At 64.0% G+C, this 230686-nt stretch carries 204 protein-coding genes, 1 tRNA gene and 3 pseudogenes (2 of these 208 running past the window's edge); 114 read left to right on the top strand and 94 right to left on the bottom strand.

Translation table 11 applies throughout. The features are described from left to right. From proC to ABD742_RS02110, 8 genes are all read right to left on the bottom strand, one after another. A protein-coding gene (gene proC / locus ABD742_RS02145; protein ID WP_234748760.1) for a pyrroline-5-carboxylate reductase crosses the window boundary here: on the bottom strand, nt 1-555 show its 5' portion. The gene continues 276 nt to the left of window position 1, outside the view; 555 of the gene's 831 nt are visible here — the first part of the coding sequence; its start codon is at nt 553-555; its stop codon lies off the left edge, out of view. A 351-nt stretch (nt 556-906) separates the two neighbouring features. Further along, nucleotides 907-1743, bottom strand: a complete 837-nt coding sequence (locus ABD742_RS02140; RefSeq protein ID WP_059389509.1) for a sugar phosphate isomerase/epimerase family protein — start codon at nt 1741-1743, stop codon at nt 907-909. 1 nt (nt 1744) lies between these two features. Next, entirely contained in the window at nt 1745-2809 is a 1065-nt protein-coding gene (locus ABD742_RS02135; protein WP_234748757.1) for a Ppx/GppA phosphatase family protein, read from the bottom strand. Nucleotides 2810-2879: 70 nt separating this feature from the next. Next, entirely contained in the window at nt 2880-3371 is a 492-nt protein-coding gene (locus ABD742_RS02130) for an SseB family protein (protein ID WP_234748756.1), read from the bottom strand. A 136-nt stretch (nt 3372-3507) separates the two neighbouring features. Continuing rightward, nucleotides 3508-4569: a hypothetical protein gene (locus ABD742_RS02125; protein WP_234748754.1), complete on the bottom strand. Its 1062-nt coding sequence runs from the start codon at nt 4567-4569 to the stop codon at nt 3508-3510. A gap of 148 nt (nt 4570-4717) precedes the next feature. Then, complete coding sequence (topA, locus tag ABD742_RS02120) at nt 4718-7447, bottom strand: type I DNA topoisomerase (RefSeq protein ID WP_234748752.1); 2730 nt, start codon at nt 7445-7447, stop codon at nt 4718-4720. Nucleotides 7448-7566: 119 nt separating this feature from the next. Beyond that, complete coding sequence (locus ABD742_RS02115) at nt 7567-8208, bottom strand: ArsR/SmtB family transcription factor (RefSeq protein ID WP_234748750.1); 642 nt, start codon at nt 8206-8208, stop codon at nt 7567-7569. Nucleotides 8209-8244: 36 nt separating this feature from the next. After that, the gene (locus tag ABD742_RS02110; protein WP_234748748.1) at nt 8245-9918 is read right to left on the bottom strand and encodes a DUF7059 domain-containing protein; all 1674 of its coding nucleotides are present in this window, start codon (nt 9916-9918) and stop codon (nt 8245-8247) included. An 84-nt stretch (nt 9919-10002) separates the two neighbouring features. On the opposite strand from ABD742_RS02110, the gene ABD742_RS02105 reads away from it, so the two are divergent. Together ABD742_RS02105 and ABD742_RS02100 are read left to right on the top strand one after the other, a co-directional pair. Next, nucleotides 10003-10440 (top strand): hypothetical protein, encoded by a 438-nt coding sequence (locus tag ABD742_RS02105; protein ID WP_234748746.1) that lies wholly within the window; start codon nt 10003-10005, stop codon nt 10438-10440. A 43-nt stretch (nt 10441-10483) separates the two neighbouring features. Continuing rightward, the gene (locus tag ABD742_RS02100) at nt 10484-11020 is read left to right on the top strand and encodes a hypothetical protein (protein WP_234748744.1); all 537 of its coding nucleotides are present in this window, start codon (nt 10484-10486) and stop codon (nt 11018-11020) included. A 9-nt stretch (nt 11021-11029) separates the two neighbouring features. Here ABD742_RS02100 and trhO read toward each other — a convergent pair whose 3' ends face one another. Next, nucleotides 11030-11923, bottom strand: coding sequence for an oxygen-dependent tRNA uridine(34) hydroxylase TrhO (gene trhO / locus ABD742_RS02095; RefSeq protein ID WP_234748742.1), 894 nt, complete (start codon nt 11921-11923; stop codon nt 11030-11032). Nucleotides 11924-12048: 125 nt separating this feature from the next. Here trhO and ABD742_RS02090 point away from each other — a divergent pair, with 125 nt between their 5' ends. Both ABD742_RS02090 and ABD742_RS02085 read left to right on the top strand, forming a co-directional pair. Next, the gene (locus ABD742_RS02090) at nt 12049-12744 is read left to right on the top strand and encodes a GNAT family N-acetyltransferase (protein WP_234748740.1); all 696 of its coding nucleotides are present in this window, start codon (nt 12049-12051) and stop codon (nt 12742-12744) included. An 86-nt stretch (nt 12745-12830) separates the two neighbouring features. Further along, the gene (locus tag ABD742_RS02085; RefSeq protein WP_268818823.1) at nt 12831-15155 is read left to right on the top strand and encodes a DEAD/DEAH box helicase; all 2325 of its coding nucleotides are present in this window, start codon (nt 12831-12833) and stop codon (nt 15153-15155) included. Here the strand turns inward: ABD742_RS02085 and ABD742_RS02080 are convergent. From ABD742_RS02080 to ssd, 7 genes are all read right to left on the bottom strand, one after another. Beyond that, nucleotides 15152-15529 carry an Rv3654c family TadE-like protein gene (locus ABD742_RS02080; protein ID WP_234748736.1) on the bottom strand — a complete coding sequence of 126 codons (378 nt, stop codon included), beginning with the start codon at nt 15527-15529 and terminating at the stop codon, nt 15152-15154. The two genes, ABD742_RS02085 and ABD742_RS02080, sit on opposite strands and share 4 nt — an antisense overlap. Continuing rightward, on the bottom strand, nt 15526-16014 hold the full coding sequence (locus ABD742_RS02075; RefSeq protein WP_234748734.1) for a TadE family type IV pilus minor pilin: 489 nt from the start codon (nt 16012-16014) through the stop codon (nt 15526-15528). Before ABD742_RS02075 ends, ABD742_RS02080 begins: the two co-directional genes overlap by 4 nt. Further along, the gene (locus tag ABD742_RS02070) at nt 16011-16373 is read right to left on the bottom strand and encodes a DUF4244 domain-containing protein (RefSeq protein ID WP_234748733.1); all 363 of its coding nucleotides are present in this window, start codon (nt 16371-16373) and stop codon (nt 16011-16013) included. Before ABD742_RS02070 ends, ABD742_RS02075 begins: the two co-directional genes overlap by 4 nt. Before the next feature lie 147 nt (nt 16374-16520). After that, entirely contained in the window at nt 16521-17153 is a 633-nt protein-coding gene (locus tag ABD742_RS02065; protein WP_234748731.1) for a type II secretion system F family protein, read from the bottom strand. Further along, nucleotides 17153-17827, bottom strand: coding sequence for a type II secretion system F family protein (locus tag ABD742_RS02060; protein ID WP_234749190.1), 675 nt, complete (start codon nt 17825-17827; stop codon nt 17153-17155). Before ABD742_RS02060 ends, ABD742_RS02065 begins: the two co-directional genes overlap by 1 nt. Nucleotides 17828-17988: 161 nt before the next feature. Beyond that, the gene (locus tag ABD742_RS02055) at nt 17989-19242 is read right to left on the bottom strand and encodes a TadA family conjugal transfer-associated ATPase (protein ID WP_234748729.1); all 1254 of its coding nucleotides are present in this window, start codon (nt 19240-19242) and stop codon (nt 17989-17991) included. Further along, nucleotides 19239-20258 carry a septum site-determining protein Ssd gene (gene ssd, locus ABD742_RS02050; protein ID WP_234748726.1) on the bottom strand — a complete coding sequence of 340 codons (1020 nt, stop codon included), beginning with the start codon at nt 20256-20258 and terminating at the stop codon, nt 19239-19241. Before ssd ends, ABD742_RS02055 begins: the two co-directional genes overlap by 4 nt. A gap of 411 nt (nt 20259-20669) precedes the next feature. On the opposite strand from ssd, the gene ABD742_RS02045 reads away from it, so the two are divergent. The 3 genes from ABD742_RS02045 to ABD742_RS02035 all read left to right on the top strand — a co-directional run bounded on the left by ABD742_RS02045 (nt 20670) and on the right by ABD742_RS02035 (nt 23695). After that, the gene (locus ABD742_RS02045) at nt 20670-22364 is read left to right on the top strand and encodes a bifunctional 3'-5' exonuclease/DNA polymerase (protein ID WP_234748725.1); all 1695 of its coding nucleotides are present in this window, start codon (nt 20670-20672) and stop codon (nt 22362-22364) included. A 44-nt stretch (nt 22365-22408) separates the two neighbouring features. Next, nucleotides 22409-23272: a CHAD domain-containing protein gene (locus tag ABD742_RS02040; RefSeq protein WP_234748723.1), complete on the top strand. Its 864-nt coding sequence runs from the start codon at nt 22409-22411 to the stop codon at nt 23270-23272. Nucleotides 23273-23494: 222 nt separating this feature from the next. Next, the gene (locus ABD742_RS02035) at nt 23495-23695 is read left to right on the top strand and encodes a YegP family protein (RefSeq protein WP_234748721.1); all 201 of its coding nucleotides are present in this window, start codon (nt 23495-23497) and stop codon (nt 23693-23695) included. Nucleotides 23696-23736: 41 nt separating this feature from the next. Here the strand turns inward: ABD742_RS02035 and ABD742_RS02030 are convergent, their stop codons facing one another. Genes ABD742_RS02030 through ABD742_RS02020 form a run of 3 tightly spaced genes read right to left on the bottom strand, consistent with a single transcriptional unit; the run spans nt 23737 to nt 26368 of the window. Beyond that, the gene (locus ABD742_RS02030) at nt 23737-24417 is read right to left on the bottom strand and encodes an NUDIX hydrolase (protein ID WP_234748719.1); all 681 of its coding nucleotides are present in this window, start codon (nt 24415-24417) and stop codon (nt 23737-23739) included. After that, a complete protein-coding gene (gene nth / locus ABD742_RS02025) occupies nt 24414-25205 on the bottom strand; it encodes an endonuclease III (protein WP_234748717.1) in 792 nt (263 codons plus the stop codon). The genes ABD742_RS02030 and nth overlap by 4 nt, the downstream gene beginning before the upstream one ends. Nucleotides 25206-25216: 11 nt before the next feature. Continuing rightward, nucleotides 25217-26368, bottom strand: coding sequence for an MFS transporter (locus ABD742_RS02020; RefSeq protein WP_234748715.1), 1152 nt, complete (start codon nt 26366-26368; stop codon nt 25217-25219). Nucleotides 26369-26793: 425 nt separating this feature from the next. Here ABD742_RS02020 and acs point away from each other — a divergent pair, with 425 nt between their 5' ends. The 6 genes from acs to ABD742_RS01990 all read left to right on the top strand — a co-directional run bounded on the left by acs (nt 26794) and on the right by ABD742_RS01990 (nt 35162). Then, on the top strand, nt 26794-28830 hold the full coding sequence (gene acs / locus ABD742_RS02015; protein WP_234748713.1) for an acetate--CoA ligase: 2037 nt from the start codon (nt 26794-26796) through the stop codon (nt 28828-28830). A gap of 198 nt (nt 28831-29028) precedes the next feature. Further along, nucleotides 29029-30345, top strand: a complete 1317-nt coding sequence (locus ABD742_RS02010) for an ABC transporter substrate-binding protein (RefSeq protein ID WP_234748711.1) — start codon at nt 29029-29031, stop codon at nt 30343-30345. A 14-nt stretch (nt 30346-30359) separates the two neighbouring features. Further along, nucleotides 30360-31364, top strand: coding sequence for a carbohydrate ABC transporter permease (locus tag ABD742_RS02005; RefSeq protein ID WP_234748707.1), 1005 nt, complete (start codon nt 30360-30362; stop codon nt 31362-31364). Continuing rightward, entirely contained in the window at nt 31361-32272 is a 912-nt protein-coding gene (locus ABD742_RS02000) for a carbohydrate ABC transporter permease (RefSeq protein ID WP_234748703.1), read from the top strand. Before ABD742_RS02005 ends, ABD742_RS02000 begins: the two co-directional genes overlap by 4 nt. A 5-nt stretch (nt 32273-32277) precedes the next feature. Beyond that, entirely contained in the window at nt 32278-34353 is a 2076-nt protein-coding gene (locus ABD742_RS01995; RefSeq protein WP_234748701.1) for a beta-galactosidase, read from the top strand. 29 nt (nt 34354-34382) lie between these two features. After that, entirely contained in the window at nt 34383-35162 is a 780-nt protein-coding gene (locus ABD742_RS01990; protein WP_234748699.1) for a DeoR/GlpR family DNA-binding transcription regulator, read from the top strand. Between the two features lie 86 nt (nt 35163-35248). Here the strand turns inward: ABD742_RS01990 and ABD742_RS01985 are convergent, their stop codons facing one another. Together ABD742_RS01985 and ABD742_RS01980 are read right to left on the bottom strand one after the other, a co-directional pair. Beyond that, entirely contained in the window at nt 35249-36268 is a 1020-nt protein-coding gene (locus tag ABD742_RS01985) for a LacI family DNA-binding transcriptional regulator (RefSeq protein ID WP_234748697.1), read from the bottom strand. Nucleotides 36269-36282: 14 nt separating this feature from the next. Further along, nucleotides 36283-37485 (bottom strand): Gfo/Idh/MocA family protein, encoded by a 1203-nt coding sequence (locus ABD742_RS01980; protein ID WP_234748695.1) that lies wholly within the window; start codon nt 37483-37485, stop codon nt 36283-36285. 227 nt (nt 37486-37712) lie between these two features. On the opposite strand from ABD742_RS01980, the gene ABD742_RS01975 reads away from it, so the two are divergent. The 5 genes from ABD742_RS01975 (at nt 37713) to aroQ (ending at nt 43895) form a co-directional block, all read left to right on the top strand. Then, on the top strand, nt 37713-38654 hold the full coding sequence (locus ABD742_RS01975; protein ID WP_234748694.1) for a carbohydrate ABC transporter permease: 942 nt from the start codon (nt 37713-37715) through the stop codon (nt 38652-38654). Nucleotides 38655-38666: 12 nt separating this feature from the next. Next, on the top strand, nt 38667-39626 hold the full coding sequence (locus ABD742_RS01970) for a carbohydrate ABC transporter permease (protein WP_234748692.1): 960 nt from the start codon (nt 38667-38669) through the stop codon (nt 39624-39626). Nucleotides 39627-39678: 52 nt separating this feature from the next. Then, nucleotides 39679-41031 carry an ABC transporter substrate-binding protein gene (locus tag ABD742_RS01965; protein ID WP_234748690.1) on the top strand — a complete coding sequence of 451 codons (1353 nt, stop codon included), beginning with the start codon at nt 39679-39681 and terminating at the stop codon, nt 41029-41031. A 114-nt stretch (nt 41032-41145) separates the two neighbouring features. Beyond that, a complete protein-coding gene (locus tag ABD742_RS01960; RefSeq protein ID WP_234749189.1) occupies nt 41146-43350 on the top strand; it encodes an alpha-galactosidase in 2205 nt (734 codons plus the stop codon). Between the two features lie 80 nt (nt 43351-43430). After that, nucleotides 43431-43895: a type II 3-dehydroquinate dehydratase gene (gene aroQ, locus ABD742_RS01955; RefSeq protein ID WP_234748689.1), complete on the top strand. Its 465-nt coding sequence runs from the start codon at nt 43431-43433 to the stop codon at nt 43893-43895. A gap of 422 nt (nt 43896-44317) precedes the next feature. On the opposite strand, the gene ABD742_RS01950 is transcribed toward aroQ, so the two are convergent. Then, a complete protein-coding gene (locus ABD742_RS01950; RefSeq protein ID WP_234748688.1) occupies nt 44318-45502 on the bottom strand; it encodes a MarP family serine protease in 1185 nt (394 codons plus the stop codon). 247 nt (nt 45503-45749) lie between these two features. On the opposite strand from ABD742_RS01950, the gene ABD742_RS01945 reads away from it, so the two are divergent. Continuing rightward, nucleotides 45750-46427, top strand: a complete 678-nt coding sequence (locus ABD742_RS01945) for a Crp/Fnr family transcriptional regulator (protein WP_011775987.1) — start codon at nt 45750-45752, stop codon at nt 46425-46427. Between the two features lie 96 nt (nt 46428-46523). Here the strand turns inward: ABD742_RS01945 and ABD742_RS01940 are convergent, their stop codons facing one another. The 3 genes from ABD742_RS01940 to sp36 are packed head-to-tail and all read right to left on the bottom strand — an operon-like array spanning nt 46524 to nt 48147. Beyond that, nucleotides 46524-47435, bottom strand: a complete 912-nt coding sequence (locus ABD742_RS01940; protein WP_234748686.1) for an NUDIX hydrolase — start codon at nt 47433-47435, stop codon at nt 46524-46526. A gap of 17 nt (nt 47436-47452) precedes the next feature. Further along, a complete protein-coding gene (locus ABD742_RS01935; protein WP_234748685.1) occupies nt 47453-47989 on the bottom strand; it encodes a RidA family protein in 537 nt (178 codons plus the stop codon). Nucleotides 47990-47991: 2 nt separating this feature from the next. Beyond that, nucleotides 47992-48147, bottom strand: a complete 156-nt coding sequence (sp36, locus tag ABD742_RS01930; protein ID WP_009359196.1) for a Sp36 family protein — start codon at nt 48145-48147, stop codon at nt 47992-47994. 37 nt (nt 48148-48184) lie between these two features. Between sp36 and ABD742_RS01925 the strand changes: the two genes are divergently transcribed. The 5 genes from ABD742_RS01925 (at nt 48185) to ABD742_RS01905 (ending at nt 55521) form a co-directional block, all read left to right on the top strand. Further along, nucleotides 48185-50458, top strand: a complete 2274-nt coding sequence (locus tag ABD742_RS01925) for a transglycosylase domain-containing protein (protein ID WP_344787043.1) — start codon at nt 48185-48187, stop codon at nt 50456-50458. Then, on the top strand, nt 50451-51413 hold the full coding sequence (locus ABD742_RS01920; RefSeq protein WP_234748681.1) for a metallophosphoesterase: 963 nt from the start codon (nt 50451-50453) through the stop codon (nt 51411-51413). Before ABD742_RS01925 ends, ABD742_RS01920 begins: the two co-directional genes overlap by 8 nt. A gap of 302 nt (nt 51414-51715) precedes the next feature. Beyond that, a complete protein-coding gene (locus ABD742_RS01915) occupies nt 51716-53545 on the top strand; it encodes an ABC transporter ATP-binding protein (protein WP_234748679.1) in 1830 nt (609 codons plus the stop codon). After that, entirely contained in the window at nt 53542-55359 is a 1818-nt protein-coding gene (locus tag ABD742_RS01910) for an ABC transporter ATP-binding protein (protein WP_234748677.1), read from the top strand. The genes ABD742_RS01915 and ABD742_RS01910 overlap by 4 nt, the downstream gene beginning before the upstream one ends. 85 nt (nt 55360-55444) lie before the next feature. Then, nucleotides 55445-55521, top strand: a tRNA-Pro gene (locus tag ABD742_RS01905). 294 nt (nt 55522-55815) lie between these two features. Here ABD742_RS01905 and ABD742_RS01900 read toward each other — a convergent pair. Further along, a complete protein-coding gene (locus ABD742_RS01900) occupies nt 55816-56076 on the bottom strand; it encodes a hypothetical protein (protein WP_234748676.1) in 261 nt (86 codons plus the stop codon). Between the two features lie 138 nt (nt 56077-56214). Between ABD742_RS01900 and ABD742_RS01895 the strand changes: the two genes are divergently transcribed. Then, nucleotides 56215-57501 carry a helix-turn-helix domain-containing protein gene (locus tag ABD742_RS01895; protein ID WP_234748675.1) on the top strand — a complete coding sequence of 429 codons (1287 nt, stop codon included), beginning with the start codon at nt 56215-56217 and terminating at the stop codon, nt 57499-57501. A 7-nt stretch (nt 57502-57508) separates the two neighbouring features. Here ABD742_RS01895 and ABD742_RS01890 read toward each other — a convergent pair whose 3' ends face one another. Continuing rightward, complete coding sequence (locus ABD742_RS01890) at nt 57509-58444, bottom strand: phosphoribosylaminoimidazolesuccinocarboxamide synthase (protein WP_234748674.1); 936 nt, start codon at nt 58442-58444, stop codon at nt 57509-57511. A 3-nt stretch (nt 58445-58447) separates the two neighbouring features. Then, a complete protein-coding gene (gene purD, locus ABD742_RS01885) occupies nt 58448-59758 on the bottom strand; it encodes a phosphoribosylamine--glycine ligase (protein WP_234749188.1) in 1311 nt (436 codons plus the stop codon). A gap of 466 nt (nt 59759-60224) precedes the next feature. Here purD and ABD742_RS01880 point away from each other — a divergent pair, with 466 nt between their 5' ends. From ABD742_RS01880 to ABD742_RS01870, 3 genes are read left to right on the top strand one after another with little or no spacing between them, the layout of a single operon-like run. Then, a complete protein-coding gene (locus tag ABD742_RS01880; RefSeq protein ID WP_234748673.1) occupies nt 60225-61802 on the top strand; it encodes a molybdopterin-dependent oxidoreductase in 1578 nt (525 codons plus the stop codon). A gap of 36 nt (nt 61803-61838) precedes the next feature. Beyond that, the gene (locus tag ABD742_RS01875; protein WP_234748672.1) at nt 61839-62855 is read left to right on the top strand and encodes an asparaginase; all 1017 of its coding nucleotides are present in this window, start codon (nt 61839-61841) and stop codon (nt 62853-62855) included. Between the two features lie 16 nt (nt 62856-62871). Continuing rightward, a complete protein-coding gene (locus tag ABD742_RS01870; RefSeq protein ID WP_234748671.1) occupies nt 62872-63258 on the top strand; it encodes a sterol carrier family protein in 387 nt (128 codons plus the stop codon). Between the two features lie 66 nt (nt 63259-63324). Here the strand turns inward: ABD742_RS01870 and ABD742_RS01865 are convergent, their stop codons facing one another. Then, complete coding sequence (locus ABD742_RS01865) at nt 63325-64815, bottom strand: cation:dicarboxylate symporter family transporter (protein ID WP_234748670.1); 1491 nt, start codon at nt 64813-64815, stop codon at nt 63325-63327. Nucleotides 64816-65130: 315 nt separating this feature from the next. Here ABD742_RS01865 and ABD742_RS01860 point away from each other — a divergent pair, with 315 nt between their 5' ends. Then, nucleotides 65131-66042, top strand: coding sequence for a glutaminase (locus ABD742_RS01860; protein ID WP_234748669.1), 912 nt, complete (start codon nt 65131-65133; stop codon nt 66040-66042). A 27-nt stretch (nt 66043-66069) separates the two neighbouring features. On the opposite strand, the gene ABD742_RS01855 is transcribed toward ABD742_RS01860, so the two are convergent. The 3 genes from ABD742_RS01855 to ABD742_RS01845 form a co-directional block, all read right to left on the bottom strand. After that, complete coding sequence (locus ABD742_RS01855) at nt 66070-66834, bottom strand: SDR family oxidoreductase (protein WP_234748667.1); 765 nt, start codon at nt 66832-66834, stop codon at nt 66070-66072. A 21-nt stretch (nt 66835-66855) separates the two neighbouring features. Further along, nucleotides 66856-67614 (bottom strand): aspartate/glutamate racemase family protein, encoded by a 759-nt coding sequence (locus tag ABD742_RS01850; RefSeq protein ID WP_234748665.1) that lies wholly within the window; start codon nt 67612-67614, stop codon nt 66856-66858. Nucleotides 67615-67786: 172 nt separating this feature from the next. Continuing rightward, nucleotides 67787-69355, bottom strand: a complete 1569-nt coding sequence (locus ABD742_RS01845; protein ID WP_234748663.1) for an NCS1 family nucleobase:cation symporter-1 — start codon at nt 69353-69355, stop codon at nt 67787-67789. A 344-nt stretch (nt 69356-69699) separates the two neighbouring features. On the opposite strand from ABD742_RS01845, the gene aceE reads away from it, so the two are divergent. Then, nucleotides 69700-72441, top strand: coding sequence for a pyruvate dehydrogenase (acetyl-transferring), homodimeric type (gene aceE / locus ABD742_RS01840; protein WP_344787036.1), 2742 nt, complete (start codon nt 69700-69702; stop codon nt 72439-72441). A gap of 57 nt (nt 72442-72498) precedes the next feature. Here aceE and ABD742_RS01835 read toward each other — a convergent pair whose 3' ends face one another. Further along, nucleotides 72499-72690 carry a YegP family protein gene (locus ABD742_RS01835; RefSeq protein ID WP_234753445.1) on the bottom strand — a complete coding sequence of 64 codons (192 nt, stop codon included), beginning with the start codon at nt 72688-72690 and terminating at the stop codon, nt 72499-72501. A gap of 202 nt (nt 72691-72892) precedes the next feature. Between ABD742_RS01835 and nboR the strand changes: the two genes are divergently transcribed. Next, entirely contained in the window at nt 72893-73522 is a 630-nt protein-coding gene (gene nboR, locus ABD742_RS01830; RefSeq protein WP_234753442.1) for a nicotine blue oxidoreductase, read from the top strand. A gap of 50 nt (nt 73523-73572) precedes the next feature. On the opposite strand, the gene ABD742_RS01825 is transcribed toward nboR, so the two are convergent. From ABD742_RS01825 to ABD742_RS01805, 6 genes and pseudogenes are all read right to left on the bottom strand, one after another. Beyond that, nucleotides 73573-75927, bottom strand: coding sequence for a xanthine dehydrogenase family protein molybdopterin-binding subunit (locus ABD742_RS01825; RefSeq protein WP_425547578.1), 2355 nt, complete (start codon nt 75925-75927; stop codon nt 73573-73575). Between the two features lie 161 nt (nt 75928-76088). Further along, nucleotides 76089-76391: pseudogene (locus tag ABD742_RS24265) on the bottom strand ((2Fe-2S)-binding protein); the annotation flags it as partial. A gap of 2 nt (nt 76392-76393) precedes the next feature. After that, entirely contained in the window at nt 76394-77335 is a 942-nt protein-coding gene (locus ABD742_RS01820; RefSeq protein WP_234753437.1) for an FAD binding domain-containing protein, read from the bottom strand. Continuing rightward, complete coding sequence (locus ABD742_RS01815; RefSeq protein WP_234753435.1) at nt 77326-78519, bottom strand: XdhC family protein; 1194 nt, start codon at nt 78517-78519, stop codon at nt 77326-77328. The genes ABD742_RS01820 and ABD742_RS01815 overlap by 10 nt, the downstream gene beginning before the upstream one ends. 316 nt (nt 78520-78835) lie before the next feature. Continuing rightward, complete coding sequence (locus ABD742_RS01810) at nt 78836-80407, bottom strand: NCS2 family permease (RefSeq protein WP_268819482.1); 1572 nt, start codon at nt 80405-80407, stop codon at nt 78836-78838. Between the two features lie 15 nt (nt 80408-80422). Then, nucleotides 80423-80917: a nucleoside deaminase gene (locus tag ABD742_RS01805; protein ID WP_234753431.1), complete on the bottom strand. Its 495-nt coding sequence runs from the start codon at nt 80915-80917 to the stop codon at nt 80423-80425. Between the two features lie 387 nt (nt 80918-81304). Between ABD742_RS01805 and ABD742_RS01800 the strand changes: the two genes are divergently transcribed. Both ABD742_RS01800 and ABD742_RS01795 read left to right on the top strand, forming a co-directional pair. After that, nucleotides 81305-82702 carry an 8-oxoguanine deaminase gene (locus ABD742_RS01800; RefSeq protein WP_344787031.1) on the top strand — a complete coding sequence of 466 codons (1398 nt, stop codon included), beginning with the start codon at nt 81305-81307 and terminating at the stop codon, nt 82700-82702. A 40-nt stretch (nt 82703-82742) separates the two neighbouring features. Next, nucleotides 82743-83465, top strand: a complete 723-nt coding sequence (locus ABD742_RS01795; protein WP_234753427.1) for a DUF2510 domain-containing protein — start codon at nt 82743-82745, stop codon at nt 83463-83465. A gap of 127 nt (nt 83466-83592) precedes the next feature. On the opposite strand, the gene ABD742_RS01790 is transcribed toward ABD742_RS01795, so the two are convergent. After that, nucleotides 83593-83769 (bottom strand): hypothetical protein, encoded by a 177-nt coding sequence (locus tag ABD742_RS01790; RefSeq protein WP_234753425.1) that lies wholly within the window; start codon nt 83767-83769, stop codon nt 83593-83595. Between the two features lie 427 nt (nt 83770-84196). Here ABD742_RS01790 and pucL point away from each other — a divergent pair, with 427 nt between their 5' ends. From pucL to ABD742_RS01770, 4 genes are all read left to right on the top strand, one after another. Next, complete coding sequence (pucL, locus tag ABD742_RS01785) at nt 84197-85111, top strand: factor-independent urate hydroxylase (protein WP_234753423.1); 915 nt, start codon at nt 84197-84199, stop codon at nt 85109-85111. Nucleotides 85112-85276: 165 nt separating this feature from the next. Next, nucleotides 85277-86767 (top strand): nucleobase:cation symporter-2 family protein, encoded by a 1491-nt coding sequence (locus ABD742_RS01780; RefSeq protein ID WP_234753421.1) that lies wholly within the window; start codon nt 85277-85279, stop codon nt 86765-86767. A gap of 100 nt (nt 86768-86867) precedes the next feature. Further along, nucleotides 86868-87692: a MurR/RpiR family transcriptional regulator gene (locus ABD742_RS01775; protein ID WP_234753418.1), complete on the top strand. Its 825-nt coding sequence runs from the start codon at nt 86868-86870 to the stop codon at nt 87690-87692. Between the two features lie 177 nt (nt 87693-87869). Next, the gene (locus ABD742_RS01770; protein WP_234753416.1) at nt 87870-89441 is read left to right on the top strand and encodes an NCS1 family nucleobase:cation symporter-1; all 1572 of its coding nucleotides are present in this window, start codon (nt 87870-87872) and stop codon (nt 89439-89441) included. 119 nt (nt 89442-89560) lie between these two features. On the opposite strand, the gene ABD742_RS01765 is transcribed toward ABD742_RS01770, so the two are convergent. Next, nucleotides 89561-90316 (bottom strand): IclR family transcriptional regulator, encoded by a 756-nt coding sequence (locus ABD742_RS01765; protein WP_234753414.1) that lies wholly within the window; start codon nt 90314-90316, stop codon nt 89561-89563. Between the two features lie 210 nt (nt 90317-90526). Between ABD742_RS01765 and ABD742_RS01760 the strand changes: the two genes are divergently transcribed. The 6 genes from ABD742_RS01760 (at nt 90527) to ABD742_RS01735 (ending at nt 98589) form a co-directional block, all read left to right on the top strand. Beyond that, nucleotides 90527-91936 carry an NAD-dependent malic enzyme gene (locus tag ABD742_RS01760; RefSeq protein WP_234753412.1) on the top strand — a complete coding sequence of 470 codons (1410 nt, stop codon included), beginning with the start codon at nt 90527-90529 and terminating at the stop codon, nt 91934-91936. A 14-nt stretch (nt 91937-91950) separates the two neighbouring features. Continuing rightward, nucleotides 91951-93546 (top strand): malate synthase A, encoded by a 1596-nt coding sequence (aceB, locus tag ABD742_RS01755; protein ID WP_234753410.1) that lies wholly within the window; start codon nt 91951-91953, stop codon nt 93544-93546. A gap of 2 nt (nt 93547-93548) precedes the next feature. Further along, nucleotides 93549-94817: a DUF6986 family protein gene (locus ABD742_RS01750; protein WP_234753407.1), complete on the top strand. Its 1269-nt coding sequence runs from the start codon at nt 93549-93551 to the stop codon at nt 94815-94817. Nucleotides 94818-94827: 10 nt separating this feature from the next. Next, nucleotides 94828-95640, top strand: coding sequence for a bifunctional allantoicase/(S)-ureidoglycine aminohydrolase (locus ABD742_RS01745; protein WP_234753406.1), 813 nt, complete (start codon nt 94828-94830; stop codon nt 95638-95640). A gap of 201 nt (nt 95641-95841) precedes the next feature. Then, on the top strand, nt 95842-97050 hold the full coding sequence (locus ABD742_RS01740; protein WP_234753405.1) for a serine hydrolase domain-containing protein: 1209 nt from the start codon (nt 95842-95844) through the stop codon (nt 97048-97050). Between the two features lie 141 nt (nt 97051-97191). Continuing rightward, a complete protein-coding gene (locus tag ABD742_RS01735; RefSeq protein ID WP_234753403.1) occupies nt 97192-98589 on the top strand; it encodes an AAA family ATPase in 1398 nt (465 codons plus the stop codon). A gap of 39 nt (nt 98590-98628) precedes the next feature. On the opposite strand, the gene ABD742_RS01730 is transcribed toward ABD742_RS01735, so the two are convergent. The 3 genes from ABD742_RS01730 to ABD742_RS01720 form a co-directional block, all read right to left on the bottom strand. Then, complete coding sequence (locus ABD742_RS01730; RefSeq protein WP_234753401.1) at nt 98629-98874, bottom strand: hypothetical protein; 246 nt, start codon at nt 98872-98874, stop codon at nt 98629-98631. A 97-nt stretch (nt 98875-98971) separates the two neighbouring features. Then, nucleotides 98972-99844: an NAD-dependent epimerase/dehydratase family protein gene (locus ABD742_RS01725; RefSeq protein ID WP_234753399.1), complete on the bottom strand. Its 873-nt coding sequence runs from the start codon at nt 99842-99844 to the stop codon at nt 98972-98974. Continuing rightward, the gene (locus tag ABD742_RS01720; protein WP_234753397.1) at nt 99841-100488 is read right to left on the bottom strand and encodes an SGNH/GDSL hydrolase family protein; all 648 of its coding nucleotides are present in this window, start codon (nt 100486-100488) and stop codon (nt 99841-99843) included. The genes ABD742_RS01725 and ABD742_RS01720 overlap by 4 nt, the downstream gene beginning before the upstream one ends. 430 nt (nt 100489-100918) lie before the next feature. Here ABD742_RS01720 and ABD742_RS01715 point away from each other — a divergent pair, with 430 nt between their 5' ends. Beyond that, a complete protein-coding gene (locus tag ABD742_RS01715; protein WP_234753396.1) occupies nt 100919-103528 on the top strand; it encodes a bifunctional lysylphosphatidylglycerol flippase/synthetase MprF in 2610 nt (869 codons plus the stop codon). On the opposite strand, the gene ABD742_RS01710 is transcribed toward ABD742_RS01715, so the two are convergent. The 4 genes from ABD742_RS01710 to ABD742_RS01695 form a co-directional block, all read right to left on the bottom strand. Further along, complete coding sequence (locus ABD742_RS01710) at nt 103508-105358, bottom strand: glycoside hydrolase family 15 protein (RefSeq protein WP_234753458.1); 1851 nt, start codon at nt 105356-105358, stop codon at nt 103508-103510. The genes ABD742_RS01715 and ABD742_RS01710 overlap by 21 nt on opposite strands. A gap of 41 nt (nt 105359-105399) precedes the next feature. After that, complete coding sequence (locus ABD742_RS01705) at nt 105400-105984, bottom strand: adenylate kinase (RefSeq protein WP_234753394.1); 585 nt, start codon at nt 105982-105984, stop codon at nt 105400-105402. Between the two features lie 97 nt (nt 105985-106081). Continuing rightward, nucleotides 106082-107014 (bottom strand): threonine/serine dehydratase, encoded by a 933-nt coding sequence (locus ABD742_RS01700; protein ID WP_234753393.1) that lies wholly within the window; start codon nt 107012-107014, stop codon nt 106082-106084. A 62-nt stretch (nt 107015-107076) separates the two neighbouring features. Continuing rightward, nucleotides 107077-107349: a hypothetical protein gene (locus ABD742_RS01695; protein WP_234753392.1), complete on the bottom strand. Its 273-nt coding sequence runs from the start codon at nt 107347-107349 to the stop codon at nt 107077-107079. A gap of 205 nt (nt 107350-107554) precedes the next feature. On the opposite strand from ABD742_RS01695, the gene ABD742_RS01690 reads away from it, so the two are divergent. Further along, nucleotides 107555-109729, top strand: coding sequence for a transglycosylase domain-containing protein (locus tag ABD742_RS01690; RefSeq protein ID WP_234753391.1), 2175 nt, complete (start codon nt 107555-107557; stop codon nt 109727-109729). A gap of 3 nt (nt 109730-109732) precedes the next feature. Here ABD742_RS01690 and ABD742_RS01685 read toward each other — a convergent pair whose 3' ends face one another. From ABD742_RS01685 to ABD742_RS01635, 11 genes are all read right to left on the bottom strand, one after another. Next, nucleotides 109733-110410 carry an SDR family oxidoreductase gene (locus ABD742_RS01685; RefSeq protein ID WP_344787020.1) on the bottom strand — a complete coding sequence of 226 codons (678 nt, stop codon included), beginning with the start codon at nt 110408-110410 and terminating at the stop codon, nt 109733-109735. Nucleotides 110411-110426: 16 nt separating this feature from the next. Further along, entirely contained in the window at nt 110427-111932 is a 1506-nt protein-coding gene (locus ABD742_RS01680; protein ID WP_372460973.1) for an NAD-dependent succinate-semialdehyde dehydrogenase, read from the bottom strand. Continuing rightward, nucleotides 111933-113120, bottom strand: coding sequence for an iron-containing alcohol dehydrogenase family protein (locus ABD742_RS01675; protein ID WP_234753384.1), 1188 nt, complete (start codon nt 113118-113120; stop codon nt 111933-111935). It abuts the gene before it with no gap. 1 nt (nt 113121) lies between these two features. Continuing rightward, a complete protein-coding gene (locus ABD742_RS01670) occupies nt 113122-114117 on the bottom strand; it encodes an NAD(P)-dependent oxidoreductase (protein WP_234753382.1) in 996 nt (331 codons plus the stop codon). Between the two features lie 22 nt (nt 114118-114139). Beyond that, nucleotides 114140-115660: an aldehyde dehydrogenase gene (locus ABD742_RS01665; RefSeq protein WP_234753381.1), complete on the bottom strand. Its 1521-nt coding sequence runs from the start codon at nt 115658-115660 to the stop codon at nt 114140-114142. A gap of 10 nt (nt 115661-115670) precedes the next feature. Next, a complete protein-coding gene (locus ABD742_RS01660; protein WP_234753378.1) occupies nt 115671-116774 on the bottom strand; it encodes a mandelate racemase/muconate lactonizing enzyme family protein in 1104 nt (367 codons plus the stop codon). A 5-nt stretch (nt 116775-116779) separates the two neighbouring features. After that, nucleotides 116780-117286, bottom strand: coding sequence for a formaldehyde-activating enzyme (gene fae, locus ABD742_RS01655; protein WP_234753376.1), 507 nt, complete (start codon nt 117284-117286; stop codon nt 116780-116782). Nucleotides 117287-117288: 2 nt separating this feature from the next. Beyond that, nucleotides 117289-118224 carry a glycine betaine ABC transporter substrate-binding protein gene (locus tag ABD742_RS01650; protein ID WP_234753374.1) on the bottom strand — a complete coding sequence of 312 codons (936 nt, stop codon included), beginning with the start codon at nt 118222-118224 and terminating at the stop codon, nt 117289-117291. 114 nt (nt 118225-118338) lie between these two features. Beyond that, nucleotides 118339-119124, bottom strand: coding sequence for an ABC transporter permease (locus ABD742_RS01645; RefSeq protein WP_234753372.1), 786 nt, complete (start codon nt 119122-119124; stop codon nt 118339-118341). Beyond that, nucleotides 119121-120155, bottom strand: a complete 1035-nt coding sequence (locus ABD742_RS01640) for an ABC transporter ATP-binding protein (RefSeq protein WP_234753370.1) — start codon at nt 120153-120155, stop codon at nt 119121-119123. Before ABD742_RS01640 ends, ABD742_RS01645 begins: the two co-directional genes overlap by 4 nt. Continuing rightward, the gene (locus ABD742_RS01635) at nt 120148-120813 is read right to left on the bottom strand and encodes an ABC transporter permease (protein ID WP_234753368.1); all 666 of its coding nucleotides are present in this window, start codon (nt 120811-120813) and stop codon (nt 120148-120150) included. Before ABD742_RS01635 ends, ABD742_RS01640 begins: the two co-directional genes overlap by 8 nt. A gap of 140 nt (nt 120814-120953) precedes the next feature. Between ABD742_RS01635 and ABD742_RS01630 the strand changes: the two genes are divergently transcribed. The 3 genes from ABD742_RS01630 (at nt 120954) to ABD742_RS01620 (ending at nt 124255) form a co-directional block, all read left to right on the top strand. After that, a complete protein-coding gene (locus ABD742_RS01630) occupies nt 120954-121817 on the top strand; it encodes an IclR family transcriptional regulator (protein ID WP_234753366.1) in 864 nt (287 codons plus the stop codon). A 220-nt stretch (nt 121818-122037) separates the two neighbouring features. Continuing rightward, entirely contained in the window at nt 122038-123741 is a 1704-nt protein-coding gene (locus ABD742_RS01625; protein WP_234753363.1) for an alkaline phosphatase family protein, read from the top strand. 172 nt (nt 123742-123913) lie between these two features. Then, the gene (locus tag ABD742_RS01620) at nt 123914-124255 is read left to right on the top strand and encodes a hypothetical protein (RefSeq protein WP_234753361.1); all 342 of its coding nucleotides are present in this window, start codon (nt 123914-123916) and stop codon (nt 124253-124255) included. A gap of 191 nt (nt 124256-124446) precedes the next feature. Here ABD742_RS01620 and ABD742_RS01615 read toward each other — a convergent pair whose 3' ends face one another. Together ABD742_RS01615 and ABD742_RS01610 are read right to left on the bottom strand one after the other, a co-directional pair. After that, nucleotides 124447-124746, bottom strand: a complete 300-nt coding sequence (locus tag ABD742_RS01615) for a ribbon-helix-helix domain-containing protein (RefSeq protein ID WP_234753358.1) — start codon at nt 124744-124746, stop codon at nt 124447-124449. Between the two features lie 360 nt (nt 124747-125106). Next, nucleotides 125107-125775 carry an alpha/beta fold hydrolase gene (locus tag ABD742_RS01610; RefSeq protein WP_234753356.1) on the bottom strand — a complete coding sequence of 223 codons (669 nt, stop codon included), beginning with the start codon at nt 125773-125775 and terminating at the stop codon, nt 125107-125109. 190 nt (nt 125776-125965) lie between these two features. Between ABD742_RS01610 and ABD742_RS01605 the strand changes: the two genes are divergently transcribed. Further along, nucleotides 125966-127471: a CYTH and CHAD domain-containing protein gene (locus tag ABD742_RS01605; RefSeq protein ID WP_234753354.1), complete on the top strand. Its 1506-nt coding sequence runs from the start codon at nt 125966-125968 to the stop codon at nt 127469-127471. Between the two features lie 69 nt (nt 127472-127540). On the opposite strand, the gene ABD742_RS01600 is transcribed toward ABD742_RS01605, so the two are convergent. Both ABD742_RS01600 and ABD742_RS01595 read right to left on the bottom strand, forming a co-directional pair. Continuing rightward, entirely contained in the window at nt 127541-127843 is a 303-nt protein-coding gene (locus tag ABD742_RS01600; protein WP_059389433.1) for a DUF4193 domain-containing protein, read from the bottom strand. 141 nt (nt 127844-127984) lie between these two features. Next, the gene (locus ABD742_RS01595) at nt 127985-128470 is read right to left on the bottom strand and encodes a MarR family winged helix-turn-helix transcriptional regulator (protein WP_234753351.1); all 486 of its coding nucleotides are present in this window, start codon (nt 128468-128470) and stop codon (nt 127985-127987) included. A gap of 94 nt (nt 128471-128564) precedes the next feature. Between ABD742_RS01595 and ABD742_RS01590 the strand changes: the two genes are divergently transcribed. Both ABD742_RS01590 and ABD742_RS01585 read left to right on the top strand, forming a co-directional pair. Beyond that, nucleotides 128565-129326, top strand: a complete 762-nt coding sequence (locus tag ABD742_RS01590) for a hypothetical protein (protein WP_234753349.1) — start codon at nt 128565-128567, stop codon at nt 129324-129326. Further along, complete coding sequence (locus ABD742_RS01585) at nt 129323-130126, top strand: SDR family NAD(P)-dependent oxidoreductase (RefSeq protein WP_234753347.1); 804 nt, start codon at nt 129323-129325, stop codon at nt 130124-130126. Before ABD742_RS01590 ends, ABD742_RS01585 begins: the two co-directional genes overlap by 4 nt. 7 nt (nt 130127-130133) lie before the next feature. On the opposite strand, the gene ABD742_RS01580 is transcribed toward ABD742_RS01585, so the two are convergent. Further along, entirely contained in the window at nt 130134-130745 is a 612-nt protein-coding gene (locus ABD742_RS01580; protein WP_234753346.1) for a DnaJ family domain-containing protein, read from the bottom strand. A 159-nt stretch (nt 130746-130904) separates the two neighbouring features. Between ABD742_RS01580 and ABD742_RS01575 the strand changes: the two genes are divergently transcribed. The 3 genes from ABD742_RS01575 to ABD742_RS01565 all read left to right on the top strand — a co-directional run bounded on the left by ABD742_RS01575 (nt 130905) and on the right by ABD742_RS01565 (nt 134406). Further along, nucleotides 130905-131156 (top strand): DUF2630 family protein, encoded by a 252-nt coding sequence (locus ABD742_RS01575; protein ID WP_234753344.1) that lies wholly within the window; start codon nt 130905-130907, stop codon nt 131154-131156. 604 nt (nt 131157-131760) lie between these two features. After that, on the top strand, nt 131761-133689 hold the full coding sequence (locus ABD742_RS01570) for a hypothetical protein (protein WP_344787007.1): 1929 nt from the start codon (nt 131761-131763) through the stop codon (nt 133687-133689). 27 nt (nt 133690-133716) lie between these two features. Then, the gene (locus ABD742_RS01565) at nt 133717-134406 is read left to right on the top strand and encodes an ATP-binding cassette domain-containing protein (RefSeq protein ID WP_234753338.1); all 690 of its coding nucleotides are present in this window, start codon (nt 133717-133719) and stop codon (nt 134404-134406) included. Nucleotides 134407-134429: 23 nt separating this feature from the next. On the opposite strand, the gene ABD742_RS01560 is transcribed toward ABD742_RS01565, so the two are convergent. Beyond that, a complete protein-coding gene (locus ABD742_RS01560; protein WP_234753335.1) occupies nt 134430-135209 on the bottom strand; it encodes an SDR family NAD(P)-dependent oxidoreductase in 780 nt (259 codons plus the stop codon). Nucleotides 135210-135290: 81 nt separating this feature from the next. On the opposite strand from ABD742_RS01560, the gene ABD742_RS01555 reads away from it, so the two are divergent. Further along, nucleotides 135291-135923 (top strand): TetR family transcriptional regulator, encoded by a 633-nt coding sequence (locus tag ABD742_RS01555; RefSeq protein WP_234753334.1) that lies wholly within the window; start codon nt 135291-135293, stop codon nt 135921-135923. A gap of 19 nt (nt 135924-135942) precedes the next feature. Beyond that, nucleotides 135943-136413: an NUDIX hydrolase gene (locus tag ABD742_RS01550; protein ID WP_234753333.1), complete on the top strand. Its 471-nt coding sequence runs from the start codon at nt 135943-135945 to the stop codon at nt 136411-136413. Here the strand turns inward: ABD742_RS01550 and ABD742_RS01545 are convergent. Then, nucleotides 136410-136841 (bottom strand): YybH family protein, encoded by a 432-nt coding sequence (locus tag ABD742_RS01545; protein WP_234753332.1) that lies wholly within the window; start codon nt 136839-136841, stop codon nt 136410-136412. The genes ABD742_RS01550 and ABD742_RS01545 overlap by 4 nt on opposite strands. A 215-nt stretch (nt 136842-137056) precedes the next feature. Here ABD742_RS01545 and ABD742_RS01540 point away from each other — a divergent pair, with 215 nt between their 5' ends. Next, nucleotides 137057-137416, top strand: a complete 360-nt coding sequence (locus tag ABD742_RS01540; protein ID WP_234753331.1) for a VOC family protein — start codon at nt 137057-137059, stop codon at nt 137414-137416. Nucleotides 137417-137472: 56 nt separating this feature from the next. Beyond that, nucleotides 137473-139863 carry an ATP-binding cassette domain-containing protein gene (locus ABD742_RS01535; RefSeq protein ID WP_234753330.1) on the top strand — a complete coding sequence of 797 codons (2391 nt, stop codon included), beginning with the start codon at nt 137473-137475 and terminating at the stop codon, nt 139861-139863. Nucleotides 139864-139880: 17 nt separating this feature from the next. Here ABD742_RS01535 and ABD742_RS01530 read toward each other — a convergent pair whose 3' ends face one another. From ABD742_RS01530 to ABD742_RS01500, 7 genes are all read right to left on the bottom strand, one after another. Continuing rightward, complete coding sequence (locus tag ABD742_RS01530) at nt 139881-141281, bottom strand: MFS transporter (RefSeq protein WP_234753329.1); 1401 nt, start codon at nt 141279-141281, stop codon at nt 139881-139883. 153 nt (nt 141282-141434) lie between these two features. After that, on the bottom strand, nt 141435-141719 hold the full coding sequence (locus ABD742_RS01525) for a type II toxin-antitoxin system PemK/MazF family toxin (protein ID WP_234753328.1): 285 nt from the start codon (nt 141717-141719) through the stop codon (nt 141435-141437). After that, nucleotides 141716-141922 (bottom strand): antitoxin MazE family protein, encoded by a 207-nt coding sequence (locus tag ABD742_RS01520; protein ID WP_234753327.1) that lies wholly within the window; start codon nt 141920-141922, stop codon nt 141716-141718. The genes ABD742_RS01525 and ABD742_RS01520 overlap by 4 nt, the downstream gene beginning before the upstream one ends. Nucleotides 141923-142019: 97 nt before the next feature. Further along, complete coding sequence (locus ABD742_RS01515; protein ID WP_234753326.1) at nt 142020-142679, bottom strand: GntR family transcriptional regulator; 660 nt, start codon at nt 142677-142679, stop codon at nt 142020-142022. 122 nt (nt 142680-142801) lie between these two features. Next, nucleotides 142802-143839, bottom strand: a complete 1038-nt coding sequence (locus ABD742_RS01510; RefSeq protein WP_234753325.1) for a transketolase family protein — start codon at nt 143837-143839, stop codon at nt 142802-142804. Beyond that, entirely contained in the window at nt 143836-144684 is an 849-nt protein-coding gene (locus ABD742_RS01505) for a transketolase (RefSeq protein WP_234753324.1), read from the bottom strand. The genes ABD742_RS01510 and ABD742_RS01505 overlap by 4 nt, the downstream gene beginning before the upstream one ends. A 50-nt stretch (nt 144685-144734) precedes the next feature. Next, a complete protein-coding gene (locus ABD742_RS01500) occupies nt 144735-146072 on the bottom strand; it encodes an MFS transporter (protein WP_234753323.1) in 1338 nt (445 codons plus the stop codon). Between the two features lie 193 nt (nt 146073-146265). On the opposite strand from ABD742_RS01500, the gene ABD742_RS01495 reads away from it, so the two are divergent. The 14 genes from ABD742_RS01495 (at nt 146266) to ABD742_RS01430 (ending at nt 161370) form a co-directional block, all read left to right on the top strand. Further along, nucleotides 146266-147090 carry a sugar phosphate isomerase/epimerase family protein gene (locus tag ABD742_RS01495; RefSeq protein WP_234753322.1) on the top strand — a complete coding sequence of 275 codons (825 nt, stop codon included), beginning with the start codon at nt 146266-146268 and terminating at the stop codon, nt 147088-147090. 29 nt (nt 147091-147119) lie between these two features. Continuing rightward, nucleotides 147120-147896 carry an SDR family NAD(P)-dependent oxidoreductase gene (locus ABD742_RS01490; protein WP_234753321.1) on the top strand — a complete coding sequence of 259 codons (777 nt, stop codon included), beginning with the start codon at nt 147120-147122 and terminating at the stop codon, nt 147894-147896. A gap of 32 nt (nt 147897-147928) precedes the next feature. Continuing rightward, nucleotides 147929-149698 (top strand): dihydroxyacetone kinase family protein, encoded by a 1770-nt coding sequence (locus ABD742_RS01485; RefSeq protein ID WP_234753320.1) that lies wholly within the window; start codon nt 147929-147931, stop codon nt 149696-149698. Beyond that, nucleotides 149695-150186 carry an RpiB/LacA/LacB family sugar-phosphate isomerase gene (locus ABD742_RS01480; RefSeq protein WP_308193880.1) on the top strand — a complete coding sequence of 164 codons (492 nt, stop codon included), beginning with the start codon at nt 149695-149697 and terminating at the stop codon, nt 150184-150186. The genes ABD742_RS01485 and ABD742_RS01480 overlap by 4 nt, the downstream gene beginning before the upstream one ends. Before the next feature lie 151 nt (nt 150187-150337). Next, nucleotides 150338-151117: a type 1 glutamine amidotransferase domain-containing protein gene (locus ABD742_RS01475; RefSeq protein ID WP_234753318.1), complete on the top strand. Its 780-nt coding sequence runs from the start codon at nt 150338-150340 to the stop codon at nt 151115-151117. A gap of 193 nt (nt 151118-151310) precedes the next feature. Beyond that, nucleotides 151311-152336, top strand: coding sequence for a LacI family DNA-binding transcriptional regulator (locus tag ABD742_RS01470; RefSeq protein WP_234753317.1), 1026 nt, complete (start codon nt 151311-151313; stop codon nt 152334-152336). Nucleotides 152337-152458: 122 nt separating this feature from the next. Continuing rightward, nucleotides 152459-153769: an extracellular solute-binding protein gene (locus ABD742_RS01465; protein ID WP_234753316.1), complete on the top strand. Its 1311-nt coding sequence runs from the start codon at nt 152459-152461 to the stop codon at nt 153767-153769. Between the two features lie 13 nt (nt 153770-153782). Beyond that, the gene (locus tag ABD742_RS01460; protein WP_234753315.1) at nt 153783-154745 is read left to right on the top strand and encodes a carbohydrate ABC transporter permease; all 963 of its coding nucleotides are present in this window, start codon (nt 153783-153785) and stop codon (nt 154743-154745) included. A 217-nt stretch (nt 154746-154962) separates the two neighbouring features. Further along, a complete protein-coding gene (locus ABD742_RS01455; protein WP_234753454.1) occupies nt 154963-155718 on the top strand; it encodes a carbohydrate ABC transporter permease in 756 nt (251 codons plus the stop codon). A gap of 5 nt (nt 155719-155723) precedes the next feature. Beyond that, a complete protein-coding gene (locus ABD742_RS01450; RefSeq protein ID WP_234753314.1) occupies nt 155724-156806 on the top strand; it encodes a glycoside hydrolase family 130 protein in 1083 nt (360 codons plus the stop codon). A gap of 54 nt (nt 156807-156860) precedes the next feature. Further along, a complete protein-coding gene (locus tag ABD742_RS01445) occupies nt 156861-158960 on the top strand; it encodes a hypothetical protein (protein WP_234753313.1) in 2100 nt (699 codons plus the stop codon). An 82-nt stretch (nt 158961-159042) separates the two neighbouring features. Beyond that, nucleotides 159043-160122 (top strand): glycoside hydrolase family 130 protein, encoded by a 1080-nt coding sequence (locus ABD742_RS01440; RefSeq protein WP_234753312.1) that lies wholly within the window; start codon nt 159043-159045, stop codon nt 160120-160122. Beyond that, a complete protein-coding gene (locus ABD742_RS01435; RefSeq protein WP_234753311.1) occupies nt 160122-161006 on the top strand; it encodes an N-acetylglucosamine kinase in 885 nt (294 codons plus the stop codon). The genes ABD742_RS01440 and ABD742_RS01435 overlap by 1 nt, the downstream gene beginning before the upstream one ends. A gap of 151 nt (nt 161007-161157) precedes the next feature. Further along, entirely contained in the window at nt 161158-161370 is a 213-nt protein-coding gene (locus ABD742_RS01430) for a hypothetical protein (RefSeq protein ID WP_234753310.1), read from the top strand. 95 nt (nt 161371-161465) lie between these two features. Here the strand turns inward: ABD742_RS01430 and ABD742_RS01425 are convergent, their stop codons facing one another. The 5 genes from ABD742_RS01425 to ABD742_RS01405 all read right to left on the bottom strand — a co-directional run bounded on the left by ABD742_RS01425 (nt 161466) and on the right by ABD742_RS01405 (nt 167139). Continuing rightward, nucleotides 161466-161963 (bottom strand): SRPBCC family protein, encoded by a 498-nt coding sequence (locus ABD742_RS01425; protein WP_234753309.1) that lies wholly within the window; start codon nt 161961-161963, stop codon nt 161466-161468. Nucleotides 161964-161976: 13 nt separating this feature from the next. Next, a complete protein-coding gene (locus ABD742_RS01420) occupies nt 161977-162309 on the bottom strand; it encodes an ArsR/SmtB family transcription factor (protein ID WP_234753308.1) in 333 nt (110 codons plus the stop codon). Between the two features lie 227 nt (nt 162310-162536). After that, nucleotides 162537-163370, bottom strand: coding sequence for a DUF559 domain-containing protein (locus tag ABD742_RS01415; protein ID WP_234753307.1), 834 nt, complete (start codon nt 163368-163370; stop codon nt 162537-162539). A gap of 68 nt (nt 163371-163438) precedes the next feature. Then, entirely contained in the window at nt 163439-165409 is a 1971-nt protein-coding gene (locus tag ABD742_RS01410; RefSeq protein WP_308193879.1) for an ABC transporter ATP-binding protein, read from the bottom strand. Beyond that, complete coding sequence (locus ABD742_RS01405; RefSeq protein WP_234753306.1) at nt 165406-167139, bottom strand: ABC transporter ATP-binding protein; 1734 nt, start codon at nt 167137-167139, stop codon at nt 165406-165408. The genes ABD742_RS01410 and ABD742_RS01405 overlap by 4 nt, the downstream gene beginning before the upstream one ends. 164 nt (nt 167140-167303) lie before the next feature. Between ABD742_RS01405 and ABD742_RS01400 the strand changes: the two genes are divergently transcribed. The 15 genes from ABD742_RS01400 to ABD742_RS01330 all read left to right on the top strand — a co-directional run bounded on the left by ABD742_RS01400 (nt 167304) and on the right by ABD742_RS01330 (nt 183944). Next, entirely contained in the window at nt 167304-168140 is an 837-nt protein-coding gene (locus ABD742_RS01400; RefSeq protein ID WP_234753305.1) for an alpha/beta fold hydrolase, read from the top strand. 148 nt (nt 168141-168288) lie between these two features. Next, entirely contained in the window at nt 168289-168762 is a 474-nt protein-coding gene (locus ABD742_RS01395) for a sensor histidine kinase (RefSeq protein WP_234753304.1), read from the top strand. A 92-nt stretch (nt 168763-168854) separates the two neighbouring features. Continuing rightward, nucleotides 168855-169745: a MurR/RpiR family transcriptional regulator gene (locus ABD742_RS01390; protein ID WP_234753303.1), complete on the top strand. Its 891-nt coding sequence runs from the start codon at nt 168855-168857 to the stop codon at nt 169743-169745. Nucleotides 169746-169904: 159 nt separating this feature from the next. Then, nucleotides 169905-171056, top strand: a complete 1152-nt coding sequence (locus ABD742_RS01385; RefSeq protein WP_234753302.1) for an ABC transporter ATP-binding protein — start codon at nt 169905-169907, stop codon at nt 171054-171056. Nucleotides 171057-171123: 67 nt separating this feature from the next. Beyond that, nucleotides 171124-172479 carry an ABC transporter substrate-binding protein gene (locus ABD742_RS01380; RefSeq protein ID WP_234753301.1) on the top strand — a complete coding sequence of 452 codons (1356 nt, stop codon included), beginning with the start codon at nt 171124-171126 and terminating at the stop codon, nt 172477-172479. A 30-nt stretch (nt 172480-172509) separates the two neighbouring features. Further along, nucleotides 172510-173289, top strand: a complete 780-nt coding sequence (locus tag ABD742_RS01375; protein WP_234753300.1) for a tyrosine-protein phosphatase — start codon at nt 172510-172512, stop codon at nt 173287-173289. Between the two features lie 44 nt (nt 173290-173333). Next, nucleotides 173334-174296 carry a phosphodiesterase gene (locus ABD742_RS01370; protein WP_234753299.1) on the top strand — a complete coding sequence of 321 codons (963 nt, stop codon included), beginning with the start codon at nt 173334-173336 and terminating at the stop codon, nt 174294-174296. A 31-nt stretch (nt 174297-174327) separates the two neighbouring features. Continuing rightward, nucleotides 174328-175284, top strand: a complete 957-nt coding sequence (locus ABD742_RS01365) for a carbohydrate ABC transporter permease (protein WP_234753298.1) — start codon at nt 174328-174330, stop codon at nt 175282-175284. Between the two features lie 11 nt (nt 175285-175295). Next, nucleotides 175296-176225, top strand: coding sequence for a carbohydrate ABC transporter permease (locus ABD742_RS01360; RefSeq protein ID WP_234753297.1), 930 nt, complete (start codon nt 175296-175298; stop codon nt 176223-176225). A 166-nt stretch (nt 176226-176391) separates the two neighbouring features. Continuing rightward, nucleotides 176392-177735: a purine-cytosine permease family protein gene (locus ABD742_RS01355; protein ID WP_234753296.1), complete on the top strand. Its 1344-nt coding sequence runs from the start codon at nt 176392-176394 to the stop codon at nt 177733-177735. 69 nt (nt 177736-177804) lie between these two features. Next, complete coding sequence (locus tag ABD742_RS01350) at nt 177805-179364, top strand: hydantoinase/oxoprolinase family protein (protein ID WP_234753449.1); 1560 nt, start codon at nt 177805-177807, stop codon at nt 179362-179364. Continuing rightward, nucleotides 179357-180424 carry an S-methyl thiohydantoin desulfurase family protein gene (locus tag ABD742_RS01345; RefSeq protein ID WP_234753295.1) on the top strand — a complete coding sequence of 356 codons (1068 nt, stop codon included), beginning with the start codon at nt 179357-179359 and terminating at the stop codon, nt 180422-180424. Before ABD742_RS01350 ends, ABD742_RS01345 begins: the two co-directional genes overlap by 8 nt. Nucleotides 180425-180494: 70 nt before the next feature. Next, on the top strand, nt 180495-181544 hold the full coding sequence (locus ABD742_RS01340; RefSeq protein WP_344786982.1) for a DUF917 domain-containing protein: 1050 nt from the start codon (nt 180495-180497) through the stop codon (nt 181542-181544). Then, complete coding sequence (locus ABD742_RS01335; protein ID WP_234753294.1) at nt 181541-183100, top strand: helix-turn-helix domain-containing protein; 1560 nt, start codon at nt 181541-181543, stop codon at nt 183098-183100. The genes ABD742_RS01340 and ABD742_RS01335 overlap by 4 nt, the downstream gene beginning before the upstream one ends. 124 nt (nt 183101-183224) lie before the next feature. After that, nucleotides 183225-183944 (top strand): aspartate/glutamate racemase family protein, encoded by a 720-nt coding sequence (locus ABD742_RS01330; RefSeq protein WP_234753293.1) that lies wholly within the window; start codon nt 183225-183227, stop codon nt 183942-183944. A gap of 10 nt (nt 183945-183954) precedes the next feature. Here the strand turns inward: ABD742_RS01330 and ABD742_RS01325 are convergent, their stop codons facing one another. The 3 genes from ABD742_RS01325 to ABD742_RS01315 form a co-directional block, all read right to left on the bottom strand. Continuing rightward, nucleotides 183955-184377, bottom strand: coding sequence for an aldolase/citrate lyase family protein (locus ABD742_RS01325; protein ID WP_234753292.1), 423 nt, complete (start codon nt 184375-184377; stop codon nt 183955-183957). 145 nt (nt 184378-184522) lie between these two features. Next, nucleotides 184523-185869, bottom strand: coding sequence for a formimidoylglutamate deiminase (locus ABD742_RS01320; protein WP_234753291.1), 1347 nt, complete (start codon nt 185867-185869; stop codon nt 184523-184525). Further along, the gene (locus tag ABD742_RS01315; RefSeq protein ID WP_234753290.1) at nt 185866-187065 is read right to left on the bottom strand and encodes an allantoate amidohydrolase; all 1200 of its coding nucleotides are present in this window, start codon (nt 187063-187065) and stop codon (nt 185866-185868) included. The genes ABD742_RS01320 and ABD742_RS01315 overlap by 4 nt, the downstream gene beginning before the upstream one ends. A gap of 201 nt (nt 187066-187266) precedes the next feature. On the opposite strand from ABD742_RS01315, the gene ABD742_RS01310 reads away from it, so the two are divergent. The 8 genes from ABD742_RS01310 (at nt 187267) to ABD742_RS01275 (ending at nt 195636) form a co-directional block, all read left to right on the top strand. Then, nucleotides 187267-187998 (top strand): IclR family transcriptional regulator, encoded by a 732-nt coding sequence (locus tag ABD742_RS01310; RefSeq protein WP_372460972.1) that lies wholly within the window; start codon nt 187267-187269, stop codon nt 187996-187998. Continuing rightward, a complete protein-coding gene (locus ABD742_RS01305) occupies nt 187995-189101 on the top strand; it encodes an ABC transporter ATP-binding protein (protein WP_234753288.1) in 1107 nt (368 codons plus the stop codon). Before ABD742_RS01310 ends, ABD742_RS01305 begins: the two co-directional genes overlap by 4 nt. After that, complete coding sequence (locus tag ABD742_RS01300) at nt 189098-189748, top strand: ABC transporter permease (protein ID WP_059389395.1); 651 nt, start codon at nt 189098-189100, stop codon at nt 189746-189748. The genes ABD742_RS01305 and ABD742_RS01300 overlap by 4 nt, the downstream gene beginning before the upstream one ends. Further along, nucleotides 189745-190473, top strand: a complete 729-nt coding sequence (locus ABD742_RS01295) for an ABC transporter permease (protein ID WP_234753287.1) — start codon at nt 189745-189747, stop codon at nt 190471-190473. Before ABD742_RS01300 ends, ABD742_RS01295 begins: the two co-directional genes overlap by 4 nt. A gap of 109 nt (nt 190474-190582) precedes the next feature. Beyond that, nucleotides 190583-191500 carry an ABC transporter substrate-binding protein gene (locus ABD742_RS01290; RefSeq protein WP_234753286.1) on the top strand — a complete coding sequence of 306 codons (918 nt, stop codon included), beginning with the start codon at nt 190583-190585 and terminating at the stop codon, nt 191498-191500. Between the two features lie 45 nt (nt 191501-191545). Beyond that, nucleotides 191546-193273, top strand: a complete 1728-nt coding sequence (locus tag ABD742_RS01285) for a urocanate hydratase (RefSeq protein ID WP_344786972.1) — start codon at nt 191546-191548, stop codon at nt 193271-193273. Between the two features lie 40 nt (nt 193274-193313). Further along, nucleotides 193314-194777, top strand: a complete 1464-nt coding sequence (locus tag ABD742_RS01280) for an aromatic amino acid ammonia-lyase (RefSeq protein ID WP_234754285.1) — start codon at nt 193314-193316, stop codon at nt 194775-194777. A gap of 109 nt (nt 194778-194886) precedes the next feature. Next, the gene (locus ABD742_RS01275; RefSeq protein ID WP_234754287.1) at nt 194887-195636 is read left to right on the top strand and encodes a hypothetical protein; all 750 of its coding nucleotides are present in this window, start codon (nt 194887-194889) and stop codon (nt 195634-195636) included. Nucleotides 195637-195889: 253 nt separating this feature from the next. On the opposite strand, the gene ABD742_RS01270 is transcribed toward ABD742_RS01275, so the two are convergent. From ABD742_RS01270 to ABD742_RS01260, 3 genes are all read right to left on the bottom strand, one after another. Continuing rightward, nucleotides 195890-196840, bottom strand: a complete 951-nt coding sequence (locus ABD742_RS01270) for a serine hydrolase (protein ID WP_344786969.1) — start codon at nt 196838-196840, stop codon at nt 195890-195892. 173 nt (nt 196841-197013) lie between these two features. Continuing rightward, nucleotides 197014-197319, bottom strand: a complete 306-nt coding sequence (locus tag ABD742_RS01265) for a putative quinol monooxygenase (RefSeq protein WP_234754291.1) — start codon at nt 197317-197319, stop codon at nt 197014-197016. Between the two features lie 28 nt (nt 197320-197347). Next, nucleotides 197348-198085 carry a glutamine amidotransferase gene (locus tag ABD742_RS01260; RefSeq protein ID WP_234754295.1) on the bottom strand — a complete coding sequence of 246 codons (738 nt, stop codon included), beginning with the start codon at nt 198083-198085 and terminating at the stop codon, nt 197348-197350. A gap of 385 nt (nt 198086-198470) precedes the next feature. Here ABD742_RS01260 and ABD742_RS01255 point away from each other — a divergent pair, with 385 nt between their 5' ends. The 4 genes from ABD742_RS01255 (at nt 198471) to mctP (ending at nt 202436) form a co-directional block, all read left to right on the top strand. After that, complete coding sequence (locus tag ABD742_RS01255) at nt 198471-199844, top strand: ammonium transporter (RefSeq protein WP_234754297.1); 1374 nt, start codon at nt 198471-198473, stop codon at nt 199842-199844. A 47-nt stretch (nt 199845-199891) separates the two neighbouring features. Next, a complete protein-coding gene (locus tag ABD742_RS01250; protein ID WP_234754299.1) occupies nt 199892-200215 on the top strand; it encodes a DUF6221 family protein in 324 nt (107 codons plus the stop codon). A 245-nt stretch (nt 200216-200460) separates the two neighbouring features. Then, on the top strand, nt 200461-200742 hold the full coding sequence (locus ABD742_RS01245) for a DUF3311 domain-containing protein (RefSeq protein ID WP_234754301.1): 282 nt from the start codon (nt 200461-200463) through the stop codon (nt 200740-200742). After that, nucleotides 200739-202436: a monocarboxylate uptake permease MctP gene (gene mctP, locus ABD742_RS01240; protein WP_234754302.1), complete on the top strand. Its 1698-nt coding sequence runs from the start codon at nt 200739-200741 to the stop codon at nt 202434-202436. The genes ABD742_RS01245 and mctP overlap by 4 nt, the downstream gene beginning before the upstream one ends. A gap of 13 nt (nt 202437-202449) precedes the next feature. Here the strand turns inward: mctP and mmuM are convergent. After that, nucleotides 202450-203411, bottom strand: a pseudogene (mmuM, locus tag ABD742_RS01235) (homocysteine S-methyltransferase). A 9-nt stretch (nt 203412-203420) separates the two neighbouring features. After that, entirely contained in the window at nt 203421-204935 is a 1515-nt protein-coding gene (locus ABD742_RS01230) for an HNH endonuclease (protein ID WP_234754303.1), read from the bottom strand. A 194-nt stretch (nt 204936-205129) separates the two neighbouring features. Here ABD742_RS01230 and ABD742_RS01225 point away from each other — a divergent pair, with 194 nt between their 5' ends. The 6 genes from ABD742_RS01225 (at nt 205130) to ABD742_RS01200 (ending at nt 210661) form a co-directional block, all read left to right on the top strand. Continuing rightward, nucleotides 205130-206029 (top strand): LysR family transcriptional regulator, encoded by a 900-nt coding sequence (locus ABD742_RS01225; protein WP_234754304.1) that lies wholly within the window; start codon nt 205130-205132, stop codon nt 206027-206029. Nucleotides 206030-206153: 124 nt separating this feature from the next. Further along, nucleotides 206154-207251 carry a tartrate dehydrogenase gene (locus ABD742_RS01220; RefSeq protein WP_234754307.1) on the top strand — a complete coding sequence of 366 codons (1098 nt, stop codon included), beginning with the start codon at nt 206154-206156 and terminating at the stop codon, nt 207249-207251. A gap of 160 nt (nt 207252-207411) precedes the next feature. Then, nucleotides 207412-208806 carry a C4-dicarboxylate transporter DctA gene (dctA, locus tag ABD742_RS01215; RefSeq protein WP_234754309.1) on the top strand — a complete coding sequence of 465 codons (1395 nt, stop codon included), beginning with the start codon at nt 207412-207414 and terminating at the stop codon, nt 208804-208806. A gap of 1 nt (nt 208807) precedes the next feature. Further along, the gene (locus ABD742_RS01210; protein WP_234754311.1) at nt 208808-209947 is read left to right on the top strand and encodes a glycerate kinase; all 1140 of its coding nucleotides are present in this window, start codon (nt 208808-208810) and stop codon (nt 209945-209947) included. Nucleotides 209948-210020: 73 nt separating this feature from the next. Further along, on the top strand, nt 210021-210257 hold the full coding sequence (locus ABD742_RS01205; RefSeq protein ID WP_234754313.1) for a type II toxin-antitoxin system Phd/YefM family antitoxin: 237 nt from the start codon (nt 210021-210023) through the stop codon (nt 210255-210257). A 26-nt stretch (nt 210258-210283) separates the two neighbouring features. Continuing rightward, complete coding sequence (locus tag ABD742_RS01200) at nt 210284-210661, top strand: type II toxin-antitoxin system VapC family toxin (protein WP_234754315.1); 378 nt, start codon at nt 210284-210286, stop codon at nt 210659-210661. A gap of 88 nt (nt 210662-210749) precedes the next feature. On the opposite strand, the gene ABD742_RS01195 is transcribed toward ABD742_RS01200, so the two are convergent. The 3 genes and pseudogenes from ABD742_RS01195 to ABD742_RS01185 all read right to left on the bottom strand — a co-directional run bounded on the left by ABD742_RS01195 (nt 210750) and on the right by ABD742_RS01185 (nt 214109). Beyond that, entirely contained in the window at nt 210750-211703 is a 954-nt protein-coding gene (locus ABD742_RS01195) for an ABC transporter permease (protein ID WP_344786956.1), read from the bottom strand. 418 nt (nt 211704-212121) lie between these two features. Further along, a pseudogene (locus tag ABD742_RS01190) lies at nt 212122-212613 on the bottom strand (ABC transporter ATP-binding protein); the annotation flags it as partial. Then, nucleotides 212610-214109: a hypothetical protein gene (locus ABD742_RS01185; protein WP_234754323.1), complete on the bottom strand. Its 1500-nt coding sequence runs from the start codon at nt 214107-214109 to the stop codon at nt 212610-212612. The pseudogene ABD742_RS01190 and the gene ABD742_RS01185, both read right to left, overlap by 4 nt. Before the next feature lie 1508 nt (nt 214110-215617). Here ABD742_RS01185 and ABD742_RS01180 point away from each other — a divergent pair. From ABD742_RS01180 to bcp, 7 genes are all read left to right on the top strand, one after another. Then, on the top strand, nt 215618-216421 hold the full coding sequence (locus ABD742_RS01180) for a hydroxypyruvate isomerase family protein (RefSeq protein ID WP_234754324.1): 804 nt from the start codon (nt 215618-215620) through the stop codon (nt 216419-216421). 63 nt (nt 216422-216484) lie between these two features. Beyond that, nucleotides 216485-217423 (top strand): 2-hydroxy-3-oxopropionate reductase, encoded by a 939-nt coding sequence (locus tag ABD742_RS01175; protein WP_268819641.1) that lies wholly within the window; start codon nt 216485-216487, stop codon nt 217421-217423. A 109-nt stretch (nt 217424-217532) separates the two neighbouring features. Beyond that, nucleotides 217533-219311, top strand: a complete 1779-nt coding sequence (gene gcl, locus ABD742_RS01170; RefSeq protein ID WP_234754326.1) for a glyoxylate carboligase — start codon at nt 217533-217535, stop codon at nt 219309-219311. 22 nt (nt 219312-219333) lie between these two features. Beyond that, on the top strand, nt 219334-220557 hold the full coding sequence (locus tag ABD742_RS01165) for a glycerate kinase (RefSeq protein ID WP_234754328.1): 1224 nt from the start codon (nt 219334-219336) through the stop codon (nt 220555-220557). Further along, nucleotides 220550-221911 (top strand): allantoinase AllB, encoded by a 1362-nt coding sequence (gene allB, locus ABD742_RS01160; protein WP_234754330.1) that lies wholly within the window; start codon nt 220550-220552, stop codon nt 221909-221911. Before ABD742_RS01165 ends, allB begins: the two co-directional genes overlap by 8 nt. 10 nt (nt 221912-221921) lie before the next feature. After that, complete coding sequence (locus ABD742_RS01155; protein ID WP_372460987.1) at nt 221922-222590, top strand: winged helix-turn-helix domain-containing protein; 669 nt, start codon at nt 221922-221924, stop codon at nt 222588-222590. Between the two features lie 67 nt (nt 222591-222657). Next, nucleotides 222658-223125 carry a thioredoxin-dependent thiol peroxidase gene (gene bcp / locus ABD742_RS01150; protein WP_234754332.1) on the top strand — a complete coding sequence of 156 codons (468 nt, stop codon included), beginning with the start codon at nt 222658-222660 and terminating at the stop codon, nt 223123-223125. A 193-nt stretch (nt 223126-223318) separates the two neighbouring features. On the opposite strand, the gene ABD742_RS01145 is transcribed toward bcp, so the two are convergent. The 5 genes from ABD742_RS01145 to ABD742_RS01125 all read right to left on the bottom strand — a co-directional run bounded on the left by ABD742_RS01145 (nt 223319) and on the right by ABD742_RS01125 (nt 229355). Further along, a complete protein-coding gene (locus ABD742_RS01145) occupies nt 223319-224938 on the bottom strand; it encodes a zinc-binding metallopeptidase family protein (RefSeq protein WP_234754335.1) in 1620 nt (539 codons plus the stop codon). 194 nt (nt 224939-225132) lie between these two features. Beyond that, nucleotides 225133-226731, bottom strand: coding sequence for a thiamine pyrophosphate-binding protein (locus ABD742_RS01140; RefSeq protein WP_234754337.1), 1599 nt, complete (start codon nt 226729-226731; stop codon nt 225133-225135). A gap of 22 nt (nt 226732-226753) precedes the next feature. Beyond that, the gene (locus tag ABD742_RS01135; protein ID WP_234754339.1) at nt 226754-227512 is read right to left on the bottom strand and encodes an amino acid ABC transporter ATP-binding protein; all 759 of its coding nucleotides are present in this window, start codon (nt 227510-227512) and stop codon (nt 226754-226756) included. 5 nt (nt 227513-227517) lie between these two features. Next, complete coding sequence (locus ABD742_RS01130) at nt 227518-228408, bottom strand: amino acid ABC transporter permease (RefSeq protein WP_344786944.1); 891 nt, start codon at nt 228406-228408, stop codon at nt 227518-227520. Nucleotides 228409-228410: 2 nt separating this feature from the next. After that, on the bottom strand, nt 228411-229355 hold the full coding sequence (locus ABD742_RS01125; RefSeq protein ID WP_234754342.1) for an ABC transporter substrate-binding protein: 945 nt from the start codon (nt 229353-229355) through the stop codon (nt 228411-228413). A 186-nt stretch (nt 229356-229541) separates the two neighbouring features. Here ABD742_RS01125 and ABD742_RS01120 point away from each other — a divergent pair, with 186 nt between their 5' ends. After that, a complete protein-coding gene (locus ABD742_RS01120) occupies nt 229542-230222 on the top strand; it encodes a TetR/AcrR family transcriptional regulator (protein WP_234754345.1) in 681 nt (226 codons plus the stop codon). Nucleotides 230223-230280: 58 nt separating this feature from the next. Continuing rightward, a protein-coding gene (locus ABD742_RS01115) for an aminotransferase-like domain-containing protein (RefSeq protein ID WP_234754347.1) crosses the window boundary here: on the top strand, nt 230281-230686 show its 5' portion. Its footprint extends 806 nt past the window's final position; only the first 406 of its 1212 coding nucleotides appear in the window; it begins with the start codon at nt 230281-230283; the stop codon falls past the right edge of the window.

The raw sequence follows: 230686 nt of genomic DNA, 5'->3' as shown, positions 1-230686 counted from the left end.
GAACGCGTACGCAGGGCCCGAGCCACTGATGGCGGACAGGGCATCAACCTGTTTCTCGGGGATTTCCACCACGGTGCCTGCGGCGGCGAGGATGTCTTTGGCCAGCTGAAGCTGCTCGGGAGTGCAGTTGGTTCCGGGCGAAACGGAGACCACTCCACGGCCGAGCTTGGCGGGCGTGTTGGGCATCGTGCGAATGACGGGCTGGCCCGCCGGAAGGGCTGCTTCCAGCTGGGCGATGGACACAGCAGCGGCAACACTGATCACAATGGTGTCCTTGGCCAGTGAGGGCGAGATTTCCCGGGCGAGATCGGCAATGCCGACAGGCTTGACACCCAAGATGACAACCGAAGCGCCCTTCGTAGCCAGCTTGTTGTTGTCTGGCTCCTCGGCTCCGGCGATGGTCATCACATGGTGGCGCTCAGCCAGTTCGGCGGCGCGTTCTGCGCGACGTACGGTGGCGACGACGTCCGACGGATCCGTTCCGGCAGCCAGAAGGCCACCCAGGATGGCCTCGTTCATGGACCCACAGCCAAGGAATGCGATTCGGTTGCTCATGGCTCCATGATGCCAGTTCGGCTGCGCCGCTGCAGAACCAGTTCCGGGACTCAGCAGGGGAACCGGGATTCCCAGCTAGTTCCCAAGGTTATTGCAGGCTGCACCCAATATCGCTCCGTAACTTAGTAGTTACCTCATTGAGGGTGCGAGTGATGAGGCGGGCATGGGGATGTCCGCCACAAGCACCGGTGGTCGAACGGGTTTCCCCCCATTTTCCCGTATCGACCGCCGGTGCTTTCTCGTTTAAGGGGTGCTGGCAGAAGCGGGCGGTAACCGGCCGCGCCGTGTCCGACGGCAGGCGCGACCGCGACTCAGCCGCCCGACGTCGTCGGGCCCTGAATCTCGCGGAACCTAGATCTCGAAGGCTCCCACGAGCGGCGCCCCCAAGTGCTGGCGCGCGAAGCGAAGCGTTTCGGCGAGCCACTCCTCGCGTTCACCGGCAGCTTTGGCCTTGCGCGTGGAGATCTCGGCAACCACGGTGCCCTCGAATCCGTTGGATGCGAGATACTGCAGCGCCTCGGCGCACTGTTGGGTCCCGTAACCGGGGATCAAGTGTTCGTCCTTGCCCGAGCCCGAACCGTCCGTGAGGTGGACGTGACGCAGCTTGCTCCCGAGCGCCCGTATCGCCTCAAGGCTGTTGGCACCCGCGGTGGCGGCGTGTGAGAAGTCCCAGGTGACGTCGTCGTAATCCTGGCCCATCGGATCCCAGTGCGGAAGGTAAGCGAGCGCCTCCCGGCCGCGCACACGCCACGGGTACATGTTCTCTACCGCGATGTGCACTTGGTACATCGCCGCAATCTCGCGTACACCGGCAGCGAAGTTCTCCGCATAGTTCGACTGCCACCGGAACGGCGGATGGACCACCACGGTGTTGCAGCCGACCTCGCGCGCCATCTGGCAGGACATCTCGATCTTGTTCCATGCCGGACCCCAAACCTGCTGGGTCAGCAGCAGGGTGGGGGCGTGGATGGAGACGATCTGCTGGTCGTAGCGATGGCTTAGCTGGATGAGGGCATCCGGGTTCTGGCTGGTGGCGTTGTTGGTCACCATCACCTCGACACCGTCGTACCCCAGGTCCTGGGCCACGGCAAAGGCGTCATGGACGCTGAGCGGATAGACAGAAGCGCTGGATAGCGCCACCGGGATCCTCGGCGTGTCTTCTTCGGAGTGCTCGACGTCGGTGCTCATGTTAGTTGGCCTGCCTCCCGGCGATGGAAATTGGTATGGATACTGCAGCGGGCGCGGCCGTTCCGGTGTTGGGGCCCAAGCGTGGTACCGGTACCGCGCCTCCGAGCCCGACATGCGGAGCCGGGGCCAGCGGGCCGTCAAAGATCAGCTGGTCGAGTCGGCGCAGGATCAACCCCTCGCGCAAGGCCCAAGGGCAGATCTCCATGCTGGGAAACTCGAACATTTCCAATGCGGCCTCGGCCACAAGGGCTCCCGCGAGGATCTGCGCTGCCCGTGCATCCGATACGCCGGGGAGGTACAGCCGGTCCTCGACGGTCATGGCCGAGATCCGCTGCGCCCAGAGTCCCAAGTCCGTGGCGTGAAGTTCGCGCTTGACGTACGGACCGGCGCCGCTGGGGGCCGCGCCTGCGATGCGTGCAAGCGAACGGAAGGTCTTGGAGGTTCCGGCCACCAGGTTGGCCCGGCCCAATTGCTTGAACTCACGTACGACGGGCTTGAGAGTATTGCGGATGTACTTGCGCAGCTCTTTGACACTCTTGGCCGTGGGCGGGTCATTGTGGAGCCAGTCCCTGGTCAGGCGGCTGGCGCCAAGCGGTACCGACACTGCGAGCTCGGGCAGTTCGTCCTGGCCAAACGCCATTTCGAAGGAGCCGCCGCCGATGTCCAGGTCCAGAATCGGCCCGGCGCCCCAGCCGTACCAGCGTCGAACCGCGAAGAACGTCATGGAGGCTTCTTCGCTGCCGGTCAGTTCCTGCAAGGTCACGGTGGTCTCGTGCTTCACCCGGGCGAGGACCTCGACGCCGTTGGTCGCTTCGCGGATGGCCGAGGTACAAAAAGCCAGGAGGTCCTCGGCCTTGTGGCGGGCCGCGAACTCCCACGCTTCAAGGACGAACTCGATCAACTCGTGTTGTCCGGCGTCGTTGATGTTACCCTCGGCGTCCAGGAACTGAACCAGCGAAAGTGGACGCTTGTGGGAGGCAAACGCGACCGGGCGTGCGCCTGGATGCGCGTCCACCAAAAGCAAATGGACGGTGTTGGAACCGATGTCTAGGACGCCAAGACGCATTCTGCCATTATTCCCCGATTCGAAGCATGTGAAGCAACACGACTGCCGATTCGTGCCGGCGGTTAGTCAATTAGTCCCGGGGTCCGTCGTTGCCTGCTTCTACGGCCGCATCTGCGGCTGAGTCCGGGGCTTCGTCGGCTCCGTCGGCTCCGTCGGCGCGGGTGAAGTCGCGGCGGACGTTGGCGATGCCTTCCGGGCCCATCTCGAAGCCGTGCTCGCTGCCGGGGTTGATCACCAGGCCCAGCTCGTCACCGATGCTGTCCAGAATCGCAGAACCGTGGGTGCCCAGGACGTTGGGCGCGGCCTCGAGGAAGTGGGATTCGACCCGGCTCGGGTGGCTGAAGACAGCGAGGACAGGCTGGCCCTCGGAGTTGGCGAGGACAAGCGGCTCCACGGCGGCGTCAGGCTTATCCAAGGAGTCGGTGCTCAGGATGTAGACCTCGTTGTTCAGGAAGGCCAGGATGACGTCCACCGGGTTCGCGTCGGGTTGCCCGGACTTTGCGAGCTTGGACTCAAGGTCATTCAAAGGCAGGGATTCCGGGGCTGCAGGCTGATCTGTCATGGTTCCACTCGATCACGGTTCCCCTGTTCGAAGCAATTCCCGGCTCTCCCGACGCCCGCCCGCCGTCGAGATCGTGGGTGCGGGCCGGGGGCTGCGTTCCGGCCCGGGACGTAGTCCACGGCCCAGACCCACGATCTCAGCCCCGAAGAAGCCTGAGCAGACGTACTTTCAGACCGCGTTCGTCGAAGAGGCCTTTCCAATCAATGCGCAGGATCCGCCAGCCCTGCTCAGTCAGCAGTTTCTCCCTTTGCCGTTCTTCGAAGATCACTTCTGCAGTTGGCTTGTAGTCGAAGTACTTTGCCTTGCCGTCGAACTCGAGCGCGGCCCGAAGGTGCGGCCACGCGAAGTCGAACCGGTAAGCGCCACGAGGTGTTTGGACCCGCAACTGGAGCACGGGATCCGGGAATCCGAGCTTGGCGATCGCGTCCCGGGTCAATGTCTCCCCTGGGGATTCGGACAATGGGTTCGCAAAGGCCAGTGCTTTTCGGAAAGCGGTGACTCCCCGGGCACCGACCAGATTGGCGCACGCTGACTCCAACCACTCACGATTGCATCCGCGCCTCAACCCGTGGTCCAAGAGAATCAGGCCCTGCCGATAATTCAGTATCTGCGCGCAGTCCAGAACGGTGCGGTCGAGTGATGTCACCGGAAGTCCATCAATCTCGATCCGTTGCCCGGGCAGGAGGAGGCCTGAATGAGCCCTGACGTCGGCAGCATGGGATCCACTAGCTGCGTGGTAGGGAATGATGACGTGGATCAACTGATCTGCCTTCCACAAATACAGACGGTGCAGACGGGCGGCGGAGGTGTGGCTGAACGTCAACCCGTCCGCCGTAACGCGGAGGGTCCGACGGCAATACGCCGCCAACTGAGCTCGCTCCCGGCCATCGTCCGAAAGCCCACGCCAGAAGGTGCCCCGGACCAGGACGCCCGTGCGGACCCTCACCAGTGCGCCGGAGCGGAGGTTCTCATTGATGTGTCGCTTGCTCAGTCCTTGGGACAGCAATTCCTCTGTCCGCCACATGTTCCCGCCCGCGGGAAGCAGATGCACCCCCGAGTTTGTGAGCGCCGAAACCACGGCGGTTTGTGCGCCTGGCGGTGCGGAAGCTGCCGAGGATTTCGCCGGTTCCATGTAATCCCAAAGTTCCGCCAGCGGGTCCACCGGGACGACGGAGTCAATGTTTCCGTAACTGTTCACTGCACAAGCTTCGGCGAACAGCGGACTGCCCGGAAGCAGCCAATCGAGCTATGTGGAAACCCGGGAAACCCCGTACGTGGGTGTGGGCCGGGGGCTGCGTTCCCGAACGCAGCCCCCGGCCCACACCCACGAATTCGGCAACCCAGGACTACTTTTTAGCAGCAGCCCTCTTCGCAGGCGCCTTGCGGGCCGTCGTGGTGGTCCGCTTGACCGGGCCCTTGGCGCGCTTCTCGGCAAGCAGCTCGATTGCCTGCTCCCGGGTCAGCTCCTCCAAGGACGTGGCGCGCGGAACCGTGATGTTGGTGACACCGTCGGTGATGTACGGGCCGAAACGGCCTTCCTTCACCACGATGTTCTTCTCCGAGACCGGGTCCGGACCGAACTCGGCCAGAGGCGGTACGGCTGCACGCGCACCACGCTGCTTCGGCTGGGAGTAGATCTCCAGTGCCTGGTCCAGGGTGATCGTGAAGATCTCTTCCTCGGATCCGATGGACCGCGAGTCCGTGCCCTTCTTCAAGTAGGGCCCAAAGCGGCCGTTCTGCACCGTAATGGGGTTGCCTTCGGCGTCCGCGCCGAGGACGCGGGGCAGGCTCATGAGCTGAATGGCTTCGTCGAGCGTGATCGAGTCAACGGACATTGACTTGAACAGCGAGCCTGTGCGCGGCTTGGCCTTGACGGGCTTCTTCGGCGGCTTGGGTTTGCCGTTCTTGTAGTACTCCACCGGCTGGTTTGCCAGCTGCTCTTCCGTCATCTCGGGGATGATCTCGGTGACATAAGCGCCGTAGCGGCCGTTCTTGGCAACCACGGTGTGCCCGGTGTGCGGGTCTGCGCCCAGGACACGTTCCTCGGGGGCAGCAGTTTCCATGAGCTCCACGGCCTTGGCCGCAGTAAGTTCGTCCGGAGCGAGATCCTCGGGGACGTTGGCACGCGCCGACTCCACGACTTCGCCGGTCTTCGGATCGATGGTGGGGATCGAGCTTTCCAAGTACGGCCCGAACTTGCCGACGCGCAGGGTGATCCCTTCGGCAATCGGCACCGAGTTGATCTCGCGCGCATCGATTTCACCGAGGTTGTTGACGATGCTCAGCAGGCCCGGATCGGCATCTTCACCGTAGTAGAAGTGCTTGAGCCAAGCAGCACCGACGGCCTGGCCGTTGGCGATCTTGTCCAGGTCGCCTTCCATGTCCGCCGTGAATTCATAGTCCACGTAGTCCGTGAAGTGCTGCTCCAGCAAGCGGATCACGGAGAAGGCGATCCAGCTGGGGACCAGCGCGGACCCCTGCTTCCGGACGTAGCCGCGGTCCTGGATGGTGGAGATCGTGGACGCGTAGGTGGACGGACGGCCAATGCCGCGCTTTTCCAGCTCCGCCGTCAGCGATGCTTCCGTGTACCGCGGCGGTGGCGAGGTCTCGTGGCCAACAGCAACGATTTCCGAAGCCGTGAGGGAATCATCCTTTGCCACGTTGGGCAGGCGCCGGGCTTCGTCGGAGTCGTCGTCGCCGCGGCTCTCGTCCTTGCCTTCTTCGTAGGCCGCGAGGAAGCCCGGGAAGGTGATGACCGTTCCGGAGGCCGAGAATTCGGCGTCGCGACCATCGTTAGCCACTGCGCCGAGGCGGATGGTGGCGGTGGAGCCCTTGGCGTCGCCCATCTGGGACGCAATGGTGCGCTTCCAGATGAGTTCGTAGAGGCGGAAAGCGTCGCCGGTCAGATGGTTGGCCACCTGCGCCGGGGTGCGGAAGGAGTCACCCGCGGGGCGGATGGCCTCGTGGGCTTCCTGGGCGTTGGCTGCCTTGTTGGCGTAGACGCGGGGAGACTGCGGCACGTACTCGGGACCGTACAACTCGGCAGCCTGGCGGCGGGCGGCCGTGAGGGCTTCGTCGCTCAAGGCGGACGAGTCCGTACGCATATAGGTGATGTAGCCGTTTTCATACAGGCGCTGGGCGATCTGCATGGTGCTCTTGGAGGTGAAGCGCAGCTTGCGGCCGGCCTCCTGCTGAAGTGTCGACGTCGTGAACGGCGCCGCGGGACGGCGCGTGTACGGCTTGGTGTCGACTGATCGGACGCGGAAGTCCGCGTTCTCCAGCCCGGCGACCAACGACGTCGCGAGTTCCGCGTTGAGGTGGACCGCGTTCGCGGAGGTGAGGATGCCGTTGTCGTTGAAGTCACGGCCGCTGGCTACCTTCGCGCCGTCCACGGCAGCGAGCTTCGCTTTGAACGTCGCGGAGCCGGTACCGAACTGGCCCGTCAGGTCCCAGTACGATGCGGACTTGAAGGCCATGCGTTCGCGTTCGCGGTCAACCACCATGCGGGTCACGACCGACTGCACACGGCCGGCGGACAGGCCACGGGCAACCTTGCGCCACAGCACCGGGGAGATTTCGTAACCGTACAGTCGGTCCAAGATGCGGCGCGTTTCCTGGGCGTCGACGAGGGCGCTGTCGACGTCGCGCAGGTTGTCCATGGCGCGGTGGATGGCTTCCTTGGTGATTTCACCGAAGGTCATGCGGTAGACGGGAACCTTGGGCTTCAGGACCTCCAGGAGGTGCCACGCGATGGCTTCGCCTTCGCGGTCCCCATCGGTTGCGAGATAGAGCGCGTCAGCGTCTTTCAGCTGGGCCTTGAGTTCGGCAACCTTTTTCTTCTTGTCCGGGGACACCACGTAATACGGTTTGAAGTCGTTCTCGATGTCGACGGCGAACTTGCCAACCGAGGTCTTCTTCAGTTCTGCAGGGAGGTCCGAGGGCTGTGGGAGGTCGCGGATGTGACCTATCGAGGCCTCGACAATGAAGCCTTCGCCCAGGTACTTGGCGATGGTCTTGCTCTTGGCCGGAGACTCCACGATCACGAGTTTCTTGCCGGTTTTTGCCTTGCTGGGCACGGTTCTCCTACAGAAAAATGAATTGCTTGGGCTCGTGCCCATATTGGCCTAGTTCACCATATTTTGCAGAATCGTGCGTTTCCATGTGCACAAGTGCTGTGGAGGAACGGCGGTGGGGACTAGCTTGAAGACGGCGTCCGGTCGTCCGGAATCATTGACCACATCGTAGCGATTCGGACTGCTCCTTCGGGAATCCGCGTGGGATCTTCGAGTTCATATGACCTGATGAGGTCCTGGAATTTGGCCTTGAGATCCGTCCGCTGATCCGGAGTCAAATACAGCAGATCGCTGGACAACACCATGGCGGCTGCCTCGTTCGCGGCCTCGCCGCGCTGGCGCCGCTCACCACGGGCCCGGGTGAAGGCGGTCGCCCGACGCCGGAAGGCGTCCAGTTCGAGTTCGACGACGGCGATCTCCGGGCTCGGAGCGTTGCCGCCGGATTTGATGGTGAAGTCCGAACCCGCGGCCTTCCAACGGCGTTCGCGCGCATCGCCCTCGTTGTCCGCAGCAGTCACTATCCCCCATTTCTGGAGGGCCCGCAGGTGGTAGCTCATGGCGCTCGGCGTGAGCCCGGTCTGCGCGGCGAGCTCGGTGGCCGTGCGGCTCAGCTGTGTGGAATACAGCTCCGAGATGACCTCAAGCCGGGCTGCATGCGCAAGCGCACGGATCGCTTTGGGATCGGTGATCTCCACCGTCTTCTCGGGCCGTTTCCGGCGCTTCGGGGATGCCAGCCCGGTGGATACCCCATTGTCTTCATTCACCGGAACAGTTTATCCGCCGGTGCCGCCGCAATTGTCCTATGTCGCGGGAAGCAGGAAGCCGTCGCGGACCAAGTTCCCCACATCGGAGAGCAACCCGGCGCGGAAAGCGTCGTCGTCGAAGTCGTCCCCTCCACCCAGCAGGGCGGCCAAGGCGCCGATCAGCTGGCGGACGGACAGCTCGCCGTCACATGCCGACACGAAGCCGGCCAGCTCGGTGCTCAGCAGATTCGTCCGGCGCAGCCCCGCGCCCTGGCGCAACAAGATGACGCCGGGGTGTTCGGCGCCGGGCCGCTGGTGGCGTTCCTCGGTCACGTCCTCGGCCACCACCAGGTGGGCGTCGGCGAGCTCGTGGGTATCCAGCCAGTCGGCGCGTTCGACGGCGGCGGCAAGGTGCGGACCGATCGGTTGCTCGATGGGGTACGTGATTTCCTCGAAACGCGCGGGCGCAGCTCCTGGACGCCCGTCCTGCGGCCGGCGCAGCCAGATCATTCCGAAACCAATTGCCTCCACGTTGCGGGACGCGAAATCCTCCAGGTAGGCGGCGTAGGCATCGCGATAGAGCTCGCGGTCACGGCCTTCGGAGGCGTCCTGCAGCCAGGTCTCCGCGTACAGCTCGGGACTCACCTGTTCCCGTTGGATGAACCACGCCTCCGTGCCGGAACCTGCGAGCCACGACGCGGGCCGTTCACTCCAGCCGCTGCCCGCGGGGATCTCCCAGTTGCCGAGCATTTGCGCCGTGCCGCCGGGCGCGAGGACGTCGGGAAGCGTGCGGACGAGGTTGGCGACGATGTCGTCGCCGGGCAGCCCGCCGTCGCGGTAGGTGAACTGATCCGAAGAACGCTCGCCGGCACTTCGCGGGGTAATCACGAAAGGCGGATTGGACACCACCAGATCGAAAGTCTCACCGGCCACGGGTTCCAGGAGCGAGCCCAGCCGCAAGCTCACGCGGGACTCGAGATCGGCCGGGTCAAGGTGCAGGGCCTCCGCATTGAGCATCAGGTTGAAGCGGGTGAACGCGAGGGCCCGTTCGGAGATGTCCGTGGCCGTGACGTGCTCACTGTGGTGCAGGAGGTGAAAAGTCTGGATTCCACAGCCCGTCCCGAGGTCAAGGGCGCGTTTCGAGTGCCGGCGGATGGTGGTCTGGACAAGCGTGGTGGAGGCCTGCCCGATGCCCAGCACATGGTCATGCCGGAGCACGCCGGGCTGCTGGTGGGCGGCAAGATCGCTGGAAACCCAGAGTTCGGCGCCGCCGCTGCCGCTGTTGTGTGCTCCGGAGTCACATTCCCAGCCGTACGGCCTCAAATCCACTTTGGCGGCGACAGCACCGCCGTCGTTCTTCTCCGCCAAGCCAAGCTCCATCAGTCCCGAGGTTCGGATGCGCGGCAGGGCGGCGTCGACGTCGCCTTCGGTCTGCGGGACAGCGAGAAGCCACAAGCGCACGACGACGGCGAGCGCGGCTTTCGCGCGGTCCGCCGCCGGGTCTCCGGTGGAGGCAGCCGGTTCGGTGACGATGAGTGCAGGGATGAGCTGATCCCGGGCGAGGGCCGCGTGGGCGGACTCCCCCAGAAGTCCTGCCACTCCGTCCACGGTGTAGCCAACGTTCCGCAGGTCGTCGGCGAGCGCTGTGAGCAGCTCGGGAAGGTCGGTGCGGGGAGCGTCAAGGGTGGTTGGGGTGGTACCAAAGATAGCGGGCGTTGCGGGATCAGTCACCGTGCAAGTCTATTGGGGCTGTGGCTGGCGCCTGCGTCGGCGGCTGCGTCGGCGGGGAGGCGTTCGAGCAGGTAGCGTTGAATCATGGCATTTCACCCCTCCACTTGGCGTCTCGCTGCACTTTTGGTCATTGGTGCAGCCACCCTGGCGATGACTGCATGCTCCTCCGGGGGATCCGTCTCCAACGCCGACATCCCCGCGTGGAAGGCGACAACCATGCCCTCGGCGGCCGGGGTCGTCGTGGAGGACTCCGGTAAAATCCCGAACCGCGCCCCCCTGGTCAAGAGCTTCGCCAGCGTCGCTGCGGGAAGCTACGTCCTGACCGTTGCCTGCGACGGCGGCGGCAAGGCATTCTTCGACGTTTCCTCGGGCGGTACGCAGATCACCGAGGCCGGGGCGGCGTGCAATGGCAGCCGAGAAACGTCCCGCCTCAAGATTCCCTCGACCGGTCCGCTAAGCATCAGCGCAAGCAGCGTGGATGCACCCGTGATCTACGCGTACCAACTGGTACCGGCTTCGTAACTGCCCCCTCGTTCGGGGCTGCAGCCGGGCGTAGAGTCGGGTGATGGGGTGGGCACGCGCCCTGAAGGTACCGACGACGCGGTCGGCGATTCCCGCCGTCGTGCTTTGCGGCGTGCTCGCGTGCGGCACGATGGCGTCGTGCGAATACAGCTACGACGACGGCCGTGCGCCGGTGAGCAGTCCGCCGTCGCCGGTCATCACGGATCCGGTACTGACCCGCGACCCGGCGCTGGGGCAGACCGTTACGGGCGACGCGCTGAAAGCTTGGGCGCAGGACGTGCTTCCAGACGTGAACGGGCTGTCCTTCTATAGCAGCTTCGGCCTGTTGTCCGCCGGCGAATCCCGAGACGAAGAGACCACCCAGCTTCCGGGCGGAACGTATGCGGTGACGCTGGCGTGCCGAGGTGCCCGCAGCGCTGAATTCACCGTGCGCAACGGGAGCGAAGTCCTCACCGAGGTGATGCTGCGGTGCGGCACCACGCGGGTCAAGGTCCTGCAGCTGGAGACGGACGCCGTCCTGGGTATCACGATCACCGCCAATGCAGCGGCGAACTTCGCGTACCGGGTGAGCCGGATCTAACGACCGGACCTAGGCTGCGCAGCCTTCCGGGCAACGCAACGTTTCCGGGCTCGAGGCACATTCGGCGCAATACAGTGTGAGGTTGCGGCAGCTTAGATTGGAGCAATTTTCAAACTTGTTGGTGGGCGCCTGGCAGCGGACGCATTGGCCAATGGTCTTGGCGTCCTCACTGAATTCCACGTGCATGCGCTTGTCGAAAACGTACAAGGAGCCTTCCCACAGGCCTTGGTCCTTGTAGGTTTCGCCGTAGCGGACAATCCCGCCGTCGAGTTGGTAGACCTCCTTGAAACCGCGGTTCACCATGAGGCTGGAAAGGACTTCGCAACGGATTCCTCCTGTGCAGTAGGTGACGACAGGCTGGTCCTTAAGGTCGTCGTATTTTCCCGAGTCGAGTTCCTTGATGAAGTCCTGGGTCGTGGCGACGTCGGGAACAATTGCGTCCTTGAACTTGCCGATCTGGGCTTCGAAGGCGTTGCGTCCGTCGAAGAACTTCACATCCTGCCCGCCCGCCTTCTTTTCCTTCAGGAGTGCGTGGAGCTCCTCAGGCTGAAGGTGGGTGCCGCCGCCGACGACGCCGTTCTCATCCACCTTCAGTTCGCCGGGGGCACCGAAGGACACGATCTCATCGCGAACCTTGACGCTGAGCCTCGGAAAGTCGTCGGCTCCGCCTTCGGACCATTTGAAGTCGATACCGTGGAAGCCCCTGTATTCCTTGGTGGTCTTCACATACTGCTTGACGTTGTTCAGTTCCCCGCCAACGGTGGCGTTGATGCCGTCCCGCGAAATAAGGATGCGCCCGGTCAGGCCGAGCTTCTCGCACAGGGCGCGCTGCCAGAGCCGAACGGCGTCCGGGTCCGCGATCGGAGTAAAGCCATAGAAGAGCACAATTCTGTTTAAAGCCACGTATTTAAGGGTACTTGGTGGCCCCAAACCCATGTGTCGGGCTGCCATCGGGCTGCTCTAAGTGTTAATGGAGCTGTTACTGACGGCCCCTGTTGATTCCCAGACCGCTGGCATAGTCTCTCTACATGAGTCACGACGCCTTGGTTGAAGACATCGCTGAGCTGCTCGAAGTCTGGGTGGCTGGCTGGTCTGGGTCCCGGAGTTACGAAACGCGCAAGGAAGGCCGGTTCCCGGCAGCCCTGCGTGCGGACAAAACCGGCGACTGGGAATTCTTTGCGCACGACCCGTCGGATGCTGAGTTCGCCGAGCTGGCAGCCAAGACCGCCCAGGCGGACACTCGTATCCTGACGATCCTCACGAACGACGTCGCACGCTACACCCAGTTGGCTCGCGAGAACGGGCTGAACATCACTTCGGATTCCCAAACCATGATGATCGTGGACATGGGGACGCAGGATGCGGAAGATCCGTGGCTTTCGGATGACGACCTCAAGCTCACGACTTCCGAAAACAAGGGCGTCCATTACGCGGTGGTCCATGCCGGCGAAAAGGTGGCGGCCAGCGGTCAGGTGTTCGTGGTCAGGCAGACGGCGGTGTTCGACAAGATCGTCACCGAGCCCAACTACCAGCGCCGGGGACTGGGCAGCTTCATCATGAAAGCCCTCGCCGCGCAGGCATTTCAATACGATGTTGAAAGCGGTCTCCTCCTGGCTTCCTTGGACGGACAGCATCTCTACTCACACCTTGGCTGGAAGCACGTGTGCCAGGTACTCATGATGTCCACCAAACGGGTCGACGAGACTGACCTGTCTGTGGCGTAGCGGACGGTCCTGTGGCGTAACCGACCTTCGGCGCCGGTCGGTTTCCGGCGCGGTGACAGAATGTTCAAGTGAACGCAACTGAATCGATGATCTCCCTTCTGGGCAGGAGCCCGGACCCGGAGCAGTTGCGACATGTCCGCATTATTCCGGCGCGCCAGGCGATCCACGAGTCATGGCCGGGCTGGGCGCATCCCGATGTCGTTGCCGCCTACGGAGCCTTGGGCATCCACGAGCCGTACCGGCACCAGATCGAAGCAGCCGAGCTCGCCCACTCGGGCCAAAACGTCGTCATTGCCACGGGGACCGCCTCCGGCAAGTCGCTTGCCTACCAGCTGCCCGCCCTCGACGCGATCCATCGTTCCGAGTTGCGGGTGCTGTCCGAGCCGGGCAAGATCCACGACGACGGTGCCGTCACCCTGTATCTCTCTCCCACCAAAGCCCTTGCAGCCGACCAGCTGGCAGCGATCCGTGCACTCAAGCTCCCTACGGTCCGGGCGGAAACGTACGACGGCGATACCGAGCAGTCCCAGCGTCGCTGGATCCGCGATCACGCCAACTTCATCCTCGCCAATCCCGACATGCTGCACTTCGGGATCCTGCCCAACCACACGTGGTGGGCCCGCTTTTTCCGCAGGCTGCGGTACGTCATCGTGGACGAGGCCCACAGCTACCGTGGGGTGTTCGGGTCCCACGTCGCCAACCTCATGCGGAGGCTCCGGCGAATCTGCGCCTACTACGGTGCCGGCACCTCGTTTCCTGAACCGGTATTCATTGCGGCGTCGGCGACAGCGTCGGACCCCGGCACGTCCTTTGCCCGGCTCATCGGCACCCCCGTCCGCGAAGTTTCCGAAGACTGTTCACCGCATGGCTCCACGACGGTGGCTTTTTGGGAACCAGCCCTGACCGAGCTGAAGGGCGAAAACGGGGCAAAATCCCGCAGGACCGCCGTGGCCGAGACCGCGGACTTGCTGGCCAATCTGGTGTCCTCCCGTGTACGGACCATCGCCTTCATCAAATCCAGGCGCGGTGCAGAAACTATTTCGTCTATCACCAAGCGCCTCCTCGATGAGGTGGACCCCAGCCTGCCCCAGCGTGTTGCTGCGTACCGCTCCGGCTATCTCCCCGAGGAGAGACGGGCTTTGGAAAAGGCTCTGCGTTCCGGTGAGCTGCTTGGCGTCTCCAGCACGTCCGCATTGGAATTGGGTATCGACATTTCCGGGCTCGACGCAGTGCTGGTAGCTGGCTGGCCCGGGACAAGGGCGTCCCTGTTCCAACAGATCGGACGGGCAGGCCGCGCGGGCCAAGACGCCATCGCCGCATTCGTGGCCAGCGACGATCCCTTGGACACATACCTCGTCAACCATCCGGAGGCGATCTTTGATGTGTCAGTCGAGGCCACGGTCTTCGATCCCGGAAATCCCTACGTGCTCGGCCCCCATCTGTGCGCGGCGGCGGCCGAGCTCCCGATCGGCGTGGCTGAACTTGACCTGTTCGGTCCAACGTCCGAGTCCCTGCTGAATCAGCTGGTGGAGCAGGGGTACCTGAGGAAACGCCCTGCGGGCTGGTTCTGGACCCACCCCGAGAGCGCCGCGGCCATGGTGAATCTCCGCGCAGATGGCGGCGGCCCCGTAAGCATCGTGGACTCCGAGACTGGCTCCCTGTTGGGCACCATGGACTCGCCACAGACGCACTACCAGGCGCACACCGGTGCGATCTATGTGCACCAAGGCGACAGTTACTTGGTCGAGGAACTGAACGAAGAAGACCACTGCGTGGTGGTTCGTCGAACCAACCCGGACTACTACACCACAGCACGGGACGTGACGCAGATCGAGGTCCTGCAGACTCTCCGGACCATGGAATGGGGGGATATCGCGGTCCACTTCGGCGAAGTGAGGGTAACAACACAGGTGGTCTCCTTCCAACGTAAGGCACTGATTTCCAATGAGGTTTTGGGGGAAGAACCGCTGGAGCTCGGGGCCAGGGATCTCTTCACCAAGGCGGTATGGTTCGTGGTTCACAACCGTTCGCTGACTGGCGCGGGCCTTGTCGAAGCCCAGTTCCCGGGCGCGCTTCACGCCGCCGAGCACGCCGCCATCGGGCTTCTCCCTCTGGTCGCTTCAAGTGACCGTTGGGATATCGGTGGAGTCTCAACAGCGCTCCACGCCGACACCGGAGTTCCCACGATCTTTGTCTACGACGGTCATCCAGGCGGTGCAGGATTTGCCGAGCGTGGCTTCGAGAAGGCCAAAGTGTGGTTGACCGCCACAAGGGACGCCATCAAAGCATGCGAGTGTGACACCGGCTGCCCTTCCTGCGTCCAGTCCCCCAAATGCGGCAACAAGAACAATCCACTGGACAAGGACGCCGCGGTCACCCTGATCGACGTGCTCCTGCGGGACGCGGCTTAAGGAGGCGGCCCGGCCCGAGAGCGGCCGGTTGCGGTCCCGAAGACTGCGCCGCGGTCCAGCTCAGTGCGGATCTCTACGATCCCGCCTTCGCCCACTCTGCAAGCCGACAACGAGGCTCCGTGCCGCGCAGCCGTTTCGCTGGCGACCACGCAAGGATCTCCGGTTGTCAGGCCGCGGGCCGCGTCAGCTCCTGCGAGGGCAGCGAGATCGGCGGCAGATGCTGCGCGGTGGGCCATCGCCATGGCCTGGGCCATGGTCAACGCCGCCGCCATGCAGATCATGACAACAAAGCCCAGGACAACGGCCAGAACGGTTCCCGAGCCGTGCTCCGCCTCGCGACAACCATCGCCGACGCGGGCGATACCAACCCTCACGCCGCGACCTCTTTCACGGCGGCTTGGAGCCCAAGCAACGGCATAGCCTCGTTGAAGTCCACAACGCCGCCTCCGACGGCGAGGAGGGGCGCAGTGGCTGCTGACGACTGCGGGGCTTCTCCCCTTGCAGATGCCGTCGCCGAAAGCCACCACGGGATGAGAGAGCCCAACGGGCCGACGGCCCGGGCGGAGACTGTGACGTTTATCCATTCGCCGTCTTCCGCAATGACGACCGAGGCGGCATCGCCTGCCAGTCTTCGAACGATTCCGTCTACGGCCGCGTGGCCATCTCCGCGGGCGAGGGCCCTGGCTCCTGCCCTGGCCGCCTCTTCCAAGCGAAGCTGCGTAATTCCAGCGGCCGATCCTGCCAGAAGCAAGGCCAAAAGAAGCAGGACGGTGGGTAGGGCCACGGCGAATTCCGCAGTGACGGCACCGTTGTCCCTCTCAGGGAAAACATCTCGCTTAGAACCCCGGCGCGGTGTCATGGCAGGGAGAGTGCGCTGCGAATGAGGTTGAGGAGGAAGCCACGTACTTCCTCGCTGCGAAGGATGACCACCAGGAGTCCGGCGAAGCCCACTGCCGCAAGCGTGGCAATGGCATACTCGGCCGTTGCCATGCCAAGCTCGGACCCGCTGGGCCGCTTCTTCGACCGTTTCGGAGCGGAAGAATCGTCGCTGGACCGCGCACGGACTGTTTCAGCATTGGAATGGAGGTGGGTTGGCAGCCGACCAGTCCTGCTTACCGACGAGCCCGGGAACAGTTCGAGGACCTCGGCCTCCCGCCGAGGAGGAGCTGCCTGGGCGAGGGCCAGTGCGGTATGGACGGGGTCGACGGTTGTGTTCATTTCAGTTCCTTTCTTCGCGCCGGCGTGGCTGCCGGCTGTACTTCGACTCTTCCGTCGGTATCGAGGCTTCGAAAGTCCCCAAGTCTCCTAAGTGGAAAACTCGCTTCTGATCGTTTGTGTGGAGGGAAACTCGGGCGGGCCTGCCGGCTATCCCCCGGACGGAAGCATTGCCAACAGCACCGGGACGACACCGAGACAGATGAAGGCAGGCAAGGAACACAGACCCAGCGGAATCACGAGTTTCACTCCGAGCGCGGCAGCGCGCTTCTCTGCCATCCTGAACTGTTCACGCCGCAGGCGTGCTGCCTGGGCATAAAGGATGGCCGAGGATGGCGCTCCGGTCAGGGCAGCGAAGGCGAGCGCATCCTTGAGCCTGCGCGCTTCAATGCACTTCTGGCCCGAACTCCGCCATGCCGTCTCCCAGTCCGTTCCGATGTCGAGGGCTGCAACCACCGTTCGCAGGGAACGGCTGAGCTGCGGGGACGCGCATCCGGCGATCAACTCAAGGGACCTTCCGAGCCCCGCCCCTGACTCGAGCATGGCAGCCACCAACTCAAGGATCATGGGCACATTGCGTAGGCCTTCTTGCCGCTCCGGATTCGGGAGAGCGTCTACGGCCCCGTCCCTGCGAGCGTTCTTCAGCGGGCCGTTGCTCCCGGGCGAGCCGCGAAGCATCCGCAAGGCTGTGCGCCGCCGGGTTCTTCCCTGATACGCCAGCCCGAGAATTGCCGCGAAGATCAACGCCAGGGACACCCCGATGGCAGGGAAGGTCGGGCCCATCAGTCAACGCCCACCGCGGCCCGCACCAATCGAGATGACCAGATTCTGCCGATGACGGTCAGGACGCAGCCAGCCGCGAGCGCTGCCAATCCGACTCCGTTGGCCAGCAGGACCTCCAGCGGGTCCACGCCAAGCATCATGCCCAGCCCCAGGCCGAACACCGGTAGCCAGGTCAGAAGGCGCAAAGTGGCTTTCGGGCCGGCCAAGGCAGTTTGCCGCGCATCACCGGCGTCGTCCTCGGCGTCAAGTTGGGCGGCGAATCGGCTCAGCACGTCGGCTAACGGACAACCACTCGCCTCCGCAACGTCCAGGCAGGCGGCAAGTTCTCTCCAGATTCGGCGTTCCACGGAATTCCCGCCCTGAAGATCGTTCGCTGACGACGTTCTGATGGCTTCGGCGACCGATGTCCCCATCATCGAGGCCGCCTGGGCTGCTGCGAGAACTTGAAGAGACCCAGATGATAGCTTGCGCAATCCCGGGTCCTTTCCTCGGGCCTTGAGGACCTCCGAGTCGCCCGGACCAATGCGGTGATCCTTCGCTTCATGCACCATCCAGAGTTCCTCCCACAGCCTCGACGTCGAACGGCCACCCCGGAGGAGAGCGGCCAACTGCTGTACGAGTACGGTTAGCGGCAATGCGTCCGCGCGAGAGCGTCTCCGCGGCATGCGCGCCATGGCCCCAGCCCCAGCCATGGCCCCAGCCCCAGCCACGGGCCCAGGCCCGGGCCGAGTCGAGGGAGCACCAGACAGAGCGCGCACTACCCGTTTGCCAAGCCGCCGGGACGGTTGGAAGATCCCCCACGCAGCGGCCGCCAGGACGAGAATGAGGAATCCACTCACGCAATCGCCCCAAGGTGATCCGCTCGGGAAAACGGTCCCAGGGGCCCAGGAAGGAGCCCGGGATCCAGCTCAAGGCGCGCTGCGAGGTCACTCCACGCCGGGCCGGCAACGGCGGCACCCGCCCGCAGTTCGACAGCGGGCACGATCGATTGGGCAGACGCGTCCTCCGCCAACAATCCAATGCAGGACACTCTCCTTCCGGCAGGCGTCCGTTCGACGTGGACCACTGCATCCAATGCCGTTGAAAGCTGCAGTTGAACCGCTTCCCGGCTCAAGCCTGCGAGGGCGCCCAAGGCCACGAGCCTCGCCGGGACTGCGGAGGCGGTGTTGGCATGGATTGTTCCGCCGCCACCTGCATGGCCGGTATTGAGTGCCGTCAACAGCTCACGGACTTCGGCACCGCGGCACTCGCCCACGATCAACCGGTCCGGCCGCATCCGCAGCGCCTGCCGAACGAGTTCGCCAAGGTCGAGTGCGCCACCGCCTTCAAGGTTCCCGTGCCTGGACTCAAGGGAAACCACGTGCGGGTGCACCGGGTTCAGCTCCGAAGCGTCTTCAATCAGGACGAGCCGATCGCGCGGGCTACTCAAGCCGAGCATCGTGGACAGCAATGTGGTCTTCCCGGAACCGGTGGCCCCACTGATCAGGAAGCTCAGCCTGCAGTCAACCATGGCCTGCAGCACCTGCTGGACGGGCGCCCCGAACATGCCTCCCGCACGCAACTCGTCCATCGAGAAAACCTCCTCGCGCCGAATCCGCACGGACAACAAGGTTCCGGCGGTGGAAATCGGAGGCAGTACTGCGTGCACCCGGTATCCGCCGTCGAGACGGACATCGACGCACGGCGAACCGTCGTCCAAGCGACGCCCGCCCGCCGCCACAAGGCGGGAGGCCAAGGCACGGATCTGAGGTTCGCCGTCGAAATGCACCCGTGCCCGTTCCAGCCCGTTGCCGCGGTCGAACCACACCGAGTCCGGGCCATTCACGAAAATGTCCGTCACGGCGCCATCGCGTGCAAGCTCTTGGAGAGGTCCAAGTCCGCTCAGTTCTGCGCTGATCGATTCGACGGCGGCGAGCGCCCCAACGGTTCCGAGGAGCCTGCCCGTGGCGTGGACGGCCGCTGCCACGCGCGACGGAGTGACCGGTCCGGCGTCGGCCATGACGGTTTCCCGCACGGCTTCAAGGAGCGCGGCGTCCAAAAGCCGGGTATTGCGTCGGCGCTCGCCGCTTGGGAATGCTGAGGCGCTCATACTGCGCCGTCGTCGAGTAGTTGAAGGACGGATTCCGCAAAACGACGCACGGCCTTGCGCTTGCCGAATTCCAGAAGGCGTCCGAGTTCAGCCGCCGCGGCAGTACCGCGGAGTTCGGGGAGCACGCAGTGAAGGGGCAGGCCCAGCGATTCGGCGATGAGCGGTCCGTCCAGGGCCGCACCGGCATTCCCCCGGATCACCAGGGCTGTGTCCACGGGCGGCAGCTCCTGGAGAAGCCGGGCCGTAGCGACTGCTGCGCGGAGTTGGGCCGGTGCCACAAGAAGGATCCTGTCGCAGTCCCAGGCGAAGCTGCCAAGCGATTCTGTTCCGCGGCCGATATCGACAATGATCAGTTCAAATCCCCGCCGCGCCGCATCAAGGACAGCCGCGACGGCCCCGGGCTCCACGTCCGGGGAACGGTCGCGACTGCCCGGCCAAGACAAGAAGGAGAATCCTCCGGCTACGGGAAGTGAGTCGCTGAGCTGCCCGGTGCCGATGCTGCCGCTGGCACCCGCAAGATCGGGCCAGCGCAGCCCTGGCGCATCTTCAGCGGCCAGGCAAAGCTCAAGACCCCCTCCCCGGGAATCCCCATCAACCAGCAGTGTCCGGACTCCGTGGACGGCCGCTTCCTGGGCCAGCCAGACCGCAGCCGTGGACGCGCCAGCACCGCCGCATCCTCCCGTCACGCCAAGCAGCAATCCTCCGGGGTCCGGATCGCGGGACCTACCGAGGTGCTCAGCCAGCCAGGCTGCAGCTTCCGGCAATACAGCCACGCGTTCGGCCCCCAGCGCCGCTCCCAATTGCCACAAAGAGTCCCCTTCACCGTTGAGGCCCAGCAAGACGGAAGGTGCACGACGACGGGGCGGAAGTTCGCGGACATCGCTGCCAAGAAGCACTATCCCTGCGGTGTCCCACATGGGCGAGGCAGCGGATGAATCGACGACTGTCCGGAGACCGACACCGACAGCGGCCGCGATCCTTTCTGCTTCGGCTTGTAACCTGACGTTTCCTGTCACCAAAAGAACTTCCCCGGAACTTGGTGGAAGCCAGGGCTCTCCGGACACCGGGTCGGGCTCCGGTCCGGACCGTGGACCGGGCCTTCCGGGCCGTGGACCGGGCCTTCCGGGCCGAGGGCGGCCACGTTGAAGCGCCGTCGAGCCGCCCGCGCCATTGGGCCCGACCCCGCTTGCACCGCTGTTGTGGTTCCGCTCGAGATGTTGCCCGCTCATGAAGCCACTCTCTCCGTTTCGCCACGAGCGTTGAAGGCCCGTATCGGCATATGTGGAAAAGCAACCACAACAACCCCTGTGGGGGACGAGTCCGCGTTCCGGACGGAAGCACCCCGGACGGAAGCGCCAGAAGCATCGCGGACGGCAGCTGTCCGCAAAGTGCAAGGTTCCACTGATTCACAGGGCAGAATTGTCAGCATGTACCTGCTGCTCGCCGCCCATCCAGACGGCGCAGCTATTCAGGAAAGCGATGCTGCCGGAGTAGCCGTGGCGGAGCCGCGGCTCGTACGAAAGGCCGAGCTGGCCGGCGTCGTAAGCGTGTTGGAGAAGAGTCGTCCGCGCTGGGTCTGGAACCGGACGCAGGATTGGTACCCGGCGATGCTTCAGGCAGGGGTGGAACTGGAGCGTTGCCATGACCTCACACTCTGCCGCGCCATCCTGGTCCATTCCGAGTTCACGGCCCACACGGGCTATGCCCGCAGCGCGGAAAAACTCACGCAAGACGACGAAATGCCGGTTCCGCCTCGGGTCCTCCAGCCTCCCCCGCCGCCCGCCGAGCAGGACGCGCTGTTCGACGACTTGGTCCCGCGCAGCACCCAGCCAAGCCTGAACGAGATCCGGGCCGAGTTTGCCGCCCAGCAACACGCGCTCGGCCAGGCCTCCAGGGAAGAAGGCCGGCAGCACCGCCTGAAACTGCTGCTCGCTGCGGAATCCGCCGGTGCCATGATCGCCGCCGAAATGCAGTTCACGGGTGTCCCGTGGCAGGAGGCGTTGCATGAAGAAATCCTGGAAGGCCACCTGGGTCCCCGGCCTCCCGCCGGCCACCGGCCAGCCAGGCTGGAGGCTCTTTGCAACGAGCTTCGCGGGATTCTCCAGTCTCCGAAGCTGAATCCTGATTCACCCCAGGACCTCATGCGTGCCCTGCACCGGAACGGCATCGAAGTAAAAACCACCCGCCAGTGGGAACTCAAGGAATCCAAGCATCCGGCCATCGAGCCACTACTGGAGTACAAGAAGCTCTCCCGCTTGTTCGCTGCCAACGGCTGGTCGTGGCTGGACGCGTGGGTCAGCGAAGGGCGTTTCCGTCCCGAGTACGTGGTGGGGGGCGTGGTTTCCGGCCGTTGGGCGTCCAGGGGCGGCGGGGCGTTGCAGATCCCCCGCCAGATCCGCGGCGCGGTGCATGCCGACCCGGGGCACAAATTGATCGTCGCAGACGCCTCCCAGCTCGAGCCCCGGGTTCTGGTGGCGCTGGCGCAGGACTCGAAGATGGCCGAGGCTGCGCGCGACAAGGACTTGTACGCCGGGATCGCCGCGCAGGGCTTCGGTGGCGACCGTTCGAAGGCCAAGATCGCCCTGCTCGGCGCAATTTACGGTGCCACCACGGGCGAATCCGGGCGCCTCATGCCTCAGCTGACCCGCACTTATCCCCGGGCGGTCGGCTTCGTCGAACAGGCAGCCCGCGACGGCGAAGGCGGCCGCACCGTGACCTCCAGGTTGGGCCGCAGCAGCCCACCGCCGTCGGAACGCTGGATCCGCAGCCAGCAATCCACGACGGCGGAAGAACAGCGTCGCGCGGACAGCATCGCCCGCTCGCGGGGCCGTTTCACGCGGAACTTTGTGGTGCAAGGTTCCGCTGCGGACTGGGCGTCGTGCTGGCTTGCCGAACTTCGACGGCGGCTGCGCACCGCACGTGCCGACGGCCTGCCTGCGGGAGAACTCGTGTTCTTCCTGCACGACGAAGTCATGGTCCACGCGCCTACCGAGTCGGTAGAAGCATGCATCAACGCCATCGAAGAGGCCGCGGCCGCCGCCAAGGAACTGTTGTTCGGGCGGGTTCCGGTGGAATTCCCGGTGAGCGTCGCCGTCGTCGACTCCTACGACAAAGCGAAGTAAGGGGCGCTATTGCCCCGGGCGCAACAGCAGAGGACGATTGCCCCGTGGGAAACAAGGGCCAGGCACCACTGGCTGCATACATTGCCTTCCAACTGACAGAGTTGGAGGGACAATTGCCGCTGATCGCAGCGGCAGATCCGGAAGCCGTACACAACGCCAGGCTTGCGCTTCGCCGGCTCCGTTCAGTGCTCAGCTGCTATCGCGGCATGATCCCGAAACTCCCACGGCCGGCCCGCGAGGAAGTCAGTTGGCTCGCAACTTCACTCGGCGAGTCCAGGGATGCCTACGTCCTGGCGCAGAGGATCCGGCTATCCCTCGACACAAAGGATTCCTGGAAAAGCCCCGAAGCCGTGCGCCTGGCCGTGGAGGAACTGGAAGCGTCCAGTGCCCGGTTGGCCGCTGCCCTTGGCGGGCACAAGCGCAGCAAACGCACGGTGCGGGCTGCAAGAGCCGCGCTATTGGAAGTGCCCGCCGCAAGGGAATACAAGCACCCGACGGCGGACCTCGCCGAGCGCCTCCAGGCGCGGTGGGAGCGGTTGCAGCACAGCCTCGCGGAGCAGGCGGGCAGCAGCGACCCGGAGGTGCGCAACGCTGCGCTCCACCAGGCACGCAAAGACGTCAAGTGCCTCCGCTACTCGGTGGAGGCAGTTGCGGATGCCTTCAGCCATCACGCTTCCGGGGTGATCCAGCCGGCGATCGGCCTGCAGCGTTTGTTGGGCGAGCAACATGACGCCGTCGTGGCCGGCGAATGGATCAAGGAACTGGCGAAAAACCCCGGCATTGACGCGGAAGATGCCCAGAGGCTGGAATCGATGGAGGTCCGACGGCGACTCAACGCCGAGGAAGAGTTCCGGATGGCGATCGCCGAATACCCGGTGCCTGCGCCGAGGCGCGCACTGATCTTTTGAAGTCCGGAACGATAGCCCTCACCGGGGCCGAAAGCGAGTCATACGGCGGATACGAACCTGGCATGACTCAGGCAAGTAATATACTCCAAGGTAACTTCAGCCCTCCCGGTTCTTCTCGATAGTCTCGAGTTGTGGCTTCCGAAGTGAGGAATGCCACAGTGCAAGGACGCACGAACTGTGCGAGTCGGTATGCGAGGCAGTATCCAAGGGGGAACAGCAACGATGGCTGGACGATTCGAAATTCTCAAAGACGGCGAAGATGGTTACCGGTTTCGGCTGACGACTGCCGATGGAACCCTGGTGGCGGAATCGCCGCGGTTCAAACACCTGAAGGCCGTGGCGGCCGGCATCACGGCCGTGCGGGAAAATGCCGCCACGGGCATCGTGGTGGATCACTCAAACACAACCCCGCACGCAGCGTAGCGGGAGGGCGCAGCAGCCGGAGACGCGCCTATAGCGCGAGGCTAAATCTCTATTTCGAGCACGCGCTCCGTGTCCCACGGAACAGTCCACCCCAAAGCGTCGAACAGGCCGCTGAGCACCATCCCGGTGAAACCCCAGACCACTAGTCCGTTGACTTGGAAGACCGGGCTTGAGAACGTCCGGCCGAGCCGCGTGAGCGTCCCGGTGTATCGGTTGTCTGGATCCAAGAGGTCACGCACCGGAACACGGAACACTTGCGCGGACTCGGCGTAGTCCACCACCATCACTGGCGACGGCGACGCCCACCACGCCAAGACCGGTGTGACCATAAAATTGCTGCGGATCAGGCCGAGTTCCGGCATGACACCCAGCACCTGCACGCCACCGCTGTCCAGGCCGGTCTCCTCCTCCGCTTCCCTGAGGGCCGCCGCTACGGCTGACTCATCCCCGGGATCGATACTGCCGCCGGGGAACGCCACCTGTCCCGGATGGTCGTCCAGGGTGTGGGCGCGTTCCAGGAGCAACACGTCCAAATCAGCCGGGGCCACCGGTTTCCCGGATTGGGCGGGGACGTCGTCCAAGACGCCGAAGAGCATGAGCACGGCCGCTTTTCGCGCCTTGTCCGGATCTACGGTTGCAGCGGCAATCCGCGGATCAGGGCCGGGATGCAGCCCGGAATCAATCCTTGTGATGAGACTGACGAGGTCCTCGAGCGCGGTCATGCCGGTCTCCTTTGTGATTCCATCCGAATCTCGGCCGCGCGATGGGTCTCGGCAAGCAGCTTTGCGAGAAGCGCTTCGTTGCCCGGGGCCAGTTCGTATTTGAGCAACTTGGCCGCTTTGACGGGATCCTTTTCGCCTTCGCCATAGCTCGGGCACCAGTTGGCCACCGCACATGCTCCACACGCTGGCCGGCGCGCATGGCAAACTCTGCGTCCGTGGAAAACCACGCGGTGGGACAGCATGGTCCAGTCCTTGGGCTCGAACAGCTCGGCGACGTCGAACTCGATCTTCACCGGGTCCTCGGACGACGTCCAGCCAAACCTGCGCGCCAGCCTGCCAAAATGCGTGTCCACAGTGATTCCCGGGACGCCGAACGCGTTGCCCAGCACCACATTTGCCGTTTTACGCCCGACGCCGGGAAGCGTCACCAGATCTTCCAGCCGGCCAGGAACCTCGCCGTCGAATTCGTCCACCAAGCGCGTGCTCAACGCCAGGACGTTCTTCGCCTTCGCACGGAAGAAACCGGTGGGCTGCAGGATCGCCTCCAGCTCGGCAATCTCTGCCTCGGCCATGCTCCGGGCATCCGGATAGCGTGCGAACAGGATCTTGGTGACCTGGTTGACCAGCACATCCGTGGTCTGGGCGGACAGCACCGTGGCCACTACCAGCTCGAACGGGTTCCGGAAATCAAGCTCAGCGTGGGCGTAGGGATAGAGCTCAGCAAGCGCCTTGTTGATTTTGCGCGCACGCCGCTTCAGAGCCAGCGGGGTTTCGACGACGGTGTCCACAGCCGGCCTGGTCAGCCGCGTTCGATGTGGCTGAGATCGCGCAGGACGCCCACCTTGCCGTCAGTATCCTGCACGAGGAATTCCTCGCCGCGGTCTTCGAGGGCCAGGACCCACGCGCCCGGTTCGATGGTGAAGGCGGGCATTCCTGTGTGCTCGTCGACAACGACGCGGGGATGGGCCACGGCGAACCAGAATGCCTCGTACCCCGACTGGTGGTCGGATTCGTCCTTTCGCGTGGCCGGATCCACGGTGGCGCCGATGGGCTCGTACATCCGGGGCTGATCGACCGTGCCGATGTGCTGGGTGGCGGCCCCGGCTACCATATCCGGGCCGCCGACGATCGGCGTAGCCATGGTGGCAGTAGGCAGGTGCTTGGGCTCCTCGGGCGTAGGCGTGTGCGCATGCGCGTCCCGGACACCGCCTGCTGCTGGATCCTCTGCCGACTCGGCAGGTACGACGGCGGCGGGCCCGGCGGGAGCGACGACGGCGGGTGCGGGTTCGGGGGCTTCCCCGGCCGGCGCTGGGGCAGCGGCCTCTACGGGTGCCGGGCTGGCAGGCGCCGGCATAGGCTTCGCTGGCTTCGGCACGGCAGGCTTGCGCGTTGGAATGGCCGATTCACGGGCCACAACGTGAGCGGGCTGTTCGGCCCGGTCCTTGAAATCGTCCCGGAGAAGCGGCAAGTGGGGAGCCAGGACCGTCGCGGCCAGAAGACCTATCGCGCCAATGAGACCGACGAGCACGAAAACGGTAAACGCGCCTGCTGCGGACAGGAAGAACAGGGTCAAAGCGAACGACGCCACAACGGAAGCGAACTGGTCAGTCGAGAGGGAACCGATTCTCACAATGTTCCCCGGCTGCAGGCGACGGGCAACGAACAAAGCGGCAACTACGAGGGGAAGAATGATGCCCAGTGCCAGGAAGAAAAGGTTGTCAAGGTTCCACAGGTTGTAGCGCCCGCCAAACATCGGCAGGAGGGACCCCACAAACATCAGCAAGGTGGAGCCGAAAACGGTCAGGTCCCGGATAGTGAACGGACCCAGCACGGCCTGGTACTTCGAGGAGGTCACGCTGCCGGGCTCTGGCGCCCCGGATCCAGCTGCTGCTTCGGGGGCCGATCCGGGCGCGAGTGCACCGTATTTCGGACCTTGGCTCGTCTGGTTCATGTGCAAATCTCCTTTGTACGGCGGTGCCCGGTACGCTGCCGCCCAAGGCTGCACTCCGTGTTTTCGGGCCAGGTCAGGCGGCAAGTTTTCGCGTCTCGAGACGTTCTCAGCCTATGCCACGCGTCTGACAGTCCACTAGTTGGCGCGGGCGCGGACGCCGGGATACCGCACCGTAATATTCCCCGCGTCGGGAGCCAGCCCGGGAGCCTTCGGCGCCGTTCGGCGCGAATCACCGGCCGCTCACGGTCCAGATTGTGACCGCAGACACTTGTTGTCGGCTCAAAACGCTAAGGTGGGTTCCGGAAAAGCTCTTTGCGGAATCCCGTGAGGCGCCGCAGCCCAACGCCGTGCACGATCGGCTCGGTTGGGGCGGCCCCGCTCACGGGACACCCGCGCGGCAGAGATCGATGAATGATGAGGTTCACATGTCCCAGGACGCCAATGGATCGACGACCACCGCGGCAACCGGATCCGACGGGGTAGGCAACGGCGATGCCCTTGAAAATCTTCTCCATGAGAACCGGAAGTTCGCGCCGACCCCGGAGTTCGCCGCGAACGCGGTCGTCGGCGCCGGCGTCTATGCGGAGGCGGAGGCGGACCGTCCGGCGTTCTGGGCCAGGCAGGCCCGGGAACTGCTGGACTGGGACACGGACTTCAGCCAGGCCCTGGACTGGTCCGAGCCGCCGTTCGCGAAGTGGTTCGTCGGCGGCAAGGTCAACGCCGCGTACAACGCCCTGGACCGGCACGTCGAGAACGGGCTCGGGGACCGGGTGGCCATCTTCTTCGAGGGCGAACCCGGCGACACCCGCAGCTACACGTACGCGCAGCTCACCGAAGAGGTGAAAAAGGCCGCCAACGCCTTCGAATCCCTCGGTGTGGCCAAGGGGGACCGGGTGGCCGTGTACCTGCCCATGATCCCGGAAGCGGTCATCACGATGCTGGCCTGCGCCCGGATCGGGGCCGTGCACTCGGTGGTGTTCGGCGGCTTCTCCGCCGACGCCCTGCGCTCCAGGATCGATGACGCCCAGGCCACACTCGTGGTCACCGCGGACGGCACCTACCGGCGCGGCAAGCCCAGCCCGCTCAAACCCGCCGTGGACCAGGCCCTGAGCGCCCCCGGCCACACGGTGGAGAACGTCGTGGTCGTCAAGCGCAACGGCGAACCCGTGGACTGGCACCAGGGCCGGGACCAGTGGTGGGAGGACACCGTCGGGACCGCATCAACGGAGCACACTGCCGTCGGGCATGACGCCGAACACCCGCTGTTCATCCTGTACACCTCCGGGACCACGGGCAAGCCCAAGGGCATCCTGCACACCACCGGCGGGTACCTCACCCAGACCGCCTACACCCACAGGGCCGTGTTCGACCTGCACCCGGAGACGGACGTGTTCTGGTGCACCGCCGACGTCGGCTGGGTCACCGGACACTCCTACGTCGCCTACGCCCCCCTGGTCAACGGCGCCACCCAGGTCATGTACGAAGGCACCCCGGATTCCCCGCACCAGGGCCGCTGGTGGGAAATCGTTCAAAAGTACAAGGTCTCCATCCTCTACACCGCCCCCACCGCGATCCGGACCTTCATGAAATGGGGCAAGGAGATCCCGGCCCGGTACGACCTGTCCTCGATCCGGGTCCTGGGCTCCGTCGGGGAGCCCATCAACCCCGAGGCCTGGATGTGGTACCGGGAGGTCATCGGCGCCAACGCCGGCAGGAACGGCGAAAAGAAGGAGCACCCGGCCCCGATCGTGGACACCTGGTGGCAGACCGAGACCGGTGCCCAGATGATCGCCCCCCTGCCCGGGGTCACCGCGACCAAGCCCGGCTCCGCGCAGGTCCCGCTGCCGGGCATCGCGATCGACGTCGTGGACGAGGCCGGCCAGTCCGTCCCGGACGGGCACGGCGGCTACCTCGTGGTCCGCGAACCCTGGCCCGCGATGCTGCGCGGCATCTGGGGGGACCCGGAACGGTTCAAGGAGACCTACTGGTCCCGCTTCGAGGGCATGTACTTCGCCGGGGACGGGGCCAAGAAAGACGACGACGGGGACATCTGGCTCCTGGGCCGCGTCGATGACGTCATGAACATCTCCGGACACCGGCTCTCCACCACCGAAATCGAATCCGCCCTCGTCTCCCACCCCGCCGTGGCCGAAGCCGCCGTCGTCGGGGCCGCCGACGAAACCACCGGCCAGGCCGTCGTCGCGTTCGTCATCCTCCGCGCGGACGCCGTCAACGACGGCGACACCACCATCGCCGAGCTCCGCAACCACGTCGGCAAGGAAATCGGCCCCATCGCCAAACCCCGGCACATCCTCGTAGTCCCCGAACTGCCCAAAACCCGCTCCGGCAAAATCATGCGCCGCCTCCTCAAAGACGTCGCCGAAGGCCGCGAACCCGGCGACGCCACCACCCTCTCCGACCCCACCATCATGGCCCAGATCGCGCAGTCACTGAAGAAATAGGCACGGCCCCAAACAAGCAAAGCTCCAAAGGCCACCAAGCTAAGGCGGCGGTTCTCTCCAAAGAGGACCGCCGCTTTTGTCTTAAAACCCGCCGTCGCAAGAATGTTATATTTAGTTCTTTCATGTTCTGTTTTGAGCGGTTATAGTCGAGTTCTACGTGAGAAAACTCACAAGCACCACGCTTTCAAGGGAGAGAACATGGCAGCGAATCTTGACCCGTTCCAGTCGGCCCACAATGCGGGCCCTGGACGCCGCACCATCCTGAAAACGCTCGGTATCGGTGCCGCGGGGCTCGCCGGCATTCCGCTGCTGGCTGCTTGCACCGGTGGCTCCGGGCCAGCTCCCGGAGCCTCCTCGAACAGCCTGACCTTCGGCTCGGGTTCTTCGGACGATGTTCCCAAGGCAGCCTACAAAGCCGTCACCGATGCCTTCACCAAGAAGTCCGGCATCACGGTGGCCACCAACGTCGTCCCGCACAACGACTTCCAGAACAAGATCAACTCCTACCTCCAGGGCAGCCCCGACGATGCCTTCACCTGGTTCGCCGGCTACCGCATGCAGTACTACGCGGGCAAGGGCCTCCTGGCTCCCGTGGATGACGTGTGGGCAACGATCGGCAGCAACTTCTCCGACGCCATGAAGAAGGCCTCCACCGGGCCGGACGGCAAGATGTACCTGGTCCCCAACTACAACTACCCGTGGGGCTTCTTCTACCGGAAGAGCTTTTGGGCCGAAAAGGGCTACGCAGTCCCCAAGACGTTCGATGAGCTGAAGACCTTGGCCGCCAAGATGAAGTCCGACGGCATCATCCCGATCGGCTTCGCGGACAAGGACGGTTGGCCCGCCATGGGCACCTTCGACTACATCAACATGCGCCTCAATGGCTACCAATTCCACGTGGACCTGACCGCCCACAAGGAAAGCTGGGACCAGAAGAAGGTCAGCGACGTCTTCGACACCTGGAAAGCCCTCCTGCCGTTCCAAGACCCCAATGCCCTCGGCCAGACGTGGCAGGATGCGGCCAAGGCACTCGAAGCCAAGAAGACCGGCATGTACCTGTTGGGTTCGTTCGTGACCCAGCAATTCACGGATCCCGCTGTGCTGGCGGACATCGATTTCTTCCCGTTCCCGGAAATCGCAGTGGAAGGCACCGACGCCGTCGAGGCCCCCATCGACGGACTGCTCCTGTCCAAGAAGGGCGGCGACAACAAGGCAGCGCACGACTTCCTGGCGTTCATGGGATCCGCCGAAGGCCAGAACGCCTACTCAGCCGTGGATGGCTCCAACATCGCCACCGTCAAGGGCGCCGACACGTCAAAGTTCACGCCGCTGAACAAGAAGTGCGCGGACACCATCGCCAATGCCAAGTACATCAGCCAGTTCCTGGACCGGGATGCCCTCCCTGCCATGGCGAACAACGTGATGATCCCGGCGCTGCAGTCCTTCATCAAGGACGGCACCGTGGACGTCAAGAACCTTGAAGCGCAGGCCAAGACCCTTTACGCAGCCCAGTAGGTGAAGGAATCCCCATGAGTACTACCGCCGAGAAACCTGCAGCACCGGACAGCGAGCCCGGTGCTGCAGGGCGAACCACGGCCGGCAAGAGCCAGCCCGGCACCGGCAGGCGGACCGGCAAAGCAGGCAGGGTCCGCCGCCTCACGCGCCGTGACAAATTCATCCTCGCGATCATGGTGGGCCTGCCTACGCTGATCCAGCTGCTGCTGGTCTGGCTGCCCACGCTCTTCTCCATTGCGCTGAGCTTCACCCGCTGGAACGGCCTGGACCTGAAGGACATCAAGGCCGCAGGGACGGACAACTACCGCTACGTGGTCCAGGACTATCCCCCGTTCTGGCCCGCGATCCAGCACAACGTCCTGTGGCTTGTCTTCCTGGCCCTCATCGCGACGCCCCTCGGCCTGCTGCTGGCCGTGCTCCTGGACCAGAAGATCCGCGGCAGCAAGATCTACCAGAGCATCTTCTTCACACCCGTCATGTTGTCGCTGGCCCTCATCGGCATCATCTGGCAGCTGTTCTACAACCGGGACAGCGGACTCCTGAACTACCTCCTGGGGACAGCGGGCACACCGCAGGCTGTGGACTGGTTTGGAAATTCGAACGTCAATATCTGGGCGGCCATGGTTGCAGCTACGTGGCGTCACGCGGGCTACGTGATGATCCTGTACTTGGCCGGGCTCAAGGGCGTGGACCCTTCGCTGAAGGAAGCGGCGTCGATCGACGGCGCCAATGCGGCGCAGACGTTCTTCCGTATCGTCTTCCCGGCAATGCGCCCCGTGAACATCGTGATCGTGGTGATTACGATCATCGAGTCGCTACGTGCCTTCGACATTGTGTACGTCATCAACCGAGGGACCAACGGCCTTGAACTGATCAGCGCCCTGGTGATCCAGAACCTGATCGGCGAAGGCCAGGTGATCGGGGTCGGCTCGTCCCTCGCGGTGATTCTCCTGGTCATCTCGCTGATCCCCATCGTTTTCTACCTCATCCGCACCTTCGGCAAGGAGAGCAAGGCATGAGCACCCTCGCCAACCCCATCCCGCGCACAACAGCAGCCGCAGGCACAACCCGGACCTCCGGGAAGCGCCACTACGGGACCCATATTTTCCTGACCGTCATGGCAATAATGTGGCTGATTCCGCTGGGTTGGTCCTTGTTCACGGCGTTGCGTCCCAAGGCGGATACGGACAAATACGGCTATTTCAGCCTTGGCGGCACCTTCAATTTCGACAACTTCATCCAAGCCTGGACCCAAGGCGGATTCTCGAAATACCTCCTGAACTCGGTGATCATCACCGTGCCGGCGGTGCTCCTGACCCTGTTTTTTGCCTCGATGATGGCATTCGCCGTCTCCAGGGTGAGCTGGAAATTCAACGTCACGCTCCTGATCATGTTCACGGCCGGGAACCTCCTTCCCCCGCAGGTTCTGGCAGCCCCGTTGTTCGAGATGTTCAAACATGTCACGCTGCCGTACTCCTTCAGCGATTCCGGCAACCTGCTCAACACCTACATCTCGGTGATCGCCGTGGACACGGCGTTCCAGATCGGGTTTTGCACTTTCGTGCTTTCCAACTACATGAAGGCCCTCTCGTCCGACCTGACGGAGGCCGCGCTCGTGGACGGTGCCGGGATCTGGCGGCAGTACTGGAACATCATCCTGCCGCTGTGCCGGCCCGCCCTCGCGGCGCTCGGAACCCTGGAAGTCATCTTCATCTACAACGACTTCTTCTGGCCGCTTCTCTTCATCCAAAGCGGTAACCGGCTGCCGATCACAACGGCCATCAACAACCTGCAGGGCGAGTTCCTCAGCAACTACAACCTGCTGGCGGCCGGCGCCACCATCACCGTGATACCCACCCTGATCATCTACCTCGTGCTGCAGCGCCAATTCGTGGCCGGTCTCACGCTCGGTTCCAGCAAAGGATAAAACGCATGGCAATGGATTACATCGTCGACAAGTTGGGCGGCCGGATCGCGTTCGGCGGCGACTACAACCCCGAACAATGGGCCGAAGAGGTCTGGAAACACGACGTCGCCCTCATGAAGGAAGCCGGGGTGAACCTCGTCAGTGTCGGCATCTTCAGTTGGGCCCTTCTGGAGCCCGAAGAAGGCCGGTACGAGTTCGGCTGGCTGGACAGGATCCTTGACCTGCTCCACGCCAACGGCATCAGTGCGGATCTCGCGAACGCGAGTGCTTCTCCCCCGCCGTGGTTCAGCCGCAAGTACCCCGATTCACTCCCGGTGGATGCCGACGGCGTCCGGCAAAGTTACGGTTCGCGCCAGGCCTTCGCGGCGTGCTCGCCGGACTATCGCCGGGCGGCAGCAGCCCTGACGACGGCGATCGTCCAGCGCTACGCGGGGCACCCCGCCGTCGTGATGTGGCATGTCCACAACGAGTACGGCTGCCACAACCAACCGGACTTCGGCCCCCACGCGGAGCGTGGCTTCCAGGAATGGCTCCAGGCCAGGTACGGGAGCCTGGACGCGCTCAATGAGGCCTGGGGCACGGCCTTCTGGTCCCAGCATTACCACGACTGGGCCGAGATCCTGCCGCCGCGCCGCTCGGGAACGTGGGTTAACCCCACGCAGCAACTGGATTTCGCGAGGTTCTCCTCCGATGCCCTTCTTGAGTGCTTCAACGCAGAGGCAGACATCATCCGGGCCAATTCGAAGCACCCGGTGACCACCAATTTCATGGGCTTCAACATGGGCCTGAGCGCTCCTGTGGACTATTGGCGCTGGTCCGGGCATATGGATGTCGTGTCCAATGACCACTATCTGATTGCGGCCGACGAACGGAACTTCCAGGAACTGGCCATGACAGCGGACCTCACCCGCGGCTGGGCACAGGGCAAGCCATGGCTCCTGATGGAACACTCCACCTCGGCAGTCAACTGGCAACCCCGCAATGTGGCCAAAGCACCGGGCGAAATGCTGCGCAACTCGCTGCAGCACGTGGCCCGCGGAACCGATGGCGTGTTGTTCTTCCAATGGCGGGCTTCCCGCGCCGGGGCCGAAAAATACCACTCCGGACTGGTCCCCCATGCCGGCCGCGACAGCAAAGTCTGGCGCGAAGTGGTGGAGCTGGGCCGCGCGCTCGAGAGCATTTCGGAGGTGGCCGGCTCAACGGTCCAGGCCGAAGCCTGCATCATCCACGACACCGACGCCCGCTGGGGCACCGAACTGGACTCGCACCCCAGCGAGGACGCACGGAACCTCCCGGAAACGCGGCGCTGGCACGACGCCCTCTACCGGGCAGGCGTCACCACGGACATCCGGCAAAGCACCGATGACCTTTCCGGCTACAAACTGGTGATCGCCCCCATGCTGTACCTGGTCACGGATGAAGGTGCGGCAAAGCTCCACGAGTATGTCGAAGCCGGCGGAACCCTCGTGATCACCTATTTCTCCGGAATCGTTGACGAAAACGATCACATCCGTATGGACCCGGTCAACGGCGGCGGTTATCCCGGGGCATTCTCCGAACTGCTCGGCGTGAGCATGGAGGAATTCTTCCCCCTGCGTTCCGGCGATGCCGTCGGCTTGAGCCGCTTCGGCTCCGGGACAGTCTGGAGCGAGCTGGGGAAGGCAACCGCGGCGGAGGTTCTTGCCACGTTCGACGGCGGCGGAGACACAAACGGCACAGGCGCCGGCGTCGCACGCACCGGCGTCGACGGCTCGCCGGCGGTGACCCGCCGGGCGGGATCCGCCGGACGCGGTGCCGCCTACTACGTGGCCACGAGTCTGGGCCGCGCGGGACTGGCCGAACTGGTCCAGCTCCTGTGCTCGGACGCCGGGGTGGAGCCGGTCCTGGGCATTCAGCCCCCGGAAGACGTGGAAATCGTCCGCAGGAGCAACGGCACCAAGGACTGGACCTTCGTCATCAACCACGGCTCGCAGGACGTGGAGGTGCCGCTCGACGGCGTCGAGCTCCTGAGCGGGGCACCCACCGGAGGTACGCTAAACCTTACTGCCGGAGGCGTCGCCGTCGTCGCCACTCCCGCCTAGCCACCCGCCGCCCCTCCAGAAAGGCTCCGATGCTTCAGGCAGCCCGCCACACCGCCATTGTCGACGCCGTCCAGCGCGAACGGGTTGTCCGTGTCTCGGACCTCGCGCAACTGCTGGGCGTCTCAGCCATGACCGTTCGGCGCGACATCGAGTCGCTTGAGGAGTCCGGACTCGTCGAGCGCATCCATGGCGGGGCCAAGATACCCGGCGATGCCCGGACCCACGAGCCCGGCTTTGAGCTGAAATCCACCCAGCTGATCGAGGAAAAGCACGCGATCGCCATCGAGGCCGCCACCCTGGTCCATGAGGGCATGGCCGTGGGCCTGAGCGCCGGAACAACCACCTACGAGCTCGCCAAGGTACTCCTGGAAGGCCCGCGGATCACCGTGGTGACGAATTCCATCAGGATTGCGGATCTCTTCCACAATGCCTCCGGTTCACGGCCGGTTTTCCCGGTCATCGTGACGGGCGGAGAGCGCACGCCGTCGGATGCCTTGGTGGGTCCCATCGCAACGGCCGCGCTGAAGCAACTGCACTTGGACACCCTGTTCCTGGGCGTCCACGGCATGGATGCGGACGCCGGATTCACCACGCCGAACCTGCAGGAAGCCGAAACCAACCGGGCCTTCATCAGTGCGGCCCGCAACGTGGTGGTCTTGGCGGACCACAGCAAGTGGGGAACGGTGGGCATCGCCTCGATCGCCCAGCTGGAGGAAGCCGACGTGCTCGTGACGGATTCGCATCTCGGCGAGGATGCCCGGCGCATCCTCGCCGACGGCGTCGGGAAGCTCAGGATCGCGGCACCTTAGCGTGGGAGGCCCAACTCACTCGCACTTGTTGTCGTTATGAGCCCTCAAAACGACAACAAATGCGAGTCGGTTGGGCTGGGAACGCGCTACGGGCACCCGCACGATTGCCGGATGCGCAACTGCGTGGGGAAGACCCTGTGCCGCGGGGGTTCGTTGCGATTCTCGCCCACCAGCGCGGACACCGCGGCCTCTGCCATCTCCCACACCGGCTGCTCTACGGTGGTGAGCGCCGGCCAGCTGTATTCGGCCTCGATCGAACCGTCGAAGGACGCCACGGCAATATCGTCAGGAACGGACAAGCCGGCCTCGCGGATTGCCCGCAGGAGCCCGATTGCCTGCATATCGGAGCTGGCGAAGATCGCCGTCGGACGGTTGTCGGCGGCCAGGAGGCGTTGTCCGGCGGCGTAGCCCCCGGGGCGGTCGAAACCGTCGCGGGCAAGCGGCCCAACAGGGAGTCCGGCAGCTTCGAGCGCCCGCCGCCACCCCTCCTCGCGCCCATCGGCCTCGTTGTCGGCCGTGATGCCCATGGCGAGTCCGATGTTGGTGTGGCCATGGCCGATCAAATGTTCCACGGCCAGGCGGGCTCCCGCTTCAAGGTCCACGCCTACGCTGTTGAACCCGGGAGCGATCGAGGCATGGTTCAACAGGACCGAGGGGATTTCCGCGCCGAAAAGCTCCAGTAAATCGGGTTCAAACATGACGCTTGCCAGGACCACGCCATCTACCTGACGGGCGGCGAGGTTACGGATGTGGCGGCGTTCGGAGTCCAGCTTGTTGTCGGAATTCGTCAGCAACAGGGCATATCCGCGCTCGGCGGCAGCCACTTCCACCGCATGTCCCAGCAGCGCCCAGAACGGGTTGCTGGAATCCGGAATCACGAGGCCGATGGTCTGGTTGGACCCCATTTTGAGCGCACGCGCGGCGGCATTCGGGCGGTACCCCAGGATCCGGATGGCCTCTTGGACCTTCGCTTCCGTCGCCGGCGCCACCTTCTTGGGGCCGCCGTTAACCACATAGCTCACGACGGCGGTGCTCACCCCGGCGTACCGGGCCACGTCTTTGCGCGTCACCGGTCCGCGCGGGGTGTGCACTGCCGAAGTAGTCATGGTGATCATGCTAGCTACAAAGCCTCGGGGGCATCTCCAAAGTCCGTGATGGGGAGCCGTTCGCCGCCGCGGAGCGCGGACTCGTGAGCCACGACGCCGGGGAGTGTGAAGCGCGCGGCCACCCAGGCGTTGACCGGGGGAAGGCTTCCTTTGTTCACGGCCGTGACGAAGTCGTCCACCAGGAACTGGTGGCTGCCTTCGTGCCCTGTTGGAGCTCCCTCGAATTCAACGGGGAGCCGGCCGGCGTCGTGCACCGGAGCGAGGCCGGAGATGAACGCGCCGCGAAGCTCCGGTGCGACATCCGCCAACGAGGGGTCATCGGCCGACATGCTCGGCTTGGTCTCCACCTGGTCCGAGACATCCAGGACCCCCTTTTTGTCCTGCCACAGCGTGGTGGTGGCCAACTGTTCAAAGCTTGCCTCCGTGCCGAAGAAGCGGAAGCGCGATTCACGGATGTGCGAGGGGTAACCCACGCGGCGCATCTCGTTGGTCCGCATCACGCCGCCGTCGTTCATTTCGAACAGCGCCGTGGCGTTGGAGAAGTCATTGTCGAACATGCTGACTTCCTTGTCGAAGACGCCGTCGCCGCGATCGTCCTTGACGCCGATGCAACTGACGCTCACAGCATGTCCAGGCACGGCACCCAGCACGCCACCGATGGCGTGCGTGGGGTACAGCATGGGCGGGTAGCTGGCGGTTGCTTTCCAGTTTTCGCCGCCGCTGTACTGGTAGGCCTCGTAGAAGCCCAGGTCCATGTCATGGACGTAGTCGCCTTCGGTGTAGAAAATGCGGCCGAACTTGCCGGCGGCGTGCTGCTTGCGGGCATAGACGGTGGCGGGGTTATAGAAGCTGGTCTCCCCCATGGCATAGACAAGCTTGGTTTCACGCACGGCGTCGATGATTCCGGCGATCTGCTCCTCGGAGATTGCCATCGGAACAGCCGAATAGACGTGCTTCCCGGCGCGCAGCGCCTTGATCACCAACGGCCCGTGCGTCCAGCGCTGGGTAAAGATGGCGACGGCGTCCACGTCGGAGGCCAGCAACTCGTCGAAACTGCCCATGGTGCCGTCGAGCCCCAGCTGTTCAACAGCTCTGGACGCGCGTTCAGGGAGCTCGTCCACTGCGTAGACCGCGGAAACCCCGGGGTGGAGCTTGAAGAGGTGGGCAAATTGGCCGCCGAACTGGCCAAGGCCTACTACTCCCATTGAAAACGTCATTGTTAGCCCTTCGATTCATGTGGGTGGCTTCAGAATGTCCTCGCCGCGCCGGGAGCGGCTCGACAAGTGACTCAGGCCAGTGAATCACCGGGATCTACACGAGTCAACAAAACGCAAGAAATCTAAAATAATCGAACAAAACTTCACAGATTTACTTGACCCCTTCATATCTACTCGTGTAGATTCTCATCAGTTGTAACCCACATCACAGTCAGGAAGGGTCGAAGATGACCACCCTTACCAAACCAGCGGCGCATGCCGCACCGCCCCAATCGGGCAAACCAAGCAGGTTCGGCATTCGGCGTATCGGTGACCTGAAGATCGCGTTGCTCTTCATCTTTCCGGCGTTGATCGGCTTTGTAGTTTTCTTCCTGATCCCCACCATCCGGGGCATCTACCTCAGCTTCACCGAGTACAGCATCCTGGGTGATCCCACCTGGATCGGCATCAAGAACTACACGGCAATTTTCAGCGACGATCTGTTTTGGAACGCCATGGCCGTCACGGTCCAGTACGTGGCACTGAACATCGGATTCCAGACCGTCATCGCCATCGGACTCGCGTTGCTTATGCATCGCGTGGCCAAATCAACCTTCATCCGCGGCGCACTTCTGCTCCCGTTCCTTGTGGCCAACGTCATCGTTGCGCTGCTCTGGTTCTGGATGCTCGACTACCAACTAGGCATCGTCAACGAGGTCATCAGCTGGCTGGGCCTTCCCCGCGTTGCCTTCTTCGGCAGCGAACAGTGGGCCATTCCCACCATCGCCTTCGTCAACGTCTGGCGGCACATGGGGTACACCGCCCTGCTGATCTTCGCCGGGCTCCAGTCCATCCCCAACCACGTCTACGAAGTAGCCAACCTTGACGGCGCGTCCCCCACCCGGACCTTCTGGAGCATCACCATGCCGCTCCTGCGCCCCGTGCTGGTCCTGGTCCTGGTGGTCACCGTCATCGGATCCTTCCAAGTCTTCGACACCGTGGCCGTGACTACCGGCGGCGGACCGATCAATGCCTCCCGGGTGATCCAGATGTACATCTACCAGAAGGCCTTCGGCGAGTCCGACTTCGGCTACGCATCAGCCCTGTCCGTGATTCTCTTCATCATTCTCGCCCTCGTGGCCTTCATCCAGATGAAGTTCCTCAAGGGCAACGAGACGGACCTGGACTAAGGAAACCCTGCCATGAGTACCTCCACCAATTCCCGCCGTTCGCGCGAGTCCGCCACCGCCGTCGTCGGCTCCCCGCAGTCGCGCCGCACCCGCACGAAACCCTTCAACTGGCGCCGCGCAGGCGCTTGGACCCTCGTCGTCATCGCCGTCGCCGTCACGGTTGCCCCCTTCCTCTGGATGATCCGGACGGCATTGTCCAGCAACCATTCACTGGCCTCGAACGCCGGCAACCTTCTCCCTGCAGACTTCAGCTGGGGCGCCTTCCAGCGTGTCCTGGGGCTCCAAAGCCCCGAGCAAGCCATTGCCGAGGGCGGTTCCGGCGCCGCCATCAACTTCTGGCTGTACCTGCGCAACTCAATCATCTTTGCCACCATGACCACCGCAGGCCAGGTGTTCTTCAGTGCGATGGCAGCCTACGCCTTCTCCAGGCTGCGCTGGCCCGGGCGGAACAAGGTCTTCGCGATCTTCCTGGCCACGATGATGGTCCCGCCGATCTTCACGGCGTTGCCCAACTTCCTGATGATCAAGAACCTGGGCCTGCTCAACAGCTTCGCCGGTCTTGCATTGCCCTACATGTTCATGACGCCTTTTGCCATCTTCTTCCTGCGCCAGTTCTTCCTGAGCATGTCCCGCGAAGTCGAAGAGGCAGCCATGCTCGACGGCGCCAAGCACCTCCGGATCTTCTTCCAGATTGTGATCCCCAACGCCGCAGCCCCCCTCGCCACCCTGGCGCTGCTGACCTTCATCGGTCAGTGGAACGAGTACTTCTGGCCGCTCCTGGTGGGCCAGGACGAGAACGTCCGCGTCCTCACCGTGGGCCTGGGTGTCTTCAAGTCCCAGTCCCCGCAAGGGGCACCGGACTGGAGCGGGCTCATGGCCGCCACCTTGGTGGCAGCACTGCCCGTCCTGATCCTCTTCATCGCCTTCGGCAAGAAGGTGGTCAACTCCATCGGCTTCTCCGGCATCAAGTAAGTCATCCCCAAGCACCGCCTCCGTTCTATCGCAACCCCCTGAAAGGTTCACCATGAAGAATTCCATTGGCACCGTCGCCGCTGCCGTCACCGTCGCTGTCGCGGCCGCGCTGTCACTCTCCGCTTGTGGCGGCTCCGCCCCCGCCTCCAGCGAAGCCAAGGGCGAGATCAACTACTGGCTCTGGGACGCCAACCAGCTCCCGGCTTACCAGCAGTGCGCGAGTGACTTCACCAAGGCCAACCCGAATATCACGGTCAAAATCACCCAGCGCGGCTGGGACGACTACTGGACCACCCTGACCAACGGTTTCGTATCCGGTACCGCTCCTGACGTCTTCACCGACCACCTGTCCAAGTACCCGGAATTCGCTTCGAAGAAGCAGCTGCTGGCCCTCGACGACGCCGTAGCCAAGGACGGCGTCAAACTGGACAGCTACAACAAGGGCCTGGCCGATCTCTGGGTGGGCCAGGACGGCAAGCGCTACGGCCTCCCGAAGGACTGGGACACCATCAGCCTCTTCTACAACAAGGCCATGACCGACTCCGCCGGCATCACTGCCGAGCAGATGGCCAAGCTGGATTGGAACCCCAAAGACGGCGGCAGCTACGAAAAGACCATCGCCCACCTGACCGTAGACAAGAACGGCAAGCGCGGAGACGAAGCCGGCTTCGACAAGAACAACGTGGCCGTCTACGGACTGGGCTTGGAGTCCTCCGGTTCCGGCCAGGGCCAGACCCAGTGGAGCTTCCTCGCGGCCACCACCGGCTGGACCGCCACGGACAAAAACCCGTGGGGCACCAAGTTCAACTACGACGACCCCAAGTTCCAGGAAACCATCTCCTGGTGGGCCGGACTGGCGGACAAGGGCTACATGCCCAAACTTGAAACCACCGTCGGCGCCAGCGTGTCGGACAACTTCGGTGCAGGCAAGGCCGCAATCAACACCAGCGGCTCATGGATGATCGGCCAGTACACCGGATACAAGGGTATCCAGACCGCCATCGCCCCCACCCCGGTGGGCCCCAGCGGCAAGCGCGCGTCCATGTTCAACGGCCTGGCGGACTCCATCTGGGCCGGCACCAAGAACCCGGCAGCAGCCACCAAGTGGGTCGAATACCTCGGCTCCTCAGCTTGCCAGGACGTCGTCGCCAACAAGGCCGTCGTGTTCCCGGCGATCAGCACGTCCTCGGACTTGGCCGCCAAGGCGTTCGCGGCCAAGGGTGTTGACGTCTCCGCTTTCACCCAGCAGGTCAAAGACGGGACCACGTTCCTCTTCCCCATCGCGGACAAGGCTGCCAAAGTTGACGGCATCATGAAGCCCGCAATGGACGCAGTACTCAGCGGCAAGAAGCCGGCCAGCTCCCTCTCCGATGCCAACAACCAGGTCAACAACCTCTTCAAGTAACACCAGTCCCGCCAAACCAGTCCGGGCGCCGCCGCTTCACTCCTTTGACGGCGGCGCCCGGACTTTCCACTCCCTCGTATTGCGACACACGACTCTCTGAAAGTGAACCAGCCCATGGACCCGCTCCACCTCCGTTCCGCCGGCACAAGCCTGGTGGTCAGTTTCGATAACGGAGAGGCCGAAGTCATCCACTGGGGTGCTGATCTCGGCAGCACCCTCCCGGACCTCGCCATCCTGGGCGAACCCATCCCGCACTCCGCCGTCGACGCCAACGTACCGGCGGCGCTCCTCCCTCAAGGTTCCTCCGCATGGCAGGGCCGCCCGGGCCTGCGCGGCCAGCGAATCGCCGACGGCGTCCCGGGATTGGACTTTTCGCTCCGGCTCCGCGTAGTGGAAGTGCAGGCTGACGGCAGCTCCGCCGTCGCCTCTGCAGCGATCGCCTCTGCAGTGATTGTCCAGAAGGATCCCGACGCCGGGATCACCGTGACGTCCAAGCTCACGCTTCACCCCGGCGGCCTTCTCGAGCTGCGGCACACCGCCGTCAACGACGGCACGTCCCCCTTCCAGCTCGACGAACTGGCCACCGTCCTCCCCGTGGGGCCCGACGCCGTCGAACTCCTTGACCTCACCGGGCGCTGGTGCCGCGAACGCCACCCACAGCGCCGGCCCGTCCAACAAGGGACGTGGGTTCGCGCGGGACGCCACGGGCGCACGGGGCACGATTCTTCGCTGCTTTTCGCGGCAGGTACCGCCGGATTCGGCAACCGCCATGGGAAGGTGTGGGCCACCCACTTGGCTTGGAGCGGCAACCACGAACAATTCGCCGACACCGTGGCTGATGGCCGCACCATGATCGGCGGCTCTGAGCTCCTGGGCCCGGCGGAAGTAGTGCTTCAGCCTGGCGAGGGCTACACCACGCCCGCACTTTTTGCCGCCTACTCGGACCGGGGCCTGGACGGCATCAGCGAAGCCTTCTACAGCTGGTTCCGGTCCCGCCCGCATCACGTCCTTCCCGCGGCTTCGACGGGACTCCCCGCCGGCAAGCCCCGCCCGGTGGTCCTCAACACCTGGGAGGCCGTGTACTTCGACCACAAACTGGACACCCTGATCGAGCTCGCGGAATCCGCTGCCGAGCTGGGCGTTGAGCGCTTCGTGCTCGACGACGGCTGGTTCCGCGGGCGCCGCGACGACCATGCCGGCTTGGGCGATTGGTACGTCGACGAAACCCTTTGGCCTGATGGCCTGACACCGCTTATCGAGGCGGTGAATTCCCACGGCATGGAGTTCGGGCTCTGGGTGGAACCGGAAATGATCAACCTGGATTCCGATGTTGCCCGGGCGCACCCCGACTGGATCGTGGGCCCCGCGGCCCTCTCCCACAAGGACGGCGGCCGCCTCCCCCTGGAATGGCGCCACCAGCACATCATCGACCTCGTCAACCCCGCGGCCTGGCAGTACGTCTTCGAGCGGATCGACGCCCTGCTTGGGAAAAACAACATCAAGTACCTCAAATGGGACCAGAACCGGGACCTCAGCGAGCATGGCCATGCAGGCCGAGCATCAGTGCATGCGCAGACCCTGGCCGCCTACCGGCTTTTCGACGAGCTCCGCAAGGCCCACCCCGGCGTCGAAATCGAAAGCTGCTCTTCCGGTGGGGCCCGGGTGGACCTCGGCATCCTTGAGCGGACCGACCGGATCTGGGGATCGGACTGCAACGACGCCCTCGAGAGGCAGACCATCCAGCGCTGGACCGGCGTCGTGGTTCCCCCGGAACTGGTGGGCGGGCACATCGGCCCCACCACCTCGCACACCACGGCGCGAACACACGATCTCTCCTTCCGCGCCATCACCGCGATGTTCGGGCATTTCGGCATGGAATGGGATGTCCGCCAGGTGCAGGGCGCCGAACGTGAGGAACTCAAGCGCTTCATCGGCCTCTACAAGGAGCACCGCGGGCTCATCCACAGCGGGCGGATGGTCCGTGCGGACGTTCCGGACGACTCGCTGATGCTGCACGGCGTGGTGTCCGACGACGGCGACGCTGGCTTATTCGCCGTCGTCAGCACCCGGACGTCGTTCGCCGAACAACCCGGGCGTGTCGCTGTACCGGGCCTCGACCCCGAGCGTTCCTACACGGTGCAGGCAATTTTCCCGGCCCCCGGCGACGCCGACTACGCCCGCACCTTCACCCAGGTGCAACCGCCAGCATGGCTGCCATCCGGGGCTCAGGCGAGCGGCCGCTTCCTTGCAGAGGTGGGGCTTCCCATGCCGGTCCTGAACCCTGAGCACGCGTTGCTGCTCCGCTTCACCGCGGTGTAGCTGCCGTTCGGCGTTTCTTACGCAGCCCACGGCAGCGTAAGAAACGCCGGACCGCCTCCGCACACCGATAGATTGGGGGTATGACTGAAGCTCCCACCGCCACCGAAGCCGGTCGCGGCACCATCCTCGTCCTCAACGGCCCCAACCTGAACTTGCTGGGCACGCGCGAGCCGGAAAAGTACGGCACCTCCACCTTGGCCGACGTCGAACAACTCGCCATGGCAGCCGCCGGGGCCCACGGCTTCACAGTGGACTGCGTCCAGTCCAACCATGAGGGCGACCTCTTGGACGCCATCCACGGCGCACGCGGAACCGCCGTCGGGATCGTCATCAACGCGGGTGCGTACACGCACACTTCCGTAGCGCTGCGGGACGCCCTTGCAGCAGTGCAGCTTCCCGCCGTCGAGGTCCACATCACCAATGTGCACCAGCGCGAGGAATTCCGGCACCACTCCTACCTGTCCCCGGTGTGCTCCGCGGTGATCGTCGGCGCAGGAGTCCAGGGCTACAAGCTGGCCATCGACTACCTCGCCACCGCGGTCTAGATCCTCCGACTGAGCGGGGTTCCCTGGGCGGCACGGATATGCCCGCACAGCAATGGGGACATGCTCATTCTTCGTGGCCAGCGTTGGACATGTGCGCCCCATCCCTGGGGACATGCTCATTCTTCGTGGCCAGCGTTGGACATGTGCGCCCCATCCCTGGGGACATGCCCATTCTTAGCGGCCAGCACTGGACACATTCGCAATATGTCCAATGCTCAGATCAAGCGCAGAGCATGTCCCTAGGTGGGCAGCGACATTTTTCAGGTCCTGGCAATGGGGACATGCTCATTCTTCGTGGCCAGCGCTGGACATGTGCGCCCCACCCCTGGGGACATGCCCATTCTTAGCGGCCAGCACTGGACACATTCGCAATATGTCCAATGCTCAGATCAAGCGCAGAGCATGTCCCTTGGTGGGCAGGGCTACTTCTTGGTGCACTGGCCTGACGACACTGCCTCGCTCAGGGATGGTGCTTGCTGGGCCACTGGCGAGAGCTCGTCCATAGTCAGCGCGTAGCCCACTTCCACATCCGAAGTGGTCTTGGCGAAGACCACGCCGGCAACCTGTCCTTCGGTCGTCAGAAGCGGACCGCCCGAATTGCCCGGCTGCACGTCTCCGGCCAGCTTGTAGACCTGTTCCGGGGACGGGTTGTTGCCGTAAATGTCCGGCACCAGCAGGGTCGAGATGCCCTCCACCGCGGCCGGTTTGGACTGGAACGGACCACCGTGAGGGTAGCCGGCGAAGGCCGCGGGTGAACCAGCCGGAAGATCGGCGCTCAACTGGAGCGGCGCCGTCGGGAGACCATCGACGGCGACCACGGCCAAGTCGCGTTGGCTGTCGAAGTAGACCACGCGGCCAGGCAACGCACCGCCGTCGGGGATTTCCACTACCGGCTGCGACACGCCAGCCACGACGTGCGCGTTGGTCACCACGCGGCCGGGGGAGACAACGAAGCCGGAGCCCGTCTGGTTTTGGCCGCACTGGTAGGCGGTGCCGGCAATCTTCAGCACGGAATGGGCCGCATTGTTGAGTGCGGGAGTGTCCGTGCTGGTGTTCGGAACGGGCACAGGAGCCACGGGGCCGATGCCCTCGATGAGCTGCGGAATGCCGTTGCCCATGACCGTGGAACGCAGTTGCGCCACGCTGGCCTTGACGGGCGTGGGCGTCATGGTGTCGATGAAACGGATCACCTTGGAATCGGCCAGCTGCTGTGAAACGAACGGCACACCCAAGGAGCCGATGCTGAACGCCAACATGGACATGACCAGTGCGGCAACAACCAAGCTGACGAAACCACCCAGCACGCGGTCAAGTGCGTGCAATGGCTGGATGCGCACGGCTCTGCGGACCCTCTGGCCGATCCAGGTACCGAGCCCGTGCCCCAGGACAATGAGCACCACGGCCGAGCCGATAATCGCAGTCAGCCTCCAGCCACTGTCCTTCACCCAGTCGCCGACGAGCGGTACCGCGATAAAGGCAGCCACCGCTCCTACGGCGAAGCCTGCGATTCCTCCGAGCGTCACGAAGAAGCCGTTGCGCAGTCCGTAGATCAGGTAGGAAAGAAGCGTCAAAATCAACGCCAGGTCCAATATGGTCAAGCCGAACACCAAAGCTCCTCACAGCCGAGTAAGCCCCAATTGTAGTTGCACAGACTGACAGCTTCCCTTCGGAAGCAAGCTGTCGCCCAGATCGCACAGCCGCCGCCCAGCAGGGCATTCCCGGCCGGTTGGGGCGAGGATTTGTGGCTCTTCCGCGTGATTTAGGGCGTTTCAGCTGCCAAGTACGTCACAGACACGACAAAATTCTGAAACAATGGCTGAAGCGCCCCAGCCGAACTTTTACTCAGGAGATTTCATGGATATCGAGGTATTGCGCCGCGCACCCCTCTTCGCCACACTTGACGACGACGCTTTCCGTCTGCTGACGGACGAACTCACAGAGGTGGACCTCTCACGCGGAGCGTCCGTTTTCCGCGAGGGCGATCAGGGTGACCAGCTCTACTTCATCGTGTCCGGCAAGGTTAAGCTCGGCCGCACCTCTCCGGATGGCCGCGAATCCCTCCTGGCCATCCTCGGCCCAGGCGAGCTCTTCGGCGAGATGGCCCTGTTCGACCCCAGCCCGCGCACCGCAACGGCCACGGCCGTTTCCGAGACCCGCCTGGCAGGCCTGAAGAACGAAAGCCTCAACGCCCTGCTGCGCACCCGCCCCGAGGTGTCCGCACAATTGCTTCAGGCACTCGCGCGCCGCTTGCGCCGCACCAACGATTCCTTGTCCGACCTCGTGTTCTCGGACGTCCCGGGCCGTGTCGCCAAGGCCCTGCTGGACCTCGCGGACCGCTTCGGCCGACCCGCGACCGACGGCGTGCTGGTGGCCCACGAACTCACGCAGGAAGAACTGGCCCAGCTGGTCGGAGCCTCCCGCGAGACGGTCAACAAGGCCCTCGCCGAGTTCGTCCAGCGCGGCTGGCTCCGCCTGGAAGCCCGCGCAGTGGTCATCCTGGACATGCAGCGCCTCCGCCAGCGCTCCCGGTAATTTCTGGCGACACAGAAAATGCCTGGTGACACCGGAATTCCGGTGTCACCAGGCATTTTTCGTGTCGCCAGCGTCGTGTGTCGCCGGCGGTCCTGCTCAGCGTTCCCGCTGCGGCTCCCCTGAAACCGTCCGGGCCGCTTCGACTTCGAGCATGAGTGCGCCATCCTCTTCGATGAGCCGCGGCTGGTACATGTGCGGCTTCCGCTTGTAGCTGAGGTACGCAATGCAGCCCTGGGCAGCGGCCATCTTCTCGAGGATGATTTCCGAGCCCGGCACCAGCAATTGGCCCAGTGGCAAGCCAACAGTATTTTCCTGGCCGATTCCGTCCCCAAGCGCAGTAGTCTCGCGCTCAGCCATGAGTTTGGAAACGCACACCCAGCGCCCCCAAACACCCTTGCTTGCCAACAGCGAGGGCTGTTGGTTAACCGGAAGGGTTGCCGCGAAGTAGCGGGTGTTGAAGCGACGGTGCGCGAAGTCCGGGCTGAGCCAGTTGACGAGCGGCTTGAGCAGGTCCGTCCGCAGGGCCAAGCCACGCTTGGCCAGGACATCCGTGAACGACTTGTCCTGGGCTGCTACGGCCTCGCGGGCCTTCATCCACTCGGGAGTGGATGTTGCCTCCACTGTGGAGGACAGGTCGGGGCCGGCCAGCAGCACGCCGGTTTCCTCGAACAGTTCGCGGATGGCGCCCACCACGTGGCGGCGCGCAAGTCCGACGTCGGCGGTCCCTAGCGTCTCGGCCCAATGCTGAGGCGAGGGACCAAGCCAGCCGAGGGCGTCTTCGTCGCTGGGTTCCAGCGATCCGCCGGGAAACGCGACAACGCCCAGCGGCGAGGAACCGGGACGGTAACCCATCCACGTTTCCAGGCCGGTAGGCGAATCGCGGAGCAGGACAACAGAAGATGCAAAACGCGCGGCGCGGGGGGCCCGTTCGCCGAGCTCAAGCCAATTCCGTGCAGCCCCTTCTAGTTCAGGGGGTAACGCAAACAGGCGTCGGGCTAGTTGTGGCAATTGAGTGAACCGGTTCCTTAGCTGAATTCAGCGATCAACTCGACCTCGACGGGAGAGTCGAGCGGAAGGACTGCAACGCCGACGGCGGAACGCGCGTGCTGCCCTTTGTCGCCGAAGACACGCCCGAGGAGCTCGGATGCACCATTGATTACACCGGGCTGGCCGGTGAAGGAGGTATCGGAGGCCACGAAGCCGACGACCTTCACGATGCGCGTGATGCGGTCGAGGTCTCCGATGACGCTCTTGACGGCAGCCAAGGCATTGACCGCACAGACGGCTGCATACATCTGCGCGTCTTCAGGGGACACCGTGGGCTCTTCCGAAAGGCCCTCTTCACCGCTGGACACTTTGCCCGTAGCTTCGAGTTTGCCGTTAATGAAGGGCAGCTGTCCGGAGGTGTAGACGTGGTTGCCGGAGACGATGGCCGGAACATAAGCGGCCACCGGAGCTGCAACAGCCGGCAGGGTCAGTCCAAGTTCGGCAAGGCGCTGCTCGACGGCGGATGCCGGAGCTGTGGAATCCGCGCCAACGCTGGCTTCTGCGGGGGTTGTCATTGTTACTGCTTCTCCCTCTTCAAGTATGCAACAAGTCCGTTTCCATCGGGTCCGGGAACCACCTGGACGAGCTCCCAGCCGTCCTCTCCCCACTGGTCCAGAATCTGCTTTGTAGCGTGAATAATGAGCGGAATCGTCGCGTACTCCCATTTGGTCATGAAAGAAAGACTAGCCCTTGCCGGTAAAGTGGTGAACATGGTGACTCGTAGGAACCCTCTATTCGACACTGCCACCACTCTTGGAAAGATCCTCGGATTCCTCGGTGTGAGCGCTATTTGTGGTGTCCTGGTGGCGGGCTTGCTCGTCCCCGCGGCCGCCGTTTCAGGCAGTGCGGCGAGTGGATCCATTCAGTTCTTTGACACGCTGCCCGCGGAGCTTCAGGTGAACCCGCCCAGCCAGGCGACCACCATCCTGGCCGCGGATGGCAGCCAGATCGCCTCCATCTACTCTGAGAACCGCACGCGTGTCTCGCTCGACCAGATGAGTCCCTTTATCAAGGACGCGATCGTCTCGGTTGAAGACAGCCGCTTCTATGAGCACGGCGGCATCGACGCCACCGGCATCATGCGCGCCATCGTCAGCACAGCGCGCGGAAAACAGCAGGGTGCCTCCACCATCACCCAGCAGTACGTGAACAACGTCATCAACGAGTCCCTCGTTTCCCAGAACAAGGCTTCCGACGTCAAGCTCAACGGCGTCAACAAAGGCGTCGGCGACAAGCTCCGGGAAATGAAGCTGGCCATCGCGCTGGAGAAGAAGTTCTCCAAGCAGCAGATCCTTGAGGGTTACCTCAACATCGTCTTCTTCAACAAGGATGCCTACGGCATCGAGGCCGCCTCGAAGCTCTTCTTCAGCACCAGCGCGAAGGACCTCACGTTGCCGCAGGCCGCCTTGCTGGCCGGCGTCGTTAACAGCCCGTCCTACTACGATCCGGTGACGAACCCGGACCACGCGAAACAGCGTCGCGACCTTGTGCTCGGCCTCATGTTGGATCAGGGAAAGATCAAGAAGGCTGACTACGACGCCGCCATCGCGACGCCGGTGACCACCAAGGTCACGCAACCTCGCCAAGGCTGCCCCTACTCCGCCACTGCTGCATATTTCTGCGACTACGTGCTGCACCTGCTGTACAACAACCCGGCCTACGGCGCCACGGCGGACGAGCGCGTCAACCGCGTCTCGCGGGGTGGCCTGACCATCCAAACCACGCTAGACCCCAAGGCGCAGGCCGTGGCCCAAACCCAGGTTGACTCTTCCGCCGGCGCCAATCCGGACAAATGGGGCGCTTCCTTGGTGTCGGTCCAGCCGGGCACCGGCAAGATCATCTCGATGGCCCAAAATACCGTCTGGTTGCCAGCCGACGGGAAGTTCCAGGCCGAGCAGAACTTCAACGTAGACAAGCTGGATTCCAACGGCAATGATCTCAACGGACTGGGCGGATTCCAGCCCGGTTCCACCATGAAGCCCTTCACTTTTGCCGAATGGTTGAACGAGGGCAAGTCGATGAATACTGTGCTGGATGGTACCGTCCGGCGGTATCCCCAGAATTTCCCGTGGAAGAATACTTGCCCGACTCCAACGGTCGGCTGGTATGACAGCACCAATGGCACTCATGACCTCCAGAACGCCGAGGGTGGATATTACAAACCCATGACAGTGGTGGATGGTTTGGCCAACTCCATCAACACCATGACATTTGCCACGGCTGCAAGGGTTGACCTGTGTGGCATCCAGAAGATCGTCGATGCCGTTGGCATCCACGGCGGCCTCCCGGACGCCAGCAATCCCAACCCGAAGGTTCCTATGACAACCTTGGGCAACCTGATTGGTTCCACCCAGACCGCGCCACTGACCATGGCCAGCGCCTTCGCCACCTTTGCCAACAATGGCACGTACTGCGAGCCGATTGCCATCACCTCGGTCACCGACCAGACGGGCGCCAAGCTGCCAGCCCAGTCCACGAGCTGCAGGAGCGCGGTCACCCCTGAGGTCGCTCACGGCGTTGCTTACGCGATGCAACAGGTTCTGAACGTCGGTTCCGGCTCGCTGATCCAGCCTCGAATCTCCACCAAGACAAACTTCCCCATCGCGGGCAAGACCGGAACCAACGACTCCAATGGTTCCACCTGGGTTGCCGGCTACACTTCCGGCCTTGCAACGGCCACGTGGTTCGGCGATCCGTTGGGCAGCCAGAGCCGAGCGGGTCAGAATGTCACCATCAATGGCAAGTTCTACCAGGGCATTGACGGTTACATGATCGCTGGTCCGCAGTTCTCCAATTACATGCTCCAGGTTGCTCCCACTTATGGAACCAACCCGTTCCCGGCCCCGCCGTCGAACCTTCTAGATCCTCCGGGGTACAAGCCTTCGACGCCGAGCACCACGACTCCGGGCAACACTTCTCCGAGCACCCAGCCGAGCAGCAACGGGAACGGCAATGGAAATGGCAATGGGAAGAACAATGGCTAACGGCTCCAAGCCCGTCATTGAATCGCTGGCAAGCCGCGTCCGAAGCATCGGACGCGGCTTTGCCGTCGCCACAGCGGCGGGCGCAACCGCCGGCGTTGCGGGCTTTGCTTATGGCCTCTGGGAAAAGAACCAGTTCGTGCTCCGGGAAGAGACCGTTCCAATCCTCCCCGAAGGCTCGGCTCCCCTCCGGGTGCTGCACATAAGCGACATCCATTTCGTACCAAGCCAACGCAAGAAGGCCGAATGGCTGCGTTCGCTCGCGACGCTTGAACCAGACCTCGTGGTGAACACGGGTGACAATCTCAGCCACCCCCACGCCGTCGTTCCGCTGCTGGATGCATTGCGGCCACTGTTGAAGTTCCCGGGCGTCTTCGTCCCGGGCTCCAACGACTACTACGCCCCGCGGTTCAAGAACCCGGCAGCGTATTTGCGCGGCCCGTCGCGCGTCAAGAACAAACAGGTCGAGCTTGATTGGCCGCGGCTGCGTTCCGGTTTCGGGATGTCCGGCTGGATCGACCTCACCAACAGGCACCAGTCCCTGCCCATCAACGGAATCCGCTTCGATTTCTCCGGAGTGGACGACCCCCATCTGAATCGGGAGCGCTACGCTGGCTGGCCACGCGGCACCGCGGGACAGGACTCCCGCCCGCACCTGCGCGTCGCCGTCATCCACGCCCCCTACCAACGGGTCCTGGACCATTTCACGAACGACTCCGCAGACCTCATCCTCGCCGGACACACCCACGGCGGCCAGATCTGCATCCCCGGCTACGGCGCCCTGGTTGCCAATTGCGATCTCCCCACGTGGCGCGCAAAGGGTTTGCATGATTGGGAAAACAACGGACGCACGACGCCGGTCAACGTCTCAGGCGGCATCGGGACCTCGCGCTTCGCCCCGGTCCGGATCGCGTGCAAGCCGGAAGCGGTGCTGCTGACGCTGACGGCCCGCCAATAGCCTGCGCCACTACTGAGCATGTCCATCCTGCAACACCAAGGATGGACATAGCCACCCAGCCCCACTGAGCATGCGCATCCCTATCTACCATGGATGGACATAACAGCAATATGTCCATCCATGGCTACCAAAGCCGGGCATGTCCGGGGGAAGGGGCAGTTCCGAATACCTCGTATCACGCAACGCAATGGTGCTGTGAATCCTGTTACGCGATGGCATAGGGTAGTTGCTACAGGAAACTACCTCCGTGCGTCGCGCCGGGCAGGCGCGGAACGCCGGGACAAAGCTGTTGAGAAGCGGGCATGGCCAAACAGACTTCATTCTTTACCTCCGTCAAACGTCTCTATCCGCACGTTAAACCGATCCTCCCGCGGCTTTTCATGGGGCTGCTCAGCGCTTTGCTGGCCAGCATCATGGCGCTTGCCATCCCGCAGGTGCTGCGGATTTTGATCAACGGCTCCCTCCACCCTGGCGGCCCCAGCAACGCCGTCTGGATTGCCGCCGTCGTGGTTCTGGGACTCGGCGTCGCAGAAGCCGGGCTTGTGGCGCTGCGGCGCCAGTTCGTCATCAATCCCGCAACCACAGTGGAATCAAGGATGCGGGTGTCCCTCTACGGGCATCTCCAGGACCTCACTGTTTCCTTCCATGACCGTTGGGGTTCAGGGCAGCTCCTGTCCCGCGCGATGACGGACTTGAACTTCCTGCGGCGTTGGATGGCGTTCGGCGCGATCATGCTGGTGGTGACCACCTTGACAGTGGTGATCGGCGTCGTGGTGATGTTCGCTATGAGCTGGCAGCTCGCTTTGATCTTCCTGGCCGCCGCGGTGCCCATCATGGTCTATTCCTTCCGCTTCCGCCGCCGCTTCAGCCTGGTGACCCGGCTCAGCCAGGACCAGGCCGGCGACCTCGCCACCACAGTGGAGGAGTCCGTTCACGGCATCCGCGTGCTCAAGGCTTTCGGTCGCAGCCGCGAAGCGCTGGAGAACTTCAACGAGCAGGCCGAGGAGCTGAGGCAGACCGAGATCGCCAAGGCCAAGCACCAAGCCACCTTCACACTGGTGGTAACGCTGCTGCCCGAGCTGGCGCTCGGCGTCGGGCTCGTGGCCGGCGTCCTGCTCGTCTCCACGGGCCAACTCAGCATCGGTTCCCTCGTTGCGTTCTTCGGCACCGCAGCGGTTGTGGCGGCACCGGTGGAATTCTCGGGGACCCTCCTGGCCATGGCATTGACCGCCAAGACCGCCCTCGACCGCCACTTCGAAGTCATGGACACGCCCAACACCATCACCAGTCCTGCGAACCCCCAAACACCCAAGGAACTGCGCGGGGCCTTGAGCTTCAAAAGTGCCGCTTTCGGTTTCGACGACGGCGCCCGGCTCCTGCACGACATCACCCTGGACATCAGGCCCGGCGAAACCATGGCACTCGTGGGCATTACCGGCAGCGGAAAGAGCGCCTTGCTCCAGCTGGTCCCCCGGCTCTATGACGTGAACGAAGGATCCGTGACCATCGACGGCGTGGATGTCCGCGACTTCAGCGTCGAGCAGCTGAGGACCGTCGTGGCGGTCGCTTTCGAGGACACAACCCTGTTCTCCAGCTCAGTGCGGGACAACGTGCTGCTCGGCGCGCCCGACACGTCCGAGGAAGCCCTCGAAGAAGCGCTCGACGTCGCGCAGGCGCACTTCGCGTATTCGTTGCCCGACGGCGTCGGGACCCTCATCGGCGAAGAAGGCCTGAGTCTTTCCGGCGGCCAGCGGCAGCGGATCGCGCTCGCCCGGGCCATCGCAGCCAAGCCCAAGGTCCTCGTGCTGGATGATCCGCTGTCGGCCCTGGATGTGAATACGGAGGAACTCGTCACAGCCCGGCTCCGCGAAGTCCTGCGGGACACCACCACGCTCATCGTCGCGCACAGACCCTCGACCGTTGCCCTGGCCGACCGTGTGGCGCTGCTCGAAAACGGAAGCATCACCGCCGTCGGGACCCATACGGAACTGTTGGCCAACAACGCGCACTACCGCTACGTGATCGCAAGCCTCGACTCCGGTCCGAAGGACCTCGACCTCGAACTCGACGAGCTGGAACACGAGCTGGATTCCGAACAGCACATGGACCAAGCCGGGGAGGGTCGCCGATGAGCACGTTGGGAACCGCCAATGAAGACAACGCCCACCTGAGCCGCAGCGACAGCAAAGCAGTACGACGGCGGTCGGTCGCCTTGCTGGGATCCCTCATCCGCCCGGTGCGGTTGCGGTTCTGGCTGACGCTGGCCATGGTGGTGCTCTCGCAGGCCACCCGCGTGGCCGGGCCCGCGATCATCGCTTTCGGTATCGACCACGCACTGCCCTCGCTGCTTGCCGGGAACAACATACCGGTGGTCCAGGCCGGCGTCCTGTACCTGACCGCGGCCGTCGCAACGGCGATTTTGACGGCACTCTACGTCACTTCCACGGCGAAGCTGAGCCAATCCATGCTCCTTGACTTGCGGCTGCGGGTCTTCCGGCACACCCAACGGCTCAGCTTGGAGTTCCACGAGAAGTACACCTCGGGCCGGATCATCGGGCGCCAGACTTCGGATCTTGAGGCGCTGCGTGAACTCCTCGATTCGGGCGTCAGCTCGCTGGCTTCCGGGATCCTGTTCATGCTTTTCACGGCATTTACCGTATTTGCCCTCGACTGGCGCAGCGGGCTCCTCATGCTCGCCACGGGCGTGCCCGCGTACTTCCTGGCCCGCTGGTACCAGAAGCACTCGCAGATCGCCTTCCGCGAATCACGGGTGGTGTCCGCGAGGCTGATTGTGCACTTCGTGGAGACCATGACCGGCATCCGGGCCATCAAGGCCTTCCGCAAGGAGCCGGAGAACGCCCAGCGCTATGGCGAACTCTCCGAGGACTACCGCAAAGTCACGGTCCGCTCCATCAATCTCAACGGCGTCTTCCAACCGGGCTTGGTCCTCATCGGTAACGTGTGCGTGGCAGTGGTCCTGCTGTTCGGAGGCTTCAGGGTGCTCTCCGGAGACCTGGCGGTGGGCGTGCTCCTGGCATTGATCCTTTCAACGAAACGCTTCTTCCAACCCGTGGACCAGATGGCCATGTTCTACAACTCCTTCCAGAGCGCCCAGGCCGCGCTCGAGAAGGTGTCCGGACTGCTCGAAGAAGTTCCCACGGTCCGGCCGCCCAAGAACCCCGTGCCCTTGCCCCATGCCCGCGGCGAAATCGACTTCCGTGGCGTGGAGTTCGGCTACGGCAACGGCAAGGTGGTTGTCCCCAAGCTGGATCTTCACATCCCCGCCGGACAGACCATAGCGCTCGTCGGACAGACCGGTGCCGGCAAATCGACCTTCGCCAAGCTCATCGCCCGCTTCTACGACGTCACCGAAGGATCCTTGACCCTCGACGGCGTCGACCTCCGGGAGCTCTCGACGGCGGACCTGCGCCGCGCCGTCGTGATGGTCACCCAGGAAGCGTTCCTCTTCAGCGGTTCCGTGGCGGACAACATCGCCTTGGGGCGGCCCGAGGCTACACGTGCGGACATTGAAGAAGCTGCCCGGGCAGTAGGGGCACATGACTTCATCTCCGCCTTGCCTGACGGCTACGACACCGACGTTAACAAGCGCGGTGGCCGGGTCTCCGCCGGGCAACGGCAGTTGATCGGCTTTGCCCGGGCATTCATTGCGGCCCCGGCAGTACTCATCCTGGATGAGGCGACATCTTCGCTCGATATCCCCTCCGAACGGCTGGTGCAGGCCGGCCTCGGCAGCCTGCTGTCCGGAACGGACTCCGAGCGCACCGCGATCATCATCGCCCACCGGCTCTCCACCGTGGAGACCGCAGACCGGGTGCTGGTGGTGCACGAGGGACGCATCGTGGAAGACGGCACGCCGGCCGAACTCATCGGCGGAGGAGGACGCTTCGCCCGCTTACACGGCGCTTGGAAGGACTCGCTGGTCTGAGGCAGTTGTTCGCTAGCGGGGCTTCCTTCGATTTCGCATCCGGGGAGGGATCGGCTATTCTTGAACAGTTGCTTTCGCAGCGGATCGGGATGTAGCGCAGCTTGGTAGCGCGCTTCGTTCGGGACGAAGAGGTCGCAGGTTCAAATCCTGTCATCCCGACCAATTGGTAGAAGACCTTCCACTCGGAAGGTCTTCTACTTTATTTAACGAGCTTTTCGGGGGGCCGGGAAAACCGGAAAAACATTCCCATGACCGGTTTTCCTCACCCGCCCAGTGTTTAGAGACAAGTGTTGTTAACAACCCCGGCACAATGACTTGGGGGTATATCACGGACCACGCGGATCGTCGCGCAAAGAAATCCCCGGTGTGTCGATTTCAGACAACCGGGGACTTCTTCACTTCATTTGAATTATCCAGCAGCTGCCGGGATCTCCGGGAGCCGCCGTCGAGCCTCAGCTACACGGGATCGGGCCAGTTGCCGATAGCCTGCGAGACCCTCATGGGATCAGGCCAGTTACCAATCATCGGCCTCACCACCATCGGATCGGGCCAGTTGCCGATAGCCTGCGAGATCCTCATCGGGTCAGGCCAGTTACCAATGCTGAGCACCGTGCTGACGGTGTCTGCCACAGGGGCTGCGGAAACCACGGCTGGCGCCGCGGCGGAGAATGCAAGAGCGCCGGCCAAGGCCACTGCTGCAGCAATCTTCTTCAACATAATTTTTCCTCAATGCGAGTCGGATTCGTTACGGAAATTTCGCGGTCCCTGTTGACATTCATTGTAAAATGTTTTCCACAGCGACTGTCAAGCTTTAGATGTAAAGACAGTGCAAAGACCAGCCTCTAGGAGGAACCTGTGGGGAACGGATTCGGAGAAAAGCTCCGTGCCGAACGGCTCGAACGCGGGCTGACCCAGGCTGAATTGGGCAGGGACCTTTACTCGCCCAGCTACATTTCGCTTCTTGAAACGGGCCGGCGGGAGCCCACGGCCGAAGTCATCGAAGAACTCGCCCGCCGTTTGGAACTGGCACCAAAAGCCCTGGAAGCCTGGAGCCAGCCCGTATCCGTCAGTGACGCCGAATACGTGCTTGCCGGGCTGTACGCGAGGCAAGCCTGGGACCTCAGGGACTACCCGCTTGCCGCAAGCCACGCATCAACCGCCGCCCAAATCGCGCTCGAGGCAAAGAACACCAGCGCCTGGTGGAACATGACCTACATGCAGGCCGAATGCCTCATGAAGCAGGGGCAGTTGAAGGAATGCCAGCAGATCATCCAGCATCTCCTGGAACATCCCATGGCCACGGAATCCGCGGGCCTGGGAGTCCGTGCCCGGCAGATGCTTGCCGCTGTCTGCCACGGACAAGGGCAGCTGGCCACCGCCGTCGAGCACGCCAAGGAGGCCGTGAGGCTTTCCGAGCAGCTGCCCAAGGGCTCAACGTTGATCATCGGGGCGCACCGGGCGCTGATCGGGGCACTGGCGGAGAGCGGCAGGTTGGACGAGGCCTGGACATATTGCCAGGCCATGAACAACCAGATGGACGACCATTCGATGTCGCAACTCGCAGGCGAAGTGGCCTGGGTGGTGGGAAACGTGGCCTTCATGCGCCACGACTATGTGGAAGGCATCAAGCATCACGAGCGCGCCGCGAAGCTGCTCTCCCCCGCCAATGACATTGAGCTGTGGGCCCGATTCAACAAGGCATCGGCGGCTGTGCGGCTCTCCTCGGGAATCGTGGAGCCGGAGACGCTCTCGGCCATCGAACGCGCTGAACTCGCCCTGTCGATTGTGGGCGGAAACAAGACGGACCAGCTGGAAGTTGCCTTTATCCGCGCCCGCTGGCTCTACCTGACGGGGGACATCCCGGCCGCCATCACCAAGCTGCGCGAAATCCACTCGGACCGCGATGTCCTCGCCCGGCACACTGCAGGTGAGGTCGCTTTCCTCCTCGGCAAGGCACTCAAGGCTGCCGGGGAAAACACAGACGCACTGGTCCACCTTGAAGAAGCCCAGCGCGACTTCACCGCCGCGGGCGCAGCCGACCGCGTCCAGCAGGCCATGGACTCCGTACTGGAGATCCGGCTGGCGGAACGTCGGGCGGCGTCTGGCCATGGCGAGAACGCGAAGTCTTCCCGCGCGAGCTAGTGACGAGTCAGACGAAAGTCCGGCCGGTCAGCTTCTCGTAGGCTTCCACGTAGCGGGTGCGCGTCTTCTCCACGACGTCGGCCGGCAGCGCGGGCGGCGGGGTGTCACTCGAGCGGTCCCAGCCCGACTCCGCAGAGGTCAGCCAGTCACGCACAAACTGCTTGTCGAACGATGGCTGCGCCTTGCCCGGCTCGTAGGTGGACGCGTCCCAGAAACGTGAGGAATCCGGAGTCAGGACCTCATCGCCCAGGGTAATGACACCTGTGTTGACATCGATGCCGAACTCAACCTTCGTGTCGGCCAGGATGATGCCGCGGCCACGGGCGATCTCTTCCGCGCGGGTGTAGATCTTCAACGTGAGTTCGCTCAGGCGTGCGGCGATATCGTCGCCCACCATCGCGACGACGTCGTCGTAGGTGATGTTCTCGTCGTGCTCGCCGACTTCAGCCTTGGCAGAAGGCGTGAAGATAGCGTGCCCGAGGCGCGAGCCGTCAACCAGGCCTTCGGGCAAGGGGATGTCGCAGACGGTGCCCGATTGGCGGTACTCGGCCAGGCCGGAACCCGTGAGATACCCGCGGGCGATGCATTCCACGGGGAACATCTCCAGCCGTTTGCAGATCATCGCGCGGCCCTCAACTTCTGCGGGCACACCCTCGGCGACCGTGGACGCCAGGACGTGGTGCTCCACGCCAAGCTGCTCGAACCACCACAGGCTCAATTGAGTGAGGACCCGGCCCTTGTCCGGGATCTCGCTGCTCAAGACGTGGTCGTAGGCGCTGATGCGGTCGCTTGCCACTACCAGGACACGGTCCTGGCCGGATTCGGCCCCGCTGAGATCATCTGCCGGGACGTAGAGGTCGCGGACTTTGCCCGAGTAGAAGTGCTTCCACCCCGGGAGGTCGAGGGTTTCGGTCTGCAGGCCGTTTGCGTTGTTTTCAGGCATGGTTCAGGCCTTCACATTCGGGATGGAGCCGGTGGCCGGGGAGACCACGTGGATCTCGCCGCGGGCTGCCTTGCCGGCGATATCGGTACGGAACTGTCCGCCGTCGAGCTGGACCAGCTCCACGCCGTCGTAAGCCCGCTCGCGGGCCTCCACGAGGTCGGTGCCCAGCGCGACAACCGCCAGCACGCGGCCGCCGGCGGAAACAAGACGGCCTTCTTCGTCCAGCTTGGTGCCGGCGTGGATGACGTGGACGCCTTCCAGCGCGTCAACCTTGTTCAGGCCGCGGATGCGGTCCCCCGTGCGGGGAGTGTCCGGGTAGTTTTCGGCGGCAACGACGACGGCGACGGCCGACTCCTTCGACCAGCGCAGCTCTTCAGCCTGGTCCAGTTCGCCCTTGGCGGCTGCCAGCATGAGTGCGCCGAGCGGGGTCTTGAGCCGGGCCAGGACCGCCTGGGTTTCGGGATCGCCGAAACGGACGTTGAATTCGATGACGCGCGTGCCGCGGGAAGTCAGGGCCAGGCCGCAGTAGAGGACGCCGACGAACGGAGTTCCGCGGCTGGCCATCTCGTCCACGGTCGGCTGGGCCACCCGGTCGATGACTTCCTGCACCAGGCCTTCAGGCGCCCACTCGAGCGGGGTGTAGGCGCCCATGCCACCGGTGTTGGGGCCTTCGTCATTGTCGAAAATCCGCTTGAAGTCCTGTGCCGGGGACAGCGGCACCGTGGTGCGGCCATCGCACAGGACGAACAGGGAGACCTCGGGTCCGTCCAGGAACTCCTCGATCACCACGGTTCCGCCAGCGTCGAAACAAGCCTGAGCGTGGGCGAGTGCTTCCTCGCGGTCATTGGTGACCACGACGCCCTTGCCGGCGGCCAGTCCGTCATCCTTGACGACATGCGGAGCGCCGAAAGTGTCCAGTGCGTCAGCTGCCTCTGCAGCGTTTGTTGCCACGCGGGCCATGGCGGTGGGCACGCCGGCCTCGGCCATGACTTCCTTGGCGAACGCTTTGGAGGCTTCGAGCTGCGCCGCGGCCTTGCTCGGGCCAAACACCGGAATGCCGGTTTCGCGGACAGCGTCGGATACGCCCGCCGCGAGTGGGGCTTCAGGGCCGACCACAACCAGGTCAACCGCCAACTTTGTCGCAAGCGCAGCGACGGCGCCGGGGTTGTTCCCGTCGATCGCGTACGTGGGGACCAGCTTGGCGATGCCCGCGTTTCCCGGAGCCGCATGGACCTCGGAAACGTTGGGATCCTTGAGCAAGGAGCGGACAATTGCGTGTTCGCGGCCCCCGGGGCCAATGACGAGTACCTTCACAGTCTTCAAGGGTACTTTGTGCGGGGGCAGGCTCCTAAGCTGTCTCCACCATTGGACATGCCCACCCACACCGCGGGACCAAGAGGGAGCATGCCCACCCTTCGTAACGAGCAATGGACATAACAGTGATATGCCCATTCCTGACAGCCAAGAGGGAGCATGTCCAACCCACACCGCGGGACCAAGACGGAGCATGCCCACCCCTGGCCATGAGCGATGGACATGACAGTGATATGCCCACTCCTGAGCATCAACGCAGGGCATGTCCGTACCGCACCTCCAACGCAGGGCATGTCCATACCCCACCCCCAGCGCAGGGCATGTCCAACCCAGACCGCGGGACCAGGACGGAGCATGCCCACCCTTGGCCATGAGCAATGGACATAACGCTGATATGCCCACTCCCCATCTCCGACGCTGAGCATGTCCAACCCATCTCGGAGACCTCCGGCTACGAACAACCTGCATGAACAAGCTCAGGAACTGGCTCAGGGGACCCACCGCATTGGCTGCACTGGCCGGGGTGGCCGCTGCCGCCGTCGTACTTTCCGTTGCGGAACTGATCGGCGCCTTCTTTACGGCCCGGGCTACTCCTGTTATTGCGCTGGGGTCCACGTTCATCGACTTCACGCCGCCGTGGATGAAGGACTTTGCCGTGACCACGTTCGGCACCAATGACAAGGCCGCTCTGTTTGTGGGCATGGGCCTGACCATCTTCGCGCTGGCTTGCGTGCTGGGCGTCGTGGCCTTCCGCAACTGGGCCCTCGGTGTATTGGGCGTTCTCGGCATGGGTGCGGTGATTGTGGCTGCCGTGGTGACCCGGGCCAGCGTGAAGCCCGTGGATTCCATACCGAGCCTGATCGGCACTGTGGCTGGGCTCATTGTCCTCCGTCTCTTGGTGGCGCGGCTCTGGCGGCTGAGGTCCTTCCCGGAAGCCCCTGCGGACACCGCGGCCAAAGGCATCGAACGTCCCGCCACGACGCGCCGAACTTTCTTCGCCGCCACGGGTATCACCGTTGCCGCAGCGGCCATCGCAGCCGGCGGCGGTCGGTTCCTGAGTGCCGCACGCAGCAATGTGGCCAAGGCACGGGATTCGTTGAAACTCCCGGCTCCGGCCCGGCCGGCTGCTCCCGTCCCCGCGGGCGTCCAGTCCCCGACGCCGGGAGTCACCCCCTGGCTCACCCTGGCCAAGGACTTCTACAGGATCGACACCGCCCTCAGCGTGCCGGAGATCAACGCCCAGGATTGGGAGCTGAGGATCCACGGGCTGGTGGAACAAGAGGTCCGGCTGACCTTTCAGGATCTGCTCGACGCCCAACTGATCGAAACCCATGTGTCGCTCACCTGCGTGTCCAACCCCGTGGGCGGAAACCTGGCCGGCAACGCCAAATGGCTGGGCATGCCCATCCGCGACGCACTCAAACAAGCGCGTCCCAAAACCGGAGCGGACATGATCCTCTCCACCTCGATCGACGGCTTCAGCGCCTCCACTCCGCTGGAAGTGCTCCAAGATGGCCGGGACGCCATCCTGGCCATCGGCATGAACGGCGAACCCCTCCCGCTGGAACACGGCTACCCCGTGCGCATGGTGGTTCCGGGTCTTTACGGCTTCGTCTCCGCGACCAAATGGGTGGTGGACCTGGAAGTCACCCGATTCGCCGACAACAAGGCCTACTGGACCACCCGCGGCTGGTCCGAGCGGGGTCCCATCAAGACCATGGCCCGGCTTGAAGTTCCCAAGTCCTTCGCCAAAGTGCCTGCCGGCAGGGTCGCCTTGGGCGGCACGGCCTGGGCCCAGACCCGTGGCATCAAGAAGGTGGAGGTCCAGATAGACAACGGCCCATGGGCCGAAGCCACCCTCGCCGCGGAGGCATCTGTCGTCACGTGGCGGCAGTGGTCCTTCACTTGGGACGCCACTCCGGGACCCCACTACATCAAGGTCCGGGCCACGGACGGAACCGGCGAACTGCAGACTGAAAAGCGGGCGGGTCCCGTGCCTGACGGCGCCTCGGGATGGCAGTCCGTTATGGTGACCGTGGAGTAGCCCGGGAAGGTGGTTCCTTCGCCCTAGACTTGCATCATGCCCTTGAGTTCGCATGAAACCTTTAGCGTTGAGTCCGCCGTCGAGCTGGCAGTGATCGAACGCAGCGGCTTCATCGAATCGCGCCATATCGGTTCCGCAGTGGTTCTTTCCGGTGACGGCGCGGTGGTGACCCAGCTCGGCGACATCACGACGCCCATCTACGCCCGCTCTGCGCTCAAGCCTTTCCAAGCTCTAGCTTCGATGCAGTCGGGGGTGCCCCTGCGCGGCGCCCAGGTGGCTTTGGCGTGTGCCAGCCATGTGGGCTCGCTGGATCACATGGACGTGGTGGAAGGCATGCTGAAAGCGGCAGGCGTCCGGGAAGAACAGTTGCAATGCCCGTCGGTGTGGCCGCAGGACGAAGTTGCCCGCAATTGGTTGATCCGTTCCGAGCACGGCAAGTCCAAGTTGGCTTCCAATTGTTCAGGCAAGCACGCTGCGTTCCTGTGGGCCTGCACCGAGAACGGTTGGGACACGCACAGTTACCTGGAGCCCAACCATCCCTTGCAACAGCGCGTGCGGACCGTCATCGAGGAATACAGCGGCGAGAAAATCGCCCACCTCGGCATTGATGGATGCGGAGCACCCGTCGCCGCGCTTTCCCTGACCGGGCTGGCGCGGGCGTACTCGCGCCTGGCACAGGCCCCGCGGGACCAGAGCTCCAACGCCCGCGCGGCAACCATTGCCACATCCATGCTGGACTACCCGTGGGCAGTGCAAGGCCGCGGCGAGGCGAACACCATCGTCATGGACGAACTCGAAGTGCTTGCCAAGGGCGGAGCCGAAGGTGTCCTGGTCCTGGCAACCCCCACAGGCGCCTCTGTCGCAGTGAAGATCCTGGACGGGAACCCCCGCGCAGCCACCCTGGTTGGACTCACGCTTCTCGCGGTTGCCGGCGCCGTCGATATTCCCGGTGTCTCGAGCGTGCTCGAAAAGGTCGTGGAGCCCGTCCTCGGTGGTGGCCACTCGGTCGGCAGGATCCGCCTGGGCCACGCCGTTTCGGCGCTGCTGGACTGATTGGAACTGGCGAACTATGGCAATTGCACGACGCCGGATCGACCTTGAGGAAGGCCGCGCGGCACTGGCCGCATGGCAGGCCGCCGTCGGGCAAGAAGTCGGGCACGGGACGCCGCCGTCGCGCACTGTGCTGGCCACCGCGGTGCGTTACTCGCTGGAGGAACTCACCGCCCGCGCCCCCGGCAACTCGGTTGAAGTCAGGGTGCCGCCTTTCGGGGTCACCCAGTGCGTGGAGGGACCCCGGCATACGCGCGGCACCCCGCCGAACGTCATAGAGTGCGACGCCGCCACTTGGCTGGAGATGGTAACCGGCCGCTTGGAGTGGTCCGCCGCCGTCGACGCCGGCCGGGTAGCCGCGTCGGGCCTGCGCGCGGATTTGTCGGAGCTGCTGCCGCTGCTCTGAGCGTTTAAATGGTTGATCGCCCCACGGCGGCGCCGTGGGGCGATCAACTGGGATGGTGCGTGGTGCCTAGTCCGGGCTGACGGAGGGGCTCCGGTGCTGGCCCGGTTTGATCATTTCGAACTGCGGAATCGCGTCGGGGTTCGGGCCGCCCCGGAACTTCGGCGAAGGCTCGCGTCCTTCGCTGAGGCGCTCGATTTCCTGTTCCTCGAAGACGTCTTCGGCTCCGAGCATGATGGCGGAATCCTCGTTGGTGATTTCACCGTTGAAGGCGCGGACCATGACCGACCGGTCGAACTGGCCTTCCCATTTCGCGACGACGAACGTAGCCACGCAGTTGCCGAGGAGGTTGACGACGACGCGCATGGAGTCCATGAGGCGGTCGGCACCCAGGAGCAGCGCGACGCCGGCAACCGGGAAGATGCCTAGTGCAGCGGCCGTTGCCGAGAGAGCCAGGAAGGACGAGCCCGGGACGCCCGCCATGCCCTTGGACGTCAGGAGCAGGACACCGAGGGCTGCCAACTGCTGCCCCAGGTCGAGGTGGTGGCCGAAGGCCTGGGCCAGGAACAACAGCGAGATCGAAAGGTAGATCGCGGCGCCGTCGAGGTTGAAGGAGTAGCCCGTGGGGACAACCAGGCCGGTGGTGGCCCGGGAGCAACCGGCGTTGGTCAGCTTGGTCATGATGCGGGGCATGACCGCCTCGGTGGATGCCGTGCCCAGTGCGAGCAGGAATTCCTCACGGGTGTACTTCAGGAACTGCCATAGGGGCACCCGGGCGAAGCTCCAGGCGACGAGGAACAGCAGGCCGATGAAGACAATGGCCGCCCCGTAACAGGAGGCGATCAGGAGCGCATAGGTCCCGAGGGTGTCGAGTCCGTATTGGCCGATGATGAACGCCATGGCGCCAAAGGCACCGATGGGCGCCACCTTCATGATCCAGGACATGATCTTGAAGATCAGTTCCAGGACGGTTTCCATGAGGCTGATGACCGGTAGGCAGCGCTCGCGTCCGATGACGACGATTGCCGCGCCGAAGAAGACCGAGAAGAACAGGACCTGGAGCAGGCTGTTGCTGGCGAACGCGCCGGCCACAGAGGTGGGAATGATGTCCAGGAGGAAGGAAGCCGCATCCTTGGGCGGCGCCGTCCCGGTCTTTGCGTTCAGCGCATCCTGGGAGAGCGTGCTGGGATCGATGTGGAGTCCGGCGCCGGGCTGAACGAGGTTTCCCACGATCAGGCCGAAGACCAGGGCAAAAAGCGTGGCGCCGGTGAAGTACAGGAGTGCCTTGACCCCGACCCTTCCGACCGCCTTGACGTCGCCCACTGCCGAGATTCCCGTGACGATCACGAGGAAGATCAGCGGAGCGATGATCATCTTGATGAGTTGAATGAAACCATCGCCCAGTGACCGGAGGGCGGACCCGATATTCGGCCAGAAATGGCCGATGAGTACACCTGCGACGACGGCGATCAGAATTTGGAAGAAGAGCGACTTGTACAGTGGCTTCTTCTTCCGCGGGGCCGAACTCGCCTTCAGCGCCGCAGAGTCTGGGAACTTCATTGATCTGAACCAATCAGTTTGGGAACAGCCCCCGATTTCGGGGATGAATTCAATGTAATCCCGCTCACACCATTCCATAAGGGGAAATTCAAATTTCACAATGTGGAATCATGTGGCAGTGATGCTGCTCCTTGTCTGCGAAGATCCTGAACCCACGCTGTGGGCTCCGGGCCGGCAGAGTGCGCGTAATGTTCATGGCTGTGAGCGCGGCGTGGGAAAGTGGAGCGGCATCGATATCTACTCGGCAGGGCAACGGCTGCTCGCGCATCTTCAGCTCAGTCGGTGGACACACCCCGAAGGACGGCACTAAGAAACATGGACCTCCAGAATCTCCTTGACGACATTGTCGGCACGGTTCAGCCCTTGCTCGGCCAGGGAGCGCCTGCAGACTACATCCCGAGCCTGGCCGCGGTGGATACCAGGCAATTCGGCATTTCCGTGGCAACGGCCAGCGGCGACGTGTTCTCCTCCGGAGACGCCGACGTACCTTTCTCCATCCAAAGCATTTCCAAGGTCTACGCCCTCGCCCTGGTGCTCGCCGGGGATGGCGACCGGATCTGGAAGCGCGTGTTCCGGGAGCCCTCCGGCAATCCGTTCAATTCCTTGGTGCAGCTGGAACACGAAGACGGAATTCCGCGGAATCCGTTCATCAATGCCGGCGCCCTGGTTGTCACCGACAGGCTGCTCAGCATCGTGGGCAACTCGCCATCACCCGTCCGGGAATTGCTCCGGCAAGAAAGCGGCAACAACTCTATCGACGCCGACCCCGAGGTAGCTGCTTCAGAGGCGGCGAACAGTCACCGCAACGCCTCGCTGGCACACTTCCTGGCAAGCTACGGAAACCTCGAAAACCCCGTGGACTCGGTCCTCGAGGCATACATCAACCAGTGCGCGCTTGAAATGAGCTGCACTGATTTGGCCCTCGCGAGCAGGTTCCTGGCCAACAACGGGCTGCGCGGGAACGGCACGGCGCTTCTGTCCCCGTCCCAGACAAAGAGAATCAACGCAGTGATGCTCACGTGCGGCACATACGACGCCGCCGGCGAATTCGCCTACCGCGTGGGACTCCCTGGAAAAAGCGGGGTGGGTGGCGGCATAGTGGCCGTGGTACCCAACAAATGCACCATCTGTGTCTGGAGCCCCGGCCTGGGACGATCCGGGAATTCACTGGCAGGCATTGCCGCCCTGGATGAGTTCACCACCCGCACAGGCTGGTCGATTTTCTAGCAGCATCGGGCTTCGAGCCGCAGCCAGCTAGCCGCGGCCCACGAACGGCATTCCGGCGGCGGTCACCACTACGGAACCAACATTGGCCGACGCGGGCATGTTGGCCATCATGAGCACAGCGCGGGCAGCATCCTCCACAGGAAACATGGGCTCCACTCGCCGGCTTCCATCGGCCTGGAGCGCACCCGAGCCTACGCCTATGGTGTCCATGATCTCGGTGCGGGTATTGCCGATATCGATCTGCCCGCAGGTAATTCCGAACGCACGCCCGTCCAGCTCGATGCTCTTGGTCAGGCCGCTCATGGCGTGCTTGCTCACGGTGTACGCGACGGACAATGGCCGCGGTGAATGGGCGGAGATGGAGCCGTTGTTGATGATGAGGCCGCCTTGGGGTTCCTGCGACTTCATGGTGCGCACGGCCTCGGCCGCGCACAGCATGGAGCCGGTGACATTCACGGCCAGAGTCGCATCCCAGTCGGCCACGCTGATCTCGTCGACGCCGCCGGAAGGGCCGAAGATGCCCGCATTGTTGAACAGGACATCAACCCTGCCCCAGCACTGGCGGGCAGCCGCGAAAAGGCGCGCGACGTCGTCGGGCACCGTTACATCGCACGGCACCGTAAGCGCCTCGGGGTGGCCGTCGGCGGTTTCGAGAAGCTGCGCTTCCCGGCGTCCGGCGAGGGCAACGCGGTAGCCATCGGCCAACAGAAGCCGGGCGACTGCCCGCCCGATCCCGGAACCGGCTCCGGTGACGACGGCGACCCGGGGCCGGGTAGGGATGGTTTCGCTCACGCGGTTCTCCTGTTTGTTGAGCTAGTGCGCGGCGGGAGCATCCGCCGTCGTCGTGTCCGTTGTGGTCAGGGGCCAGCCTATGACGGTCTTGGGACGCGGTGTGGCGTAGGTCCGGACCTTGGACGTGGACAGTCCCAGGCGGACGAGCGACTCGGCGATGGTCACCGCGGCGGCGACGCCGTCCACCACCGGAACGCCGCAGCGTTGGCGGATCTGCTCGTCAAGGCCCGCCATGCCGCCGCAGCCGAGGACGATGACTTCCGCTTTGTCGTCGCGCACGGCTCGTTCAGCTTGTTCCACGATGGCTTCGACTGCGCGGTCCGGGTATTCCTCGAGTTCCAGGACGGCCATGCCGCTCGCGCGGACGGAGGCGCAGCGGTCATCCAGCCCGGCGAGCTTGAGGCGGTCTTCGATGAGCGGGACCGCGCGGTCCAAAGTGGTGACCACGGAGTATTTGTGGCCGAGGAACATAGCGGTGCTGGCCGCGGCCTCGGTGATGTCGACCACCGGAACGTCCAGGAGCTCCTGGAGTCCCTCGCGGCCGTGCTCGCCATAGCCGGCCTGGATGACGGCGTCGAACGGTTCAGTGTAGTTGACCACGCGGTCCATCACGGCGATGGCGGCGAGGTAGCTTTCAAAGTTTCCTTCGCAGGAATCGGCGCCGAACCGCGGGGTGATGCCGATGATCTCGGTGCCGGGAGCCGCGACGCTTCGCGCCTGGGCTGCGATGGAGTCGGTCATGGATTGGGTGGTGTTGACGTTTGCGACGAGGATGCGCATGTGTTCCTCCTGGATTGGGTGGCCTGATAGCCGGGTAGCCCGGTTAGCCCAACTGATCCCCACCGCCTCCCTCGCCTCGCAAGCTCGGCCAGGGAACCCTGGCGGTGTGGGCCCACGCAGTTGTTGTCGTTTTGACGGGCGAAAACGACAACAACTGCGTGTCAGTTGAGTATTAGTGGTTGCTGACGACGGCGATCGGCTCGCCGGAGACGTCGGTGTGCTGCTGTTTCTTGTCCGCGAACAAGTAGTAGCACAACGCCCCGATGCCTGCGCCGAAGAACCAAGCGAACGGTGCCGCGGCCTCCAGAGCGGGAACGAACGCAATGAGGATGGCGACGACGGCGGCCGGAACCATTGCGGCGATCGCCCGGGGGTTGACGCCGCGCTTGTAGAAGTAGGTGCCCGAAGGGTGGTCCGTGTAGAGGTCAAGAATGTTGACCTTGCCGCGGCGCAGGAGCCAGTAGTCGGCCATGACGACGCCGAACAGCGGGCCGAGCAGCGCGCCGAGTCCGCCCAGGAAGTACACGATCACCAGGGGGTTGTTGTAGAGGTTCCACGGCAGGATGACCAGACCGATGGTACCGCTGACCCAGGCTGCCTTGCGGAAGTTCAAGTGCTTGGGGAAGAGGTTGGTCAGGGCGTAGACGGGTGCCACGAAGTTCGCCATGAGGTTCACTGCGATGGTCAGGATCAGCAGGGCAAGGCAGGCCAGCACGAGGAAGAGCGTGTTCGGGATGCTCTGCACGATGTCCGAGGGGCTTTCAATGATTTTGCCGTTGATCTTGTACTGGCCACCGGCCATGATGACCACGATTGCGCCGAACAGGAGCATGTTGATGGGGATGCCCCAGAAGTTGCCGCGGACGATCGACTTCTTGGTCACCGAGGAACGGGTGAAGTCGCAGAAGTTCAGCACGAAGGTGCCGTAGATGGAGACCCACAGCGCGCCGCCGGCGAAGATCGTGCGCCACATCTCCCCTCCTTCGAGGCCCTTGATGCCGGACCATTGGATGGCGCCCCCGGCCTCCACGAAGACCCAGATGGCAATGGCCAGCATGGTGGCGAGAATGATGGGGCCGGCGAAGGCCTCGTACTTGCGGATCATTTCCATGCCGAAGCTGACGATGACCAACTGGACAATCCAGAGCGATACGAAGGCGATCCAGCCAAGGGTGGACAGGCCCAGGATCGAGTTGGCGTCCATGTCCTTGAGTCCGGGGAACATGGCGACAAGCATGACGCGGAGCACCACGGAGGCAAGGTATGTCTGAATTCCGAACCAGGCGATGGCCACCGCCCCGCGGACGAGGCTGGCCAGCTGGGCGCCTCGGATACCGAAGCTGATCCGGCTCATCACGGGGAAGGGGACTCCGGTCTTCTGGCCCATGAAGCCGGAGAAGGTCAAGAGGGTGAACAGCAAAACCGCGCCGATGCCGAGGGCCACGAGGATTTGCCACCCGCCCAGGCCAAGCGAAAAGAGGCCTATGGCGAAAGCGTAGTTGCCAAGGCTGTGGACGTCGTTGGCCCAGAGGGTGAAGATGCTGTAGCTGGTCCAGCGCCTCCCCTCTTTCTTGGTGGGGGCCAGGTCGAGGTTATAGAGGCTGGGGCTGATGGTGCGGCCTGCTGCGACGGACGCTACATCGCACAGGGTTTCATTTCCTACGGACGGATGTACCGAACTGCCTGGCAGTATGGTCTGCTCCGGAGCCGTTGTGACGCCGACTGGGGGAGTCGATTGCATCGTGGATCTCCACTTCTTTGTGGTGCTGCAACTAGGCTTCCGAGACGCTGTGAGAGGAGTTGAAGCTTTTCGCATCGTGGAATCTAATTATTGAATAGTGAAATAACTGTATGAGCTAGGTCACCTTTGGTCAAGAGCTGCGCTCCCGACGGCGGTCACAAACGGCAGAGTAGGGGCCGCGAGGCCTTGTGGGCGCTAGTCTCCGCCCCGCTGGATTGACGCTTGGCGAAGGCATGGCTAATCTCGAATTACAGAATTTTATTCTCACAATACGAAATTTATATGCACGTTTCAGCGCGCACTACAGTGTAAGCGCCCAGACATTCAATGAAGAGAGGTTGGACGTGGCTGCAGGAGAAGAGACCTCACACATCCTTAGCGGGTTGACTTCCCAGCTGCCTGATCGTGATCCGGAAGAGACTGCCGAGTGGGTTGAGTCTTTGGATGCGTTGATCAGGGAGCAGGGCACGGAGCGGGCGCAGTTCATCATGCGCAGCCTGCTTCAGCGGGCGGGGTCCCAGTCGGTGGGGGTGCCGATGGTGACGACCACCGATTACGTGAACACGATCCCGGCGGACCAGGAAGCGCCGTTCCCGGGCAACGAGGAGTTCGAGCGCCGGTACCGGGCGTACATGCGCTGGAACGCGGCCGTGATGGTGCACCGGGCGCAGCGGGCGGACATCGGGGTGGGCGGGCACATCTCCACCTACGCCGGGGCCGCGACCCTGTACGAGGTCGGCTTCAACCATTTCTTCCGCGGCAAGGACCACCCCTCGGGCGGGGACCAGGTCTTCTTCCAGGGACACGCGTCCCCGGGCATGTACGCCAGGGCGTTCATGGAAGGCCGGCTCTCCGAGGAGGACCTGGACGGGTTCCGGCAGGAAAAGTCCAAACAAGGCCACGCCCTCTCCTCCTACCCGCACCCGCGCCTGATGCCCGCGTTCTGGGAATTCCCGACCGTGTCCATGGGCATCGGCCCGATGAACGCGATCTACCAGGCCCAGTCCAACCGCTACCTGCACGACCGCGGCCTGAAAGACACCTCCGGCCAGCAGGTCTGGGCGTTCCTGGGCGACGGGGAAATGGACGAGCCCGAGTCCCGCGGCCTGCTCCAGCTCGCCGCGAACGAGAACCTGGACAACCTGAACTTCGTGATCAACTGCAACCTCCAGCGCCTGGACGGGCCGGTCCGGGGCAACGGGAAGATCATGCAGGAACTGGAGGCGTTCTTCCGCGGCGCGGGCTGGAACGTCATCAAGGTCGTCTGGGGCCGGGAATGGGACGAGCTGCTGGCCAAGGACACCGACGGGTCCCTGGTGAAGATCATGAACGAAACCGTGGACGGGGACTACCAGACCTACAAGGCCGAATCCGGCGGTTTCGTCCGCGAACACTTCTTCGGCAAGACCCCGGCCACCAAGGACATGGTCGCGGACCTGGACGACGAGCAGATCTGGAACCTCAAACGCGGCGGCCACGACTACCGCAAGGTCTACGCCGCGTACAAGGCCGCGGCCGAGTTCAAGGGCAAACCCACCGTGATCCTGGCCAAGACCGTCAAGGGCTACGGACTCGGACCCCACTTCGAGGGCCGCAACGCGACCCACCAAATGAAGAAACTCACCATGGAAGACCTCAAGGCCTTCCGCGACCACCTGCGCATCCCCATCACCGACGAGCAGCTCGACACCGACCTGTACCGTCCCCCGTACTACCACCCCGGCATGGACGCCCCCGAAATCCGGTACATGATGGACCGCCGCGCGGCCCTGGGCGGCTCCGTGCCCGAACGCCGCTCCACCCACACCCCCGTGGTGCTGCCCGAAGCGAAGTCCTACGAGGTCGCCAAGCGCGGCTCCGGCAAACAGCAGGCCGCCACCACCATGGCCTTCGTGAGGCTCCTGAAGGACCTCATGCGGGACAAAAACTTCGGGAACCGCTTCGTCCCGGTCGTCCCGGACGAGTCCCGGACCTTCGGCATGGACGCGTTCTTCCCGACCGCGAAGATCTACAACCCCAAGGGCCAGAACTACCTCTCCGTGGACCGGGACCTCGTCCTGGCCTACAAGGAATCCCCCCAGGGCCAGCTCATCCACCCCGGCATCAACGAAGCCGGCGCCGTCGCGGCCTTCACCGCCGCCGGCACCGCCTACGCCACCCACGGCGAACCCCTCGTGCCGATCTACGTGTTCTACTCCATGTTCGGCTTCCAACGCACAGGCGATGCCTTCTGGGCCGCCGCGGACCAGATGACCCGCGGCTTCATCATCGGCGCCACCGCAGGACGGACCACCCTCACCGGCGAAGGACTCCAGCACGCCGACGGCCACTCCCCCATCCTGGCCTCCACCAACCCCGCCGTAATCACCTACGACCCCGCCTACGGCTACGAAATCGGCCACATCATCCGCGACGGACTCGAACGCATGTACGGGGAACACTCCGAGGACCGGAACCTGATGTACTACCTCACCGTGTACAACGAACCGATCAGCCAGCCCGCGGAACCGGAGAACCTCGACACCGAAGGCCTCCTGAAGGGCATCTACCTGCTGGCCCCGGCGAAAACCGACGGGCCCCGCGCGCAGCTCCTGGCCTCCGGCGTCTCGGTCCCCTGGGCCCTGGAAGCCCAGAAACTCCTCGCCCAGGACTGGGGGGTCTCCGCGGACGTGTGGTCCGTGACCTCCTGGAACGAACTCCGACGCGACGGACTCGCCGCCGAAGAACACGCCTTCCTGAACCCCGGCGAAGAACCCCGCACCCCGTTCGTCGCCCAGCAACTCGCCGGCGCCACCGGACCGGTCATCGCCGTCACCGACTACATGAAGGCCGTCCCGGACCAGATCCGCCAATTCATCCCCAACGAATTCGCCTCCCTCGGCGCCGACGGCTTCGGATTCTCCGACACCCGCCAGGCCGCACGCCGCTTCTTCAAAAACGACACCCACTCCATCGTCGTGAAAGCCCTGCAACTCCTCGCGGCGAGGGGCGAGGTTGACCCGGGTGCGCCGTCGTACGCCATTGACCGGTACAAGCTCCTCGACGTGACTGCCGGCACCACCGGCGGTTCGGGGGGCGACTCCTAAACAGCTGTAAAAAAGAATCGGCGGTAGTGCTCTTAGAGCACTACCGCCGATTTGCTGTCACGCTCCGAGCGAGCGGCGATCCACCACGAATCCTGTGGCGGCATTCTCCCTGACTGCGTTGATACCGGCCACAAGGGCCGCTATATCCGGGAACTTGGGCGATACCGCCACTACTGTTCCATCATCAGCCTTCAACCGGAAACGGAACGACTGCTCCCCCGCTGTCAAGATTTCGAAAATGCCAGACATAAAACCTCTTTCCACCGCGGATGCGTCATTGCATCCCCTTCGATGACCACTGACTCTCGTGAAGTCCATAAGAGAATATCGGCCATGGGAGCCTGCCAGAAGGCCTACCCATGGGTAATATTCAACCTTTTTCGGTAGACCTATATTGGAATGCAAGGTGAACCTAGAGATCTCGCGGGGGCACATGGATAGGGTGAACCCCATGAACGATTCGACCTCCGTGCCCACCACTGGTGTGCTCTTGGCCGGCGGCGCAGGGACGCGCCTGGGCCTCGGCCCCAAGGCGCTGCTGCCCTTCCGCGGCCACACCTTGGTGGAGGTACTCGCCAAGACCTTGCTCGACGGCGGGTGCCTCGAGGTCGTCGTGGTGCTCGGGGCCGGAGCCGAGGATGTCCGAGGCACGACGGACCTGGGCGGGTACCTCGTGGTGGACAACCCGGAGTGGGCGTCCGGCATGTCCAGCTCGTTTCGTACTGGTGTTGCGGCGGCTACCCACGGCCACAGCGTCATGGTGACTCTGGTGGACCAGCCCGGGTTGACCGCCGGCGTCGTCGCCCGGCTGCTGGCCGCGCACCAAGCCGGCCGTGTGACGGCAGCGGGATACCCGGACACTGTCCACCACGGCAGCACCACAACAAAACTCCGGCGCGGCCACCCCTTGATCATCGACGCCAGCCTCCGTGCCGACGTCGCCGAGTCCGCCGTGGGCGACGCCGGAGCACGCCGTTTCCTCAAAGCGCACCCTGGGCTGGTGGACGTCGTCGACTGCAGCGACCTCGCCGACGGAGCCGACGTGGACACGAAGGACAAGCTGCACCTCCTCGGCGACTAACCACCCCAACTAGCTAGCAGTTGTTGTCGTTATGAGGGCTCATAACGACATTAAATGCGAGCCAGTTGGGTGGGGGTGGAGGCGTCCGCGTCCTTGAGCGCCAGGTAGATCTTGTCCCGGGCGATGGGGAGGGCCACGAACCTCACCCCGGTGGCGTTCCGGATGGCGTTGGCCAGCGCGGGTGCCACCGGATTGAAGGGGCTCTCGCTCATGGACTTCGCACCGAGCGGCCCCATCTGGTCGTTCGTTTTCGCGAAATAGACCTCGCTGCGTGGCACGTCCGCGAAGGAAGGGATGTGGTACTGCCGCAAAATGTCGGTGGTGACCTTACCTGCGTCGTTCACGCGGACTTCCTCATACAGAGCGACACCCAACGCCTGGGCGATTCCGCCTTCCACCTGCCCGCGGCATTGCCGTGGATTGACCACGACGCCGGCATCGGCCGCCTGGACGCTCTGCAGGATCCTCAGCTCCCCCGTTCCGGTGTTCACGGCCACCCGGAATCCATGGACGTTGAAGGCCACCGAACGCGGAGTTCCGCCCCAACGCCCCTCGGTCGCGAGCTCCACGCCCTGCTGCTGCGCGGCGTCGTGCACGTCCGCGAGCGCCAAGACCCGCTCACCGCAGCGCGCGGCGCCGTCTTCGAGCACGCAGTCCGCCTCCGAAACACCCGCGATTCCGGCAGCCACTGCCCGGATCCGCAGCGCGAGTTCCTGCGCCGCGAGCAAGGTCGCCTGCCCGGCCACCACGGTGCCTGCTGAGCCAAACGCGCCGGTATCGTGCTCCACGAGATCCGTATCGGACTGGCGCACGGCCACGTTCGCCGCGGTGGTGGACAGTGCGGTTGCCGCCAGTTGGGCGTGGACCGTGGTGGTACCGTTGCCGAATTCGGCGGTCCCGACGGCGGCTTCGAACGTACCGTCCGGCAGGAGCCTAACGCGCGTGTGGGCGAAGTGCCCGCGAGGCGGAACGGTGTCGATCATGGACAGCGCGGAACCGACTCCCGTGACCCACGCCGGACCGAGATCTTCGAGCCCGGCGTCCCGGTAGCGTTGGCCGCCGCGCTCGAGGGCATCCCGGACCAACGCCACGCACTGGTCCAGGCCGTAGCTCCCGTAGAACACGTCCTCTTCCGGTTCCGGGTTCGTGGAGAGCATGTCGTCACCGGGACGGACCATATTCTTGAGCCGGAACTCCAGGGGGTCCATGCCGATACCAACGGCGAGTTCGTCCACGGCCGATTCGATCGCGAAGATCATCTGGCTCAGGCCGTAGCCACGGAACGCGCCGGCCGGGACCGTGTTGGTGTAGACGGCCTGCGCATCCACTTTCTTGTTGGCGCATTTGTAGACGGCCAGGGACTCGCCGCAACCGTGGAACATCACTCCTGGCGCGTGGTTTCCGTACGCACCGGTGTTGGTGACCACGTCCAGTTGCATCGCCGTCAGGTGGCCGTCCCGGCTTGTCCCGGCCTTGACCTTGATGGTGAAGGGGTGGCGTGTGGTGGTGGCGGTGAATTGCTCGGTGCGGGTGAACTCCACTTGCACAGGCCGGCGGAGCTTGAGGGCCGCCATGGCCACGAGGTCCTCAGTGAGGACTTCCTGCTTTCCGCCGAACCCGCCGCCCACACGGCCGGCCACCACGCGGATTCGGTCTTCGGGAAGATCGAAGACGCGGGCGAGGGTGCGCCGGACCAGGAACGGGACCTGGCTGGAGGAACGCACCATGAGCCGCTCTTCCCCGGGCTTCTCAGAGGGTTCCACCCACGCGATGGAGCAGTGCGTTTCCATCGCGACGTGCTGAACGCGCTGGGTTTGGTACGTGTTCTCGTGGATGAAGTCGGCCGCTGCGAATCCGGCTTCAACGTTCCCCAGCTCGGAATGGACCTCCGCCACGACGTTGTCCTGTGGGCGGGATATCCGGGCCGTTTCCCCGTCCTTCTCCCCGTGGATCGCGGGTGCACCGGGCAGCACCGCATCCTGCGGCGAGAAGACAGCGTCCAGGAGTTCGTACTCCACCTTGATGGCCCGGGCCCCGGCTTCCGCTGCGCCCACCGATTCGGCGACGACGGCGGCAACCCGCTGGCCGATGAAGCGCACCACGTTGTCGAGGACACGGGTGTCGTCGGGATCGTCGGTGTAAAGCTCATGCTGGGCAGTTGAGAACAACCGGGCCGGCGCGTCCTCATGGGTGAAAACCGCGACGACGCCGGGTACTTCGAGGGCCGCCGTCGTATCGATGGACACAATCCGGGCGTGCGCGTGCGGCGAGCGCAGCAACTTGAGATGCAGCAGTCCCGGGAGTTGTTCCGCGGGGACGTCGAGCGTATAGCGGGCGGTGCCGGTGACGACGGCGCGTCCCGCAGGCGCGGGAACGTTGTCGCCGAGCTGGCCTGAGTTGGACATGACTGCCGCGCCCGCCGCACCGCCGTCGGGCGAATGATTGTGACTACCGCAGACGGCGTCCGCGATAGAGCGGTAACCCGTGCAGCGGCACAGGTTTCCCTTGAGGTTTCGGGGAGGTTGGCTTTCTGTTCCTCGTCGAAGGTGGCGGCGGTCATCATCATGCCGGCGGTGCAGAAGCCGCACTGGAAACCCTGGTTTTCCAGGAACTGCTGCTGTACCGGATGCAGCTCTTCCCCGCTCGACAACCCCTCGATAGTGGTGACCGAATGCCCTTCGGCGCGGACGGCCGGGTAGATGCAACTGTGCACGGGCGTACCGTCCACGTGGACGGTGCAGGCGCCACAGTCGCCGCCGTCGCACCCTTTCTTGACGCCGAAGTTTCCCTGTTCGCGCAGGAACGTCCGAAGGCACTGGCCCGGGCGGGGTGCGGCCTCGGTGGCTGTTCCGTTGATCTCGATTGCCATGCTCAGGCCTCCTTCTGTGCGGGTTGGGTGGATGGTTGCGGCGAGGTGGCGTGCGGTGGCCAGAAATCGCCCGAGACCGTGAGCGGTCCGTCGCCTGAAACCGGATCGCACAGTTCCGCGCGGATCTCCTCGGCGAGCCGGAACGTCATGTCGCGGCGCCATTCCGGGAGCCCGTGGATGTCGTCGTGGTACAGCTCCGTGGGGATTGAATGCCCGACGGCGGCGGCCAGCCGCTCGGCGTCCGGCAACTCCGCGGCGGCGAACCGCAGCTGTACGGGCCGTTTAGTGGCAGCGGTGACGGTGAGGACCAGTCCGCCATCGGCGTCGAGCCTTCCGATCAGCAGCACCCCGGATCGCCCGAGATTGCTCAGCGAGAGCCGCCGGAAGGCGACGGTCGCCGCCAAGGCCGACGCCGGCAGCTGGATGCTGCGCAGGAGCTCGCCGGGTGCCAGGCAGTTCTTCCCGTCCCCGGTGACGAACTCGGCCACGGGAACAGTGCGGCTGCTGCCGTGCCGGCCGAGGATGGTGGCCCTGGCATCCAGGCCGGCGCACAGTGAAATCATCGGCCCGGCCGGGAGCGAAGTGCACACATTGCCGCCAACGGTGGACATGTTCCACACCTTGAAGGAGGCCACGAAAGAGTCGCAGCTCGGGCGGAAAAGGCCCAGTCCCGGCCAGTTCCGGCCGGCCACGGCGTCAGACACCGGGAGAGCGTAGAGCTCGGCGATGGTGCAGATGGCGGCCAACTCAATGCCGGCGTCGCTCACGGTTAAGGCCGGCCAACCTGCTTGCCCCAGATCGAGCAACCGCTTGAGCGGCTCTTCGCTGCCCACCGGACTGCCGTAGGAGAATAAGACCGTGCCGCCGGCGAGCCAAGCGTCGCCCTCGCGCCACTGGCCTGGATCCGTGGTGGCAACCACGGACTCGATGGTGTTCATGTCCATGGGGTCACCTTGCTTTGTTCGGGGGTACTGGTCTGATGGATCGGCCCGCTTCCGTCCTTGAGCGAACCCCAGGCAGAGGCCGGGTTCGGAGCGCGGGACGCGAGGATTTCGGCGGTGATGGAAACGGCCACTTCGGCGGGAGTGACGGCACCAAGGTCCAGTCCGATCGGCGAATGCAGGCGTCCGAGGGCCTCGACCGGGATGCCGCGAGCCAGAAGTCCGTCGATCCGCTGCCGGTGGCTGCGCCTCGAACCCATGGCTCCCACATAGGCGAGGTCCAAAGCGAGGGCTGTTTCCAGCAGGGGAATATCGAATTTGGGATCGTGGGTCAGCACGCACACCACGGTTCGGGAATCGAGCCGGCCGGCGGCTGCTTCTGCGGCAAGGTACCGGTGCGGCCAGTCGGTGACGAGGTGGTCTGCAGCGAGGAAACGGCCCTGGCTCGAAAACGCGGGCCGCGCATCGCACAAAGTGACCTCGTAACCCAGGAGTTTCCCGGCGGGGAGCAATGCCGCGCCGAAGTCGTTGGCGCCAAAGATCAGCATGCGGGCCGCGGGCAAGCGGCTTTCCACGAAGAGGGTAATGGGTTCGGCTTCCGGCGCGGAGCCCCCGCAGCCTTCGGCCGGAGCGAGCCGCACCAGCCCTGCGCGGCCGCCATGCAGGAGTGGCTCGAGCTGGGCTGCAGCGGCGCGGATCACGGCGTCATCCCCGCCAAGAAGGGCCGAAAGTTCCCGTGAACCTGCGGCGGAAAAACGCGCCGGATCAGGAACGACGACGGCGCCTCCCGCGGCGTCGAGCCTGCGGATGAGTGCCAGGGAGGACTGCAAGCCGCTCACGGTGTTCAACCAATCCAGGTCCAGCCCGGCGGCGCCGGTCGGCTGGATGTGGACTTCCAGCTCGCCGCCACACGTGAGCCCGACGGCGAACGCGTCCTCGGCGCTGTAGCCGAACGACTCAAGGCGGCTGCCGCCGTCGTGCATTGCTTGAAGCGCGGCCTCCACCACGGCGCCTTCCACGCAGCCGCCAGAGAGGCTGCCAAGGACGTCGCCGTGTTCGGAAACCAGCATGGACGTGCCGAGCGGCCGGGGCACGGAACCTCCCGCGGCCACGATCGTGGCGACGGCGCATCGCTGCCCGGAGACCGCGGGCCGCCACGTGCCCAGCGAAGGCATCAAATCCAGCATGGCAACACCTCCTTTACCGAGGTCCCGGAATGGAGACCCGCCCGGGGCAGTGTGCGATCTTGCCTCATATTCTCATTCCTTGCGTCTGTACAGGAGAGCTTCGGGTAAACGGGCAACCCGTTGCGTGAAGAGGACCGGGGCGGGCCTCTCATTTCCCACCCCGGTCCTTAGCGGAGCGGCCGCACCCCACCGCCGCCCGCCGTCGTCGTCCGCGCTATGCGCTTGGGGACGATCGGCGGACGCCTATTCATTGCGGTGACTTGCGGCCGGACCGCCGCCTCAATGGCCGGCTACGCTCCTGGCCGGCTACCCTCGGTCATGATCCCAAGAGGGCGCTGATCGGCCCGCGGGCAAAGTAGACCAAGAAGCCCACGGTCACCACCCACATGAGCGGATGGACTTTCTTGCACTTCCCCGATGCCGCATGGATCACGGCCCAGGAGATGAATCCGACGCCGATGCCGTTGGCGATGGAGTACGTCAGCGGCATGGTGACGATGGTGAGGAAGGCGGGCAGGGCCACGGAGAACTTGGAGAACTTGATCTCGCGGATCTGCGCCATCATCATGGCGCCCACCACCACCAGGGCCGCGGCTGCGACCTCGAGCGGAACCACGCTGGTGAGCGGGGTCAGGAACATCGAACCCAGGAACAGCAGCCCGGTGACTACCGACGCCAGGCCCGTGCGGGCGCCTTCGCCAATCCCGGCAGCGGAGTCGATGTACACGGTGTTGGACGAGCCCGACGTCGCGCCGCCGGCTACCGCGCCCAGGCCTTCGACGATGAAGGCCGACTTGAGCTTGGGGAACGTCCCGTCCTTGTATGCCACGCCGGCGCTCTTGGCGAGGCCGGTCATGGTGCCCATGGCGTCGAAGAAGTTGGTGAACACCAGGGTGAACACCAGCATCGTGGCCGCCAGGCCGCCGATCCGCGAGAACGAACCGAAGAGGTCGAAGTGGCCCACCAGGCTGAAGTCCGGTGCGGAAACCAGCTGGCCGGACAGTACCGGAGTGTTGAGATGCCAGCCACCGGGATTGGCGGCGCTGCCAGGCCCGATGTGCATGACGGCCTCGACGACGGCGGCGAGGACCGTGGTGGCGACGATTCCGATCAGGAGGCCGCCCTGGATCTTACGGGCCACGAGGATTCCCATGACCAGCAGACCGACAATGAAAACAAGGGTCGGTATAGAGGTGATGGAACCATCGTTGCCGAGCTGTACCGGCGGTCCGCCTTTTGTGGCGCGGACGAAGCCGGAATCGACGAAGCCGATGAAGGCGATGAACAGGCCGATGCCAACGGTGATGGCGGCCTTGAGTTCCTTGGGGACAGCCTTGAAGATCGCGGTCCGGGCACCCGTGACGCCGAACAGGACAATCAGGATGCCGTTGATGACCACCAGGCCCATGGCTTCCGGCCAGGTGACTTCGTGGATGACGGCGACTGCGAGGAACGAGTTGATTCCCAAGCCTGCGGCGAGCCCGAACGGCAGGTTCGCGATAAGGCCGAAGAGGACCGTCATGACGCCGGCGGTCAGGCCGGTGACTGCCCCGACCTGCGCGGCGGACAACCATCCGCCCGCCACATCCGTGGGTGCGTTCTGGGCCGAGAATCCGCCCAGGATCAGGGGGTTGAGGATAACGATGTAGGCCATCGTGAAGAACGTGACGATGCCGCCGCGGAATTCGCGGGCCAGCGTGGAGCCACGCTTGGTGATCTGGAAGAAACGATCCAGGAAGGAGTTCGACGCCGGGGGCCTGGGGCTGCTGCCCCGCTGTGCCAGTCCGGTTGCCGTGTGCTTTTCGCGTGCATCTGTCTGCCCTGCGCCCAAGGGCGCAGCCTGCTTTTCAGTTGCCGTTCGCATTTCTGCGGGGTCCAGGATTGTCATTTCAGCCACCGGGCCCTAGTAGTCAATCCTGGAGTCAAGCGTGTTCCAGGTGTTGAACGGTTCCAGTATGGCCGGCGCCTGGGGGTCGCCCAGTTCCAGTTTGCGGACCGGCATGAGCTTGTCCCGGTCTTCGTTCTCGAAGTATTCGTAGAAGACGGCGTCGTCGAAGCCGACGGAGGCGGCGTCGTGCCGGTCTGCTGCGAAGACCACATTGTCAATGCGTGCCCAGAGAGCCGAGGCCAGGCACATGGGGCATGGCTCGCAGCTCGTGTAGAGGGTGGCTCCGCTGAGATCGAAGGTGCCGAGCTCGCGGCAGGCATTGCGGATGGCGGTGACCTCGGCGTGCGCCGTGGGGTCGTTGCTTGCGGTGACCCGGTTGACGCCTTCGAAGGCGCGGCCGTCCGCGGTGACAATGACGGCCCCGAACGGCCCGCCGCTGTTGAGGACATTGGCTGTTGCCAGCTCAATGGAGGTGGCCAAGAAATGTTCGGCCGTGACGGTGGTACTCATGTGCGACTTCCTTTGTGCTGAGGAAGCCTGTAACCAGGGAGGCATCTGAACGTGACAGACCAGTGCTGCGATTACCAGGCTTCAGCGCGTGCTTTTGAAGGTTTCGCCTGGTAGATAGCTTCCCGGAGTCCGGGTGCCCGCCTTTGGCAAATTGAGATTAGCACCGGAGATGTGAGCCGCGCCATAGTTTCTGGAAAAAAAGTTTCGACATGTGAAATTCGGCTGTTGGCCGGGCGGGAGGCCGGGCTTGAGCGTCAGTCACATTGACGCACTTCGGCGAGCCACTTACGCTGGGTGCCATCGGCAGGGATGACCCGCCGGAACCTGGATCAGCAGACAGGAACCACTGAGCTGGAACGCAACTACGCCGACCAGACAAGGATTCCCGTGTCCCCGAAATCCGATTTCCAGCCAGCAGCCCCGGCGACGGATCCAGCCTCTTCCCGGCTCTGGATCAAGAATCCCCTCGATGTGTTCACGGCCAACGGGCTCGACGCCCGCGGCGGCATCGTGGTCAGCGATGGGAAAATCGCCGAGCTCGTCCCCGCCGGAAAGCGTCCATCCGCGCCGTGCCATGAAACTTTCGACGCCGGCAGCCACGTCCTGCTGCCAGGGCTCATCAACACGCACCACCACTTCTACCAAACGCTCACCCGCGCCTGGGGTCCGGTGGCCAACGCTCCCCTGTTTCCATGGCTGCAGAACCTCTATCCCGTGTGGGCGCGGCTGACGCCGGACAGCCTCGAACTTGCCGTGAAAGTTGCGCTTGCGGAACTCCTGCTTTCCGGTTGCACCACGGCGGCCGACCACCACTACCTCTTCCCCGCGGGACTTGAGGACGCGATCGACGTCGAGGTCGGCGTCGTGCGTGAACTCGGCATGCGCGCCACGCTCACCCGCGGGTCCATGACGCTGGGCGAGGACGACGGCGGCCTGCCGCCTCGATCCACGGTGCAGCGCCCGGAGGTGATCCTCGCGGACAGCGAACGGCTGATCGGGAAGTACCACGAACGCGGAGACGGCGCAGTCATCCAGATCGCCTTGGCCCCTTGCTCGCCATTCTCGGTGACCAGGGAGATCATGGCCGAGAGCGCTGCCATGGCCGAACGGTTGGATGTCCGGCTTCACACGCACCTCGCGGAAACCATCGACGAGGAAGATTTCTGCCGCGAGATGTTCGGACTGCGCACGGTCGATTATTTGGACAGCGTCGGCTGGCTCGGAAAGCGCACTTGGCTTGGCCACGGGATCCATTTCGACAACGACGAGATCGCCCGGCTGGGTGCCGCGGGCACCGCCGTCGCGCACTGCCCGACGTCGAACATGCGGCTCGCGTCCGGCACCGCACGGGTGCTGGAACTTGAGGCCGCCGGGGTTCCGGTAGGGCTGGGAGTGGACGGTTCGGCGTCGAACGATGCCTCCAATATGATCCTCGAAGCGCGGCAAGCGCTGTATCTGCAGCGGCTGCGCTATGGCGCGGACGTCCCGGTGGAGCGTGCGCTCGGCTGGGCGACGCTGGGATCCGCTGCGGTGTTGGGCCGCACCGACATCGGCCAGATTGCTCCCGGGATGCAGGCAGACCTTGCCTTGTTCAAGCCCGAGGGGCTGCGTTTCTCCGGCAGCCATGATCCCGTCGCGGCATTGTTGCTCTGCGCGGCGGACCGCGCCGACCGCGTCATGGTGGGCGGCAAGTGGCGCGTTGTGGACGGCCAGATTCCGGGTCTGGACATCCCGGAACTTATTGCCAAACACTCAGCCGCCGCACAGAAAATCATCAGCGGTTAGGAGTAGCCTCTCGATTAGGTCGTAGATCAGGAGGCAAATCATGACCGTCCCCCAGCACAACACGCCGACTCCTCCAGGTTGGTACCCGGACCCTTCGGGCTCCGGGCAACTACGGTGGTGGGACGGTAACGCCTGGACTGGAAACGCCTGGAACCCACCGGCCCAGACCGGCGGGGCCCAAGCAGGAGCAGGTCAGCCCGGTGCTGGTCAGCCTGGCGCGGCGTGGCCCGCGGCCGCGCGGCCCGGGCAATACGCGGGACCTGGGCAATACGCGGGACCGGTCCAGCCCGCGCCGCGCCCGGAAATCAGCAAGCAGACGCCGGTCTACAATCCGTTTATCTGGCTCGTCACGCTGCTGCCGGTGATCACACTGATTATCCTGATGCTCTGGAATCCGGTCTTCCACCTGCGATATGTCGGCGCTCGGCGCGTACCGACCCTCGATCCCAGCGCGTTCAGCGTTCCATATTTCCTGCTGGTTATCTCGTCCTGGCTCATCTACGGGGTCAGCGTTCTCTTGTCCTACCTCGACTGGCAAAAGCTGCAGAGGGACGGGGTGGTCCGCCCCTTCCACTGGGCGTGGGCCTTCCTGGGCGCCGGAGTCTACGTGGTGGGCCGTTCAGTGATCGTCCACAAGGTCGCCCCGCAGCGCGGACTCGCGCCGGTTTGGGCACTGATTGGCCTGACCGCCGTGAGCTTGATCCTGGTGTCCGTCAAAGCGAGCATGATCGTTTCGACCATCGCCAAGGCCCTGCCAATGTAGGTTCCCGGGCGAAATTCCCGTCCCACGAACAAAGCGGCGGACGGCACCTCCCCTTAGTTGGGAGTTCAGTGCCGCCCGCCTTTTTGGCTCTGTTGCGCAGAGTCCCTCATCCCCAGGGGCAGGAGCCCTAGGAACGCTGCCGGCCGAATACCGGAAGGGCGCGCAGCCAACGGGAGAAAGTCCCGGGCATGCGGTCACAGTCGGCCGGAATGTAGAAGTCAGGATCCGTAGCGCCGAACGGCAGGTACAGTTCCTGGCCGGGCGCGGGGAATTCCACGACCTTGTTCTTATCCTGCGAGTCCATCTGTCCTCCTATTTCATGCGCTCAAGTTCTCCGCGGCGATGCGGTTCAGGCCCTTCGTCGGGCTGTTCGCAACTTCCGCATCTTGGAAAACATTTTTTGTTATATGGAAATGGTAGGGGGGATTCCCGAATCACGTCAAGAGGCGCCCATGGGACCATGCCCCTGCGGCCAGCCGCCGTCAGTCACAATCAGAAAGTAGATAACGATTCTCCGGAAGTGATGTACACCACTGGCAGACGTGAGCTACGCTTTCTTCAATTCGTGGCGCAGGTCACGTAACCTGGGAGCAGCAGGCAGGGTCGTAATGAGCTGGCATCAACGGATGCCGGCTCTTTTTTGTTGGGTCGGCTCCACCAGAAACGCGTATGAAACACGCGCTTAATTTCATTGGTGGACCTTAGTGGTTCCACCTCACAGAAGTTGGGATATGACCATGAGCAACAACATCGTCCTCGGCGACAACCAGTACGGCAAGGCAGAAGTCCGCGTCGTCAAAGTCACCCGCGACACCGACCGCCACCAGATCGAAGACCTTAACGTCACCTCGCAATTGCGTGGCGACTTCCAGGCTGCGCACCTCCAAGGCGACAACGCACACGTCGTCGCCACGGACACCCAGAAGAACACCATCTACGCCTTTGCCCGCGACGGTATCGGCTCCCCCGAAGCCTTCCTCCTGCGCCTGAGCGAACACTTCACCTCAGGCTTCGAGTGGGTTACGGGCGGCCGCTGGGAAGCCGAGGCCTACACCTGGGACCGCATCCAGGCACACGGCTCCGAACACGACCACAGCTTTGTCCGCAAGGGGCAGGAAGTCCGCACCGCCGTCGTGGTCCGTGAAGGCAACACAACGCACGTCATCTCCGGCCTCAAGGACCTGACCGTCCTCAAGACCACGCAGTCCGGCTTCGTGGGCTACCCCCGCGACCGGTACACCACGCTGCCCGAGACCACGGACCGCATCCTCGCCACCGATGTCTCGGCCCGCTGGCGCTACAGCACCGGGCTCGACGTTGCCGGGACCGACTTCAACAAGAGCTATGAGGACATCAAGGCCCTGCTCCTGGAAGGCTTCACGGAGAACTACTCCCACGCCCTGCAGCAGACCCTGTTCGACATGGGCAAGAAGGTCCTGGAGGCCCACAGCGAAGTGGACGAGATCAAGTTCTCGATGCCCAACAAGCACCACTTCCTGGTTGACCTCAGCCCGTTCGGCCTCGACAACCCCAACGAGGTCTTCTTCGCCGCGGACCGTCCGTACGGCTTGATCGAAGCCACGGTCCAGCGCGACAACACCACACCTGCCCCGGCTGCGTGGAGCGGCATCGCCGGCTTCTGCTGACCCCGAGGTACCCGCCCAACTGACTCGCAGCAAGTGTCGTTATGGAGCCTCAAAACGACATCAAATGCGAGTCAGTTGGGCGATCACTCGCACCCAAAATCCACATTGTTAGCCAGACAAAGTTAGCCAGACAAAGACGTCTGCCATGAACCAAGAAAGTCTGCCATGAACACGAAGAATAAAACCCGCCCCGCAGCGTCCGGGCCAGCCCGCCCCGAGGACAAGCGACTCTCGATCGGGAGCACGTTCGCCTACGGCTTCCAGCACGTCTTGACCATGTACGGCGGCATCATCGCCCCGCCCCTCATCATCGGAGCCGCCGCAGGCATGTCCTCGCAGAACATCGGCCTCCTGATCGCGGCCTGCCTGTTTGTCGGCGGCCTCGCCACCATTCTGCAGACTGTCGGCATCCCGTTCTTCGGATCGCAACTGCCGCTGGTCCAGGGCGTGTCCTTCGCCGGCGTTTCCACGATGGTGGCGATCGTCAACGGCGGGGGCGGGATCCAGGCGGTGTTCGGCTCGGTCATGGTGGCGTCCCTGATCGGCCTGGTAATCACACCGCTTTTCTCCAAGATCATCAAATTCTTCCCACCCGTAGTCACAGGCACCGTCATCACCACCATCGGGCTGACCCTCATGCCCGTTGCGGCCAACTGGGCTATGGGCGGCAACAGCGCCGCACCCAACTACGGCAGCGTGGCGAACATCGGACTCGCCGCGGCCACGATGGGCATCGTCCTGCTCCTGAGCAAGGTCGGCAACGCGGCCATCTCGCGCCTGTCCATCCTCCTTGCCATGGTCATCGGGACCGTCATCGCCCTCGCCACCGGCATGGCCGATTTCTCCAAGGTTGGCCAAGGTCCGATGGTGGCCTTCCCCACACCGTTCGCGTTCGGTGCTCCCACCTTCGAAATCGCGTCCATTGTTTCGATGCTGATCGTCATCCTGGTCACCCTGACCGAAACCTCGGCGGACATCATCGCCGTCGGGGAAATCGTGGAAACCAAAGTCGATTCACGCCGTATCGGCAACGGCCTCCGGGCGGACATGCTCTCCAGCGCCATCTCCCCGATCTTCAATTCCTTCACCCAGAGCGCCTTCGCCCAGAACGTCGGCCTCGTGGCCATCACCGGCATCAAGAGCCGCTTCGTGGTCAGCGCCGGCGGGTTCATCCTGGTGGTCCTCGGACTGCTGCCCGTCCTCGGGCGAGTTGTCGCAGCGGTTCCCACGCCCGTCCTGGGCGGCGCCGGCGTCGTACTCTTCGGAACTGTGGCCGCAAGCGGCATCCGGACGCTCTCCAAGGTGGAGTACCGCAACAATATGAACCTGATCATCGTGGCCGCGTCCATCGGCTTCGGCATGATCCCGATCGCCGCCCCGAAGTTCTACGACCAGTTCCCGTCCTGGTTCTCCACGATCTTCCACTCGGGCATCAGCTCGGCAGCCATCATGGCCATCCTGCTGAACGTGCTCTTCAACCACCTCAAGGCGGGCAACTCGGACAACCAATCGGTGTTCGTGGCAGGCACGGGCCGCGTGGTCAGCGAAGCGGACATTGCCTGCCTCGCGCATGGCGACCGCTTCGAGAACGGCAAACTGATCGACGCCGAAGGCAAAGAAGTGCCGCTCAAGTCGGACACCCCCGCCGAGCACTAACGGCTTTCTGCGCCGAACTGGCAGGTGCTGCCCCTATTCCCAAGAAGGGCAACACCTGCCATTTCGCGCGAGATACGGTTTCGCGTGAGACGGTTGTTTCATGAGGATCGATGAGCGAATCCAACAACACTACTCGGAGCTTGGGCCGCAGGAACAAAAGGCGGCGGATACCCTGTTGGACCGTCTGGGCGACCTTGCCGTCTACAACGCGGCCGAGCTGGCCCAGCTGAGCGGCGTTTCCAAGGCCACCATGAGCAGGCTCTTCCGCCGCCTCGGATTCGCCGATTTCAGCGAGGTCAAGGAACACACCCGGAGCCTGAGGACCAGCGGAGTGCCGCTCGCCAGGCAGGAGGGCGACGGCAGGCTCCCCCTGCATCTGGCACAGGAACAGCAGAACCTGGACCGCCTTTTCGACACGCTCGGCGACGATCGCCTCCTCAAGGTGGCACAACAACTGGCTGAGGCCCGGAATGTCCTGCTGATCGGTTTCCGCAACAGTTTCCCCGTAGCCCTCCACCTCCGGCAGCAGCTTCTGCAATGCCGTTCCTCAGTAAATCTGGCCCCTCAGCCAGGCCAAAGTGTAGGCGAAGAACTTGCCGGACTGGACGGGAACGACGTCGTGGTCCTGCTTGGCTTCCGGCGCAGGCCCGACCGTTTCCATCACGTCCTGAGGGCCGCTACCGCCACCGGCGCGAGCACCATCCTGATCGGAGACCCCAGCGCCCGCTGGCTTTCGGCCGATGCCTCCCTCTGGATCGAATGCCCGGTGGAAGGCAGCGCCGCCTTTGACAGCTATGCGTCGGCCATGAGCCTCATGAGCGTCCTCGCGAACGGCGTGTTGGCGGCGAAGGGCCGTTCAGGAAGGGATCGCGTCCTGGAAATCACCGGGGTGTTCGACTCACTCGAAGAGATCGAGCGGCGGTAGTCCGACGGCGACTGGCCGCCCCACACGCGGACGCCGGCCGCAGCAAGCGCTGGCACCCGCGACCGCAAGCGTAAAGAAGAGTTAGCGGCCCGGAAACGGCGCTGAAACATCTGTTCCATTCAATTGAATCAGTGAAACGACTGCCCCTGTCGTGGAAAACCCTGATTCGAGGAACCGATGGCTGAAGCACAACTCGCCCCAGAGCAAACGGGTGCGCCTGGCACCCTCCTTGACAGCCCGGTTGACGAAGCCGCCGCACACCGCGATCCACGGCTCAGCAATGAAGACCTGGCGCCCCTGAAGAACCAGCGCTGGAGCAGCTACAACCTGTTTGCCTTCTGGATGTCAGACGTCCACAGCATCGGCGGCTATGTGACGGCGGGCAGCCTCTTCGCCCTCGGGTTGGCGAGCTGGCAAGTGTTGGTGGCCCTGCTGGTGGGCATCGTCATTGTCCAGGTCTTTTGCAACCTGGTGGCGAAGCCCAGCCAAAAGACAGGCGTCCCGTACCCCGTGATCAACCGGGCGGTCTTCGGCGTCAAGGGCGCCAACATCCCGGCCATCATCCGCGGCCTGATCGCCGTCGCCTGGTACGGAGTGCAGACCTTCCTCGCCTCCGAAGCGCTGGTGATCGTGTTCCTGAAGTTCTTCCCGGCCATGAAACCGTTGTACGACGTCCACCAATACAGCTTCCTCGGCCTTTCGGCCCTGGGTTGGATCTGCTACGGAATCCTCTGGGTAGCCCAGGCCGCATTGTTCTGGAACGGAATGGAAAGCATCCGCAAGTTCATCGACTTCGCCGGTCCAGCCGTATACGTGGTCATGCTGGTCCTTGCCATCTACTTGGTATCCAAGGCAGGCATCAGCAACATCAGCCTGAACCTGTCCGCCGGCGAACCGCTCGGCTTCGCTGCGTCCATCCCGGTCATGATTTCCGCGATCGCCTTGGTGGTGTCCTATTTCTCCGGCCCCATGCTCAACTTCGGCGACTTCGCGCGTTACGGGAAGAGCTTCAAGGCAGTCAAGAAGGGCAACCTCCTGGGTCTGCCCGTCAACTTCCTGTTCTTCTCGCTGCTCACGGTCATCACGGCGTCAGCCACCATCCCGGTCTTCGGTCACCTCATCACGGACCCCGTCAAGACCGTTCAGGAAATCGATTCGGTGTTCGCCGTGCTGCTCGGTGGATTGACCTTCGTCATCGCGACCGTAGGCATCAACATCGTTGCCAACTTCATCTCGCCCGCGTTCGACTTCTCCAACGTGAGCCCGCAGAAGATCAGCTGGCGCATGGGTGGCATGATCGCCGCCGTCGGATCCGTCATCTTGACCCCCTGGAACTGGTACTCGAACGACGACGCCATCCACTACACCCTCGGCGTGCTGGGAGCGTTGATCGGTCCGCTCTTCGGCATCCTGATCGCCGGCTACTACCTCGTGGGAAAGCAGAAGGTGTGGGTTGAGGACATGTACACGATGAAGCCAAGCGGCAAGTATTGGTTCCGCAACGGCTACAACCCCAACGCGGTCATGGCGGTGGCCATCAGCGGCGTGGTGTCGATCGCCTCGGTCCTGATCCCCAAGGCACTCCTGGACTCGGGAGCCACCACGGTCAACGCAACGTGGATCGGCAATTACAGCTGGTTCCTCGGTTGCGCCTTGGGCCTGTTGACCTTCTGGTACTTCGAAAAGCGCTCTCCGATGATCAACCTGGAGCCAAACGGCGTCGAAGCGAACGACGGCGCCCTCGTCTGAGCGCCTGCCCTCACGAAAACAGGAACCGCCGGACGCTCGCTCACTTTTGACCCCTTTTGGCCGAGGGTGAGCGAGCGTCCGCCTGAAACCCGACATAGGTGAGCGAGCGTTGGGACAGCCTAGTTCTGGTTCAATTCGGCCGAGATTGCGAGGGCGGCTTCCCGCAGCAAGGGCACGGCGCGGTCGGCAAAGTGCTGGTCCACCCGGGAGACCGGTCCGGAAACGGAAATGGCGGTCGGCGTCGGAGCGTTGGGGACGGCCATCGCGAAGCAACGGACGCCGATCTCCTGCTCTTCCTCGTCGATCGAGTAGCCGCGTTCGCGGATCCGGTTCAAATCGGCGAGGAGGGAGTCAATGTCCCCGATGCTCTTTGCCGTGGGAGTCGGCATGCCCGTGCGGGCCACGATGCCGCGGACCACCTCGTCATCCAGCTGGGCCAAGATGGCCTTTCCGACGCCAGTGTCGTGCGTATGGGCGCGGCGGCCCACCTCGGTGAACATGCGCATGGAGTGCAGTGACGGAACCTGGGCCACGTAGATGACCATGTCGGAATCCAGCACGGCCATGTTGGACGTTTCGCCGAGCCGGTCCACGAGGGACTTCAACTGGGGACTCGCCAAGGCTCCGAGTTGCTTGTTGGCGCCTTCGCCAAGCCGGATGAGCCGAGGGCCAAGCGCGTAGCGACGATTGGGCAGTTGCCGGATGTAGCCGAGGGACACCAAGGTGCGCAGCAGGCGGTGGATGGTGGGGAGCGGCAGGTCTGTCGACGACGACAGTTCGCTCAACGTGACGTCCCCGCCGGCGTCAGTGATGAGTTCCAGCAGTTCGAAGACGCGCTCGACGGACTGCACGCCTCCCGAGGGCTTTTCAGCCATTCCGTTGTCTCCTATGGCTCGGAATCCGACAACTCTTATCCGCATCGTGAAAAGAATTGCTTAGAACACTCAAGATACAGCACGCGACGCCGGAATGCTTGCCTATCAATCAGGGCTTGTGTTTCCACTTTGTAGATAATAATATCCATAATACGAAAACATTCGGTTTGAGCGGAGGCCCACCACGGGCCTGTACGAGGAGGAAATTCAATGGCGAACCCGAGCCCCGGAAATTCGATCACCCTGCGCGTCGCCGCGCCGTCGAGCTTCACAGCCACGAGCGAGCTGGCCGCAGCCGTCGCCGCCGTCGGTGCGGCCGTCACCGCACTGGATGTGACCGAGTCGCACCACGACACCCTGGTTGTCGACGTCACCTGCAATACCACGGACGAAGACCACGCCAACCGCGTCAAGGACGCCCTCAACGCGCTCGACGGCGTCACTGTCCAGCACGTCTCGGACCGCACCTTCCTCATGCACCTGGGAGGCAAGCTCGAGGTCGTCCCGAAGGTGGCCCTGCGCAACCGCGACGACCTTTCGCGCGCCTACACTCCCGGCGTCGCACGCGTCTGCCTCGCCATCGCCGAGGACCCGGCCGCTGCCCGTAACCTGACCGTCAAGCGCAACACCATCGCCGTCCTCACCGACGGTTCGGCCGTCCTTGGCCTGGGCAACATCGGCCCGGCCGCAGCCCTGCCTGTCATGGAAGGCAAGGCCGCGCTGTTCAAGCAGTTCGCCAACGTCGACGCCTGGCCGGTCTGCCTGGACACCCAGGACACTGAAGAAATCATCATGATCGCCAAGGCCATGGCTCCGGTCTACGGCGGCATCAACCTTGAAGACATCGCAGCCCCGCGCTGCTTCGAAATCGAGAAGCGGCTCCGCGACGAGCTGGACATCCCCGTCTTCCACGACGACCAGCACGGAACGGCAATTGTCACGCTCGCGGCGCTCGTCAACGCATTGCGCGTCGTGGACAAGAAGCTGTCTGAGGTCAAGATTGTGGTCTCCGGCGTCGGCGCTGCCGGCTCGGCGATCATCCAGCTCCTCAAGGCCCAGGGCGCGCAGCACATCGTCGCCGCAGGCCGTTCCGGCGCCATCCACTCGGGCGAAAAGTACGACGACGAACACCGTTCCTGGATCGCCGCGAACACCAACGAGGCCGGTTTCTCCGGCACGCTGCACGAAGCCCTCAAGGGTGCGGACGTGTTCATCGGCGTCAGCGCTCCCCACGTGATCGGCGAAGAGCAGGTCGCCTCTATGGCAGAGGACGCGATCGTGTTCGCCATGGCCAACCCCACTCCGGAAATCGACCCTGTGATTGCGTCCAGGCACGCAGCCGTCGTCGCCACCGGCCGGAGCGACTTCCCCAACCAGATCAACAACGTGCTGGCTTTCCCGGGCTTTTTCCGCGGACTGCTCGACGCCGGAGCATCGGACATCATCCCGGAAATGCTCGTGGCCGCCGCGGAGGCTATCGCCAACCGGGTTGCAGATGATGAACTGAATGCGAGCTACATTATCCCCAGCGTCTTCGACCCCCACGTTGCCGCCGATGTCGCCGCAGCCGTTGCAAACGCAGCAAACGCAGCATCTGCCAAGGCCGCTAACGCTCTCTAGGAAAGGACCATCCCATGGCTCTCACAGTCACAGACCCCCGGCCGATCGAACGAGCCGAGGGGATCCTGACTCCCAAGGCGTTGGCCTTCGTGGAGGAACTGCACCGCCGTTTCGCGGGCACCCGCACGGAACTCCTGGCGGCCCGCGTCGCCAAGCGTGAAGAAGTGGCCCGCACCGGCCGCCTCGACTTCCTGCCCGAAACGCAGGACATCCGCGACGGCGACTGGAAGATCGCCGAAGCGCCCCCAGCCTTGCAGGACCGCCGGGTCGAGATGACCGGCCCGGCTTCCCCGGCCAAGATGGCCATCAACGCCCTGAACTCGGGAGCCAAGGTATGGCTCGCCGACCTCGAGGACGCCAGCACCCCGACGTGGGCGAACGTCATCGACGCCATCCTCAACCTCCGCGACGCCGCCCAGGGCACCTTGAGCTACACCTCCCCGGAGGGCAAGGAATACCGGCTCCGCACGGACGCGCCGCTCGCCGTCGTCGTCGCCCGCCCCCGCGGCTGGCACATGGACGAACGGCACTTGCTGCTCGACGGCGAACCCACCGTGGGCGCGCTGGTCGACTTCGGCCTGCACTTCTTCCACGTGGCCAAGCAGCTCCTGCTCAATGGCCACGGCCCCTACTACTACCTGCCCAAGATGGAAAGCCACCTTGAGGCCCGCCTGTGGAACGACATCTTCGTCTTCGCCCAGGACTACCTCGGCATCCCGCAAGGCAGCGTCCGCGCCACCATGCTGATCGAAACCATCCCGGCCGCATTCGAAATGGACGAGTTCCTCTACGAACTGCGGGACCACGCTTCCGGCCTGAACGCCGGCCGCTGGGACTACCTGTTCAGCATCGTGAAGTACTTCCGCGACGCCGGCGAGTCCTTCATCCTGCCGGACCGCGCGTCCGTGGTCATGACGGCCCCGTTCATGCGCGCCTACACGGAACTGCTGGTCAAGACCTGCCACAAGCGCGGGGCCTTCGCCATGGGCGGCATGGCTGCCGTCATCCCGAACCGCCGCGAGCCCGAAGTCACGGCCCAGGCCTTCGAGAAGGTCCGCGCTGACAAGACCCGCGAAGCCAACGACGGTTTCGATGGTTCCTGGGTGGCCCACCCGGACCTCGTCTCCACCTGCCGCGAAGTGTTCGACTCGGTCCTGGGCGACAAGCCGAACCAGCTGGACAAGCAGCGCCCGGAGGTCTCCGTGACTGCCGAACAGCTGCTGGACATCTCCTCCGCCGGTGGCCACGTGACCGAGGCCGGGCTTCGCCTGAACCTCTACGTCGCCGTCGCGTACACCGCCGTGTGGCTCTCCGGCAGCGGCGCCGTCGCCATCCACAACCTCATGGAAGACGCCGCCACCGCGGAAATCTCCCGTTCCCAGGTGTGGCAGCAGATCCGCAACAAATCCGTCCTGGCTGACACCGGCAACACGGTCACCCGCGAACTGGTCACCCGGATCCTCGGCGAAGAGACCGACCGCCTGCGCAGCGAGGTTGACGCCGAGTCCTTCGAGAAGTTCTACGAGCCGGCCAGCCGTCTGATCGCTGACATCTGTCTCTCCGAGCACTACACGGACTTCCTCACCACTCCCGCCTACGAGCTGGTGTAGGAATGGCCGCTTCTTCCTTCTCGGCGGCCGATCTCGCCGCCATCGACACCCAGCTGGCCGCCACCGACCAACTGCTGGAGCGCAACTATCCCGGTGACGACGGCACCCGCCAGCCCGTGCACACGGTGTACGTCCCGGCGGACCGTTTCACTCCGTCGCTCTCCGCGGAATGGGGCGCCCAGGCGATTACGACGGCGGAGGCCCACGGCGGTCTCGAAAGGCTCGGTACGTTGCTGGGCCAGGAGCCCGAACTGGCTGCCGCCGTCGCGACCCGGGTGGCTGCCAAGCTGCGCAGCGAACCGATCGAGGACTTGCGCCTCGACTTCGAGGACGGCTACGGCGACCGGGGCGATGAAGCAGAAGACGTCGCGGCGGTCGCGGCGGCGCAGGCTGTCAGCGAAGCCGTTGCCGCGGGTTCCGCCCCGCCGTTCATCGGCATCCGGCTCAAGTGCTTCGAGGCCCCCACCCGGGCACGTGGCCTGAAGACCCTGGACCTGTTCGTGTCCACCTTGGCCTCGGCCGGGGAGCTGCCCGAGGGCCTTATCCTGACCCTGCCGAAGGTCACCACGGTGGCCCAGGTGCAGGCAATGGACTTCGCCGCCTCCCGGCTGGAAGAGATCCACTCCCTTCCAGCGGGTCGGCTCCGTTTCGAAGTCCAGGTAGAGACTCCGCAACTGATCCTCGGCCCGGAGGGGACCTCCCCCGTGGCCCAGCTTCCGCACGCAGTTCCGGGCCGCATCAGCGCATTGCACTACGGCACCTACGACTACTCTGCTTCGCTGCAGATCTCCGCGGAGTACCAGTCCATGGAGCACCCGGTGGCGGATTTCGCCAAGGAAGTCATGCAGTTGGCTGTTGCGGGCACCGGAATCCGGCTCTCCGACGGTTCCACCAACATCATCCCGGTGGGCGACAACGTGGAAAACGCGTGGAAGCTGCACGGCCGTTTGGTCCGCCGCTCGCTTGAACGCGGCTACTACCAGGGCTGGGACCTGCACGCTGCCCAGTTGCCGAGCCGTTTCGCGGCAACGTATGCCTTCTACCGCGAGGGCCTGCCTGCCGCCGCGGCCCGCCTCCGCAACTACGTGGATCGCACCGAAGGCGGCATCATGGACGAGCCCGCAACCGCCCGTGCCCTCGCCGCCTTCGTCCTGCGCGGCGTCCAGTGCGGAGCGGTGGGTTCCGAAGAAGTGCTGGCGCTTGCCGGCGTCGAACTCCCCCGGCTGACTGCACTGGCGCATCCCCGGCTCGCACACACCACCTCCAAGTAAGGATCCAAAGATGGGCAAGTACTACTATCCCCAGGGCGGCCTGCCGCCGCAGACCCACCTCACCACGGAACGCGCAATCGTCACGGAGGCCTACACGGTCATCCCCAAGGGCGTCCTGACCGATATCGTAACCAGCAACCTGCCTGGCTTCTCCAACACGCGTTCCTGGATCATTGCCCGCCCGATCTCCGGATTCGCCACCACGTTCTCCCAGTTGATCGTTGAGATCGGCCCGGGTGGCGGCGCTCCCAAGGCCGAGTTCGAGGCAGGCGTCGAAGGCGTCGTCTTCGTCACCAAGGGCAAGGTCAACCTGTCCCTTGACGGCGAACTGCACCAGCTCGAAGAGGGAGGCTACGCCTACCTGGCTGCCGGTTCCAACTGGGGCTTGGAGAACGTCTCGGATGAGATCGTCTCCTTCCACTGGATCCGCAAGGCCTACGAGCGCCTTAAGGGCTACGAAGCCAAGTCCTTTGTCACGAGCGACGACGAAGTCGAAGCGGGCGAAATGCCGGACGTCAACGGCGTCTGGGCAACCACGCGCTTCGCCGACCCCAACGACCTGGCCCACGACATGCACGTGAACATCGTGACATTCCAGCCTGGCGGGGTCATCCCGTTCCCGGAGACCCACGTCATGGAACACGGCCTGTACGTCCTGGAGGGCAAGGGCATGTACCTGCTCAACAATGACTGGGTCGAGGTGGAGGCAGGCGACTTCATGTGGCTGCGCGCCTTCTGCCCGCAGGCCTGCTACGCCGGTGGCCCGGGTCCGTTCCGCTACCTGCTGTACAAGGACGTCAACCGTCAGGTCAAGCTGACCTAGGGTTTCCCTCCTGGCTACCCCAACTGACTCGCAGTTAATGTCGTTATGAGCGCTCATAACGACAACTACTGCGAGTCAGTTGGGTTTGGGGCGCACCCACGTTCTCAGCGTTGACCCCCTCGCTTCGGAAGAGGACGATCGAAACTACGGGGGGCAAGGGCGCCCAGCCTTTGCCCTGCAGCGTAGCTTCAGGAGGCAGCCATGGAGGCTGCGCGGGCCTCTCGGACTTCCCGCGTATCCCGGGCGGGATTCCGGGTGGCCGTCGTCCTGGCTTTTACCTTGGCGTCCGGCGCTTGCACCTACCCTCTGACAAGTGAACCCCCGGCGGGCACCTCGTCGTCCGATTCGCAAGGGGCATTGCCCGAATCCCCGGTTGCGGATTTCTTCGCGCATGAAATGCTCAACCGGGGCGCGCCGGCCGTCGTCGTCCAGATCAAAGTCCGGGGACGGGAATGGTCCCAGGCCTACGGAAGCCAAGACGTCGAGACCGGCGAGCCGGTAGCCGTGACCGACCGGATCCAGGCCGGCGGTATCACACAGTCGATGGTGGCGGTTTCAGTCCTCAAGCTGGTCCAGGAAGGAAAGCTGGGCCTTGAGGACCCCGTCACGGAGTACTTCCCGGAATTCGAGCAGCTTGTCCACCCGCCCGGCCCCGTGACGGTCCGCTCCCTGTTGAACCACAGCTCCGGCCTGCCCGACGCACCGGAAGCCATCTTGAAGGCCATGCCGCCCAAACAAGCCATCGACACAAGGTTCAGCATCGAGGACTATCTTCGGACGGCCGGGACCGTGCCATGGGCGCACGCCAACTTCCAACTGTTCCGCTACTCGGATGCCAACTACTTCGCCTTGGCCGCGATCGTACAAAAACTCCGCGGCCGGCCGATCGGGGATGTACTGAAGTCAGATATCTTTGTGCCGCTCGGAATGAGCCATACCTCGCTGGAAGCCGAGCCGGACCGGGATGCGCGCGACATGATCCAGAGCTACGAATTCATCGACGGCGAGCGCATCAATGCCTCGCAGCCGGAGTACCTGGTCGGTTCTCCCGCCGAGGGAGTCATCTCCACGGTGGGTGATATCAACACGTTCTATGCAGCGCTCATGCAGGGCCGGCTACTCACGGCGAACACCCTCCGCGACATGCAAACCCTGTGGCAGGAGAACCACGGACTCGGGCTGCAGCGTTGGAATGATGAATGCACGAACGGCTTCTACTACGGCTACGGCGGCAGCACCTGGTTTGCGAGCATTGCGTTGTCCACGAGCGACGGGAGCCGCCAGATAGCCATGAGCTTCGCCTATCCATCCGACACTGACAAACACATTGAATCGACGGATGGCAGCGGCCAGTCGGAGTTCGAGCAACTCCGAGAGGTGGCCATCGCGACCATGAACGGGCTCTGCTGAGTCGGAACGCTCAGCCCGTCGCTCGCCCGCGGCGTCCAGAAGTGCGTGCCGGGATCGGTTCCTGCCAGCGCTTCCCGTTCCTCGGTTTTCACGGTGAGGACGCCCCTGCCCATGCAATGCCCCTCCTGCTAGGGTCTGTCCATGGATGAAAAATTGGGGAAATTCATCGAGGACTTCGCAACACTGACTCGGCTGGTCCAGTCCGGATTGGATCATCCCGACGACGGCGAGCAGCTTCTACAGGCGTTGACCGGGCACCTCGGCGTGCCCGCACATGAACTATCCGTCGTGACGGAGGAGATCCCGCAGCATCGCTTGGTGGATGTGGACATCGTGATGGAAGGGCTGGCTGGCCGCGAACCGGACTGGCGGCTGGTAGGAATCGGCGGCGGCGATCAGCGCCACCACATGTCCTTCAGCGATATGTTGCAGCAATCCCGTAGCTACCCGCGTTTTCCCCTCGCCCAGCCGGACTTCACCAATCTCGCCACTGGTCCGGACCAACAGCGCCAGGCCGTGGCACTCGGGCTCTGGCTCTTTAGCTACGCCGGATCACCCGTAGCGGTCCTCCAGCGCGGTGCCAAGTTGGATCGCGGCCGGCAAAATGCCTCACTTGAAGTCCTGGCCGTGCGCCCTGGGGTCGCTTCCGAGTTCCTGGCCGAGGTGCGGCGCGACATGGAGCACCAAAGTGTTTTCAAAGGCCAGATCATTGCCCTCGCAGTCAGCGACTACGGGCCGAGCATCAGCGGAGTGACCTTCATCAGGCGCCCGGAACTCGCCAGCAGCGATGTGGTCCTTCCGGCTGGGCTCCTCGACAAAGTGGAGGGCCACACCCTGGGCATTGCGCGGCAAGCGGACATCCTTGCGGCACACGGACAGCATCTCAAGCGCGGCCTCCTTCTCTACGGACCTCCGGGGACCGGCAAGACACACACGGTCCGGTACCTGCTGAGCCAAAGCGAGGGTACGACGGCGGTGCTCCTGTCCGGCGGTTCGCTCGCCAGAATTTCCGAAGCGGCCAAGATCGCCCGGGCTTTGGCGCCGTCCATCGTGGTGCTGGAGGATTGCGATCTGATCGCCGAAGACCGCAGCTTCGGCCACGGCCCCAAACCGCTGCTCTTCGAGGTGCTCGATGCGATGGACGGGCTCGACGACGACGCCGACGTCGCGTTCGTGCTGACGACCAACCGCGTGGACCTTTTGGAGCGGGCGCTCGCCCAGCGGCCAGGACGCGTGGACCTCGCGGTGGAAATCCCACTTCCGTCCAAGCACGAGCGGGTGGAACTTCTGCGGCTGTATTCCAACGGACTCGCGTTCTCCCCCTCGGCGATCGAAGCCGCCGCAGACCGGACGGCCGGCACTACGGCGTCGTTCGCGAAGGAGCTGATCCGACGCTCGGTGGTCGCGGCAGCGCTGGCGGGCGAGACTCCCGGCGACTCGCACCTGGGCCCCGCGGTGGGACTGCTCATGGCCGACGGCGAGGCCCTGACCCGTAGCCTGCTCGGAAGCAACGGCCGCGAGCCCATCGCAAAGGAGTAGCCTCCGCTCCAGCTCAAGCTCAGCGCGCCAAGGACCCGCTCACTCCGCGGTTGCGTTTTGTTCGGACTCTTGGTCCGCGGGCGTCCACGTGAGCTTGACCGTGGCTCCGCCGTTGTTCTCGTCGATCCTCATGCGCAGTTCCTCGCCATAGAGGAACTCGTGTTCAAAATGCCGTCCGTCAATGCGAGCCGCATCCAGGAGCTTCGTCATCGCCGTTGCCATCGCCCGGCCCCAGTCATGCGGATTCTTGCTGGACGCTTCTTCAAGGGCTGAATAGCTGACCATAAATCAATTGTTCTCCGGCGCGCGAAGTTCTGCCAGACCCCGGTCTGCTCCGGGCACTAGAGCCGACGGCGGCGGGCACCTGCCGCCGTCGGGCTCCTCAGTCTTCGGTGGGTGTGGTGCGGTTCGAGTGGTAGTCCCGCCAGCTGTGCTCGGGGGAGAAGCCGAGGAGGCGCTTGGCCTTGTCGATGGACAGCAAGGTTTCATGTTCTCCCAGGTCCTTGGTCACGTTGACCTCCGGGAAGACTTCGGCGGCCAGGCTGGCGCTTGAGCGACTCATCACGGAGTCAGCGGCAGCGATGATGAACGCTTCGAACCCCGGTTTGCCGTTCTCCAAGGCGCGAGCCACTGCTTGCGCGCCGTCGCGCCCGTCGATGTACGCCCAGAGGTTCCATTTACGGAGTTTCGCGTCGGCGTCAAAGGAGGGGAACGCTTCGTAATCCTCGGGGTCCATCACGTTGGAGAACCTCAACGCCACAATGCTCAGCGGGGGATCCCAGCGCGTGAGTTCGATGGCCATCTGTTCTTCGAGATGCTTCACCAGGGAATAGGTGCTTTCGGGCCGCGCCGGATATTCCTCGTCCACAGGAATGTAGGGAGGATCGACGTCGAACGGCAGCCCCAGCACTGTCTCGCTGGAGGCGTACACGATCTTCTTGATCCCTGCCCTCCTGGCGGCTTGGAAGACGTTGTAGGTAGACAGCATGTTGTTTTCAAACGTTGCGGCATCCGGGACCAGTCCTGGGGCCGGGATCGCTCCGAGGTGGACGATCGCGTCGAATCCGTGGTGACGATCGTCCAGGCCAAGGATCACGTCCACAATCTGGCCGTAGTTGCGGAGATCTACCGTGACCGTTCCGCGCCCCTTCAGCCCGGCGCGATCCAGGTTCATGACCTCGTGGCCATCGGCGCTCAGCCTGCGGACAACGCTCTTGCCCAGTTTTCCGCTTCCTCCGGTTACCGCAATTCTCATGATGCACTCCTCGGGTCCGGCTGCAGGCGAAGGCCCGCTGCGGCCATGTCCGCCGCCAGCACACCGCTGAGCTTGGCGTGCCCGGCAGCATTCAGGTGAACGCCGTCCACCAAGTCCCCGGCGACCTGATATTTGCTGATCCAGTCCCCGACGCTGAAGAAAGGAGCCCCGGCCTTGGCTGCAATACTGCCCAGCAGCGCGTCAATCTGGGTGCGACGCCCCCCGCCCGCGTTGGCACCCCTGGCAAGAGTTCCGATAATCACGATCTTCGCCTGTGGGTACCTCTTTTTGAGGGCGGCGAGGAGCCTGTTGGCGTTGGCCGTGATCTGCTCGTCGCTGGCGTTGTGGGAGGCATCGTTGCCTCCACCTTCGACAACGATCAGCGGCGGCGTCCCGTAAGGCAGGACCCAATCTCCTCGTTGCAGCGCATCGATGTAGTTGCCGCTCTTGCTCGTCGCGGCCACGTATCCCGTACCGCCCCGGGCCACGGAGTACACCTTGTAACCAAGCGAGCCCAAAGCCTCCCGCGGCCATGAGCCCATGGGCTCAGACTGGGAGTCCCCAATGAGGACGGCCGTGTGCCGGACGTCCGCGAGGATGATTTCGTTCCGGTTGTTGCTTGGGTTCTTGAACAGGGACCCCACGGGAAGCTTTGACGGATCCGGCCCGGAATCAGGTTTCTTGGGACCTTGGCCCGCTGCCGCTGGACTCCCTGAGGGCGCAGCGGGTGCCGCTGTCTGCCTGCCGCTGGATGAGTCGCTCGGTTCAGCGGGCGCCTGTGAACAGCCTGCCAAAAGCACTCCGGCGGCGATCACGGATGCAGCAAAGCGGAGTATGCGAGATTTGTGCATCGACCTGTCCCGGGCTTGCTTTCTGTTCGTTTAAGCGTTGTTTAAGCAACTTTGCATTGCTCACGGACCGGTGACGGAACGAGCCGGCAGCCTGCCTACGTCGGAGTCTATTGGATCGGGACGGGGAAGGTCACGGCGACGTGGGAATTATCCTCGTCGGACGGCCGGTGTGGAAGAATTTCATTTCGCACCCCCATCCTTCCGACGCACAGATAGGAACCCCGTGCACGCACCGGCGCCCGAGCCGGAAACCCGCTCTGTCCCCGATGTCCGTTCGCGGCGATCATGGACGGGAAGACTGCGCTCAGCGCAGCTCACGTTGGGTTTTGTCATCGTCTTCTGGGGATTGGGAGCGCTGACCTCCAGTCTCGCCACGGGACCGGATGCGCAATTGCGACTCAATTTCGCACTTACGCCCCGCTCCCTACCTGATCACTGGTGGGCCGCTGTAACTTCCGCCGTCTGGGCCAGGGACCTGACGGGCTATGTGCTGGAAACTGCTTTGGTGCTGCTGCTTGGCGTGCCCTTGGAACGGCGAATGGGACGGCGGGCGTACGCAATCGCAGCTGTCTCCAGCCAGATTCTGGGCGTTGGCATTGCCTTTGGATTCCTTGCCTTGGCCCAAGGGTTGCTCGGTAGCTGGACAGCGGAGATAGGCAGCCACCTCTTCGTGGGTCCGAGTGCGTTCATCATCGGTACCGCCATGGCGGGAACTGCTTCCATGGCAACCCTGTGGAGGCGCCGGATCCGGCTTGTCGTCTTCGCCTTGTTGCTCCTCCTGGCCCTGTACAGCGGAGGGTTTGCAGACCTGGTCAGGCTCGGCGCCGCAGGTGCGGGCACGGTTCTCGGGCCGCTGCTGATGGGCCGCCGGCCGCGGTTTGCGCGCCCCGTCAGTTCCCGGCACGAAGGCCGGGTGCTGCTTTCGCTGCTCATTGCCGCATCGGCGATCGGTCCGGTAGTCGCCGGCCTCATCCCGCATGCGGTAGGACCGTTGTCCATCCTGCGTTTCCTGTTTACCAACATCCAGCCCGTAGATCCCCAAACACTCCAGGGCCTCTGCTCGGACCCGGCGCAAGCGAAGGACTGCGCCGTCGCGCAGCTGCAGTTGCGCGCCGGCGCCGGCGGGATCTTCATGGCCATACTTCCGTCCTTCCTTCTGCTGTTGCTGGCGGAGGGCCTCCGCCGCGGACGGCGCTTTGCCTGGGTGGGGACCCTTTTGATCCAGGTGGGCCTTTCCGTCCTGGCCGGAATTGCACTGGCCGGAGTCTTGCAGCCGACTTCTTCGGCTACCGGCGCGAGCGAGGGGATCGTCGCAATCGAAGGATCGGCTTCCTCGCAGCCGTTCACCCTGGCCCTGCCGCTGCTTCTGCCCCTTGCGCTGACCATCATTCTGCTCGCGACCCGGCGGCTGTTTCATGTCGAGGCGCCGAAGGGGACTTACAGACGCCTCGCGGTCCGGGTACTTGCGATAGCGGCTGTGCTGAGTGTCGTCTATGTCGGCGCCGGGCTCTTGCTCGCGCAGGATTTCTCCCCTGTTCCGGGGCTGCCGGACTTACTGGCGGATGTCCCTGACCGGTTCCTTCCGCTGGGCTTCGTCCTGGATGTGCCGCCGGCGATCTTCCCCCAGGGCACGGCCGCCGTTCTAGTATACGAAGGCGTCGGGGTCGTCTTTTGGGCGGTCGCGGGTGTCCTGATCTTCAGGACCTTCCTCCATCAGGCCCACACCCGGCACGACGCCAGTACGGAGCGTGCCCGGAAAGTCATCAAGACGTGGGAGGGAAGCTCACTGTCCTGGATGACCACTTGGCCGGGAAACATGTACTGGTTCTCCGCTTCCGGGCAGTCCTTCGTTGCGTACCGCGTCAGCACGGGGGTTGCGCTCACACTGGGCGGCCCGGTGGGACCTAAATCCGAGACGACCGCCGTCTTCGAAGAATTTGCCCGCTATTGCAGGGGCAACGGGTGGACGCCGTGTTTCTACTCCGTACCCCAGGAATTGCGCGACCACGCGGATTCCTCCGGATGGAGCTCTGCACAAGTAGCCCAGGAAACAGTCCTGCCATTGCATTCGGTCTCTTTCAAAGGGAAAAAGTTCCAGGACATCCGTACCGCGTTGAACAATGCCGCGAAGGCGGGCATCCGCTACGAATGGACGAGTTACGCCTCGGCCCCTTTCTCGGTCCAGGTCCAGATCGAGGAAATCTCCGAAGAATGGGTAGCAGACAGGAACATGCCCGAAATGGGCTTTACCTTGGGCAGCCTTGACGAACTCGACGACCCCGAGGTGCGCTGCCTGCTTGCAATCGACAAGCGCCACACAGTACACGCAGTCACGTCTTGGTTGCCCGTATACCGCAACGGGCACATCGTTGGCTGGACCCTCGATTTCATGCGTCGCCGCAGCGGCGGCTTCCGTGCCAGCATCGAATTCCTCATCGCTTCAGCGGCCCTCAGCCTCAAGGATGAAGGATGCGAATTCGTGAGCCTTTCCGGAGCACCCCTGGCACGGGTCGAAGAGGATCCTTCCGAGATGCCTCGCCCAAGGCCACGATCCCGGCCTCCCGGCAGCCTCGACCGCTTGCTCGACTGGTTGGGGGCGACTTTGGAACCGGTGTACGGGTTCCGGTCCCTCTTGGCGTTCAAAGCAAAATTCCAGCCCCGGTACGAGCCCCTCTACATGCTCTACCCCGACGCCGCTTCCCTGCCTGCCGTTGGAACCGCAGTTGCGCGGGCCTACCTGCCGATGCTCAACCTCGGAGCGGGGCTGGCCTTGGCAGGCCGGATCTTCCGCTGGCCCAAGCGCTCCGCAACGTCAGGTCAGGGCCGCCCCTGAAGCCGTCGAGGACGCCCCTGACGGGGAGCCCGACGGCGAGGCCGGCAAGGAGCCCGACGCCGGGACCCCGCCGATCGGGACATTGCTGTGATGCGCTTTGCCGTGGTGAAGTTGCAAAGCACTGAGCACCAAGCCGAAATGGCTGAAGGCCTGGGGCATATTGCCAAGTTGGCGGCCCGTATGTGCGTCCCATTCTTCGCTCAGCAGGCCCACGTCATTGCGAAGGGCCAAGAGCCTCTCGAAGAGGGCTGTCGCCTCCGCACGGCGCCCCGCCCCCAAGAGCGCGTCCACCATCCAGAAGGAACACGCGAGGAAGACGCCCTCCCCACCCGGCAGTCCGTCGTCGCTGTCCTGCGGACGGTAGCGCAGCACAAAGCCGTCTTCCGTCAGCTCACGCTGGATGGCGTCAATGGTGCCGATCACGCGCGGATCGTCGTGCGGCAGGAACCCCACTTTGGGGATGAGGAGAAGGCTCGCGTCCAACTCCTTGCTCCCATAGGACTGGACGAAGGTATTGCGGTCCGCGTCGAATCCGCGGGTCATGACTTCGTCATGGATGGTGTCCCGCAAAGCCTCCCAGCGATCCAGCGGACCGGGCATCCCGGATTCACGGATTCCCCGGACCATCCGGTCAGCCGCAACCCAGGCCATCACTTTCGAGTGCACGAAGTGGCGCCGCGGGCCGCGTACTTCCCAAAGTCCATTGTCGGGCTTGTCCCAGGTGCTCTCAAGGTGGCGCATCAAGGCGATCTGGATAGCCCAGGACTCATCGCCGATGGTCATCAGCGATGCCCGGGTCAGGGACAGGCAGTCCAGGACCTCTCCCCACACGTCGAGCTGAAGCTGCTCCGCTGCCGCATTCCCGATTCGGACCGGCTTCGAACCCTGGTATCCCGCAAGCCACGTCAGCTCCGTCTCGGGCAATCGCCGGCGACCGTGCAAGCTGTACATGATCTGGAGGTCTGCCGGGTCGCCGGCCACTGCGCGGAGTAGCCAATCCCGCCACGCGCTGGCCTCTTCGGTATAGCCCGCGGCCAGGAAGGCCTGAAGGGTCAATGTGGCATCACGCAGCCAGCAATAGCGGTAGTCCCAGTTCCGCGGTCCGCCGATCTGTTCGGGGAGCGAGGTAGTGGCGGCGGCAACAATGCCCCCGGTAGGCGCATAGGTGAGGGCCTTCAGCGTGATCAAGGAGCGCTGAACGGCTTTCCGGTACGGCCCCCGGACGGTGCAACGCTTGGACCAATCCGTCCAGAATCCTGCGGTGTCCTCGAGCGCGATATCTGCCTCGACGGTGCGTGGCCGCCGTTCGTGGCTGGGCGCCCAGGTCAGGACGAAGGGGACGTGGTCACCGGCGTTCACCGTGAACTCGCTGACCGTGGTGAAGTCCTTGCCTACCAACGGCGCCGGGGTCTTGAGGTAGACGGAGTCCGGACCGGCAACCGCGCGGAGGCCGTGCCTGTCACGGCGAACCCAGGGCACCACGTGTCCATAGTCGAACCTCAGGATCAGTTCCCCGCGCATCTTGACCGTCCCGCGGATCCCTTCCACCACGCGAACGATGTCCGCGACGGCGTCGCGCGGCGGCATGAAGTCGATGACCCGGACGTGCCCTTCATCGGTTTCCCAGTCCGTTTCCAGGATGAGGGTTCCGTCTCGGTACTGGCGGCGCGTGCAAATTCCCCCGGTTTCAGGTGCCAAGAGCCAGCGCCCGGCTTGAGGGGAATCCAGGAGCGCGGCGAAGCACGCTGGGGAATCGAAACGCGGGAGGCACAGCCAGTCTATGGAGCCCGCCGTGCTGACCAGGGCTGCGGTGTGCAGGTCCCCGATCATTGCATAGTCTTCGATTCTTTGGCCGGTAGACGGTTGACCGTTCACAGTCCCTTTCCTAGTGCTGATTCAATGGCGGCTATTGCCTTGGCCGTGATCTCTTCCCGCTGGCCCGAACCATCCACGGCGAGCACGATTCCGCGCTCGGAGTATCGCTCAACCACGGCCTGTGTTTCCTTGCGGTAAAGTTCCAGGCGACGTCGGATCACCGGCGCTGTGTCATCGCTCCGGCCCTGCTCCTGCGCCCTGCGGAGCATCCGCGCGACGAGCTCGTCGTCGTCGACCGCTAGTTCGACGACGGCATCCAGTTGCTGCTGGTTGCCGGCCAGAATGCCGTCCAATGCCTCGATCTGCGCCGTCGTGCGGGGATATCCGTCCAGGAGGAATCCTGCCAGGACGTCGGCGCTGCCAAGCCGCTGACGGATCATGGCATTGGTGACGTGATCCGGCACGAACTCGCCGCTGTCCATGTACTTGCTGGCTTCGGCTCCGAGTTCCGTCTTGCCGCCGACGTGCGCGCGGAAGATGTCTCCGGTGGAAATGGCGGGTATGCCGAAATGCCCGGCGATGTGCTCAGCCTGGGTGCCCTTGCCCGAGCCAGGAGGGCCCATGATGATCAATCGCGTCATGCCACTGTCCGTTCGTGAAGCGGTTTTGCGTGCCCCGGCATTGTGGCTAGAGCTTAGCAACTGTGGGGCGCTCGCGGCAGGGCCACGACCCGCCGCTTCAGACCGTGGCGGGGTCGGTATTGGCGCCGCAGAGGACCACGGCCACGCGTTCACCTTCTGCCGGAACATACGCTCCGGAGTTCACGGCCGCGAAAGCGGCGGCTGCGCCATGTTCCACGACAATCCGGTACTGCTCCCAGAGCAGGGAGCGCGCCGCGGCGATGTCGTCGTCGGACACCAGGACCGTCCGGACACCCGTGCGGACAGCCACCTCGAAACCGATCCGGCCGATCTGCCGGGCGCCCAGGGAATCTGCAGCGATCCCGGAGACGGCAACGTCAACGGGTGCCCCTGCAGCGAGGGCCGAATAGAGAGTGGGAGCGTTGTCCGGCTCGACGCCGACGACTCTGGCGTGACCTTCGACGGCGGCCGCGATTCCCGCCATGAGCCCGCCGCCTCCAACGGCTACCACAACGGTGTCTACCTCCCCTAGCTGTTCCAGGAGCTCCGAGCCGACAGTGCCCGCGCCAGCGGCGATTTCGGCTTGGTCGTAAGCGTGGCAGTAGACTGCGCCGGTTTCCGCGGCGTAGTCAAGGGCGGCCTCAAACGCTTCGGCGTACTCGGTTCCGCGCTGGACCACCGTGGCTCCGCTGGCCTTGAGCTTCTTGACCTTCACGGCAGGTGCGGTCTCGGGGACAAAGACGGTTGCGGGCACACGGAGCTGCGCCGCGGCATAGGCATTCGCCAACCCCGCATTGCCTCCCGAAGCAACGACGATTCCAACATCGTCCTTCAGCTCGCCGCGCTCCCGCGCGGCCAGAACGCGGTTGAAAGCACCCCTCGCCTTGAACGTCCCCGTGTGCTGCATGAACTCGCATTTGAACCACAATTGCCCGGGCACCGTTCCGGCATCGGCTTCGAATACGGGTGTGCGGCGGATCCTTCCCGCAATCCGGGCGGCAGCTTCATCGACGTCGACGCGTGTGATCATGGGAAGTCCTCGTTCCGTGCGGTCCGATCTTGGGCAGGCTCTAGCCTCAGGCTACCGCGTACCTAGAGGGACTCGACGTCGGCCGTTCCGAGCTGCTGCCGGCGTGCCTGGCGGTTCCGCAACCAACGGCGGGCAAGGTCCACTGCGGCCCAGATTCCGGCGAGGGGAGAGAGCACGACGACGCCGTAGATGAAGATCATCCACGTCAGGATGGCTAAGGGCTGCTGCGCTCCGCTCAACCAGGACAACCCGCCGAGCAAGCCGATTGTCCAGAACAAAACCACGCCCAAGAGTACTGCTCCCGCCGGAAAATACTCGCTCCTCACTACAGCCATCAGTGTCTCCACCGGCCGCCACCTGCCTTCCATCTCCGCACCCGAATAACTTCAGTATGCATCCGGAAAAACGCCGGACACGGTCAGCGCGCGGGCGAAGTGACGAACATAACCGCGGGGGCCGTGTCGCCACGGATTTCGGGGCCTATGTGACGGGTGGAATGGCGGCGTAGTCTGTAAACACGCACGGTTGATAGCTGGAAAAATGGCGTCGAAGAACGGTCGAAAACGCGGTTTGGCCGCGGCCCTCTGGAGGGTCTTCGGATTCTTCGTCGTGAGCGCCATTTGTGGCGTACTGGCCGCCGGGCTGGTCGTCCCCGGTGTGGCTTCGGCGGGCATGGCCGTCAGCGGTTCGATCAAGTACTTTGACAACCTTCCGGGCGATCTGGTGGTCGCCGCGCCGTCGCAGTCCACCAAAGTGCTCAGCGCTGACGGAAAGACGATCGCCACCTTCTATGCGGAGAACCGGGTGAGGGTCAGCCTCGACCAAATGTCCCCCTACATCAAGGACGCGATTGTCGCCGTCGAGGACAGCCGCTTCTACGAGCACGGCGGCATCGACCCACAGGGGATTCTCCGGGCATTAGCGTCCAACTTCACGAAGGGCACCAACGAGGGCGCGTCGACCCTGACCCAGCAGTATGTGACAAACGTACTGAACGAGTCCCGTTTGGCGGCAGGCCAGACCGGTCAGGTGGTGCTCAGCGGTCAGAAGACCATCGGCGACAAGCTGCGCGAAATGAAGCTCGCCGTCGAACTCGAGAAGAAATTCACGAAGGACCAGATCCTGGAGGGCTACCTCAATATTGTGTTCTTCAACAGGGACGCGTACGGGATCGAAGCGGCAGCGCAGCACTTCTTCAGCGTCTCAGCCAAGGACCTCAGCCTTCCACAGGCCGCACTGCTCGCCGGCCTGGTCAACAGTCCCAGCTACTTCGACCCCTCCGTCCATCCGGACAACTCCATCCAACGCCGCAACCTTGTGCTGTCCGACATGCTCGCCCAGCACAAGATCCAGCAGGCAGCGTATGCGGCCGCCGTCGCCACTCCCATCAAGCTCAACATCACCCCCGGGAAGCAAGGCTGCGCCGCAGCAGACATGGCCGTGTATTTCTGCGACTACATCTCCCACCTCATCCTCAATGATCCGGCCTACGGTGCCAGCGTCACGGACCGGGAACAGCTTCTGTACCGCGGTGGCTTGACGATCACCACCACCTTGGACAGCCGCTTGCAAGTAGTGGCACAGCAGCAGGTCGATGCCACAGCAGGGGCCAACCCCGACAAATGGGGCGCCTCCTTGGTCTCGGTACAGCCCGGCACGGGCAAGATCCTGGCGATGGCGCAGAACACCGTCTTTCTTCCTGAACCCGGAAAATTCGATACCCAGCTGAACTTCAACGTCGATTCAAAAGACGCCAACGGTAATGACCTGAACGGAGCCGGAGGGTTCCAGCCAGGCTCCGCCATGAAGCCGTTCACTTTCACTGAGTGGCTCAACGAGGGCAAGTCCATGACCACAGAGGTGGACGCGTCGCGGCGCACCTATCCACTCGGATTCCCCTGGAAAGACAGCTGCGGGAAGGTGCTGGGCGGTTACAGCACCGCCCAGAAGATAGCCGGCCTCGGTACAGCGGACGACCTCCGCAACAACGACGAGGGATACTACCGCCCAATGCCCGTCAACTACGGGCTCTACAACTCCATCAACACCGCAACCTTTGCCGAGGCAGCCCAACTGGACTTCTGCGGCATCCAGAAAGTGGTCGATGCGGTAGGTCTCCACAGCGGCGTGGACAACGCCCCCGTGAACATGCACCAACTGGGCAACCTGCTCGGCGGCACTGAAGTATCGCCGCTCGTCATGGCCGACGCCTTTGCCACTTTCGCCAACGACGGCACGTACTGCGCGCCGATCGCCATTGTGGGCATCACGGATCCATCCGGCGGGAAGCTGCCCGCCCAAGCCAGTTCATGCCACCCGGCCATCAAGCCCGAGGTTGCCCGCGGCGTCGACTCCGTGCTCCAGGACGTCCTGAAACGGGGGTCCGGCATCTATATTCAACCGAAAGTCCAGGACCTGTTCCCTACCGCGGCAAAAACGGGAACGAACAATAGCAACGGCTCCACCTGGGTGGTCGGATTCACCACCGGGCTCGCCACTGCGTCCTTCTTCGGCGACACCATGGCAGGGCAGAGCCGGGTCGGACAGAACGTGACCATCAACGGCAAGTTCTACACCGCCATCGACGGCTACATGCTGGCTGGCCCCCAGTGGGCCAACTACATGACGCAAGTCGCCGGGCTGTACCCGGCGGCAGGCTTCCCTGCGCCGCCCGCGTCCATGGCGGGGACACCTACGCCGACTCCTTCCCACTGAGTTTCAGAATTCCTGTCCAGTAGCACGGATCATCACTTCAGAGACGTCGACGCCGGGTGGCTGGGCGAGTGCCCAGAGCATGGTTTTTGCCACGGACTCCGGGGCGATGGCGGCATCGGGGGCGTTCTTCCACAAGGGAGTGTCCACATGCCCGGGGGCGATGTGCAGCACCCGGACGCCTGTACCCACGAGCTGCTGACGGAGTGATTCGGCGTAGCCGGTCACTGCCCATTTGGTGGCCGTGTAGAGGTTTCCGGGGTACACCTTGCGCCCTGCCGTGCTGCCCATGAGTACCATGTGCCCCCGGTTGGCCCTGAGCTCCGGCAGGGCGGCCTTGGCCAATATCGCGGGGCCATAGACATTGGTCAGCACCATGTCCCGCCAGCGTTCCGGGTCACCGTCGGCAAGATCTCCGGGGGCTGAGAAACCTGCGTTGGCTACAGCGACGTCGATTCCCCCGAGGAAGTCCACTGCAGCGGCGACGGCTCCACGGGTCCGTTCCCAGTCCCCCGCGTCCGCCACCAGTCCGCCCACGTGCCCCAGCCCGGAACAAGACTCAAGGAACGCTGCGAGCCGCACGGCGTCGCGCCCGGTGGTGAAAACGGAGTGGCCTGCGCGGAGTGATTCCCGCACGAGGGCGGCACCGATCCCACTGGTGCCGCCCGTCACGATGATGCGCACTATGCCCACGTTCCCATCAGGACGGATCCGCGATACCGATGTAGCGGGTTTCCAGGTACTCCTCAATGCCTTCCGTGCCGCCTTCGCGGCCTAGCCCGGACTGCTTGACGCCACCGAACGGGGCAGCGGGGTTGGACACGATGCCGGTATTCAACCCGAACATGCCTACGTCCAACCGTTCGGAAAGGCGGATGCCCCGGTTGAGGTCGCGGGTGTACGCGTAGGCGACGAGACCGAATTCAGTGTCGTTGGCCAGCGCGATCGCCTCGGCCTCGGTGCGGAAGCTGACCACGGGCGCGACCGGTCCGAAGACTTCCTCCTGCAGGATCCGCGCGCCCGACGGCACGTTCGTGAGTACCGTGGGCGCGTAGAAGTAGCCCTCACCGTCCGACGGCGCGCCGCCGGTAAGTGCCGTGGCTCCCCCGGCGATGGCGTCCTGCACCAGTTCATCCACCTTGGCGCGGCTCTTGGCGTCGATGAGCGGCCCGATGTTGGTGCCCTCGGCCGAGCCACGGCCGAGTTTGAGAGAGCCCATGCGGCCTGCGAGGCCTTGGCTGAATTGAAGGGCCAGCGACTCGTGGACGATAAAGCGGTTGGCCGCCGTGCAGGCCTCGCCCATGTTCCGCAGCTTGGCCAGCATGGCTCCGTCCAAGGCCGCCTCCAGCTCCGCATCCTCGAAGACCAGGAAGGGTGCGTTGCCGCCCAGTTCCATGGAGGTCCGCAGCACCTGATGGGCGGAGTCGGCGATGAGCTGCCTGCCCACTCCGGTGGAACCGGTGAAGGACAATTTCCGCAGCCGGCTATCCCGGATCAACGGTCCGGTCACATCGCCGGGGCGCGTGGTCGGGATGACGTTGAGGACCCCGGCAGGCAGGCCCGCTTCCTGGAACACCTCGGTGAGCAGGAGTGCCGTCAGCGGTGTCAGGTTGGCCGGCTTGAGCACCATGGTGCAGCCTGCGGCGACGGCCGGCGCGATCTTGCGCGTGGCCATGGCCAACGGGAAATTCCAGGGCGTGATGAACAGGCACGGACCCACGGGACGCTTGGTCACCAGAAGCCGGGACTTGCCATCCGGCGCCATGGAATAGCGGCCCGAGATACGCACGGCTTCCTCGGAAAACCAACGCAGGAACTCGGCGCCGTAGGCCACTTCACCCCGCGACTCTGCCAGCGGTTTTCCCATTTCCAAGGTCATGGCCAGGGCGAAATCGTCGGCACGCGCGGTGACCAGCTCGAAGGCGCGACGCAGGATTTCGCCGCGTTCGCGCGGCGGCGTCCCAGCCCAGCTGTCCTGGACCCGGGCAGCGGCGGCCAGTGCGCGCTCACCGTCGGACGGTGAGGCATCCGAGACCCAAGCCAGAGTGGCACCCGTGGAGGGGTCCTCGACGGCGGAGGTGGCGCCGTCGGACGCGTCGATCCATTCGCCGTCGATGAACAGCTGCTTCGGCAGCGTTGCGATGAACTCGAGTTCCGAGTCCATCGTGGTGCTTGCGGGCACGGCGGGGGCAAGGGTGTTTTCCACTTACAGCGCTTTCTCGAGGATCGTGCGGATTTCGGCGGCGGTGGGCGGCACCGGTGTGTTGTTGATGACAGCGTCCGCCAGGGTGTCATCCACGAGCGAATCCAGGTCCGCCGCGGTGACGCCGAAATCGGTCAATCGAGCCGTCATGCCGACGTCGCGGGCCAAGCCGACGACGGCGGCGATCGCGGCCTCGGCGTTGGCCTCGACGGTGGCGGCCGTGTCCCCCACGCCCAGGGCGAAGGCCAAGCGGGCAGTGCGGTCCAGACGGTTGCGGAGGTTCAGCCGGAGCACGTCCTCGATCACCAGGCACAGCGCCAAGCCGTGCGGGATGTTGAAGCGGCCGCCGAGCGGGTGCGCGATGGCGTGGACCAAGCCGAGGCCCGTGTGCGAGAAGCCGACGCCTGCAATATGCGAGGCCAGGAGCAGCTGGGAGCGAGCCTCAAGGTCCGATCCGTCAGCCACTGCGCGGGGCAGGAACTCGGCCACCATGGACACTGCCTGGAGGGCGATGCCATCCGAGTAGGGGTTCCGGCGGATGGAGGAATAGGACTCGATCGCATGGGTGAGCGCATCCATTCCGGTGGCGGCGGTCGCCTTCGGCGGCAGCCCTAGGGTCAGCTCGGGGTCGAGGATGGCCGCCTTGGGCAGCGCGGATTCGTGGCCGACGTAGAACTTCCGGTGGGCCTCGACGTCGGTGACCACACCGAAAGCGTTGACTTCAGCGCCGGTGCCGGCCGTCGTCGGGACCGCGACGATAGGCAGCGCGGGGTTGGCGAAGTGGTTGCTGTAGTCCAGCCCTGCACCGCGGGCCGGGTTCACGGCGCCCAGCGAGATCCCCTTGGCCGCGTCCATGGACGAGCCGCCGCCCACGGCCACGAGGACGTCCACTCCGGAGGACGCGGCCAGGTCCGAGCCAGCGTCGACGCAAGTGGTGGTCGGGTTGGGGGTGACGCCGTCGAAGATAGTGACGCCCAGTCCGGACGTCTCCAGCGAGGCGCGGACGGCGGCAACGACGTCGGTGGTGGCCAGGAACGGGTCCGTGACGATCAGCGCCGATTTGGCACCGAGGGCGGCCACGATCCTGCCCACCTCGGTGACCTTTCCGCGGCCGAAGTACGCCGTTGGTTTGGGGTCCAGGGTCAGTTCGGTGGAGGCAAGCTCCGCGTGGATCTGCGGCCGGGTGTGCATATCAGGCTCCTTCTGCTGCGGTAGCGGGTACGATTGCGGCGCGCAACTGCATTCCGATGGCGTCTTCGTAAAGTTTCACGGGCGTCATTTCGCCGGCTTTGTCGCCGTAAAGGGCCTTGGCCCGGCGGTAGAGCTGCTCCACGAGCGACGACAGTTCCACGGGGACCCCCACGGAACGGGCGAGGTCCACCGAGAGGCCGAGGTCCTTGCAAGCCAGGGCTATCGCGAAACCTTCGTCGTAGTCACCGTGGTTGAGGATGGACAGGACATCGTTCTGGACGAAGTTCGAGTTGGCCGGGCTGGCGATGAGGGCCTGCCGTAGGACTTCGAGGTCCACGCCTGCTTTAACTCCGGTGCTCAGGACCTCTGCCGTGGCTACGAGGTGGGAGAACCACAGCTGATTGATCATGAGCTTCACGGCGTAGCCTGCTCCGTGGCCGCCCACGTGCAGGATCCGCTCGGGGTCGCCCATTGCCTCGAACACCGGGCGGAGGCGCTCGACGTCGGCAGCCTCGCCGCCGACGAAGATCTGCAGCATGCCATTCGCGGCCCCCACGGACATACCGCTCACGGGCGCATCCAGGACGCGGAGGCCGCGGACCTCCCCGGCTCGGCGGACCCGGTTCGCCACGTCCGGGACAGAAGTGGACATGTCCACCCATGTCCCGCCGTGGGGCAGTCCCTCAAGGATGCCTCCCCGACCCATGGCGACGGATTCAACGTGCTTTGGCGTGGGGAGCATGGTGATCACGACGTCGGAGCCGGCGGCGACCGCCGCAGCGCTCTCCGCCCATTCGGCGCCATGGGCGAGGAGATCGGCGGCAGACTCCTTGCGGACGTCGTTGACGACCAGGTGGAAGCCGGCGGCCTGGAGGTTGCGGGTCATGCCCGAACCCATGTTGCCGAGGCCGATGAAGCCGATGCGGGCGGTACCTGGGGTGAAGGGCGTCTCGGGTGAAGCCGGCCCGGCGGCAGGGGCGTGGGTTGTTGCTGTCATTTGCAAGTCTCGATTCCGGTAGTCAGGCGTCATCCAGGGCCGCGTCGCCCAGGTTGATCCATGTGGTTTTCAAGGCGGAGTAGGCGTCCAGGGCGTGCAGGGAACGGTCCCTGCCGAAGCCGGACTCCTTGAAGCCGCCGAACGGCGTGATGATGTCTGCGACGTCGAAGGTATTCACCCAAACGGTGCCGGCGCGCAATTCGCGGGCCACGGTGTGTGCCTTCGTGATGTCCTGCGTCCAGACACTTGCGGCAAGGCCGTACTTGCTGTCGTTGGCCATCCGGACGCCCTCCGAGGCGCCGTGGAAGGTGCTGACGGCCAGGACCGGCCCGAAGATTTCCTCCTGGCCGATGCGCCCGGAGTTGTCGACCCGGTCCAGGACCGTGGGCTCCAGGTAATAGCCGTTTTCGACGCCGGTCGGACGGATCCGGTTGCCTCCGCTGGCGACCGTGATGCCTTCGGATTCAGCGATGCCGTAATAGCCCAGGATGCTCTCCAGCTGTTGGTCGTCGACGATTGCGCCGATCTGCGTTGCAGGGTCCAGTGGGTCGCCAAGCTGCAGGGAACGGCCCACCTTGATGACTTCTTCGAGGAGTTCGTCGTGCACACGTTCGTCTACGAGGAGGCGGGAGCCGCCGTGGCAGGTCTGGCCGGCGTTGTAGAAGATGCCCCATGCGACGGCGGACGCGCACGCTGCGATGTCGCCGACGTCGTGCAGCACCACTTGAGGGGACTTTCCGCCGAGTTCCAGCGCCACCTGCTTGCCGTTGGATTCGGAAGCATAACGCTGGAAATACCTGCCCACCTCCGGGGATCCGGTGAAGGTGATTTTGTCCACCAACGGGTGGCGGCCAAGGGCGGCTCCGGCCACATGTCCCAGGCCGGGAACCACGTTGAACACAGCGTCCGGGACACCGGCCTCGGTGGCCAGCTCGGCCAGGCGCAGGGCGCTGAGGCTCGTCTGTTCGGAAGGCTTGAGGACCACGGAGTTCCCGGCCGCCAGGGCCGGGGCCACCTTCCAGGCCGAGATGATCAGCGGGTAGTTCCAGGGAACCACCGCGCCGATCACGCCGAGCGGTTCCCGCGAGATGATGGCGAGCGCGTTGCGCGGAGTGGGCGCGACGTCGTCGTACACCTTGTCGAGGGCTTCCGCGTACCAGCGGAAGGTCCGGGCGCAGCTTGGGACGTCGACGGCGAGCGCATCGCTGATCGGGTGGCCGCTGTCCGTGGATTCCAGAAGGGCAAGTTCCTCGAGGTTCTCCACGATGAGTTCGGAGAGCCGCGTGAGGACCGCTTGGCGGTGGCGCCGGTCGGTCTTGGACCATGCACCGGCCTCGAAGGAGCGGTGCGCGGCGACGACGGCGTCGTCAACGTCCTGCTCCCCCGCTGCCGCTATGTGGGCGGTGACCGAGCCATCGCGGGGCGAGACCGTGGGGAACGTTTCGCCGCTGCGGGCGTCGCGGAAGCCGCCGTCGATGTACAAACCCGTGGAGGGGCGCTGGGCTCCAGCCCGCTGGATCCAATCGTTTTTCGTTGCTGTCATTGCGGGTTCCTTAGACCGAGTACTTCTTGACGGCGTCGTAGTCGATGACCGCACCCAGGCCCGGAAGGTCGGGCACGCGGAGCGCACCGTCGGCGTCGATGTCCAGCGGCTCCATGAAGAAGTCGCGACGTTCGGGGGTCCAGCCGGGCGGATCGTAGGGGAATTCCAAGTATGGCCCCGCGTCCACGCCGGCGGCTACGTGCAGATTGGCCAGCAGGCCCAGGCCGTTGCTCCACGTGTGCGGAGTGAAGAAGCGGTGCTTGAGGTTGGCGGTCTCGGCCACTTGCCGGGCCCGGTACATGCCTACCGCCAGGGCGACATCGGGCTGGTAGATGTCGTAGGCATCGGCTTCAATGAGTGCCATCATCTCGGGCATGCTGCGGACCATTTCGCCGCCCGAAACCTGGATTCCGGTCTGCTCGCGGACACGCTGGGCACCCTTGATGTCGGCTTGCGGCAGCGGCTCCTCAAGCCAGCGGACACCCAGTTCGGCCAACTGCGTTGCCAGCTTGTGGACCTTGGCCAGCTCGAGCGCCGGTTCGATGTCCCCGCTCATGCGCCACATCTGGTTGAGGTCCACCATGAGGTCGAAATCGCTGCCGACGGCTTCACGGGCCGCACGGACGGATTCCACGCCTTCCTCAAGGTGGTCCCGGGCGATCCTGATCTTCATGGCTTTGAAGCCCCGGTCCTTGGCGGCGAGCGCGGACTCGGCCCGGGCCGCTGGAGCCTTCAGTTCGCCGGAAGAGGCGTAGGCCAGCAGTTTGTTGCGCGCTCCCCCGAAGAGAATGGCCACGGGCAACTCGGCCACCTTGCCGATGATGTCCCAGAGCGCCGCTTCCAAGGGCCAGTAGCGGCCGCCATGGAAGTTGATGGTCTCGATGCGGCGGACCTGGTTGAGGATGGCCAGCGGATCCGTGCCGATGAACAGGTGCTCGTAGGCCTCGAAGCCGTCCATGGTGTCGCCCGAGCCGACGCCGGTGATGCCTTCGTCTGTTTCCACTTCCACGAGCGTGGCCGGAAACGTGGTGCGCGGTACAGGGTCCCACGCTGCGCTGAAGGGCGGGTCGAGGGGCAGAACCATGCGGGTCAGCCGGATGGCGGTGATCTTCATTGTTGTCAGCCTCGCGGAGTGAAGAAGGGATTGGACGGGACTTTGCGTGCCTCGATGACGGCCGCCGTCGAGGGCAACTGTTGTGCCCCGTTTTCCAGGGCGGTGCGTGCGGACTCGCGGTTGTTTCGGTAGACGGCGTCTTCGTCGTCCGCGCCGGGGTTGACCCAGACGGCGGCGATCACCACATGGGAATCGGCCTGTTCTGCCGTGACGGTACCGTCCGCCAAGGCATCCGCGACGCCGGCCGCGATGCCTGCCTGGGCGGCGCCCCAAATGAGGTTGCCGTGCCGCTCATTGACGGGAGCCGCTTTGGTGACGAACAGGGTCAACGGCTTGACCGGCAGGGAGGGCCGGAGGACGGTGACGAAGGGGACATGTCCGGCGCTGGGCGTTGCCAGGGCAGTGGCCCAGGCGGTGCCCGCCGGGCCGTCCCTGTGGCCGAGGACCGTGTTCACGTGGGCAGCGTTGGGGCCGTCGCCTATGAATGATTCGCCGATCTGCACCGCAGTCATCACTAGATCAGTCCTTCCGACTTCAGCCAGTCGCTGGCGATCTTGTCCGGATCGTCTCCATCGACGTCGGCCTTGGCGTTGAGCTTCTGCATGACCTCGGTGGTGAGCTTCGGGGAGACCTTTGCCATGATGTCCGCGATGGCAGGGTACTTGGCGAGCATGTCCGCCTTGATGGTGAGGGCGCCCTGGTAGATCGGGAAGAACTGCTTGTCGTCCTGCATGACCTGGAGCTTCAGCGCCGAGATGCGGCCGTCCGTTTCGAAGACTTCACCGAAATTGCAGTCCTGGCCCTTCTGGGTGGCGGTGTAGATGACGCCAGTGTCCAGCATGGAGACCTTCGCGTCGGGGCTGAGGCCGTAGGCCTTCTTCAGGCCGGGCCAGCCGTCGTCGCGGGTGGAGAATTCACTCTCCATGCAGAAGGTCTGCTCCTTGGCCGGGAGTTTCGCGATGTCGGAAAGGGACTTGATGTTCAGCTCTTTGGCCTTGTCCTCGCGGATGGCGAAGGCATAGGTGTTGTTCAGCGGGGCCGGGTCCAACCACGCGATGCCCTTCTTGGCATCGGCGGCCTTCACGGCGTCGAACATTTCTTTCTTGTCCTTGATCGGCGTGGTCTGCTTGTTGTAGGTGATCCAGGACGTACCGGTGTATTCCCAGTAGCCCGCGAACTGGCCGGTTTCGAAGGCCGTGCGGACATTGGCCGAGCCGACCACCTTGGTATTGGTGGTGGTCTTGGCGCCGTGGGCGTTGAGCACCTGGCTGGTGATGTTCGACAGGATGAACTGCTCGGAGAAGTCCTTGGCGCCAATGACGCCGGTCAGCCCGTCGAGCTCGTTGCCTTTGGACGTCTGCGTGGACGAGCTCGCTGAGCCGCCACATCCGGTGAGGCTCAGGGCGGCAACGACGCCGGTGGCCAGGAGTGCGAGAACTGGTTTCTTCATGTTGGGTCCTTTACTGAAGTGGGCAGGCGCCACTGAGGGGAACGCTTGGAGGGTTCGATGCTTGGGCTTTTGGTTCAGGAGAATTCTTGGTCCCTGGTGTCAGAGGCCGGAGACTCAGAGGCCTTTGGGTGTGAGCAGGTCTTCGGCCAGCCCCGCGATCCAGTCGATAGCCAGGGCGATGCAGGAAACCACCACGGCACCGGTGATGAGCACGGGCCAACGTTGGAGTTTGAGGCCGTTGACGATCATGTCGCCCAAGCCACCGGCGTTGATGAAGGTGGCCACCGTGGCCACGCCGACGCAGAACACCAAGGCCGTGCGCAGGCCGGCCACGATCACCGGGATTGCCAGGGGCAGTTCGATCCGGGTGAGGACTTGGAGGGGGTGCATGCCCATTCCCCGGGCTGCTTCAGTGAGGCTCGAGTCCACTTGTTCCAGCCCCACCAGGGTGTTCCGCAAAACGGGCAGAACGGAGTACGCCACCAAGCCGACGAGGGCCACTTCGAAGCCGAGTTTCCAGACAATGGCCAACAGGATCACCAGGCCGATTGCCGGAGTGGACTGGCCGACGTTGGCGATGCCGAACACGACAGCATGGACGGTCCTTGAGTGGATACGGCTCAGCGCGATGCCGGCCGGGATGGCAATGACGGCAACGATCGCCGACGCGACAACCGTCAACCGCAAGTGCTCGAAAGTGCGGTCCTGAAGGTATTGCCAGTTCAGGGTCCGTTGTTCGATTGAGTCCAAGGAAAGCGATCCGAGCCACAAGGACAGTGCGAGCAACGCGAGGACGATGACAACCGGTGTGCCGAAGCGCTTGAAGGAGAAGTACTTCCCGCGCCGGTTGGATGCTGTTCCGAAGGCGGTTGCAAGATCCAAAGTGGCCTGGGCCGTCATGGCCGGGCTCCGCTCAACGTTCCGCCGGCCAACGCGTCCGGGAGGACTTCGGTCCCCAGCACGGCGGAGATCTTCTGGATGTCGATGGAGCCGACGGCCCGGCCTTGCCCGTTGACCACGGCAACCGGAGCCCCGCCGGAGAGGACCAGGGCATCCAGCGCGTCACGGAGCGAGTCGGTGAGGCTGACCTCAATGACACCGCGGACGGCGACGGTGGGGCCGAGCGTGGCTTGGTTCACCGGGATCAGCCCCAGTCGTTTGAGGGCCGCGCCGTGTCCGACGAACTGCGAAACATAGTCGTTGGCGGGATTTGCCAGGATGTTTGCCGGGGTGTCGAATTGCTCAATCTGCGAGCGCTCGGACAGGACGGCGATGCGATCGCCGAGCCGGACCGCTTCGTCGAAGTCGTGGGTGACGAAGACGATCGTCTTGCTCAGCTTTTCCTGCAGGCGGAGGAATTCGCTCTGCAGCTTTTCGCGGGTGATGGGGTCCGTTGCACCAAAGGGCTCGTCCATGAGCATGACGGGCGGATCCGCAGCCAGGGCCCGAGCCACGCCTACCCGCTGTTGCTGGCCGCCGGATAGCTGGCGCGGGTAACGGGAAGCGAACACCTTGGGGTCAAGTTCGACGACGGAGAGCAGCTCTTCGACGCGGGCTTGCGTTTTGTTCTTGTCCCAGCCGAGCAACTTAGGGACCACGGAGATGTTCTCGGCGATGGTCATGTGCGGGAACAGGCCGATTTGCTGGATCACATAGCCGATCCGCCGGCGGAGCTCGTTGGGATTCAGGGAGAGGATGTCTTCGCCGTCGATAGTGATCGATCCAGACGTCGGCTCAATGATTCGGTTGATCATCTTCATGGTGGTGGTCTTGCCGCAACCCGAAGGGCCAACGAACATGATCAACTCGCCGGGAGCAATGTCCATGGAAAAAGAATCGACGGCGGGTCCGGCCTGGCCGGGATAGGTCTTGGTGACGTCTTTGAGGACGATCCGGGCGCCGGCTGCAGGACGCGAGATTGTTTCAGACACGAAGTCCCCTTGAGGTAGTGAGGCGGCGGATGGCGACAAACGCTGCATCCACCAGCAGGGCGAGAACAATGACGCCGACGGTTCCAACGACGGCGAAGTTAAGGGCATTCTTTGAACCAAGGCTGGACAGGCCCTTGAAGATCATTCCGCCCAGGCCCGGTCCTCCCACATAGGCGGCAATAGCGGCGATTCCCATCGAGAGCTGCGCGGAGACCCGCACGCCGGTGAGGACGACAGGCCACGCCATCGGCAGCTGCACCCGGAACAGCGTCTTCACTGTTCCCATTCCCATTCCGAGGGCGGATTCGGAAACTGCGGGCGGGACCTCGCGCAATCCAACAACGGTGTTGCGGATGATGGGCAGCAGCGCATAAAAGGCGAGTCCCACGATGGTGGGGGTCCAGCCGAGGCCCAACACCGGGATGAGCAGCGCCAGGAGGGCCATGGAAGGAATGGTCAGGCCGACGCCTGCGCCGGCAATGGCTACCGAGCGGCTGACCGGCTTGTTCCAGACGAGCACTCCGATGCCGACGCCGACTACCGTGGCGATCAGCAGGGAAACCAAAACAACCACGAGATGCTGGGTGGCGGATTCGGCGATGTCTGCCGATCTCTTTGTGAGGAACAAACCGAAGTCCGAGAAGAACGAGTCGTTCAACGTGATCCTCCTTTTCACTTCGTCGGGTCAAGGATGAGGACTCACAATTGCGTGAGCCATGCCACAACCGTATGAGGCGAGTTCCCTTTTGCGCAATGCGAGTTGTTGATATGTCAACTCGACATTGCTATGGTCGTTTTGTGAGTGACTCAAATGCTTCAGCCGCCACCCGTCCCGCGCGGCGCAATTCATCTGGCCTGCGGCGCGATCTGGAGCTTCTGGAAATCCTGGGATCCCCGGAGTCGGTTGCCGCCTCCGGACTAGGCGTGAGCAAGGTGGCGGAAATCGCGGGCCGGGACAAGGCCCAGGTGTCCCGGACGCTGGCCACCCTTGCAGAGGCCGGCCTGGTCGATAGGGACCCTGATAGCTTGCTGTACAGCCTCGGATACGGGCTCTACGCCCTGGCCGCGCGGACCGCCGAAGCCAGGATGGTGAGCGCTTCGACTCCGTTCCTCAAGCGCGTCTCCGCAGCCACCCACGAAACCACGCACCTCTGCGTGCTGCGTGGCGGCACGGTGCTTACCTTGAAGAGCGAGATGTCCAACCACACATACAGGGCACTTGGCTGGGAAGGCGTCAGCGTGGACGCCTGGGGCACATCCTCGGGGCGCGTGCTGGTCAGCGACTGGGATGCTACAGCCCTTCGCGATTGGTATGACACCAACGCCGCCAAAGCCTCGGAATTGCAGGATCTCTCCCCCCTGGCATTGGAAGCAGGGCAAGGCCAACCCGGACATCGGCCCAACAAGATCCAGAGCTTCGAGGACCTTTGCGCCGAAATCTCCCTGATTCGCCGGCGCGGTTATGCAGTAGTTGATGAAGAGTTCGAACTCGGGGTGGTGGGCGTTTCAGCCCCAGTTTACGACTTCAAGAAGCGGATCGTGGCGGCGTTCAATGTCAGCGCCCCGAAGCAGCGCTTCGGCCGCCATCTGGAGCAGGCCGGGGCTCTGGCGGCGAAAGTGGCAATGGAGTTCTCGGTGTCCTTGGGGGCGCCTGTCGCGTAGGCGGTAGGCCCTGTTCGCAGAAGCCCGCGTACCCCCGGCCGCCCGGGGTACGCGGATTTCCTGTGAGTTTCGGAAGAGTTCGGCTACCCGCAATTGAACCTATCGTGAACGTTTTCGCGGTGAGGCCCAATCGGCGAGACGGATGCCCTCCCCGCAACAAGAATCATCCGGGGACGCATTCTCGATCGATAAGAACGCAATAGCGAAGGGTCTTATTTTGATGAAGACAGCCAAGAAAAACGGACTTGCCACAGCAGCGGTCCTGGGGGCCGTGCTCATGGCCGGATCCGCGGTGGCGCCGGCCATGGCCGACGACGTTTCACGCGGCGGCCAGGACGTCCAGGGCCAGCAGGGATCAGACAACAGCAAGGGCCAGGGCGAAACATCGAAGCACGTGCTGCTGCTTTCGGTGGACGGCCTCCACCAGAAGGACCTGGATTTGTACGTGAAGAACCACCCGACGTCGGCGCTGGCGTCGCTGGTCAACCACGGCACCAGCTACACGCACGCCCAGACTCCAGTGCCTTCGGATTCCTTCCCCGGCATGGTCGGCCAGCTGACCGGCGGCAATCCCGGGACCACCGGCGTCTACTATGACGACACCTTCAACAGGTCACTCCTGCCGGCAGGCACAACGGACTGCAAGAACACTGCGCCCGGCGCCGAAGTGGCCTTCACCGAAGCCGCCGACAAGAACCAGAACGCCCTCGACGCCGGCCAGGGCCTGCCCGGGCTTCCGGCCAGCATCCTGAACATGACGGGACAACCCGGCGCACTCCTTGACCCGGCCGCCCTCCCGGTTGACCCGGCGAGCTGCAAGCCGGTCTACCCCCACCAGTACTTGAAGGTAAACACGGTCTTCGAAGTGGCGAAGAGCGCCGGGCTGACCACGGCGTGGTCGGACAAGCACCCGGCCTACGAAATCCTGAACGGCCCTTCCGGCAAGGGCCTGGATGACCTGTTCACCCCGGAGATCAACAGCAAAGCCGCCGCTCCGTTCACCGGCGACTGGACGCAGGACAACGCCGCAACCCAGCAGTACGACGGCTACAAGGTCCAGGCCGTGCTGAACGAAATCGACGGCAAGGACCACTCAGGCACCAAGGCGGCCGCAGTCCCGGGCATCTTCGGGATGAACTTCCAGGCCGTCTCGACGGCACAGAAGCTCCCGACGTCGGACGGCCTCACCGGCGGTTACCTTCAGGGCGGCACCGTTCCGGGGCCGCTCTTGAGCAAAGCCCTGGACTTCGTCAACGCCTCTGTCGGGAAGTTCGAGTCTGCGCTGGCCGCTTCCGGCCACGCGAAGGACACCACGGTGATCCTTTCTGCCAAGCACGGACAGTCCCCCATGGACTCTTCGACACTGACGAGGGTGCCTGACAGCGCAATCATCGACGGCCTGAACACCGCATGGAAGTCGGCCCACCCCGGCTCCGCAGACCTCGTGGCGTTCTCCACCGACGACGACATCATGCAGCTGTGGCTTTCGGACCACTCGCAGGCAGCTGCGCAGTTCGCCAAGGACTACCTGGCAGCGCACTCCGCAGCAGGTAACGACATCAACGGTGCTGCCAAGACCGTGACAACCTCGGGGTTGAGCAAGGTGTACGCGGGCAGCGAAGTTGCAAACTACTTCGGCACCCAAACCAGCGATGCACGCTACCCGGACATTCTGGGCATCGCCCAGACCGGCGTGGTTTACACCGGCGGCAAGGCCAAGATCGCCGAACACGGTGGAGCCAGCGCGGACGACCGCGATGTGCCGCTCGTGGTCTCCGGCGCCAACGACGAACACGCCCGGACCGTGACCACCGCGGTCGAGACGACGCAGATTGCGCCGACCATCCTGAAGACCCTTGGCCTTGATCCGAACAAGCTGCAGGCCGTGCAGATCGAGGGGACCAAGGCACTCCCCCAGCGCTGATCCAGCGCGCTTCGAACACTGGAGGGGTTCCGCGGCCGGACGGCCGAGGGGCCCCTCCCCTGTCATCATCAGGCCTTAGGATGCACGCAATAGACCTTCCGCTGGCCAAGCCTGCATTGGGCGCCGCGCCACGTCTGCTTACAATCAAACGTCAGCAACTACTGAGGGAACCATGAAGAAAATCACCACAGCCCTGCTCGCGGCCGGGCTCGTCCTCTCCGCTTCAGCTTGCTCCGCACCGCAGCAGCTGAGCACCGCGGACACCTGCAGCCGGGTCAAGACCGTCATCTCGAACCCCACGAACACCACGGACAAAACGGGAACCATCCGGGTAGCCAACCAGCTCCGCCCGATCGAAGCCGTGTCCTCGGATGAGCTGAAGCCCACCCTGAAGACGATTGTGGACTACCTGGACGAGTCCGCGAAGGACAACCCGGATGCCGCGAAGCTCAATGCCCTGAAGAACGACTACCAGAACGCGGGCACCAATTACAGCAAGTACTGCGGCGGCTAAAGGCAGTTTGCATTCCATACCCGGGGACTGGCCATCGGCGCCCGGTCCTCGGGTGGCCCGCATCGGCGGACGGCGGCGGCGGTGTTCCTTGCGGCATCGCCGTTCCGTTCGGCGCGGCACGGAGACGCTGTTCAGGGCAGCCTCCAGTAACGGCTGCAGCTCCGCGGCCCGCGACCCGCAGCCGGCGCTCGTTACAGCGCGGTGTGTTTCCCGAATGGATGGTGGCCCGTGGCCGGCTGTCCGTGGCTGCCCAGCCATTCGGACAGGGCCTCGCGCAGGATCTCGCTGGGCGTAAGACTGAGCGTTTGCGAAGCCGACTCCAGGGCGCGGTCCAGTTCCTCAGGAATCTGGAAATCCAGGGGCGAGGGATGGTTGCTTTCCCGGGCATCGGCAGGCAAACCATCACCGCGCAAAAGCTTGCCGACGGCTGGCTTCATGTCGTTTTCAGTCCACGCTGAAAGGCGCTCGAAATGACTCACATCTCGTGTCATGATTTTCCCTCCCAACAATCAAGCATCCTCCGTTGGCGGGCCGCAGTCACCATCTACGAGTAATTACTCTCTAACTATCGCCGCAATCCCACATCTTGGCGCGCTCACCGCTTCCTCGAAGTGGCGCCGCACCAGTTCCTTGTTGGCTTCACTCATAGGAAGGCCTCCTCCGGATAGGTGGTCAAGCGGAGGTCGACCGGGCCCGTTCGAAGACCCAGGAGTCGCGGAACGGACCCGGCGCTCACGCTGAGGGTGAGACCGCGACGGACATCGATCAGCCAGAGCTGGTGCCGTCAGAGTGATCTTAGGGCTTGGGTCGATTCCGGTCTAGGGAATCGGACGCCCGCGGTCGCAAAAAGTTCATCGGTGCAAGAGGTAGTCAGCAACCCCGGCCGGATTCGACAGCCCAAGGAGATGCCCGCCGGGCAGGACATCCGGCTCAAGCCCTAGGCGATTGCGCGCCACCCTGCGCTGGAACTCAAGCGGGAAGAACCGGTCCCCCTCGCCGCTGAGCACCCTGATGGGCACCGCCGGCCACTCCACGAATTCGCAGCTCGACGCGAAGACTGCGTTCGCTTCGGGCCGTTGGTACGGCTCCCCCTCGGCAGCAACCTCCGGCGGAACGTCATGGAGGAAGTACTCGTTCACATCGAACTCTTCGCTGTAGCCGCCGGCCGCGGCAGCACGCTTGCGTGCGTCCTCCCAGCCCGTGTTGTCCCACCATGCACCGGGGGTCTCACCCGGGTTGGGAATCATTGCGTTCACGAAGACGATCTCTGCGACGCCGGTCCGGGCACCCACCATCGGCGCCGTGAAACCGCCAAGCGATTGCGCAACAAGCACGACGTCGTTCCGGCCACTGGTTGCCGCCTCAACCAAGCGTGCGTACTCGGGCAGGCCCGCATTTTCGTCGTCCCCCGGCAGATCAACGGCGACAGCATCGTGACCTGCCTCCTGCAAGAGGGGGACGACGCGGCTCCAATACCAGGCCGAGCCGCCCGCCCCCGGCACGAGCACGAACACGCTCACGAGGCATCCCCGGTGAAACCATCAACAAACGGACCAAGGCTCGGCGTCGAACTCATGCCCACATTCTTCCCCAGATCCCCGCGCCCGCAAGGGACCTGCTGGAGATGCGTTCGCCCGGTCTTTCCCTGCACGAGGCCTAGTGGGAGGATGCCTATAGGTGCGGGCAGCTACGAGAAGGACGGGAAACGACATGTCGACCCAGGAATCCGTGGAAACAGAACGCAAGTACGACGCTGACTTGGAAACGCCCCTTCCCGCGTTCGGGGACATCATCGGCGTCGAACAAGTCGCAGACCCTGCAGATCATCAACTCGAGGCCGTCTACTTCGACACGGACGGCCTCATCCTTGCCAAGCACCGCATCACCTTGCGGCGCCGCACCGGCGGCACCGATTCAGGCTGGCATCTGAAACTGCCGGCAGACCGGGGCATGCGCGTGGAGATCCAGGCGCCGCTTGGCCAGCCTGAGTCCGTTCCAGAGGAACTGGCAGAGAAGCTCCTCGTGTTCACCCGCGGCGATGAGCTAAGGCCCGTGGCGCGGATCCACACTCGCCGCACTTTGCACCGGCTGCACGGAAGCGAGGACGTCACCCTGGCCGACTTCGTGGATGACCACGTGACAGCCGAGACCTTGCACCCCATGCAGCTGGAGAGGCAATGGCGGGAATGGGAAATCGAGCTGGTCCACGGCGATGAAGCCCTGTTTGAGAGTGCGGAGCGCGTCTTGTCGGGGACCGGCGCAACCCCCTCGGAGCACGCTTCCAAGCTGGCCCGCGCATTCGGAACCGCCTGGCCAGCCGCCGTGCCGGCGCCACCAAAAGCCCGTCCGAAGGGTTCTGCGGGAGACGCAATAGTTGCCTACATAGCCGCGCAGATTGCCGAAATCACCGCCCTGGACTCCGGAGTCCGGCAGGGCGCCGACGACGCCGTTCACGGCATGCGCTCAGCCACCCGCAGGCTCCGCTCGACGTTGTCCGCCTACGGCAAGCTCTTCGACGCCGACGCCGGTGATCAGCTCAAATCCGAACTGAAATGGCTGACCAAGGTCCTGGGCAAGGCCCGGGATGCCGAGGTGCTGCGCGACCGGATCGGGGAACTCCTGAATGAGCAACCCGACGGCCTGGTGCCAGCTCCAGCCGCCTCCAGGATCAATGACGAACTCGAGGCCGCCTTCAACTCCGGGTATCGCGAGATGCTCCGCTCCTTGGGAACGAAACGCTATTTCCGGCTCCTGGACGCGCTTGAGGATTTCCGCGACACGCCCCCCACGATGCCTCGTGCCGGGAAGAAGGCCCGCCCCGTCACGGCCAAGCTGGCCGACAAAGCGATCAAGCGGCTGCGCCGGTCCCAGAAGGCGGCGGCCCAGCACACCGGCGTCGAAAACGACACGGCGTTGCATCAGGTCCGCAAAGACGCCAAACGGCTGCGCCATGCGGCCGAAGCGTTGCAAGACGTTCATGGGAAGCCCGCTGTGCGCTTGGTCCGTGACGCCCGCGAGTTCCAGAAAATCCTAGGAGAGCACCAGGACAGCGTCGTAAGCCGTTCGGTGCTGCTCCGCCTCGCAAACGATGCCGGCGGATCGGTGGAGGACAACTCGCCTTATGGCCCCCTGCTCGCTGCCGAGGAGCGGCGAGCCGCGGACTCAGGGGCCCGCTATGAAAAGCTCGCCAAGAAGAAGCGCCTGAATCCCCTGTGAGGGACGGGACTGTGATGAACGCAACAGTGAGTTAGGGGGCTGGTAGGGGCGGAGCTGGGTCTCAGAGGCTCAGCCTTCGCACTCCACGCAATACGCGTGGCCGTTCTTTTCACGGGCAATCTGGGAGCGGTGACGGACTAGGAAACACGAGTAGCACGTGAACTCGTCTTCCTTCTGGGGAACGACCGCAATGATCAATTCCTCGGCCACGAATTCGCCACCTGGTACCTCGTTGCCTTCAAAAGCATCGGCCTCGTCCAGCTCGCGTACAACGCTGCGCGCGTCCGGAGCATTGGCAGACTGCAGGGCCTGAAGTGACGTGCTTTGGGATTCCGCGACGTCGGAGCGGAGTTCGTCGTAATCGGTTGCCACCTGGTGTTATCTCTTCTCTTGTATATTTGCTGGCGAATGTGCAACATACACCATGCAGCTGCTATTCCCCACATAGTGGCGAAAATCGTGGCCCGATCGTCATGATAGCTCCCGACGGCGGCACGAGGCTCGGGCGCCCGATCAGGCGCTACGTCCGCCGTCGCGTCCGACATCGCGGTGGAGGTCCCTGTCCAGCCCGTGGCCGCTGGCGAGCTGCGCGAGAAGCACGTCAAGCTGGGCAATCTGCTCCGTTGTCAGCGGGGCCAGAAGCTCCGCTTCATGCTGTTCTGCGATCCCGCGCAGTTCCCCCAGCACGCGCTTGCCGGCGTTCGTGAGGTGGAGTTCATAGTTCCGCCGGTCCGTACTGCTGCGCACCCTCTCCACGAGGCCGCGTTCCTCAAGCGAGTCGATGAGTGAAACCACCCGGCTGGGGACGGCACCGAGCCTGTCCGCGAGGGAGCGCTGGCTCAACCCGGGGGCGCGTCCGAGCAAGCGGATGACACCGGCATCGCTCGGCGTGAGGCCGATCTCGCGTGTGCGGTCGGCAAAACGCGACGACGCCACGGCACCAAGCTGCGACAAGAGAAAAGCGGTCCGTTTCGGCCGGCCCGGTGTGGCTAAGTCCATGGATTCAGAATACATGCTTGACAGAACAATTACATAGGTGAACTATTTCAGTAGTGACGCAATTACGTTCAGCCACTACTAGAAAGGTCCAGCCATGAGTAGTCGTTCGATTCCCGATGAAGGCCGTCCAGCCCGGTCAGGCGGCCCACACCCCGGCGTTCTTGCCCTCGTCAGCCTGGGCATCTTCCTCGCCAGCCTCATCACGTCCGCAATCCTGACAGGCGGCCAAACGTTCGTCTCGCCCTTTGCATCGACGGGGCAGGTGGCCGCATTCTTCCAGCAAAACGTCACTGCCATGAGGGTCGGCGGAATGCTCCAATTCGGCTCCGCCGTGCCCTTGGGGATCTACGCGGCCACCGTCTACGCCCGGCAGCTCCGGCTCGGCGTGCGCGTTCCCGGACCGGCCATCAGCTTCTTTGGCGGCGTCAGCGCGGCCATCTTCCTGATGCTGTCGGGTTCGGTGACCTGGCTGCTGAGCCGGCCGGAAATCACCACGGATGTGACGCTCACCCACGCACTCGCGTTCCTCGCGTTCATCACCGGCGGGGTCGGTTTCGTCGTCGGAATCGGCCTCCTCATGGCGGGCATCGCCGTCCCGGCCCTGATCCTGGGCTTCATGCCCCGCTGGCTGGCCTGGACCGGACTGGTCATTGCCGCACTGTCCGAGTTGAGCTTCCTATCGATGGCGATCGAGCCTCTTCAGTTCCTGCTGCCGATCGGGCGCTTCGGCGGCTTGCTCTGGCTGGTTGCTGCAGGCTTCCTGCTCCCACGCACCCGGGCTGCCGCGAACCAAGAGCCCCGGGCTCACGCGCCCGGCGCAAGCCAAACGCACGGCACAAGCCGGACAGCGCCATGACGACGCCGGATCTCACCCGGCCGCTGTCCGGCAAGGTCGCGCTTGTCACCGGAGCGAGCCGCGGAATCGGTGCAGCGATCGCAACTGCGCTGGCTGGCGCCGGTGCCGACGTCGTCCTCGCCTCTCGTGACAGTGCCGGCCTGTCCGGGCAGGTCACCTCCATTACTTCGGGCGGCGGGAATGCCGTGGCCATGGCCGTGGATGTGGGCGATGAGGACTCGGTGAAAGCCCTGATGGCCCGGATCCGGGACCGCTTCGGCCGTCTCGACGCCGCGGTCAACAACGCCGCAGGCGGCGGGCGGATCCCGGCACCCCTGGCCGAGTGGTCGAGCGCGGAGTTCGACAGCGCAATCTCGGTCAACCTGCGCGGAGTGTTCCTCTGCCTGAAATACGAAATAGAGCTCATGCTGGCAAGCGGGAACGGCGGGGCGATCGTCAATATGTCCTCCACGGCCGGCGAACAAGGCGTCGCCGGCATGAGCGGCTACGTGGCGAGCAAATTCGGCGTCGGCGGCCTGACCCGGGTGGCCGCGCTCGACTACGCCTCACAAGGGATCCGGGTCAACGCGATCGCTCCCGGCCCGATCCTCACCGAGCGACTCGCCGCGGCGGGCCAAGCCGCCCAAGACCGTGTGGCCGCGGCCGTGCCGCTGGGTCGGATCGGCTCCACATCCGAAGTTGCTGCCGCCGCCCTCTGGCTTTGCTCGGACCAGTCCTCGTTCGTTACCGGAACCGTTCTCGCCGTCGACGGCGGCCGGCTGGCTGGAACGCCTGCGTTCAACACCAAGCCGAGCCGCTGAGTCCGGCCTACCCGGAACCGTTCCAGATGCGACGCCACCACGGCCGCTTGCCCGCAAGTTCCTGATTCACCGCTTCCTGGGCCGCAGTTGCCTTAGCAGCCGCAGCCCGGCGCTCGCGCCAGCGTTCCAGCTCGACGCCGACGTCGCGGGTTTTCGTGATCACGGGCGGGCCGCCCTGGAGCTGGCGCCGCGCGTCAACGACCCGGGCGTTGAAGTCCTCCACCAGATCGCGCACCTGCTTTTCCGAGTACAGCGCATCGAGCTTCGCATCCAGTTCGGCATCCTCGGTGCGGAGCAGAATGGCCTTCGGGCCAAGGCCGCTGAGATGCTCGCGCTGGATGAGGCCTTTGACCCACCAATCCGGATCGTAGCGCTCCCCCAGCCCGGGGATCGGCTTGCCTGCATACTTCAGGTTGTCGAACTTACCTTGCGCCATGGCGTCGCGGATCAGGTATTCCACCCGCGCAGCGTCGTCCACCTTCTTGCGCTTCCGCCGCTCTTGTTCCTCGACGGCTTCAAGTTCGGCCTCTTCCTCGGCCGTCATGTCGGTCGCGCGGACGTTCCTCAGCTCCGTGGCTCGCTCCAGCCGGTGCTTGAATGCATTGTTTTCGCTGTTCACGGTCAATCACCGCCTTCGCCTGCGGAAATCCTGGATCTGCGTCCAAGTATTCCGCAAACGGGAGACTGCCGGGATGGTTCCCGCGAACACGGCCCCTGTTCACGCCCAGCTCACCTCACTAACCTGACTGGTAACGGCTAGTTCAGGAAGAGGGTCACCATGGACGAACAGGGCATTCTGCACCGCATCCAATCGCTGGTGGAGGAGGAGCGGGAACTCCGGGAGAAAGCAGAAGCGGCCCCGCCGGGTCCTGCACATGCACCTGACCGCGCAAGACTGGAGCGCATCGAACAGGACCTGGATCAATGCTGGGACCTGCTGCGGCAACGGCGGGCCAAGAGGCAGTACGGGGAGAACCCGAACGAGGCCAAACCACGGCCACCAAAACAGGTGGAGGGCTACACCGGCTGAAGCCGCAGCGAACACAGGACGACGACGGCGGGACGCTCCCGCCGTCGTCGTCTTGCGTTCGTCGCGGGGACGGTGACGGTGACGGTGACGGTGGCACCATGCTTATTTTCCTCTGGGCCACTCAATTCTCCCCTTCGGACCACTCAATTTCCCTCTTCGGGCCACTCAATTCGGGGACATCAACCTCCTAATGGCCTATTCCGCCTGTAGCCTGCTCACACGCCGGTTATCTCTCTTTCGGTTTGAGACCTGTCCGGTCGCTGGTGCTCGGCTGCTCAATGGACGCCGAGCAGATGTGGAAAGACATCTCTTATTCGAATTGAGGGGATTTCAATGAACATGAAGAAAGCATTGGCCGGACTCGCGCTCACCGGAGCGCTGTCCTCCGTCGCCGGAACCGCTGTCGCGGCCACGTACTACTACCGGGTCTGTTAGCACCTCAACCGCGCCAATCCAGTTGAGTTCCACCCAGTGGGCTTCGCTCCAAGCCCACTGGGCGGACTCAATCCCGCTCTCCGAGGACCCATCTCAAATGCTGAAAATCTTGGTGCGAGTCACTTCCTTTGGAATCGCTATATTCCTGTCAGTGCTGGCCGGCATATACATGCAGACCGCTGAAGAAGCGTTCCCTCGCGGTGCCGAGTTCAGGGCAAGTTTCGATTTCTCCCAGGTCCAGTCGCCGAAGGCCCAGGTCAAATCGGAGCTTGACGCGCTCGTGGACGATTCGGGACTCCACTTGGCCAAGATCGTGGCCGATCCCGAAGACTTCTTCAACGCGCGTTCACTCTACGTGTTCGGTAAGCACGCGCCAGGCAGGGCGCAGAAGCTCGAGTGGTTCAAACCCGGCATGCACGGCGAGCTACGCTCCGCGCACGAACTCGGCACAGCCAACCTCAACGGCGCCTACGTCTATTCAGGGCCGGCGTCCGCAAAGACGCAGCTGACGCAGTGGCTCGAAACGCATGGCGTAAAGAGCACAGTCTCCGCCAAGAGCAACGTCGAGGTCTTAGGGCATGCTCTCTTTACTACCGGAGCATGGTTGACGTTCCTGACCTGCCTCGTGCTGCTCATTGCGCTCGTGATCTCGTGGTACGTCCTGAGAGCGCGGGCCCGCTCGCTCAAACTCCTGTGCGGAGCCACGACCGGCAATGTGGTTGGCGAGGACCTCCTTTCACTGGTGCGGGCCGTGGCTCTCCCCGCAATCGGCGGCCTTCTCGTGGCCCTCGTGGTGGTTGCGGCCCAGGGCAAGGCGTCCTACCTGCCGCTGTTCGCCCTCACGAGCGCGTCCTTCCTCGCGTCGGCTTTGGGTGTGATGCTGCTCTGCGCCCTGATTGCCAGCGCAATGACGTGGCCTTCTGTCTCCGGAATCGCCTCCCGCCAGCCCCCGGAGAAGCACTTCCAGTGGATTAGCGAGGTACTCAAGGGCGCAACACTCGTCCTCGTCACAGTCACGCTGCCGATCGTCGGGGCATCGATCGCCGAAGCGACGAATCTTTCAAACAAAAACGCCCAGTGGGAGGTCCTGAAGAACAATGTCTCGGTCCGGATCAGCACTGGCTCAGAGACTGAATTCGAACGACGGCTAGCGGAAATGCGCGATTTGGCCGTCGCAGCATCCCGCGCCGGCAAGTTGACATTCTCCTATTCCTTCAAACCCGCGAATATCATTTCGCTGAACGAAGGAGCGTCCACCGACCTTGGCGGATATGACGGCACAGTCCTGGTGAACCCTAGCTACCTGAGGGCGATTTCAACCCTCATTGATTCAACGCCCTCAGCCGGGAATCCGTTAGGCACTCGGGCAGAACGGATTTCCCCGGTTCAGCTGCCCGCCGCCCTCAAAGATCATCTGGAGGGTCAGTACCCGCTCTGGACCAGAGTGGGCACTCTTGACCGATTCGCGGACACGTTCAAGACTTACCGCTACACCGGCCAGAAAGACTTTCCCGGGTTGCCACCCAAACTGGGAGAAATGGCGCACTTCCAGAACCCGCTCATCGTTCTCGTCGATGATCCGGCGGAGACCTTCGACGACGACACGATCGGCAGCTTCCTCACTAGCGGAAACCTCACATTCAGCGATGCCCGCTGGGTACGGGATTACCTCGCTGGCCACCCGTTGGGGAACGTCGTCCTTTCGGTGGATCGTATCTCCGACGCTGGCTTGTACAACAGCCAGCTTCAGAACCAGTCTGCGGGCATGAAAACTCTCTCCTTTACGCTGGTCCTACTGGCCCTGACCATGAGCACCGCCGTCTCGGCGCTCGTATACACCGTTGCCAAGGGCCGTCGTCACTTCGTACAGCGCACAGCCGGGTGGCCCTGGGCCAAGTCGCTCGCGCGACGGCTCGCCTGGGAAGGGACGCTGGCTGTCGTCGTCGCCATCGCGATGTTCCTGGCTCTTGGAGCGGGAAGCGGAGGTGATGCCTGGTGGGCCCTGGCGGCAGTCCCGCTCTACGCACTCATAAGCGGCCTCCTTCACATCACGTCTGCCAACGTAGTCTTCGCACAACTACTCGCCCGGCGAGCGTAGGTCAACCACGGCACCGGGAGGAACTCAATGGATATCAAAGCAGAGAACATCACAGTGACCATCGAGGGCAAGGACGTTCTCAAAGGACAAAGCGTCCATGCGACCCCCGGGGAAACCCTGGCGTTTGTTGGGCCCAGCGGGTGCGGGAAGACAACTCTCCTCAATGTCCTGGGGCTCCTGCGCCGTGTCGACGGCGGGCAGGTGCACGTCGGGGGCCGGGACGCCACGCGGTGGGACGACCGGCGTCGTCGTCGGTTCTGGCAGCAGCACGCCGCCTTTGTCTTCCAGGATTACGGCCTCATCGATGAAGAATCTGTCGAGTACAACGTTGCCCTCTCGCAGATGCCAATCTTCGGACTTGTGAAGCGCCACAGGGCGGGCATTGAAAGTGCGCTGGACCGGGTGGGACTTGTAGGCCGGGCCGGCGAGAAGGTTTCAACTCTGAGCGGCGGCGAGAAGCAACGCGTCGGCCTAGCCCGGGCGATGTTCCGCTCCGCCGACGTCATCTTTGCGGACGAGCCGACCGCGTCCCTCGACCTCGACAACCGCAATCTCGTGACACTCTTCCTGCAGGAAGAGGCAGCCCGCGGCGCCGCCGTCATCATAGCCACCCACGACGAGGCGCTCATCAAGGCATGCGACGTGTCGCTCCGACTTGGCTCTGCGGTCGTGGCGAAGCCGCGGCTGGCCAACCCGGCGGAGGGCTACAGCGACTGAACCCCTCCTCGCGAAGAGCTTCCCTACAGCGCCGACCAGCCGCCGTCGGACGCGAGGATGGCGCCGTTGACGTTGGTGCCGTCGTCGCTGAGCAGGAAGGTGATCGACGCCGCCAACTGGGCGGCCGTCGCGGGGGTGGGGACAGTGGCCTGCATGAGCGGACCGAGGCGTTCGGCGGCCAATTGGGATCCCCACACCGCCTCGATGTTCGTAATGGTGGGCCCCGGGGCAACGGCGTTGAAGCGGAGTCCCTTCGGCCCGTACATCACGGCCGAGTTCTTGGTCAGCCCGACCACGGCGTGTTTCGACGCCGTGTAGCTGGCACCAGCCGCGGAGCCGCGCAGCCCTGCCTCGGAGGCGACGTTGACCACGGAGCCGGTGCCGGCCTCCAGCATCAGCGGCACCACAGCTCGGGTCAGGCGCATGAGTGCCGTGACGTTGATCCGGAAAACGCGCTCCCACATGGCGTCGTCTACTTCGTGGATCGGGGCGAAGTTGTCCATGATGCCGGCGATGTTGGCGAGGGCGTCCACGCGGCCGCCCGCGGCAACGACGACGGCGGCAACGGTCTCCTCGGTGGAGATGTCGCCGGCCACGGGCACCAGGTCCAGGCCGCCGTTTTCCTCCACCAAGGCGTCCAGGCGCTCCTTGCTGATGTCGGCGGCGATGACCCGGCCACCTTCCTTCGCGACGCGCAGGGCCGTGGCCTGGCCGATGCCCGAGCCCGCTCCTGTGACGATGATTGTCTTCCCGCCAAAACGGCCATTGATGGCGGCCTCCTGCCATGCAGTTTCGTTGCCCATGGTGTTCCTCCCGAACGTTTGGTGTCGTTCGAATCACCTTATGACACTCCGTGTCATTATGTAAGAGTGGATACTGGAGAGATGCCCTCAGACCATACGAAGCCCGGCGTCGGGCGCTCCACCGGACGCCCGGCGACAATTGATCCGGACGTCGTGGCCGGCGTCGCGCTCCGGCTTTTTGCCGAGAACGGCTACGAGCGGACGTCAATGGAGGACATCGCACGCGAGGCTGGAATCGGGCGAAAGAGCCTGTACCGCTACTTCCCCAGCAAGGCTGACCTCGTCTGGGGTGGCATGGAACCGGTGGTGGAAGCCTCGGGACAGGTACTGGAGAGCGCTCGCACAGCCGGCCCGTCCGACGGCGACACTTTCGACGGCGGCATCCTCGCAGGACTGCGGGCGGCTGCCATCGCCGGGGTTTCGGCGATCCCGGACCTTTCCGTCACGCGCGGGCGCCTGCGCCTGATCGCAGAGCACCCTGAGCTGGCGAGCAGAAGCTACGATGCCCTGGCTCCACAGCGGGAGCGGGCGCGGCTTTACCTCGTGGCGCAAGGCATCAGCGAAAGCGCGGCAGGCTATCTGTGCGCCGCCTATCTCGGGGCGACGTTCGAGGCGTGGATGCAGTGGGCCGCGGGGACAGATGCGGATCCGGTCCCCTACTTAATCGAGGCCCTGGGAGTGCTGCGGGTTCCGGCCGTCCGACCCGGCGGATAACCTATGCCTGGGAGGGCAAATGACAGTTCGAAGCGCGGGCATTCTGTTGTACCGTCGGAGCTCCACCGCGGAATTGGAAGTGTGGATAGCCCACATGGGCGGCCCGTTCTGGGCCCATAAGGATGCACGCGCGTGGTCCATTCCCAAAGGCGAATACCTCGAAGACGAGGATCCCCTGGTGGCCGCCAAGCGGGAATTCGCCGAGGAGATGGGCACTCCCCCGCCCGCGGTCGAATATCACCAGCTGGGCATCTTCCGGCAACCGTCGGGCAAACTGGTGGCGGCTTTCACGGCGGAGTCGGACTTCGACCCCGAGAGAATCGTGAGCAACACCTTCGAGCTGGAGTGGCCGCGAGGATCCGGCATTGTCCGGAGCTACCCGGAGATCGACGACGCCATGTGGGCCATGGAGACCGAGGCCCGCGCCAAATTGGTGGGCGGGCAGGTGCCGATCCTCGACGCGTTGATCCGGCACCTCGGGAGCGCCTAGGCCTGGACGATCGACTCGATTGGCCGCGGGGAAAGTATGGGATCCGCATGACGGTGGAGGACCATCCACTCACCTTCTTCCCGGCGGAAGATCGTCGTCACCCGAAGGGGTATCGGGGACACCTCATCAGACCCGCCAACCTTGGCCCGCGCCCATTCAATTTCGACGATGTACGCAAGCTCCGTCCCGACGTACCCGGAGATTCGCTCGAATCTGATGGGCTCACCCTCCCTCAGCCCGGAAGACGCCCGATCCATGGTCGCCTCGACCGCACTCGAGCCCCGCGCAGGCGGCCCGAGCGGATTGGCGAGCGTGACGTCGTCCCGCTTTGAGAACAGCTTCTTCTGCTGCTCCGGGTCTCCCTTGACGAACGCATCAAGCGCTCGATGGTATTTCTCCACCATCAGATCGAGATCGGAATCCGACATTGGTTCCTCCAGCCTCGCTTTTGCCCTGGCACGGTACGCCAGGGGCCATGTTCGGCCATCGTGGCACCGCTCGACAGGGATGTCCATACAAGGAATCTCCCGGCCCCAGACCGGTCAGGAATGGAGAAGCGCCGCTCCCGGGCCGCGCCTAGAATGGCGGTCATGGACAACACCGTCCACGCCAGCTTCGTCCCCTAATGACTTCAGGAGTGATCATGAGCGACTCTTCCAACGAGGGAATCAAGACCGTGCTGCATCCCGTTTCCGACCTCGCCGCGGCGAAGGCGGTGTACACCGCTTTGCTCGGGACACCGCCGCAGGCCGACGGGCCGTATTACGTCGGCTTCGACGTCGCGGGCCAACACATCGGGCTCGTCCCGGGAGGCGGACCGCAGGCCATGACCTCGCCCGTCGCCTACTGGCACGTTTCGGACATCGAGGCGAAGCTGGCCGAGGTGACTGCCGCCGGCGCTACCCTGAAGGAAGCAGCCCGCGACGTCGGGGGCGGCCGTCTGGTTGCCACCGTGACCGACCCCGACGGCAACGTCCTCGGGCTGCTTCAGGATCCTCAATAGCCAACCAGGCACCGACGAAGACCGCGAAGACGACCCCGCGTAAAGATGGAGACACAATGAGCACGGCCACGAGCACGGACACGCAGTCGCCTGAGCTGCATACTGCCGACACCCACGATCTGATTCGCGTGCAGGGCGCGCGGGAGAACAACCTCAAGGACATCAGCATCGAGCTGCCGAAGCGCCGGCTGACGGTGTTCACCGGAGTCTCCGGTTCGGGCAAGAGCTCCCTCGTATTCGCGACGATCGCCGCGGAGTCGCAGCGCATGATCAACGAGACGTACAGCACTTTCGTGCAAGGGTTCATGCCGACCATGGCGCGGCCGGATGTGGACCTGCTTGAAGGACTCACGACGGCGATCATCGTCGACCAGGAGCGGATGGGCGCGAACACCCGTTCCACTGTCGGTACCGCCACCGATGCGAACACCATGCTGCGCATGCTCTTCAGCCGGCTTGGCCAACCGCACATCGGGTCGCCCCAGGCGTTCTCGTTCAACGTCGCTTCAGTCTCCGGCGCGGGAGCGGTCACCTTCGAGCGCGGTGGCACGACGACGAAGGAGCGGCGGAGTTTCAACATCACCGGCGGCATGTGCCCGCGTTGCGAAGGCCGGGGCTCGGTCACCGACTTCGATCTCACCGCACTGTACGACGGCAGCAAATCGCTCGCCGAGGGCGCACTCACCATCCCCGGCTACAGCATGGACGGCTGGTATGGCCGCATCTTCAGCGGCTCCGGCTTCTTCGACATGGACAAGCCGATCAGCAAGTACACCAAAAAGGAACTCCACGACCTGCTCCACAAGGAGCCCACCAAGATCAAGGTCGAGGGAATCAACCTGACTTACGAGGGGCTGATTCCCAAGATCCAGAAGTCCATGCTCTCCAAGGATCCGGAGGGAATGCAGCCACACATCCGTGCCTTCGTGGAGCGGGCCATCACCTTCACGACGTGTCCCGATTGCGACGGCACCCGGCTTACCGAGGCGGCCCGCTCGTCCAAGATCAAGGGAATCAGCATCGCGGACGCGTGCTCGATGCAGATCAGCGACCTCGCCGAATGGGTGCGCGGTCTCGACGAACCGTCGGTGGCGCCGCTCCTCAAAGGGCTGCGGCACCTCCTCGACTCCTTCGCGGAGATCGGGCTCGGCTATCTCTCGCTCGACCGGCCGGCGGGTACGCTCTCCGGCGGCGAGGCGCAGCGCACCAAGATGATCCGGCACCTGGGCTCCTCGCTCACCGACGTCACCTACGTCTTTGACGAGCCCACCATCGGCTTGCATCCGCACGACATCCAGCGCATGAACAAGCTGCTGCTGCAACTGCGGGACAAGGGCAACACCGTGCTGGTCGTGGAACACAAACCGGAGGCAATCGCGATCGCCGACCACGTCGTCGACCTCGGTCCCGGCGCGGGCACCGCCGGTGGAGAAGTGGTCTTCGAAGGCACCCTCGAAGGACTGAGGGCCAGCGGCACCCTGACCGGACGTCACCTTGAGGATCGCTCAACCCTCAAGAAGACGGTGCGGACATCCGCGGGCGCGCTGGAGATCCGTGGCGCGAGCGAGAACAACCTGCGCGACGTCGACATCGACGTTCCGCTCGGGGTCCTGGTTGTCGTCACGGGCGTCGCCGGTTCGGGGAAGAGTTCATTGATCCATGGCTCACTGTCCAAGCGGGACGGCGTCGTTTCTATTGATCAGGGGGCAATCAAGGGCTCGCGGCGGAGCAACCCGGCGACCTACACCGGCCTGCTCGAGCCCATCCGCAAGGCGTTCGCGAAGGCCAATGGCGTGAAGCCGGCGCTGTTCAGCGCGAACTCCGAGGGAGCATGCCCCACCTGCAACGGCGCGGGCGTCATCTACACGGATCTCGGATTCATGGACACCGTCGCCACTCCGTGCGAGGAATGCGAAGGCAAGAGGTTCCAGGCATCGGTGCTCGAGTTCCGCCTCGGCGGGCGCAACATCGCGGAGGTGTTGGCGATGTCGGTGAAAGAGGCCGAGGAGTTCTTCTCCGCGGGCGAATCCAGGATCCCGGCAGCCCACGCGATCCTCAAGCGGCTCACCGACGTCGGACTCGGATACCTCAGCCTCGGCCAGCCGCTCACCACCCTTTCCGGAGGCGAGCGGCAGCGGATCAAGCTGGCCACCCACATGGGCGAAAAGGGCGGCGTGCTCGTTCTCGACGAGCCCACCTCGGGCTTGCACCTCGCCGACGTCGAACAGCTGCTGGGCTTGCTGGACCGGCTCGTGGACTCCGGGAAGTCGGTCATCGTCATCGAGCACCACCAGGCCGTCATGGCGCATGCCGACTGGATCATCGACCTCGGCCCGGGCGCGGGTCACGACGGCGGCCAGATCGTTTTCGAGGGCACGCCCGCAGATCTGGTTGCCGGGCGTTCCACCCTCACCGGCGAGCACCTGGCGGCCTACGTGGGCGGGTGACTAAACGGGACGGCTGGCTAGCTCTTGGCGGCGCCCGCTGAGTGGATGAAGAGGCTGGCTAGCGCGGTGAGAAGGAGAAGAGACGCCGCGATGATGAAGCTGGTCTGCATTCCGTGGACGAAGTTGCTGCGGTCGGCGATGAGGGCGCCGAAGACGGCGATGGCGACCGCGCCGCCCACCTGGCGGAAGGTGTTGAAGACGGCGCTTGCTGTGCCTGCCTTTTCGCTCGGGACGCTCGCGAGCACGACGGCGGTGACCTGCGGCATCGCGATTGATCCACCGGAACCCGTGAAAATCAGGAAGGCACCGACGAGTAGCGGCGATCCAAGCGGCGCCGTGAGAAGCATCGCGCTGAGTCCTACGACCATGGAAGTCAATCCGACGACCACCGGCACCCGCGTCCCGAAGCGGTTCGATAGGGTTCCGCTGACGATGTTGCCGACGATGCTGAACGCCGCGGAAGGAAGGAACGTGAAACCTGCCTGGAGCGGTGTCAGCCCGAGGTGCTGTTGGAGGAAAAGGCTGACAACAAAGACGGTGCCGAAGTGTCCCACCATGAACGCGAAACCGACCGAGAGCGAGATTCTCATGCCGGTGGATCGAAACAGCTCAAGCGGCATCATCGGGTGCCGGCCGCGCGCCTGGATCAAGAGGAAGGCCGCGACGCTGATGGCTGCGAGCGCCAGGCTGGCTATGACGGGTACCGTGCCGAAGCCCTCGGTCCCTCCTGTGATGAGGCCGTACATCAACGCGGTCAAGGCAACGATGGCCGCTGCCTGACCGGCCCAGTCGAACGGAGTCGGCCGCCGGGGCGACGTTGCAACAGAAGCCAGGAGCACCAGCATCGCGATGCACACGGGAAGGTTGATGCCGAACACGAGCCGCCAGTCCAGCGTAGTGAGGAGGCCGCCGACAAGGGGTCCCACGGCTCCGGCCACGGCACCCCCGACTGCCCAGATCCCAAGGGCATGTGCGCGACGGCGGGGATCGGGAAAGGCTTGCCGAATCAGCGCCATCGACGCCGGGAGCATGATCGATGCGGCACCTCCTTGGAGGAAGCGGGCGGCAATGAGCACCGCCGAGGTCGGCGCGAGTGCGCAGGCAACGGACGCCACGAGGAACAGTGCGCTACCCCATCCCAGCGCCCTTTTCGCGCCGATCCGATCCGACAGGTTCCCTGCGAACAGCAACAACGCGGCGAACATCAGCGTGTAGCCGTCGATCACCCATTGCAGGCCTGACGTTCCGCCCCCGAGTTCTTTGCCGATGCTGGTGAGCGCGACATTGACGATCAGGATGTCGAGGGTGATCAGGAAGAACCCAAGCGACGCAATCATGAGCGTGAGCCGTGCCCGTGGCGCATCGGCCATGGCCGAGGGCGGAACCAGAGCCGGCAAGGTGGTTTCGGGGCGAGTCATGGTTTAAGGAAACAGCCTACGAAGAAAACGAGGGAGTCTCTGTCTTGAGGGGTACTGGCAGTGACCCCCATCGTAAGCGCGGCAAGCGCCGTCGGGGCCCCGACGATGAGCTAGCCGGCAAGTCCGAGGAACACCAGCAAAGCCCTTTCAATCTCAACGAGCTGAGCGGCCGTCAAGCGGCCGACTCGGCTTTTGCACGTTTGAACGGCGTACCGTCGTCAACTTGTCGATCATCACGTGCCTTTCCTGCCGCAAGCCGGACAACTCCGAGGCTGCGACACTGACCCGCAGGAGGGGTGCATCGATCAGGGTTGTTGCCAGGGGAAGAACCGTGACGGAATCGGTGACGTCGAATCGGTCATCCTGGATGACCAGCGCTGGCCGTGGCTTGGAAGCGTAGACGCCGCCGGCCACGGTCCAGAGTTCGCCGCGGTTCACACTTCGTCCCAGGGCGCTGACACAGCCTCGATGAACTCCTGGTCATCGGAGTGACGGTCAGCAGCTGCGGCGGCGGCAGCTTGCCGATGTGCTTCGGCGTCAAATCCATCGGCTCGAACGTCTGGAACCCACACCTGGATTGGGCGGAAGCCGTGTTCGCGCATCCGCTTACGGTACTCACTAACCCGATCTCTGACTGCCATAGCATCGATGTTACATGTAACGTGATTTTGGCGACAAGCACGGAGATGCCCCAACGGAAGCGCGGCGAGCGCAAGGCCGCCTTTCGCCGTCGGGTGCTTAAGCCACCAGCACCGCGGCAGCGCTGTCCATGTGCTCGAGGATGGTCTTGCGTGCCAGGGATGCATCACCGGTTTCGATGGCGGCCACAATGTCGTGGTGCCGTTCGACACTCATGTTCTTGACGCCCTTTTCCAATCCGGCGAACATGATGGACATCCGGATGGATCCCTCCAGCGACTCCCAGGAATGGAGCAGGGTCTCGTTCCCGGTGAGGCGGCACATGGTGCGGTGGAATTCCAGATCGGACTCGATCCGTTCCTCGAGGCTTCCCTTGGCCGCGGCGGCCATGGCGTCGATGGCGGAGCGCAGCGAGGCGATCACCTGTTGGCGGTCCGGCAACTCGCAGAGCGTGCGCGCGGCGAGGGACTCCAAGGCTGCCCGCACGGAGTAGATATCGCGGATTTCCTTGGCATCGAGGTGGCGGACGGAGAGCCGGCCGCGGGGTCCTGCAGACAGCAGGCCCTCTTGCTCAAGTTGCCGCAAGGCTTCCCGGAGCGTCCCGCGGCTGATCTGGAGCATGTCCGACAGCTCGGTTTCCACCAAGTGCCGTCCCGGCTCCAGCTCGCCGCTCGTGATGGCGGTGCGGAGAGCAGAGAGCGCCTGCTCGCGGAGACTCTTCTTTTCCAGTCCCAGAAGGGGTGCTGTTGCTCCGGCCATCATGTCCGTCCTCAATGTCAGTGGTCGACTGTTTACAGTCGGTGTGTTAACTGTTGATCATACGGCAGGAGCGCGGAACCGGCCCATGCCTGCTCCGCGCTCCTGCCAACGAATTACCAGACTCAGCCCAGTGCCGCGAGGACCTTCGCCACGATCCTCTGTACCGACAATCCGTAGCGCTCGTGCAGGGTGGGCAGCGCACCGGCGTCGAGGAACGCATCCGGAAGCGCCACGGGCACCACACGCTTGCCCAACCCAGCCGTGACAACGGCCGAGGCCACGGTTTCGAACAAGCCGCCCACCACGCTGTGGTTCTCCAGCGTGACGGCCAGGCGGTCGGTGTTCAGTTCCGCCAGGACGGTGGCGGCATCGAACGGTTTGATGGTGGGCGCATGCACGACGGCGACATCCACCTTGTGCGCGGCCAGCGCCTCCGCTGCCTGCAGCGCGCGCATGGTCATCAACCCGCTGGACACGAACACGACGTCGTTGCCACCCCGAAGCACCTTCGCCTTGCCGAGCTCGAAGGTGTAGTCGTACTCATCCAGCACGGTCGGGACGTTCCCGCGGAGGAGGCGCAGGTAGGTGGGACCGTCGCTGGCGGCCAGTTGCGGCACCGCTTGTTCGATGTCCACGGAGTCGCACGGATCAACGATGGTCAGATTGGGCATGCCGCGGAAAATCGCCATGTCCTCCGTGGCCTGGTGGCTGGGGCCATAGCCAGTGGTCAGGCCTGGGAGTCCGCCGACGATGTTCACGTTGAGGTTCGGCTCGGCAATATCGAGGCACAGGAAGTCGTAGGCCCGGCGCGCGGCAAACACGGAATAGGTCGAAGCGAACGGCACCAAGCCGGTCTCGGCCAAACCTGCCGCCGCGCCAAAGAGCAACTGCTCTGCCATGCCCATCTGGAAAAACCGCTCCGGGAACGCTTGCGCAAAGATGTGCATGTCCGTGTATTTGCCCAGGTCGGCCGTGAGTCCGACGATTCGCGGGTCGGCCACGGCGGCCTTCACCAACGCGTGGCCGAAAGGCGCCGAAGAAGTCTTCTGGCCCGGGTCCGCGAAGGACGCGATCATGGCCGACGTTTTCAGCTTGGGTGTTGCGCCCTTCGGTGCTGTGCCTCTCGAAGCAGTGCCCTTCGAAGCGGTGACGATGCTCATCGGCCGGCCTTCCCGTTGGATCCTGCGGTCAGTTGCTTGCGGCAGAGCTGCCATTCGTGTTCTTCGATGCGCATGAAGTGCGCCTTTTCACGTTCCTCGAGCAGCGGCACGCCGCGCCCCACCGTCGTATCGCACAAGATGACGGAAGGACGCCCGACGGCGGCGGCCTGGGTGGCCGCGTTGTCGAACGCCGCCAGCAACGCACCGACGTCGTTCCCGTCCACCCGCTGCGTGTACCAGCCGAAGGCTTCCCACTTCTCCGTCACGGGTTCGGTCCGGAGGACCGTGTCTGTCTTGCCATCCGCCTGCAGGGCGTTGATGTCCACCATGGCAGTCAGATTTCCCAACTGATGGTGGCGCGCGCCCATGGCGGCTTCCCAGGTGGACCCTTCGTCCAGTTCTCCGTCGGAGAGGAAGTTGTACACCCTCGCACTGGAGCCCTGATGCCGGAGGCCAAGGGCAATTCCGACGGCGATGGAGAGCCCGTGGCCAAGCGACCCACCGGAGATTTCCATGCCCGGCGTGTACGTCGACATCCCGGACATGGGGAGGCGGGAATCGTCCGAACCGTAGCTTTCGAGTTCCTCCACGGGAATGATTCCGGCCTCGGCCAGTGCTGCGTAGTGCCCGATAGCGTAGTGGCCCGTGGAGAGCAGGAAACGGTCCCGGCCCTCCCACTCGGGATCATTGGCACGGTAGCGGAGCTGGTCCGCATAGACCGCGGCGAGCATGTCCGCTGCGCCGAGTGCCTGGCCAACGTAGCCCTGCCCCTGGACTTCTCCCATGTTGAGGGCGTGGTGCCGGATCCGGGTAGCGGCTGCGCCCACGCGTTCGATGCGGTCCATCGCGGTTTCTCCGATTCGTCCTGCCGTTTTTTGGTCCTGCGCCACCGTCATTAGGCATTCACCGACTGGGGAGTGCTTTTGGTGGCCTCATCGGCCAACTGGCGCTCCCGCTTGCCCCAGGTTTCACGGGTAACCAAAGCTGCCCAGAGACCGATGGCTGCGTACAGGCCGAAGAGCAATGCCGGGCCCATCCATCCCATGGCGACGAAGAGCAGGGTGGTGATGAAGGGGGTAAAGCCGGAGATCGTGGCCGAGATCTGGTAGGCCAGCGACGCTCCCGAAGCGCGGGTTTTCGCCTGGAAGAGCTCGGGGAACCAGGCGCCTTGGGCGCCGGCGAGGGAGTTCTGGCAGACGCCGTAGGAGACGGCGATCGTGGCGATGATGAAGATGAACAAACCGGTGTTGACCAGCAGGAACATCGGAATGGCAAAGAGGACCGCAAAGGCGCAGGACCAGATGTAGACGGGACGCCGTCCGATCCTGTCCGTCAGCCGCGCCCAGGCCTGGGTTGCGAAGATGCCGATGGCCGAAGCGATGCAGAGGGCCACCAGGGTCTGGGTCTTGTCTGCCAAGTGCTGGCTGTTCAGGTAGGAAATCATGTACGTGATGGAGACGGCGTAGCCTGCGGTCTCGGCAATGCGGAGGCCGATTCCCTTGACGATGTTGCGCCAGTCGGTCTTCAGGACCTCCACGATGGGTGACTTCACGATTGCGCCGCTCTCCTTGACCTCGTCGAAGACCGGGGATTCCGGGACCTTGGAGCGGATGATCAAGCCCACAACAACCAAGACCATGCTGGCGAGGAATGGAATACGCCAGGCGAGTTCGCCGCCAAGCTGGACACTGACAAGGAACGTCAGGTTGGCGAGCAGGAGACCCACGGGGAATCCGGCCTGGACGATGCCCGTGTACTTCCCCTTGGATTTCCACGGTGCGTGCTCGTAGCTCATCAGGATGGCGCCGCCCCACTCGGCTCCGAAGGCCAGGCCTTGGACGATGCGGACGAACACGAGCAGCGCCGGCGCCAAGAGGCCCACCTGGCTGTACGTGGGAAGAAGGCCGATCAGGAAGGTGGCCACGCCCATCAGGATGAGGGAAGCGACGAGGACCGGCTTGCGTCCCAGCTTGTCGCCCAGGTGGCCGCCGATGATGCCGCCGATGGGACGGGCAGCGAAGCCGACGCCGAGCGTCGCGAAAGCAGCAAGGGTACCGGTCACGGGATCGCCCGTGGGGAAGAATGCCGTTCCGAAGTACAGGGCAGCCGCGGTGCCGAAACCGATGAAGTCATAGGTTTCGATGACTGCGCCCACGCCGGAACCGATGGCGACGCGCCTTGCGTCCTTGGTGCCGTGGACCGGACCGCGCATGGTCAGAGCTTCTTTGCTCATTGGTGAATCCCTTTCGAAGAGCGACTGAGGCTAGGCACTTCAGCACTGTCGACTGTTAACACATGATATGCCAGTGTGACCTGCATCATCTACGCCTGTCAACAGTCAACTTCAAGGGTTGACTGTTGACAGTTAACCTAGCTACTGTGGTTCCCATCACTACTGCCTTCGGGCACGACTGGAGGAAACGAAGATGTTCAACTCCCGACTCGGTTGCTCGTCCATCAGCTTCCGGCACCAGGATCTACCCACGGCATTGCGCACCATCAATGGCGCGGGTTTTGAGGAAGTCGACCTCGGCGCACTGCCGGGCGTCTGCGACCACGTTCCCTATGAGCTTGATTCCGACGCCGTCGCGGCCGTGACTGCGGAGGTCGCCGCCTCTGGGTTGCGGGTCCGCTCGGTCAACGGCGATGTAGGAGACCTCAATGCAGTTCTCGACGCCGGCCAGCGCGCCGCACGCCAAAGTCACCTTGATGCGCTCCTCACCCTTACCGCCAACACCGGCGCTAAGGCCCTGGTCCTCCCCTGCGGCGCCTTGGGACACGATCCGGTCCGCAGCCTCGATGAGGACCTGGACACCATCGCAACGCAGCTCATTGGTGCCGGACAGCGCGCGGCGGAGTTCGGCGTCGAACTCTGGACCGAATCCCTGCACTTCCTCCGGTTCTGCTGGAACCTGGAGCGCGCCGAACAGCTGGCCGCGCGGCTGGCGGGCTCCGACGTCGGGATTGTCATGGACTTCAGCCACATCGTCGCCGCGGGCGACGACCCGCTCGAGTACATCGAACGCCATCGCGGCCGGATCGCGCACGTCCACCTACGGGACGCGGTACCGGGCAACATCAACCTCAGCATCGGAAACGGCCAGGCGGACTTTGCTGCCGGACTCAGCTCGCTGGCAGCCACCGGCTACAGCGGCCATTTCTCGCTCGAGCTCGAAACCCGCGACGTCACCCACGACGAACGCCCTGCAGCGGCCGCCAAAGCCGCCAGCTTCATCACAGACCTCATCTGACTTTCACAACAACAAACCCAAGGGGCATCATGACCACCACCATCCAGCGCACCGCCGTCCTCACCGGGGCAACCTCGGACCGGGGCATCGGCATCACCACCGCACGCCGCTACGCCAGTAACGGCTGGGCCGTGGTGATCCTGGACCTCGACGGCGAGAAGTCCGCCAAGCTCGCAGCGGAAATCGGCAATCAGTTCAACGTCCCTGCGTTCGGTTACGAGATCGACGTCGCCAACGAAGCTTCCGTCAACGCGGCGTACAACGCAGTCGCCGCCGAAATCAGCGCAGGCACCCTTCCCGCCGTCGGCGCCTTGGCCAACATCGCCGGGATCACGTCTCCTGTGCCGTTCCTCGAAACCACGCTGGAACTCTGGCACAAGATCATGGACGTGAACGCGACCGGCACCTACCTGGTGACCAAGGCCTTCCTGCCGGACATGATCGCCTGCGGCTGGGGCCGCATCGTCAACATGTCCTCCGTCTCCGCCCAGCGCGGCGGCGGCGTCTTCGGCAAGGTCCCCTACTCCGCCGCGAAGGCAGCCATCCTCGGCTTCACCAAGGCGTTGGCACGCGAAATCGGCGCCACCGGCGTCACCGTGAACGCCATTACTCCGGGCGCCGTGGACACCAACATCCGCGTCGGCAGCACCGACGAGCAGGAAGCCGCCATCAACGCCGGCATCCCGCTGGGCCGCAACGCCACCACCGAGGAAGTCGCCGCCGTCATCATGTTCCTTTCTTCCGAGGAATCCGCCTACCTCACAGGCACCACCATCGACATCAATGGTGGAAGCCACATCCACTAGCAGCCCCCCATCCGTAGCCGAAAGAGCCCACGATGACCAAAATCTTCAACGATCCCGCCGATTTCGCCGAGGAAGCCCTCGCCGGTTTCTGCGACCTCCACTCCGGCCTGGTACGCCAGGTTCCCGGCGGCGCAGTGCGCCGCCACCGTCCCGAGCAGCCCAAGGTTGCAGTCCTGGCCGGCGGCGGATCCGGGCACTACCCGGCTTTCGCCGGACTCATCGGTGCAGGACTGGCCGATGGTGCTGTCGTGGGCAACATCTTCACCTCGCCGTCCTCGCAACAGGCCTACTCCGTGGCCAAGGCCGCTGATTCCGGCGCCGGAGTGGTATTCACCTACGGCAACTATGCCGGGGACGTCCTGAACTTCGGCATGGCGAGCGAGCGCCTGGCTGCGGAAGGCATCGCGGTGGAAAACGTGCTGGTGACGGACGACATTGCGAGCGCGCCGCCGTCGGAATCTGCCAAACGCCGCGGCATCGCGGGTGACTTCACGGTCTTCAAGATCATGGGTGCCGCCGCCGAAGCGGGAGCCGGCCTGGCCGACGTCGTGCGCTTGGGCCGCAAGGCCAATAACCTGACCCGCACCATCGGCAGCGCCTTCCACGGCTGCACCTTCCCCGGCGCCGAAGCGCCGCTGTTCACGCTCAAGGACAAGCAGATGGGACTTGGCCTGGGCATCCACGGCGAGCCCGGATTGTTCGACACTGATCTTCCGCCGGCCAAGGAACTCGGCCAGGAGCTCGTTGCGCGGCTGCTGGCGGAGACCCCTAATGCAGCGGGCAACCGCATCGCAGTGATTCTCAATGGACTCGGTTCCACCAAGCACGAAGAACTTTTCGTCCTGTGGCTGACCGTGGCTCCGTTGCTGCGCGCGGCCGGTTACGCCTTGGTCATGCCGGAGGTCGGCGAACTGGTCACGAGCCTGGACATGTCAGGCGTCTCCCTCACCATCACCTGGCTCGACGACGAACTCGAACCGTTGTGGACGGCACCCGCCGAAACTCCCGCTTACCGACGCGGCAACGCCGCCCGGCTGACCGGTCTTGCCTTCACCGAAGACGCGTTCGACGGCGGCCCGGAGGCTATCGTGTTCGCGGCCACCCTGGATTCACGCAACTATGCCGCGAACTGCGCGGACGCGCTCGAGGCGGCCCGGAAAGCATTGCACGACGTCGAATCGCACCTTGGCGACATGGACGCGGTAGCGGGCGACGGTGACCACGGCCGCGGGATGGTCCGCGGAATCGACGCCGCCACTGCGGCAGCCGCGAAGGCCCTGGCCAATGGTGCCGGAGCCGGCGATATGTTGGGCGCCGCAGGCGACGCCTGGGCGGACAAAGCCGGCGGAACGTCCGGCGTCCTGTGGGGTGCAGGCCTCCGGGCATTCGGCGAATCCCTCGGCAATGACGAGGCACCGGAACCGGCCGAACTTGCCGCTGCCGTGACAGCTTTCGCTGCGCGGATCACTGATCTGGGCAAGGCCGAGATGGGCGACAAAACCATGGTGGATGCCCTGCTCCCCTTCGCCGAAACCTTCAGCAAGCGCGTCTCCGAGGGTGTCCTTCCGGATGTTGCCTGGGCTGAAGCTGCCGCAGCGGCCACCTCGGCTGCGCAAGCCACAGCCTCGCTCCGTCCGCTCAAAGGACGGGCCCGGCCGCTCGCCGAAAAGAGTGTGGGCACAGCCGACCCCGGAGCCACGTCTTTGGCGATGATCTTCACAGTCATGGGACCGCACCTTGTGCGCCCTGAGAATGCGGGCGCCGTGGCGGGCGATGGCAAGCGCGCCGGAGCCATCGCATGACCGCGAAAGGACAGACCATGGGTTTCCGACTCATCCTGGGCGCCGATGAAGCGGGCGTGGACTACAAAGACCGGATCATGGCGGACCTGCGGGACGATCCCCGGGTCAGCGAAATCATCGACATCGGCGTCAACCGCAGCGACTCTATGGAAGACTTCACCACCCCCTATCCGTACGTCGGGATCAAGGCGGGCGAGCTCATCCGGGACGGCCACGCAGACCGGGCCATCCTGTTCTGCGGCACAGGAATCGGCGTGGCCATCGCAGCGAACAAGGTGGACGGTATCCGCGCCACCACGGCCCACGATTCCTTCTCCGTGGAGCGTTCCATCCTGTCCAACGATTGCCAGGTGCTCACCATGGGCCAGCGCGTAGTCGGGGTGGAACTAGCCAGCAGGCTGGCACGGGAATGGCTCGGCTATGCCTTCGACCCGGCCTCGGCGTCGGCCGACAAGGTCAAGGTGCTCACGGATTTCGAGGGCTGCTGAGTCCTTGCCACACTCCCCAACTAGCTGACAATTGTTGTCGTTCAGAGGCCTCATAACGACAACAACTGCGAGCTACTTGGGTCCCCCAGCGCCGGGGGTGGGCCTGAATTTGGGTCAGGCGTAGGGTGGATTGGGACGAAAGGAGCACTTCATGAAGAAAATCCTCATGGTACTGACCAGCGTTTCCGAGCTCGGCGATACGGGAAAGAAGACCGGCTACAACGTGGCCGAGGCTGCACATCCTTGGAAGGTCTTCAAGGATTCCGGGCACTTCGTCGACTTCGCATCCATCCAGGGCGGCCAGCCCCCGCGCGATGAAGTGGACTCGCAAGATCCCATCCAGGTTGCCTTCACCCAGGACGAGGCCACACGCGCCGGCCTCTACAACACTGCCCGCGTGGACGTCGTTGATCCGGGCCAGTACGACGCAGTCTTCCTCGTGGGCGGCCACGGCGCCATGTGGGACTTCCCGGACAGCGAAGGTTTGCAGAACCTGGTTGCCAGCGTCTACGACGCCGGCGGCGTGGTGGGCGCAGTCTGCCACGGACCCGCGGGTTTGGTGAACGTGGATCTGGCCGACGGGTTCCGGCTCGTCGGGGGCCGGGAGGTGGCCGCCTTCACCAACGACGAAGAAGTTGCCGCAGGGATGGACAAGATCATCCCGTTCTTCCTGGCAGACCGGCTCAAGGAACAGGGTGCGATCCACCTCTTCGCCGAAGTCTTCGAAGAGAAGGTCGTTGTCTCCGAGCGGTTGGTCACCGGGCAGAACCCGGCTTCCGCCGCGGGCGTGGCCAAGGAGATGGAGAAGCTCCTCGCGGAGGTCATCCACCAGGAAAAGGCCGAGGAGCAGCACGAGGCGGAGGCCTTGCGCGCAGAGAAGGACGCCAAGAAAGACGCCAAGAAAGCGGCTGCGGCAGGTTCCGAGCACTAACAACCCGTAGCGCACTGAGACTGGAGGCCGCCCCGACGACGGGGCGGCCTCCAGTGTCTGCGGGCACTAATGAACGACCCGCAAATACTTACCAATTTCTTGGTTGCTCTTGACAAGAGTTCCCTGAACCGGTTCAGTAGACATAACAAAACCGGTTCAGTGACCCCAATCACCAAGTGGCAATGAGGCAAACATGACAGTGACCATCAACGACGTTGCGCAGGCAGCCGGAGTGAGCAAGGGTGCCGTCTCGTACGCGTTGAATGGGCAGCCCGGCGTCAGTGATGACACCCGGGAACGCATTCTCAGGGTAGCCCGGGAACTGGGGTGGAAGCCGAATCTTCGCGCCAAGAGCCTGTCTTCGGCCAAAGCCTTCGCCGTCGGGCTCGTGGTGGCAAGGGATCCCCGCCTTTTGGGAACAGACCCCTTCTTCCCCGCGTTCATCGCCGGGATCGAGACCACCTTGGTTGAGCACGAATACGCATTGGTCCTGACGGTCGCCGCCAGCGCCGAAGCCGAGGAACTGGGCTATCGGAAGCTGGCCGCCGGCAGCCGCGTGGACGGGGTCATCCTTACGGACATGAGGGTTGACGACTCCCGGATTGCTCTGTTGAAGAGCCTCAAGATTCCGGCCGTCACCCTTAATCGGCCTGAAACCTCCTCGCCGTTCCCTGCTGTCTGCATGGACGACACTGAAGGCATTGCGGCCGCCGTCGAGCATCTGGTTTCCCTGGGACACACCAGAATCGGGCACGTGGGCGGACCGCAGACTTACATTCACGGCCGAAGCCGTCGCTTGGCTTGGCAAAACGCCATGTCCAAAGCCGGGCTGGAGGCCGGCTCCTTCATTGAGGCGGACTTCACCGCAGCCGGCGGATTGGCGGCTACTGCGGAACTGCTTCGCTCGGCCCAACGGCCCACCGCGATCATCTACGCGAACGACCTGATGGCCACTGCCGGACAGTCCTACGCCCAGTCCCTCGGACTGACTGTTCCCGATGATCTATCCATCACGGGCTACGACGACACCGAGCTCGCCAGGTACCTCAACCCTCCGTTGACCACTGTCCCCGCCGATCCGCTGCTCTGGGGGCGTGTTGCCGCCCAGCAGTTGCTGAGCCTCCTCGGCGGAGCTCCTGCGGAAGACGTCTATCTCCCGTCTCCCAAACTGGTAGTCCGCGCCTCCACCGGGCCAGCTCCCAGCATGCCGAAAAACTAGCCGCCTCCCACGTCCAGTCTTACGAATACCGATTTACCCGCAATTGGGTGGGGCTATTTGCCATTCCCGTTGAAGGCAATGTCGCCGCCGCATTTTCAGTTTTCACCCCAAAAGGAGCTGCAATGAAGCACGGAAAAATTAGTTCGAGAGTCCTCTCCCTTACCGCTATTGCCGTTATCGGAGCAAGCCTGGCAGCATGCGGTGGAGGCGCCTCAAGCAGCACAGCTTCTGGAGCGAACTCTGCCACCACCGCCAAGGGTCCCATCAAGATCTGGTACTCCAACAACGAGTTCGAGGTGAAGTGGGGCAAGGACATGGTGGCCTCATGGAACGCAGCCCACCCGGACCAGCAAGTCGATGCTCAGGAAATCCCGGCAGGCAAGAGCTCCGAAGAGGTCATCGGGGCAGCAATTACCGCCGGCAATGCTCCTTGCCTGGTCTTCAACACCGCCCCGGTGGCGGTGCCGCAGTTCCAGAAGCAGGGTGGTTTGGTCCCGCTGGACTCCTTCCCCGACGGCGCCCAGTACATCAAGGACCGCACCGGCGATCTCGCCAATCAGTACAAGTCATCCGACGGCAAGACGTACCAGCTTCCCTGGAAGTCCAACCCGGTGGTCCTCTTCTACAACAAGGACGTCTTCGCGAAGGCCGGCCTGGACCCGGCAAACCCCAAGCTTGCCACGCAGTCTGAGTTCCTGGACACTGCCCGCACCCTCGTGAAGTCCGGCGCAGTCGCCAATGCCGTGTGGCCTTCGCCCACGAGTGACTTCTACCAGCCCTGGTTCGACTTCTACCCGTTCTATGCTGCCAATTCGGGTGGGACCACACTGCTCAAGGATGGCAAGTCCACCTTTGACAGCGATCAAGGCAAGCAGGTCGCCACGATGTTCCAGACCCTCTACAAGGAGAACCTGGCATCCAAGGAAGCGTACAAGGGAGACTCCTTCGCGGACGGCAAGGCCGGCATGTCCCTCGCGGGCCCCTGGGCTGTCGCCGCTTACAAGGGCAAGGTGAACTGGGGCACGGTTCCGGTCCCGGGTACTCAAGCCCAGACCAACGGCTCCACCTTCTCTGACGCCAAGAACATCGCCATGTACTCCTCGTGCAAGAACCAGGGCACCGCGTGGGAGGTCATGAAGTTCGCCACCAGCAAGGAACAAGACGGCAAGCTCCTCTCCGGTACCGGCCAGATGCCGATGCGCAAGGACTTGGCCACCACCTACGCGGACTACTTCAGCCAGAACCCGGCCTACAAGACCTTCGCCGACGAAGCCGCACGCACCGTGGAAGTCCCCAACGTCTCCAACTCAGTCCAGATCTGGCAGACCTTCCGTGACGCCTGGAGCAAGTCCGTGATCTTCGGCAACCAGAGCATCGATGACGCCTTCAAGGGTGCTTCTGACAAGATCAACCAACTGGCAGCCCAGAAGTAGCAGGCGAATCCCCATGTCACTACGCTCAGCTGGGGGTCCCGCCACGGGAGACACTGCCGGGCGGACCGTGGACCAGCGGCAGGCGCCCAGGAAACGCAAGAACTTCCTGGGCCGCCAGCCGCTGGGACTGCTGTTCAGCGCCCCCTACGTCATCTTCGTCCTTGGAGTGCTGGCATATCCCCTTGGGTACGCCGTCTACATCTCCTTCCACCAGTTCTTCTTTACCGCTCCGGGCGTCCAGGTTGACCGGCCCTTCGTAGGGTTGGACAACTACATAACCGTCCTGTCTGATCCTGAAGTACAGCGTTCCTTCGCCAATATCGGCATCTTCCTGATCATCAACGTGCCGCTGACCGTAGGGCTGTCCCTGGTCCTGGCCAACGCCTTGAACCGCGTGACGCGGCTCAAGACCTTCTTCCGGGTCAGCTACTACGTGCCGTACGTCACGGCGAGCGTCGCCGTCGTCGGGGTCTGGCTGTTCCTGTTCCAGCAGGACGGGCTGGTCAACGCCATTCTGGGGCCGCTGGCCCCGAACCCCTCGTGGTTGACGAACTCCTGGCTGGCAATGCCAACCGTTGCTTTGTACGTGACGTGGAAGCAGTTGGGATTCTTCATCCTGCTTTACCTGGCGGCTCTACAGAACATCCCGGACGAGCTCTACGAGTCCGCCTCGGTGGACGGCGGGAACAAATGGGTCCAGTTCTGGAACATCACCGTTCCGGGGGTGCGCTCGGCGAGCGTGCTGGTGACCCTGCTTGCCACCATCACCGGAGCCAACCTGTTCACGGAGCCCTATCTGCTCACTGGCGGAGGCGGCCCGGATGGAGCCTCGACGTCGCCGGTGTTCCTGATGTACCAGAAGGGAATCCTGCAGGGGAATCCCGATGTGGCAGCAGCGCTCGGTGTGGTGCTGGTGATCGGCGTGTTGCTGATCGCCCTGATCCAGAAACGCCTCGTAGGCGGGAAGGAGGACTGACGTGTCTATTTTCGACAAGACGCCCCTCAGGAACGACGACGACGGCGCCCGCCGGCCACGTGCCGGCGCTCCCGAAGGAACGACTTCCGAAGCCCTGACACCGGGCTCCGAGGCTCCCCGCAAGGGCAGTTCCGTGGCGAAGCGCAAGAACCTGGGCGTGGGCAGCTTCGTGCTGCTGGCCCTTGGAGCGTTCGTCTTCCTCTTCCCGTTCTACTACATGTTCATCGGCTCGCTGCAGACCTCCCCGGACACTTCCGTGGGCGGCGCCTTCCCTAGTCCGGCAAACATCACCGGTGAGAATTACAGCAACATCAACAACTCGATCGACCTGCTGAAAGGCCTGGTCAACTCGGGTGTTTTCACCGGTGGCGTCATTTTCTTCACGGTGGTGTTCGGGCTCCTGGTGGGCTACGCGCTTGCCCAGATGCAATTCCGCGGTAAAGGGTTTGTCTTCGGGATGATGCTGCTGGTGCAGATGATTCCGTTCCAACTCCTGCTCATCCCGCTGTACGTCATGATCGTCCGGGACTACGGACTCGCGGACACGTATCTCGGCATGATCCTCCCGTTCGCGATCAATTCCACCGCAGTGTTCGTCTTCCGTCAGTACTTCATGCAGCTGCCCTCCACTTTGTTCGAGGCCGCCCGCATCGACGGAGCCAGCGAGCTGAGGATCCTCTGGCAGATCGCGATCCCCCTGGTCCGGCCCGCCATTGTCACGGCAGTTCTGCTGACTTTCATCGGCCCGTGGAATGAGTTCCTGTGGCCGTTCCTCGTCACCAAGGACCAAGCCATTCAGCCGCTCGCCGTCTCACTGGCGAACTACATTTCGAACATTGCCGCCACGGCATCCAACCCGTTCGGCGCAATCCTTGCCGGTGCCTGCGTCCTCGCGGCCCCCGCCGTCGCGCTGTTCATCTTCTTCCAGCGCCAATTCATTTCCACCAATATCGGATCAAGCGTAAAGGGCTAAGCTCTATGACTTCCTCGACTTCAGCACTCCCCACTGTCCCGTTCACCCTCACCCGCGCCGGCGTCATCATGACCCCGGAGGACGGGAACGAGTTCGAAGCCGAAGGCGTCCTCAACCCGGCCAGCGGCCGCGGACCCGACGGAGAGCTGTACTTGCTGCCGCGCCTCGTGGCGAAGGGCAATGTCTCCCGCGTCGGGCTCGCCAAAGTGATCATCGGCGACGACGGCGTCCCGTCCGGCGTCGAACGCCAGGGCGTTGTCCTGGCACCGGACGAAGGGTGGGAACGCGGCCTCAACAACGCAGGAACGGAAGATCCCCGCGTCACCTGGGTACCGTCCCTCGGCCGCCACCTGATGACCTATGTTGCCTACGGACCGCTTGGTCCCCGCCTGGCCTTCGCCCATTCCGAAGACCTGCGCACGTGGGACCGCCTGGGGCCCTGCCATTTCGAGTACCAGGCGGACTTGTCCATGGACTTGAACTTGTTCGCCAACAAGGACGCTGTGTTCTTCCCGGAACCGGTCAACGATCCCGACGGCGTTCCTTCCTATGCCTTGCTGCACCGCCCCATGTGGGACCTTGGGTGGATCCGCGAGGGCGAAGGCGAGCACCTGCCGGCCGGCCTCGATGACAACCGCCCGGGTATCTGGATTTCCTACGTCGCAGTTGCCGACGTCGAAAGGGACATCCTCAACCTCGTTCACCTGCGCAAGCACAAGCTCGTAGCCCTGAGCGAGTTCCCCTTCGAAGAACTCAAGATCGGCGGCGGACCCGCACCGATCCGCGTCGACGAGGGTTGGCTCCTGATCTACCACGGCGTCACCGGGTCGATGGAAAAGTCTGCCTTCGACCACCAGCGGAACGTCAACTACTCGGCCGCTGCGATGATCCTCGACAGTGACGATCCCTCGATCGTGATCGCCCGCAGCGACAAGCCGCTCCTCGCGCCGGAAACGGAAGACGAGATTTCGGGCATCGTCCCCAACGTCGTTTTCCCCACCGCAATAGAGAAAATCGGCGAGCAGTTGTTCGTCTTCTATGGCATGGCTGATTCGAAGATCGGCGTGGCGCGGCTGGACCGCGCCTAGGCACCACCCTGCTTCAGTAGTCCTGCCCTTCTTCCACGCCCATAGGAGTTAGACATGACACCTCCCCTTGTTAATGGACGGCTGAAATCCGCCCCGGTCGCAGTTATTGCAACGTTGTCGATGCTCCTGGCCGGGGCGGGAGTGGCGTCAGCGGCACAGCCGGCCCAAGCTCCGGTGACGCAGCCCGCTGTGCCGCTGGCACCGGCGTCGGTATCGCAGGCACCGCTGACCAATCTGTCCCACCTGAATTTCCTGCTGGATACGGTTCCCCTTCACGCTGTGGATGGCCACACGACGCACCAGATCGGTGACCATCCCGCAGCTCAAGCACCGTGGACCTACGCCAACAAGAATGCCGACGGCAGCTACACGCGGGTAGGAGGAGGTTCCAAGGACCCGGCCACAGGCTACTGGAGCCAGGGGGCCTTCAACGCGGACGACGTTGCGCGCACCGCCGTCGTCTACTTGCGCCATTGGCAGCAGACCGGCGACGCCTCGAGCCGCACCCGTGCCTTCGACGTGCTGCGAGAGCTGACATATTTGCAGACGGCTTCCGGCCCCAACGCCGGAAACGTGGTCTTGTGGCAGCAGGCCGACGGCACACTCACCCCGAGTGCCAAGCCGGTGGAACTTCCCGACCCAAGCGATTCAGCCGAGTCGTACTGGCTGGCCCGGACCGTGTGGGCGCTGGGCGAAGGGTATGCGGCGTTCAAGTCCGCCGATCCCCAGTTTGCCGCGTTCCTGCAGTCCAGGATGGACCTCGCCGTCGCGTCCCTGAACAAGCAGTCCCTCGCCAAGTACGGAAAGTACGACATTGCCGACGGCGCCAAGGTCCCTGCCTGGCTGATCATCGGAGGGGCGGACGCCTCCGCCGAAGCCGTGCTCGGACTCTCCGCCTATTCAAAGGCCGCGCCCGACGACGGCGCTGCCGCTACCGCCCTGAGCCAGCTCACCGAGGGTATCGCCGCGATGTCCTCGGGATCGGTTCAGCAGTGGCCCTTCGGCGCGATTCTTCCGTGGAACCAGTCCCGAACCCTGTGGCACGCTTGGGGCGGAATGGCCGAGGCCGCCGTAGCGAATGCGTCCCCGGTACTGCATCGGCCTGACCTGCTGACCGCCGCCGTGAAGGACTCCGCCCAATTCACTCCGCAGCTCCTCGCCGCGGGCGGACCGGACAATGCCTGGAGCCCGACCCCGGGTGAGGCGCAGATAGCCTACGGCGTGGACTCGCGGGTTGAAGGACTTGTGGCGACCGCCAAGGCCGCGAATGCTCCCGGCCTGCTGGACGTCGCAGCAGTTGCTGCCGGCTGGTACTTCGGTGCCAACCGCAGTGGAAAGCCCGCCTACAACCCGGCAAGCGGCACGGCGATCGACGGCATCGAAACGGACGGCCGCGTCAACCCCAACTCCGGGGCGGAATCCACCATCCACACGTTGTTGTCCATGCTCGCCTTGGACGCCAATCCGGAACTCAAGGCCAAGGCCCTGGGGATCAGCAGCACTGTGGGGACAGACGGGCTCAAGGTAGCCGAAGCCGAATCCGGAACCAACACGGGCGGCGTAGTCGTCAAGCCTGCCTCCGCATGGACCGGTGAGGCGAACTGGTCCGGCGGCGCATACGTCGCCCTCAACGCGGGCGGCACCCTGAAGATCCCGGTCCCGGTCTCGAACCAGGCGCGCAATGCGTACCCGATCGTGAACCAACGCCCCGAAGCCGCCGGAACGACGTCGTGGACTTCCGGGAGCACTTTCCTCGGCACCACGCCCAACGGTGGCGCCGGCGAACAAGGCATCACGGCAGCTCCGGGCAAGCTCTTCCCCTTCTCCCTTGACCACGCAATGCCGGCGGGCCAGGACAGCCTGTTGGCCAAGGCCGGAAGCGACGTGTCGATCGACGGTGTGCTGCTGCAACCGCAGATTTCCTCGGTTTCCGTCTCCGGCTCCGGAGGCCAATCAACGCTGTACATCAGCGCGGCGTCGGGAAGCATCGATCGAAAAGTGGACATGCCCCAAGGGTTCCATCTGAGCCAGCAGGCCTTTGATGCTTCAGGCCAGCCCGTCGCACCGGGTCCTGACCAGACTGGAGCAGATCGTTCCGGCCGCGTCACCGTAGCCCCGGGTGGGTTCACCTGGGTGACCCTGGTCCGCAACTAGTCCCCACCGGCTCCCAGCCTTCGCACGCTCAGGCCGGGGCCCTCGCCGGTGTGGGCCCACGCCACCGCCACAGGAAGAACCCATGCAGAAAATCACCACAGAAGCCCTGTTCCACAGCTACGAGGGAGCACTCACGTTCAGCAATCCGCTGACCGACACCATTTCCACCGACCAGTTTTCCGCCGAGTACCCCGAGCACCCGGAATGGGCTGTGGGCCCGTTCCGCAAGGACGAATCCCTGACGTTCCGGCAAGTCCAGGACTGGGCCGATCCAACCGGCATCGGCTGGACCGCGGATTCAATCTTCAATCCCTCTGTCATGGAGCGCGACGGCAAGCTCTACCTCTTCTACCGCGCATCCCCGCGAAAGGAATCGGTCTCCAGCCGTATCGGCGTCGCCGTTTACGATCCCGAAACCGGGTGGCAGGACAACCCCTCCAATCCAGTGATCTACCCCACCCAGGACAATGAGATCCTTGGCTGCGAAGATCCCAAGGTGTACCAGGCCAATGGACGTTACTACATGTTCTACAACGGGATCTGGACGATCGACCGCAGCGAGGAGCAGGCTGGCCAGGACCCGGATGTCTATCCCCTTGGCGATGTCGGCTGCGACATCAACGTCGCAGTGTCCGACGACTTGATCCATTGGGAAAAGCTCGGCCAGGCTGTCCCTTACGAGGTTTCGCGGTTCTGGGCCAAGGGGGCAGTCATCCCCCGGAACGCCCAGGGCGACGCCGTCAAGATCGGTGGCCACTACCTGATGTATCTGTCCGAGGGCTGCGGCGGAACCACCCATGTGGGACGGTCCGCCGACATGGTGAACTGGACGTTTGAACCGCAGGAGTACCTGGACCTTGGGCCGCTGGGCGGCTCACTGCACGAAGTGGCCTGCGCCATTGTCGACGACGGCGACGGCACCGGGAGCGACGGCGGCAACCTCGTGCTCGACTTCTTCTACGGCGACGCAGACGGCCAATTTTCCGCCGCGCAGGCGCTCTATGACGTGAACCAGCCATTCACCCAGAAAGCGATGCACAGGGGTGGATCACTGGCCTGGGGCGGCCTGCTCAAATTCGGCGGAACCTGGATGTTCGCCCAAGGCTGGGATGCCCCTTCGGGGTCGAGGGAGATGTACTTCTACCGCGCGGACCCGAGCTAGTGGCACCAGGCGGCATCGGCACAGTCGTAGGTTTGGACATCGGAGGTTCAAAGACACGCGGCATCAAATGGCTGGATGGCACCGCCGTTGCCGATACTTCCGGCGGCAGCGCCAATGTCCAGAACGTGAGCCGCGCCCAAGCCCGCAGCAACCTGGAGGGTGTCTTCGCCACCCTCCAGGGCGGGTCCGTTGCGCGGGTGGTGGTTGGTTCCGGCGGGATCGACACGGCCGAAGACGCGAACGCACTGAGGGAACTGATCCAACCATTGGCTCCCGACGCCGTCGTCTCCGTTGTCCATGACACGCGCCTTCTCCTGGCTGCGGCAGGATGCAGTACTGGAATCGCCGTGATCGCCGGCACTGGATCGGCGGCCTGGGGCACCAACGGCGAGGACCAAGCACGTGCGGGCGGCTGGGGTTACTTGCTTGGCGACGAAGGCAGCGGTTACTGGTTTGCTCGTGAAGCGGTGAGGTACAGCCTCGAGCGCATGAACGATGGGCTGCGCGCCGACGAACTGACGAAAGCGCTCTTGAAATCTTGTGGACTCCTCGGCCCGGAGGGTTTGATTGCCCTTTTCCATGGCGACGCGGGACGCGAGTTTTGGGCTTCCAAATCACCGATTGTCTTTGAGTGCGCGGCAGCGGGGCACACAGGTGCTTTGGACATGATTCTCCAAGCGGGTGCAGATCTTGCCTCGTTGGCGGCAAGATGCGCCGGGCAACTGAACATCGAGGGGCCCATTGTCCTCGGCGGTGGCCTCGGGATGAACCAGCCCACCTTGCAGACGGCCATGCGGATAGCCCTTGCCAGCCGAGGCCTCGACACTTTGCAGGTCCTCACCCAGGATCCGGTCTTCGGCGCACTGCAACTTGCATCCCACTAGCGCCACCGGCTGTGATGAGACTCACTAGCAACAAACGGCATCCTGGCTTGAGCCGTCCGCGCCTCACTGTGCACTATGGAAAGGCTATACGGCGGCTTTCGCACTGGCGCGACAGCCGGATATCCGGATTCATGAATGGAAGCACTGAACAATGACGTTTGAAACTGCCGACTCCGTAACCCTCAAGATTTGGGACCGCTCAACCACCCACCACACGCTGGACGCGCTGGTGCACGACTTCTCGGTGCGCCACAACACCTCCAAGGCCAGCATCGCGGTCACCTGCAGCGGGCCCAACACCTTCACTGTCAGCCTCAACAGCAGCGCGGCCAAGGCCACCTCCTTCGACGCGCAGTCCCTGTAATAGCGCCGTTTCGGACGCCACGCGACGACGACGGCGGGACTCACCTCCCGCCGTCGTTCGCGTATCCAGGGTGCGGTCACTGCGCGCCGGGCATGTCAGGCTCGGGAGTGCTCGGAAAGGAGCGCGTCGATCTGGCCGGCTGCCTCCTGCATTCCCTCTTCCATACCCATGTCGATCATCTTCTTCATCTGCTCTTCTGATTCGAAGGTGGACAGGATGGTCATGCGGGTGCGGTCGCCGATCTCTTCGAGGGTCACCGTCGCATGGCCGGCCCCTATCTCCGCGACGGGAGCTCCGTTTTCGTCGGCAAAGCCGTCGTCGAACTCCAAGCGGTTCGGGGCCTGGATGGCCGTGATGCGCCACCAACCGCCAGCTTTCTCGCCGTCGGGACCGGTCATGTAATAGCTGGCCTTCCCGCCAGGTTCGAACTCGAACTGCTCAAAAGTAGCTGGCCAGGTGGGTGGACCCCACCAGCGCTCGAGCTGGCGCGGGTCTTCCCAGATCTGCCAGACCTCTTCAGGGCTGGCATCGAATTCGGCGACGAGGGTTAAGCTCAACGCTTCGGGATTCTTGGTGGAACTGATAACCGACATTGCGGAACCCTTCCTATTTTTTGGCGAGGATGTCTGCGATCCGCTCGACGCGCTGCCGCCAGATCGCCTCGTACTCATCGAGCAGCTGGCGGGCTTTCTGCAAGCCATCATGGTTGCCCCGCACGATCTGCTCCCTTCCACGCTTCTCCTTTGTTACAAGGGAGGCGCGCTCCAACACCGCCACGTGCTTCTGAACGGCGGCAAAACTCATGGCGTAGAGGGCTGCCAAACCGGACACCGAATACTCCCCGACCGTCACCCGACGGACGATGTCCCGGCGCGTGGCATCGGAAAACGCCTGGAAGAGGCGGTCAAGTTCGGTTTCACTGAGCTGATCTACAACCATTTGGTTGTAGGATATGCCGATGGCGGAGCGGAGTCAACGGGTATGGATACTTCGCACTCAGTCGAACTTCAGCGGAGTCCAACCGAACGGAACCGGGCCGCGTACTCGTGCCCGCTCCAGCGAGTGTCACGCGAGGCAGTTTTTTGGCCGCTGCTGGCATCCGAACGCCCGGATTTCCGGGCTTCTCCCTGACCCAAGGCCCCAAAAAGTTGCTTGGCGTGACACAGCTACGCCGCCGGACGTGCAATTTTCCCTCGTCCAAGCACCGCAAGAACCTCCGCAACCATGGCTTCCGCTTCATAGACCACGTCCGAGTAGTAGTAACGGAGCACCGTATAGCCCTGAACCACGGACGAGTTGTTACGGCGATGGTCTTTCTCTACCTGCCGCCAATCCGCATGGCTGCGGCCGTCGAGTTCCACCAACAGCCAATCGTCCAGCAACAGGTCCATGTAGCCCACGCCATCGAGATAGAACTGCGGCTGGACATGGATTCCGGCCCTCCGGAAGTAGGTCCGGGCCAGCGTCTCCAACATCGATTCAGCCCCGCGATCCACCCAGCGTAGAACCTCGCGTGCCTTGCCGTTTCGCTTTCCCGGCAGCCGCTCCCGCAGGAATCCCACCGTCATGTCACCCCGGGCCACAGCACACTCCACCATCACCAAGGAATCCTGCCAGGGCAGGCAGCGCAATGCGTGGATCAGGACATCTGCCAAGGCGGCCACTGGTCTGTGCGGATGCGCGGGAAGCAGCAAACCGCCGTGATGTAGGACATCGCAGGCGCCTTGGTTGCGCCTGTGGTGCACGTGCAGCGGGCCGGACTGGTTAATGACCCACAACCCGTAGAATGAGGCGGCACTGACGCAGGTCCGTATTTGGCGGTTCCGGACCAGGGCCACATCATCGACGAATGCCGAAGCCAGCGCGTAAACGCCGTGCGCGGGTTGTTCCACACCGCGGCGGACCGCCTTCCTCAGCTGGCCGTCGGTGATGCCAAGACGGGCCAGCACAGGCCTTCGCGCCACACCCCCACAGAGATTAAGCGCCTTTTCGACATCCATGTAGCCATCGTGCCGGGCCGCGGCGCGTCTGCGTCACCCCCGGCACGCCCTATGTGGACAGAGCCCCCTTAAACTTCCGCCACCGGCGCCGCGAACTGGGCTTCGTACAGCCGCGAGTACGCGCCTCCAGCGGCCAGCAGCTCCGCATGCGTCCCTTGCTCCACGATCTGCCCGGCTTCCATCACCAGGATGAGGTTGGCGTCGCGGATCGTGGACAGGCGGTGCGCGATCACAAAGCTCGTCCGGTCAGAACGCAGGGCATTCATGGCCTTCTGAACCAGAACCTCGGTCCGGGTGTCCACGGAGCTCGTGGCCTCGTCAAGAATCAAGACTGACGGACGGGCCAGGAACGCCCGGGCGATAGTGAGCAGCTGCATCTCACCGGCGGAAACGTTGCTGCCCTCATCGTCGAGCACTGTGTCGTAGCCCTCCGGGAGGGAGTGCACGAAGCGATCCACGTACGTCGCTTGTGCGGCCTCCAGAATCTCGGCTTCGGTAGCGTCGGGCCGTCCGTAGGCGATGTTGTCCCGGATGGTGCCGCCGAACAGCCACGTGTCCTGCAGCACCATGCCCATCCGCGAGCGCAGCTCGTAGCGGGACATCGAGGCGACGTCGACGCCGTCGAGCGTTATCCGCCCGGCGTCGAGCTCGTAGAAACGCATCATGAGGTTCACAAGGGTGGTCTTGCCTGCTCCTGTGGGCCCGACGATCGCCACAGACTGTCCGGGCTCGGCCACCAGGCTCAGATTCTGGATCAACGGCTTGTCTGCCGAGTAGGAGAAGGAAATGTTCTCGAACACCAAGCGCCCGCGTGTCACTTCGGGAACAGCCGAGGGCTCAGGATCAGCGCTTTGCTCCTCGGTATCGAGCAGCGAGAAGACGCGTTCCGCGGATGCCACCCCGGACTGGAGCAGATTGGCCATCGAGCCGAGCTGGGCCAGGGGCTGCGTGAACTGCCGGGAGTACTGGATGAAGGCCTGGACATCGCCCAACTGCATGGCGCCCGAAGCTACTTGAAGGCCACCCACCACGGCGATCCCGACATAGACGAGGTTGCCGATGAATGTCAGTGCCGGCATGATCAAGCCGCTGATGAACTGGGCGCCGAAGCTGGCTGAGAACAGCTCTGCGTTCTTCTCGCGGAACCGCTCCTCCACTTCGCGCTGGCGGCCGAACACCTTCACGAGCGCGTGGCCGGTGTAGGTTTCTTCGATCTGGCCGTTCAGCTCGCCGGTGTTCTTCCACTGCGCCACGAACAGCTTCTGCGAGCGCTTGGCAATCAGCACGGTGGTCACCAGCGTCAACGGCACCGTGACCAGGGTGATAAACGCCAGAATCGGCGAGAGCAGGAACATCATGAAGATGACGCCGGCCACCGTGAGCAGGGACGTGACCGCCTGGCTGATGGACTGTTGGAGGCTTTGCGAAATGTTGTCGACGTCGTTGGTCACGCGGCTGAGCAGCTCGCCGCGCTGCACCGAATCGAAATAGCGCAGCGGAAGCCGGTTGATTTTCGCTTCGATCTGCTCACGGAGCCGGTACACCGTCCGCTGCACGACGCCGTTGAGCACGTAGGCCTGAATCCAGCCGAACGCTGAGGCCAGGATATACAAGACCAGCACCCACAGCAGGATCGAGGACAACGCCCCGAAATCGATTCCGACGCCGGGAGTCAGGTCCATGCCCTTCAACATGTCGGCTTTGGAGCCCTGGCCGGAAGCACGCAGTCCGTCGATGACCTGTTCTTTGCTCACCCCGGCGGGAAGTTGCTTGGATACGACGCCGGAGAAGATCAGGTTGGTGCCTTGGCCCAGAAGCCGGGGGCCGATCACGGACAGGGTCACGCTCGCGACGGCGAGGAAGAGAACCAGGGTGAGCCACAAGCGCTCGGGCCGCAGCGTGCCCAGGAGCCGCTTGGCGGAGGGCAGGAAGTTCATGGCCTTTTCGGCAGGGATGCTCATTCCCGCGAAGGGTCCGCCGCGGCCTGGCCCCATCGGGGGACGCTGCGGGCGGTTGGCGGTGCTGGGTGCGCTGCTCATGCTGCCTCCTCCGCTGCCAATTGCGAGGAAACTATCTCCCGGTACGTTTCTGAAGTCTCCAACAACTCCTCGTGGGTTCCGCGCCCGACCAGCCGCCCGTCGTCGAGCACTAGAATCTGCTCAGCATCCGCGATGCTGGATACCCGCTGCGCAATGATGACCATGGTGGCGCCGGAAGTGTGGCGCTTGAGCGCCTGGCGGAGCCTGGCGTCCGTGGCGGTGTCCAACGATGAGAAGGAGTCGTCGAAGATGTAGAGCTCGGGCTGCTTCACGAGTGCCCGGGCGATGGCGAGACGCTGGCGCTGACCGCCGGAAACGTTGGTGCCACCCTGGGAGATCCGAGCGTCAAGCCCGCCCTCCATCTCCTCGACGAAGTCCTGGGCCTGTGCAATGGCGAGCGCCCTCCAGAGTTCTTCCTCGGTGGCGTCGGGCTTGCCGTAAAGAAGGTTGCTGCGAACCGTGCCGGAGAAGAGGTAGGGCTTTTGCGGCACCAGTCCGATGTGCCCCCACAAGAGGTCAGGGTGCAGTTCGCGGACGTCGACGTCGTCGATCCGCACCGAGCCGCTGCTCGCGTCGAAGAGCCGTGGCAGCAAGTTCACCAAGGTAGTCTTGCCCGCGCCCGTGCTGCCAATGATGGCCGTCGTCTGCCCTGCGCGTGCCCGGAAGCTGATGCCGCTCAGGACGGGCTGCTCGGCACCCGGGTAGGCGAATCCGACGTCGAGCAATTCCAGCTCGCCGCGTCCGGCGGTCTCCGTCACTGGGTTCTCAGGCGGCCGCACGCTCGATTGGGTCTCCAGCACCTGTCCGATGCGGTCCGCCGAAACAGCCGCACGCGGGATCATGACGGCCATGAACGTAGCCATCATGACGGACATGAGGATCTGCATGAGGTAGCTCAGGAAAGCGATTAGCGTGCCTACCTGCATGGATCCGTCGTCGATCCGGAACGACCCGAACCAGATCACGGCGACGCTGGAGACGTTGAGCACCAGCATCACCACGGGGAACATCAGAGCCATGAGCCGCCCGGCGCGCAGCGCCATCTCCGTGACGTCCTGGTTGGCCGAGGCGAAGCGTTCCGTCTCCATGTCCTCGCGCACGAACGCGCGCACCACGCGGATGCCGGCCAGTTGTTCGCGGAGCACGCGGTTCACGGTGTCGATCCGGACCTGCATCTTGCGGAACAGCGGGACCATCCGGCTAACAATGAGGCCCACCGCAACGAGCAACACGGGGACGCTCACGGCAATCAGCCAGGACAACTGGGCATCTTGCCGGACGGCCATGATGACCCCGCCGATGCTGAGCATGGGCGCCGCAACCATGAGCGTGCAGGACATCAGGACGAGCTGCTGGACCTGCTGCACATCGTTGGTTGAACGCGTGATCAGCGAGGGCGCACCGAAGCGGGTGACCTCCTGCTCGGAGAACTCCCCCACCCTGGTGAAAATAGCGCCGCGCAGGTCCCGCCCCAAGCCCATGGCGGCTTTCGCGCCGAAGTACACGGCCGTGATCGAACACGCGATCTGCAGGAGGGTGATGAGCAACATGAGGCTGCCGGTGCCCAGGATGTACCCGGTATCCCCCTTGGCCACGCCTTCGTCAATGATGTCGGCATTCAGTGTGGGCAAGTACAGCGACGCGATGGACTGCGCCAACTGGAAAATGACGACGGCGATCAGCAGCCGCCGATGTGGCCGCAGGTACTGAACGAGAAGTTTCCAGAGCATCGTTCTCCAACGCGCGTAGTGATTCGAAGGCCAGTCTACGACTGGTTGCTGGGGGCAACTAGGGCTTCCCCTCAGGGCGAAGCGTGGCGGGGGTAGTGCCGCCGTCGTGCCCGGACAGTAGGCTGGAAACGCTCGGCAAGATCCGCTACGAAAGGACCGTAGTCATGGCTTACATCACCGTCGGAAATGAAAACAGCACCGAGATCGAAATCTACTACGAAGACCACGGGACCGGCCAGGCAGTGGTCCTTATCCACGGCTATCCCCTGGATGGTTCGTCCTGGGAGAAGCAGACCGCCGCATTGCTCGCCGCAGGCTACCGCGTCATCACCTACGACCGCCGCGGCTTCGGCAAGTCCAGCAAGCCGACCGCCGGCTACGACTACGACACCTTCGCCGCGGACCTGAACACCCTGCTGGAAGCACTGAATCTCAACGACGCCGTACTGGTGGGCTTCTCGATGGGTACCGGCGAAGTGGCCCGCTACCTTGGCACTTACGGCTCGGCCCGGGTCGCGAAAGCCGTGTTCCTCGCATCCTTAGAACCGTTCCTCCTGCAGACCGCGGACAACCCCGGAGGCGTCCCGCAGTCCGTGTTCGACGGACTCACCGAGGCAGTCACAGCCGATCGCTACGCCTTCTTCACCGAATTCTTCAATAACTTCTTCAACGCTCCCACTTTCCTCGGAACGCATCGCCTGAGCCACGAAGCAGTCACCGCCAGTTGGAACCTGGCAGCGCATTCAGGCGCCTATGCCTCGGTGGCCGCGCAGCCCACGTGGCTCACCGATTTCAGGGCCGACATCCCCAAGATCGATGTGCCTGCCTTGATTGTGCATGGCACCGCGGACAACATCCTCCCCATCGACGTCACCGGCCGGAGGTTCGCCGAAGCGCTCCCCGGCGCCGAGTACGTGGAGATCGACGGCGCCCCGCACGGCTTGCTGTGGACGCATGGCGCCGAGGTCAACCAGGCCTTGCTCGGTTTCCTCGCGAAGTAGCGCGATCCAGATTCCTGACAAAAAATTAGGGCGAAACTAACTAAATATCGCGGGAACCTTAACTCCTCGGGTCCAGTCTTAATGCAAGCACAGGCGGAACCCATCCGCCGGCGAAAGCACCAAAGCTGCAAGGGGAGCAGGACCGGCCATGAAGACAACAACAGCCCTGGACGAGGTTACCGCCATCAATGGCGTGATCACCGATCAGCAACCGGTGGACTTCCACACTTTGGGGCTCGCTGGCTGCATCGACCGATTGGCCGCACCGCTCCGCCGCCAGGGGACCGAAATCCACTGGGAGACGCCGCACCATGGCGTCGAAATCTCGTCCGGCTCCGCTTCCTTGCTCTACCACGCCGCCAAGGAGGTACTCAGCAACGCGTTCAAGTACGCGCATGCCCACGACATCACCGTCCGGCTCGCCGCCGTCTACCACGGGATCCGGCTGACAGTCACGGACAACGGCGGCGGCTTCGACAGCCAGGCAACGCCTGCGGGCGCACACCACGGGTTCGGGCTCCGCCTCATGTCCATCGCCGTCAGCGAAGTGGGCGGCGAGGTCTCCGTCGTCTCCAGTCCAGGCAACGGAACCTGCGTAACCGTCACTTTGCCGCTCGACTGATACGTGTCGGTGCCCGACGGCGGCAGGCACCCGCCGTCGTCGGTTTCGGCGCTGCTGGTTCGCTATTCAAGTGAATCTGGTATGAAAGGCGAATGACCCCGTACAAATCCGAACCGCCCCTGGGCGGTTCCCGCGCGCATATCAAGTCAATTTTCCCCTCGCTGGCTCCCAGCGAACAGCGGGTGGCGCAGTTGTGCCTTGATTCCCCGGAGACCGTGGCCAGGATGTCGGTAGCGGATCTGGTCACCCAGACGGGGACGTCGCCCGCGACGATCGTTCGCGCGTGCAAGAGCATGGGCTTTGACGGATTCCAGCACCTGCGCCAGGTCCTGCTGCGCGATCTGGGCGCCGCGGCACGGGACAGCATCCAACAGGAAGAGTCCGGGGCAACCGGCGAACCCGGATCCTCCGAACACCTGGTTTCAGGGATCTTTTCCCGGGCCTCCCAGGACATCCGCGGAGCATTGGGGTCTTTGGACTTCGAGGCCTTCGACGCCGCTGTGAAAGCGATTCGCCAGGGCGGACGCCTGCTGGTGGTGGCCAACGGAGCATCACTCGCTCCCGCCCAATCCCTCGCCCTGCGGTTCCTGTCGGCCGGAGTGCAATGCGAGGCGCCATCCGACATTGTCTCGCAGCACATCTCCGCCAAGCTCCTCTCAGCGGGGGATGTCTGCATCGCCGTGAGTGACAGCGGAATGAACTCCTTCACGATTGGTTCTGCGCGGATCGCGGCTGAACGCAAGGCAACCGTGATCGGGGTGACCAGCTATGCGAAATCCGAACTCGCCGACCTCTCGACCCACACGCTCGTGGCCGGGGCTGAATTCCATTCGTGGAACGACCAGCTGCCCATCGGGAACATCGTCCAGATGCTGGTGCTGTCCGCCCTTCACGCCGCGGTGACTGCAGATTCTCCCGACGTCGAGCGCGCCCGCTCCGCGGTGTTCGAAGAAGTCCTGCATATCGTGGAGAAGCCCGAATAGCTTTTGGCGCGAAACGCGGGCGGCTTCAACTGTTTCCTGTCCGCGCACGGGGAGTTCATCAACTCCGCACCGACCGTTAATAATCGAGCCCCACCCTTCAAGGGTAAGACGTTTCCTAAATAATTCGATTTAGGAAACATCGTTTCCCCGGAGGTGCCCGTGGGCCGACTTGTGCTCAACCAGTTGTCGCGTTCGTTCAAGAACGTGTCGGCGGTAAAGAACGTATCGCTCACCGTTGAAGACGGTGATTTCCTGGTCCTGCTCGGCCCCAGCGGCTGCGGCAAGACCACCCTGCTCCGCATGATCGCGGGCCTGCTGGAACCGACGTCGGGCTCACTCGAACTGGACGGAACGGACATCACCACCGCCCCGTCCAAGAAGCGCGACTTGGCCATGGTGTTCCAGAGCTACGCCCTGTACCCGCACCTCAGCGTGGCGAAAAACCTGGCCTTCCCGCTCCACGTGCGGCGCACCGACAAGCAGGAAGTCAAGAAGCGCGTGGAGGCCGTGGCCGAAATGGTGGAGATCGGCCACCTCCTGGACCGCAAGCCGAAGGAACTGTCCGGCGGCCAGCGCCAACGAGTCGCCGTGGCACGGGCCTTGGTGCGCGAGCCCAAGGCCTTCCTCATGGACGAACCCCTGTCCAACCTGGATGCCAAGCTCCGCACAGCGACCCGGCAGGAGCTGGCCGGACTACACAAGCGCCTCGGTGCCACCTTCATCTACGTCACGCATGACCAAGTGGAAGCCATGACCATGGCAACCAAGATCGCGCTGCTCAACGGAGGCCAGCTCGAGCAACTCGGCACGCCGGAAGAGCTCTACGACAAGCCCGCATCCGTGTTCGCGGCAGGCTTCCTGGGATCCCCGGCCACCAACCTGATCGACGCCGAACTTTCCACCAGCAACGGCTCCATCACCGTCATGGCACCCTCCCTGGAAGCGGTGCTATGGGACGGGGAAACACCCCAGCGGGACGTCGTGCTGGGCATCCGCCCCGAGCACCTGAGTATCCACGCACCCGGCTCTTCAGCAGCCGCGCCGAACTCCGGGGCAGCCCTTCGGGGCATCGTTGACCTGAGCGAAAACCTCGGCAGCGAACAGGTCATCTACTGCCGGGTCGGCGAGAACCGCGTGGCCGTCCGCGCCCCGCGGGGCCAATACTGGGGGCCGGGTAACGCCGTCGTACTCAGTGCCGACGCCAAAAACCTCCACCTCTTTGACCGCGAAAGCGGCAGGCGCCTCGAATGGCACGCAGACGCGAAGCACCCTTCCACTGCGAGCTCAGCTCAGCCCGCCGCCTCGCTCTAGCACCCCACACTCCGGCCCCAAACCGGAACCTGCAGTACCCACCCAACCCAGCAATCAAGGAAATATTGTGCGCCCTCTCCGTTCAATTGCACTAACCATCGCCGCTGGCACCGCCGCATTGGCCCTCGCAGGCTGTTCCGGCACCTCGCAGGCCAGCACCGTGAGCAACCAGGTCATCCCGGAACTCACGGCAGACCAGCAAGTCAACATCACCTTCGAAAGCTACAACCTGGCCCAAGCCGGCGTCTGGACCGATACCGTCAAAGGCCTGGTAGCCGACTTCGAAAAGGCCCACCCGAACATCCACGTCACCGCGCAGGCACCGCAGGGCGGGGGCGCCGTCGGATCCAACACGGTCAGCAGCGTCCAGACGCAGCTCCTCGCCGGACACGCACCCGACGTCGCGCAGTTGACGTTCGATTCCCTCGACTTCGCCGCCACCCAGCTTGGCGCCCAGCCGATCAGCGATCTGGTCGGCCAGAAAGCCGTCGACGACGCCCTCGGCGGCGCCCACCCGTTCCACCCCAACGCGAAGCACCTGGCCGACTGGAACGGCAAGACCTATGGCATTCCTTACGTCTTCTCCACCCCCGTCCTCTTCTACAACGCCACCAAGCTCGCCGACGCCGGAATCACCAACCCGGACCTCTCCACCTGGGACAAGGTGGAGGCGGCCGCAAAGGCCGTTTCCGCCAAGACCGGAAAGCCGTCCCTGGACATTTCGTGCGCAAGCATCGGGGGCAACTGGTGCATGCAGGGCGTCTTCAAGTCGAACGGGGCCCAGGTTCTCTCCGATGACCGCAAGACCATCGGATTCGGCTCGGACGCGGCCGTTGACACCGTTACGAAGCTCGCACAGCTGACGAAGGACGGCGTGCTGCGCAACGCAGACAGCAACGCACAATACGAAGGCCTCCCGAAGGGCGATACCGCCTTCATCCTTACTACCTCAGCGCTCCAAGGCTCATTCATGTCGGCCGCCACGAAGGGCGGCTGGGAACTCAAGGCAGCGGGGATGCCCTCCTTCGGCAGCAAGCCTGCCGTGCCCACCAACTCCGGCTCGGCCCTGTTCGTCCTCTCACAGGATCCAGCGAAGCAGCGCGCCGGCTGGGAGTTGATCAAGTTCATGACCAGCGACCACGCCTACGAGCAGATCTCCACCAAGATCGGCTACCTGCCGCTGCGCACCTCGCTGACCGCTCCGGGTGGTTCCCTCTACGACTGGGCCCAGAAGAATCCGCTCCTGGCCCCGAACCTCGCCCAGCTTGACCGCCTCCAGCCCTGGGTTTCCTACCCGGGAAACAGCTACGTGCAGATCGACGACATCCTCGGCAAGGCGATCGAGAACGTCGTCTACTACGGCAAGGACGCAAAAACCACCATGGCCGACGCCCAGAAGCGCGCCCAGGACCTGATTCCCTAACCCCTCCCACCCATCCAAAGGACACCAGCTGTGACAACCACTGCCGAGGACGCCGTCTTCGGAACCCGCAACCGCCCCTACCCCGTGGAGGGCACCTACAACTTCCGGAGCACGGCGGGCGATGCCGCCGTCGCACGTACCATCCGGGAAGGAAAGCTGTATCGCTCCGACGCACTGCACGGACTGACCGACGCCGGACGCCGCCAATTCTCTGAGCTCGGCATCCGTCTGGTCATCGACTTGCGAGACCGCACCGAGTTGGCGAAGTCGCCCAGCAACCTTGACGGACTCGCCGTCGACACCAGGCACAACCCGATTTTCGAAGAGGGCAACGTGCCGGGTACTTCGGAGATCACCACCCTGGTGGACATCTACCGGCTCATGATCCGCAGCCACGCGCAGCGCCTTGCCGACGCCGTCCGCCTCATCGCCGACTCCGGGACGGAGCCCGTACTGGTCCACTGCACCGCGGGCAAGGACCGCACCGGCGTCGTCATTGCCCTGGCCCTCCTGGCCGCAGGAGTGGACCGCGAGCAGGTGATCCTGGACTACGTAGCCAGCGAGGAGAACCTGCGCGGCGAATGGAGCGAGGCCATGGTGGCCGCCGCCTCCAGCCACCCGGGCCTTGCGGGCATCGGCGAGGAACTCCGGGAAATCATCTCCGCGAGCCCCGCCTCTGTCCTGGAAACCACACTGGACCTCATCGACGAAATGTACGGCGGCGCCACCGGCCTGCTCCAGGCACACGATTTCAGCGACGCCGACCTCGAACGGCTCAGGGACGTCCTGACCACCAGTTCCACCCGCTAAGAACCACCGCTACCCACTGCAGATAATTACAAGGAGACAAGACCGTGAACACCGAACTCCAGCACCCCGCCCCCGAGCACTTCATCCTGCACATCAGCGACACCCATTTCGTTGCCGACAACGACCTCCTGCATGGCAGCGTGGACAGCGACGAGAACCTCCGCCAGCTGTTCCGCGACTTCGTCAAGGCCCAGGTCAAGCCCGAAGCACTGGTGTTCACCGGCGACCTCGCCGACACCGGCCGCCCGGACGCCTACGTCCGCCTCCGCAACATCGTGGAGCCCGTCGCCGAGGAACTCGGCGCCAAGATCATCTGGGTCATGGGCAACCACGACGCGCGCACCGCCTTCCGTTCGGGCCTCCTCGACTCCGACGCGGGCGAGGAATCCGTGGACATGGTCCACGACGTCAACGGCCTGCGCATCATCGCCCTGGACTCCACGGTTCCGGGCAAACACCACGGCGAAATCTCCGACGAGCAGCTCGCTTGGCTGTCCGACGTCCTCGCCACCCCGGCCCCCCATGGCACGCTCATCGCCCTGCACCACCCGCCGGTTCCCAGCCCGCTGGAGATGATGGCCATGTTCGAACTGCGCGAGCAGAGCCGCTTCGAAAAGGTCATCGAAGGCACTGATGTCCGCGGCATCCTGGCCGGCCACCTGCACTACTCCACGTTCAGCACCTTCGGAGGCGCTCCCGTGACGGTTGCTTCGGCCACGTGCTACACGCAGGACCTCAACGTCGCCCCGAAGTCGATGCGCGGCCAGAACGGCGCGCAGGCGTTCAACCTGATTCACCTTTACCAGGACAAGATGCTCAGTACCGTTGTGCCGATCGGCGAATTCTCCACCGTGTACTCCGTCACGGCTGAGCAGATGGCCGCCTTCGAGAAGATGACCCTCGAAGAGGCCACAGCCGCGATGACCGCCCCAGGCGAGGAGTCCGACGTCGAGCCCTCCACCGTTGCCGAAACGGCCGACGGCGAGCTCGCCGAAAGCGTTCGCTAACCAGCCACAGCACCGGAAGGAAGCCGAAAGAATGTTCATCGAGACCGCCGGGCCGGCAACGGGCATAGCCCCTGCCGGCCCGGCAGGGCTCTCGGCTAATCGGCGCCCCAAGCGCCGCGCCCTGAGCCCCTACCTCTACATCCTGCCCGCCGTGGTCCTGCTTCTCGTGTGGACGTACTGGCCGCTCGGACAGACCGTCAACCTGTCCTTCAACGACTGGAACCTGATCCCCACCAAGCCCAAACAATATGTTGACGTGCAGAAGTACGCGAAGGTCCTGAGCCTGCCCGAACTGCACCAGGCGCTGATGAACACCGGCTTGTACATCCTGGCGTTCCTGGGAATTTCCGTTGCCTTGCCGCTCGTATTCGCGCTGCTGTCGCGCAAGGTCCAAGGCAAGGCCCGCACTGCCTACCAGGCACTGATCTTCGTTCCCTTCCTCATCACGCCTGTGGCCAGCAGCGCCATTTGGCGTTGGCTGTTCGCTCCTGAAGGCGGAACTATTCCCGCGATCGCCGCCGCCCTGGGCGCACCGATGGGCAACGTGTTCCGCGATCCCGACAGTTCGATGATCGCGGTGATCGTGATTGTCGGCTGGCAGATGCTCGGCTTCGGCGTGCTGGTGGTTTCTGCCGGACTGGCCGGCATCAGTCCTGACTATGCCGCCGCCGCATCGATCGACGGCGCCAACGGCAGGCAGATCACGTGGCGGATCATCATCCCGCTGCTTTCGCCGAGCCTGGTGTTCCTCTCGCTCATGACCATCCTGCTGTCCGCGCAGTGGACATATCCCATCATCGACCTCGTGACGCAGGGCGGTCCGGGCAATTCGTCCACCAACATCTACTACCTGCTGTACCAGTTCGGCTTCAGGAACTTCGACGCCGGCCTGTCCTCCGCGGCCGGCACGCTCTTCTTCCTCGGATTCGGGCTGATTGCCCTGGTCTTCGTGGAACTCTCGGAGCGACTCAGCTTCTACGACAACTAGAAAGAACCACCATGGCCTTCATTACCATCGCCCCGCCGGCCCAGCCTGGTTCCGCTGATGCTCCGCTTTCAGGGCCGACGAAAGTTTCAGGGCCGACGACGACGGCCCCCGCCGCCGGGCGCGGACGCATGCGGCTTGGGTTTTTGCGGTTAGTACCCAGCCACGTTCTCCTGATCGCCTTGGCGGTCGTCTCGATCTTCCCCATCTACTGGATGTTCGTCACGGCATTCCGGCCGTCGTCGGACGCCCTGTCCACCAACCCGTTGCCGGGACCGCTGAGTCCTGAGAACTTCCAGTACGTCCTGAAGACCATCCCCATCGCGGGCATGCTGGCGAATACCTTCGGCATGGCACTGACGTTGGCGGTGTCCCAATTGCTCGTGGCCATCCTGGCTTCATACGGCTTCGCGCGTTGGGACTTTGTCGGAAAGAAAGCCTTGTATCTGTTGTTTGTGGGGTCCTGGCTGGTGCCTTTCCAGGTCACGATGATTCCCAACTACTTGTTGGTGTCCCAAATGGGCCTTCTCAACACCATCACCGGCGTCGTCATCCCGCAGTTGTGTTCGGCCTTCGCGGTGATGATGCTGCGCCAGCACCTCGAGGCCTTCCCCAAGGACCTCCTGGACGCGAGCCAGATGGATGGGCGGTCGTCATGGAGGACGCTGTGGGAAGTGGTGGTTCCGAACCTCCGTCCAGCGCTGGCGGCCCTTGGGATCATGCTGTTCATCAGCGCCTGGAACGAATACTTGTGGCCCTCACTGATCATGCAGAAGTCCGATGCCCTCATCCAGGTAGGCATCCGCGGGTTCCTTGGCGCCGAAGGCAACAACTGGGGCGCCATCATGGCAGCGTCCTCGCTAGCGTGCCTGCCGATCTTCCTGATCTACATCTTCCTGCAGCGATACGTGGTGGATGCCTTCGTCCGTTCGGGGTTGAAGTAGCGCGCCCCCTGAACGCTCGCTCACATATAAAGTGAGCGGGCGTCTTGGTGGCGGCAGATGCGTGATGCCCTGTTACCGTTCGTAAACAGGGCATCACGCCCAGTGATGCGTCCCACATTCAGGCATATCTTAAAGACCTCCCCAACCACAATCCTTGGAGGTCCCGATGGCAACAGCAGTCGGCCACGATGACTATGCACTTGAACGGGTTCCCGCATCCGCACGCTTTCACTGGTTCTCCGTAGCGACCCAACGCTTCGGCCAGCTCAGTTCCCTGGCGAGCTTCTTGCTGGGCGCCACCCTCGGCTTCGGCATGGACTTCTGGAGCGCGGTCCTCGCTATCACGCTTGGCTCGGTCATCCTTGAAATCGTCACCATCTTCACCGGTATCGCCGGACAGCGCGAAGGCCTGTCGACGTCGGTGCTTGCCCGCTGGACAGGCTTCGGCGGAACCGGTTCATCGTTGATCGGCATCGCCATCAGCCTGAGCGCCATCGGCTGGTTCGGCATCCAGAACGCCGTCTCCGCGCAGGGGTTGGCCAACCTCGTCGGAGTCCTGCCCGCGTGGGCATGGGCCCTGGTATTCGGCGTGCTGGTCACCCTGATTGTCATGTTCGGAATGGCATCCATGGCCTGGACCGCGTACGTCGCAGTACCGGCGTTCCTCTTGCTCGCAGGCTGGTCCATCATTGCCGAATTGTCTAAGCACAGCCTGGGCGATCTCCTCACGGCACAACCCGGGGGACCCACACTCACACTCATCCAGGGGACGACGATCGTGGCAGGCGGCTTCATCGTTGGCGCGGTCATTACGCCGGACATGTCCCGCTTCAACCGCTCCGCCAAGGACGTCGTCAAGCAGACCGTCCTCGGCATCACCCTGGGCGAGTACGTCATCGGCCTCATCGGCGTCCTCCTGGCATTGGCACTCAAGACCAACGACGTCGTAGCGATCGTGACATCGACATCGGGCTTCATCGGCACGCTGATCGTCATCACCGCGACGCTCAAGATCAACGACTGGAACCTCTACGCAGCGTCCTTGGGCATCGTCAACTTTGCCGACCGCACCATGAAACGCAAACTGCATCGCGGGGCCGTCACCCTCACGGTCGGCCTCATCGGCACGGTCTTGGGCGCAGCCGGAATCCTGGGACATTTCACGGACTTCCTTATCCTGCTCGGCGTGGTCTTCCCGCCCATCGCGGGCATCATGGTGGCCGAGTATTTCGTGGTCCGAAAATGGCGCCCTGAACTAGAATCCAGCCACAAGATCGGCCGTTTGCCTGAGCATGCCCCCGCCTGGGTACCCGCCACGATCGTGATCTGGGTACTCGCCTCCGTCATCGGATACTTCGCGGCTTGGGGACTGCCGTCCATCAATTCCCTCTTCATAGCCTTCATCCTCTACGCCGTCGCAGGGCGACTTGGCCTGATCCGGGGCATCGGCAGCACCAAGACCTACCCGGACCACGAACCCGCTTCGGTCCCGGAACCTGCCGCATCCTAGGGCCGCCCCCTGACGTCGGACCCGGCTGCCCCTGAACCTGAACCTGAAATCAAAGGAGAATCAACCATGATGCGCATCGGCATAGACGTCGGCGGCACCAATACCGACGCCGTCCTCATGAATGGCAGCAGCGTCCTGGCTGCCACCAAGACCCACACCACCGAAGACGTCACCAGCGGAATCGTCAGCGCCCTGCGGCAACTCCGAGAAGCGGCCAGCTTCGATCCCGCCGACGTAGTTGCCGTCATGATCGGCACGACGCACTTCATCAACGCACTCGTGGAGGGCAAGAACCTGACCCCGACGGCGGCCATCCGCTTCGGACTTCCGGCTACCCGGGCTCTGCCGCCCCTGGTGGACTGGCCGCGCCGCTTGGTGGATGTCCTCGGCGGACACAGCTACCTCTGTCACGGCGGCCACGAGTACGACGGCCGCCAGATCAGCCCCTTCGACGAGCGCGAGTTCCGGGAAGTCCTGGACAAGGTCGCGGATGCGGGGGCCCGCTCCATCGCCCTGTCCTCGGTGTTTTCCCCCATCAATGCCGAGTTCGAGCTGCGGGCAGCACAGATCGTGGACAGCGAATACCCGGAACTGTCCGTCAGCCTCTCCCACGAGATCGGACGGATGGGCCTGCTCGGCCGCGAGAATGCCACCATCATCAACGCGGCACTCCGCGACCTTGCGGATCACGTCACGTCGGGCCTGAGCCGCACCGTTGCCGAAGCCGGCATCAGCGCTCCGGTATACCTCAGCCAGAACGATGGCACCCTGATGGACATCGACTACGCCCGCAGGTACCCGGTGGCCACGTTCGCGTCCGGTCCCACCAACTCCATGCGCGGGGCCGCGTTCCTCTCCGGTGAGCAGGACTGCGCGGTGGTCGACGTCGGCGGCACCACGACCGACGTCGGCATCCTCCAGTCAGGCTTCCCCCGCGAGGCGTCCACCGACGTCGCAGTCGCGGGGGTCCAGACGAACTTCCGCATGCCTGACGTGCTGTCCATTGGCATCGGCGGCGGCAGCCTGGTCCGTTCGTTCGACGGAAAGGTCGAAGTGGGTCCGGGCAGCGTCGGCTACGCGCTGACCGAACGGGCCCTGCTATTCGGCGGAGACACCCTGACGGCCACCGACGTTGCCGCGGCCGCTGGCCTGATCCAGCTCGGCGACAAGGACCGCGTGGCAGGGCTTGACCCCGCAATGGTGCGGGCCGCCTTGGAAAGCATCGCTACGCGGACTGCTGAAACCGTTGACCGCATGCGGACGTCGGCCGAACCTGTGCCCGTGGTGGTCGTCGGCGGCGGTGGCTTCCTCGTTCCGGACAACCTGGCCGGTGCCTCGGCAGTCCTGCGGCCCGAGCATGGTTCCGTTGCCAATGCGATTGGTGCGGCTATTGCGCAGGTGGGCGGCGAAGTCGACCGGGTGTTCTCCGTGGATCCCGGCAGCCGCGATTCAGTGCTCGACGCCGCGCGGCAGGAAGCCACCGACCGTGCCATCGCCGCCGGTGCACGCCCCGATTCGGTCTCGATCGTGGACATCGAAGAAGTTCCCCTGGCGTACTTGCCCGGCAACGCCACGCGTATCCGGGTCAAGGCAGTCGGCAACCTGGCTCTTGGAGGCAACAATGCGTGAAATTGATGAAACCCAAATGTCGGACATCGCCCGCGGAGCCGCGGTGCTGGGCACGGGCGGCGGCGGCGATCCCTATGTGGGCCGTCTCCTGGCCGAACAGGCACTGCGCCAGCACGGTCCGGTGACCCTGCTCGACGTCGACGAGTTGCCGGACGACGCCGTCGTCGTCCCTGTTGCCCTCATGGGCGCTCCCACCGTGATGCTGGAGAAAATGCCAGCAGGCGACGAAGCAACCAACGCCCTCCGCGCCGTCGCGCAGCTGATCGGCAAGCGCGTCACGCACACCGTGTCCATCGAGGCTGGCGGCCTGAACTCCGTGACTCCCTTTATTGCCGCGGCAGAACTGGGTTTGCCCCTGGTTGACGCCGATGCCATGGGCCGAGCCTTCCCCGAGCTCCAGATGGTCCTGCCCACGCTCAGCGGCGTTCATGCCAGCCCCATGACCATGGCGGACGAACGCGGCAACGCGATTACCTTGCAGACCGTTGACAATGCCTGGGCCGAGCGCTTGGCCCGCGCAATCACAGTGGAGATGGGCTGCACGGCCGCCGTCAGCCTTTATGTTTTGACCGGTAGGCAAATCAAGGAGCTCATGGTTCCCGGAACCATCACTTTGTGCGAACGGCTGGGAACCGGAATCCGAGAAGCCCGCGAGCAGCACCGGGATCCCGTCGCGGTGGCCACGGAGCTGCTGCGCGGCAAGAAGCTGTTCACCGGCAAGATCGTGGACATCCAGCGCAAGACGGAGGCCGGTTTCGCACGAGGCGAGGCACACTTGGATGGCGTTGGCGAGGACCTAGGCTCGCGCTTCGAACTCGCCTTCCAAAACGAACACCTCGTGGCGCGGCACGACGGCGAAGTGGTAGCCAGCGTCCCGGATCTCATCTGTGTCCTGGACACGGATTCCGGCGAACCAGTCACCACGGAGATGCTCCGCTACGGTGTCCGGGTCACGGTCCTCGCTGCCCCGTGCGACCCCCGCTGGCGCACCGATGCGGCGCTCGAACTAGTGGGACCGGGCTACTTCGGTTACGACCACGAGTACGTGCCAATCGCCTGAATCAGCGTGCCACAATGATCACCATGAGGACCTATCCCGTGCCAGTTCTGCCGTGATGCAACGAGTACCGGTGGAGCGCTATCTGGGCGCGGACGACGTATCCGCGCTGGCCGCGGGAGCAGGTCTGCTGGGTTCCGGCGGCGGCGGGGACGTCGCCGTCGGGGCCCGGCTTTTGCGGCATGCGCTCCAAAGCAGAGGGCGCGCCCGCCTGGTGGCGGCCGGTGATTTGCCGCCGGACATGGTGGTGGTCCATGTCGGGCTCGCCGGGGCGCCGGACGTCGTCGCGGAGCGGCCACCGGGCGGGGAAGACTTTGCCAACGCTGTTACCGCGCTGGCAGGTGCCCTGCGCCAACGCGTTGGTGCCATTGGCGTGATCGAAATTGGCGGGCTGAACGCCCTTATCCCTTTGGTTGCCGCGCAAGTGCTCGGGCTTCCCGTGGTGGACGGCGACCTCATGGGCCGGGCTTTCCCCCGGATCAGCCAGACAACCCTCGCCGCCGCAGGCCACCCGGCCACGCCCATGGCAGTGGTGGGGCCGGCTGGAGACTCCGTCATTATTGAATCCGCTTCCATCGATGCGGCGGACCGGATCATGCGCGCCAACGTTGCCGCCCTCGGTGGGGCCGCCGCGGTGGCTCTCTACCCGTGCCGGGCCGGCACCTTGGCAGCACTCGGCCTCCCCGGCTCGCTCAGCGGCTGCCTTGCCCTTGGGCAGGCCCTGGTTGCCTCGGCCGGACTTAGCGTTTCGCAGCTCGCCAAGCGGCTGGGTGGCGAGCTGCTGTGCGAGGGCAGGGTGGACGAGATCCGGCCCCGGCGCGGCGACCTCCCCGGCAGCCTCACGCTCACTGATCGCTCAGCCGGGCACATCCTGAGGCTGGACATGCTCGACGAATACCTGAACGTGGCCATCGACGGCGTTTCCCGAGCGTCCGCACCCGACGTCCTGGCGGTGCTGGACCCCGTGACCTTTGTTCCCGTTCCGCCGGACAGGCTCCGTTCGGGACAATCCATCGCCCTGCTGCGGCTCCCGCCGATTCCGGGTTGGCCGGACGGTGTTGAAGGACTGATCGGACTCACCGCTTTCGGGATCGACGCCGGCCAGCCGGAGGCCACCCGATGACCGCCGGGTACGCGCCGGTCAGCGTGCGGGATCTCCTCACCGAAACGGTGCTCGCCGCCGCCGTCGTCGTCGCCGGCAGGCAAGGACTCGATCGTCCCGTCCGGGACTTGAGCTGGTACAGCGGGGAGCTCGCGACGACGGCGAACGGTCACCTCATGGTGTGCGCCGCGGCAGCGGTGACGCCGTCCTACCGCCTGGAGGCCCTCGTCCGGCGGGCCGAATCGGCTGGCGTCGCCGCCCTGCTGATCGCCTCCGAGGAACAACCACCCCTGCTCTCCACCCTCCGCCTTGCCGACCGTCTTGGCATCCCTGTGCTGTCCGTTGTGGGAGCCGACCTCGTGGACCTGCTCCACCGGCTCACCATCCGGGTCCGTGCACCGGAAGTGCAGAGGGCCAGGCTTATCGAGGACGTCGTCCGCCGCCTCAGCACTAAGACAACGGCAGAAGACATTCTGGCCGCGTTGGGCTTGGCGTTGTCCCAATCGGTCTGGTTGCTCTCATCAGACGGGAGTGCGATCCACGGGGAACCCATCAGCCTGCCTTCCACGCTCAGGCTGGACCTGACCGTCCCGCAGCACAGCGATCCCTCCGCCGACGGACAGATTCTGATCCATCCCGTGACCGAGCCGGGCTCCACGCAGGCCGCCGCTTGGCTCGCGTCCCACACAGCCGCCAGCAACGAACACGAGCGCATTGCCACCGCCAGTGCCCTGGCGGTTGCCGAACCTTATGTCCGAGCATGGCTCATTAGCCAGCGGGTAGCAGCCGAAAGGGATTCCGTGTTCCACGGCCGCCTTCTCGCGGACCTGATCGCTGGGCAAGGCGTAGTCAGCCAGGATGTCGTGGAACGCGCGCTGTCCGCAGGTTGGCGGCTCCAGGACTGGCACGTGGGAATTCATTTGGTCCGGACCGCCAGGGTGCCGGATCCTTTGCGGGATGATCCGGTCACGTCGATGAGGAAGCTTCGGAACGCCCTTGCGGCCCAAAAGCTCATAGGCCCCGTGGTGGACCGCGGTGATGGGTGGACAGTTTGGATCAGCAGCGCCACCGAACCGCCGTCGTCGGATGGCCGCCGGGTCTTGCGTTCGGTACGCCTCATGCTGGCCCAGCTGCCCGCGCACTGGGAGGTGGTGGCCGGAGTGGGGCGCGTTCATCACGGACCCGGCGGGTTGGCCAGCACCCTCCTGGAGGCCCGCGACGCAGCAACATTGGCGAGGACGCACGAATACCGTCCTGCGGCCGAGCACATCGATGAGCTCGGCGTCGCGAGGCTTCTGGCTGCGTGGCAGGATTCCGAGATCTTGCGGGCTTTCGCCGAGACCGCGTTGGCCCCGCTCAAAGGCGTAGACGGCGGCCAACTCCTGCGCACCTTGCAGGCCTACCTTGAGGCCGGGGGCTCGGTGTCCACCACGAGCATCGTTCTGGGCCTACACCGCAACACCGTCACGGCACGCCTGCACCGCCTCCGCGAGCGCCTGGGCGTGGATCTGGATGATCCCAACCAGCGGCTGGCACTTCAATTGGCCTGCCGCAGCATCGAGACCGAGCACGGTTAAGGGTTCCGACAGTTCAGGGCAACCCGCACAGTCATCCCGTATTCGCAGTGCTCGCTGCCCGTTCCGGGTAGTGAACGGGGGACCTAGTGTTGCCAGCACATGTACCCCTACAGGAGGATCTGTCATGCATCTTCGAGTCATAGTCCCCGTCATCGGCGACACCTTTGCCCAGTCGGTCGGGGCTGAGATCACCGCCTGGGTTTCTCACGGGACGACCTTCGACGTCGTCGCCCTGGCCCGCGGTACAGCAAGCATCGAGTCCGAGTACGACGAAGCCCTCGCCGCACCGGGCATCCTCGACCGGATCGACGAGGCAAGCAGCGACGGCGTCGATGCCGTGTTTGTTACCTGCTTCGGCGATCCGGCGGTGCACGCGGCGCGGGAAATTGCGGACTACCCGGTGGTTGGCGGCTTCGAACCGGCAGTCCTCCACGCATTGAGCTTGGGCGAAAGGGTCGGCATCATCACTGTGCTCCCCAACGTCTTGCCGATGCTGCGCAGCCTCACCCGGCGGTACGGCTTGAGCGAGCGGATCGGCTGCATCCGCGTTGTGGACTTGCCGGTGCTCGGTCTGGAGGACCACGAACTGCTCCTGGACCGCCTCCATGCGGAGGCCTCCGAGGCCGTAGCCAAGGGCGAGGCCGATGTCATTGTGCTCGGTTGCACCGGAATGCTTGGGGTGGCTGCTGCACTTCAGCGTCGGCTGGAAGAGAACGGCACGTACGTACCGGTGGTGGATCCCACCGGTGCCGCTGTCAGCTGGCTCGAAAGCAGCGTCCGGCTGGGCGTGCGGCCAAGCCGCACCACATACATGCGTCCGCCGGTGAAGGCCCGCAGCGTCTGAGTCGGTGAGCCTATTCCGGTGCGAGCGAAAGGGCCAGGCACAGCACTTTCCCTTCGGGCTGAAGCAGCGAAGGCGCCGCGATCGCAGATCGTGAAGCCCCGGAACTGCGGACACCCGCTGGCGGAAAGGTGCAGGCATCGGCAATCGCCGCGGCTTGGGCCGCGGACTCGACCATGGGGACGACGACGCCGGCCGCTCCGGCGTCGAGGGCACGGCCGATCTCAGCCGCGCTGTGCCCGGACGTGCGCACCAGAGCAGGCGTACGGTTGAGTTCGCACGCGCGGAGCAACCCCGGAAGTCCGTCCAGGGTGGCAGTGCCGTGTTGCAGGTCGATGCCGATCCAGTCGAATCCACTGCCGGACAAGCCTTCTATGCCGTGCGCATCCAGAAAAGTGAGCCAAGCGCCAAGGCGGTTCGTCAGTTGGCTGGGCATGGTGGCCGCATGGCTGTCACGCCACGCAATCTTTTGGCGGCTTCGGCATCCAAGCGCCCCGGAATTCCGGGGTGGAGCGCCGGCGGCGCCTCCAAAAACTTGCTCGGCGTGACGCCCAGGCGTGGCGCGCCTGAGGAAAAGCGCCTCAGGAAAACTCCTTCAACGCCTCGGTGAGCAGGCTCCCCGGAGAACCCAGCCGAACATGGACGCCGTTCGAAGCCACCAGTTCGCCAGCGATCACGACGGCGGTGACGTCGCTCGCCGTCGCGCTGAACGCGAACTGCTGGGGCATGGAACCGGCGGTCCGCACCGAATCCGGAGCCACGGCCATGAGGTCGCAGATTGCGCCGACTTCCAGCGCCGACGCAATGGGCGTGGCCATGGATGCGGTTGCGCCGATGGTGGCCGCGTGCAGCAGTTCCTGGGGTGAGAACCTGCCCCGCTGGCCGGAGCCGAGGCGTTCTCCGTGTTCCAAGGTGCGCATTTCAACCCAGGGATCGATCACGGCGTGTTGGTCGGTGCCCAACGCGATGGTCGAGCCGGCGTCGGACAGTGCGCGTGCCGGTCCGATCCCGTCGGCGAGATCGGCTTCAGTGCTGGGACACATCACCACCGTGGCTCCCGCATCCCCGAGGAGCTGGATGTCTTCCGGCGTCAGGTGGGTCGCGTGGACGGCGGAGAGCCGCCGGGACACCAGGCCGTGCCGGGCAAGGAGTCCAGCGGGGGTGACGCCATAGGCCTGCAGGCACGCCTCGTTCTCGGCCGGTTGTTCGCTGAGGTGGATGTGGAGCGGGATATCGGCAGGCAGTTGCTGTGCGACGGTCTTGAGCGCCTCCTCGGGCACTCCGCGGACGGAATGCAGTGCGGCCCCCACACCAACCATTTCCGGCGGAAAGCTCCGCACCACCTCGGCCCGCAGTGACGCGAGCCGATCCAACCAGGCTTGGGCATCGGCGTCGCCAAACCGTGCCTGTTCCGGGCTGAGCGGCGTCCCGATGCCTCCCGCGAGGTACAGGGTGTCCAGCAATGTCAGACGAATCCCGGTCGCCATGGCCGCCCTGGCCAACGCCAGTTCCATCGCGTGCGGCTCCGGGTATGGCGTTCCTTCTGGCTGGTGGTGGACGTAGTGGAACTCGGCCACGCTGCTGAAGCCCGAGACCACCATTTCGGTGAAGACTGCCGTGGCGAGCTTCTCGTATTTCTCCGGGGTAAGTTCCGCGGCGCTCCGGTACATTTGCTCCCGCCAGACCCAGAAGTCACCGCGCCCGTCATGCGTCCGTCCGCGCAGGATCCGGTGAAAAGCGTGCGAATGGGCGTTGGCCGCGGCGGGGAAGACGACGCCGTTCAATGTCTGGTCACCGGTTTCGGGCTGGACCGCGGTGGAGATCGCAGAGATGCGGCCCTCGTGCACTTCCAGCCGAACACCGGCGGCTACAACAGCGCTGCCGCCGTCGGCGTTCACCAAGGCGGTCTCACACCAGAACCCGCTCACAGGAGTCCCTCCAGAACGTCCGCGAGGGCAGCGGCGCCGGCCGAGGCGTCCTCGTCGGCCACGTATTCTTCCGGGGAATGCGAGATTCCGCTCGGGTTGCGGACGAAAAGCATCGCCGAGGGGACATGTCCAGCCAAGACTCCGGCGTCGTGCCCGGCGCCGGTTGCCAGCACCGGCGCGCCCGGCAGAAGCTCCCCGATGCGTCGGCTGAGGACGGGATCAAAATGCACGGTATCGCTGTAGGACTCCTCAGTGAGGGTGACGGCGCATCCCTCCCCTGCCGCGATTTCCCGGGCCGCGCTGTAAATCGATTCGATCAGTTGCGCCGTCACGGCGTCGTCGGGATGGCGGGCGTCAAGCCACAGATCGACGCGGGAGGCAATCACGTTGGTGCCGCCGGGAACCGGAGTCAAGCGCCCGACTGTGGCTCTGGCATCCGGTTGCCCCGCCGCAGTGTCGCGGACGGCAACAACGATCTGCGCGGCCGCGACCATCGGATCGGCGCGGTCGGCCATGAGAGTGGTCCCGGCATGGTTGCCTTGGCCGCTGACGCTGAGCTTCCAGCGGCCGTGGCCCAGGATGGAGCTTCCGACGGCGATGGCCGGCCCGCCTTGGCCCAGTCCCTTTCCCTGTTCCACATGCAGTTCGACGAAGTCGCCGATTCGGGCCATGGCTTCCGGATCTGGACCGACGTGCCGGGGATCCAGACCATTGCGCCGGGCGACGTCGGCGAAAGTGTTGCCGTCGACGTCGCGCAGGTTCAGCGCCTTGTCGACGTCGATGGCACCGGTCAGGAGCCGCGAGCCCAAGCAGGCCACGCCAAAGCGGGATCCTTCCTCTTCCGGGAAGACCGTGATGGCCAGGGAACGCCCCGGCTCGAGACCGCGGGAAACGAGGACATCGACGGCGGTGAGTGCGGACGCGACGCCAAGCGGCCCATCAAAGGCCCCTCCTCCCGGGACGGAGTCGAGGTGGCTGCCAGTGACAAGCGCACCGTCCTGGGGCTTTCCCCACCAGGCCCAGATAATGCCGTTGCGGTCGGTTTCGACTCCGAGGCCGCGCTGTTGGGCTTGTTCGATGAACCACTGCCTGAGGTCGAGCTCGGGCGTCGAGTAGACAGCCCTTGAGTATCCTCCGCGCACCGCATCGCGGCCCACGTCCTTGATTGAGCCAAGGAGCTGATTGACGGTTTCCACGTGTTCCTCCGATTAATGAAGACTGCCACCAAGTAAAAACCACATGTCATCCAATGACAAGACCCCGAGTGCAGAACCATGACAATTAACAGTCCTGAAACACGGCCGAAACGGCTTGTTCCCATTGGGCGTCTCAAATCCCGGAATCTCAGGTAATTTCACGAAATCTCTTGCCATTCGATGAAAGTTCATTTTTACTTAGTGGCAAGACATGGTGATCCAGACCACTTGAAAGCAGGTCAGTCAGTGGCAGCAGACTCTTCCACCCGGACGGTCGAAAGGGCGTTGGCCCTCCTGAGCGCGGTCTGTACCGATGGCGCCATCAGCTTGAGTGACGCCGCACGCGTTGTTGACTTGTCGGCCAGCACCGCACTCCGCCTTCTCCGCACGCTGGAGGGCAGCGGCTTCGTGAAGCGGGACCCGAGCGGAAACTTCCGTCCCGGTGCCAGCGTGATCCAGTTGGGAGCACTCGCGCTGGGACAGGAATCCCTCGTATCTCTGTGCGCGCCGCATATGAAGAGGCTGGTGGCCGAAACAGGCGAGTCCTGCTATTTGAGCATTCCTGGTCCTGGGGAAACCGGAATCTACATCGCCATAGTCGAAGGAACCCGCTCTGTCCGGCACACCAGCTGGGTCGGCAGGAGCATTCCGCTGGAAGGATCCGCCGCTGGGAAGGTCCTTACCGGCGGGCAGAACGGCCGCGGCTTCGCCATCGTGCGGAGCGGCGTAGAAGACGACATCACGGCCGTCGCCGCACCCATTGTGATCGGCGGCCGCACCGTGGCAGCCCTCAGCATTGTCGTGCCGAGCTACCGCTTGGACGAGGCGAAGGCCCAGACATTTGGCGAGGAACTGGCGAGGGTGGCGAACAACATCCTCGTGGAACCCTCCGGAAACCATGAAGTGCCCCAGGAAAGCATGGAAAAGAAATGATCAAGTTCGAAAATGTCACCAAGGCGTACCCGGACGGGACGGTCGCCGTCGACGGCCTGAACCTCGAAGCGCCCACCGGCAAGTTGACCATCCTGGTTGGCCCGTCCGGGTGTGGCAAGACCACTTCGCTGAGGATGATCAACCGGCTCATCGAACCCACCAGCGGAACCATCTTCCTTGATGACCAGCCGACGTCGGGCATGGACGCAGCGCTGCTGCGCCGCCGGATCGGCTACGTCATCCAGCACGCAGGCCTCTTCCCACACCGCACCATCGTCGACAACGTGGCAACAATGCCTGTACTTCTCGGCGAGAGCAGGCAGAAGGCCCGCATGAAAGCCCTCGAACTCATGGAGCGCGTCGGACTCCCCGCGAGCTTCGCCAAGCGCTACCCGTGGCAGTTGTCGGGCGGACAGCAGCAGCGCGTGGGCGTGGCCCGGGCCTTGGCTTCGGATCCGGCCTTCATGCTCATGGACGAACCCTTCAGCGCCGTTGACCCGGTAGTCCGCGCGCAGCTCCAGGAGGAATTCCTCCGGCTTCAGCGCGAGATCGGCAAGACGATCATCATGGTCACCCACGACATCGACGAGGCTCTCAAGCTCGGCGACCAGGTTGCCGTGATGCGCGTCGGCGGAAAGCTCGCCCAGATGGCGACGCCGTCGGAGCTGCTGACTTCCCCGGCGGACGAATTCGTGGCCGACTTCGTCGGACGTGACCGTGGCTACCGCTCCCTCGGTTTCACCAACGCGGCCGGCACGGTAGCTGTTGCCGAAGAAGCTGTGGTCGCCCTTGGCGCCTCCGCCGCCGAGGCACAGAGCAAGGCCACAGGAGCCTGGGTGCTGGTGGTCGACGGCGGCCGGAAACCGCTCGGCTGGGCACAAGCCGATCTCATCAAGGGCGAACTCAAGAGGGAGCACCTTAACCTCAGCGGCACCTCCGCATCATCGTCCGGGACCATGCGCCAGTTGCTCGACGCAGCGCTTTCCTCCCCCAGCCGGCGCGGCGTCGTCGTCAATGAACACGGCGAGCTCATCGGCACAGTGACGGCCACCGACGTCGTCAAGGCGATCGAGGCGGAACCGCACTTGGAGACGGCGCGATGAACTTTGAATGGCTGGGCCGCCAGTCCGACAACATCGTCTTCCTCCTCGGCTGGCATGTGCTGCTCGCCGTCACTCCCCTCATCCTGGGTCTGCTGATCGCACTCCCCCTTGGTTGGTGGGCGCACCGCAGCCGCCGGATCTATCCCCTTCTGGTGGGCGTGGCGGGCCTGCTGTACACGGTCCCGTCCCTCGCCCTGTTCGTCTTGTTGCCGCTGGTCCTTGGCACCAAGATCCTGGACCCGCTCAACATCGTGGCAGCACTGACCATCTACACCGTGGCGCTGCTGGTACGCGTGGTGGCTGATGCCCTCGATTCCGTACCGGAAGACACAGTCCAAGCGGCCAAGGCCATGGGCTACCGGGGGTACCAGAGCCTGGTGAAAGTGGAGCTTCCTGTAGGCGTCCCGGTCATCAGCGCAGGGCTCCGCGTCGCGGCGGTCTCCAACGTGAGCCTCGTTTCCGTGGCAGCGTTGCTAGGTATCCCGCAGCTCGGCTCGCTCTTCACCCAAGGCTTCCAGTTGCGGTTCTTCACCCCGATCATCGCCGGCATCATCCTCTGCGTGGTCCTGGCAATGATCCTTGACGGACTGATCATCCTCCTCAACCGGTGGCTGACACCGTGGACCCCCAAGGTGGTGGCATCATGATCAACTATTTGTTCAATCCCGCGCACTGGAGCGGCGCCGACGGCATCCCCACCTTGATCGGGGAGCACCTCCTCTATTCCCTCATCGCCCTCGTCGTCGCGGCCATCATCGCAGTTCCGCTCGGCATCTACATCGGAGTCACAGGCAAGGGTGTCTTCATGATCGCAGGCCTGGCCAACGCCCTCCGCGCCCTCCCCAGCGTGGGCCTGCTGATCCTCCTGGTGATGCTGATCTCGCCGGCTTTCCCGTCCAAGATGGGCTATATCCTGCCGAGCCTCATTGTCCTGGTGCTCCTCGCGGTCCCGCCCATCCTGACCAACACTTATGCCGGCGTCCGCGCGGTGGATGCTGCCGCCGTCGATGCCGCCAAGGGCATGGGCTTCCGCACCATGAAGATCCTCACGGACATCCAGCTCCCTTGCTCGCTCCCCCTCATGCTGTCCGGCGTCCGCAGCGCACTGCTGCAGATCATCTCGACGGCGACCATCGCCGCGTACATTTCGCTCGGCGGCCTTGGACGGCTGCTGATCGACGGCAAGGCCCAGAACGACTACAGCCAGATGGTTGCCGGGGCCGTGCTGGTTGCGCTGTTGGCCCTGTTCTTCGACCAATTGCTCGCCTTCATCACCCGCAGGGTCGTCTCACCCGGACTGACCCGGCGCACAGTCAAGGCGGCCGCCCCGGCCGCTGCGGCTGACACCGTGAACACCCCTGTCACGGTCTAAGCGACTCTCCCGTTTCATCCGGCGCCGGGCGTCCTGCCCGGCACCCGCAAAACCAACCCCCATTTGGCCACCGCATGCCCTGCGACGGCCCTCCCCAGAGAGAATTGACATGAAAAAGTACCTGAGCGGTTTCGCCCTGGCGGCAGCCACCGCCATCGCCCTGAGCGCTTGTGGCGGCGGGGATCCCATGAGTTCCTCCAACAACAACTCCCAGGCCGCAGTATCCACGGACAGCATCGTCGTCGGCTCCGCGGACTTCCCGGAAAGCCAACTCATTGCCAAGATCTACGCCGAGGCCCTCAAGGCCAAGGGCGTCAAGGTCACCGAAAAGCCCAGCATCGGCAGCCGCGAAGTCACCATCCCCGCGCTGAAGGACGGTTCCATCGACCTCATGCCCGAATACAGCGGATCACTCCTCCAATACCTGGACCCCGCCACGAAGGCCTCGTCACCGGACGACGTGACAAAGGAACTGAGCACCAAAATCCCGTCAGGGCTAACCCAGCTGACGGCTTCCAAGGCACAGGACAACGACGTCCTGACCGTAAAGAAGGAAATCGCCGACAAGTACAACCTGAAGTCCATCAGCGACCTCCAGCCGGTTGCCAAGGATCTCGTCCTCGGCGGCCCCCCGGAGTGGAAGACCCGCGTCAACGGTGTTGCCGGACTGAAGTCCGTTTACAACCTTGACTTCAAGGAATTCTCAGCGCTCGACGCCGGCGGTCCGCTCACGCTGAACGCTCTCCTTTCCGGCCAGGTACAGGCAGCTGACCTCTTCAGCACGGACCCGGCTATTGCCGAGAACCATCTGGTCCCCCTCGAGGACAACAAGAATCTGTTCACCGCCCAGAATGTCTTTCCCATCATCAACCAGAAGAAGGCCAGCGACACCGTCAAGAGCGTGCTGGACAAGGTGTCCGCCGCGTTGACCACCGATGATCTGATCCAGATGAACGGCAGGACCGCCAAGTTCGAGGACATGGGACAAATCGCCCAGGACTGGCTCAAGTCCAAGAACCTGGTCTAGTTCGAGCAAGAAGCAACTAGTCCAAAAGACTAAGGAGTACGAAGAATGGCACCCGCCGATTTCACTACCGGAGCCCGTCCTGTCCGGGCCGCCCGCGGCACCGAGCTGACCGCCAAGAGCTGGCAGACCGAAGCGCCGTTGCGCATGTTGATGAACAACCTGGACCCGGAGGTCGCCGAGCGCCCGGATGACCTGGTCGTGTACGGCGGCACGGGCCGGGCCGCCCGGTCCTGGGCCGCGTTCGACGCGATCACCCGGACCCTGGAGACCCTGGAGAAGGACGAAACCCTGCTGGTCCAGTCGGGCAAGCCCGTCGGGGTGTTCCGCACGAACGAATGGGCGCCGCGGGTGTTGCTGGCGAACTCGAACCTGGTGGGTGACTGGGCGACGTGGCCCGAGTTCCGCCGCCTCGAGGCCGAGGGCCTGATGATGTACGGGCAGATGACCGCCGGGTCCTGGATCTACATCGGCACCCAGGGCATCCTGCAGGGCACCTACGAGACCTTCGCCGCGGTCGGGAACAAACTCCGGGCCGAAGGCCGCCTGGCAGCCGCCGCGGAAGGCTCCACGGAGGGACCGTTGGCCGGGACGCTGACCCTGACCGGCGGGTGCGGGGGCATGGGCGGGGCGCAGCCTTTGGCCGTGACCCTGAACGACGGGGCCTGCCTGATCGTGGACGTGGACGAGTCCCGGCTGCGCCGCCGCGTCGGCAAACGCTACCTGGACGAGGTCGAAACCGACCTGGACGCCGCGATCGCCAAGGTCCAGGCCGCCAAGGACGAGCGCCGCGGCTGGTCCGTCGGCTATGTCGGCAACGCCGCCGAGGTCTTCCCGGAACTGCTGGCCCGCCACCGGGCCGGGGAAATCAGCATCGACGTCGTGACCGACCAGACCTCCGCGCACGACCCGTTGTCCTACCTGCCCGAGGGCATCACCGTGGCCGAGTGGCACACCGAGGCCGAAGCCGACCCGGAAGGGTTCACGAAGAAGGCCCAGGCCTCCATGGCCAAGCACGTCCAGGCCATGGTCGAGTTCCAGGACGCCGGCGCCGAGGTCTTCGACTACGGCAACTCCATCCGCGACGAAGCCCGCAAGGGCGGCTATGACCGGGCCTTCGAGTTCCCCGGCTTCGTCCCGGCCTACATCCGGCCCCTGTTCTGCGAGGGCCTGGGCCCGTTCCGCTGGGTCGCGCTTTCCGGTGACCCCGAAGACATCGCCGTGACCGACAAGGCCATCAAGGAACTCTTCCCGGAGAACACCCACCTGCACAAATGGCTCGACGCGGCACAGGAACGGGTCGAATTCGAAGGCCTCCCGGCGAGGATCTGCTGGCTGGGCTACGGCGAACGCGCCAAGGCCGGGCTGCTCTTCAACCAGCTCGTGGCCGAAGGCAAGGTCAAGGCCCCCATCGTGATCGGCCGGGACCACCTGGACTCCGGCTCCGTGGCCTCCCCCTACCGGGAAACCGAGTCCATGAAGGACGGCTCCGACGCGATCGCCGACTGGCCCCTGCTGAACGCCCTGACCGCCGCCTCCTCCGGCGCCACCTGGGTCTCCATCCACCACGGCGGCGGCGTGGGCATCGGCCGCTCCATCCACACCGGCCAGGTCTCCGTCGCCGACGGCACCGAGCTCGCCGCCCGGAAACTCGAACGCCTCCTCACCAACGACCCCGGCATGGGCGTCATCCGCCACGCCGACGCCGGCTACGACCGCGCCATCGAAGTCGCCCACGAACGCGGCGTCCGCATCCCCATGGAAGAAACCCGCTAACCAGACCCGACAACCACCCATCTGAGAAAGAATCACTCCCATGATCGAAATTGACGGACGCCGGCTTGAGCTCGGCGACATCGTAGCGGTAGCAGGAGGCCGCCATAAAGTGACGCTGGCGCCGTCGGCCGTTGAACGCATGACGGCGTCCCAGCGCTCCGCCCGCGCGACGGCACAGGCACGGCCGGTTTATGGTCGGTCCACAGGCGTAGGCGCTAACCGCTCCGTGACCCTCAACCAAGCGGACACTGAGGTCGACACCCACGGTCTCAACTTGTTGCGGAGCCATGCCGTCGATGCCGGACGGGCCCTTGACCGCGAGACCGTCCGGGCGATGCTGACCATCAGGCTCTCCCAACTCGCAGCCGGCGCATCCGGGATCAACCCGGCTGTAGCCGACGCCGTTTCGGAGATGCTCAACGCCGATACCCTGCCGGAAGTACGGGAATTCGGCGGTATAGGAACCGCAGATCTTCCCGCCCTGGCGGGAACGGCTCTCACCCTCCTCGGTGAGCGGCCCACCATGGACGGCAAGAAAGTGCCGGTGCCATTGGAGACTTGGGCGACCGAGGATGCGCTGCCCTTCATCAGCTCCAGCGCGCTTACCATCGCCCAGGCCGTCCTGGCGCATCAGAGGCTAGCGACCCTGCTGGAGAACCTCACGACGGTCAGCGCACTGACATTCGCTGCCATGTCAGGAAACTCCGAAGCGTTCGCCCCGGAAGTCGCAAAGGCGGCAGAATCGGACGCACTGGCAGATGTGGCTACAACCCTTCAGGGACTGGTATCAGGGCATGGCAAGCCCGCACGTATTCAGGACCCGTATTCTCTGCGCATGCTTCCACACGCACTAGGCGCTGTAGTGGAAGAACTCGACGCGCTGAAGCTCGTCTTGGAGCGTCTGGTGGTTGCAGGCCACGAGAACCCCATGGTCTTCGGCTCCGTGGAAGATGGCAGCAACGGTGTGGCGCACCACGGCCTCTTCCAGATGTCCACTCTCGCCCGGCGGATTGACGGGTTGCAGTTGGCACTTGGCGCAGCATGCACCAACGCGCTTGGAAGGATCAGCCGGTTATGCGATCCCGCGTACACGGGCCTCCACAGGTTCCTTGCGGTCGACGACTCCGGCCAGTCCGGCGTCATGATGCTGGAATATGTGGCGGCCGCAGCGGTGGGCCATATTCGAGCCAACGCTCAGCCGGTGAGCCTACAAACGGTGGTCCTGTCCTTGGGCGCTGAAGAAGATGCAAGTTTCGCGAGTGTGTCCACCTCCCGGCTGGATTCCACCGTCCGGGCGCTTGCAACGGTTGTTGGTGTTGAATTCCTTTGCGCGTCACGGGCACTGAGGCTGCAAGGCCGGACACCCGGAGAATTCGCGAGTCCGCGGTTCCGAAAAGCCTTCAACGCCGGTCTATCGTTGCCCGCCGACGTCCAGGACCGGGATCTCCGCCCCGATGTCGACGCCGCGTCCCATCTGGCGATCCTTCCGGAGTTCGGGCGCTAAGCATGCTTAGCTATGGACTGCCGCCCCGGACGGGCGTACGTTAGTTTCCAAACACCGCACTGGGGAGGTGGAGTGTTTGGCTGGGTATCTGGGGTGCCGTGGCGTTTCTTTGGTTCGGCCCGTTCTTCTCGCCGTTTTCGGCGCATTGGCGTGGTTGCTGTGGCTGGCCGGTCCTTCGCAGGCCACAGACCTTCTGCCGACGATTCCGGCTGTCCCGACACCTTCGGTTTCACTGCCACCGGTTCCCCTCACCGATCCCGTAGGGCCGATCGTCGACCACGTCCCGTCCGTGGTTCCAAGCCCCGGTCCGTTGGCCACAGTTCCTAAGACCGTTGTCAATCAGCTAACGGAGCAGGTCTTGACGCCAGTGGTTGGAGTCGTCGACGCTGTGCCGCCCGTGGTCGAGAACACGATCGGGGAACTCCCGCCATTGCCCGAGCCGCCTTCCGTGCCGGCATTGCCGCCGGTGCCCGGAGTACTGCCGCCTCACGGACCAAGCGTTCCAGCTATCCCCGTCGATCCCTTGCGCGCCGGATCCGTCGCTGCGCTGACCGCGCCCACCATACTTGCCAGCACGAGCCCTCGTACACTTGTTGTCCTGCCCCCGGAAATGCTGGCGACGGCGGAAATGTCGCCAGTTCCGGGTGGCGCTCCGCCCGCCAGACAGGTCCCTCCGGCGGCGCCCTCACAAGAGTCTGGATCGACGTCGGAGTCGCAGGGTGGCTCGGCCGCCTACGGCGCTGCAGATCTGCCGGAACAACGTGCGCTGGCACCGCCACCCCGCCATGGCCCGATCCCCGATCGCCGGCAAAGCCCCTCAGCCGAACCTGCATTCGATCCTGGTTCCTCTCCCGACTGATCAGGCCGCCCCTGCCCTTTTGGCAGGCACGACCAATTGCGCCGCATCGCGCAGAACACCGTCTTAGTCAGGAGAAGACCATGCAGGACCATAACCGATTGATAGGAAATTGGCCCGACCCCATGAAGAAGGGAGACATATAGATAGCACTTCTACAGGCGCTCAGCGCCCATAAGGGAACAAGGACGCCGGCCGCGCAGTCAGTCTGACTGCGCGGCCGGCGTCGTGATGCTGAAGATCGGGCCAGGTCCCTTTAGAACAGACCATTCACCACAGCCTGGGTGAGCTGGTGGAAGATGTCGGTGCGGGCGGGGATATCGCTCTCGTCCTGGCCTTTGGTGTAGACCACGAATGCGTAGGAGTTGGTCCCGTTGGTGAGGATGCTGGCGTCGTGGAGTTCGTCGTCGAGCAGTCCGTACTTGTGGAAAACAGTGATTCCGGCCGGCACTGCGGCGGGGATGAGTGACTCGTAGTTGGTGTTCTGCATATAGGACAACAACTGTGCGGTGTCCTGCTGGTTCAGGAGCTTCCCGCCGTAGAGGCCGGCCATGATGCTGGCCATTTCGCTTGGAGTCAGAGTGTTGTTCATCGGGTCGTAGCTGACGCCGATCGATGCGGCATAGGACTGCAGTTCCGAATAACCGACCGCATCCATGATCAGGGACCAGGAGTCGTTGTCGCTGTTCTGGATCATCTCCTTGATCTGGAATCCGGCTGTGTACTCGCCCAAGGGATCGTCAAGGGACACTGCGCCCGTTTCGACAAGGTGATAGTACGCTGCGGCAGCCAGGACTTTGGCGGTGCTTGCTGCCTCGAATGGCGCTTGGACCCCGTACTGATGGCTTGAGCCGTCAGATAAGTCGATCAGGGTGACGCCGATCTGGTACTGGCTGTTGGCGTTGATGATGCCGTTGATCTCGGAGTCCAACGCGGGGGTCACTCCGCTACCCGAAGCAGCCGGCGCCGCAGCTGCGGGAGCCGCGACGGCTGGAGCGGCAGTCGGCGCCTCGGCCGCGGTCGACGACGGTGCGGCGGCCGCCGTCGTCGGGGATGCAGCCGTCGGGGATGCGGCTGGAACAGCTGCCGACGGCGTGGCGCCGGCTACCGCCGATACAGCATGGGGGACGGATGAGCGGGCATGCGCGGCCGAGTAAACCGTGGCCGTCAGGGTCAGTGCCAGAATGCCCGCGAAGGCCGCCAGCAAGGCCGATCGACGTCGGCGGGGACTCCAGCGGTTCCACCGACTTCTCTTTCGTCCGGACCCTTGGCCGGGACGACGGGGCTCTTGCTCTTCCATAATGAACCAACCGTAGCTACTGCAGCTATGTAAGAGCTATGAAAATCCTGTCCGTCAGCCACGTGTCGCCTGGATGAATATCAGGGGTTTCGGAGCGGTGAGCCCAATACCGTGAACCGGGTGCCGCCCATCTCTCCGGACAGCAGCGGCATTGCCTCACTTATGGCGGCCCGGACGCTGTCCAGCTGCAGCGATCCTTGGTGCGCTTCTGCCGATTCCCATAGTTCGCAGACAAAGACCGTGTCCGGCGATTCTTCGTTGACGCCCACCTCGTAGAGCAGGCAGCCCGCGCCCCGGAGCTCCGGTTTCGGTCTGAGAAGGATGGAGACGACGGCGTCGCGCTGGCCGGGTTTCGTGCCGAGGCTTCCCACATTTGCAAAAGTCATGGGCCCATTGTGCTTCATTCCCCCGACGTTATTGGGGAATCGCGTATCGGCGGACAAAGTTGCCGAGGATCTTCATCGGTTCGGTGGCCGTGATCTTCCGGGCGTCTGCCATCAGCTGTTCAGCAGCCTCGGGCGGAAAGTATCCAGCGTGGCGATACGTGTCGATTCGCGTGACGAGCCCCTCGGCGTCGAGCTCCGGATGGAATTGAGTGGCGTAAAGGTTCCTCTTGATCCGGAACATCTGCACCGGGCAGGCGGCCGAGCCGGCAAGCAACACCGCATGTCCTGGCAGGACCGTGCAGGCTTCCTTATGGCCGGTAAAGGCGACAAAACGCTCGGACATGCCTTGGAGGAGCGGGTCTTGGAGGCCCTCCGCTGTGAGTTTGATGGTTACCCCGCCGAGTCCTTCACCATAGGTACGGTCAATCACAGCCCCTTGGTGAAGTCCCAGGGTTCCGACCCCATAGCAGGCCCCCAGAAAGGGAAAGTCGGCGGCAACAATCGTGTCCAGCAGCTGCGCGAGTTCTTTCTCCACCCTTTTCTGGACCGGGCTCTTGTGTTCCGGCGGGTCGCTCGAGGTGAAGGGGCTGCCACCCACAATCACTCCGGAATAGTCGGAGAGCTCAAGCGGCGGGAGGGGCGCCACCTCCATTCGGATGCGTTGCAGTTGCTCGGGAGCGAGCCCTCCAAAATGAAGATACGCCTGGTACTCTTCCTCGGCGGCGGCGTCTTCGGCGCGAGATGCGAGCAGGAGAAACGGCTTCACAGGCTAAGTGTGCGCGCGGCGGCCGTGACGCGCCAGCGTTCGGCTGAAACATCCGTTTGAGGTGCGGTGAGCCGCCGTTCACGTGGAAGAAATGTCCGGATTTCCGGCCTAGTGGAAGGATTTCACCTCCTTTGGCTCTGGAATCCGCGGAATCACTGGGATCATTGGCGCCTGTTCCGGAGGGCCATTCGTCCGTGCCGGGGCGGCGTTAACATTCCCGAAACACGCCCGTCATGCGTTCTTCACGCCACGCCAAGTCATGTAACGTCCCCGCAACTTTTCCCAGCATTGCTTGAAACACGGAACCGGAAATATTGGGCAGGGGAAGAACGGGGCCACGCTGCGGCGGTCCTCCTACGGCATTCCGATAAGAAGGGAAACGCACGTGAATATCACTGCGGAAAACGTTTGGGTGATGGTGTCGGCGGCACTTGCACTGCTCATGACTCCGGCACTCGGCCTCTTCTACAGTGGCATGACGCGGGCCAAGGCCTCCCTCAACATGATCATGATGAGCTTCATCTCCGCGGGCATCGTAGGCGCCGTGTGGATCCTGTGGGGCTACTCGATGATCAGCGGCAAGAGTGTTCTGGGGATTTTCGGCAATCCGTTCAGCAGCTTCGGCTCGGCGGACCTGGTCGGTTCCACCGATCTCATCAAACTCGGCTTCAGCGCTACCTTCGCCATCGTCACCGTGGCCCTGATCAGCGGCGCGATCGCCGACCGCGCCAAATTCTCATCCTGGGTCATCTTCGTCCCCATCTGGATCACCCTGGTGTATTGCCCCTTGGCTTTCATGGTCTGGGGTGGCGGCCTACTCAGCCCTGGCGGAGCGATCAGTTCGGTCTTCGGTCAGGTGATTGACTTCGCCGGCGGCACTGTGGTGGAAATCAGCTCCGGCGCTGCCGCGTTTGTTCTGGCATTGATCCTGGGCAAGCGTCACGGCTTTGGAAAAGACCCGAACCACCGCCCGCACAACCTGCCCTTCATCATGCTTGGCGCCGGCCTCCTGTGGTTCGGTTGGTTCGGTTTCAATGCCGGCGCGGCCACGACGTCGGCGCAGGCCGGCTTGATCTGGGTCAACACCCTTGTTGCCCCGGCCGGGGCAATGCTCAGCTGGTTGGTCACCGAGAAGATCCGGCACGGCCACCCCACATCCTTGGGTGCCGCATCCGGCGTCGTGGCCGGCCTCGTGGCTATTACTCCGGCCTGCGCCAATGTGGTTCCCGCGGCAGCCCTCGGCCTGGGGCTGGTAGCCGGCGCCGCCTGCGCCGTATTTGTCGACCTGAAACACAAGTTCGGCTTTGATGACTCCCTCGACGTCGTGGGCGTCCACCTCGGTGGCGGACTTGTCGGCACGCTCGCGCTCGGATTCATCGCGCTGCCGGTGAACGGCAAGGGTGGAGGATTGTTTTACGGAGGCGGACTCCAGCAGCTCGTGGCGCAGATCGTCGCCATTCTTGTCACCCTTGCAGTCTCGGGAATCATGACGGCAATCATTGCCCTTGTCATTCACAAGACCGTTGGATTCCGGGTCAGCCACGAGGCGGAGCTCGCCGGCGTGGACTTGTCCGAGCACGCCGAGACCGCCTACGAGTTCGGCAGCATGTCCCGGAGCCACTTCAACGCCCTCCCCCATGTTGCCGCCCTCCGCCACGTCAACATCCCGATTTCAGCCCGAGCCGCTGCCGCCGCTTCGTCCCCCGCGGCCGCTCTCGCCGTCGAGCTCCCGCGCGAAAAGCAGGCCGACCCCGCTTAGCGGAGGCAGGCATTTCCGCAGCCGCAAGGGACGCGTACGCTCAATTTGTGGATATCGTCGATTTCCTCTCGGACCGCCTGAACGAGGACGAGGCTGCGGCACGGAAACTCCTCGGCGACCGTTCCGTCTCCGAAGCGGGCAAATGGTACGAGCGACGCCTTCTCCTGGAATGCGAATCAAAGAGAAGGCTGCTCAGGATCGTGGAATCCGCACGGCAGACGGCCCTGGCCACGATGGTTCGCGGCACGCTTGGTGATACCCCGCAGTGGATCCCGGAATCGATCGAATGGACCACGAAGTCGTTGAATGCCCTCGCGCTGCCCTATTCGGACCATCCGGACTTCGAGCCGGAATGGCTGGCGGGTACGTAGCTGGCGGGCGCGAGCAGCAAGAGTAGGAATCGGCAGGATCTTGCCGAAATGAGGCTGGCGGGGCGATTAAGCGCTGCGCCATTCGCCGCTGAGCCCGCAACAAAAAACGGGACCACTTCCCCTGTCAAAGAACTAATCCAGAATCTATTCTGTTGATGGACCGGTACACGTACGGTCTGTCAGGCCACCGGCACGTCCCGGGAAGCCCATCCCGCTCCGGGGGCCGTCTCTATGAGGAGGCGTCCATGTCATCTCCCGATGTGCCGACCCGGGGGCCCGCAAGGCCCGGTCCGTATATTGTGGCCGGAATCCTGCTGGCCATCGCCATTCTGGTTCCACTGTTGGTCCCGGTGTATTCGATTGATCAGCCGCGGCTCGCTGGCATGCCGTTCTTTTACTGGTACCAAATGCTCTGGGTCCCGATCACGGCAGGCATGGTGGGCGTCTCCTACTGGCTGGTTACCAAGGAGGACCGTCGCCGCCGCGAGGCCGCGCGGGGCGCACGCACTGAGGAGCAGGAACAATGAGCGGGCTCACCGTCCCGCTGGCGACCACAGCGGATCGGCCCGTCAACGGCGTCGCGCTCACCGTCGTCGTCGTCCTCTTTATCCTGGTGGCGGTCTTGGGCTTCTTCGCCGCACGCTGGCGAGCGGGCAAGGAGACCGGCCTGCACAGTCTCGATGAGTGGGGCCTCGGCGGCCGCGGTTTTGGAACCTGGGTGACGTGGTTCCTTCTCGGTGGCGATCTCTACACGGCCTACACATTCGTGGCCGTCCCGGCGGCAATGTGGGCCACCGGCGCCGTGAGCGGTTTCTTCGCCGTGCCATACACGATCGTGCTCTACCCGATTGTGTTCCTGTTGATGAGTCGTTTGTGGTCGGTCTCGCACCGGCATGGGTTCGTCACGCCGGCGGACTTCGTTGGCGGGCGCTATGGCAGCAGGGCGTTGACTGTTGCGGTGGCCCTCACGGGCATTGTCGCGACCATGCCCTATATCGCGCTGCAACTGGTCGGCATCAAAGCCGTACTCACGGTGTTGGGCCTCGGCAGCGCGCAGAATGTGCTGCTGACTGACCTTCCGCTGATCATCGCCTTCGTGGTCCTGGCCGCCTACACCTACACCTCGGGCCTTCGGGCGCCGGCGCTTATCGCCGTCGTGAAGGATCTGCTGATCTACCTCGCTGTCATCGTTGCTGTGATCTACCTGCCGATCAAGTTCGGGGGCTGGGACAACATCTTCGGTGCGGCCCAGACGAAACTCGACGCCATCAGCCCGGCGACAGGCAAGCCGGCCGGCGTCTTCATCCCGGGTGCCGCCAGCTATTCGGCGTACTGGACACTGGCTCTGGGATCGGCCATGGCGCTGTTCATGTACCCCCACTCGGTCACCGGGGTCTTGGCGACCAAGAGCAGGAACACCATCCGCAAGAATGCCGCGGTTCTTCCGCTGTACTCGCTCATGCTGGGGTTCCTTGCCCTCCTGGGTTACGCGGCCATCTCCGCGGGCACCAAACCCATTGACCTGAACGGTGCCGTCAATCCGCAACTGGTGGTTCCGCAGCTGTTCCTGGACAACTTCCCCGCGTGGTTTGCAGGGATCGCCTTGGCGGCTATCGCCATCGGCGCCTTGGTCCCGGCCGCCATCATGTCGATCGCTGCCGCTAACCTGTTCACCCGCAATATCTACCGCGACCTGATCCGGCCCGACGCCGACCCGCGGCAGGAAGCGAAGGTCTCCAAGATCGCCTCGCTCGTGGTGAAGTTCGGGGCGCTGATCTTCGTGATTGCGATGGACCAATCGGCTGCCATCAATATGCAGCTCCTTGGCGGTATCTGGATCCTGCAGACATTCCCCGCGATCGTGGCAGGACTGTACACTCGCTGGTTCCACGGCTGGGCGCTCTTCGCAGGCTGGGCGGCCGGGATCATCTACGGCACCGTCGCGGCGTACAACGTGGTCAACCCCGTGACGAAGGCCAACTTCGGAGGCTCCATCGCCGCCATCCCCGGCACCAATGTGCAGGTTTACATCGCCGTCGTGGCGTTCGCGATCAACCTCATCGTTGCTGCCGTACTCTCGCTGGTCTTCCGCGCCATGAAGCTCCCCGACGGAAAGGACATCACCCGGAACTCGGACTACGGAGCTGATGAAGACGATCCGAAAGTTGCACAGCTCCAGCGCGGGTATCCCTTGGGCGAAACGGGAGGCCCCGCGTTCTGACCGGATCTGCGCGCTAGCGCTTCATCGACAGCCTTGCCACGGCAGCGATGTCCCGCGGCGTCGTCCGGCAGCACCCGCCGATGAGCCGAGCCCCAAGATCGCGCCAAGTGCCAGCCCCTTCGGCGAGGCTTGACGGGCCCCCGGCGCATGCCCCGGGGCCAGGTCCCCACGTCTTGGTGACGGCGTCGTAGCTTTCGCCCGAGTTCGGGTACGCGAGCAGCGGCTTGTCCGTGGCATTGCGCAGGGCCTCAAGCGCTGGGGAAACCAAGTTCAGCGGCACGCAATTCACGCCGACCGCGGCGACGCGCGGCTGGGCTCCACAAAGCGCCGCCACCTCAGCAAGGGGCGTGCCGTCGCTGATGTGTCCGCCGTCCCGAAGCGTGAAGGAAAACCAGGATTCGACGTCGAACTCTTCCACGAGCGCCAAAAGGGCCTCAGCCTCCGCGAAGGAGGGCAGCGTCTCACAGGCCAGCAGGTCCGCGGCGGCCTCCACGAGCGCCCGAATGCGCGGCCGGTGGAACTCCTTGAACTCGCGCTGGGCGAGGACGTAGTCGCCCTGATACTCGGAACCGTCCGCGAGATAGGCGCCATAGGGCCAACAGATCCGGCAATCAGCAAGGGCCCTGCATCCGGGTTTTCCGCCAAGTACTCGCCCCGGGCCTCGTCGGCCAAGCGAACGCTTAACGCCACCAGTTCCAAGGCTTCCGCCTCGGCAATGCCGCGCCGGGAAAATCCCTGTGGCAGTGCTTGATAGCTCGAGGTGATGGCGACTGCGGCGCCGGCGTCGAAATAGTCGCGATGTACCTGCTTGATCAGCTGAGGTTGTTCCAAGAGGACCTTGGCCGACCATAGCGGATCGTCCAGATCGCAGCCGCGTGCTTCAAGCTCGGTGGCAAGTGCACCGTCCACTGTCAGGTTTGCACCGGAATCGAGCATGCAGGACAAGCTGGTGCTGTGACTGCTCCTGCTGTCCATAGCTTGAGCCTACGATCCTTCCGTTGGGTTTGTTCTAGAAAGCTGTCGGCAACGAAAGCGGGAACAGGACCTAGGCAGCCGGCATTTCCGATCGGTGGCGGCTGCGAAACAGGTCCCGAAATAGTGTGCCGCCATGACGGGCGGGTCTCCGTTCAAATGCGTTCCTGGCAGCGGCGGGGCTGTGGATCGGTAGGTATGTCCGGTGGGGGTGCGGATTTCGAGGACGTGCCGTGTCCCGGAGCTGGTTCTTGCTCTCCAGCCGGTGAGTTCTTTGGTGTGGTTGCAGGCTTCGCACAGGCCAGCCCCGTTACTGAGGCTCGTTGTGCCGCCGTCGTGCCACGGGACGACATGATCGAAATGCCTGATCGGTGCGTCGCAATACGGGGTGCGGCAGGTGTCGTCGCGGGCCTGGATGAAGCGCCGCATGCCTGCCGGGAAAAGCCGGGCCCGCGAATCGGCTCCGACAAGCTCCCCGGTCCCGGGGACGGTAAAGAGACGCCGGAGCCAGACTTTGAAGACCTGGCCCTGGGCAAGTTGACGGGGTTCATTGCTGCTCCCGGGTCCTTCGGCGAGCAGTGTCCTGGCCCAGGCGGCCGGCACGATCCCGTAGCCGGGCAGGCGGGCCGGTTCGGCATCGCCCTGGAACAGGGTGCGGTCGGTCATGACGAGCTGGACTTCCACCTCGCTGATCCCGCCTGGGGTGCCGGTGGTGCGTTCGACGAGGGTGTCGGCCATGATCTGGCCCCGGCTGCGGGTCTCTCCGGAGGAGCGGAGGGTGTCGGCGTGCCGGGACAGGGCCGCGTGCACGGCCACGCCCTGGGCGACCGGCAGCAGGGCGGTCAGGTAGGTCATGGTGTCCGGTGCCGGGCGGAGGCTGACGTGCCGTTCGGTGGCGGCGTGGCTGGCACGCTGCGTGACGGAGCGCGGGTCCCGCCGGTAGGCCGCGGTCCGGGCCGCGGCGATGATGGCTTTGTCTCCGGCGCCGTCGAAGACTCCCGTGTCGGCGGCGAGTTCCTCGTCCACGGCGCAGCGGTCTTCGGCGGACAGGCAGGCGGTTTCCTTCACCAGCAGGGTTGCCCGCCATTCGTTCAGCTGCCCGGTGTCCAGGGCGGCGAGGGTGTGCGGCATTTCGGTGACGAGGGCTTTGGCGAGGCCGTGGAGCCGGGATCCGCGGGCGGGGGACTCCCGCCGGGCCAGGGCCACCTGCGCCGCGACCCCGCGTCCCTGCTCCTCGGCCGGGACGCCCAGATCCTTCTCGGCGCTGCGCTGGGCGGCATCGAACGCGACGGCAATCCTCGCCTGCGCGGCCGCGGCGGCGGACTTCAAGTCCTCCAGGGCACGCAACTGGTCAATCAATTCGGCCGGTGCCGCGCCGTTCGTGAGGCCTGGGCGAAGCGACGTCACGACATCGACCAGGTCCCGCACCCGGACGCGCGGGACGCCGACACCGGGGACAGCATCCGGAACCGCGCCGCCGGCTGGCGCGCCCGCTCCGATCAGCTGTGTTCCCCGGTTCCCGTCCATAAGAAAAGCCTCGCAGGGACCACTGACATTATTAGGCCGGAGAACCGCGCCCGGGCGAAAAATCTTGAGAAGCAGCCGGATTTTTTTGGGAGGCAGCACCTCGAACGCCCAGACAGCCCGGCCATCGCTTGAGCCACTGATAGGCGTAGGCTATCGATCGTTTCGGAAGACCGCCCAGCCAGAGGAGCCGCACCGTGGACACGCGAAAACTGAAGTACTTCCTCGCCGTCGTCGACCACGACGGGTTCAACCGCGCTGCCGAGCATTTGCTCATCGCCCAGCCTTCGCTTTCCCAGACCATCGCCAACCTCGAGAAGGAGCTAGGCGTTCCGCTGTTCCACCGCATCGGCCGCAGGGCAGTCCTCAGCGAAGCCGGCAAGGAACTGGTCGGCCCGGCCAGACTCGTCATGCGGGATCTCGACGCCGCGCAATCCGCGGTCCAGTCACTCCGCGGCATCAGAAGCGGTCGCCTCGATATCATCACCATGCCTTCCCCCGGTATCGAGCCGCTGACGTCCATGATTGCCGCCTTTACCAAGGTCTATCCCGCAGTCCGGCTCAACGTCAGTGCCGCATTCACGCCCGAAGAAGTGATCGAATCAGTCCGCAACGGCAGCACCGAGATCGGACTGGCAGGCTCCCCTACGCCGATCCTGGTGCCCGGCGTCCAGGTCCTCGAACTCGAAAAGCAACCGCTCATCCTGATCGTCAACCCGCAGGCCGACACCTTCGGTACCGAGAAAACGGCCATCCAACGCGAGGATCTCGGGGGCCAGCGCATCATTGCCAGCCAGCGAGGTTCCCTCATGCGTTGGCTCGTCGATGATGCCCTGGCGCACGGCGTCGAAGTGGAGATCGTCGTCGAAGTCGCCCACCGGACCTCCATCTTGCCCCTGGTTTTGGCGGGCGTCGGGCACGCGGTGATGCCGTCGTCATGGGCTCCAACCGCGCACAAAGCGGGGCTCCGCACCCTGCTCATCGAACCGGTGAGCCATCTGGACGTCGCGGTACTCAGCCGCAAGAACAACCTCACTTCCGCGGCCAAAGCGTTCTTGAAAGTCGCTGCGGAGCACACCGAAGGCGCCAACAGCTAAAAACCAATAGGCGCTACCTATCAGTCGTATCGAAACTAAGTCTTGGACGCCACCTACCCGCCGCCCGTCTACTTGAAAAGGAAGGCAGTGTGACTCTGCTAACAAACTCAACGAGGAGGTAGGCATGAGCGCCACCCAGAAATTCAGCATCGCATCGATCCCCGCAGACGGAGTCGGCAAGGAAGTTGTCTCCGCAGGCCGCCGCGTCCTGAACGCCCTGGCCGCGAACTCCAACGGCAAGTTCTGCTTCGAATGGACCGAGTTCCCATGGGGCTGCGGCTACTACGAGGAGACCGGCCAGATGATGGACCCTAAAGGCCTGGATGCCCTCAAGGATTTCGACGCCATCTACTTCGGCGCTGTCGGTTGGGAGAACGTCCCGGACCACATCAGCCTCTGGGGCCTGCGCCTGAACATCACCCAGAACTTCGACCAGTGGGCCAATATCCGCCCGGTCAAATTCCTCCCCGGCATCCAGTCCCCGCTCCGCAAAGCTGACAACACTGAGCTCGACTGGATTGTTGTCCGCGAAAACAGCGAAGGCGAGTACGCCGGCCTCGGCGGCCGCAACTTGAGTGGTCGCGGGCCGGGAAACGAGGTAGCGCTGCAGACCGCGTTGTTCACCGAGAAGGGCTGCGAGCGCATCATGCGCTTCGCGTTCGAGCTCGCACGGACCCGCACAGTCAAAAAGGTCTCGTCGGTCACCAAGTCCAACGCTCAGCAGTACGGCATGGTCCTCTGGGACGAAACCTTCAAGCGCGTCGCCCTCGACTACCCGGACGTGCAGACCGAGAGCGTCCTGGTTGACGCCATGAGCGCCAAGTTCATCCTGCACCCCGAGGAACTGTCGGTGGTGGTCGCGTCCAACCTGAACGCCGACATCCTCTCGGACCTCGGCTCCGCCCTCGCCGGCAGCCTCGGCCTCGCCGCGAGCGCCAACCTTAACCCGGAGCGCCGCTTCCCCAGCATGTTTGAGCCTGTCCACGGTTCCGCGCCGGACATCGCCGGCAAAGGCATCAGCAACCCGATCGGCGCGATCGCCAGCGCCGCCCTGATGCTCGACCACTTCGGCCTGCACGAGGAAGCCCGCCTGGTCGAGGCCGCCATCGAGCAGACCACCGCCGCCGGGTTCTTGACCCGCGACGTCGGCGGCGAAGCCACGACGGACGACGTCACCGAAGCCATCATCAAGGCTCTTAGCCACTCGCTGGCCGCCGTCTAAAGCAGCCCGCAACTCCGGTGACGTTCGACGGCGGCTGGCCGTCCGCCGTCGAACGCCGCGGAGGTCCCTTCCCAACGCTCGCAAGCTCGCGTCGGGGCCCCCGGGACGCCGCTTACCCTTTCAGCTTTCTCCAGAGATTTTCCACAATGAGGTAGGAAACATGGGACACTCATCAACCGCCGGTCATCCGACCCCGGCCCCCAAAAAACGCTGGTACCGGCAACTGTATTTCTGGGTACTGACCGCCATTCTCATTGGCGTCCTGCTCGGCTGGCTCGCGCCGACCGCAGGCATCGCCATGGAACCGATCGGAACCACGTTCGTCAATGCGATGAGGATGCTCATCGGGCCGATCGTCTTCCTGACCACCGTCGGCGGGATCGCGAGCGTCGCGGACCTGAAGAAGGTCGGGATGACGGGCCTCAAGGCTCTCACGTACTTCCAGATCGGCACGATTTGTGCGTTGGCGTTCGGTTTGCTGGCGATCAATATCTTCCGGCTTGGCGAGGGCGTCAATGCTACTGCGGGCACCATCAAGACCACCGCCGCCGCGGCCCAGCTTATCGATGCCGGCGCGCACCAGGAATGGTGGCAGTTCCTGACCAACATCATCCCCACGAGCATCGTCCAGCCCTTCATTGCGGGCGATATTCTCCAGATCATCTTCATCGCGGTGGTCTTCGGGATCGCGTTGAATGCGATGGGCAAGCTTGGCGCCCCCGTGCTCGACGGCGTGCAGCGGCTCACCGGCGTGATGTTCAAGATCCTGGGCTTCATCATGAAGGCCGCGCCGCTGGGTGCCTTCGGCGCCATGGCCTTCGCGGTCGGCAAGTACGGTGTGTCCTCGCTGACCAGCATGGGCGGGTTGATCGCGCTGTTCTACGTCACCTCGATCCTCTTTGTGGTGGTGGTCCTTGGCTCCGTCATGGCGTTCCTGAAGCTGAACATCTTCACGATGATCAGGCATTTCAAAGAGGAATACCTGATCATCCTGGGCACTTCGACCGCCGAACCGGCGCTGCCGGGCCTGATGCGCAAGCTCGAGCATGCGGGGGTAAAGAAGGAGACGGTGGGGCTCGTTGTCCCCACCGGCTACAGCTTCAACCTCGACGGCGCAGCGATCTACCTTTCCCTAGCCGCCGTGTATATCGCCCAGGCCACCAACACGCACTTGAGCATCGGCCAGCAATTGGGCCTCATCGCCGTCATGCTGCTTACGTCCAAGGGGGCTGCCGGTGTTGCTGGCGGCGGATTCATCGCTCTCACTGCAACGTTGGCCACCATCGGCACCATCCCGGCCGCGGGCATCATGCTCATCTTCGGCATCGACAAGTTCATGTCCGAATGCCGCGCCCTCGTGAACTTCACGGGCAACGCCGTCGCCACGTTGTTCATCGCCTGGTGGGACCGCACCCTCGACGCCGACCGCGTCCGCAGTGTCTTCGCGGGCGAAGCTGTGGAGCCGATTCAGGTGGCCGATCTTCCGGCGCCCGCTGCCGCCGTCGAGCCCTTTCAGGCCGCCGATCGCCACCCCGCCTATTCGGACTCCATCTGACATGACGGGCGCAACCGCCCCGAAAACCGTCCTCATCGCGCCCGACAAGTTCAAAGGCAGCCTCACGGCCGGCGAGGTGGCAGACGCCCTGGCGGCAGGGCTGCGTTCCGTCGGAGCAGTTCGCTGTGAGCTGCTGCCGCTGGCGGACGGAGGTGACGGCAGCGTTGATGCCGCCGTCGCCTCCGGGTTCGCCCGCCACGGCTGCACGGTGAGCGGCCCCACTGGCCAGCCCACACAAGCGAGCATCGCGTTCGACGGCGTCACTGCTGTTGTGGAGGTAGCGAACACTTGCGGTTTGGGGCTCTTGCCGGACGGACGGCTTTTGCCGCTGGATGCGTCGAGTCGCGGGTTTGGCGAGGCTGTTCTCTTTGCCCTTTCGTTGAGGCCGGCTCGGATCGTGCTGGCGCTCGGAGGCAGCGCGAGCACCGACGGAGGAATGGGCATGCTCACCGCCCTGGGCTTCCGCTTCCTGGATGCTTCCGGCCGTTCTTTGGAAGGCAACGGACGGAACCTTGGCCTTGTTCATTCCGTTCTCGGGACGTTGCTTTCCGGGCTGGTCGAGACGGAACTGATTGTTGCGAGCGACGTGCACAACCCGCTGTGCGGGCCGGACGGAGCTCCTGCGGTGTTCGGTCCGCAGAAGGGCGCATCGCTTGCGGATGTTGCAGCGCTCGACGCCGGTCTGATGCATTTTGTCTCTGTGCTCGCCTCCGTTGGGTTTGAGGATGCAGCTTCCTTTGCCGAGCATCCGGGCGCTGGAAGCGCCGGTGGGATCGGCTTCGCGTGCATGCTGCTGGGTGCTTCTCAGGTCTCGGGGGCGGACTACTTCCTCGACCTCCTGGACTTCGACACCCGCAAGGACAGTTGCGATCTGGTGGTGACCGGCGAGGGCAGCATCGACGAGCAGACCCTCGCCGGAAAGCTGCCGGCCGCCGTCGCGCGCCGCTCGGGTACGCGGCCGATCATCGCCGTCGCGGGCCGCTCCTTGCTGCGGCAGGAGCGGTGGTCCGAGATGTCTCTTTCGCACGTCTACACCCTGGCGGACTATACGGATCTGGACTCGTCGAAGGATCCTGTGTTGTCGGCGGAACTGTTGCGGCGGATCGGGCGGGAAATTGGGGAGGGGCTCGGTCGCGGGTGACCGCACCTGCTGGGCGTTTTGCGGAGCACTAAAAACTCAAGTTCGCCCGTATCACCGGTGATACACTTATTGCATGGGAACTGTGACGGTGCGCGAGCTACGGAACCATGGCGGCGAAGTCCTTGAGCGGGTCGCTCAAGGCGAGACGTTGATCGTTACCCGCGACGGCCACGAGGTGGCTGAGCTTCAGCCCGTCCGCCGACGCAGCCGCCAAACAGAGCAATTGATCGCCAGCCGCCGGCACCTGCCGCGCGTGGACGTCGAAACATTCCGGGCAGATCTGGACGAAATCCTGGACGCGGGGCTGTGACCCGGGGAACCCCGGAACGGGGAATATTGGACACATCCACCGTCATCGGGCTCGGAGACCTCGCCGGGTCCGAGTTGCCTCATGAATGCCTCATCAGCGCGGTAACCCTCGCGGAACTCTCCGTCGGCCCTCTGGTCGCCGCCACAGACAAGGAACGGGCTGCGCGGCAGGCGCACCTCCAGCAGGCGGAAGCCGACTTCGACCCGCTCCCCTTCGATGCGGCCTGTGCCCGGGCCTTCGGCCAGGTGGCCGCATCGCTGCGCCGGAATGGTCGTAAACCCAAAGCACGAGCTTACGACGCCCTCATAGCCGCAACCGCGATCGCCAATAACCTCCCCCTCTACACGCTCAACACCGCAGATTTCGAAGGTATAGAGGGACTCGAAGTTCACTCCGCCCGCTGAGTTCTGCCCTAACAGAGACCGAGCACTGCCTCTTGGTTCCTTCCCGGATGCGCGGCGAGCAAGGTTCCGGATCTCGAGCGCTCCGGAGCTACAGGTCCCTCAGCGAGGAATCCGCGTCGAGCCGAGCGAGTCTTGCGACGTGCCCAACGGCTCCAAGGCACAAGAACAAAGGAACACAGAAGAGTGCCCCGAGCACGAGCAACCAGTTGGGCATGGCCCACGCAGCCACCGGCAGGAGGTCGAGCTGCAGTCCACTGAAGACCGCCGTTCCTATGACGGAGCAAAGAGTTCCCAGGAGCGCCCCCGTCACGCCAATGATGAGGCCCACCGCCGCCAACTCGACCATGTAAACCCCTGCTATCGAGGCCCCCGACCAGCCGATGGCTTTGAGGAGACCCACTTCGCGAGCTCTCTGCTTGATCCAACTGCCACCAACAGACACTCCGACCCCGAGGCAGAAGATGATCAAGAACCCACCGATCACCCAGCTGACAAGGGCGAGAAGAGCGAAGAGGCCTGAGAGGGATCGGATTTGGCCCGCAACGCTGTTCACTGAATATCCGAGCGCTCGGACTTGGTTCTGTACATTGACCACTTCGTCTGCTGAGTCAACGCGAACATATGCGCGGGGGTAGGTCAGCGCTTTTGTATTCGGCCGGGCATTGGCGAGCGTTGACTGGAGCACCTTACTGGATACGTAAGCAGCCTGTGCGCCATCCGTACCCGGCGACGAGTTGTCATAGATACCTGAGACGCGGAGAGATATGGAAACAGGTTCCCCATTGCCAGGGCCGATTTCCTTCGTGTACACAAAGCTCATTTCCTTGCCGTGCAGCTGGGCATATCTCTGGCCCTGCCCCTTGTCGGGAAGCAGGATCTGGCCTTCCCCAGGGCCGTCCCCGGAGACGTCTCCCAGCAGTATTTTCGGAGTGATGCCGCTGATGAATGGCGTACCCATGAATGCACCGGGGTTGTTCGGTGATGGCCAGTTCGCGGGGTCCTCTATGGCGAGGTCTATTTGTGCCCAACCGGAGGATCGCACTACGTGATCGATTTGGCTGAACCGGGATAATGATTCATCAGTGATCTCACGAGCTGAGTCCGGACCTACTGAAGTCACCTCCACGTAATTCAGGGCGGAATTGGTGCTGATCTTGTTTGAGTATGAGCTTATTCCGGCCCCTACGATGCTGTCGGCGAATATGAATACCGCGATGCCAAGACTCATCAGGACCGCGAGTGGCCTCAATTTCGAGAGGGAAAGCCGCACCGACCTTGCAGCAAAGACCCTATTTCTGTTCAAGGAACAACTCCTTCATAGGAAGCTGACGGTGGGCCACTTGCTGGAAAACTTCGTCGTGGGAAGCAACGAGGATGCCGCACCCGCTGTTGGCCCCCGTTCGCATGGCGTCCAGGATGGCCTCAGTGTTTGTCGCATCGAGACCCGAACTTGGTTCGTCGGCCAGTAGCAATGACGGTTCGTTGATCAGCGCACGGCAAAACGCGACTCTTTGCTGCTGCCCGCCGGAAAGCCTTTTCGCTTGCCGGTCAGCGACCGCCACCAGGCCGAAGCGTTCCAGCTGCTCCGTAATCGTTGCGCGTGTCATGGGCTTGCTGCTGGCAAGGAGGACATTTTCCAACGCCGTAAGTTCGGGCAACAGGTTGCTGCTCTGAAACACCATGCCAATTTCGTTCGAGCGGACCTGACTCGCTTCCCGGGACGAGGCGTTGGTCCTGTCGTCACCGTTGATCCACACTTTGCCGGCATCGGGGGTCGATAGCAGTCCGGAGATGTTCAGGATCGTTGACTTCCCCGAACCCGACTCACCTCGCAGCCAGACGATTTCGCCAGCCTCGACGTTCAGGCTGATTCCAGAAAGGACCAACTGTTGCGTCCCGCGATCATCTAAAAAGGACTTGGCGATGTTCTCAAGACGCAGCACCGCTGTCATTTGTTCTCCCCGAAGTCGTAGGCACCCGGGACCGCGATCATTGCGGCCGAAATTGACAGACTGCATGGTGACGCCTTGTCTGCTTCCATCCGATACAAGGACGGGAATTCTTTGCAGCCCTTCAGAGTCCGGAGATCCTCGGCCGCTTTGTCAAAGTCGTTTGATCCAAGTCCGGACCGACTTGCGTTCGTCATGGCGGTCAATGCCCGAAAATAATTCAGGCCCTTTCCTTTGGATGAACCAATGAGCTGCGGGAGAGCGGACTGGACGGCCGGAAACATTGATCTCACTTCTTCGCTGTTTGAGAAGTACATGGAGTTGGAGAGCGCCATCAGTGCTCCGGAAAGTAGGTCTTCAACCCCGGGGTCTGCATCGAACGCCTCCAGTCGCGCCAACCTCGCGTTAGGGTCAAGCTGCACCAGAACATCCACCAGCTCGATGTACCCGCTGAGTTTTGCGAAAGTCACGGTGGCCGGAAGCGCCGCCCTACCTTGCTCGATGATCGAACCGTAGTTCCCCCAGGATGGAGACCCAGAGCGCTTTAGCGCCACAAGCGCCTTGAGCTGAGTGATCTGATCGGTTTCGGGCGCCTTCAGCACCCGTTCCAGTTCGTCTCGGGTTCGTTCACTTACGACCGCGGGAAAGCTCGTGTCGAGGAGTCTCGCGGCAAGATACGTCCCGTGGACCGAGCCTTTGGCGAGAGTCGATGAACGGATAAGTCCCGTCTTCTGGTCGACCCTGGATGCAATATGATCTTTGACAAGTCGCTTCGCCTCTGTCTGTGCGTTCAGCAATTCCAAGGAACGCAGCATTGAAGCGATCAGCGCGTCATCGTGCACCTGGCTCGAATCCAGAAGCCTAACGATATGGTCCCTAGCACCGTTAGGAACCACCAGATCATTTCCAAGAGTTGCTCTCGCTTCAAGGGCGGCTTGAAAGTCAAGAGTTGACTCATAGTCGCCAGGGAGCTTGTTGGAATCCACGTTCTTCAACGCTCGTTCCAATTCGAGGGGTCTCTCCTTTTGCAGAGCCGAATAGGAATCGAAGAGACGCCATAGAAGATAGGGCTTGTTCGTGATCGAGTTGAGGTCAATTGCGCCAAGCCGTATGAGCGCTTCTTCCACAAAGGACTTTCCTGCGATCACGGACCAGCCTTGCATCCTACCGATGTCGATCCAAAACCAGAGGGCGGCGATTTCCGCGCCTACATCCTGCTGCCTTGCGGGCATCGCGGTACTGGCCAATCTCTTCTCCAATTCGACAGGCAAAGCTGCGCCGGCTGCCCTAATCAGCTTGAGCGCCGACCAGAGCGTCGGCAGGTCGGCTGTGGACTGATCACCCAGTGCGTTGCGGACGGTCCGATTGGCGTTGTCCGCGGCCAGCAGGTGGGAACCAAAGTTCTCGGTGTACAACGCCGTCGTGTACAGATCTCCACGCTCTTGACCCTCCCCTTCGGGCATCCTTATGAGACCGTTGATTCCCTGGAGCTTCTTCAAGTCATCTTGTATGGCAGACACATCGTTGGCCGGCGCGGAGAGACCGGCACTGCAGGCAGTCAGGCAAAGCATGGCCGTGATTAGCACCGACACCAGCTTGGCGTTTCGTGTGTGCTGCAACTTTTGACGGCATATACCTAGGCTTCTTGTCATTACTGCAGTGCCGATCTCTTCGTTATACGCGAGCGGAAGCAGTGCGCAAATTACCGTAGTAGTAAGCGGTGGCCGCCACATCCGCACCTAGGTAGAAGGCACCCCACCCCATGCAGACTGTGCCGCTCAGATAGGATCCACGAGCACCGTTACTATTGGTCCACTGAAGTGTCGCAGGATTGCTGGTTCCCGATCCCGATACGTTGACACCCTTGATACTGATAGACCCAACTCCGTACTGGTAGAACGATGTCGTATTGCGGATCCAATTGGGTGATACATTCATCACCGCCGACGAGGAAAAACTCCCACAACCGCCATTTGAAACCGGCTGGATCCACATATTTGCCGTGATCGGCTGCCCGTTATCGAAATACGCCGTGCCCGATGCGCTAGTGGCCTGCGCTCCCGACGCAGCCCCAATTGCCATAAGAGCCGTCAATGCTCCTGCCGCCACTGCCTTCCTTGCATTCCTTGCATTCCTAACCATTTTCATTCGATTCCCCATTCTCAGTTACCGGCCGGTCTTGGAATTCCGACCGCTATTCTGGTCAGACATGAATATCGAACATGTTCTCCACCCTGAGCCGATCGCACGGAACGAGTCCGGGATCGCGGCTCGCGAGTCCTTTACTTCGCGTACGGGGGAGCCCGTTCCCTGCCCCGGATCAGGCGCGCCACGAACGTGACCACCGCAAGCCCCGGCGCGAGAACGAACAGCCTTCCCATCGCCGGTGCCCAGAGACGACGCTGCAAGCGACAAAGGCGAGCACGCACGCAGTGGCCGTGCTGCGGATAGCTGATGAAAAGATCATTCTCGGAACCTTTCTCGGGTCCGGGATCGCAGTCGCACGGGCGGGCGTTGCCGCTAAGACTTCCCGAGCGATCAAGCCGCGATATTCCATGAATCCCCCAATCGATCTGTGGTTCCGATTTGAAATCGAAACTGATACTGGAAGGCTAAGGGCGAAAAAGCCGTCTCAGTGTAAAAAAGCCGAAATTCAGTGCTGGGAGACCGGAATCTCAGTGTGGAATCGGGCAATCTCCGTGTGGCCGGTGGCGCATCTCCGTGTAAATCGAGGGTGAGCACGTAGAGAGGTGACGCCATCGGACAGCGAGGCGAGAGTGGACGCAGCACCCCAGTCGCCCACCCCAGCCCACCCAAGTCCGTCACCTGGTATCCCAAACCCCCTCCCCGCGGAGACCCCCCCTTGACTCCCACCCCCTCCTTCTCTAAACTTTTCATAAAGCAGAATCTAAATTCCACAAAGCGGAAACTCAACATCGCGAACTAGCCCAAGAGACCAAGCCAAGCGGAAGATAGATCCCAAGCCCTCCCCGGAAGGACACCTACGATGACGTACACAGTGAACTGCTCCATCCTCCTGACGGAGCTGCCCCTGCTCGAGCGCCCGGCGGCCGCGAAGGCTGCCGGCTTTGACGCCGTCGAATTCTGGTGGCCCTTTGAAACCTCCGTCCCGTCGGACGCCCAGGTAACCGAGTTCGAGAACGCCATCAAGGACGCTGGCGTTCAGCTCACCGGCCTGAACTTCAACGCCGGCAACATGCCGGGCGGCGACCGCGGCCTGGTTTCCTGGCCCGCCCGCTCCTCCGAGTTCCTGGACAACATCGACGTTGTCGCAGGTATCGGCGAGCGACTCGGCTGCAAGGCCTTCAACGCCCTCTACGGCAACCGCGTGGAAGGCGAATCGGCCGAAAAGCAGGACGCCATCGGCGCCGAAAACCTGGCCAGCGCCGCAGAAGGCGTCGCACGCATCGGCGGCACCGTCCTCCTCGAACCCGTCAGCGGCGCCCCCAAGTACCCGCTCCTCAAAGCTGCTGATGCCCTCAAGGTGATCGCCCGCGTCAAGGAAGAATCCGGCGCCACGAACGTCAAGCTCCTCGCCGACTTCTACCACCTTGCAGTCAACGGGGACGACGTCGCAGCCGTCATCGAGAACCACGCCAAGGACTTCGGCCACATCCAGATCGCCGACAACCCCGGCCGCGGGGCTCCCGGAACCGGCGAGCTTCCCCTCGGCGAATGGATCGCCCGCAGCCGCGAACTCGGCTACGAAGGCTACATCGGCCTCGAGTACAAGGAACCGCAGGAAACGGCCTTCAGCTGGGCCATACGCCAGCGCGCCAGCTCCCACTAGCAAACCCCAACCGCCCAACTGAGTAGCAGTTGATGTCGTTTAGAGCCCTCAAAACGACATCAACTGCGAGCTAGTTGGGTCCAGCACACCTGGGCTAAAACAAAGACTTCAGTAAGGAAAATCATGAGCAACGTTGCAGTTATCGGACTCGGAATCATGGGCCTCCCCATGGCCATCAACTTGGTCAAGGCCGGCCACACCGTCACCGGTTTCAACCGCAGCCAGGACAAGATCGACAAGCTCGTCTCCGAAGGCGGCAAGGGCGCCACGAGCATCGCCGACGCCGTCAAGGACGCCGACGTCGTCATCACCATGGTGCCGGACTCCCCCGACGTCGAAGGTGTCGTCAGCGGCCCGGACGGTGTCTTCGCCAACGCGAAGAAGGGCACCCTCTGGATCGACGCGAGCAGCATCCGTCCGGACGTCGCCGCCCGCCTCTCGGCAGACGCCGTCGCAGCCGGCATCCGCCCCCTCGACGCCCCGGTCTCCGGCGGCGAACAGGGCGCCGTCGACGCCGTCCTGTCCATCATGGTTGGCGGCGACGCAGCCGACTTCGAAGCAGCACAGGATGTCCTCAACGCCGTCGGCAAGACCATCGTCCATGTCGGCCCCTCCGGCTCCGGCCAGACCGTCAAGGCAGCCAACCAGCTGATCGTGGCCGTCAACATCGAGGTCCTCGGCGAGGCTATCGCCTTCCTTGAGGCCTACGGCGTGGACACGGACGCAGCCCTCAAGGTCCTCGGCGGCGGCCTGGCCGGCTCCAAGGTCCTCGACCAGAAGGGCCAGAAGATGCTCGACCGCAACTTCGACCCCGGCTTCCGCCTGGCCCTCCACCACAAGGACCTCGGCATCGTCACCTCCGCAGCCCGCGAAGCCAACGTCGCAATCCCGCTCGGCGCCGTCGTCGCACAGCTCGTCGCCGCCACTGTCAACCAGGGCAACGGCGGACTCGACCACTCCGGCCTCTTCAAGCAGGTCCTCCAGCTCTCCGGTCGCAAGTAAAGCATCCCGGCGACAGGCCGGAAACAAGCAAAACCGGGCAACCGCCGTCGTGCTTCACGACGGCGGCTCCCCCACTACACCCAAAAACAGACTTTTCAAGGAGCACACCATGACGAAGATGCGCACTGTAGACGCAGCCGTCGCCATCTTGGCAAAGGAAGGCGCCATCGAGGCGTTCGGCCTGCCAGGCGCGGCAATCAACCCCTTCTATTCCGCCATGCGGGCACACGGCGGTATCCGCCACACCCTGGCCCGGCACGTTGAAGGCGCCAGCCATATGGCTGACGGCTACTCCCGTGCAGCGGACGGAAACATCGGTATCTGCATCGGCACCTCGGGCCCGGCAGGAACGGACATGATCACCGGCCTGTACGCAGCCTGGGCAGATTCCATCCCCATGCTCTGCATCACCGGCCAGGCACCCGTTGCCAAACTGCACAAGGAAGACTTCCAGGCCGTGGATATCGAGTCCATCGCCAAGCCGGTCACCAAGATGGCCATGACCATCATGGAACCGGGCCAGGTTCCCGGCGCCTTCCAGAAGGCATTCCAGCTGATGCGCTCCGGCCGTCCCGGCCCGGTGCTGCTGGACCTGCCGTTCGACGTGCAGATGGCCGAGATCGAGTTCGACATCGACGCTTACGAGCCCATCGCCGTCGAAAAGCCGAAGGCCAGCCGCAAGCAGCTGGAAAAGGCACTGGACATGCTCACCGCGGCCGAGCGCCCGCTGATCGTTGCCGGTGGCGGCATCATCAACGCCGGCGCCTCCGCGCAGCTGGTTGAGCTGGCCGAACTGCTGAACGTTCCGGTCATCCCCACCCTGATGGGCTGGGGAACCATCCCGGACGACCACGTGCTGATGGCCGGCATGGTGGGCCTGCAGACCTCGCACCGCTACGGCAACGAGACCATGCTGGCCTCGGATTTCGTGATCGGCATCGGCAACCGCTGGGCCAACCGCCACACCGGCGGCCTGGACACCTACACGGCTGGCCGCAAGTTCGTGCACATCGACATCGAGCCCACGCAGATCGGCCGCGTGTTCTCGCCGGACTTCGGCATCGCGTCCGACGCCGGTGCGGCGCTGGACGGGTTGATCGAGCTGGCCCGCGAGCGCCAGGCAGCCAAGTCCCTGCCGGACTACTCCGCATGGGTTGCCGAGTGCACCGCGCGCAAGGGTTCCCTGCAGCGCAAGACCCACTTCGAAAACGTGCCGATCAAGCCGCAGCGCGTGTACGAAGAGATGAACAAGGCCTTCGGCAAGGACACCACGTATGTGTCCACCATCGGCCTCTCGCAGATCGCCGGCGCGCAACTGCTGCACGTCTTCGGCCCGCGCAAGTGGATCAACGCCGGCCAGGCCGGCCCCCTGGGCTGGACATGTCCTGCCGCTCTGGGCGTTGTCCGCGGCAAGCCGGACGAGACCGTTGTTGCACTGTCCGGTGACTACGACTTCCAGTTCATGATCGAAGAGCTGGCCGTGGGCGCACAGTTCAGCCTGCCGTACATCCACGTGGTGGTGAACAACTCGTACCTGGGCCTGATCCGCCAGTCGCAGCGTGGCTTCAACATGGAGCAGAACGTGTCGCTGGCCTTCGAGAACATCAACTCCCCGGAAACAAACGGCTACGGCGTGGACCACATCAAGGTTGCCGAAGGCCTGGGCTGCAAGGCCATCCGCGTGGAGAACCCGTCCGACCTGCCGGCCGCCTTCGACAAGGCCAAGGCACTCATGGGCGAGTTCAAGGTTCCCGTAGTAGTTGAAGTGATCCTGGAGAAGGTCACCAACATCTCCATGGGCGTTGAAATCAACGGCGTGAACGAGTTCGAAGAACTGGCCGAGCGCGGCGAAGACGCACCCACTGCGATCATCGCCCTGCTGGACTAGTAAGTACTGAAGGAGGTACGGAATGCGTGTGGTCATAGCCCCGGACAAGTTCAAGGGATCGCTGTCAGCCCCCGAGGTCGCCAGCCGCTTGAGCACGGGACTGAGGGCAGGTTTTACCGCCAGCCGCCCGGGCGAGGGCTTTGAAACCACGCTCATTCCAGTGGCCGACGGCGGCGAAGGGACTCTCGACGCCGCCGTCGGCTCCGGCTTCACCCGCCGCAGCACCACGGTCACCGGCCCAACGGGCCAGCCGATCAAGGCCGAATTCGCCGTCCGCGGCGAGGAAGCCGTCATTGAAATGGCTGCGGTCTCCGGACTTGCGGTGCTGCCAGGCTTCGGCGACGGCAGCGCCCCGAACACCGAAACGGCCAAGAACTCCACAAGCCTCGGCACCGGCGAACTCATCCGCGCGGCCCTGGACCTCGGCTGCCGGCACATCATCCTCGGCGTCGGCGGCAGTGCCAACACCGACGGCGGCGCAGGCGTCCTGCAAGGCCTCGGCGCGGTCCTCCTCGACGCCGACGGCAACGAACTCCCCGGCGGCGGCGCAGCACTGGCCCGCCTGGACCGGATCGACTTCTCGAACCTCGACGTCCGTTTGGAGGTCACCGAGTTCGTCCTGGCGTCCGACGTCGACAATCCCCTTTTGGGCCGCACCGGCGCCGCCGCGATCTTTGGACCGCAGAAGGGCGCGACGCCGGACGACGTCGCCACGCTCGACGCCGCGTTGGCCCACTTCGTCCAGGTGCTCGCCAGCGAGATCGGCCGTGAAGCCCAGGACGCCGCACAGGCTCCGGGCGCAGGTGCGGCAGGGGGCGTCGGCTACATTGCCATCGCGGCCCTGGGCGCGGCACGCAGGCCGGGCATCGACGTCGTCCTCGAATTCACTGAACTCGAGCAGCGGCTGGCGGGCGCGGACCTGGTGATCACCGGCGAAGGCAGCCTCGACGAACAAAGCCTGCTCGGCAAAACGCCTATGGGCGTGGCGCGGGCGGCAGCACGTTCCGGGATCCCTGTGATTGCCGTGTGCGGCCGCAGTACGCTGAGCCCGAAACAAATTTCGGAGTCCGGTTTCGAGTCGGTCCACGCATTGACCGAGCTCGAAGCCAATGTAGAGAAATGTATAGCTGAAGCAGGGCCGCTGCTTGAAGAATTGGGTAAGCACATCGGCGTGCGCCTCTCTGAAAAAGCGGCACCCACCCATGACGCAGCGCGAACCGAGACCAAGGAGCAACTCCATGTCTGAAGAAACCACCACAGCACACGGCCCGTTTGACCTGGTCATCCGCGGCCAGCGCATCCTCACCACCGCCGGCATCACCGCCCGCGAAGTCGGCGTCCGCAACGGCGTGATCGTCGCGATTGAACCCCTGGGGAACGGCCTCAGCGGCGCCGAAATCATCGAGCTCGGCGACGACGAAACCCTCATTCCTGGCCTCGTGGACACCCACGTGCACGTCAATGAGCCCGGCCGCACCGAATGGGAAGGCTTCGCCTCCGCCACCCGCGCAGCAGCAGCCGGCGGCGTCACCACCATCATCGACATGCCGCTGAACTCCATCCCGCCCACCACCAACGTGGAAGGCCTCAAGCTCAAGCGCGAAGTCGCCGAGGACCAGGCGTTCGTGGACGTCGGATTCTGGGGCGGCGCCATCCCGGGCAACAAGAAGGACCTCCGCCCGCTGCACGACGAAGGCGTCTTCGGCTTCAAGTGTTTCCTCCTCCACTCCGGCGTCGACGAGTTCCCGCATCTGGACGCGGACGAGATGGAAGAGGACATGGCCGAGCTCAAGTCCTTCGACTCCCTCATGATCGTCCACGCTGAGGACTCCCACGCGATCGACCACGCGCCCCACCCCGGCGGCGCCCACTACTCCACTTTCCTTGCCTCCCGCCCGCGTGGCGCCGAGAACAAAGCCATCGCCGAGGTGATCGAACGCGCCCGCTGGACCGGCGCCCGTGCCCACATCCTGCACCTCTCGTCGTCGGACGCGCTGCCCATGATCGCTTCGGCAAAGCGCGACGGCGTCCACCTCACCGTGGAGACCTGCCCGCACTACCTGACGCTCGTGGCCGAGGAAATCCCCGACGGCGCTACCGCGTACAAGTGCTGCCCGCCCATCCGCGAAGCCTCCAACCGCGAACTGCTCTGGCAGGGCCTGCAGGACGGCACCATCGACTGCATCGTCTCGGACCACTCCCCCTCGACCCTTGACCTCAAAGACCTGGAAAACGGCGACTTCGCCGTGGCCTGGGGCGGCGTCTCGTCGTTGCAGCTGGGGCTATCGCTGATCTGGACCGAGGCGCGGCACCGGGGTATCTCCCTGGAGCAAGTGGTTTCCTGGATGTCCGAGAAGCCCGCAGCCTTGGCCCGCCTGCACAACAAGGGTCAGCTCGCTCTCGGCTACGACGCCGATTTCTCCATCTTCGCGCCGGACGACGCGTTCGTCGTCGATGTCAAGAAGCTCAAGCACAAGAACCCGATCACGCCATACGACGGCAAGGCGCTCTCCGGCGTCGTACGCAAAACGTACCTGCGCGGGAGCGAGATCGACGGCCGGACGCCCAGCGGCAAGCTGATTCGCCGCGGCGGCGTGTAAGGCCGCAGCCATGGCCGTCAACGTCCATGCCCCGTACGGGCAACTGCCCGCACGGCTCAACGCCTCGCGGCACCAGCCCGCCGCCCGGCCTTCCGCGCTTCGGCCCGGGTTGGTTCGGCCCGGGATGCAACCGCGCGGACTCGCCGTGTGGGTACAGCCCGGCGAAGGCCACGAGATCGATCCCGAGGTTTGGGCCCGGGCCGCGGAAGCGGTCCTGGCCCGGGCCCGCAAACTTGCTCCGGGGGCGGAAGTCCTCCTGTGGCCCGCCGCCGGAGCTGCAACGTCCGAGGCATCTTCTTCCGGTTCGGAAGCGTCCGACGGCGCTGCCAACCCGCCGGTCTCCCTGGCCGGCCGACGCAGCACCGTGGCAGTGGACCTCGCCGCGAACACCGTCCTCCTCGATGGTGTCCCCGTCAGCTTCACGGCGATGGAACACAGCCTCCTCCGCTACCTCGTGGAAAACCTGTCCCGCCCCATCCCACGTGAAGAATTGCAACGTTTTCTGGAGTCACTTGACTGTCCCGGCGCGGCATTTCGGTCGATCGACGTGTATGTTGGACGCGTCCGGCGCAAGCTGGGCTTAGCCCGCCATGTCATCGCCACAGTGCGTGGAGGCGGCTACCAGTTCGTGCCCGGACCAGGCTCCACAGTCCGCGGACCAGCGGAATACTGCATCTAGGCAGCCCGTTACACCTATAGATTGATCGCCGGCCACGGCGGTTGCCCGACAAGTCAAGGATCGCAACATGACCCAAAAACTCCTCGCCGGAACCCAGGCCCCCGATTTCGCGCTGCTTAACTCCGAAGGCCAGAAGGTGTCCCTGTCCGATTACCGCGGACGCAACGTCATCGTGTACTTCTACCCAGAAGCCGCCACCCCTGGCTGCACCGCCGAGGCCTGCGACTTCCGCGACAGCCTCTCGAGCCTGCAGTCCTCGGGCTACGAAGTCCTGGGCATCTCCCCCGACGCCCCGGAAAAGATCGCACGCTTCGCCGGCGACTTCTCGCTGACCTTCCCGCTCCTCTCCGACGAAGACCACGCCGTGGCCCTCGCCTACGGCGCCTGGGGCGAGAAGCTCGTGAACGGCGAAGTGGTAGACGGCTTGGTTCGCTCCACCGTTGTGCTCGACGGCGAAGGCAAGGTCAAGCTGACCCAGTACCAGGTCAAGGCCCAGGGCCACGTAGCGGCGCTGAGGGCCGAGCTCGGTCTGTGACGCCCGCTCACAAACAAGGCCGACCGGCGTAACGCCCGCTCACAAACAAGGCCGACCGGCGTAACGCCCGCTCACAAACAAGGGCAAATAGCGGAGTCCTCCAGCAGATGATCTGCTGGAGGATTCCCTCTTTTCGGGCCAGAAGTGAGCGAGCGTTTGGGATTTGGCCGTCATATGTGAGCGAGCATCCGGGTTAGTTGCCGCCGGCAGTGTTCCATGACTCTTCGGAGACGGGGATCCACCACGCGCGCGCTTTGCCTTCCCCGATGTATTCGGGCCAACGGAAATCCGTCGGCGCGCTGAAATCGGCAGGAAGCAGCGGTGCCACGGCACCGCGGCGGCGCTTCTCGGCGTCGAACTCTGCTTTTGCCTCCGCCAGCACCTCCGGAGAAGTCAGCAGATCGAGCACCATGCCGGCAATCATCTTGCTTGTCGCCGTGATGGTCGGGTCGATCGTCTCCGGGATGCCACCCATTGCGGTCATAGCCCAGCCCGGGTATGCAGTGCCCTTCTCATCCGGCGCCAACGTGGGTCGCGCCGTGTAGAAGCGGATAGTGGGCGCGTACCAGGTCATTTCCACATAGTCGTCGCTGGTCCAGTTCTGCTGGGTTGCCGGGATGTGGCGGCGCAGCTCTGCTTCGGCGTCCTGCGGGGTGATGAGCTCGGCCGTTGCCGGATGAAACGGATTTTCCATGGTTTCCACTCCACACGAGGCCTGGATTTCGCGTCCGATCTCACGGGCCCGCTCATCCAAAACCGGCGCGCCCACGGCCGCGATGTTCTCCCACGCCACTTGGGCAACCGTATGGTTGGCGATGCCCGGCCGGTTGCGAGCCACCCAGCGGGAACTAACGCTGCAATGCGACGCAGCCGCGGCGAGTTCCGCGTTGCGATCAAGCACCGCCAGCACGGAGTCGGCCTCGGCGAGGCTCGGGCAGCGCCAGGAATACTGGATCTGGGCCAACCCCGCAGGTTGGTTGTCCGCCGTCGCCTGCCCAGCGGTGAGGATCGCCTCCGACAGCGACCAACCGCCTGCCTGCGGAAGCATCGAATCCTGAGTGGTTTTGGTCAGCGAGAACATCGTGAACAGTGCGGCGTCCGCTCCAGGAGCCCGGGCTGCGGAGTGCGACGACGGGATGGGACTGTCGCCGTAGGTGTTGTTCCAGCCCTCCGGACTGTCGCACGTGAAGGTGTAGATCTTGCTGTAGTAGGACCCGCAGTGGGTGTCCCAACGGACGGTGTTACACAGCGGCATCATATAGAACGGGTGGTACGAGATGATGGCATCCAGGTTGTCGTAATAGCCGCGCAGGCCATGGACCACCTTGGATCCCTGGACCTTCTCGGCCGGCTCGCCCGTGTAGACCAAGGTGCCCGGGATGTTGTGCCGCTGCATCGTGTCTTTTGCAGCGAGGAACCCCGCGAGCGTCGAGATACCCAGAGCCGAGTGCGGATCCGTATGGCCCGGGGCAAAGCGCGACATGCCGGTTCGGGGCTCCCGCTTAGTGGACGCTGCCTGGCAATTGCCGGGGATGGCATCGTATTCGGCATAGCCCAGGATCCGCGCGCCGGGACCGGCGGGACTTGTCCATTCGGCGGCGAACGCGGTGGGCATGCCCCCGCTGCCTTCCTCCACGGTGAAGCCATGTTCGCGCAACGTCTTCACGTACCAGGCGCAGGACTCGTACTCCCGCCATGCCGGCTCGGCCAGCTCCCAAATATTCGTGTGCCAGGCGGAAAGCTGCTCTTTCTGCTTCTCCACCCACTCCCATGCCGTGGCCTTCAACTCGGCGTTCTTGACCGTCCCGCTCATCGTGCTCCTTCCTAAAGTCACGCAGATCCAAAAACTGTTCCGCCGCCCCGCGCTCGCCCCAGTGACCCTCGCTCACGTATAGGGGCTTTCCGCCGGACCCTCGCTCACTTGCTTAAAGAAAGTGAGCGAGCGTCCGCGTAAAAGGCGTCATAAGTGAGCGAGCGTCCGCGGGGAGGGCGGGGCGTCGGGTGCGGCTACTCGATGCTCACGTGGATGAGGCTCGGACCCTTGACGGCGAGCGCCTTGGTCACAACCCCGGCGAGCTCGTCGAGGGATTCCACGTTGAACGCCGTCAGACCGAAGCCCTCGGCCAGCCGCACCCAGTCCGGCTGCGTCAAGTTCACGCCGACGGGGGCCAGGTCGCGGTCTTCCATGTTCTGCCGGATTTCGCCGTAGCCCCCGTTATTGATGCAGATAATGGGCAGGTCCACGCCCTGTTCCACGGCAGTAATGAATTCCTGGACAGCAAACATGAGCGCGCCGTCGCCGATCAGCCCCACCACCGGACGATCGGGGTCGGCCACCTTCGCGCCAATCGCGGCCGGCAGTCCATAACCCAACGTGGCGTACGCGGGCGTGTACAAGAGCTGATGCGGCTTCTGCATCGGGAAGAAGGACGTGGTTCCGAAATAGGTGATCTGCGAGGAATCGCCCGCAATAACGGTGTCGGCCGGCAGCGCGGCTGCAAGGATCTCGTTGATTTGGGCCAGCACGGGCGCAATGGAGCGGGCTTCCGCCTGCAGTTCGGCACGCAGCGGAGCCAGTTCCGCCACCACAACAGGAAAGTGTCCCGCGACCGCCGCGAGCAGTTGGGGCACCACGGCGGACGTGTTGCCCAGGAGCTCAACATCCGGCGCGAGGTTGCACTGAAGTTGGGACGGATCGATGTCAATGCGGATGCAACTCCCCTGCGGCACGATCTTGCCGCCCCACAGCTCCGATTCGCCCACCTTGGAGCCGATCACCAGCAGCGCGTCCGAAGCGTTGCACAGGTCCTGGGCCGCTGCGAGCCGGATTTCCGAACCAAGCGATAACGCATGGGCTTCCGGGATAGCGCCCTTGCCATTGATGGTGGTCACCACGGGGGCTTGCAAGAGCTCTGCAAGTTCGAGCAGCGCGCCGCCGGTTCCGAGCGATCCGCCCCCGGCCAGGATCACCGGGTTGGAAGCGCGGCGGAGGATGTCGGCGGCGGTGGCGACGGCGTCGTCGGCTGCTGCTTTCGGCGCACCCAAGGGGCGGGCCTCCAGAGCGGAAGGGTCGACGTCGGACGCGCCCTCAAGCACGTCCAGCGGGATCTCGAGGTGGACCGGACGCGGCCGTCCATGCGCAAAGAAGGCGAAGGCCTCGTGAATCAGCTCCACGGCCTCGCTGCCACTGGCTACCCGGGTGCTGCGACCGATCAGAGCCCGGACCGCGCCGGTGGGGTCCTTGGTTTCGTGCAGCAGCCCGATGTCCGAAAACTCGCTGCCGCGCGGCGCGCCCGGGGACAGGATGATCATGGGCCGGGACTCGCAATAGGCGGTGGCCGCGGCGGACATCGCGTTGAGCAGCCCGGGTCCGGAGGTGGTGATCACGACGCCGGGAAGCCCCTTGAGCTGGCTCCAACCGTCGGAACCGTACCCGGCTCCTTGTTCGTGACGGGTGGTGACTGGGCGAATGCCGAGCGGCTCAAGGTGCCGGTAGAACTCGAGGTTGTGGGTACCGGGGATCCCGAAGATCGCGTCGATCCCGTAGTTCCGCAGCGTGGTCATGACGGCGAGGCCGACGTTGTTGGTGGGGATGGAACTGGTCAAGGTTGAGTCCTTAAATCGTGGCCTAGAGAACTTTGGAGAGGAACGCCTTTGTTCGCTCGTGCTGGGGGCGGGAGATGATTTCGGTGGGATCGCCAGCTTCGACAATGACGCCGCCGTCCATGAACGCCACAACGTCCGCCACTTCGCGGGCAAAGCCCATCTCGTGGGTCACGACGATCATGGTCATGCCGTCGCGCGCCAGGGCTTTCATGACGTCAAGGACTTCGCCTACGAGTTCGGGATCGAGTGCGGAGGTTGGCTCGTCGAAGAGCATGAGGTCGGGCTTCATGGACAACGCCCGGGCAATGGCGACGCGCTGCTGCTGGCCCCCGGAGAGTTGGGCCGGATAGTGGCCCGTGCGGTCGGCGAGGCCCACCTTGGCCAGGAGCTCGCGGGCTTCGGCCTCGGCTTGGGCCTTGGGAACTTTGAGGAGTTTGACCGGGCCCATCATGACGTTTTCGAGGGCTGTCATGTGGCCGAAGAGGTTGAAGGACTGGAACACCATGCCCATCCTGGAGCGGCGCTTGTTGATGTCCTTCTGGTGTGCCTCGATGAGCCTGTCGCCGTGGACCTCATAGGCGATCATGCGGCCACCCACCAGGATGGTTCCGGAGCTGGTGGTTTCGAGGTGGTTGACGCAGCGGAGCAGCGTGGACTTACCCGATCCGGAGGGGCCGATCAAGCACGCCACTTGTCCGGATTCGACCGTGAAGTTGATGCCTTTGAGGACCTCCATGCCGGAGAAATCCTTGTGCACGTTGAGAAACTGGACTTCAGACATTGCCGCTACGCCTTTCGTGCCTGGATGGTGTTGCCGCGGGAGTACCGCTTCTCAATGCGGGCCTGGACGAGCGAGAGGATGGTGGTGAGCAGGATGTACCAGAGGCTCGCCACGATCAGCAGGGGGATCTGCTGGAGGTTGCGCGCGTAGATCTGTTGGGCGTTGTACAGCAAGTCCCCGACGCCGATCACGATCACCAGCGAGGTGGTCTTGAGCATCGAGATGGTTTCGTTGCCGACCGGCGGAAGGATGATCTTCATGGCCTGCGGGATGACCACGTGGCGCAGGGTTTCCATCCGGCTGAATCCCATGGCGTGGGAGGCCTCGGACTGTCCAGCGGGAACACCCATCAGGCCGGCACGCACGATTTCAGCCATGTAGGCGCCTTCGTTCAAGCCCAGGCCCAGGATGCCGGCCACGAACAGCGGCAGGACGTCGTTGGTGTTCCATTCCACCAACATGGGACCGCCCGGGATCCCGATGCCGATGGTCGGAAACAGCACCGCGGCGAAACCCCAGAAAAGCATCTGCACCATGAGCGGCGTGCCCCGGAAGAACCAGATGTAGGCGCCGGCCACGCCGCGTAGGAGCGCGTTGTCAGACATCCTCATGACCGCGATCACCAGGCCGATCACGAGTCCCAGGACCATGGCAATGGCCGTGAGTTCGATCGTGGTCAGGAGGCCGTTGAGGATGCGGACATCGAACAGGTACTTCGCCACGGTGGGCCAGCCGAAGCCGGGGTTGGTGGCGATGACGTAGGCGCCCATCAGCGCGAAGAGCCCCACCACCACCATGGCGATCAGTTGCCCGGGCCGTTTGCGCTTGAGCACGGGCCGCGACGCCAAATCCGCGAAGTCATGCCGTGCCTCGGCGGTCATTGGCAGCTCGGACACGGTCATGACCCCACCGTCGGGTTGACCTCGGACTTGGTGATGACGCCGGACTTGAGGTTCCAGGCTTCCATGATCTTGGCGTAGGTGCCGTCGTCCATGAGCGACTGGACCGCCGCCTGGAATGCCTTGGACAGGCCGCCGTCGTCCTTCGGGCTCACCACGCCGGACAGGGACGGTTCCACGAGGATGGAGTCCACGGAGGTGAACGCGTCCGGCTGGAGCTGTGCGTAGTACCCGGTCAGCGCGTTGTCCGCCACGAGTGCCTGGGCGCGGCCCGATGCCACGGCTTGGTTGACGTTGTCTTGCTGGGGCAGCAGAAGGGAAGCAGGCTTGTCCTTGCCGGCGTCGGAACACTTCTTGTCAAAGGACGGGAGCACGCTGAGGGCCTGAGTTGTCCCGGTCTGGGCGGCAACGGTCTTGCCGCAGAGATCGAGCTCGGACTTGATGCCCAGCGGATTGCCCTTTTTGACCATGACGGACGTTCCTCCGCGCATGTAACTGACCATGTTGACCTTGTCCTTGCGCTCGTCCGTGATGGAGAAAGCTGCCCAGGAGGCGTCGTAGCGCCGGGCTTCGATCCCGGCCAGGATGCCGTTGAAGTCGGCTTTCTCGATGTTGATGGTGACGCCCATCTTCTTCGCGACAGCCAAAGCCATGTCCGGTTCAAGTCCAACGATCTTGCCCTGGTCATCGGTGAAGTCGATCGGGGCGTAGGTGGGGTCAGTGACGAGGGTCAACGAGCCCTTGCTCTTGATGGCGGCCGGAAGGAGCGCCTGAACCTTGAAATCGGCTTGCACGGCCTGAGCGAGTTCCTGGCCGCTTTGGCTGCTCTGACCGCTGGCCGATGGGTTGCCGGATGCAGTGGCGGCCACACCTTCAGTGTTGGAGCAAGCTGTCGTCAACGCGAGGAAACTGATGGCTGCCGCTGCCACGAGCGGGCTTTTCATGCCTTTTCGCATCATTTGTGGATCTCCGGTTCGATTCGGGTTGAAATAACAATATGTCCAACTTATTGTGAGATGAGTAACAACGCGTGTCAAGGGACCATGGCAACATCGTGGAGAGATGACTACGGGACCCACAAGGCGCCCCCACCTGGACCAGCGCGACCAGACAAACGAAGGAGCAACGGCATGAGCGAGACAAACCCGGGCCGCCGCACACGAAGCGTCACAGCGGAAGCGATGGCAGAACGCCGGCAGAGCATCCTGCACCATGCCTCGCAGGTAATCTCCCGCGAGGGCGTGGAGGGTTGCTCCTTCGCCGAACTGTCCGAAGCCTCAGGTTTCAGCATCGGCATGATCCAGCACTATTTCCGGCATCGGGAGCGGCTCATCGGCGCCGCAGTGGAGTACCGGATCGACGAATCCCTAGCCGAATGGCGGCGCATCTACAATCACGGCAGCAACGCCGTGGAACGCCTGCATGACCTGCTGACCTTCTCCATCCAGAGCGACACCCCGTTCGAGGAAGCGTGGGGCTTCTGGCTGCAGATCTACGCCGCTGCCCACAAGAACTCCGAGATCAGGGAAAGCGTCGCAGCGGTCTGGACTTCATGGCGGGGCCTGTTCGTCCGGGCGCTCGAGGAGGCAGTGGACGAGAGGCTGCTCCAACCGGCCCTCGATATTGACGAAGTGGCTACCTTGCTTCTGGCCACGATCGATGGACTCGCTATCCAATCCTTGAACGGGGTCCACAGCTTCTCACCTGCGGAGATGATCGAGACCCTGCACCGCTTTGCCGCCCGGGAATTCGGGATCGACGCCGACGAATTCATCCACAAAAAGCGCTCCAAACTCGCGGACGCACACTAGGACACGAGCCGGGCGCATCGAAGCGCCCCGCCAACAAACGATCAAACGAAGGACCACCATGACCACCACAACAGAGCTGTCCCATATCGACCGGATGGCCAAGCGTGCGGCCGGCTTCCAGCCCTCCCCCGTCCGCGCCGTCTTCGATGTTTCCATGCAGCCGGGCATGATCTCCCTCGCCGGCGGCAACCCCTACCTGCCCGTCCTGCCGATGGAGCGCATCGCCGCCATGGCGTCTGACGTCGTCGCTCGCCGGGGGCTGGAAGCCCTCCAGTACGGCTCGGGTGCGGGAACAGAGGAACTGCAGGCCCTGATCTGCCAGGTCATGGAGCTCGAGGGCATCAAGACGTCGCCGGAAAACGTGCAGATCACGGCCGGCTCGCAGATGGCGCTGGAACTCGTGACCAAGCTTTTCTGCGATCCGGGAGACGTGGTGATCGCGGAAGGACCCACGTACGTGGGCG

The sequence above is a fragment of the Arthrobacter ramosus genome (assembly GCF_039535095.1).
GTDB classification, from domain to species: Bacteria; Actinomycetota; Actinomycetes; order Actinomycetales; family Micrococcaceae; genus Arthrobacter; species Arthrobacter ramosus.
The sequence above is the reverse complement of the archived record's forward strand: the minus strand, read 5'-3'. Positions and strand labels throughout refer to the sequence as shown.

What these genes read in the sequence shown, in the direction of transcription:
- ABD742_RS02140 (WP_059389509.1), bottom strand. Translation starts at nt 1,743, where the DNA reads ATGAGCACCGACGTCGAGCACTCCGAAGAAGACACGCCGAGGATCCCG.
- ABD742_RS02135 (WP_234748757.1), bottom strand. Translation starts at nt 2,809, where the DNA reads ATGCGTCTTGGCGTCCTAGACATCGGTTCCAACACCGTCCATTTGCTT.
- ABD742_RS02130 (WP_234748756.1), bottom strand. Translation starts at nt 3,371, where the DNA reads ATGACAGATCAGCCTGCAGCCCCGGAATCCCTGCCTTTGAATGACCTT.
- ABD742_RS02105 (WP_234748746.1), top strand. Translation starts at nt 10,003, where the DNA reads ATGGCATTTCACCCCTCCACTTGGCGTCTCGCTGCACTTTTGGTCATT.
- ABD742_RS02100 (WP_234748744.1), top strand. Translation starts at nt 10,484, where the DNA reads ATGGGGTGGGCACGCGCCCTGAAGGTACCGACGACGCGGTCGGCGATT.
- ABD742_RS02090 (WP_234748740.1), top strand. Translation starts at nt 12,049, where the DNA reads ATGAGTCACGACGCCTTGGTTGAAGACATCGCTGAGCTGCTCGAAGTC.
- ABD742_RS02085 (WP_268818823.1), top strand. Translation starts at nt 12,831, where the DNA reads ATGATCTCCCTTCTGGGCAGGAGCCCGGACCCGGAGCAGTTGCGACAT.
- ABD742_RS02075 (WP_234748734.1), bottom strand. Translation starts at nt 16,014, where the DNA reads ATGACACCGCGCCGGGGTTCTAAGCGAGATGTTTTCCCTGAGAGGGAC.
- ABD742_RS02070 (WP_234748733.1), bottom strand. Translation starts at nt 16,373, where the DNA reads ATGAACACAACCGTCGACCCCGTCCATACCGCACTGGCCCTCGCCCAG.
- ABD742_RS02065 (WP_234748731.1), bottom strand. Translation starts at nt 17,153, where the DNA reads ATGGGCCCGACCTTCCCTGCCATCGGGGTGTCCCTGGCGTTGATCTTC.
- ABD742_RS02060 (WP_234749190.1), bottom strand. Translation starts at nt 17,827, where the DNA reads ATGGCGCGCATGCCGCGGAGACGCTCTCGCGCGGACGCATTGCCGCTA.
- ABD742_RS02055 (WP_234748729.1), bottom strand. Translation starts at nt 19,242, where the DNA reads ATGAGCGCCTCAGCATTCCCAAGCGGCGAGCGCCGACGCAATACCCGG.
- ABD742_RS02045 (WP_234748725.1), top strand. Translation starts at nt 20,670, where the DNA reads ATGTACCTGCTGCTCGCCGCCCATCCAGACGGCGCAGCTATTCAGGAA.
- ABD742_RS02035 (WP_234748721.1), top strand. Translation starts at nt 23,495, where the DNA reads ATGGCTGGACGATTCGAAATTCTCAAAGACGGCGAAGATGGTTACCGG.
- ABD742_RS02030 (WP_234748719.1), bottom strand. Translation starts at nt 24,417, where the DNA reads ATGACCGCGCTCGAGGACCTCGTCAGTCTCATCACAAGGATTGATTCC.
- ABD742_RS02020 (WP_234748715.1), bottom strand. Translation starts at nt 26,368, where the DNA reads ATGAACCAGACGAGCCAAGGTCCGAAATACGGTGCACTCGCGCCCGGA.
- acs (WP_234748713.1), top strand. Translation starts at nt 26,794, where the DNA reads ATGTCCCAGGACGCCAATGGATCGACGACCACCGCGGCAACCGGATCC.
- ABD742_RS02010 (WP_234748711.1), top strand. Translation starts at nt 29,029, where the DNA reads ATGGCAGCGAATCTTGACCCGTTCCAGTCGGCCCACAATGCGGGCCCT.
- ABD742_RS02005 (WP_234748707.1), top strand. Translation starts at nt 30,360, where the DNA reads ATGAGTACTACCGCCGAGAAACCTGCAGCACCGGACAGCGAGCCCGGT.
- ABD742_RS02000 (WP_234748703.1), top strand. Translation starts at nt 31,361, where the DNA reads ATGAGCACCCTCGCCAACCCCATCCCGCGCACAACAGCAGCCGCAGGC.
- ABD742_RS01995 (WP_234748701.1), top strand. Translation starts at nt 32,278, where the DNA reads ATGGCAATGGATTACATCGTCGACAAGTTGGGCGGCCGGATCGCGTTC.
- ABD742_RS01990 (WP_234748699.1), top strand. Translation starts at nt 34,383, where the DNA reads ATGCTTCAGGCAGCCCGCCACACCGCCATTGTCGACGCCGTCCAGCGC.
- ABD742_RS01985 (WP_234748697.1), bottom strand. Translation starts at nt 36,268, where the DNA reads ATGACTACTTCGGCAGTGCACACCCCGCGCGGACCGGTGACGCGCAAA.
- ABD742_RS01980 (WP_234748695.1), bottom strand. Translation starts at nt 37,485, where the DNA reads ATGACGTTTTCAATGGGAGTAGTAGGCCTTGGCCAGTTCGGCGGCCAA.
- ABD742_RS01975 (WP_234748694.1), top strand. Translation starts at nt 37,713, where the DNA reads ATGACCACCCTTACCAAACCAGCGGCGCATGCCGCACCGCCCCAATCG.
- ABD742_RS01970 (WP_234748692.1), top strand. Translation starts at nt 38,667, where the DNA reads ATGAGTACCTCCACCAATTCCCGCCGTTCGCGCGAGTCCGCCACCGCC.
- ABD742_RS01965 (WP_234748690.1), top strand. Translation starts at nt 39,679, where the DNA reads ATGAAGAATTCCATTGGCACCGTCGCCGCTGCCGTCACCGTCGCTGTC.
- ABD742_RS01960 (WP_234749189.1), top strand. Translation starts at nt 41,146, where the DNA reads ATGGACCCGCTCCACCTCCGTTCCGCCGGCACAAGCCTGGTGGTCAGT.
- aroQ (WP_234748689.1), top strand. Translation starts at nt 43,431, where the DNA reads ATGACTGAAGCTCCCACCGCCACCGAAGCCGGTCGCGGCACCATCCTC.
- ABD742_RS01945 (WP_011775987.1), top strand. Translation starts at nt 45,750, where the DNA reads ATGGATATCGAGGTATTGCGCCGCGCACCCCTCTTCGCCACACTTGAC.
- ABD742_RS01935 (WP_234748685.1), bottom strand. Translation starts at nt 47,989, where the DNA reads ATGACAACCCCCGCAGAAGCCAGCGTTGGCGCGGATTCCACAGCTCCG.
- sp36 (WP_009359196.1), bottom strand. Translation starts at nt 48,147, where the DNA reads ATGACCAAATGGGAGTACGCGACGATTCCGCTCATTATTCACGCTACA.
- ABD742_RS01925 (WP_344787043.1), top strand. Translation starts at nt 48,185, where the DNA reads ATGGTGACTCGTAGGAACCCTCTATTCGACACTGCCACCACTCTTGGA.
- ABD742_RS01920 (WP_234748681.1), top strand. Translation starts at nt 50,451, where the DNA reads ATGGCTAACGGCTCCAAGCCCGTCATTGAATCGCTGGCAAGCCGCGTC.
- ABD742_RS01915 (WP_234748679.1), top strand. Translation starts at nt 51,716, where the DNA reads ATGGCCAAACAGACTTCATTCTTTACCTCCGTCAAACGTCTCTATCCG.
- ABD742_RS01910 (WP_234748677.1), top strand. Translation starts at nt 53,542, where the DNA reads ATGAGCACGTTGGGAACCGCCAATGAAGACAACGCCCACCTGAGCCGC.
- ABD742_RS01900 (WP_234748676.1), bottom strand. Translation starts at nt 56,076, where the DNA reads ATGTTGAAGAAGATTGCTGCAGCAGTGGCCTTGGCCGGCGCTCTTGCA.
- ABD742_RS01890 (WP_234748674.1), bottom strand. Translation starts at nt 58,444, where the DNA reads ATGCCTGAAAACAACGCAAACGGCCTGCAGACCGAAACCCTCGACCTC.
- ABD742_RS01880 (WP_234748673.1), top strand. Translation starts at nt 60,225, where the DNA reads ATGAACAAGCTCAGGAACTGGCTCAGGGGACCCACCGCATTGGCTGCA.
- ABD742_RS01875 (WP_234748672.1), top strand. Translation starts at nt 61,839, where the DNA reads ATGCCCTTGAGTTCGCATGAAACCTTTAGCGTTGAGTCCGCCGTCGAG.
- ABD742_RS01870 (WP_234748671.1), top strand. Translation starts at nt 62,872, where the DNA reads ATGGCAATTGCACGACGCCGGATCGACCTTGAGGAAGGCCGCGCGGCA.
- ABD742_RS01865 (WP_234748670.1), bottom strand. Translation starts at nt 64,815, where the DNA reads ATGAAGTTCCCAGACTCTGCGGCGCTGAAGGCGAGTTCGGCCCCGCGG.
- ABD742_RS01860 (WP_234748669.1), top strand. Translation starts at nt 65,131, where the DNA reads ATGGACCTCCAGAATCTCCTTGACGACATTGTCGGCACGGTTCAGCCC.
- ABD742_RS01850 (WP_234748665.1), bottom strand. Translation starts at nt 67,614, where the DNA reads ATGCGCATCCTCGTCGCAAACGTCAACACCACCCAATCCATGACCGAC.
- ABD742_RS01845 (WP_234748663.1), bottom strand. Translation starts at nt 69,355, where the DNA reads ATGCAATCGACTCCCCCAGTCGGCGTCACAACGGCTCCGGAGCAGACC.
- ABD742_RS01835 (WP_234753445.1), bottom strand. Translation starts at nt 72,690, where the DNA reads ATGTCTGGCATTTTCGAAATCTTGACAGCGGGGGAGCAGTCGTTCCGT.
- nboR (WP_234753442.1), top strand. Translation starts at nt 72,893, where the DNA reads ATGAACGATTCGACCTCCGTGCCCACCACTGGTGTGCTCTTGGCCGGC.
- ABD742_RS01825 (WP_425547578.1), bottom strand. Translation starts at nt 75,927, where the DNA reads ATGTCCAACTCAGGCCAGCTCGGCGACAACGTTCCCGCGCCTGCGGGA.
- ABD742_RS01820 (WP_234753437.1), bottom strand. Translation starts at nt 77,335, where the DNA reads ATGGACATGAACACCATCGAGTCCGTGGTTGCCACCACGGATCCAGGC.
- ABD742_RS01815 (WP_234753435.1), bottom strand. Translation starts at nt 78,519, where the DNA reads ATGCTGGATTTGATGCCTTCGCTGGGCACGTGGCGGCCCGCGGTCTCC.
- ABD742_RS01810 (WP_268819482.1), bottom strand. Translation starts at nt 80,407, where the DNA reads ATGACAATCCTGGACCCCGCAGAAATGCGAACGGCAACTGAAAAGCAG.
- ABD742_RS01805 (WP_234753431.1), bottom strand. Translation starts at nt 80,917, where the DNA reads ATGAGTACCACCGTCACGGCCGAACATTTCTTGGCCACCTCCATTGAG.
- ABD742_RS01795 (WP_234753427.1), top strand. Translation starts at nt 82,743, where the DNA reads ATGACCGTCCCCCAGCACAACACGCCGACTCCTCCAGGTTGGTACCCG.
- ABD742_RS01790 (WP_234753425.1), bottom strand. Translation starts at nt 83,769, where the DNA reads ATGGACTCGCAGGATAAGAACAAGGTCGTGGAATTCCCCGCGCCCGGC.
- pucL (WP_234753423.1), top strand. Translation starts at nt 84,197, where the DNA reads ATGACCATGAGCAACAACATCGTCCTCGGCGACAACCAGTACGGCAAG.
- ABD742_RS01780 (WP_234753421.1), top strand. Translation starts at nt 85,277, where the DNA reads ATGAACACGAAGAATAAAACCCGCCCCGCAGCGTCCGGGCCAGCCCGC.
- ABD742_RS01775 (WP_234753418.1), top strand. Translation starts at nt 86,868, where the DNA reads ATGAGGATCGATGAGCGAATCCAACAACACTACTCGGAGCTTGGGCCG.
- ABD742_RS01770 (WP_234753416.1), top strand. Translation starts at nt 87,870, where the DNA reads ATGGCTGAAGCACAACTCGCCCCAGAGCAAACGGGTGCGCCTGGCACC.
- ABD742_RS01765 (WP_234753414.1), bottom strand. Translation starts at nt 90,316, where the DNA reads ATGGCTGAAAAGCCCTCGGGAGGCGTGCAGTCCGTCGAGCGCGTCTTC.
- ABD742_RS01760 (WP_234753412.1), top strand. Translation starts at nt 90,527, where the DNA reads ATGGCGAACCCGAGCCCCGGAAATTCGATCACCCTGCGCGTCGCCGCG.
- aceB (WP_234753410.1), top strand. Translation starts at nt 91,951, where the DNA reads ATGGCTCTCACAGTCACAGACCCCCGGCCGATCGAACGAGCCGAGGGG.
- ABD742_RS01750 (WP_234753407.1), top strand. Translation starts at nt 93,549, where the DNA reads ATGGCCGCTTCTTCCTTCTCGGCGGCCGATCTCGCCGCCATCGACACC.
- ABD742_RS01745 (WP_234753406.1), top strand. Translation starts at nt 94,828, where the DNA reads ATGGGCAAGTACTACTATCCCCAGGGCGGCCTGCCGCCGCAGACCCAC.
- ABD742_RS01740 (WP_234753405.1), top strand. Translation starts at nt 95,842, where the DNA reads ATGGAGGCTGCGCGGGCCTCTCGGACTTCCCGCGTATCCCGGGCGGGA.
- ABD742_RS01735 (WP_234753403.1), top strand. Translation starts at nt 97,192, where the DNA reads ATGGATGAAAAATTGGGGAAATTCATCGAGGACTTCGCAACACTGACT.
- ABD742_RS01730 (WP_234753401.1), bottom strand. Translation starts at nt 98,874, where the DNA reads ATGGTCAGCTATTCAGCCCTTGAAGAAGCGTCCAGCAAGAATCCGCAT.
- ABD742_RS01725 (WP_234753399.1), bottom strand. Translation starts at nt 99,844, where the DNA reads ATGAGAATTGCGGTAACCGGAGGAAGCGGAAAACTGGGCAAGAGCGTT.
- ABD742_RS01710 (WP_234753458.1), bottom strand. Translation starts at nt 105,358, where the DNA reads ATGATCGGGGACCTGCACACCGCAGCCCTGGTCAGCACGGCGGGCTCC.
- ABD742_RS01705 (WP_234753394.1), bottom strand. Translation starts at nt 105,984, where the DNA reads ATGACGCGATTGATCATCATGGGCCCTCCTGGCTCGGGCAAGGGCACC.
- ABD742_RS01700 (WP_234753393.1), bottom strand. Translation starts at nt 107,014, where the DNA reads ATGATCACACGCGTCGACGTCGATGAAGCTGCCGCCCGGATTGCGGGA.
- ABD742_RS01695 (WP_234753392.1), bottom strand. Translation starts at nt 107,349, where the DNA reads ATGGCTGTAGTGAGGAGCGAGTATTTTCCGGCGGGAGCAGTACTCTTG.
- ABD742_RS01690 (WP_234753391.1), top strand. Translation starts at nt 107,555, where the DNA reads ATGGCGTCGAAGAACGGTCGAAAACGCGGTTTGGCCGCGGCCCTCTGG.
- ABD742_RS01675 (WP_234753384.1), bottom strand. Translation starts at nt 113,120, where the DNA reads ATGCACACCCGGCCGCAGATCCACGCGGAGCTTGCCTCCACCGAACTG.
- ABD742_RS01670 (WP_234753382.1), bottom strand. Translation starts at nt 114,117, where the DNA reads ATGACAGCAACAACCCACGCCCCTGCCGCCGGGCCGGCTTCACCCGAG.
- ABD742_RS01665 (WP_234753381.1), bottom strand. Translation starts at nt 115,660, where the DNA reads ATGACAGCAACGAAAAACGATTGGATCCAGCGGGCTGGAGCCCAGCGC.
- ABD742_RS01660 (WP_234753378.1), bottom strand. Translation starts at nt 116,774, where the DNA reads ATGAAGATCACCGCCATCCGGCTGACCCGCATGGTTCTGCCCCTCGAC.
- fae (WP_234753376.1), bottom strand. Translation starts at nt 117,286, where the DNA reads ATGACTGCGGTGCAGATCGGCGAATCATTCATAGGCGACGGCCCCAAC.
- ABD742_RS01650 (WP_234753374.1), bottom strand. Translation starts at nt 118,224, where the DNA reads ATGAAGAAACCAGTTCTCGCACTCCTGGCCACCGGCGTCGTTGCCGCC.
- ABD742_RS01645 (WP_234753372.1), bottom strand. Translation starts at nt 119,124, where the DNA reads ATGACGGCCCAGGCCACTTTGGATCTTGCAACCGCCTTCGGAACAGCA.
- ABD742_RS01625 (WP_234753363.1), top strand. Translation starts at nt 122,038, where the DNA reads ATGAAGACAGCCAAGAAAAACGGACTTGCCACAGCAGCGGTCCTGGGG.
- ABD742_RS01620 (WP_234753361.1), top strand. Translation starts at nt 123,914, where the DNA reads ATGAAGAAAATCACCACAGCCCTGCTCGCGGCCGGGCTCGTCCTCTCC.
- ABD742_RS01615 (WP_234753358.1), bottom strand. Translation starts at nt 124,746, where the DNA reads ATGACACGAGATGTGAGTCATTTCGAGCGCCTTTCAGCGTGGACTGAA.
- ABD742_RS01605 (WP_234753354.1), top strand. Translation starts at nt 125,966, where the DNA reads ATGTCGACCCAGGAATCCGTGGAAACAGAACGCAAGTACGACGCTGAC.
- ABD742_RS01595 (WP_234753351.1), bottom strand. Translation starts at nt 128,470, where the DNA reads ATGGACTTAGCCACACCGGGCCGGCCGAAACGGACCGCTTTTCTCTTG.
- ABD742_RS01590 (WP_234753349.1), top strand. Translation starts at nt 128,565, where the DNA reads ATGAGTAGTCGTTCGATTCCCGATGAAGGCCGTCCAGCCCGGTCAGGC.
- ABD742_RS01585 (WP_234753347.1), top strand. Translation starts at nt 129,323, where the DNA reads ATGACGACGCCGGATCTCACCCGGCCGCTGTCCGGCAAGGTCGCGCTT.
- ABD742_RS01575 (WP_234753344.1), top strand. Translation starts at nt 130,905, where the DNA reads ATGGACGAACAGGGCATTCTGCACCGCATCCAATCGCTGGTGGAGGAG.
- ABD742_RS01570 (WP_344787007.1), top strand. Translation starts at nt 131,761, where the DNA reads ATGCAGACCGCTGAAGAAGCGTTCCCTCGCGGTGCCGAGTTCAGGGCA.
- ABD742_RS01565 (WP_234753338.1), top strand. Translation starts at nt 133,717, where the DNA reads ATGGATATCAAAGCAGAGAACATCACAGTGACCATCGAGGGCAAGGAC.
- ABD742_RS01560 (WP_234753335.1), bottom strand. Translation starts at nt 135,209, where the DNA reads ATGGGCAACGAAACTGCATGGCAGGAGGCCGCCATCAATGGCCGTTTT.
- ABD742_RS01555 (WP_234753334.1), top strand. Translation starts at nt 135,291, where the DNA reads ATGCCCTCAGACCATACGAAGCCCGGCGTCGGGCGCTCCACCGGACGC.
- ABD742_RS01550 (WP_234753333.1), top strand. Translation starts at nt 135,943, where the DNA reads ATGACAGTTCGAAGCGCGGGCATTCTGTTGTACCGTCGGAGCTCCACC.
- ABD742_RS01545 (WP_234753332.1), bottom strand. Translation starts at nt 136,841, where the DNA reads ATGTCGGATTCCGATCTCGATCTGATGGTGGAGAAATACCATCGAGCG.
- ABD742_RS01540 (WP_234753331.1), top strand. Translation starts at nt 137,057, where the DNA reads ATGAGCGACTCTTCCAACGAGGGAATCAAGACCGTGCTGCATCCCGTT.
- ABD742_RS01535 (WP_234753330.1), top strand. Translation starts at nt 137,473, where the DNA reads ATGAGCACGGCCACGAGCACGGACACGCAGTCGCCTGAGCTGCATACT.
- ABD742_RS01530 (WP_234753329.1), bottom strand. Translation starts at nt 141,281, where the DNA reads ATGACTCGCCCCGAAACCACCTTGCCGGCTCTGGTTCCGCCCTCGGCC.
- ABD742_RS01520 (WP_234753327.1), bottom strand. Translation starts at nt 141,922, where the DNA reads ATGGCAGTCAGAGATCGGGTTAGTGAGTACCGTAAGCGGATGCGCGAA.
- ABD742_RS01515 (WP_234753326.1), bottom strand. Translation starts at nt 142,679, where the DNA reads ATGGCCGGAGCAACAGCACCCCTTCTGGGACTGGAAAAGAAGAGTCTC.
- ABD742_RS01510 (WP_234753325.1), bottom strand. Translation starts at nt 143,839, where the DNA reads ATGAGCATCGTCACCGCTTCGAAGGGCACTGCTTCGAGAGGCACAGCA.
- ABD742_RS01505 (WP_234753324.1), bottom strand. Translation starts at nt 144,684, where the DNA reads ATGGACCGCATCGAACGCGTGGGCGCAGCCGCTACCCGGATCCGGCAC.
- ABD742_RS01500 (WP_234753323.1), bottom strand. Translation starts at nt 146,072, where the DNA reads ATGAGCAAAGAAGCTCTGACCATGCGCGGTCCGGTCCACGGCACCAAG.
- ABD742_RS01495 (WP_234753322.1), top strand. Translation starts at nt 146,266, where the DNA reads ATGTTCAACTCCCGACTCGGTTGCTCGTCCATCAGCTTCCGGCACCAG.
- ABD742_RS01490 (WP_234753321.1), top strand. Translation starts at nt 147,120, where the DNA reads ATGACCACCACCATCCAGCGCACCGCCGTCCTCACCGGGGCAACCTCG.
- ABD742_RS01485 (WP_234753320.1), top strand. Translation starts at nt 147,929, where the DNA reads ATGACCAAAATCTTCAACGATCCCGCCGATTTCGCCGAGGAAGCCCTC.
- ABD742_RS01480 (WP_308193880.1), top strand. Translation starts at nt 149,695, where the DNA reads ATGACCGCGAAAGGACAGACCATGGGTTTCCGACTCATCCTGGGCGCC.
- ABD742_RS01475 (WP_234753318.1), top strand. Translation starts at nt 150,338, where the DNA reads ATGAAGAAAATCCTCATGGTACTGACCAGCGTTTCCGAGCTCGGCGAT.
- ABD742_RS01470 (WP_234753317.1), top strand. Translation starts at nt 151,311, where the DNA reads ATGACAGTGACCATCAACGACGTTGCGCAGGCAGCCGGAGTGAGCAAG.
- ABD742_RS01465 (WP_234753316.1), top strand. Translation starts at nt 152,459, where the DNA reads ATGAAGCACGGAAAAATTAGTTCGAGAGTCCTCTCCCTTACCGCTATT.
- ABD742_RS01460 (WP_234753315.1), top strand. Translation starts at nt 153,783, where the DNA reads ATGTCACTACGCTCAGCTGGGGGTCCCGCCACGGGAGACACTGCCGGG.
- ABD742_RS01455 (WP_234753454.1), top strand. Translation starts at nt 154,963, where the DNA reads ATGTTCATCGGCTCGCTGCAGACCTCCCCGGACACTTCCGTGGGCGGC.
- ABD742_RS01450 (WP_234753314.1), top strand. Translation starts at nt 155,724, where the DNA reads ATGACTTCCTCGACTTCAGCACTCCCCACTGTCCCGTTCACCCTCACC.
- ABD742_RS01445 (WP_234753313.1), top strand. Translation starts at nt 156,861, where the DNA reads ATGACACCTCCCCTTGTTAATGGACGGCTGAAATCCGCCCCGGTCGCA.
- ABD742_RS01440 (WP_234753312.1), top strand. Translation starts at nt 159,043, where the DNA reads ATGCAGAAAATCACCACAGAAGCCCTGTTCCACAGCTACGAGGGAGCA.
- ABD742_RS01430 (WP_234753310.1), top strand. Translation starts at nt 161,158, where the DNA reads ATGACGTTTGAAACTGCCGACTCCGTAACCCTCAAGATTTGGGACCGC.
- ABD742_RS01425 (WP_234753309.1), bottom strand. Translation starts at nt 161,963, where the DNA reads ATGTCGGTTATCAGTTCCACCAAGAATCCCGAAGCGTTGAGCTTAACC.
- ABD742_RS01420 (WP_234753308.1), bottom strand. Translation starts at nt 162,309, where the DNA reads ATGGTTGTAGATCAGCTCAGTGAAACCGAACTTGACCGCCTCTTCCAG.
- ABD742_RS01415 (WP_234753307.1), bottom strand. Translation starts at nt 163,370, where the DNA reads ATGGATGTCGAAAAGGCGCTTAATCTCTGTGGGGGTGTGGCGCGAAGG.
- ABD742_RS01410 (WP_308193879.1), bottom strand. Translation starts at nt 165,409, where the DNA reads ATGAGCAGCGCACCCAGCACCGCCAACCGCCCGCAGCGTCCCCCGATG.
- ABD742_RS01405 (WP_234753306.1), bottom strand. Translation starts at nt 167,139, where the DNA reads ATGCTCTGGAAACTTCTCGTTCAGTACCTGCGGCCACATCGGCGGCTG.
- ABD742_RS01400 (WP_234753305.1), top strand. Translation starts at nt 167,304, where the DNA reads ATGGCTTACATCACCGTCGGAAATGAAAACAGCACCGAGATCGAAATC.
- ABD742_RS01395 (WP_234753304.1), top strand. Translation starts at nt 168,289, where the DNA reads ATGAAGACAACAACAGCCCTGGACGAGGTTACCGCCATCAATGGCGTG.
- ABD742_RS01390 (WP_234753303.1), top strand. Translation starts at nt 168,855, where the DNA reads ATGACCCCGTACAAATCCGAACCGCCCCTGGGCGGTTCCCGCGCGCAT.
- ABD742_RS01365 (WP_234753298.1), top strand. Translation starts at nt 174,328, where the DNA reads ATGTTCATCGAGACCGCCGGGCCGGCAACGGGCATAGCCCCTGCCGGC.
- ABD742_RS01360 (WP_234753297.1), top strand. Translation starts at nt 175,296, where the DNA reads ATGGCCTTCATTACCATCGCCCCGCCGGCCCAGCCTGGTTCCGCTGAT.
- ABD742_RS01355 (WP_234753296.1), top strand. Translation starts at nt 176,392, where the DNA reads ATGGCAACAGCAGTCGGCCACGATGACTATGCACTTGAACGGGTTCCC.
- ABD742_RS01350 (WP_234753449.1), top strand. Translation starts at nt 177,805, where the DNA reads ATGCGCATCGGCATAGACGTCGGCGGCACCAATACCGACGCCGTCCTC.
- ABD742_RS01345 (WP_234753295.1), top strand. Translation starts at nt 179,357, where the DNA reads ATGCGTGAAATTGATGAAACCCAAATGTCGGACATCGCCCGCGGAGCC.
- ABD742_RS01335 (WP_234753294.1), top strand. Translation starts at nt 181,541, where the DNA reads ATGACCGCCGGGTACGCGCCGGTCAGCGTGCGGGATCTCCTCACCGAA.
- ABD742_RS01330 (WP_234753293.1), top strand. Translation starts at nt 183,225, where the DNA reads ATGCATCTTCGAGTCATAGTCCCCGTCATCGGCGACACCTTTGCCCAG.
- ABD742_RS01325 (WP_234753292.1), bottom strand. Translation starts at nt 184,377, where the DNA reads ATGCCCAGCCAACTGACGAACCGCCTTGGCGCTTGGCTCACTTTTCTG.
- ABD742_RS01305 (WP_234753288.1), top strand. Translation starts at nt 187,995, where the DNA reads ATGATCAAGTTCGAAAATGTCACCAAGGCGTACCCGGACGGGACGGTC.
- ABD742_RS01300 (WP_059389395.1), top strand. Translation starts at nt 189,098, where the DNA reads ATGAACTTTGAATGGCTGGGCCGCCAGTCCGACAACATCGTCTTCCTC.
- ABD742_RS01295 (WP_234753287.1), top strand. Translation starts at nt 189,745, where the DNA reads ATGATCAACTATTTGTTCAATCCCGCGCACTGGAGCGGCGCCGACGGC.
- ABD742_RS01290 (WP_234753286.1), top strand. Translation starts at nt 190,583, where the DNA reads ATGAAAAAGTACCTGAGCGGTTTCGCCCTGGCGGCAGCCACCGCCATC.
- ABD742_RS01285 (WP_344786972.1), top strand. Translation starts at nt 191,546, where the DNA reads ATGGCACCCGCCGATTTCACTACCGGAGCCCGTCCTGTCCGGGCCGCC.
- ABD742_RS01280 (WP_234754285.1), top strand. Translation starts at nt 193,314, where the DNA reads ATGATCGAAATTGACGGACGCCGGCTTGAGCTCGGCGACATCGTAGCG.
- ABD742_RS01265 (WP_234754291.1), bottom strand. Translation starts at nt 197,319, where the DNA reads ATGACTTTTGCAAATGTGGGAAGCCTCGGCACGAAACCCGGCCAGCGC.
- ABD742_RS01245 (WP_234754301.1), top strand. Translation starts at nt 200,461, where the DNA reads ATGTCATCTCCCGATGTGCCGACCCGGGGGCCCGCAAGGCCCGGTCCG.
- mctP (WP_234754302.1), top strand. Translation starts at nt 200,739, where the DNA reads ATGAGCGGGCTCACCGTCCCGCTGGCGACCACAGCGGATCGGCCCGTC.
- ABD742_RS01230 (WP_234754303.1), bottom strand. Translation starts at nt 204,935, where the DNA reads ATGGACGGGAACCGGGGAACACAGCTGATCGGAGCGGGCGCGCCAGCC.
- ABD742_RS01220 (WP_234754307.1), top strand. Translation starts at nt 206,154, where the DNA reads ATGAGCGCCACCCAGAAATTCAGCATCGCATCGATCCCCGCAGACGGA.
- dctA (WP_234754309.1), top strand. Translation starts at nt 207,412, where the DNA reads ATGGGACACTCATCAACCGCCGGTCATCCGACCCCGGCCCCCAAAAAA.
- ABD742_RS01210 (WP_234754311.1), top strand. Translation starts at nt 208,808, where the DNA reads ATGACGGGCGCAACCGCCCCGAAAACCGTCCTCATCGCGCCCGACAAG.
- ABD742_RS01205 (WP_234754313.1), top strand. Translation starts at nt 210,021, where the DNA reads ATGGGAACTGTGACGGTGCGCGAGCTACGGAACCATGGCGGCGAAGTC.
- ABD742_RS01180 (WP_234754324.1), top strand. Translation starts at nt 215,618, where the DNA reads ATGACGTACACAGTGAACTGCTCCATCCTCCTGACGGAGCTGCCCCTG.
- gcl (WP_234754326.1), top strand. Translation starts at nt 217,533, where the DNA reads ATGACGAAGATGCGCACTGTAGACGCAGCCGTCGCCATCTTGGCAAAG.
- ABD742_RS01165 (WP_234754328.1), top strand. Translation starts at nt 219,334, where the DNA reads ATGCGTGTGGTCATAGCCCCGGACAAGTTCAAGGGATCGCTGTCAGCC.
- allB (WP_234754330.1), top strand. Translation starts at nt 220,550, where the DNA reads ATGTCTGAAGAAACCACCACAGCACACGGCCCGTTTGACCTGGTCATC.
- ABD742_RS01155 (WP_372460987.1), top strand. Translation starts at nt 221,922, where the DNA reads ATGGCCGTCAACGTCCATGCCCCGTACGGGCAACTGCCCGCACGGCTC.
- bcp (WP_234754332.1), top strand. Translation starts at nt 222,658, where the DNA reads ATGACCCAAAAACTCCTCGCCGGAACCCAGGCCCCCGATTTCGCGCTG.
- ABD742_RS01145 (WP_234754335.1), bottom strand. Translation starts at nt 224,938, where the DNA reads ATGAGCGGGACGGTCAAGAACGCCGAGTTGAAGGCCACGGCATGGGAG.
- ABD742_RS01135 (WP_234754339.1), bottom strand. Translation starts at nt 227,512, where the DNA reads ATGTCTGAAGTCCAGTTTCTCAACGTGCACAAGGATTTCTCCGGCATG.
- ABD742_RS01125 (WP_234754342.1), bottom strand. Translation starts at nt 229,355, where the DNA reads ATGAAAAGCCCGCTCGTGGCAGCGGCAGCCATCAGTTTCCTCGCGTTG.
- ABD742_RS01120 (WP_234754345.1), top strand. Translation starts at nt 229,542, where the DNA reads ATGAGCGAGACAAACCCGGGCCGCCGCACACGAAGCGTCACAGCGGAA.